Origin of the sequence: Xanthomonas sp. 10-10 (genome assembly GCF_040182365.1) — a bacterium.
Classification (GTDB): domain Bacteria; phylum Pseudomonadota; class Gammaproteobacteria; order Xanthomonadales; family Xanthomonadaceae; genus Xanthomonas; species Xanthomonas arboricola_F.
This window is the reverse complement of the sequence record NZ_CP144460.1, coordinates 4,729,260-4,959,945: the sequence shown is the minus strand read 5'-3', so window position 1 is coordinate 4,959,945 and position 230,686 is coordinate 4,729,260. Positions and strand designations below refer to the sequence as shown.

The 230,686-nt window shown below is 66.0% G+C and carries 174 protein-coding genes, 2 other RNA genes, 6 pseudogenes and 1 riboswitch (2 of these 183 only partly in view); of the genes and pseudogenes, 125 read left to right on the top strand and 57 right to left on the bottom strand.

Annotated features, from left to right (window positions below; all coding sequences use genetic code 11):
- On the bottom strand, positions 1-1,536 hold the 5' portion of the coding sequence (locus VZ068_RS20940) for an alpha-glucuronidase family glycosyl hydrolase (RefSeq protein ID WP_349657774.1). It extends 651 nt beyond the left edge of the window; only the first 1,536 of its 2,187 coding nucleotides appear in the window; it begins with the start codon at positions 1,534-1,536; its stop codon lies off the left edge, out of view.
- Between the two features lie 94 nt (positions 1,537-1,630).
- The gene (locus VZ068_RS20935) at positions 1,631-1,786 is read right to left on the bottom strand and encodes a hypothetical protein (protein ID WP_259159922.1); all 156 of its coding nucleotides are present in this window, start codon (positions 1,784-1,786) and stop codon (positions 1,631-1,633) included.
- On the opposite strand from VZ068_RS20935, the gene VZ068_RS20930 reads away from it, so the two are divergent.
- Complete coding sequence (locus tag VZ068_RS20930; RefSeq protein WP_259159920.1) at positions 1,713-2,780, top strand: LacI family DNA-binding transcriptional regulator; 1,068 nt, start codon at positions 1,713-1,715, stop codon at positions 2,778-2,780. The two genes, VZ068_RS20935 and VZ068_RS20930, sit on opposite strands and share 74 nt — an antisense overlap.
- Positions 2,781-2,996: 216 nt before the next feature.
- On the opposite strand, the gene xylA is transcribed toward VZ068_RS20930, so the two are convergent.
- On the bottom strand, positions 2,997-4,334 hold the full coding sequence (gene xylA / locus VZ068_RS20925; RefSeq protein ID WP_349656385.1) for a xylose isomerase: 1,338 nt from the start codon (positions 4,332-4,334) through the stop codon (positions 2,997-2,999).
- A gap of 583 nt (positions 4,335-4,917) precedes the next feature.
- Here xylA and ttcA point away from each other — a divergent pair.
- The 3 genes from ttcA to VZ068_RS20910 all read left to right on the top strand — a co-directional run bounded on the left by ttcA (position 4,918) and on the right by VZ068_RS20910 (position 8,353).
- Positions 4,918-5,835 (top strand): tRNA 2-thiocytidine(32) synthetase TtcA, encoded by a 918-nt coding sequence (ttcA, locus tag VZ068_RS20920; protein ID WP_349656384.1) that lies wholly within the window; start codon positions 4,918-4,920, stop codon positions 5,833-5,835.
- Positions 5,836-5,900: 65 nt separating this feature from the next.
- Positions 5,901-6,806: a recombination-associated protein RdgC gene (locus VZ068_RS20915; protein ID WP_007974628.1), complete on the top strand. Its 906-nt coding sequence runs from the start codon at positions 5,901-5,903 to the stop codon at positions 6,804-6,806.
- A 761-nt stretch (positions 6,807-7,567) separates the two neighbouring features.
- A complete protein-coding gene (locus tag VZ068_RS20910; protein ID WP_259158233.1) occupies positions 7,568-8,353 on the top strand; it encodes a SprT family zinc-dependent metalloprotease in 786 nt (261 codons plus the stop codon).
- 125 nt (positions 8,354-8,478) lie between these two features.
- Here VZ068_RS20910 and VZ068_RS20905 read toward each other — a convergent pair whose 3' ends face one another.
- Genes VZ068_RS20905 through hemH form a run of 3 tightly spaced genes read right to left on the bottom strand, consistent with a single transcriptional unit; the run spans position 8,479 to position 10,630 of the window.
- A complete protein-coding gene (locus VZ068_RS20905) occupies positions 8,479-8,766 on the bottom strand; it encodes a hypothetical protein (RefSeq protein WP_349656383.1) in 288 nt (95 codons plus the stop codon).
- A gap of 35 nt (positions 8,767-8,801) precedes the next feature.
- On the bottom strand, positions 8,802-9,668 hold the full coding sequence (locus VZ068_RS20900) for an alpha/beta hydrolase (RefSeq protein ID WP_349656382.1): 867 nt from the start codon (positions 9,666-9,668) through the stop codon (positions 8,802-8,804).
- Entirely contained in the window at positions 9,665-10,630 is a 966-nt protein-coding gene (hemH, locus tag VZ068_RS20895) for a ferrochelatase (protein ID WP_349657773.1), read from the bottom strand. Before hemH ends, VZ068_RS20900 begins: the two co-directional genes overlap by 4 nt.
- A gap of 152 nt (positions 10,631-10,782) precedes the next feature.
- Between hemH and VZ068_RS20890 the strand changes: the two genes are divergently transcribed.
- The 6 genes from VZ068_RS20890 to VZ068_RS20865 all read left to right on the top strand — a co-directional run bounded on the left by VZ068_RS20890 (position 10,783) and on the right by VZ068_RS20865 (position 14,007).
- Positions 10,783-11,688: a YSC84-related protein gene (locus VZ068_RS20890; RefSeq protein WP_259167279.1), complete on the top strand. Its 906-nt coding sequence runs from the start codon at positions 10,783-10,785 to the stop codon at positions 11,686-11,688.
- Between the two features lie 72 nt (positions 11,689-11,760).
- Complete coding sequence (gene tatA, locus VZ068_RS20885; protein ID WP_014505182.1) at positions 11,761-11,988, top strand: Sec-independent protein translocase subunit TatA; 228 nt, start codon at positions 11,761-11,763, stop codon at positions 11,986-11,988.
- A gap of 15 nt (positions 11,989-12,003) precedes the next feature.
- Entirely contained in the window at positions 12,004-12,591 is a 588-nt protein-coding gene (gene tatB, locus VZ068_RS20880; protein WP_349656381.1) for a Sec-independent protein translocase protein TatB, read from the top strand.
- The gene (gene tatC / locus VZ068_RS20875; protein WP_349656380.1) at positions 12,588-13,322 is read left to right on the top strand and encodes a twin-arginine translocase subunit TatC; all 735 of its coding nucleotides are present in this window, start codon (positions 12,588-12,590) and stop codon (positions 13,320-13,322) included. Before tatB ends, tatC begins: the two co-directional genes overlap by 4 nt.
- Before the next feature lie 4 nt (positions 13,323-13,326).
- The gene (locus VZ068_RS20870) at positions 13,327-13,656 is read left to right on the top strand and encodes a hypothetical protein (RefSeq protein WP_349656379.1); all 330 of its coding nucleotides are present in this window, start codon (positions 13,327-13,329) and stop codon (positions 13,654-13,656) included.
- A 57-nt stretch (positions 13,657-13,713) separates the two neighbouring features.
- Complete coding sequence (locus VZ068_RS20865; RefSeq protein WP_349656378.1) at positions 13,714-14,007, top strand: hypothetical protein; 294 nt, start codon at positions 13,714-13,716, stop codon at positions 14,005-14,007.
- A gap of 151 nt (positions 14,008-14,158) precedes the next feature.
- On the opposite strand, the gene VZ068_RS20860 is transcribed toward VZ068_RS20865, so the two are convergent.
- From VZ068_RS20860 to VZ068_RS20850, 3 genes are all read right to left on the bottom strand, one after another.
- The gene (locus VZ068_RS20860) at positions 14,159-15,058 is read right to left on the bottom strand and encodes a BPSS1780 family membrane protein (protein WP_259157951.1); all 900 of its coding nucleotides are present in this window, start codon (positions 15,056-15,058) and stop codon (positions 14,159-14,161) included.
- A gap of 59 nt (positions 15,059-15,117) precedes the next feature.
- Positions 15,118-15,870, bottom strand: a complete 753-nt coding sequence (locus VZ068_RS20855; RefSeq protein WP_259157944.1) for a glutamine amidotransferase — start codon at positions 15,868-15,870, stop codon at positions 15,118-15,120.
- 867 nt (positions 15,871-16,737) lie between these two features.
- Positions 16,738-18,552, bottom strand: a complete 1,815-nt coding sequence (locus VZ068_RS20850; RefSeq protein WP_349656377.1) for a GspE/PulE family protein — start codon at positions 18,550-18,552, stop codon at positions 16,738-16,740.
- A gap of 89 nt (positions 18,553-18,641) precedes the next feature.
- On the opposite strand from VZ068_RS20850, the gene glyQ reads away from it, so the two are divergent.
- The 3 genes from glyQ (at position 18,642) to VZ068_RS20835 (ending at position 23,524) form a co-directional block, all read left to right on the top strand.
- Positions 18,642-19,550 carry a glycine--tRNA ligase subunit alpha gene (gene glyQ, locus VZ068_RS20845; protein ID WP_349656376.1) on the top strand — a complete coding sequence of 303 codons (909 nt, stop codon included), beginning with the start codon at positions 18,642-18,644 and terminating at the stop codon, positions 19,548-19,550.
- Between the two features lie 189 nt (positions 19,551-19,739).
- Positions 19,740-21,932 (top strand): glycine--tRNA ligase subunit beta, encoded by a 2,193-nt coding sequence (gene glyS / locus VZ068_RS20840; RefSeq protein ID WP_349656375.1) that lies wholly within the window; start codon positions 19,740-19,742, stop codon positions 21,930-21,932.
- Positions 21,932-23,524: a sulfotransferase gene (locus tag VZ068_RS20835; RefSeq protein ID WP_349656374.1), complete on the top strand. Its 1,593-nt coding sequence runs from the start codon at positions 21,932-21,934 to the stop codon at positions 23,522-23,524. The genes glyS and VZ068_RS20835 overlap by 1 nt, the downstream gene beginning before the upstream one ends.
- Before the next feature lie 379 nt (positions 23,525-23,903).
- Here VZ068_RS20835 and VZ068_RS20830 read toward each other — a convergent pair whose 3' ends face one another.
- Entirely contained in the window at positions 23,904-26,594 is a 2,691-nt protein-coding gene (locus VZ068_RS20830) for a TonB-dependent receptor (protein WP_349657772.1), read from the bottom strand.
- A 239-nt stretch (positions 26,595-26,833) separates the two neighbouring features.
- Here VZ068_RS20830 and VZ068_RS20825 point away from each other — a divergent pair, with 239 nt between their 5' ends.
- Both VZ068_RS20825 and VZ068_RS20820 read left to right on the top strand, forming a co-directional pair.
- Positions 26,834-28,615 (top strand): autotransporter assembly complex family protein, encoded by a 1,782-nt coding sequence (locus VZ068_RS20825; RefSeq protein WP_259158448.1) that lies wholly within the window; start codon positions 26,834-26,836, stop codon positions 28,613-28,615.
- Positions 28,612-32,466, top strand: coding sequence for a translocation/assembly module TamB domain-containing protein (locus VZ068_RS20820; protein ID WP_349656373.1), 3,855 nt, complete (start codon positions 28,612-28,614; stop codon positions 32,464-32,466). The genes VZ068_RS20825 and VZ068_RS20820 overlap by 4 nt, the downstream gene beginning before the upstream one ends.
- A 149-nt stretch (positions 32,467-32,615) precedes the next feature.
- Here VZ068_RS20820 and VZ068_RS20815 read toward each other — a convergent pair whose 3' ends face one another.
- From VZ068_RS20815 to VZ068_RS20805, 3 genes are read right to left on the bottom strand one after another with little or no spacing between them, the layout of a single operon-like run.
- The gene (locus tag VZ068_RS20815; protein ID WP_349656372.1) at positions 32,616-34,136 is read right to left on the bottom strand and encodes a hypothetical protein; all 1,521 of its coding nucleotides are present in this window, start codon (positions 34,134-34,136) and stop codon (positions 32,616-32,618) included.
- Complete coding sequence (locus tag VZ068_RS20810) at positions 34,133-35,824, bottom strand: molecular chaperone HscC (RefSeq protein WP_259167261.1); 1,692 nt, start codon at positions 35,822-35,824, stop codon at positions 34,133-34,135. The genes VZ068_RS20815 and VZ068_RS20810 overlap by 4 nt, the downstream gene beginning before the upstream one ends.
- Before the next feature lie 28 nt (positions 35,825-35,852).
- Positions 35,853-37,529, bottom strand: coding sequence for a hypothetical protein (locus tag VZ068_RS20805; protein WP_349656371.1), 1,677 nt, complete (start codon positions 37,527-37,529; stop codon positions 35,853-35,855).
- Positions 37,530-37,794: 265 nt separating this feature from the next.
- On the opposite strand from VZ068_RS20805, the gene VZ068_RS20800 reads away from it, so the two are divergent.
- From VZ068_RS20800 to VZ068_RS20790, 3 genes are read left to right on the top strand one after another with little or no spacing between them, the layout of a single operon-like run.
- A complete protein-coding gene (locus tag VZ068_RS20800; RefSeq protein ID WP_349656370.1) occupies positions 37,795-38,220 on the top strand; it encodes a hypothetical protein in 426 nt (141 codons plus the stop codon).
- 10 nt (positions 38,221-38,230) lie between these two features.
- Positions 38,231-38,680 carry a 3-dehydroquinate dehydratase gene (locus VZ068_RS20795; RefSeq protein ID WP_349656369.1) on the top strand — a complete coding sequence of 150 codons (450 nt, stop codon included), beginning with the start codon at positions 38,231-38,233 and terminating at the stop codon, positions 38,678-38,680.
- Positions 38,661-38,888 (top strand): hypothetical protein, encoded by a 228-nt coding sequence (locus tag VZ068_RS20790; protein WP_259157877.1) that lies wholly within the window; start codon positions 38,661-38,663, stop codon positions 38,886-38,888. The genes VZ068_RS20795 and VZ068_RS20790 overlap by 20 nt, the downstream gene beginning before the upstream one ends.
- Positions 38,889-39,042: 154 nt before the next feature.
- Here VZ068_RS20790 and VZ068_RS20785 read toward each other — a convergent pair whose 3' ends face one another.
- Together VZ068_RS20785 and VZ068_RS20780 are read right to left on the bottom strand one after the other, a co-directional pair.
- A complete protein-coding gene (locus VZ068_RS20785; RefSeq protein ID WP_259167256.1) occupies positions 39,043-40,773 on the bottom strand; it encodes a PQQ-binding-like beta-propeller repeat protein in 1,731 nt (576 codons plus the stop codon).
- Between the two features lie 628 nt (positions 40,774-41,401).
- Positions 41,402-41,986 carry a gluconokinase gene (locus tag VZ068_RS20780; RefSeq protein WP_259157874.1) on the bottom strand — a complete coding sequence of 195 codons (585 nt, stop codon included), beginning with the start codon at positions 41,984-41,986 and terminating at the stop codon, positions 41,402-41,404.
- A gap of 157 nt (positions 41,987-42,143) precedes the next feature.
- On the opposite strand from VZ068_RS20780, the gene VZ068_RS20775 reads away from it, so the two are divergent.
- Both VZ068_RS20775 and VZ068_RS20770 read left to right on the top strand, forming a co-directional pair.
- Positions 42,144-43,526, top strand: a complete 1,383-nt coding sequence (locus tag VZ068_RS20775) for an MFS transporter (protein WP_259167255.1) — start codon at positions 42,144-42,146, stop codon at positions 43,524-43,526.
- A gap of 2 nt (positions 43,527-43,528) precedes the next feature.
- Positions 43,529-45,928, top strand: coding sequence for an NdvB protein (locus VZ068_RS20770; protein ID WP_349656368.1), 2,400 nt, complete (start codon positions 43,529-43,531; stop codon positions 45,926-45,928).
- A gap of 46 nt (positions 45,929-45,974) precedes the next feature.
- On the opposite strand, the gene VZ068_RS20765 is transcribed toward VZ068_RS20770, so the two are convergent.
- On the bottom strand, positions 45,975-46,352 hold the full coding sequence (locus VZ068_RS20765; RefSeq protein ID WP_349656367.1) for a hypothetical protein: 378 nt from the start codon (positions 46,350-46,352) through the stop codon (positions 45,975-45,977).
- A gap of 343 nt (positions 46,353-46,695) precedes the next feature.
- Between VZ068_RS20765 and VZ068_RS20760 the strand changes: the two genes are divergently transcribed.
- Entirely contained in the window at positions 46,696-50,145 is a 3,450-nt protein-coding gene (locus tag VZ068_RS20760) for a PAS domain-containing hybrid sensor histidine kinase/response regulator (RefSeq protein ID WP_349656366.1), read from the top strand.
- Between the two features lie 461 nt (positions 50,146-50,606).
- Here VZ068_RS20760 and VZ068_RS20755 read toward each other — a convergent pair whose 3' ends face one another.
- From VZ068_RS20755 to VZ068_RS20745, 3 genes and pseudogenes are all read right to left on the bottom strand, one after another.
- Positions 50,607-51,188: a manganese efflux pump MntP family protein gene (locus VZ068_RS20755; RefSeq protein ID WP_259157858.1), complete on the bottom strand. Its 582-nt coding sequence runs from the start codon at positions 51,186-51,188 to the stop codon at positions 50,607-50,609.
- Positions 51,189-51,234: 46 nt separating this feature from the next.
- Positions 51,235-51,362, bottom strand: a riboswitch (yybP-ykoY riboswitch).
- 164 nt (positions 51,363-51,526) lie between these two features.
- Positions 51,527-52,244: pseudogene (locus VZ068_RS20750) on the bottom strand (S41 family peptidase).
- A 17-nt stretch (positions 52,245-52,261) separates the two neighbouring features.
- Positions 52,262-53,011 (bottom strand): helix-turn-helix domain-containing protein, encoded by a 750-nt coding sequence (locus VZ068_RS20745; protein WP_349656365.1) that lies wholly within the window; start codon positions 53,009-53,011, stop codon positions 52,262-52,264.
- A gap of 179 nt (positions 53,012-53,190) precedes the next feature.
- Here VZ068_RS20745 and fucP point away from each other — a divergent pair, with 179 nt between their 5' ends.
- Both fucP and VZ068_RS20735 read left to right on the top strand, forming a co-directional pair.
- Positions 53,191-54,492, top strand: a complete 1,302-nt coding sequence (gene fucP, locus VZ068_RS20740) for an L-fucose:H+ symporter permease (RefSeq protein ID WP_259157856.1) — start codon at positions 53,191-53,193, stop codon at positions 54,490-54,492.
- A 2-nt stretch (positions 54,493-54,494) separates the two neighbouring features.
- On the top strand, positions 54,495-54,854 hold the full coding sequence (locus VZ068_RS20735) for an L-fucose mutarotase (protein ID WP_349656364.1): 360 nt from the start codon (positions 54,495-54,497) through the stop codon (positions 54,852-54,854).
- Positions 54,855-55,915: 1,061 nt separating this feature from the next.
- On the opposite strand, the gene VZ068_RS20730 is transcribed toward VZ068_RS20735, so the two are convergent.
- From VZ068_RS20730 to VZ068_RS20710, 5 genes are all read right to left on the bottom strand, one after another.
- The gene (locus VZ068_RS20730) at positions 55,916-57,238 is read right to left on the bottom strand and encodes an L-fuconate dehydratase (RefSeq protein WP_349656363.1); all 1,323 of its coding nucleotides are present in this window, start codon (positions 57,236-57,238) and stop codon (positions 55,916-55,918) included.
- 472 nt (positions 57,239-57,710) lie between these two features.
- Complete coding sequence (locus tag VZ068_RS20725; protein WP_349656362.1) at positions 57,711-58,568, bottom strand: fumarylacetoacetate hydrolase family protein; 858 nt, start codon at positions 58,566-58,568, stop codon at positions 57,711-57,713.
- 225 nt (positions 58,569-58,793) lie between these two features.
- Positions 58,794-59,564 (bottom strand): SDR family oxidoreductase, encoded by a 771-nt coding sequence (locus VZ068_RS20720; RefSeq protein ID WP_349656361.1) that lies wholly within the window; start codon positions 59,562-59,564, stop codon positions 58,794-58,796.
- Positions 59,561-60,433 (bottom strand): amidohydrolase family protein, encoded by an 873-nt coding sequence (locus tag VZ068_RS20715; protein ID WP_259157821.1) that lies wholly within the window; start codon positions 60,431-60,433, stop codon positions 59,561-59,563. Before VZ068_RS20715 ends, VZ068_RS20720 begins: the two co-directional genes overlap by 4 nt.
- Complete coding sequence (locus tag VZ068_RS20710; protein ID WP_349656360.1) at positions 60,430-61,440, bottom strand: aldo/keto reductase; 1,011 nt, start codon at positions 61,438-61,440, stop codon at positions 60,430-60,432. The genes VZ068_RS20715 and VZ068_RS20710 overlap by 4 nt, the downstream gene beginning before the upstream one ends.
- A gap of 619 nt (positions 61,441-62,059) precedes the next feature.
- Between VZ068_RS20710 and VZ068_RS20705 the strand changes: the two genes are divergently transcribed.
- Positions 62,060-63,682, top strand: a complete 1,623-nt coding sequence (locus VZ068_RS20705) for a family 43 glycosylhydrolase (protein ID WP_349656359.1) — start codon at positions 62,060-62,062, stop codon at positions 63,680-63,682.
- Positions 63,683-63,951: 269 nt separating this feature from the next.
- On the opposite strand, the gene VZ068_RS20700 is transcribed toward VZ068_RS20705, so the two are convergent.
- Both VZ068_RS20700 and VZ068_RS20695 read right to left on the bottom strand, forming a co-directional pair.
- Positions 63,952-64,155: a hypothetical protein gene (locus VZ068_RS20700; RefSeq protein WP_012439607.1), complete on the bottom strand. Its 204-nt coding sequence runs from the start codon at positions 64,153-64,155 to the stop codon at positions 63,952-63,954.
- Between the two features lie 4 nt (positions 64,156-64,159).
- Positions 64,160-64,723: a TlpA disulfide reductase family protein gene (locus VZ068_RS20695; RefSeq protein ID WP_259158447.1), complete on the bottom strand. Its 564-nt coding sequence runs from the start codon at positions 64,721-64,723 to the stop codon at positions 64,160-64,162.
- A gap of 395 nt (positions 64,724-65,118) precedes the next feature.
- Between VZ068_RS20695 and VZ068_RS20690 the strand changes: the two genes are divergently transcribed.
- Complete coding sequence (locus VZ068_RS20690) at positions 65,119-65,616, top strand: hypothetical protein (RefSeq protein ID WP_349656358.1); 498 nt, start codon at positions 65,119-65,121, stop codon at positions 65,614-65,616.
- Between the two features lie 89 nt (positions 65,617-65,705).
- Here the strand turns inward: VZ068_RS20690 and VZ068_RS20685 are convergent, their stop codons facing one another.
- Both VZ068_RS20685 and acs read right to left on the bottom strand, forming a co-directional pair.
- Positions 65,706-66,374 carry a response regulator transcription factor gene (locus VZ068_RS20685; protein WP_184421286.1) on the bottom strand — a complete coding sequence of 223 codons (669 nt, stop codon included), beginning with the start codon at positions 66,372-66,374 and terminating at the stop codon, positions 65,706-65,708.
- Between the two features lie 267 nt (positions 66,375-66,641).
- On the bottom strand, positions 66,642-68,585 hold the full coding sequence (gene acs, locus VZ068_RS20680; RefSeq protein ID WP_259157775.1) for an acetate--CoA ligase: 1,944 nt from the start codon (positions 68,583-68,585) through the stop codon (positions 66,642-66,644).
- Between the two features lie 295 nt (positions 68,586-68,880).
- Here acs and VZ068_RS20675 point away from each other — a divergent pair, with 295 nt between their 5' ends.
- From VZ068_RS20675 to VZ068_RS20665, 3 genes are all read left to right on the top strand, one after another.
- A complete protein-coding gene (locus VZ068_RS20675) occupies positions 68,881-70,272 on the top strand; it encodes a porin (protein ID WP_259157768.1) in 1,392 nt (463 codons plus the stop codon).
- 70 nt (positions 70,273-70,342) lie between these two features.
- Positions 70,343-70,660 (top strand): DUF485 domain-containing protein, encoded by a 318-nt coding sequence (locus VZ068_RS20670; RefSeq protein WP_101364961.1) that lies wholly within the window; start codon positions 70,343-70,345, stop codon positions 70,658-70,660.
- The gene (locus VZ068_RS20665) at positions 70,657-72,384 is read left to right on the top strand and encodes a cation acetate symporter (RefSeq protein WP_349656357.1); all 1,728 of its coding nucleotides are present in this window, start codon (positions 70,657-70,659) and stop codon (positions 72,382-72,384) included. The genes VZ068_RS20670 and VZ068_RS20665 overlap by 4 nt, the downstream gene beginning before the upstream one ends.
- A gap of 64 nt (positions 72,385-72,448) precedes the next feature.
- Here VZ068_RS20665 and VZ068_RS20660 read toward each other — a convergent pair.
- Positions 72,449-72,522: non-coding RNA, sX9 sRNA (locus tag VZ068_RS20660), on the bottom strand.
- Between the two features lie 639 nt (positions 72,523-73,161).
- On the opposite strand from VZ068_RS20660, the gene VZ068_RS20655 reads away from it, so the two are divergent.
- The 4 genes from VZ068_RS20655 to VZ068_RS20640 all read left to right on the top strand — a co-directional run bounded on the left by VZ068_RS20655 (position 73,162) and on the right by VZ068_RS20640 (position 76,093).
- The gene (locus VZ068_RS20655) at positions 73,162-74,169 is read left to right on the top strand and encodes a glycerophosphodiester phosphodiesterase family protein (protein ID WP_349657771.1); all 1,008 of its coding nucleotides are present in this window, start codon (positions 73,162-73,164) and stop codon (positions 74,167-74,169) included.
- A gap of 61 nt (positions 74,170-74,230) precedes the next feature.
- Positions 74,231-74,306, top strand: a non-coding RNA gene (locus VZ068_RS20650) — sX9 sRNA.
- 90 nt (positions 74,307-74,396) lie between these two features.
- On the top strand, positions 74,397-75,287 hold the full coding sequence (locus VZ068_RS20645; RefSeq protein WP_349656356.1) for a peptidylprolyl isomerase: 891 nt from the start codon (positions 74,397-74,399) through the stop codon (positions 75,285-75,287).
- Positions 75,287-76,093 carry a hypothetical protein gene (locus VZ068_RS20640; RefSeq protein ID WP_349656355.1) on the top strand — a complete coding sequence of 269 codons (807 nt, stop codon included), beginning with the start codon at positions 75,287-75,289 and terminating at the stop codon, positions 76,091-76,093. The genes VZ068_RS20645 and VZ068_RS20640 overlap by 1 nt, the downstream gene beginning before the upstream one ends.
- A 94-nt stretch (positions 76,094-76,187) precedes the next feature.
- Here the strand turns inward: VZ068_RS20640 and VZ068_RS20635 are convergent, their stop codons facing one another.
- Positions 76,188-77,333, bottom strand: coding sequence for an ROK family transcriptional regulator (locus VZ068_RS20635; RefSeq protein ID WP_349656354.1), 1,146 nt, complete (start codon positions 77,331-77,333; stop codon positions 76,188-76,190).
- A gap of 106 nt (positions 77,334-77,439) precedes the next feature.
- Here VZ068_RS20635 and VZ068_RS20630 point away from each other — a divergent pair, with 106 nt between their 5' ends.
- Genes VZ068_RS20630 through VZ068_RS20615 form a run of 4 tightly spaced genes read left to right on the top strand, consistent with a single transcriptional unit; the run spans position 77,440 to position 82,633 of the window.
- A complete protein-coding gene (locus tag VZ068_RS20630) occupies positions 77,440-80,121 on the top strand; it encodes a TonB-dependent receptor (protein ID WP_349656353.1) in 2,682 nt (893 codons plus the stop codon).
- Positions 80,122-80,155: 34 nt separating this feature from the next.
- On the top strand, positions 80,156-81,367 hold the full coding sequence (locus VZ068_RS20625; RefSeq protein WP_349656352.1) for a phosphodiester glycosidase family protein: 1,212 nt from the start codon (positions 80,156-80,158) through the stop codon (positions 81,365-81,367).
- Between the two features lie 52 nt (positions 81,368-81,419).
- On the top strand, positions 81,420-82,199 hold the full coding sequence (gene xth / locus VZ068_RS20620; RefSeq protein WP_349656351.1) for an exodeoxyribonuclease III: 780 nt from the start codon (positions 81,420-81,422) through the stop codon (positions 82,197-82,199).
- A complete protein-coding gene (locus tag VZ068_RS20615; RefSeq protein WP_349656350.1) occupies positions 82,196-82,633 on the top strand; it encodes a GFA family protein in 438 nt (145 codons plus the stop codon). Before xth ends, VZ068_RS20615 begins: the two co-directional genes overlap by 4 nt.
- Before the next feature lie 194 nt (positions 82,634-82,827).
- On the opposite strand, the gene VZ068_RS20610 is transcribed toward VZ068_RS20615, so the two are convergent.
- Positions 82,828-83,079, bottom strand: coding sequence for a GlsB/YeaQ/YmgE family stress response membrane protein (locus tag VZ068_RS20610; RefSeq protein ID WP_259167228.1), 252 nt, complete (start codon positions 83,077-83,079; stop codon positions 82,828-82,830).
- Positions 83,080-83,205: 126 nt separating this feature from the next.
- Between VZ068_RS20610 and VZ068_RS20605 the strand changes: the two genes are divergently transcribed.
- Positions 83,206-83,802, top strand: coding sequence for a 4'-phosphopantetheinyl transferase superfamily protein (locus tag VZ068_RS20605; RefSeq protein ID WP_259167226.1), 597 nt, complete (start codon positions 83,206-83,208; stop codon positions 83,800-83,802).
- Here the strand turns inward: VZ068_RS20605 and VZ068_RS20600 are convergent.
- Positions 83,781-85,373, bottom strand: coding sequence for an alkaline phosphatase D family protein (locus VZ068_RS20600; protein WP_349656349.1), 1,593 nt, complete (start codon positions 85,371-85,373; stop codon positions 83,781-83,783). The two genes, VZ068_RS20605 and VZ068_RS20600, sit on opposite strands and share 22 nt — an antisense overlap.
- A 397-nt stretch (positions 85,374-85,770) precedes the next feature.
- On the opposite strand from VZ068_RS20600, the gene rsmG reads away from it, so the two are divergent.
- The 5 genes from rsmG (at position 85,771) to VZ068_RS20575 (ending at position 92,212) form a co-directional block, all read left to right on the top strand.
- On the top strand, positions 85,771-86,409 hold the full coding sequence (gene rsmG / locus VZ068_RS20595; RefSeq protein WP_259167224.1) for a 16S rRNA (guanine(527)-N(7))-methyltransferase RsmG: 639 nt from the start codon (positions 85,771-85,773) through the stop codon (positions 86,407-86,409).
- A 402-nt stretch (positions 86,410-86,811) separates the two neighbouring features.
- Positions 86,812-88,620 (top strand): DUF885 family protein, encoded by a 1,809-nt coding sequence (locus tag VZ068_RS20590; protein WP_349656348.1) that lies wholly within the window; start codon positions 86,812-86,814, stop codon positions 88,618-88,620.
- 429 nt (positions 88,621-89,049) lie between these two features.
- A complete protein-coding gene (locus VZ068_RS20585) occupies positions 89,050-89,433 on the top strand; it encodes a hypothetical protein (RefSeq protein ID WP_259157689.1) in 384 nt (127 codons plus the stop codon).
- A gap of 56 nt (positions 89,434-89,489) precedes the next feature.
- Positions 89,490-90,755 (top strand): TolC family protein, encoded by a 1,266-nt coding sequence (locus VZ068_RS20580; protein ID WP_349656347.1) that lies wholly within the window; start codon positions 89,490-89,492, stop codon positions 90,753-90,755.
- A gap of 185 nt (positions 90,756-90,940) precedes the next feature.
- On the top strand, positions 90,941-92,212 hold the full coding sequence (locus VZ068_RS20575; RefSeq protein ID WP_349656346.1) for an efflux RND transporter periplasmic adaptor subunit: 1,272 nt from the start codon (positions 90,941-90,943) through the stop codon (positions 92,210-92,212).
- 268 nt (positions 92,213-92,480) lie between these two features.
- Here VZ068_RS20575 and VZ068_RS20570 read toward each other — a convergent pair whose 3' ends face one another.
- Positions 92,481-92,675: a hypothetical protein gene (locus tag VZ068_RS20570; RefSeq protein WP_349657795.1), complete on the bottom strand. Its 195-nt coding sequence runs from the start codon at positions 92,673-92,675 to the stop codon at positions 92,481-92,483.
- 137 nt (positions 92,676-92,812) lie between these two features.
- Here VZ068_RS20570 and VZ068_RS20565 point away from each other — a divergent pair, with 137 nt between their 5' ends.
- The 4 genes from VZ068_RS20565 (at position 92,813) to rpmG (ending at position 97,347) form a co-directional block, all read left to right on the top strand.
- Positions 92,813-96,028 carry a CusA/CzcA family heavy metal efflux RND transporter gene (locus tag VZ068_RS20565; RefSeq protein WP_349656345.1) on the top strand — a complete coding sequence of 1,072 codons (3,216 nt, stop codon included), beginning with the start codon at positions 92,813-92,815 and terminating at the stop codon, positions 96,026-96,028.
- On the top strand, positions 96,025-96,672 hold the full coding sequence (locus tag VZ068_RS20560) for a cation transporter (RefSeq protein ID WP_349656344.1): 648 nt from the start codon (positions 96,025-96,027) through the stop codon (positions 96,670-96,672). Before VZ068_RS20565 ends, VZ068_RS20560 begins: the two co-directional genes overlap by 4 nt.
- Before the next feature lie 257 nt (positions 96,673-96,929).
- Positions 96,930-97,166, top strand: a complete 237-nt coding sequence (gene rpmB / locus VZ068_RS20555; protein ID WP_002809459.1) for a 50S ribosomal protein L28 — start codon at positions 96,930-96,932, stop codon at positions 97,164-97,166.
- A 13-nt stretch (positions 97,167-97,179) separates the two neighbouring features.
- Entirely contained in the window at positions 97,180-97,347 is a 168-nt protein-coding gene (gene rpmG, locus VZ068_RS20550; RefSeq protein ID WP_002809462.1) for a 50S ribosomal protein L33, read from the top strand.
- A 349-nt stretch (positions 97,348-97,696) separates the two neighbouring features.
- On the opposite strand, the gene VZ068_RS20545 is transcribed toward rpmG, so the two are convergent.
- From VZ068_RS20545 to VZ068_RS20535, 3 genes are all read right to left on the bottom strand, one after another.
- Positions 97,697-98,719, bottom strand: coding sequence for an amidohydrolase family protein (locus VZ068_RS20545; protein ID WP_349656343.1), 1,023 nt, complete (start codon positions 98,717-98,719; stop codon positions 97,697-97,699).
- Positions 98,720-99,282: 563 nt separating this feature from the next.
- Positions 99,283-100,338: a 4-oxalomesaconate tautomerase gene (locus VZ068_RS20540; protein ID WP_349656342.1), complete on the bottom strand. Its 1,056-nt coding sequence runs from the start codon at positions 100,336-100,338 to the stop codon at positions 99,283-99,285.
- Positions 100,331-101,002 (bottom strand): 4-carboxy-4-hydroxy-2-oxoadipate aldolase/oxaloacetate decarboxylase, encoded by a 672-nt coding sequence (locus VZ068_RS20535; protein WP_259157492.1) that lies wholly within the window; start codon positions 101,000-101,002, stop codon positions 100,331-100,333. The genes VZ068_RS20540 and VZ068_RS20535 overlap by 8 nt, the downstream gene beginning before the upstream one ends.
- Before the next feature lie 101 nt (positions 101,003-101,103).
- Between VZ068_RS20535 and VZ068_RS20530 the strand changes: the two genes are divergently transcribed.
- Complete coding sequence (locus tag VZ068_RS20530; RefSeq protein WP_349656341.1) at positions 101,104-102,414, top strand: LysR family transcriptional regulator; 1,311 nt, start codon at positions 101,104-101,106, stop codon at positions 102,412-102,414.
- A 10-nt stretch (positions 102,415-102,424) separates the two neighbouring features.
- Positions 102,425-103,843 carry a cardiolipin synthase gene (cls, locus tag VZ068_RS20525; protein ID WP_259167358.1) on the top strand — a complete coding sequence of 473 codons (1,419 nt, stop codon included), beginning with the start codon at positions 102,425-102,427 and terminating at the stop codon, positions 103,841-103,843.
- A 10-nt stretch (positions 103,844-103,853) separates the two neighbouring features.
- On the opposite strand, the gene VZ068_RS20520 is transcribed toward cls, so the two are convergent.
- Positions 103,854-104,249 (bottom strand): VOC family protein, encoded by a 396-nt coding sequence (locus VZ068_RS20520; RefSeq protein WP_259157484.1) that lies wholly within the window; start codon positions 104,247-104,249, stop codon positions 103,854-103,856.
- A gap of 166 nt (positions 104,250-104,415) precedes the next feature.
- Between VZ068_RS20520 and VZ068_RS20515 the strand changes: the two genes are divergently transcribed.
- Both VZ068_RS20515 and uvrD read left to right on the top strand, forming a co-directional pair.
- Positions 104,416-105,804: an FAD-dependent oxidoreductase gene (locus VZ068_RS20515; RefSeq protein ID WP_349656340.1), complete on the top strand. Its 1,389-nt coding sequence runs from the start codon at positions 104,416-104,418 to the stop codon at positions 105,802-105,804.
- 584 nt (positions 105,805-106,388) lie between these two features.
- Positions 106,389-108,575 (top strand): DNA helicase II, encoded by a 2,187-nt coding sequence (gene uvrD / locus VZ068_RS20510; RefSeq protein ID WP_259157476.1) that lies wholly within the window; start codon positions 106,389-106,391, stop codon positions 108,573-108,575.
- A gap of 178 nt (positions 108,576-108,753) precedes the next feature.
- Here the strand turns inward: uvrD and VZ068_RS20505 are convergent, their stop codons facing one another.
- Entirely contained in the window at positions 108,754-108,978 is a 225-nt protein-coding gene (locus tag VZ068_RS20505) for a hypothetical protein (protein WP_349657770.1), read from the bottom strand.
- A gap of 444 nt (positions 108,979-109,422) precedes the next feature.
- On the opposite strand from VZ068_RS20505, the gene VZ068_RS20500 reads away from it, so the two are divergent.
- Together VZ068_RS20500 and VZ068_RS20495 are read left to right on the top strand one after the other, a co-directional pair.
- Positions 109,423-110,004, top strand: a complete 582-nt coding sequence (locus tag VZ068_RS20500) for a sugar O-acetyltransferase (protein WP_349657769.1) — start codon at positions 109,423-109,425, stop codon at positions 110,002-110,004.
- 188 nt (positions 110,005-110,192) lie between these two features.
- Positions 110,193-110,639, top strand: coding sequence for a universal stress protein (locus tag VZ068_RS20495; RefSeq protein WP_259157464.1), 447 nt, complete (start codon positions 110,193-110,195; stop codon positions 110,637-110,639).
- 143 nt (positions 110,640-110,782) lie between these two features.
- On the opposite strand, the pseudogene tagK reads toward VZ068_RS20495, so the two are convergent.
- Positions 110,783-111,441: pseudogene (gene tagK, locus VZ068_RS20490) on the bottom strand (transcriptional regulator TagK).
- A 290-nt stretch (positions 111,442-111,731) separates the two neighbouring features.
- Between tagK and tssB the strand changes: the two are divergent.
- The 10 genes from tssB (at position 111,732) to VZ068_RS20440 (ending at position 123,649) form a co-directional block, all read left to right on the top strand.
- On the top strand, positions 111,732-112,241 hold the full coding sequence (gene tssB / locus VZ068_RS20485) for a type VI secretion system contractile sheath small subunit (protein ID WP_008572540.1): 510 nt from the start codon (positions 111,732-111,734) through the stop codon (positions 112,239-112,241).
- A 4-nt stretch (positions 112,242-112,245) separates the two neighbouring features.
- Entirely contained in the window at positions 112,246-113,739 is a 1,494-nt protein-coding gene (tssC, locus tag VZ068_RS20480) for a type VI secretion system contractile sheath large subunit (protein WP_259167211.1), read from the top strand.
- A gap of 83 nt (positions 113,740-113,822) precedes the next feature.
- The gene (locus tag VZ068_RS20475) at positions 113,823-114,326 is read left to right on the top strand and encodes a type VI secretion system tube protein Hcp (RefSeq protein ID WP_259167210.1); all 504 of its coding nucleotides are present in this window, start codon (positions 113,823-113,825) and stop codon (positions 114,324-114,326) included.
- Between the two features lie 208 nt (positions 114,327-114,534).
- Positions 114,535-115,329: a type VI secretion system accessory protein TagJ gene (locus tag VZ068_RS20470; protein ID WP_349656339.1), complete on the top strand. Its 795-nt coding sequence runs from the start codon at positions 114,535-114,537 to the stop codon at positions 115,327-115,329.
- 5 nt (positions 115,330-115,334) lie between these two features.
- Positions 115,335-115,838 (top strand): type VI secretion system baseplate subunit TssE, encoded by a 504-nt coding sequence (gene tssE, locus VZ068_RS20465; protein ID WP_259157432.1) that lies wholly within the window; start codon positions 115,335-115,337, stop codon positions 115,836-115,838.
- Positions 115,839-115,842: 4 nt separating this feature from the next.
- The gene (gene tssF / locus VZ068_RS20460; RefSeq protein ID WP_259167207.1) at positions 115,843-117,726 is read left to right on the top strand and encodes a type VI secretion system baseplate subunit TssF; all 1,884 of its coding nucleotides are present in this window, start codon (positions 115,843-115,845) and stop codon (positions 117,724-117,726) included.
- Positions 117,690-118,730: a type VI secretion system baseplate subunit TssG gene (gene tssG / locus VZ068_RS20455; protein WP_349656338.1), complete on the top strand. Its 1,041-nt coding sequence runs from the start codon at positions 117,690-117,692 to the stop codon at positions 118,728-118,730. Before tssF ends, tssG begins: the two co-directional genes overlap by 37 nt.
- 67 nt (positions 118,731-118,797) lie before the next feature.
- Positions 118,798-121,566 (top strand): type VI secretion system ATPase TssH, encoded by a 2,769-nt coding sequence (gene tssH / locus VZ068_RS20450; RefSeq protein ID WP_349656337.1) that lies wholly within the window; start codon positions 118,798-118,800, stop codon positions 121,564-121,566.
- Positions 121,567-121,637: 71 nt separating this feature from the next.
- Positions 121,638-122,555 (top strand): hypothetical protein, encoded by a 918-nt coding sequence (locus VZ068_RS20445; protein ID WP_349656336.1) that lies wholly within the window; start codon positions 121,638-121,640, stop codon positions 122,553-122,555.
- Between the two features lie 92 nt (positions 122,556-122,647).
- Complete coding sequence (locus VZ068_RS20440; protein ID WP_349656335.1) at positions 122,648-123,649, top strand: LirA/MavJ family T4SS effector; 1,002 nt, start codon at positions 122,648-122,650, stop codon at positions 123,647-123,649.
- A gap of 404 nt (positions 123,650-124,053) precedes the next feature.
- On the opposite strand, the gene VZ068_RS20435 is transcribed toward VZ068_RS20440, so the two are convergent.
- Positions 124,054-124,308: a hypothetical protein gene (locus tag VZ068_RS20435; RefSeq protein ID WP_349656334.1), complete on the bottom strand. Its 255-nt coding sequence runs from the start codon at positions 124,306-124,308 to the stop codon at positions 124,054-124,056.
- A 470-nt stretch (positions 124,309-124,778) separates the two neighbouring features.
- Between VZ068_RS20435 and VZ068_RS20430 the strand changes: the two genes are divergently transcribed.
- The 13 genes from VZ068_RS20430 to tagH all read left to right on the top strand — a co-directional run bounded on the left by VZ068_RS20430 (position 124,779) and on the right by tagH (position 139,472).
- Entirely contained in the window at positions 124,779-125,534 is a 756-nt protein-coding gene (locus tag VZ068_RS20430) for a hypothetical protein (protein ID WP_349656333.1), read from the top strand.
- A gap of 452 nt (positions 125,535-125,986) precedes the next feature.
- Entirely contained in the window at positions 125,987-126,376 is a 390-nt protein-coding gene (locus tag VZ068_RS20425; protein ID WP_349656332.1) for a DUF4124 domain-containing protein, read from the top strand.
- Between the two features lie 53 nt (positions 126,377-126,429).
- Positions 126,430-127,089, top strand: coding sequence for a CPBP family intramembrane glutamic endopeptidase (locus VZ068_RS20420; protein ID WP_349656331.1), 660 nt, complete (start codon positions 126,430-126,432; stop codon positions 127,087-127,089).
- A gap of 70 nt (positions 127,090-127,159) precedes the next feature.
- Positions 127,160-127,894 carry a hypothetical protein gene (locus VZ068_RS20415; RefSeq protein ID WP_349656330.1) on the top strand — a complete coding sequence of 245 codons (735 nt, stop codon included), beginning with the start codon at positions 127,160-127,162 and terminating at the stop codon, positions 127,892-127,894.
- A 466-nt stretch (positions 127,895-128,360) separates the two neighbouring features.
- Entirely contained in the window at positions 128,361-129,164 is an 804-nt protein-coding gene (locus tag VZ068_RS20410; protein WP_349656329.1) for a ThuA domain-containing protein, read from the top strand.
- Positions 129,165-129,486: 322 nt separating this feature from the next.
- Entirely contained in the window at positions 129,487-129,909 is a 423-nt protein-coding gene (locus VZ068_RS20405) for a DUF2147 domain-containing protein (RefSeq protein ID WP_349656328.1), read from the top strand.
- A gap of 228 nt (positions 129,910-130,137) precedes the next feature.
- A complete protein-coding gene (ecfK, locus tag VZ068_RS20400; RefSeq protein WP_349656327.1) occupies positions 130,138-130,677 on the top strand; it encodes an ECF-type sigma factor EcfK in 540 nt (179 codons plus the stop codon).
- Entirely contained in the window at positions 130,656-133,169 is a 2,514-nt protein-coding gene (locus VZ068_RS20395; RefSeq protein ID WP_349656326.1) for a serine/threonine-protein kinase, read from the top strand. Before ecfK ends, VZ068_RS20395 begins: the two co-directional genes overlap by 22 nt.
- Positions 133,170-133,281: 112 nt before the next feature.
- Positions 133,282-133,527, top strand: coding sequence for a PAAR domain-containing protein (locus VZ068_RS20390; protein ID WP_259158431.1), 246 nt, complete (start codon positions 133,282-133,284; stop codon positions 133,525-133,527).
- A 382-nt stretch (positions 133,528-133,909) separates the two neighbouring features.
- Positions 133,910-135,196 carry a tetratricopeptide repeat protein gene (locus VZ068_RS20385; RefSeq protein ID WP_349657768.1) on the top strand — a complete coding sequence of 429 codons (1,287 nt, stop codon included), beginning with the start codon at positions 133,910-133,912 and terminating at the stop codon, positions 135,194-135,196.
- 139 nt (positions 135,197-135,335) lie between these two features.
- A complete protein-coding gene (tssI, locus tag VZ068_RS20380) occupies positions 135,336-137,300 on the top strand; it encodes a type VI secretion system tip protein TssI/VgrG (RefSeq protein WP_349656325.1) in 1,965 nt (654 codons plus the stop codon).
- Positions 137,297-137,845, top strand: a complete 549-nt coding sequence (locus tag VZ068_RS20375; protein WP_349656324.1) for a hypothetical protein — start codon at positions 137,297-137,299, stop codon at positions 137,843-137,845. Before tssI ends, VZ068_RS20375 begins: the two co-directional genes overlap by 4 nt.
- Positions 137,846-138,167: 322 nt before the next feature.
- Positions 138,168-139,472 carry a type VI secretion system-associated FHA domain protein TagH gene (gene tagH, locus VZ068_RS20370; RefSeq protein ID WP_349656323.1) on the top strand — a complete coding sequence of 435 codons (1,305 nt, stop codon included), beginning with the start codon at positions 138,168-138,170 and terminating at the stop codon, positions 139,470-139,472.
- Between the two features lie 68 nt (positions 139,473-139,540).
- Here the strand turns inward: tagH and VZ068_RS20365 are convergent, their stop codons facing one another.
- Complete coding sequence (locus tag VZ068_RS20365; protein WP_259167351.1) at positions 139,541-140,422, bottom strand: LysR family transcriptional regulator; 882 nt, start codon at positions 140,420-140,422, stop codon at positions 139,541-139,543.
- 253 nt (positions 140,423-140,675) lie between these two features.
- Between VZ068_RS20365 and VZ068_RS20360 the strand changes: the two genes are divergently transcribed.
- The gene (locus VZ068_RS20360) at positions 140,676-141,566 is read left to right on the top strand and encodes an aldo/keto reductase family oxidoreductase (RefSeq protein WP_349656322.1); all 891 of its coding nucleotides are present in this window, start codon (positions 140,676-140,678) and stop codon (positions 141,564-141,566) included.
- A gap of 252 nt (positions 141,567-141,818) precedes the next feature.
- On the opposite strand, the gene VZ068_RS20355 is transcribed toward VZ068_RS20360, so the two are convergent.
- Positions 141,819-142,676: a hypothetical protein gene (locus VZ068_RS20355; RefSeq protein WP_349656321.1), complete on the bottom strand. Its 858-nt coding sequence runs from the start codon at positions 142,674-142,676 to the stop codon at positions 141,819-141,821.
- A 284-nt stretch (positions 142,677-142,960) separates the two neighbouring features.
- On the opposite strand from VZ068_RS20355, the gene tssK reads away from it, so the two are divergent.
- Genes tssK through tssA form a run of 10 tightly spaced genes read left to right on the top strand, consistent with a single transcriptional unit; the run spans position 142,961 to position 164,870 of the window.
- A complete protein-coding gene (gene tssK, locus VZ068_RS20350) occupies positions 142,961-144,295 on the top strand; it encodes a type VI secretion system baseplate subunit TssK (protein WP_349657767.1) in 1,335 nt (444 codons plus the stop codon).
- A gap of 4 nt (positions 144,296-144,299) precedes the next feature.
- Entirely contained in the window at positions 144,300-145,550 is a 1,251-nt protein-coding gene (gene icmH, locus VZ068_RS20345; protein ID WP_349656320.1) for a type IVB secretion system protein IcmH/DotU, read from the top strand.
- The gene (tssM, locus tag VZ068_RS20340; RefSeq protein WP_349656319.1) at positions 145,547-149,077 is read left to right on the top strand and encodes a type VI secretion system membrane subunit TssM; all 3,531 of its coding nucleotides are present in this window, start codon (positions 145,547-145,549) and stop codon (positions 149,075-149,077) included. Before icmH ends, tssM begins: the two co-directional genes overlap by 4 nt.
- Complete coding sequence (gene tagF, locus VZ068_RS20335) at positions 149,074-149,649, top strand: type VI secretion system-associated protein TagF (protein ID WP_349656318.1); 576 nt, start codon at positions 149,074-149,076, stop codon at positions 149,647-149,649. Before tssM ends, tagF begins: the two co-directional genes overlap by 4 nt.
- The gene (locus tag VZ068_RS20330; RefSeq protein WP_259157402.1) at positions 149,646-150,362 is read left to right on the top strand and encodes a PP2C family serine/threonine-protein phosphatase; all 717 of its coding nucleotides are present in this window, start codon (positions 149,646-149,648) and stop codon (positions 150,360-150,362) included. Before tagF ends, VZ068_RS20330 begins: the two co-directional genes overlap by 4 nt.
- Before the next feature lie 4 nt (positions 150,363-150,366).
- Positions 150,367-154,062: a bifunctional serine/threonine-protein kinase/formylglycine-generating enzyme family protein gene (locus VZ068_RS20325; protein ID WP_349656317.1), complete on the top strand. Its 3,696-nt coding sequence runs from the start codon at positions 150,367-150,369 to the stop codon at positions 154,060-154,062.
- Entirely contained in the window at positions 154,059-154,496 is a 438-nt protein-coding gene (locus tag VZ068_RS20320; protein WP_349656316.1) for a hypothetical protein, read from the top strand. Before VZ068_RS20325 ends, VZ068_RS20320 begins: the two co-directional genes overlap by 4 nt.
- The gene (locus VZ068_RS20315) at positions 154,493-156,172 is read left to right on the top strand and encodes a ShlB/FhaC/HecB family hemolysin secretion/activation protein (protein ID WP_349656315.1); all 1,680 of its coding nucleotides are present in this window, start codon (positions 154,493-154,495) and stop codon (positions 156,170-156,172) included. Before VZ068_RS20320 ends, VZ068_RS20315 begins: the two co-directional genes overlap by 4 nt.
- 11 nt (positions 156,173-156,183) lie before the next feature.
- Positions 156,184-163,779, top strand: a complete 7,596-nt coding sequence (locus VZ068_RS20310) for a filamentous hemagglutinin N-terminal domain-containing protein (protein ID WP_349656314.1) — start codon at positions 156,184-156,186, stop codon at positions 163,777-163,779.
- Positions 163,780-163,826: 47 nt separating this feature from the next.
- On the top strand, positions 163,827-164,870 hold the full coding sequence (gene tssA / locus VZ068_RS20305) for a type VI secretion system protein TssA (protein ID WP_349656313.1): 1,044 nt from the start codon (positions 163,827-163,829) through the stop codon (positions 164,868-164,870).
- Positions 164,871-165,171: 301 nt separating this feature from the next.
- Here tssA and VZ068_RS20300 read toward each other — a convergent pair whose 3' ends face one another.
- Complete coding sequence (locus tag VZ068_RS20300; protein ID WP_046962397.1) at positions 165,172-165,462, bottom strand: DUF2782 domain-containing protein; 291 nt, start codon at positions 165,460-165,462, stop codon at positions 165,172-165,174.
- A gap of 76 nt (positions 165,463-165,538) precedes the next feature.
- Here VZ068_RS20300 and polA point away from each other — a divergent pair, with 76 nt between their 5' ends.
- A complete protein-coding gene (gene polA / locus VZ068_RS20295; RefSeq protein ID WP_349656312.1) occupies positions 165,539-168,319 on the top strand; it encodes a DNA polymerase I in 2,781 nt (926 codons plus the stop codon).
- A 552-nt stretch (positions 168,320-168,871) separates the two neighbouring features.
- Here the strand turns inward: polA and hemF are convergent.
- The 4 genes from hemF to VZ068_RS20275 form a co-directional block, all read right to left on the bottom strand.
- A complete protein-coding gene (gene hemF, locus VZ068_RS20290) occupies positions 168,872-169,771 on the bottom strand; it encodes an oxygen-dependent coproporphyrinogen oxidase (RefSeq protein WP_349656311.1) in 900 nt (299 codons plus the stop codon).
- Between the two features lie 648 nt (positions 169,772-170,419).
- Positions 170,420-170,995 carry a hypothetical protein gene (locus VZ068_RS20285; RefSeq protein WP_349656310.1) on the bottom strand — a complete coding sequence of 192 codons (576 nt, stop codon included), beginning with the start codon at positions 170,993-170,995 and terminating at the stop codon, positions 170,420-170,422.
- Entirely contained in the window at positions 170,992-171,708 is a 717-nt protein-coding gene (locus VZ068_RS20280; RefSeq protein ID WP_349656309.1) for a hypothetical protein, read from the bottom strand. The genes VZ068_RS20285 and VZ068_RS20280 overlap by 4 nt, the downstream gene beginning before the upstream one ends.
- A gap of 390 nt (positions 171,709-172,098) precedes the next feature.
- The gene (locus VZ068_RS20275) at positions 172,099-174,465 is read right to left on the bottom strand and encodes a prolyl oligopeptidase family serine peptidase (RefSeq protein WP_349657766.1); all 2,367 of its coding nucleotides are present in this window, start codon (positions 174,463-174,465) and stop codon (positions 172,099-172,101) included.
- Positions 174,466-174,831: 366 nt separating this feature from the next.
- Here VZ068_RS20275 and VZ068_RS20270 point away from each other — a divergent pair, with 366 nt between their 5' ends.
- Positions 174,832-176,175 carry an AMP-binding protein gene (locus VZ068_RS20270; protein WP_349656308.1) on the top strand — a complete coding sequence of 448 codons (1,344 nt, stop codon included), beginning with the start codon at positions 174,832-174,834 and terminating at the stop codon, positions 176,173-176,175.
- A 33-nt stretch (positions 176,176-176,208) separates the two neighbouring features.
- Positions 176,209-177,204 carry a hypothetical protein gene (locus VZ068_RS20265; protein WP_259167166.1) on the top strand — a complete coding sequence of 332 codons (996 nt, stop codon included), beginning with the start codon at positions 176,209-176,211 and terminating at the stop codon, positions 177,202-177,204.
- A 1-nt stretch (position 177,205) separates the two neighbouring features.
- Here VZ068_RS20265 and VZ068_RS20260 read toward each other — a convergent pair whose 3' ends face one another.
- Together VZ068_RS20260 and VZ068_RS20255 are read right to left on the bottom strand one after the other, a co-directional pair.
- Positions 177,206-178,213: a pteridine-dependent deoxygenase gene (locus tag VZ068_RS20260; protein ID WP_259157378.1), complete on the bottom strand. Its 1,008-nt coding sequence runs from the start codon at positions 178,211-178,213 to the stop codon at positions 177,206-177,208.
- Positions 178,210-179,592, bottom strand: a complete 1,383-nt coding sequence (locus VZ068_RS20255; protein WP_349656307.1) for an FAD-dependent oxidoreductase — start codon at positions 179,590-179,592, stop codon at positions 178,210-178,212. Before VZ068_RS20255 ends, VZ068_RS20260 begins: the two co-directional genes overlap by 4 nt.
- Positions 179,593-179,885: 293 nt before the next feature.
- On the opposite strand from VZ068_RS20255, the gene xanC reads away from it, so the two are divergent.
- The 11 genes from xanC (at position 179,886) to fabG (ending at position 187,777) form a co-directional block, all read left to right on the top strand.
- On the top strand, positions 179,886-180,155 hold the full coding sequence (xanC, locus tag VZ068_RS20250; RefSeq protein ID WP_349657765.1) for a xanthomonadin biosynthesis acyl carrier protein XanC: 270 nt from the start codon (positions 179,886-179,888) through the stop codon (positions 180,153-180,155).
- Positions 180,156-180,192: 37 nt separating this feature from the next.
- Complete coding sequence (locus tag VZ068_RS20245) at positions 180,193-180,876, top strand: ketosynthase (protein WP_349657764.1); 684 nt, start codon at positions 180,193-180,195, stop codon at positions 180,874-180,876.
- A 52-nt stretch (positions 180,877-180,928) separates the two neighbouring features.
- Positions 180,929-181,678 carry a lysophospholipid acyltransferase family protein gene (locus VZ068_RS20240; RefSeq protein WP_046962408.1) on the top strand — a complete coding sequence of 250 codons (750 nt, stop codon included), beginning with the start codon at positions 180,929-180,931 and terminating at the stop codon, positions 181,676-181,678.
- 71 nt (positions 181,679-181,749) lie between these two features.
- Complete coding sequence (locus VZ068_RS20235; RefSeq protein WP_259167163.1) at positions 181,750-181,977, top strand: hypothetical protein; 228 nt, start codon at positions 181,750-181,752, stop codon at positions 181,975-181,977.
- The gene (locus VZ068_RS20230) at positions 181,974-182,948 is read left to right on the top strand and encodes an acyltransferase (RefSeq protein ID WP_349656306.1); all 975 of its coding nucleotides are present in this window, start codon (positions 181,974-181,976) and stop codon (positions 182,946-182,948) included. The genes VZ068_RS20235 and VZ068_RS20230 overlap by 4 nt, the downstream gene beginning before the upstream one ends.
- A complete protein-coding gene (locus VZ068_RS20225; protein WP_326521144.1) occupies positions 182,872-183,519 on the top strand; it encodes a LolA-related protein in 648 nt (215 codons plus the stop codon). Before VZ068_RS20230 ends, VZ068_RS20225 begins: the two co-directional genes overlap by 77 nt.
- A gap of 130 nt (positions 183,520-183,649) precedes the next feature.
- Positions 183,650-183,874, top strand: coding sequence for a hypothetical protein (locus VZ068_RS20220; RefSeq protein WP_259167162.1), 225 nt, complete (start codon positions 183,650-183,652; stop codon positions 183,872-183,874).
- A complete protein-coding gene (locus VZ068_RS20215; RefSeq protein ID WP_349656305.1) occupies positions 183,864-184,088 on the top strand; it encodes a hypothetical protein in 225 nt (74 codons plus the stop codon). Before VZ068_RS20220 ends, VZ068_RS20215 begins: the two co-directional genes overlap by 11 nt.
- Positions 184,078-186,444 (top strand): MMPL family transporter, encoded by a 2,367-nt coding sequence (locus VZ068_RS20210; protein ID WP_349656304.1) that lies wholly within the window; start codon positions 184,078-184,080, stop codon positions 186,442-186,444. The genes VZ068_RS20215 and VZ068_RS20210 overlap by 11 nt, the downstream gene beginning before the upstream one ends.
- Complete coding sequence (locus VZ068_RS20205; RefSeq protein WP_349656303.1) at positions 186,431-186,871, top strand: phosphotransferase; 441 nt, start codon at positions 186,431-186,433, stop codon at positions 186,869-186,871. The genes VZ068_RS20210 and VZ068_RS20205 overlap by 14 nt, the downstream gene beginning before the upstream one ends.
- A 168-nt stretch (positions 186,872-187,039) precedes the next feature.
- Entirely contained in the window at positions 187,040-187,777 is a 738-nt protein-coding gene (fabG, locus tag VZ068_RS20200; RefSeq protein WP_349656302.1) for a 3-oxoacyl-ACP reductase FabG, read from the top strand.
- Here the strand turns inward: fabG and VZ068_RS20195 are convergent.
- Genes VZ068_RS20195 through VZ068_RS20175 form a run of 5 tightly spaced genes read right to left on the bottom strand, consistent with a single transcriptional unit; the run spans position 187,774 to position 192,668 of the window.
- Positions 187,774-188,235, bottom strand: coding sequence for a hypothetical protein (locus VZ068_RS20195; RefSeq protein WP_349656301.1), 462 nt, complete (start codon positions 188,233-188,235; stop codon positions 187,774-187,776). The genes fabG and VZ068_RS20195 overlap by 4 nt on opposite strands.
- Positions 188,236-188,261: 26 nt before the next feature.
- The gene (locus VZ068_RS20190; RefSeq protein WP_349656300.1) at positions 188,262-189,884 is read right to left on the bottom strand and encodes an NAD(P)/FAD-dependent oxidoreductase; all 1,623 of its coding nucleotides are present in this window, start codon (positions 189,882-189,884) and stop codon (positions 188,262-188,264) included.
- The gene (locus tag VZ068_RS20185) at positions 189,881-190,702 is read right to left on the bottom strand and encodes a glycosyltransferase family 2 protein (RefSeq protein WP_259157357.1); all 822 of its coding nucleotides are present in this window, start codon (positions 190,700-190,702) and stop codon (positions 189,881-189,883) included. The genes VZ068_RS20190 and VZ068_RS20185 overlap by 4 nt, the downstream gene beginning before the upstream one ends.
- Positions 190,699-191,472, bottom strand: coding sequence for a beta-ketoacyl synthase chain length factor (locus tag VZ068_RS20180; RefSeq protein ID WP_259157356.1), 774 nt, complete (start codon positions 191,470-191,472; stop codon positions 190,699-190,701). The genes VZ068_RS20185 and VZ068_RS20180 overlap by 4 nt, the downstream gene beginning before the upstream one ends.
- Positions 191,472-192,668, bottom strand: a complete 1,197-nt coding sequence (locus VZ068_RS20175) for a beta-ketoacyl-[acyl-carrier-protein] synthase family protein (RefSeq protein WP_349656299.1) — start codon at positions 192,666-192,668, stop codon at positions 191,472-191,474. The genes VZ068_RS20180 and VZ068_RS20175 overlap by 1 nt, the downstream gene beginning before the upstream one ends.
- Positions 192,669-192,886: 218 nt before the next feature.
- Between VZ068_RS20175 and VZ068_RS20170 the strand changes: the two genes are divergently transcribed.
- The 5 genes from VZ068_RS20170 to zwf all read left to right on the top strand — a co-directional run bounded on the left by VZ068_RS20170 (position 192,887) and on the right by zwf (position 200,505).
- Complete coding sequence (locus VZ068_RS20170) at positions 192,887-193,147, top strand: YcgL domain-containing protein (RefSeq protein ID WP_259157354.1); 261 nt, start codon at positions 192,887-192,889, stop codon at positions 193,145-193,147.
- Positions 193,140-196,460 (top strand): ankyrin repeat domain-containing protein, encoded by a 3,321-nt coding sequence (locus tag VZ068_RS20165; protein ID WP_349656298.1) that lies wholly within the window; start codon positions 193,140-193,142, stop codon positions 196,458-196,460. The genes VZ068_RS20170 and VZ068_RS20165 overlap by 8 nt, the downstream gene beginning before the upstream one ends.
- Before the next feature lie 20 nt (positions 196,461-196,480).
- Positions 196,481-196,816 (top strand): phosphotyrosine protein phosphatase, encoded by a 336-nt coding sequence (locus VZ068_RS20160; RefSeq protein WP_349657763.1) that lies wholly within the window; start codon positions 196,481-196,483, stop codon positions 196,814-196,816.
- Between the two features lie 63 nt (positions 196,817-196,879).
- Positions 196,880-198,679, top strand: coding sequence for a glycoside hydrolase family 15 protein (locus VZ068_RS20155; RefSeq protein WP_349656297.1), 1,800 nt, complete (start codon positions 196,880-196,882; stop codon positions 198,677-198,679).
- Entirely contained in the window at positions 198,676-200,505 is a 1,830-nt protein-coding gene (zwf, locus tag VZ068_RS20150; RefSeq protein ID WP_349656296.1) for a glucose-6-phosphate dehydrogenase, read from the top strand. The genes VZ068_RS20155 and zwf overlap by 4 nt, the downstream gene beginning before the upstream one ends.
- Positions 200,506-200,642: 137 nt before the next feature.
- Here the strand turns inward: zwf and VZ068_RS20145 are convergent.
- A pseudogene (locus tag VZ068_RS20145) lies at positions 200,643-200,887 on the bottom strand (IS1595 family transposase); the annotation flags it as partial.
- A gap of 297 nt (positions 200,888-201,184) precedes the next feature.
- Between VZ068_RS20145 and VZ068_RS20140 the strand changes: the two are divergent.
- Positions 201,185-205,768: an RHS repeat-associated core domain-containing protein gene (locus VZ068_RS20140; RefSeq protein ID WP_349656295.1), complete on the top strand. Its 4,584-nt coding sequence runs from the start codon at positions 201,185-201,187 to the stop codon at positions 205,766-205,768.
- Between the two features lie 583 nt (positions 205,769-206,351).
- On the opposite strand, the pseudogene VZ068_RS20135 reads toward VZ068_RS20140, so the two are convergent.
- Positions 206,352-206,600 (bottom strand): annotated as a pseudogene (locus VZ068_RS20135) (IS4 family transposase); the annotation flags it as partial.
- Positions 206,601-206,622: 22 nt separating this feature from the next.
- On the opposite strand from VZ068_RS20135, the pseudogene VZ068_RS20130 reads away from it, so the two are divergent.
- From VZ068_RS20130 to VZ068_RS20120, 3 genes and pseudogenes are all read left to right on the top strand, one after another.
- Positions 206,623-207,041: pseudogene (locus VZ068_RS20130) on the top strand (RHS repeat-associated core domain-containing protein); the annotation flags it as partial.
- 85 nt (positions 207,042-207,126) lie between these two features.
- Positions 207,127-207,963 (top strand): annotated as a pseudogene (locus tag VZ068_RS20125) (RHS repeat-associated core domain-containing protein); the annotation flags it as partial.
- 674 nt (positions 207,964-208,637) lie between these two features.
- Positions 208,638-209,752, top strand: a protein-coding gene (locus tag VZ068_RS20120; RefSeq protein ID WP_184409677.1) for an IS3 family transposase whose coding sequence is annotated in 2 segments (ribosomal slippage) — positions 208,638-208,890 and positions 208,890-209,752 — 1,116 coding nt in all. Because the reading frame shifts where the segments join, the coding sequence is not laid out codon by codon here.
- A 109-nt stretch (positions 209,753-209,861) separates the two neighbouring features.
- Here VZ068_RS20120 and VZ068_RS20115 read toward each other — a convergent pair.
- Positions 209,862-211,679, bottom strand: coding sequence for a monovalent cation:proton antiporter-2 (CPA2) family protein (locus VZ068_RS20115; RefSeq protein WP_349656294.1), 1,818 nt, complete (start codon positions 211,677-211,679; stop codon positions 209,862-209,864).
- 538 nt (positions 211,680-212,217) lie between these two features.
- Here VZ068_RS20115 and mgtE point away from each other — a divergent pair.
- From mgtE to VZ068_RS20035, 16 genes are all read left to right on the top strand, one after another.
- Positions 212,218-213,585, top strand: a complete 1,368-nt coding sequence (gene mgtE / locus VZ068_RS20110; protein ID WP_349656293.1) for a magnesium transporter — start codon at positions 212,218-212,220, stop codon at positions 213,583-213,585.
- 32 nt (positions 213,586-213,617) lie between these two features.
- Positions 213,618-214,271, top strand: a complete 654-nt coding sequence (locus VZ068_RS20105; protein WP_349656292.1) for a hypothetical protein — start codon at positions 213,618-213,620, stop codon at positions 214,269-214,271.
- Positions 214,272-214,561: 290 nt separating this feature from the next.
- Positions 214,562-217,255, top strand: a complete 2,694-nt coding sequence (locus VZ068_RS20100; RefSeq protein WP_349656291.1) for a bifunctional acetate--CoA ligase family protein/GNAT family N-acetyltransferase — start codon at positions 214,562-214,564, stop codon at positions 217,253-217,255.
- A gap of 334 nt (positions 217,256-217,589) precedes the next feature.
- Positions 217,590-218,627: a DUF475 domain-containing protein gene (locus VZ068_RS20095; protein ID WP_349656290.1), complete on the top strand. Its 1,038-nt coding sequence runs from the start codon at positions 217,590-217,592 to the stop codon at positions 218,625-218,627.
- Between the two features lie 178 nt (positions 218,628-218,805).
- Positions 218,806-219,441, top strand: a complete 636-nt coding sequence (locus VZ068_RS20090) for a VWA domain-containing protein (RefSeq protein WP_046963568.1) — start codon at positions 218,806-218,808, stop codon at positions 219,439-219,441.
- A gap of 48 nt (positions 219,442-219,489) precedes the next feature.
- Positions 219,490-220,545 carry a TerY-C metal binding domain-containing protein gene (locus VZ068_RS20085; RefSeq protein ID WP_259167141.1) on the top strand — a complete coding sequence of 352 codons (1,056 nt, stop codon included), beginning with the start codon at positions 219,490-219,492 and terminating at the stop codon, positions 220,543-220,545.
- 3 nt (positions 220,546-220,548) lie between these two features.
- Positions 220,549-222,186 (top strand): protein phosphatase 2C domain-containing protein, encoded by a 1,638-nt coding sequence (locus VZ068_RS20080; RefSeq protein ID WP_349656289.1) that lies wholly within the window; start codon positions 220,549-220,551, stop codon positions 222,184-222,186.
- Positions 222,183-223,715 (top strand): kinase, encoded by a 1,533-nt coding sequence (locus tag VZ068_RS20075; RefSeq protein ID WP_349656288.1) that lies wholly within the window; start codon positions 222,183-222,185, stop codon positions 223,713-223,715. Before VZ068_RS20080 ends, VZ068_RS20075 begins: the two co-directional genes overlap by 4 nt.
- A gap of 97 nt (positions 223,716-223,812) precedes the next feature.
- Positions 223,813-225,021: a TerD domain-containing protein gene (locus VZ068_RS20070; protein ID WP_259167136.1), complete on the top strand. Its 1,209-nt coding sequence runs from the start codon at positions 223,813-223,815 to the stop codon at positions 225,019-225,021.
- A gap of 111 nt (positions 225,022-225,132) precedes the next feature.
- Complete coding sequence (locus VZ068_RS20065) at positions 225,133-225,711, top strand: TerD family protein (protein ID WP_349656287.1); 579 nt, start codon at positions 225,133-225,135, stop codon at positions 225,709-225,711.
- 126 nt (positions 225,712-225,837) lie between these two features.
- Positions 225,838-226,419 carry a TerD family protein gene (locus VZ068_RS20060; protein WP_046963562.1) on the top strand — a complete coding sequence of 194 codons (582 nt, stop codon included), beginning with the start codon at positions 225,838-225,840 and terminating at the stop codon, positions 226,417-226,419.
- A 101-nt stretch (positions 226,420-226,520) separates the two neighbouring features.
- Positions 226,521-227,579, top strand: a complete 1,059-nt coding sequence (locus VZ068_RS20055) for an ATP-grasp domain-containing protein (protein WP_259167132.1) — start codon at positions 226,521-226,523, stop codon at positions 227,577-227,579.
- Positions 227,576-228,745: a phosphoribosyltransferase domain-containing protein gene (locus VZ068_RS20050; protein WP_259167130.1), complete on the top strand. Its 1,170-nt coding sequence runs from the start codon at positions 227,576-227,578 to the stop codon at positions 228,743-228,745. The genes VZ068_RS20055 and VZ068_RS20050 overlap by 4 nt, the downstream gene beginning before the upstream one ends.
- The gene (locus VZ068_RS20045) at positions 228,746-229,501 is read left to right on the top strand and encodes a hypothetical protein (protein ID WP_349656286.1); all 756 of its coding nucleotides are present in this window, start codon (positions 228,746-228,748) and stop codon (positions 229,499-229,501) included.
- Positions 229,498-230,595 (top strand): cysteine protease StiP domain-containing protein, encoded by a 1,098-nt coding sequence (locus tag VZ068_RS20040; protein ID WP_349656285.1) that lies wholly within the window; start codon positions 229,498-229,500, stop codon positions 230,593-230,595. The genes VZ068_RS20045 and VZ068_RS20040 overlap by 4 nt, the downstream gene beginning before the upstream one ends.
- Positions 230,588-230,686 carry the start of an HpcH/HpaI aldolase/citrate lyase family protein gene (locus VZ068_RS20035; RefSeq protein WP_349656284.1) on the top strand. It continues 777 nt past the right edge of the window, so the window shows 99 of its 876 coding nt (coding positions 1-99); the start codon lies at positions 230,588-230,590; its stop codon lies beyond the right edge, outside the window. Before VZ068_RS20040 ends, VZ068_RS20035 begins: the two co-directional genes overlap by 8 nt.

Here is a 230,686-nt window from a genome sequence, read left to right as displayed (position 1 = left end):
GCGCACCCACTCCTGCGCGATGGCCTCCGGCGACAGCGCCGGATTCCACGCCAGCCGCCCGTAGGCGTACCAATTGGCCTGATCGAAGAGCGAGCCGCTCCAGTTGCGATCGGCGCCGAGATTGGCCACTCCGGCAATGCCGGTGAGCCGGGCATGCTTGCCGGAGTTGAACAGCGTGCCGTCCACCGTCTTTGCCACGCTCCAGCCCTTGCCGCGCGCGTAGGTATCGGCCTGCAGGGTCTCGGCGAACAGGGTGCCCAGATACGCCAGATGCGTGGAAAAGCCCAGATATTCCTTGGTGATCTGAAACTCCGGCATCAACGGCGTCTTGCGCATCGCCCCGAACAGCGGATGGAACGGCTCGCGCGGCTGGAAGTCGATCGCACCATTCTTGACCTGCACGATCACGTTGTCGCGAAATGCGCCATCGAGCGGAACAAACTCGCTGTACGCCTGTTTGGCGCGGTCGTCCGGCTGCTCGTGCGAATACACGAAGGCACGCCACATCACCACGCCTCCATGCGGTGCCAGCGCGTCGGCCAGCAGGTTTGCGCCATCGGCATGGGAGCGCCCGTAATCCTGCGGGCCGGGCTGGCCTTCGGAGTTGGCCTTGACCAGGAACCCGCCAAAATCCGGAATGCGCGCATAGATTTCTTCGGCCTTGGCGCGCCACCAGCGTTGTACCTGTGGATCCAGCGGGTCGGCGGTGCGCAGGCCGCCAATCTCGATCGGTGCACTGAAGCGCGCGCTGAGAAACACGCGGATGCCGTACGGGCGAAACACCGCGGCCAGCGCCGCGGCCTTGTCCAGATATTCCGGCGTCAGGCTCCAGGCCTTGGCGTTGACGTTGTTGAGCACGGTTCCGTTGATACCTAGCGAGGCGTTGGCGCGTGCATAGTCGGTGTAGCGCGGGTCCAGATAGCCGGGCAGCGTCTGCCAGTTCCACAGCGATGCACCGGCATAGCCGCGCTCCACCACGCCATCCAGGTTGTCCCAATGGTTGAGCATGCGCAGCTGCAATCGCGGCGATTCGCGCACGTTGAGTGCGGTGATCGGCTGGCCGGTCTGCAGCAGGCGCAGGAAATGAAATGCGCCATACAACGCACCGACATCGCTGCCGCCCACGATGGCCGTGGCGCGATGCCCATCCACGCGCACCGTCTGGATCAGATATCCCTCACGACCAAGATCGCCTGTTTTGAGCTGCAATGCGGCAATCTGCGGTGCGTTGGCGGCGCCCAGCACGATCGCGCCATCGGCGGTCACCGTGGCAGCGCTCTGCAGGGCATGACCGAGCAGGCCCTGCACCCCGCGCGTCAGCTCATCGCGCGCCGCATGCAGGGTGGGCGAGTCGCCGGCAATCACCAAGCTCCGCGCGCCTGCCTGCAGTTGCGCGGGGTCGCCCACCATGTGGTAGCGCAACCATAGCTCGTAGCCATCTTCTGCCCGCACCGTTGCGACCGGCAGCAGTGCGCCACCCAACACCACCAGCCACATCAGTGCCAACGCACGCACGCTTGTGCGATTGCGTCCCATCGGCCATGCGCTCATGCCGTACGCTCCGCTGCGGCAATGGCATCTGTGCGCATCTCCCCGCTCTGTCTGCTTCCCGGTACCATGGCTTGCATGCTCATGCCCGCACCTGCTGCAGGTCTACCGGCAGCAGCACGCGCGCTTGCGCCAACTTTCGCTCGCATTTGAAGAGGCCATGCTTGGAGAAGGTCAGGAAATCGGTCCGCCGCACCAGCCGCGCGACCACCATCGACGAGGTGGCGGCGCTGGCCAAGGTGTCGCCGATGACGGTCTCGCGTGTGGTCAACAACAACGGCAGCGTGCGCGACGCCACCCGTGAGCGCGTGATGCGCGCAGTCGACAAACTCGGTTACACCCCCAATCTGGCCGCAAGCGCCCTGGCCGCTGCGCAGAGTACGCGCATTGCGCTGATCTACAGCGACCCCAGCGGTGCATATCTGCGCGAACTGTTGCTGGGCGTGCTGCGGGTTGCCTCGCGTACGTCGATCCAGCTGGTGATCGATTGCTGGGACGATCTTGACGCCGATGCCGAACGCCGTGCCGCGCGCAAACTCGCCAAGGGTGTGGCCGGGGTGATCCTGCCGCCGCCGTTGTGCGAATCCCGTGCTGCGGTGCTGGAACTTGTACGTGCCAAGGTGCCGGTGGTGGCGATCGCCTCCAACCATTTCAGTCCCGACGTGGCCTGCGTGCGCATCGACGAATTCGCTGCTGCCAAGGAAATCACCGAGCACCTGATCGCGCAGGGGCATACCCGTATCGGCTACATTGCCGGGCACCCCAATCTGTCGGCCAGCACGCGGCGTTTCGAAGGATTTCAGGCCGCCTTGTCCGACGCCGGCCTGCGCCTGGACAGGCATCTGGTACAACCGGGCGACTACACCTACCGCTCGGGTCTGCTTGCGGCCGAAAAACTGCTTGCACGCAAGCGTCGCCCCAGCGCGATCTTCGCCAGCAACGACGACATGGCCGCCGCGGCCATTTCGGTGGCGCACCGGCGTGGGCTGGATGTGCCGCGCGATCTGTCGGTCGTGGGTTTCGACGACACCTCGGCAGCCACTGCCGTCTGGCCCGAACTCACCACCGTGCAGCAGCCCATCGCCGCCATGGCAGATGCCGCGCTGGACATCTTGTTGAAGACGATTCGCGCCAAGGAGCGCACGTCGAAGATGGTCGATCATGTGGTCGCGCACCTGCTGGTCAAGCGGGATTCGGTAGCCGCACCGATCGCAATCGATCCGGCCGAATAAGAGCGGCTGGCGCACCGCGATGTTGCTGCGGGGTGGGCGCTAGCTGCGTGTTCCTGTCGCACGCATGCCGTGCGGTTGTCGGCGCAGCGATCCCCTGATCGTCACGCCATGTTGTCAGCCATCTCGATACCTGATGCGGTCGCGTGCAGCGCCGTGGCAATGCACGCGGTTGTCATGCGCGCGCGGCGTTACACGACGCGCGTGCGATGACAGGCATCAACGCGTCAGATACTGGTTGATCAGGTTCTCATACGCTTCCTGGCGCCCGCTGAGTTGCTTGGGTTCGTTACCGGCCGCGTACTTGGCCACATCCACCAGCGTGCTGGTGCCGTTGGCGAAATCCGCGCCCGCACCGCTGTCGAAGCTGGCGTAACGCTCGGCGCGCCACTGCTCCAGCGGCGACGACGTCAGCAACGCGTTGGCCACTTCCAGGCCGCGTGCGAACGCGTCCATGCCGCCGATGTGGGCCAGGAACAGATCCTGCGGGTCGGACGACTCGCGGCGCACCTTGGCATCGAAGTTCAAGCCGCCCGGTGCCAGCCCGCCCTGCCTCAGCACCACCAGCATCGCGCCGACGGTGTCGTACAGGTCGGTCGGGAACTGGTCGGTGTCCCAGCCGTTCTGCGGGTTGCCGCGGTTGGCGTCGATGCTGCCCAGCAGGCCGGCATCGGCTGCCACCTGCAGGTCGTGCTCGAAGCTGTGGCCCGAGAGCGTGGCGTGGTTGGCTTCGATGTTGAGCTTGAAGTCCTGGTCCAGGCCGTGCTGGCGCAGGAAGCCGATCACCGTGGCGCTGTCGAAGTCGTACTGGTGCTTCATCGGCTCCATCGGCTTGGGTTCGATCAGGAAATTACCCTTGAAGCCGATGGCGCGGCCGTAGTCGCGTGCCAGGGTCAAGAAGCGCGCCATGTTGTCCTGTTCGCGCTTCATCTGGGTGTTGTGCAGGCAGGCGTAGCCTTCGCGGCCGCCCCAGAACACGTAGTTCTCGCCGCCCAATTCCACGGTGGCATCGATCGCGGCCTTGACCTGCACGGCCGCACGCGCCACCACGTTGAAGTCCGGGTTGGTGGATGCGCCGTTCATGTAGCGCGGGTGCGAGAACAGGTTGGCGGTGCCCCACAGCAGCTTGATGCCGGTGTCGGCCTGGCGCTGCTTGGCGATGCCGACCATGTGCTTCAGATTCTTTTCGTACTCGCCGATGTCGTCGGCATCCGGCGACAGGTCCACGTCGTGGAAGCAGTAGTACGGCACACCGAGCTTGGTGAAGAATTCGAATGCGGCATCGGCCTTGGCTTCGGCGCGCCCCAGTGCGCTGTTGCCCACATCCCACGGATAGGCGCGCGTGCCCGGGCCGAACGGATCGGCGCCGTTGCCGCAGAAGCTGTGCCAGTAGGCCACGGCAAAGCGCAGGTGCTCGGCCATGGTCTTGTCGCCGACCTGCTTGTTGGCGTCGTAGACCTTGAACGCGAGCGGGTTGTCGGAGTCGCGGCCTTCGAAGCCGATCTTGCCGATGCCGGGGAAGTATTCCTTCGCGCCGATGTAAACGGTGTTGCTCATGGGGTGGACTCCTGCAGAAAGGGAATGTCGTGGGGGAGAGGGATGGCGTCGACACACTGCGGCGCTGGCACGCGCAACAATCGGTGCTGCCGCGTCGCTGCAGCGCATCTGTGCATGCGTGTATTGCTACGCAATGCACCGAATGTTAGCGCTACCAAAAAGCCGACTGAAAAAAGCCGCGCCATACAGCGAAGCCGAAGGTGTCATGCCGATCCCAGCTGAAACGGTCCTGCGGACTTTACCCAGCCCGCCGCCGAAAGGCTTGCTGCGCTGCGAGATGCGAGATGCGAGCTGTTGCGTAGCGGCAGGTGTGGTGATGGCTGGCGGTTGGTGGGTCGGGGCGTACGTCCCTCACCCGCCCTTCGGGCACCCTCTCAGGCGAGGGGACCATCAGGCGAGGGGACCATCAGGAGAGGAAACTGCCGGGAAAGGGCTGGGCGGGAAGCGCTCACCCGTAGACGAGGTCTTGCTCCCTTCCCCCGTTCACGGGGGAAGGTGCCCGAAGGGCGGATGGGGGCAGCCACCTCTGGCCTCACGACCAAATCCCAATCCCAATCCCCCCGGCCGCTACAATGGCCGGCTTATGACCGCTGTCCTGCCGCTGCCGCAACCCCTGGCCGACCCCGCGCCGCGCGACCCGCGCCAGCGGCTGCAGCGTGAGCAGCTGCGCCTGGGCAAGCGCCTGCAACGCCAGGTGGGCCAGGCGATTGCCGACTTCGGCATGATCGCGGCCGGCGACAAGATCATGGTGTGCCTGTCCGGCGGCAAGGACAGCTACACCTTGCTGGACATGCTGCTGCACCTGCAGCGCAAGGCGCCGGTGCCGTTCACCCTGGTGGCGGTCAATCTGGACCAGAAGCAGCCCGACTTTCCCGCCCACGTCCTGCCCACCTATCTGCGCGGCCTGGACGTGCCATTCGCCATCGTCGAGCAGGACACCTATTCGGTGGTCAGCCGGGTGATTCCGGCCGGCAAGACCATGTGTTCGTTGTGCTCGCGGCTGCGGCGCGGCGCGCTGTATGCCTATGCGCAGGCGCATGGGGTCACCAAGATCGCGCTCGGCCACCATCGCGACGACATCGTGGCCACGTTCTTCATGAACCTGTTCCACCACGCCCGGCTCGCGGCAATGGCGCCCAAGCTGCGCAGCGACGACGGTGCGCATGTGGTGATCCGCCCGTTGGCCTATGTGCGCGAAGCCGACATCGCCGCCTATGCGCAGGCGCGCCAGTTCCCGATCATTCCGTGCAACCTGTGCGGCAGCCAGGAAAACCTGCAGCGCCAGCAGGTCGGCCGGATGCTGCAGCAGTGGGACCGCGAGCAACCCGGGCGGGTCGAGCAGATCGCCCGCGCGCTGGGCGATGTGCGGCCCGAGCAACTGGCCGATCCTGCGTTGTTCGATTTCCTGTCGCTGGGCCGCAGCGGCGAGGCCGCACCGTCCGATCCCGACTCCAGCGCCTGGCTCGCCGCCGGCGACGACACCACACACGACAGCGACTGACGCGGCCCTCGCGGCGGCGCAGTCTTCCCACCCTCCACGTTTCCTCCTCCTCTTCGGTCTGACGCATGTTCTTTCGTAATCTCACCCTGTTCCGTTTCCCGACCACGCTGGATTTCTCCGAAATCGACACGCTGTTGCCGCAGGTGCAGCTCAAGCCGGTCGGCCCGCTGGAAATGAGCTCGCGCGGTTTCATCTCCCCGTTCGGCCGCGACGAGCAGGAAGTGCTCTCGCACCGTCTGGAAGATTTCCTCTGGCTCACCGTCGGTGGCGAGGACAAGATCCTGCCCGGGGCGGTGGTCAACGACCTGCTCGAGCGCAAGGTCGCCGAGATCGAAGAGAAGGAAGGCCGCCGGCCCGGCGGCAAGGCGCGCAAGCGCCTGAAGGACGACCTGATCCATGAGCTGCTGCCGCGCGCCTTCGTCAAGAGCTCGCGAACCGATGCCATCCTGGACCTGCAGCACGGCTACATCGCGGTCAACAGCTCCAGCCGCAAGAGCGGCGAGAACGTGATGAGCGAGATCCGCGGCGCGCTCGGCAGCTTCCCGGCGCTGCCGCTCAATGCAGAAGTCGCCCCGCGCGCCATCCTCACCGGCTGGATCGCCGGCGAACCCCTGCCCGAAGGCCTGAGCCTGGGCGAAGAATGCGAGATGAAGGACCCGATCGAAGGCGGCGCGGTGGTCAAGTGCCAGCATCAGGAACTGCGCGGAGACGAGATCGACAAGCACCTGGAAGCCGGCAAGCAGGTGACCAAGCTGGCGCTGGTGCTGGACGACAATCTGTCGTTCGTGCTCGGCGACGATCTGGTGATCCGCAAGCTCAAGTTCCTCGATGGCGCCCTGGACCAGCTCGAACACAGCGAAGACGACGGCGCACGCGCCGAACTCGACGCGCGCTTCGCACTGATGAGCGCTGAAATCCGGCGCCTGTTCCTGCTGCTGGAAACCGCCTTGAAGCTGAGCAAGGCTGAATAACCAGGACTTCGAACGGTGGCGTCGTCGAGGTGCGTTGCGCGGCCTGAATCATCCGAGGTCTAAATCAAAAAGCTCTGTGAGTCGAGGGCGCGGTGTCCTCACCACTTGCGGGACACGCCGTGAACCCGTCCCTGGGGGCTCGGTGGCGGCATCCATGCCGCCACACGGTCCCGCAACCGGCAAGGACACCGCACCAGACAGTCGGTCGGCTGCTTTCTTGAAAGCGTGGCGCTCGGCTTGCGGTGGGCAGACGCGACGTTTGCAGATTGCGCGTCAAAACGCTTGTCTGCTGCTCGGTCTGCAGTGAGAAGAGTGGTGGGAAGCCGGTCGGGGCACAGTGGGTCAACCATCGCACCTCATCTTCTGCTTGCAACCATGCACACCGACCATCTCGACTGGTCCTTGCCCGCTCACCGTCGCGGGACCTTACGCGGCATGGATGCCGCGTAAGAGCCTGCAGGGACGTACTTGCGGCGTGTCCTGCGATGGTGGGCGGGCAAGGACCTTGCAGCCAAGTCGCCGATCCGCCGCTCTGCAGCTGTTCCATTCGCGCTATCCAGTACGACGCCCTAAGCACAGAGACTCGGCCGTGCTGGGCGGGCAAGGGCCCTGCAGCCAGGCCGCAGATCTAGCGACGTCGGCTGCGCCCACCTGGCGGTGGGCAGCGTCGTTTGCCAGCCGCTCAAAGAGGTCGCGCCAACATCGAATGCATCAACCGCTTCGTCTCACCACCTGACACATCGCAGCGCTATCCTGTGCCCATGTTCAAGCCCGTCCGCCGCCTGATTGCGCCGCCCTCGCAGGTTGTCGAACGCGACTGCCTGCGCGTGCAGCTGGAAGGGCGCCAGATCGAGGTGCTGCGCGTGCGCGACCCGCGCGCGCGGCGTATCAAACTCAGCGTCGACGAACGCGGCGCGCGGCTCACCTTGCCGCTGCGGGCCAGCCTGATCTCCGGCGAACGGTTCGTGCATGCGCACCTGGACTGGCTGAGCACGCAGCTGTCGCGGTACCAGCAGGTCGATGCATTTCCTGCACTGGAGCGCGGTGTGCCCGGGCTGCTGCCGTTGCGTGGCGTCCTGCTGCCGCTGCACTGGCACGAGGGCCGTTACACGCGCATCGACGTCGACGACGCGGGCGCGCATTTCCACGTGCCGTCCAGGCTGGGCGACGCCGGCCTGCGCCGCACGCTGAAGGAGTTCTACGAAGCGCAGGCACGCGCAGACGTCGGCCGCTGGTTACCCACGTATCTGCCCGGCTTGCCGCGCCCGCCCACGCGTTTGCGGCTCAAGGTGATGTCCTCTCAATGGGGTTCGCTGGCCCCAGACGGCTCGATGGCGCTGGACCTGGCGCTGGTGCTCGGGCGTCCGTCCGCGTTCGAATACGTGCTGGTGCACGAGCTCTGCCATCTGCTGCAGGCCAATCACTCGCCCGCCTTCTGGGCCGAAGTGGAACAGCGCTTCCCTGCCTGGCGCGACGAGCGCAGCTACTTCCACGAACACGGTCGCCAGCTCAAGGCGCAGTTGCGGCGGTTGTTGCAGGCCGAGTGAGGCCGGCGTCGCTGCGCAAAACCACCGCTGCCGCAGCCCTGCAATCATCCGGATGCGTATTGAATCCGGCAATGGCTCAGCACGACGGTCGCCTCATGCAAATCGCGCGAAAGGGCATCACGTGGTTAGCGCCACGCGTACGACGCGGCCCTGGCAAGTTGCCGGCAGGCCTGCGGTGACAGCCAGGCGAAGTGCGTTGTCAGGGCGCTGTTCGCAGCCGCCGCACCTGCATCCAGCGTAAGTCCCGACGTCCACTGATCGACGTGACACGCCACCGACCACACCTGCTGCAACAACAGGCGATCATCCGCATCCAAGTCCGCGGTCGCGTGCACCGTGTCGAAAAACGTCCACGGCGCATTCCACATCGCGAAGGATTCAATCGCAGCGACCACCCGCGCGTGATCTGCCATCGCGCTAGCTGATCTGCCCACCAGACATGCCTGCATCACGCATGTGGCAGCGTCTCCCAAAACCCATCGATCACCGCCGCCACCACCTGCGGCGCTTCCATATGCACATGGTGGGTGCCCGGCAGCAGGTGCAGGCGCGCGTCCGGCACCATGGCCACGCGGTGGTCGCGCAGGGGGGCGGAAAAATACGGCTGCCCCGGCGTGGCGAAGATGGCCTGGGTGGGGCATGCGATGGCCGCCAGCAGCGCGTCGATCTGCGCTTCGGTCATGCGGATGGCGGTGGGCAGGGTCAGGCGCGGGTCGGTGCACCAGCTGTAGCCGCCTTCGACCACGCGCAGGCCGCGCTCCACCAGCAGGCGTGCCGCCGGCTCGGTCAGTTGATTGGCCATCATGCGGGCGCGCACCGGCGCTTCCATCGAGGTGAACACACGCAGCGGCCGCTGCGCCAGGGTACGGGTCGAGCGCACGGAATCGCGCAACCGCTCGGCGGTGCCCTCCACCGGTTCGGCCAACGCCCCCAGCGCTTCGATCACCACCAACGCGGCGATACGCTCCGGTGCGGCGGCGGCCATCAGGCTGGCGACGCCGCCGCCAAGCGAGTGGCCCAGCAGGGTGAAGCGGTCCCAGCCCAATGCATCGGCGACCTGCAACAGATTGTGGATCGCGCTGCTCAGCGTGTACTCGGCGCCCATCGGCAGCCACGCGCTGTGGCCGTGACCGGGCAGGTCGAGCAGTACCAGATCCAGATCGGGTGCATGCAGATGCGCACTGAGCGGGACAAAGCTGGCTGCGTTATCGAGCCAGCCATGCAATGCCAGCACCCGGCGCGGCCCGCGTTGGGCGCTGCGCAAGCCGGTGACACGCCCGATGGCCAGCTCGCACGCAAACGGCTCCAACCTCACGCGCGGCGCGCCAGTGCGGCCAGCGCCTGCGCATGCGGTGGGGCGGCGTTGAGGCAGGGGATGTAACTGAGCGTGGCGCCGCGCTCGGCCAGCGTTTCGGCAAAGCCCAGGGCCACTTCTTCCAGCGTTTCAAGACAATCGGTGGCAAAGCCGGGGCACACCAGATCGAAGCTGCGTACGCCGCCTTCGGCCAACGCCCACAGCGTCGGCTCGGCATACGGCTGCAGCCAGCGCTCGGCACCGAAGCGCGACTGGTAGCCCATCTGCCAGTCGTCCGCGCCCAGGCCCAGCGCAGCGACGATCGCCTGCGCGCTGCGCTCGCATTGCTGCGGGTACGGATCGCCGGCGTTGGCCACGCGTTGCGGCAGGCCGTGGAAGGAGAACATCAGCTTCTCGCTGCGCCCGTGCGCCTGCCAGTGCGCACGGATGGAATCGGCGATCGCCGCCACCCAGCCGGCGTCCTCGCAATAGTCCTGGATCACGCTGACCTCGACCTCCGGTGCGCTGGGCCGCCAGGCATCCACCACGTCCTGGATCGAGGCGGTGGTGGTGGTCGAATACTGCGGATACAGCGGCAACACCACGATGCGCTTGATGCCGCGTGCGCGCAGCCCATCGAGCGTCTTGCGCAGGGCCGGTTCGCCGTAACGCATGGCCCATTCCACCTGCCAGTCGGGCATGACGTCCTTCAGGCCCTCGGCCAGGCGGCGCGTGTACACCGCCAGCGGCGAGCCGTCCGGCAGCCAGACCTTGGCGTATTTTTCCGCCGACTTGGGCCCGCGGATCGGCAGGATCACCCCATACAGCAGCGGCTTCCAGAACAGCGGCGGGATCGCCACCACGCGGCGGTCGCTGAGGAACTCGGCCAGGTAGCGGCGCACGGCCGGGGCGGTGGGCGATTCGGGAGTGCCGAGATTGACGACCAGCAGGGCGGTATCGGGGGTGGTGTTCATGCCGGCCATTCTGGCAGAGCCGGGCAGCACTGCCGAGGACAGCGTATCGATCGTTCCGATCTGCGGCGTCTTGCCGCCGGCTGCGCTCACCACCGATTCATTGCGCCAGCACTAACGTCGCGGCATTGCTATCTTTGACGGATCGTCCCTTGGAGCTTGTCATGCCTCGTCTGTCGCGTCTGGCCCTGTTGTTGTCGCTGACCTTCGCCGCCGGCCACGCCGTTGCCGGCCCGGAAGAGGATCAGCGCGCGCGTAACGCGGTGCGGGTGCTCAACGAGATCATGAAGATTCCCGAGCAGTCCATTCCGGACAAACTGCTCGACGAGGCACGCGCCATCGTGGTCATCCCCGACACGCTCAAGGCCGGGCTGGTGATCGGCGGCCGCCGCGGCCACGGCCTGATGTCGATGAAGAATGCCGACGGCAGCTGGTCGCAGCCGGTGTTCGTCAAGCTCACCGGCGGCAGCATCGGCTTCCAGGCCGGCGTGCAGTCTTCCGACGTGGTGCTGGTGTTCCGCAACGACCGCAGCCTGGACAACATCGTCAACGGCAAGTTCACCCTCGGCGCCGATGCCGGCGTGGCCGCCGGCCCGGTCGGTCGCAATGCCGCCGCCGCCACCGACGGCCAGCTCAAGGCCGAAATCTGGTCGTGGTCGCGCGCCCGCGGCCTGTTCGCCGGCGTGGCGCTGGATGGCGCGGTGCTGCAGATCGACGATGCCGCCGACCTCAACGCCTACGGCGGCGGCGCCACCCCGCGCATGATCTTCGAAGGCCGTACCAACGAGCGCCCGTCCACCGACGTGATCGCCTTCCGCGACCGTCTGGAAGAAGTCACCTACACCGCGCGTGCCAATCGCACCAGCGATGGCGACAGTGACGAGACTGCCCCCCCCGGGCCGGCGCGCGCGCCAGGCGCGGCCCCTGCAGCGCAATCGGCCCCGCCGCCGCCGGCCAACGAGGCCAGCACGGTGCCGATGCAGCCCAGCACCACGCCGCCCCCGCAGCAGGGGTTCCAGCCGGTGTCCGATGGCGAAATCCGCACCGAATCACTAGACGGCAACCGCTGACCGGCTGTCATCCCCCTGCGCGGTGCGCTGGGGTATCCTGCGTCTTCCTTCTTTTCAGCAAGCGAGCGGATCATGGGCGGTTTCAGCATTTGGCACTGGCTGATCGTGCTGGTGATCGTGCTGCTGGTGTTCGGTACCAAGCGGCTCACCAGTGGTGCCAAGGATCTCGGCAGCGCGGTCAAGGAATTCAAGAAAGGCATGCACGACGACGACAAGCCGGCCGGCAAGCTCGGCGACGACTCCCGGACTGCCGAGCAGGCGCGTGAGGCGCAGGCCGACCGCGACCGCGACGCGCGCTGATCCGGAGCAGCGTCGGTGTTTGACATAGGTGTTGGCGAACTGACGCTGATTGCGATCGTCGCCCTGGTGGTGCTCGGTCCCGAGCGTTTGCCCAAGGCGGCCCGGTTTGCCGGATTGTGGGTGCGCCGTGCGCGCATGCAGTGGGATTCGGTCAAGCAGGAGCTCGAGCGCGAGCTGGAAGCCGAAGAACTCAAGCGCAGCCTGCAGGACGTGCAGGCCTCGCTGCGCGAAGCCGAAGGGCAGCTGCGCAACACCCAGCAGCAGGTCGAAGAAGGTGCGCGCGGCGTGCATGACCAGGCGCGCGGCCTGCACGACGAGATCGGCCGCGATATCGACATCCGCACCAGCGCCACGCCGGTGGCCGCACCGCTGGAGTTGCCTGCCGATGCGCCAGTGGTGCTGGAGCCGGGCAGCGTGCAGCCGCTCGCGCAGGTGCCGGGGCCATCTCCGGTCATTGCCCAGGCACAGCCGATTGCGCCCGCACCGCGGCAGACGCTGGTGCCGGCACCGCACGGCGGCCTGACCTCCACACCGGTGAATGCGCAGGGCAGCACCGTGCCCACGCCCGCAGATGGCAGCAGCACCCAGGAGAAGGCGCCTTGAGCCTGTTCGACGACGCACAGGCCGAGAGCAGCCTGATCGAACACCTGGTCGAATTGCGCGCGCGCCTGGTGCGTGCGTTGATCGGCCTGGGCGTGGTGTTGCTGGCGCTGCTGCCGTTTTCGCGTGCGATCTATTCCTGGCTGGCCGCGCCGCTGATCTCGCAGCTCCCGCTGGGGCAGACGATGATCGCGATGAACCCGGCCGGCGCGTTCTTCGCCCCGCTCAAGCTCACCTTCTTCGTGGCGGTCTTCGTCAGCGTGCCATGGCTGCTGTATCAGGCCTGGGCGTTCGTGGCGCCAGGCCTGTACCAGCGTGAGAAGAAGCTGGCATTTCCGTTGCTGGCCTCGGCGGTGGCGCTGTTCTACATCGGCTGCGCGTTCGCGTATTTTCTGGTGTTGCCGGCGGTGTTCCACTTCCTCACCACGTTCAAGCCGGACGTGATCGCCATTACCCCGGACGCCAATTCCTATCTGGATTTCGTGCTGGCGATCTTCTTCGCCTTCGGTGCCAGTTTCGAATTACCGGTCGCGCTGGTGATCCTGGTGCTGCTGGGCTGGGTCAGCCCCAAACAGCTGAGCGAGGGCCGCGGCTACGCCATCGTCGGTATCTTCATCCTGGCCGCCGTGCTCACCCCGCCGGACGTGGTCTCGCAGCTGATGCTGGCCATCCCGATGTGCCTGCTCTATGAGCTGGGCATTATCGCTTCGCGCGCTGTGGGGCCGAAAGAGTAGCGTCATGGGAGAAAGCTTGCAGCTTGGCTCGATCATCGCCACACGAAAGCTTACGTTTACTCACGCGGATGCCTCTGTGGAGGCGGTGACTTTGATGATCGGCGTACCCGTCTCCGACGGTGCTGATGATTGGATCTGTCCTTACCTTGTCAAAGCCGAGTCGTTTCAAAAGTTCTTTCGGATGACTGGTGTTGATTCAATGCAGGCGCTGATTCACACCGTTAGCGTTCTCCAAGACGAATTGAGTGCCCTGGCCCGCAAGCATGTAGGCACATTCCAGTACCTGGATGGGGAAGACCTGATGCTGGCAAATCCGCTTCGACGGTCAGACTGATTTAGGCGCCAATTCTTATGGAAAAGTATTGATAAAACCGGCAGGAAAGCCTTTCTCTTGAAGTTGCTGGACGCTCGTCAGCGTCCGACGATGTCACTGAAGCATTTCATTTGGGTAAGCCGTTGGGCACTCGTGCAATGGTTGCTCGTGCTTGCCTTGCTCGTGGTGGTAATTGCCCCTGTATTTGGTCGGGACCATTCACAGATTATCGTCTGCCTGGGAGTTGGTCTGTTGCTAGGGTTTTTGCTGAATTCTCGACAGGGCTCCAAGAACTGGCCCTGGCTTTGGAGCGTCATCGACTGGGCCAAAGTGGAGCGTGAAATAGCCCAGAGCACATATGACGAGTCCTAGGCGATCTTATTCGAGGTTAGCCATCTGTACTGGCCCGTGAGCCAGTCCTGTGTATGGAGCCTCCATGCTTGACCCAATTGCATTGGCGCGCCAGCGCAGCTAGGCCGGCGCATGATTCTCTGCGCAGCTTCAAGCAAGCTTAGCCAAGGGATCAAGCCGCAAACACATCCGGGCGCGAGGGTGGGGTGGGCTGGGCGGTGGCGCCTTCGTGGGTGAACATCTGTTTCCACGCGGCGTAGACCGAGCCGGCGAACACCGGCATCAGCACCGCCATCAGCAGCAGCTGCGCCAGCCACATCGCCACCGTTTGCCCTGCCACCAGGCCGACGATCAGCGCCACGATCATCACCGCGAAATAGATCGCGAAGATGGCGATGAAGGCCAGCACGAAGAACACCAGCATCGCCGGCAGGTTGTGCAGGCTGGCACGCAGGCTTTCGCGCAGTGCGTGGCTGCCGGTGCTGCGGTCGAACATCACCTGCGGCGGCATCACGAACAGCGCCAATGTCATTGCCGCAAACGTGGCGATGGTCAGCAGCAGCCACAACAGGATGCGCCCGGCCGGCAGGCTGGCCGCAAGCTGCTCGATCTGCACCGGGTCCGGCTGCGCGCCGGATTGGCTGATCTGGTTGATCTTGAGCATCACCTCGGACAACTGCTGCAGCCCGCTGGCGCCAATCATCGCCAGCAGCAGCACGCCCAGCAGCAGGCCGGCAATCAGTTGCGGCAGCAGCGACACCAGCAAATGCGGCGCACGGCCGTCCTGCAGGCCGTGCAGCAGGTGCGATGGCTTGGCGATGCGGCCCTGGTCGACTTCGCGGATTGCCCACAGCATGCCGCCCATGAACAACGGGCCGGCCAGCACCAGCAGGAACTGCAGCGCCGGGCCCAGCAGCGGCACCAGCACCGACAGCGACACCACCAGCGAGGCGGCCACGCTCCAGATCACCCCCAGCGAGCCAAGCGCCAGCGGCGCCCGCTTCAGCAGCGAGAAACCGGTCAACAGCCATTCTGCGCCAGCGGATGCCGGCACCTTGCGAATTTCGCTCATTCCCATTCCGGATCGATACGCGCGCCGGACCATCCGGCGTGACGCGATTATCGCTGCTTTTACGTGTGCGCGGCGGGATGAGCGTTCACTGTTTGCAGGCCGCGTGCGTGATGCACGAACCGGCGCAGCAGCTTGCGGGCGACCGGGGCTGCGGTGACCTCGCGGGCGACCGTGCGCGCGCAGTGACCGTGGCGGGCAATGCACTCGGCGCGCGCGCGGACATAGCCGCGCATATGGTGGGTGGCGAACTCCGGGTGGAACTGTACGCCCCAGGTGGCCCGGCCCCAACGGAAGGCGTGGCAACGGTCCTGACGCGAATGCGCCAGCACGATGGCGCCGTCCGGCGCGCGCACCACCGTCTGCAGGTGGGTGGCATGGGCCGGGAACTGCGCCGGAAGGCCTGCAAACAACGGGTCCTGCCCGGCCGGCGGGTGCAGCTCCAGCGCGATGGTGCCGGACTCGCGCCCGGCCGGGTTGTAGTCGACCTCGCCGCCCAGCGCGTGGGCCAGCAACTGATGGCCGTAGCAGATGCCCAGCAACGGCTTGCCGTCATGGGCGGCGTCGCGCAGCCACTGCGCGCTGCGCTCGCTCCAGTCGGCGCGGTCGGTGACGAATGCGGCCGAGCCGCTGATGATGATGCCGGCAAAGCGGCCGCGGTCTGGCAGGTCGTCGCCATTGGCGACATCGATCACCACGGTCTCGCGCTCGGCCAGCCCGGCTGCCACACGGATCCAGTGCGGAAAGCGGCCGTATCGCTTCATCTCCGGCACGGGGTGGCCGGTTTCGATGATCAGGAACGGCAAAACGGACATGCGCGAGAACCCGGACACGACAGATGCCCCCGATTGTAGGCGGCAGTGGCGCGTTTTTTTCAAGTCCGGACCCAATACGAAGGCTGTGCGTGATTGCCGATTGCCATGTGCTGATGCCCTCGCGGCCGGGTAGATGGAATGGCGACGACGGTGGCTGGCGGCCGTCGCACATCACCGATATCGGCAGGCGGGCGCTTGACTGGACGGCAGTAGCGCCCTCAACCCTGCAGCTGGAGCATGCCTGGGGATGCTTGAACGGGAGAGCGACGGGGTGCTGCAACGCGCAGTCCTGGGGTTTGCAGGGCTGCGTGGTCCGGCCGTACCGATGCCGGCAGTCGGCGCGCGACCGGTCTGCCGCAGCACGCTCGCGCTTGCAGTTGTCGGAGCATGCCTTGGGGCGCTCGAACGTGAGACGGACAAAGTGCTGCTATACGCGGCCCCAAGGGAGCTGCGCGTTCTTCAACGGCTTGGGTGGGGCTGTACCGCTGGCGGCAGACGGGCGCACGGGACCGCCGCCGGGTTCTCGCCGATACCGTCAGGGCATGCCCCAAGGCGCTTGAGCGGGAGGGCGACGGAGCGCTGTTACGTCTGGTCGCAGGGCATGGCACCTTCCAGGCCAGCGACATGCGCCGAGCCTGTGCCGGGTGCCGTGTGGTGGCTGCATCGGGTCGTTCTGGTCGGTTACGCGCAGCGGCCTGGATGCCGCCGTGCCAGACAGCGGTCGTGCAGGCGTGCCCGGACGCAGCGTGCGTCGCGGCATGCCGCGTCTGGCGCTCGCAAAGGCAATCCACGCCGGGGGTGGGTCTGCCCAGAATCGGCATAGTTTCCTCCGAAAATGCACAAACGAGCTCCGCCGATGCGGACCGCTTATTCCCGCGGCGGAAGCACCGACAGCACTTCTTCGATGGTGGTCAGCCCGGCGGCGACCTTTTCCAGGCCGGTGCGGCGCAGCGTGCGCAGGCCGTCGCCGCGTGCGGCCTGGCTGAAGCTGGCCAGGTCGGTGTCGGCGCGGATCAGGCTGCGCAACCGCGGACTCACCGGCAGCAATTCGTACAGGCCCACGCGGCCGAGATAGCCGGTGCGGCGGCATTCAAGACAACCGACCGGCGCGTGCACGTTGAGCACTTCCGGCAGCGCTTCGCCCGGCTCTCGGATCGCCGACCAGTCGTCGTCGCTGAGCGTGTGCGGGCGCTTGCAATGCACGCACAGGGTGCGCACCAGCCGCTGCGCCAGCACGCCGTTGAGCGTGGAGGCGACCAGGTAATGCGGCACGCCCAGGTCCAGCAAACGGGTGATCGCCGAGGCGGCGTCGTTGGTGTGCAGCGTCGACAGCACCAGATGCCCGGTCAGCGAGGCCTGCACCGCCATCTGCGCGGTTTCCAGGTCGCGGATTTCGCCGATCATGATGATGTCCGGGTCCTGGCGCAGCAGCGTACGCACGCCGCTGGCGAAATCCAGGTCGATGTTCTGCTGGACCTGCATCTGGTTGAATTCCGGCGCGATCATTTCGATCGGGTCTTCCACGCTGCACACGTTCACATCCGGCGTGGCCAGGCGCTTGAGCGTGGAGTACAGCGTGGTGGTCTTGCCCGAGCCGGTGGGGCCGGTGACCAGCACGATGCCATGCGGGCGCTCGACCAGCGCGCTCCAGCCGGCGGCTTCTTCCGGGCTGAAGCCGAGTTGTTCGATGCTCTTGAATGCCGAATCCGGGTCGAAGATGCGCATCACGCACTTCTCGCCGAACGCGGTGGGCATCGTGGACAGGCGCATTTCCACCTCGCGCCCGCCCGGCGAACGGGTCTTGATGCGGCCGTCCTGCGGGCGGCGGCGCTCGGCCAGGTCCATGCGGCCGAGCACCTTGATGCGGCTCACCACGGCGGTCATCACCGACGGCGGTACTTCCAGCACCTTGTGCAGCACCCCGTCGATACGGAAACGCATGCGCCCGGCCTCGCGACGCGGCTCCAGATGGATGTCGCTGGCCCGCTGTTCATAGGCGTACTGCAGCAGCCAGTCGACGATATGCACGATGTGGTGGTCGTCGGCGTTGACATCGCCGGCGCGGCCCAGTTCCACCAGCTGTTCGAAACTGGGCAGGCCCGAGCTCGACTCCGCGCCGCGTGCATCGCCACGCGCGCCGCGCACCGACTGGGTCACGCCGAAGAACTCCATCGTGTAGCGATGCAGGTCCAGCGGGTTGATCAGCGCCAGGTCGATGCGACGCCGGCTCAGGTGCTGCACGTCGGCCAGCCAGTCCAGCGCCAGCGGCTCGCTGGTGGCGATCAGCACGCGTTCGGCATCCAGCGCCAGCGGCAGGATGCGGTGGCGGCGCGCGTAGGCATGCGAGACCACGCCGGTGACCGCGGCCACATCGATGCGGGTGGGGTCGATGCGCAGGTAGCGCAGGCCGGTGCGTGTGGCCAGCCATTCGGTGAGCCGTTCCAGGCCCAGCTCGCCGGCCGGCGGCTGCGCGGCATGCAGCTTGAGATTGGCCAGCAGCACCAGTGGATGCACTTCGCTGGCGTTGCGTACCCCGGCGGCGGAGAACTGCACGCGCTCGTGTTCGTGCGGCACCACCATGCCATCGGCGAGCAACGCGGCGGCCACCGGGTCGAACATCAGTCGTCCGCGTGGCAGGATCGCCACCGCACCCTCTGGATCGGCCGTACGCCGCTGTTCCATCGCTTGTTTCCCCTGCAGCGGTGCTCCGCGGCAAAGCGCTGCGGGTCGGCCGGTATACTAGCGCACCCCTTCCGCACGGCCCTTGCTGCATGTCCGATTCCCGCCGCGTTCCAATCACGTTCCAGGGCCTGATCCAGACCCTCAACCAGTACTGGGCCGAGCAAGGCTGCGTGCTGATCCAGCCGCTGGACCTGGAAGTGGGCGCAGGCACGTTCCATCCGGCCACCTTCCTGCGCGCGCTGGGACCGGAGCCGTGGAATGCGGCCTACGTGCAGCCCTCGCGCCGCCCCACCGACGGCCGCTACGGCGAAAACCCCAACCGACTGCAGCGCTACTACCAGTACCAGGTGGCGATGAAGCCCAACCCGGACAACATCCAGGACCTGTACCTGGGCTCGCTCAAGGCGCTAGGCATCGACCCACTGGTGCACGACCTGCGCTTTGTCGAAGACAACTGGGAATCGCCGACGCTGGGCGCCTGGGGCCTGGGCTGGGAAGTCTGGCTCAACGGCATGGAAGTGACCCAGTTCACCTACTTCCAGCAGGCCGGCGGCCTGGAGTGCAAGCCGGTACTGGGCGAGATCACCTACGGGCTGGAACGGCTGTGCATGTACCTGCAGAGCTGCGACAACGTCTACGACCTGGTGTGGACCTACGGCCCGGATGGCGCGCCGGTGAGCTACGGCGATGTCTATCACCAGAACGAGGTGGAGCAGAGCGCCTACAACTTCGAACATGCCAATGTGGCCGAGCTGTTCCATCGGTTCGACGCGTGCGAGGCCGAGGCCAGGCACCTGGTCGAGGTCGGCCTGCCGTTGCCGGCGTACGAGCAGGTCACCAAGGCCAGCCACGCGTTCAACCTGCTGGATGCGCGCCGCGCGATCAGCGTGACCGAACGCCAGCGCTACATCCTGCGCGTGCGCGCGCTGGCGCAGGGCGTGGCGCAGGCGTATTACGCACAACGCGAGAAGCTGGGCTTTCCCGGAGTCAAGCGCTGATGCTGTGTCCTTCCCCCGCTGGCGGGGGAAGGTGCCCGCAGGGCGGATGGGGGCAGTACGTCTCCGCCGTCTTGGCACGACCCTCGTCCGGCGCGGCGCGCCACCTTCTCCCGCCAGCGGGAGAAGGACATTCTCCAGTCACCTTCGTCCGTTGATGGCAGAAGGGACATAAGCCAAGGTTCACCTGATATGAGCGAACACCTTCCCCTGCTGATCGAACTGGGCACCGAAGAGCTGCCGGTCAAGGCGCTGCCGGGCCTGGCGCAGGCCTTCTTCGATGGCGTGCTGGCCGGTCTGGAAAAGCGCGGCGTCGCCGTCACCCGTGGCGATGCCAAGCCGCTGTCCACGCCGCGCCGTCTGGCGGTGCTGCTGCCGGGCGTGGCCACCGAGCAGCCCGAGCAGCGCTCCGAAGTGCTGGGCCCGTATCTCAACATCGCCCTCGACGCCGAGGGCAAGCCGACCAAGGCACTGGCCGGTTTCGCCGCCAAGGCCGGAATCGACTGGACCGCACTGGAGCGCACCAGCGACGCCAAGGGCGAGCGCTTCGTGCATCGCGCGGTGACGCCGGGCGCGCGCACCGCCGACTTGCTGCCCGACATCCTGCGCGAGGCGATCGCTGCGATGCCGATCCCCAAGCCGATGCGCTGGGGCGCACACGAATACGCCTTCGCGCGGCCGGTGCAGTGGCTGGTGCTGCTGTTCGGCAACGAGGTGATTCCGGCCGAATTGCTGGGCGTGCGTGGCGACCGCGTCAGCCGTGGCCACCGCTTCATGCATGAGGGCGAGGTATCGTTGGCAGTGCCGGGCGATTACATCGACGCATTGCGCAGCGCGCATGTGCTGGTGGATGCCGATGCACGCCGCACGCGCATCATCGAAGAGGTCGAAGCGGCCGCTAGGCAGGCCGGCGGCAGCGCGCGCATCAGCGACGACAACCTGGAGCAGGTAGTCAACCTGGTGGAATGGCCGTCGGCGGTGCTGTGCAGTTTCGAGCGCGAGTTCCTGGCGGTACCGCAGGAAGCGCTGATCGAAACCATGGAAATCAACCAGAAGTTCTTCCCGGTGCTGGACGACGGCGGCAAGTTGACCGAGCAGTTCATCGGCATCGCCAATATCGTCTCCAGGGACGTGGCCGAAGTGGCCAAGGGCTACGAGCGGGTGATCCGCCCGCGCTTTGCCGATGCCAAGTTCTTCTTCGACGAAGACCTCAAGCAGGGGCTGGAGGCGATGGGCGCGGGTCTGGCCAGCGTCACCTACCAGGCCAAGCTGGGCAGCGTGGCCGACAAGGTGGCGCGCGTGGCGGCGCTGGCCGAGGCGATCGCGCCGCAGGTCGGTGCCGATCCGGTGCAGGCGCGTCGCGCCGCGCAGCTGGCCAAGAACGACCTGCAGTCGCGCATGGTCAACGAATTCCCCGAGTTGCAGGGTATTGCCGGGCGGCATTACGCCAAGGCTGCTGGTGAGCCTAGCGAGATTTCATTGGCGATCGACGAGGCGTATCAACCGCGTTTTGCCGGCGACGACATCGCACTGTCGCCGTTGGGCAAGGTGCTGGCGATTGCCGAACGTTTGGATACCTTGGCCGGTGGCTTTGCGGCCGGTTTGAAGCCGACCGGCAACAAGGACCCGTTCGCGCTGCGGCGTAATGCGTTGGGGTTGGCGCGGACGGTGATTGAGAGTGGGTTTGAGCTGGATCTGAAGGTGACGTTGGTGACTGCGGTCAAGTTGCTGCCGTGGGATCGCCTCATGAGAAAAGCGACGCTGAAAGACGAAGAAAGAATTGCTGATATCGACTCCGCACAATACGCGCAGCTCGCTTCTGAAATCTTCGACTTCATCCTGGACCGCCTACGCGGCTACTACGCAGACAAAGGCGTCCCTGCCACGCACTTCAATGCGGTCGCCGCATTGTTCTCGGTCGCGCCCGAGGGCGCTCCTGCAGGGCTCGTAGGAGCGCACCCCGGCGCGACCCACGGCTCCCTCTACGACTTCGATCGCCGCATCGATGCCATCGGCATCTTCGCCACGTTGCCCGAAGCCGAAGCCTTGGCCGCAGCCAACAAGCGCATCCGCAACATCCTGCGCAAGGTCGAGGGCGAGATTCCCGGCGATATCGACACCCGCCTGCTGCGCGAACCGGCCGAAGAAGCCCTGGCCGAAGCGGTGGAAGCGGCCATCGGCGACACCGGCGATGCGTTGCACCGCCACGACTACGTTGCCGTGCTCGCGCGCCTGGCCCGCCTGCGCCCGCAGGTGGATGCGTTCTTCGAGGGCGTGATGGTCAACGCCGAAGACCCGCAGCTGCGTGCCAACCGTCTGGCGCTGCTGAAGAAGCTCGGCGACCGCCTCGGCAGCGTTGCCGCCATCGAGCATCTGTCCAGCTGATGTCCACCGCTGCCGGCGCGACGCAGTGGCACAGTGCGCAGGCTGCGCTGGCACGCCGCGACATGCCCGCAGCGGCGGCGGCGTTGCAGGCGGTGTTGGCGCTGGAGCCGACGCATGTGTCGGCCCGTGTGCTGTTGGCCGGCACCGTGCTGGCGAGCGGCAGGATGCGCGAGGCGGTCACCCAGCTACGCCTGGCCGCGCGCGATCTGGGCGAGGATGTGACGCTGCGTTGCCGTGTGGCACAAGCGCTGCTGCGCGTCGGCGAACATCGACCGTTGCATGCGCTGCTGCGGCATCCATCGGTGCTGCAGTGTGGCGATGGCGCGACGCTGGCCTTGCTGGCGCACGTACACCAATCCCTGGGCGAACATCCCGAGGCACTGGCGATGATGCAACGCGCGCAGGCCTGCGGATTCGATGGCGCGGATTTCCGCTTTTTCCTTGCCGTGCAATTGCAGTTCAACGGGCATCTGGATGCGGCCGCGCAGGCGCTGGAACAGACCCTGGCGCAGAAGCCCGGCTACGGCCGCGCGGCGCTGACGCGTGCACGCTTGCGTCGCCAGAGTACGAGCGATAACCATGTCGCGGCGCTGCGCCAGCAGTTGCAGCGCTCCGCTCCCGGGAGCGAAGACCGTGCCGGGCTGGCGTTCGCGCTGTACAAGGAGCTGGAGGACCTCGGCGATACCGATGCCGCCTGGGATGCGCTGCAACAGGGCAATGCGGTCATGCACGCACGCTTGCGCCACGATGCCCAGGCCGAGGCATCGCTGTACGCGCAATTGGGCGCCTTGGCCGATCAGGGGGTGTTCGCAGCCCAGCCGGCCGACGTTGCACACGGCCCGCAACCCATCTTCGTGCTTGGCCTGCCACGCTCGGGCACCACGGTGCTCGAGCGCATGCTGGGCAACCATTCGCAGATTGTCGCTGCGGGCGAGCTGAGCGACTTCGGCCATCAGTTGCGCTGGGGCGCGGACCAGGCCGGGCGAAGCCTGCTGGATGCAGGCCTGTTGCAGGCGCTGCCCACGCTGGACTACGCACAGGTCGGGCAGCGCTATCTGGAGCAGACGCAGTGGCGCGCCGGGTCGGCCCGCTGGTACATCGACAAGTTGCCTGCCAACGCGGTGGCGATCGGGCCGATTGCACGTGCCTTGCCGGGCGCGCTGATCGTGCATCTGGTGCGCGAGCCGATGGCGGTGTGTTTTTCCAACTATCGCGCGCTGTTCGGCGATTCCTATGCCTACAGCTACGACCTGCAAACCCTGGCGCGGCATTACCAGGCGTATCACGGCCTGATGGCGCACTGGCGTGCCGCGCTCCCGGGCCGGGTGATCGATGTGGACTATGCGCAGATGGTGCGCGATCCGTCTGCGGTGCTGGAGCAGTTGATGAGGCGCTGCGGGTTGGCGATAGAGCCGGGGCAGATCGACATCACCCGCAATGCCGCAGCGTCGGCCACGCTAAGCAGCGTGCAGGTGCGCGAAGGTGTGCATGGGCGCAATGTGGAAGCGTGGCGCCGCTACGCAACGCAACTGGAGCCGCTGAGGCAGGCCTTGCTGCGTGCAGGCATGATCGAAACAAACGCTACGCTCTAGGAGCGGCTGACCAACGAGCGCGTTCACCGTCGTGTGGATACGGCCTGCGGTTTGATCCCCGTCAGCACGTCACCACGTCGGCAGATGCGATGTTTTCGCGACTTGCCGGACCCTGTGGCGGAATGGATGCCGCGCAAGAACTTACGCGGATAGGCGCACGGCATGTCCTGCAAGCGGTGAGGGCATCGCGCCCTCGCCCACGTGCCTGGACATCTCTGCCAAGACCAACGCGACCAGCACCTGGAGTCCATCGACACGGCGTTCAGTCGATGTTGGTCGCTGCGCTTGGGTCCGGTCCAGACGCATCTGCGTCGATGGTCCTGCAGCAAAGAAGACCGGCAGTCATGCTGACTGCCGGTCGTTGGTCACAACCAATGACTCACTGCGCGCCGAAGCGCCAGTTCAATTCCAGCATGTAGGAACGGCCGTAGCCGGTGTAGTTGAAGATGTTGTAGTACGGGTAGCTGTTGTAGGTGCGGTCGCGCGGCGGCCGGGTATTGGCGACGTTGTTGACCGTCGCGGTCAGCGAGATGTCATCGCTGACCGCGTAGTCCAGCGTCGCATTGAACGTGGTCCAGGCGCCGACCTTGCGTGCCCCTTCCACCGCGTAGCCGTCGGTACTCTGCTGCGAAAGAAGGTTCGGCGTACGGCCGTAACGCTGGCCGAACAAGGTGGTGGTCCACGCATCCTTCTGCCAGGTGATCGAGGCATTGGTGATGCTGCGGAACTCGGAAGAGAAGAACGGCTCGCTCAGCAGGTCGCGCACCGGGTCTTGCGGGAACTGCTGACTTTCGTGCTTGAGCGTCAGGTTGTATTGCGCGTCGAACACAAACAGGCCCCACGACTCGGTGGCCAGGTTGTAGGTCGCCTTGGTCAGCACGCCGGAGATTTCCTCGTTGGAAATATTGACCGGGTTGATGCGGATATTGCTCAGGCGATTGGGTACCGGCGCATCGGCGGCGGTGCGATCGATGCGCGACAGCGCGTCGACGCAGGTTGGCGAGTTGATGTCCAGGGCGCCGAGCCGGCAGGCCGATTCGTTCTGCAGCAACGCATCGGTGCTCAGGTCGCTGACCTTGTCATCGATCTTGATGTTGTAGTAATCGGCATTGACGCTGAAGCGTGCGCTCGGCGACCACACCACGCCGGCGCCCCAGGATTTGGCGGTGATCGACTGCAGATCCGCATTGCCGGACCGACGGCCCTGGATGCTGGTGCCGGAATAGGTGCAGTCGGCGATCGGCACGCCGGGTTCTTCGAGTGCGCAACGGTAGTAGTCGTTGACGCCCTGGAAGAAGCCGCTGTCGCCAGCGAATGAGAACGCCATGTCCGGTGCCTTGAACGCGGTGGCGTAGTTGCCGCGGAACAGCAGCGAATCGATCGGACGGAATTCCAGCGCGGCCTTGTAGGTGAACTTGGAATCGCCACCGCCGCCCTGGTTCTTGTAGTCGTCGTAACGGCCGGACAGATTGGCCGTCAGGGTGCTCAGGATCGGCACGCGCATTTCGAACGCCGCCGCCCAGTTCTCACGCTTGCCGCTGCCCTGGGTGCCGGTCAGCTGGTAGAAGTCGCCGGCGATCACGCGCTGATCGGTCGGGTTGGTCCAGTACTGATTACCTGCCTGCAACACGCCGGCGATGCCGACCGCACCGGCCGGCATGTTGAACAACTCGGTGTTGGTCAGTTGCAGGTTCACGTTCTGGGTCCAGGTCCTGGACTTGGTGCGGATTTCGTCGTTGAAGCTGCGGTACTGCGCCGGCGTCAATGCGCGGTAGAAGTTGGCATCGTTGGGCGAATAAATCGGGTAGCCGTAGTACTCGCCCTGCGGAGCGCCAAGGAACTGTTCGCGGAAAAAATCTTCGATACGGTCGGCGAGCGGCCACTGCTGGCGGCTTTCGATGCGATATTCCGAGCGTGCGTAATACGTATCGTAGGTCCAGTTGCTGGCACCCAGGCCGCCTTTCAGGCCGAGCGCGATGTTGTAGGAGTCGGCAGTCTGGCGGTCGTTGTTGAAGTTCTGATTGCCGGTTTCTTCCGGCGCAAAGATGCGTTGATAGCTTTCGAGCTGCTGGCTATCCCCGTTGTAGAAAAAACCACCGGTATCGGACGAGGTCTGCCAGAAGCGGGGTCCACTATTGACCTCGACCTTGGTGCGATTGAGCAGCAGGGTCGAGTACAGCTCGACGTTGTCGTTGAACGCATAGCTCAGGTTGGCATAGCCGCTGGCGCTGCGTTCCTTGTTGAGGATGCTGGCATACCCTGGCTCGGTACGGCTGCTGCAGAAGTTGCCGCGGTTGGCGCGGTTGTCGTACTGCACCGAGCCATTGAACAGCGGTCCCAAGGCAGCGCAATTTTCGGCGCCCGGGTCGATGTAGGTGGTTGGGAGGTTATGCAAGGCGATACGTGAGCCATAACGCAGTGTCGGGTCCGGATTGTCGCTGGTGGAATCGAAATCGCGGCGCTGATAGCCGTAGATCGGGTCCTGGTTGTTGAGCTGCAGGCCCCACACGATGTTGGCGCCGCCGATCTCGTTGCCGCCGGTCAGCTGAAAGCGCTGGTTGTTGCCGCCACCGCCGTCATAGGTGCCCATGCGGTAATTCATCTGCACGCCGTCCATGCGCTTTTTCAGGATGATGTTGACCACACCGGCGATTGCGCTGGAGCCGTAGATCGAGGACTGGTTACCGGGCGCCACGTCGATGCGCTCGACCATGCCCACCGGCACGCTGGCCAGATCGACGAAGTTGCTCTGCCCGTTGTACAGCAGCGGGTAGTCGGCCATCGGCCGGCCGTCGATCAGCACCAGGGTGAAGCCGGGATCCAGGCCGAGCAGGCTCAGCGACTTGGCGCCGGCGGTGAATCCTCCGCTGAACTGGCCATCCTGCACCGAGCCGGTCGCCATCGGTTGCGAGCGCAGCACGTCGTAGACGTCCTTGAAGCCGCGGCGCTGGATGTCCTGGGCGGTGATCGAGAACACCGGGGTTGCGGTTTCGACCTGGGAACGGGGGATCAACGACCCTGTCACCGTCACCTTGTCCAGTTGAGTGACTTCACCTTGATCCTGTGCCATGGCAAGCGATGGCATGGTCAGTGCGGTGCAGACCGCCGTAACCAGTAAATGACGCTTCATGAAACGCACCTCTCTCTCCAAAGGTATGAACGGGCGCGCGGCAATCGGGGGTCCGCACGCAATGGGTGTCAACGAAACGTTAACAACGCACCGACTGTACCCAGTTCCGTCCGCTGCCGTATAGGCGTGTTTCTTCAGATTTTTTGTCCCTTCACGCCCAGGCTGGGTATCCTTTGCCGATGCTTAAAGCCGCGTTTGCTCTCTCCCTGCTGTGCACCCTGTTCGTTCCGCTGCAAGCGATTGCCCGGGCGACCATCGACAAGATCGAGATCAAGGGCCTGGACGACGGCGACGATGCCGAGATGATCGAGAACATCGAGGTCTCCCTGTCTCTGTATGAGGCCGTCGGTAAGGAGCAGGGCGAGTCGCGACTGGAGTACCTGCTGGCGCAGGCCGAGCGGCAGACGCGCGAGGCGCTGGAGCCGTTCGGCTACTATTCGCCCACCATCGAACTGGCCGCGCCGCGCAACGGCGACCGGGTGACGGTGGTGATCACGGTGAACCGTGGCGAGCCGGTGCGGGTGCGCACCTCGCATATCTCCATCACCGGCTGGGCCGAGCAGGACCGCTATCTGGGGCAGGACCTCAAGCAGTTCGAGCCGCGCGAAGGCCAGGTCTTCAGTCATCCGCAATACGAAGCCAGCAAGGTGCGCATCACCCGGCGGCTGGCCGAGCGCGGATACTTCGATGCCGATTTCACCCAGCGCCGGGTGGCGGTGACGCGCGCCGAACACGCGGCCGACATCGACCTGAACTGGGACAGCGGCCGCCGCTACGACATGGGCAAGGTACGCTTCGACTACGACTACTTTCGCGATGGCCTGTTCGACCCGCTGGTGTACTGGGACGAGGGCAGCTACTACCACGAAGGCAAGCTGGATCGGCTGCGCGAGTCGCTGACCAAGCTGGATTACTTCAGCACCATCGACATCCAGCCCAAGCCCGAAGAAGCCGACGCCGATGGCCGCGTGCCGGTGGACGTCAAACTCACCCGCGCCAAGCGCACCGTGTATACCTCGGGCCTGAGCTACGGCAGCGAGAGCGGGGCCGGTGTGCGCGGCGGGGTGGAGCGGCGCTATGTGAATTCGCGCGGCCACAAGATGGACACGCAGCTGGACTACGCGCAGAACCGCAAGAGCCTGACCACCAGCTACCGGGTACCGGCGTTCCGCTGGCTCGACGGCTGGTATACCGCCTCGGCGCGCCTGTACGACGAGCAGACCGATTACATCGACCTGCGCAACGTCAAACTCACCGGCAGCCGCAGCGGCCAGATCAACGAGCGCTGGAGCGCCATCGCTTCGATCAATGCCTTGCGCGAGCGCTGGCGGTTCAGCAGCGGCAACGACTTCGAAGGCGCGGTGTACGAAACCTCCACGCTGATCTATCCGCAGCTGCAGGCCAACTACGTCAATGTCGACGACCGGCTGTTTCCGCGCAGCGGTGTGTCGGGCCAGGCGCTGATCCGTGGTGGCGCCGAAGGTGCCGGCTCGGACACCAACTTCGGCCAGCTCTATGGCCAGCTGCGCTGGTTCCTCGGTGCCGGAGACAACGGGCGGGTGATCCTGCGCGGCGAAGGCGGCACCACCTGGACCAGCGATCTGGTGGCGATGCCGCCCAGCCTGCGCTTCTTTGCCGGCGGCGCCAACAGCATTCGCGGCTATGCCTTCCGCGAAGTCGGCCCACGCACGCCCAAGCCGGACGAATTTGCGCTGGGTGCCAAGAACGTGGTCACCGCCAGTGCCGAGTACGAGCATTACTTGAAGGGCGGCCCATGGGGCGGGGCAGTATTTGTCGATAGCGGCAGCGCCTTCGACGACCGGCCCGACTGGCATACCGGTATCGGCTTCGGTCTGCGTTGGCGCTCGCCGGTGGGACCGGTGCGCGTGGACATTGCACACGGCTTGAACGATCCCGACTCGCAGTTCCAGCTCTACATCGATATCGGGGCCAACCTGTGAGCACACCCACGCCGCCCTCCGCACCGCGCCGCACGCGTTTCTATCGTCGTCGCCGGTTCTGGGTGGGCTCGGGGCTGACCGTGCTCGGGCTGGTACTGCTGGCCTTGATCGCGATCTATTGGTTGCTGCAGACCGTGGCCGGGCGCGACGTGTTGCTGGCGCAGGTGGTTGCGCGCCTGCCGGTGGGTGCCAGCTTCACTTACGGCAGCGTCGAAGGCCCGGTCGCCGGCCCGCTGACCTTGCGCAATGTCGACTTCAAGTATCAGGACATCCACTTCACTGCCGAGCGCGTGTATCTGGAGCCGGACCTGCGTCCGCTACTGGGGCGCAAGCTGCAGCTGGATGCGGTGCAGGTCAGCAACGCCACCTTGAACCTGGGCAAGAGCGACGAACCGTTCAAGCTCCCCAGCTGGCCCGAATCGCTGCCGCAGATCGAGGTGCCGCTGGCGATCCAGGCCGACAAGATTGCAGTGGACAACCTGCGTATCACCCAGCTGCAGCAGCCGATGATCGTGCTGCACAAGATGCAGGGCGGGCTGGAAGTGGCGACCGGCGAACTGCGCACACGCGGGCTGGTGATCGACACCGACATGGGCGATTTTCGCCTGCATGGCGATTACATCCCCAACGACGATTACCACGCCGATCTCACCGCCACCGCAGTGCTGCCGGCCGCGCGTGGCCGCACGCCGGCCAGCCTGGGCCTGGTCGCGCGCGGTGACCTGGACAAGATGGAAGTGGCCATCGCCGGCCGTGCCCCAGCCCCGCTGCAGGCCAGCCTGGTGTTCACCGGCCGCGAAGACCCGACCTGGGCGTTCAAGGCCGTCACCGAGGCACTGGATACCTCGCTGCTGATGCCGGCCAGCAACGGGCAGTACGCCGCTCCGGCCACACCGATCGCACTGAACCTGCAGGCCTCCGGCAAGGGAGGCAATGCCGATCTGCAGGGCAGCGTCAAACAGGGCGAGCTGAGCGCCACCTTGCAGCCGTCGCACATCAGCCTGCAGGAGCAGGTGTTGACGGTCGAACCGTTGGTGATCGACACCTTCGAAGGCCGCACCCAGCTGCGCGGCACCGCCGATTTCCGCGATGCCCAAAATCCGAGCTTCCGCTTTGCGGTCAATGCCAAGGGCCTGCGCTTCACGCCCACGCCCGACCCGGCCACCCCCGATGCGCCGGTGGTGCCGGTGCAATTGATCGACGCGCGCCTGGGCGTGGCCGGCACGCTGAAAGCCTGGGCCGCGATCGGCCGCGCCAGCGTGGAGCGCGACGGCCAGCAGGCCGCGCTGGTGTTCGACAGCCGCGGCAACGATCAGCGCGCACAGCTCAAGCAGGTGCAGGCCACCACGCCGGGCGGCTCGCTGGATCTCACCGGCGAAGTGGGCTGGGCCCCGGAGCTGCAGTGGGATGTCACCGCGCAGCTGGCCAAGTTCGACCCGGGCTACTTCGCGCCGGGCTGGAACGGCAACCTCTCCGGCAAGATCGCCTCCAAGGGCCGCCAGCTGCCGGCACCGGCCGGCGGCGTATCGCCGGGCTTCGAAGCCACTGCGGATATTCCGACCCTGACCGGCCAGCTGCGTCAACGCGCGCTGTCGGCCAACGGCAAGTTCGCCTTGCGTGGCGAGCAGGGCGAGGGCCAATTGCAGCTGTCGCTGGGCAATAGCCGCATCAACGCCAAGGGCAAGGTCGGCGACCAGCTGGAGATCGCCGCGCAATTGCAGCCGCTGCAACTGGACGACGTGTTGCCCGGCGCCACCGGCACCGTGCGCGGGCAGCTGCAGGTCAGCGGCCGCCGCGATGCCCCGGACATCACCGCCGACATCGCCGGCAACGGCCTGCGCTGGGACACCTACAGCGCGCAAAACATCAGCCTGCGTGGGCGCCTGCCATGGCGCGGCAGCGATGGACAACTGGCGTTGCAGGGCACTGCGATCGAAGCCGGCGTGGTGCTGGACAGCGTGCGGGTGCAGGCACGCGGCGCGGTGGAAGCGCTGCGTCTGGATGCCGATATCGCCAACAGCATGGCCAGCGTCGCGCTGCAGGGCGATGTCCGCCGCGCTGGCGAGCGCTGGCAGGGGCAGGTCGCCACGTTGCGGATCGCGCCGGCCAAGGGCGATGCCTGGGCGCTGCGCCAGCCGGCGCAGTTCAGTACCGATGGCGCGGCCTTCACCTTGTCCGACACCTGCCTGGGCGCAGCCACCGGCGGCGCGCTGTGCGCCAGCGCCAACTGGCCACGCGAGGGCATGGTGGTGCATGGCGATGCCTTGCCGCTGTCGCTGGTACAGCCGTGGTTGCCCAAGCAGGAAGGCCGCCAGATCTATCTGCGTGGCGAGTTGTCGCTGGACGGCAGCTTCAAGCCGCGCGGCAATGCATGGGAAGGCAGCCTGCGCATCGCCTCGCCCGAAGGCGGCATCCGCCTGGGCGAAACCCGCTACGCCGCCGTGGCCGGCAACCCCAATCGCGGCGAGTTGTTGCGCTACGACCAGTTCAGCGTGCAGGCCGATTTCACCCAGCAGCAGATCCAGGCCAAGCTCGGTATCGGCTTCCAGGGCGCAGGCTTTGTCGATGCCAAGTTCAACACCGGCTGGGACGCGTACGCGCCGCTCAACGGCGAGCTGTATCTCAACATGTCGCGCCTGTACTGGCTGGAGCTGGTGGTGGCCGATGTGGTACGGCCCAAGGGCCTGGTCGAAGGCCATGTGAGCCTGCGCGGCACCCGCGACAAGCCGCTGCTCGGCGGCGACGCCACCTTGAGCGATTTCACTGCCGAGTACCCGTCGATGGGTTTGACCTTGAGCGAGGGCAAGGGCCGTTTCGACGCGCTGCCCGATGGTTCGGCCAAGATCACCGCCTCGGCCAAATCCGGCGAAGGCACGCTCACCGTCGATGGCGGGTTGTCGTGGTTCGGTACCAGCACGCCGCTGCTGCTGAATATCCGCGGCAATAACGTGCTGGCGTACAACACCAGCGAGTTGCGCATCATCGCCAACCCGGACATGCAGTTCGGCATCACCGACAACACCATGCAACTGCGCGGCAAGGTCACCGTGCCCGAAGCCGATATCGATCTGGAGCGTCTGGATCGCGGCACCTCGGTGTCCGAAGACGTGGTGGTGCTGGACCCGGTCGACCCGGAAGCCGCACCGTCCTCGCTGCTGGATATGGACCTGGCCATCGTGCTTGGCGACAAGGTCAACATGAGCGGCTTCGGCCTGAAGGGCGGCCTGAGCGGGCAGATGCAGATCCGCGCGCGCCCGGGCCGCGAAATGACCGCCAACGGTGGGCTGGATGTGCGTGGCCGCTACAAGGCCTATGGCCAGGATCTGACCATCAGCCGCGGCCAGCTGACCTGGAACAACAACATCGTCTCCGACCCGCGCGTGAGCCTGCGCGCCGAACGCAAGATCGGCGATGTCACCGCCGGCATCGACGTCAGCGGCCGCGCCGAATCGCCACGCGCCGATGTCTGGTCCGAGCCGGCGATGTCGCAGTCCGAAGCGCTGTCGTACCTGGTGCTCGGCCGCGGCCTGTCCACCGCCAGCAGCGACGAAACCCAGCAGGTCAGCGCCGCCTCGGCCGCGCTGTCGGCCGGCAGCAGCCTGATCGCCTCGCAGATCGGCGCCAAGCTCGGCCTGGACGAAGCCGGCGTCAGCCAATCCAGCACGCTCGGCTCGGTGGTGGGCTTCGGCAAATACCTCTCGCCCAAGTTGTACGTCGGTTACGGCGTCTCGATGATCGGCGGCGGCTCGGTGCTGACGCTGAAATACCTGCTCAGCCGCGGCTTCGATGTGGAAGCCGAATCCAGCACGGTGGAGACCAAGGGGTCGGTGAACTGGCGGCGGGAGAAGTAGGCGCGTTGCTTCCGTTTCCAGATGCGGGAGCACCAGCTCCCGCAGCGGTCACACCACCGAGCAAATCCGGCGACGTGCGGGGCGACCCCGCGCAGCGCCCCGTCGCCATCGCATCCCGTCAGGGCATGGGGTGGGTTCGCCGTCAGTGATCAGCGGGTTGCGATCTTGCGGAACTTCCACTGCGAGATCATGTCCGCGCCCCAGGCGATTGCGGTCGCCAGCAGCGCGACGGCTGGATACGCGATCAGTGCGCCAAGCGCGACGAAGGCGGCCTTGGCGAGGAAGATCGCGGCCCAGATCCATCCCCAGCTCCAGCGAAACGTGAAGGTCTTGCCCTCGCGGCTTGCCCAGCGCAGAAGCGCCATCACTAGCAACGGCAAGGCGATGATGGTTGCTGCGCTCTGCTGCCCGGCAACGATCAATGCGCCGGCCAGCATGCCGATGGCCGGAATGAACAGGCGTTGCAACCAAGGATGCTTCACGCGCGGATCGGCCTCGGGCCGACATTGCCAACGCCCTAGCGACGTCAGGCAATACCAGGCGGACCAGCCGACGATACTGATGGCCGCGCCGTATAGGCCAACCTTCAGGACCGGCGACATGCCCGGCGCGGGATTATGGTCGAGCATGGCCAGCAACAGGCACAGCAGGAAAAAGACGCTGCCCACGATCGCGCTGCGCGCCAGTCCCAGCACTGCGACCACCGGATTGAACAGGTGCCGCTCGCTGGCGATGTACCAGCGCAGTGCACTTTCCCGGTCCAGCGGCGCTGGCGGCTTGCTGCCGTCCGGGAGATAGCCGATCAGATCCAGCAGGCGGCGAATACGGTCGGCGCGACCTGGCCACAGCATTGCGGCAAGCGCGGCGCCCTCCGATTCTGCCGGCGCCAACCATCCCAGCAGCTTGCGCACCTGCGGCAGCGAGGCCGATGCATCACCACGGTGCTGCAGCTCCCGGGCCAACCGGCCGTGCCCGGCCGGTAGCAGCAGCCACCGGCGATGCATCCGTGTACGCGCCTGTTCGACCAGATAGAGGTCGGGCGCATCCAGCGCATGCTCCCAGTCAAAGAAGTCCGCCAGCACGTCATAGTTGTCTGCAATCAGCACGTGGTCATCGGCCAGCAGGGAGCGCTGCAAGGTACGACCGATCTGCGGCTTGAACTCCAGCGACCATAGTTCCGGTTGTGCGGTCAGCCATTGCCGCAGTTCCTGCGGGTCCACTGTGGCAGCCTGCCGCAGGATGCGTCGCTGCACCTGTTCCACATCGACGTCGGGCAACGGCGGTTGCGGCGGCACGACCCAGTCGACAGAAATCGCAGGGGCCGGGCGTGGTGCTGCATCCGGCTGCGCCGACTCGGGCCATTGTGCGGTAGCGTATTGGGCGTCCGGTATTGGAGACAGGGCGATCTGTCGCGGCGCGGCAGACCGGTCGTTGTGCACCACGGTCTCAGACGTGTCCTCTTCATGCTGGTCATTGGCCTGGTCGACCATCGCCCTCTCTGCGCGGTAACGCGACCAGGCGAGCGCGGCTTGGTAGGTTTCATGCAGTTGCTGGAAACCGACAGGATCGTCGTCCGGGCGGGTGACTTTCAGGCGTGTTGCGTATGCGCGCTTGATCGCACGCGCATCTGCATCCACCTCCAGGCCAAGCGCTTCCAGCGCCCACTTCATGCACGCGCCTCCAGCTCGTCCAACGCCTGCGCAAGTTCGTCGCGGTGGCGTTCGATGCGTGGCAGATCCTGGCTCTCGAGCACCTCACGGAACTGCGCCATCCACTGCTGCACCATGTGCCGTGCGTCGATGTATTCCTCGTAGACGCGCTCGGTACGCGCCATCAGGGCAATATTCTGCTGCTGGTCGCGCGGATGCACCTTGATGGCCGCCAATGCCTGCAGCCGCCGCGCGATCTCCTCACGATCGAGCAGCCCTGGATTCTGTTCCAGTACCAGCTCGTGACGCTTGCCGGTGGCATCCTCGATCACCTCGACTTGCAGCAGCCCATCGACATCGTAGGTGAAGCGGGTCAGCACCCCTTGCTCGTTGCGTGACCGCTTGAGATCCAGCGCAACGCGCAGTTCTCCCAGCTTGATGTTCTTTTCCACCATGGGATTTTCGCCCTGGTAGACATCGATGATGACGTGGCTCTGCTGCTCGTTCATTGGATAGAAGCGATCCTCGCGGCTCACCGGTACCACGCTGTTGCGCGGGATGATGGGATGGAAATAGCCGGAACGCACCTTGCCGTCGTTGCCTTGACGCGCCACCTGCGTACCCAGGGTGTACGGGCATACATCGGTGAGCACCACTTCGCGCAGGCTCTCGTCGCGGCTTTTCAGGCCGGCAGCGACGACCGCGCCCAGCGCGATGGCGTGATCCGGGTTGACATGACGCAGCGGTAGCCGGCCAAGCATGCGGGTGGCCAGGCGGCTGATCATCGGCATGCGCACTGCACCGCCAACCAGCACGATGTCGTCCAGCTCCGAAGGTTTGAGCTTTGCATCGCGCAAGGCGCGCTCGATCGGCGCACGCATACGCTGCAGCAACGGCTCGGCCAGCTGCGCAAAGCGTGCTTCGTCGACTTCCCAGGTATAGCTGTGTCCCGCCATGCTCACGTTGAGCGTGCCTTGTGCCTGCGTACTCAGCTCGCGCTTGAGCTGTTCCAGCCGGCGGCGCAGCTGCGCACTGTCGCCGGGTGCTAGCTTGGCCGCATCGAGACGATGCTCGGCACAAAAGCCTTCCACGAGCACCTCGAGAAAATCCTCGCCGCCGAGAAAGTTGTCGCCGGCACTGGCGTGTACTTCGACCACGCCATCGAACATTTCCAGCAGCGACACATCGAACGTGCCACCACCCAGGTCCAGTACCAGCACGCGACCTTCGCCGCCACGTTCCTGCAGCCCGTAGGCGAGCGCGGCGGCGGTGGGCTCGTTGATCAGCCGTTCCACGCGAATACCCGCCAGCTCCCCGGCCACGCGCGTGGCTTTGCGCTGCGCATCGGAAAAGTATGCCGGTACGCTGATCACCGCTTCTTCGATCCTGCTGCCTAGCGCCGCTTCGGCATCGGCAATCAACGAGCGCAGGATCAGTGCAGATAACTCTTCGGGGCGGAAGCTGCGCTGGCCCAGTTTGGTCTCGCGCGGACTGCCCATCCAGCGTTTGAACGCAGCCACGCTCAGATATGGATGTGTCACCAGGCGCTCGCGCGCCGGCTGGCCGACGAGCAGGCTGCCGTCGTCGCCGATGCTGATCACCGACGGTGTCAGCAGGCTGCCATGCGGATTGGAAAACAACCTCCCACCCTCGGCATCGTGCACGCCGATCAGCGAGTGCGTAGTGCCCAGGTCGATACCTACGATCATGACGGAATCCTTTAGCGTCTATGAAATTTCAATTGAGGATGGACAGGTCGTCGTGCTGCACGTCTTGCACAAGCGACACCAGCCAAAGCAGTAGAGCGACGGCCAACCCGGGCCACAGGCTCGCACCCATCGCCGCCGAAGCGAGCCCGATAACCCCCGAAATGACGAGCGATTGTGGCGCCTTGACTGCCGGTGGCGGAACCATGCGCCCCATGACGCGGTACATCGCCATGCAGACCAAGGCAGCGCCCATGGCCGCACCCACCACGCCATCACCCCATCCACCTGCCGTGCCGGCAATGCCTGCGGTCATGGCCGCAGGCAACAACCAGCGGTGCGCGATGCGCTTGTGCGCGTCGGACATGAGTCTACGCGCCTGCCACTGCGCACCCAGGTGGACGAGTACCAGCGCACTCCAGCCCACCAAACCCCATCCAATGCTACGGAACGCCCAGGTTGCATTCTCAGTCTCGGGATGAATGGTCGAAAGGATCGCCAATAAGCCGGAGCCGATGGCAAGCAGGGCGGCAACGCAAAGTCCTCGCGCCAGGCCCAAGCCCAACTGACGGCCGTGGGGGCGCTGCGGGTTACCGATCTGTATCCAGAAACGCAGATTCTGCGCATGCACCGATTCGGGCAACTGGTGTGGAAACCACCGCTGCACGATGCTGCAGAAGCGGTACATCCATGCAGGCCGTGCCGGTAGTAGCGCGGTCGTCAGGGAGCGCCATGGCGAGGGTGGCCGTGCCAGACGGGAGCGCAGTGCAGCTGCCCACTGTGGCGTCATCCCGTCCCATCCAGCCACTGTCAACTCGTAGGCCAGCACTTCGGCATCGCCATCGAGTGCCAGCGCCGACTCACGTCGCAAAGCCAGTTCCTGCTTGCGCGCTGTGCTGCGTGCCGCCTGCAGCCAGGCGAGGTCGTCATCGTCTACCAGCGCATGATGCCAGCCAAAGGCCTTCATCAGCGTATCGATGGTTGCCAGACCCAGGGTTGGACGTTGTATTCCGAGCGCCCGCGAGACGTGCTGGCTGATCATGAAGTTCTGATAGGGGGACCACGCATCAAGACGGTGCCGCATCCAGTGTTCGAAAGACTCCGGCGGCTGCCCCAGGGCCACGTCCATCACCCGCGCAGCCCATAGCAGATGAGAGCCATCGGCCTCGGCATCGTCGCCAAAGCTTGCGATCAGCAGATCAAAAGTCGCATCGGTGACCGGTAAGCGTTGGTCTTCCACAAGGCCAGCGAGGGCCTGACCAATTTGCGGACGCAGCTCCAGCGACCACCATTCCGGCAGGGCGTTCAACCATGCGGAAAAGCTCTCGTCGGGCATGTCTTGCGCTGCCGCCAGGATATGTGCAGCGCATTCCTGCACGTGCGCGCCATCTTGCCAGCGCTCGATTTCTGCCTCAAGCGCAGGGTCTTCAATATATGCAGCCAGCGAGCGCCGCGGTTGCGTCCTGGAACGCTGGCTTTCCGACAATGCTTCGGCTGTCGATGTGACGATCTGCGCCGGCGTGTTGTCAGCGTCGTCGTCGCTAGCTTGTTCGGTACGTGCTGCGTAAGCCAATGCGGCCTGATAGGTTTCGTGCAGTTGCTGGAATGCCACCGGATCATCATCCGGGCGAGCGGTTTTAAGGCGTACGGCGTACGCGCGCTTGATCGCGCGCGCATCGGCATCAGCTGGGAGATCCAGCGCTTCCATTGCCCAGCTCATCGTTGCAACCCTGCAATCCCGATGGGGTGATCGCGTTCCATCCTGACCTGCTCCCGGCTCCAATCACGCGTTATCGACCGGTGGCGGAGGAACTTTACGCCGCTGTCCTACAGGGCGGATGGGGCTGTGAATGAATCGGTACATGCAGCCATTACGTACTCTTTATGTCAGCACATCGGAACGTGCCTAGCCTCTTTACGCCGCGCAGATCTACCTTGGCACTCCCGCACAGTGGTGCGTTGAGCCAAACACGATGTGTATCCTGATTTTGCAAGGCCCGCAGGCCGATCCGGCGCAATGGGCGCCGATGCAGGCCGAATGCGCCGGCCGTACGTTGCGTACGCTGGCCTGTGCCGACGTGGACAGCTTGATTGCCGGGCTGCAGGCAGCCGGTGGCGATTCCGAGGTGGAACTGGTGCTGCTGGACTCGGGCGATCTGCCCTTGTCCGAGCGCAGCTGTGCCAGGGCCTTGCGTGCGGCGGTGGATGCATTGCCCACCCCATACATCGAGCTGCACACCGATGCTGGGCAGGAGTTGGAGCCGTGGCTGCATCCGCAGCATGCGCCGTTGGCGGTGGTGATTGCCCCGCACGATGCGTCGCGCGCATATGCGATGTCGCTGGGCATTGCCGCGCGTTGTCTGCCGTCGTTGCACGCGCCGTTGCGCGTGGCTGCCTGAGGACGCCGGCATGTCGATCATGATCGTACGTGGGCCGGAAGCATCCTCGCCACTGGTGCGTGGGCCGCAGCCTTTGCCGCGGGCCGTGATCCGGCAGCTGGTGCAGTGCGCCGGGGATGCGGGCAAGACAGTGGCGTTGCGGGCCTGCGGGTCGGAGCAGGAACTGCTGGATGCCTTGTGCGTGGCCGGGCAGGCGCGGATGGAAATTGCGTTGATCGATCCGGGCAGCTGCGTGGGCAGCGTACGCCTGCACCGGGTACTGGCGTCGTTACGCTATCCCTACGTGGAAACGCATGACGACAGCACCGACCGGCCGGAGCGCTGCCTGCCGGCAGGTCTTGGCGAATGCATTGCGACGGTGCGCGGCTACTGCGCGCAGAGCTATCTGCTGGGGCTGGAAATCGCGTTGGAACATCTGGGCTGCACGGAGATCCAGGGCGATGTCCACGTCGGTACCTGAGCGGCGCCAGCTGCATTACTTCGCCGACTACGAAGGCTATTGCGATGGTCGGCCGGTGCTGTGGGGACAACTTGCCCACAGCGTGGAGGTGCCTGCCGATGGCAAGCTGGATGCCGCCGGACTGGTGTGCGCCTTGCGCCGTCGCGCGGCCGAGGCGCATGGGCTGGAAGCGGGGCAGATCCGGTTGTGTCAGGTCACGCGCCTGTAGCGATCATGCCGCTGCCGCAACGTTCCGGCATGTGCGTCGGTGTCGCGGCCAGCACCGACACACGTTGCGACCGTATACAACGACGCCACCCGAAGGTGGCGCCGTCGTTTTGCCATCACTGTGCGTCACTCGACGCAGAGCAGGTGCTAGCCGCTTATTTGGCCGCGCTGCTGTCCGGTACGAACTTGATCAGCTGATTGCTGGTCGCGGCGGTACCGAAGTTGAAGCGGCCGTAGCCGGCGCCCCAGTACAACGCACCATTGACCACGGCCGGCGAGCTGATGACCGAGCCGGTGGCGTCGTAGTTCCACAGCGTGGCGCCGGTATCGGTATCGAGGGCAACCATGTTGCCTGCCATCGAACCGGCATACAGCAGGTTCGGCGACACAGTCAGCGAGCCCTGGCCGCCGGCCGGCACGGTCGGATTCACGCGGTTGATGCCGGGCACCTTGACCTGCCATTTGATCTTGCCGGTCGCGGCATCCAGCGCTGCCCACGAGCCGCCGTTGTGGCTGACGGTGTTGTCCGGCCCCAGGGTGTAGGTGGCGTTGGAGCTGTTGTTGATGGCCACATAGACCTGCGACTTGTACGGGTCGAACGCGGTGCCCCATTCGACGCCGCCGGTGGTGCCGCCGGGGCCGACCTGGGTCGACCACACCTTGGCACCGGTCCTGGCGTCGAAGGCCCAATAGATGCCGCTCTTTTGCCCTGCGCCGACCAACTGCTGCGGCTTGCCGTCACGCCACACGGTGAACAGCTGGACGCCGGCACCACCGAAGTCGTAATCGGGGCCGGTCAGGTTGGTTGCCTGCGTGTTGGGGCACAGGCCGTTGGTGGGTGCGACGATGCACGACAGGTTCCATGCGTCGTAACCCTGTGCGCGATTGGCCCAGGCCAGCTTGCCGGTATCCAGATTCAACGCCACCACCGAGTCGACGTAGTTATCCGGCGCCATGCAGTTCAGTTCGTCCTGCACGGTCAGCTCGCTACCGCGGTAGGAGCGCGCATTGGAGACGCAGTTGCCCACGCTCTGCGGAATGTTGTAGTTGTTGCCGGTGCCGAAATACAGGCGGCGGCTGATCGGATCGATCGCCACCTGGCCCCACACCGAGGCGCCGGTGTAGCCTTCGGGCACGTTGTAGAACTGCCACAGCTTCTTGCCGGTGTTCAGATCCAGCGCCACGACGCTGCCGCGGAAACTGAAGGTATGGGTCGAGTCGAGGTTGCCCCAGTCGCCGGAAGATACGGGCACGTAGATGCGGTTGCCGTAGATCACCGGCGAGGAGGTGATGCGCGCCTGCGGGTTGGCTTCGGCGGTGGTCTTCCACAACAGCTTGCCGGTCTTCTTGTCGATCGCCAGCACGGTGCCTGCAGCCTGGTCGCCGACGATGATGCTCTTGGCGCTGATGGCCGGGGTGTTGCGCGTCACCGAGGCGGCGTTGCCGGTGTAGTCGGACAACTTGGCCTGCCAGTTCGGCTTGCCGGTCTGGGTGTCGACGCTGTACAGGGTGCCGCCCCAGTCGGGCACATACAGGGTGCCGCCTTCCACGCTAGGCGTGGCCGAGATGTCGCCGGTGGTGGTCAGGGTCCAGGCCGGCTTGAGGCCTTTGACGGTGGTGCGATTGATCTTCCACTCGCCCGGTGCGAAGCGCGCGTTGAAGTAACCGCCACCGGCGGAGGGCCAGTTGGTGGGGCTGGCGAACGGGAGATTGCTGCCGAAGGCGCTCCACACCTGGCCGGAGCGCGCGAACGCCTGGGCATCCAGGGACGACACCGACTGCTGCGCGGTGGCGGGGCCGGGCTGGGCGAAAGCCACTGCGCTGGCAAGCAGGCAGGGAATGAGCGTCAAACTGCGTAACCGCAAGCGGCGATTGAAGTTGGTCATCACGGCATGTCCATTGATGGAAGGAAGCGCTGGATCCCCCCGGATCTGCGTGGTGAAGATCGCCGATTGCCGTGTCCGCGCAATACGCGCACGCCGCTGTATTCATGCGACGGTCGGGTCCGTTTGTATCTGGTAATACCAGCTCGAAAAATTTGCGTTCAGCAGGTGCGTTAATCGCACAAATAGTGATGATCCATCACTATTTCGCTTAGGTACGATAGAAAAAATGATTCGACGCGATCGCGTGGATTCGTCTGCAATTCATGGGTTTGCAAAAAGTAACCAGGAAATTTTGCGCCACCTTGTGCAGTGGGTCGCAGTCGATGCTGCATCACCAGCGCCACCCTGCGCGGCGCATCACGAACTGGCGATGGGCGAGCCAACCAATCGGCTAGGACAGCAAGCTCCTCTCCCGATGGGAGAAGATGTGTGCGGGCGCGAACTCACTCACGCACTTCCCGGCGCGAGATAAGCCCTCTCCCGGCGGGAGAAGGGTTGGGGAGGGTACCGGGACGAAGCCCTGACGTATCCCAGCTGCACGCTGCTTCGCACGTACCCTCATCCGGCGCTTTTTTTGCGCCACCTTCTCCCGATGGGAGAAGGAGTGATCAGCGATGAGCTCGGCATGTCACGCGCGTTGCGGCGAATGCGTGGCTGCCTGCACTGGAGCCGGAGCGGTCAGCGCCAACTGCGCGATAGCATCCTGCACCACCTCGGGGACCGTGGCATCCACATCGACCGACACCACGTCCGCCTCGTCCAGCGGAAGCTCCAGCGTCTGCAGCTGGCTGTCGAGCAGGCTGGGTGGCATGAAGTGGCCGGCGCGTGCGCTCAGGCGTGCGGCAATCACATGCGGCGCCGCATGCAGGAACACAAAGCGCATCGGCACGTTGCTGCCGCGCAGCAATTGGCGGTGTGTGTTGCGCAGCCCTGAGAACGCCAGCACCACCGATTCACCGGCCTGCACGCGCTCGCGCAAGGTGGCGGCCAGCAGTTCCACCCACGGCAGACGCATGGCGTCGGTCAGTGGCTGGCCGGCCGCCATCTGCGCGCGTGCGGCCACGCTGTGGTAGTCGTCGGCATCCAGAAAACGGAAGTGGTAATGCGCGGCGAGCGCCTGCGCGATGGTGGTCTTGCCGCTGCCCGAGACGCCCATCACAACGATGGCCATGGGCGAAGCGGACGCGAGCTTGGCGGGTACGGCGGTGTCCATCACGTCAGGTTATATCTCCGGATCGATTCGGCATTCGAGCCGATTTCACGTTGGCGGCAGCCGATGCCTGGTGTAGCGTCGGCGCTCCTTGCCAGGTGAGCGGGCACCCAGCGTAACGGCGTGCCCGGCCGGGTACAACGCATCCGAAGGTCCGTCGATGACGTCAACACCCGCACCGTCTCCTGCATCGTCGCGCCTGCGCTGGCGCGAAAAGTTGGGCTATGGCGCCGGCGATCTGGGCCTGAATCTGTATTGGGCCAACATCTCGGCGTTTCTGCTGATCTTCTACACCGACACCATGCATCTGCCGGCCGCAGCGGTGGGCACGATGATCCTGTTGACCAAGATCGCCGATGCGATCGCCGACCCGGCGATGGGGGCGATCGCCGACCGCACGCGTAGCCGCTGGGGCAAGTTCCGCCCGTATCTGCTGTGGGGTGCGGTGCCGATGGCGGTGACCGGGGTGGTGGCGTATACCACCCCGGACCTGGATCAGAACGGGCGCATGTGGTGGGCCACGATCAGCTTCCTGGTGATGATGCTGGCCTACACCGTGGTGAGCATTCCGTACTCGGCGCTCTCGGGCGTGATCACCGCCGACAGCAAGCAGCGCACCGGTCTGATCAGCCTGCGTTTCATCGGTGCGTTTGCAGGCACCACGCTGGTCAATTACTTCACGATGGATCTGGTGCGTTGGTTCGGCGGCGGCAACGACGCGCTGGGATGGCAGCGCACGATGATGCTGTACGGCGCCATCGCAGTTGCGCTGTTCGTGAGCGTGGCCTTGACGACGCGCGAGCGCGTGCAGCCACCGCCGCAACAGCGCACGCCGGTCGGCCGGGACATCGCCGATCTGCTGCAGAACAAGCCGTGGTGCGTGCTGTTCGTGCTGTCGCTGATCATCATGATCACCATCACCATGCGCGGCGGTGCGGGGGTGTACTACCTCAAGTACTACGTGCAACGTCCGGATCTGGTCGGCTTGTTCTTGGGCTGTTATTCGGTAGCGTTGGGCGTTGGCGCGGCAATCACGCCGCTGCTGACCCGGCACTGGGACAAGCGTCAGCTGATGTGCTGGCTGATGGTGCTCGTCGGCCTGTTGAGCTGTGCGATGTTCTTCGTGCCTGCCGATGCGGTCTGGGCGATCTTTGCGTTGAACATGCTGATCGGCCTGGCACTGGGGCCGAAGTCGCCGCTGGCGTTTTCGATGTATGCCGACAGCGCCGACTACACCGAATGGCGCACCGGCCGGCGTGCGACCGCGATGACCTTTGCGGCGGCGACGTTTTCGCAAAAGCTGGGCGGCGCGCTCGCCTCGGCCGGCATCGCCTGGGTGCTGGCCGGCATGGGCTATGTGGCCAACAGTGCGCAGTCCAGCGGGTCGTTGACCGGCATCGTGCTGCTGCTGACGGTGATCCCGGGCGCGGTGGCGCTGCTGGCTGCCTGGACCATGCGTTTCTATCCGCTGGATGACGGCTTGCTGAGCCGTATCCAACACGAACTGGCCGCGCGCAAGCGCGACGAACCGGAGCATCCCTGACCGTGTCTGCAACGCCTCTTGCTGCTTCCGACGATCTGTCCACCTTGCTGGCGCCCAGCGCCGACGGCGCGCGCTACGCGCTCTACAGCCCGACCGCCATGCCCAATGCCGGCGGCTTTCTGTGGAACCGTCGCATGATGTTGCAGCTGACCTGTCGCGGCTATGCTACCGGCCAGTTCATGCAGCCGGAGCCATCCAAGTACGCACATGCGCCGGTGCTGGAAGCACGCAACTTCATGATGCCCGAGCAGCCGTATTACGCGCATCACCCCGGGCGTTTTTTCTATCTCAAGGACGAAGACAGCGGGGCGTTGTATTCGGTGCCGCACGAACCGGTGCGCGCGCCGCCGCAGGCATTCGAATTCTCCGCCGGCAAGCACGATGTGCGTTGGCGCGTGCAGCATGACGACATCGTGGTGGAGCTGTGCGTGGCCTTGCCCACCGACGATGCGGTGGAACTGTGGGAATGCCGCGTGCATAACGCCTCCGGGCGCGCGCGGCGGTTGAGCCTGTATGTGTATTTCCCGGTCGGCTACATGTCGTGGATGCATCAGTCCGGCGGCTACGAGCCGGCGTTGGGCGGTATCGTCTGCCGCAGCGTGGCGCCGTATCAAAAAGTGGACGATTACTTTCGTCAGCGCGATTTCAAGGACTGCACCTTCCTGTTGCACGAGCAACCGCCTGTGGCCTGGGATGCGCAGCAGATGGCCTTCGAAGGCGAGGGCGGCCTGCATGCGCCTTCTGCCATCCAGGCCGAGCAGCTGGGCAACAGCGAGGCACATTACGAAACGCCCGCCGCCGCGCTGCAGTATCGGCTGACGCTGGACGCCGATGCGGCCAGCGTGTACCGCTTCGCGTTCGGGCCGGCCAAGGACGATGCGGAGATTGCTGCAATCCGCGCGCGCTATCTGTCCGCAGCCGGCTTTGCCGCCGCCGCGCGCGACTACGCGCACTATCTGCAGGGCGGGCGTGGTTGCGTGCAGATCGCAACGCCGGATGCGGCGCTGGACAACCTGGTCAACCATTGGTTGCCGCGGCAGGTGTTCTATCACGGCGATGTCAATCGCCTGACTACCGATCCGCAGACCCGCAATTATTTGCAGGATCACATGGGTATGGCCTACCTGCAGCCGGCCACCGCGCGTGCGGCGTTGCTGCATGCCTTGTCGCAGCAGGAGCCCAGCGGCGCGATGCCGGATGGCATCCTGCTGGTGGAAGGTGCCGAGCTGAAATACATCAACCAGGTGCCGCATACCGACCACTGCGTGTGGTTGCCGATTTTCCTGAGTGCGTATCTTGCCGAAACCGGCGATGCCAGCGTGCTGGAGGCGATGGTGCGCACCCAGGACGGGCAGGTGCTCAGCGTGGCCGAGCGGCTGGATGCGGCCATGCAGTGGTTGCTGGATGCGCGCGATGCGCGCGGCCTGAGCTTCATTGCGCAAGGCGACTGGAACGATCCGATGAACATGGTTGGCTGGCGCGGCAAGGGCGTCTCCGGCTGGCTCACCGTGGCCACCGCCTATGCGTTGCGGCTGTGGTCCGACATCTGCGCCGCGCATGGACGCGCCGCCCAGGCGGAGACATTCGGCCAGGCGGTGGGCACGGTCAATGCCGATGCCAACCGCGAACTGTGGGACGGCAACTGGTATGCGCGCGGCATCACCGACGATGGTGTGCGCTTCGGGATCGCCGACGATGTGGAGGGCCGCATCTATCTCAATCCGCAGAGTTTTGCGTTGCTGGCCGGCACCGCCGATGCCGCACAGCGCGACGCATTGCTGGACGCGGTGCGCGAGCAGCTGCATACGCCGTACGGGCCGGTGATGCTGGCCCCAGCGTATACGCATATGCGCGATGACGTGGGCCGCTTGACGCAGAAATGGCCGGGCGCCGCTGAAAACGGTGCGGTCTACAACCATGCGGTGGCGTTCTACCTGTACAGCCTGTACCAGATCGGCGAAGCCGACCGTGCCTGGGAGGTCCTGCGCGCGATGCTGCCGGGCCCGACCCGCGAGGACGTGTTGCAGCGCGGTCACCTGCCGGTGTCGTTGCCCAACTACTACCGTGGCGCCTGGCACCAGTATCCGCGCACGGCCGGGCGGTCCAGCCAGCTGTTCAACACCGGCACGGTGGCCTGGGTGTATCGCTGCGTGCTGGAAGGTCTGTTCGGCCTGGTCGGCGAGGGCGATGCGTTGGCGATCCGCCCGCAGCTGCCTTCGCATTGGGCCGATGCGCAGGTGACGCGGCAATTTCGCGGTGCGCAGTTCGAGGTTGCGTTGACGCGTGAGTCGGGGCGCACGCAGGTCGAGGTCGAGGTGGATGGCGCTCCCTGCCCGGACCAGCGCGTGCACGGCATCGTTGCCGGGCGCACGTATCAGGTGCGCGTGCGTCTGCCGGGCTGAGCGGGCGTCTGCGGCTGTTGTCGCCAGCGGTCCTTACCCGCGGCCCTCACCCGCGGCCCTCACCCGCCCTTCGGGCACCCTCTCCCCCAAGGGGGAGAGGGGACGTTGCCGGCAGTTTTGAGATTGTCGTTGCGAGAGCCAAAGGCAAAGGCAAAGCCACAGACAAAGGCAAAGCCACAGCCACAGCCACAGCCACAGCCACAGCCACAGCCACAGCCACAGCCACAGCCACAGCCAAAGCCACAGCCACAGCCACAGCCACAGCCACAGCCACAGCCACAGCCACAGCCACAGCCACAGCCACAGCCACAGCCACAGCCACAGCCACAGCCAAAGCCAAAGCCACAGCCAAAGCCAAAGCCACAGCCACAGCCACAGCCACAGCCACAGCCAAAGCCAAAGCTACCGACACCGACACCGACACGGCCAAAGCCAAAGCCACCGCCACAGACAGCGGTGCAGACAGGGCTACAGACAGGGCTACAGCTACAGCTCAAAGCTAACGCTCCAGGCCAGATCCGGGATCGAGAAGCCTGAAGCCAACAGCCGGCAAAACGGGCGGCCGGCCTTCCGCTTTCATCTGCGACGCTTCCTTCCCCCGCCTGCGGGGGAAGGTGCCCGAAGGGCGGATGGGGGCAGCCAGCCCTCCAGCCGTCCACACGCCGCGCCCCGCTGCCCAATCCACCGCCAGAAGCGTCCCGTCGCCCACGCGCTGTTCCCCACTGCGTAAACTCCCAGGCTCGCATCGCGCCGCCTAGGAACGCCCGTTGGTCTCAAGCTGGATCCTGTTGCTGGTCTCCGTCGGCTACGCCGCACTGCTGTTCGGGGTGGCGTGGTGGGGCGACCGTCGGCCGATGTATCCGGAGCGGCCGTGGCTGCGCCCGGCGGTCTACAGCCTGGCGCTGGCGGTGTACTGCTCGTCGTGGACGTTCTATGGCGCGGTGGGCTCGGCGGTGCGCAACGGCATCGGTTATCTGCCGATCTATCTCGGCCCGTTGCTGTTGCTGCTGTTCGGCTGGCGCATCATCGAGCGGCTGGCGCTGATCGCACGTGCCGAAAACACCGTCTCCATCGCCGATTTCATTTCCTCGCGTTACGGCCGCTCGCGGCGGCTGGCCGCGTTGGTGGCGGTGATCGCGCTGGTCGGCATCGTCCCGTATCTGGCGCTGCAGTACAAAGCCGTGGCGATGAGCCTGGAGGTGCTGACCGGGCATAGCAGCGCCGGGCGCGGGATCTTTGCCGATCCGGCGTTGTATGTGGCGCTGCTGATGGCGTTGTTCGCCACCTTGTTCGGCACCCGCCAGGTGGATGCCACCGAGCACCACCACGGCATGATGCTGGCCATCGCGCTGGAGTCGGTGATCAAGCTGATCGCCATCGTGGCGGTGGGGCTGTTTGCGTGGCTGTGGCTGAGCGATCACCAGCTGCGCATCGCCGATTCGGCGCGCACCTTGTTCGAGCACACACCGTCGGTGGGATTCATTTCGCAGACGCTGCTAAGTTTTCTGGCGGTGATCTGCCTGCCGCGGCAATTCCATGTGGCCGTGGTCGAATGCAGCGATGTGGGCGACATCCGTCGCGCGCGCTGGTTGTTCGGCGCGTACCTGGTGATCATTTCGGCGATGGTGGTGCCGATCGCCTCGGCCGGCATCGCCTTGTTCGGCAAGGGCAGCGCAGTGGTGGACGATGCGGTGGTGCTGGCCCTGCCGCTGAGCCAGGGCAACACGGTGCTGGCGTTGGTGGCCTACGTGGGCGGATTTTCCGCCGCCACCGGCATGGTGATCGTCGCCAGCATCGCGCTGGCCACGATGGTCAGCAACGATCTGGTCATGCCGGTCTTGCTGCGTCGGCGCGGCAGTGCCGATGCGCGCGCCTCGGTGGCTTCGCGGGTGCTGTGGATCCGCCGCGTCGCCATCCTGCTGCTGGCCCTGATCGCCTATGGCTACCACCGCAGCGTGGCCAACGACACCACGCTGGCGGCGTATGGCTTGATGGCGTTCGCGGCAGTGGCGCAGTTCGCACCCGGCCTGATCGGCGGGTTGTACTGGCGCGGCGCCAGCCGCAAGGGCGTGGAAACCGGCATGGTGCTGGGCTTTGCGACCTGGATCTATACGCTGCTGCTGCCGGCGGCCACGCGTGCGGGCTGGTTGCAGCCGGAGTGGCTGGCGGACGGGCCGTTCGGCATCGCCTGGTTGCAGCCGCAGCAACTGTTCGGCATGCGCGGGTGGGACCCACTGGCGCATGGCACGTTCTGGTCGCTGCTGATCAACGTCGGCGCGATGATGCTGGTGTCGGCGCGCTGGCGTCCCGGCGTCAACGAGCGCCTGCGCGCGGCACCGTTCCTGGACCCGTACGCGCAGCGTCCGGCAGTGGCCGGCGACTGGCCCGGTCATGTGCGGGTGGCCGACCTGCAGGCGCTGGCCGAGCGCGTGGTGGGCGAGCGGCATGCGCATCGCGCCTTTGTCGATCAGGCGGTGCTGCTGGAGCGCGAGCTGCAACCGACCGTGGTCGCCGACCGCGCCTGGGTGCAGTTTACCGAGCGCCTGCTGGCCGCCTCGATCGGCGCGGCCTCCGCACGCCTGGTGCTGACCAGCCTGCTGCGCGGCTCGGGCATGGACCTGGGCGAGGTGGTGGCGGTGCTGGACGAAGCCGGCCAGGAGCTGCGCTTCAATCGCGAGATCCTGTCCACCACGCTGGAAAACATCAGCGCCGCCGTCAGCGTGGTCGACCCGGAGATGCGCCTGACCGCGTGGAATCGGCGCTATCAGCAGCTGTTCGGCTATCCGGACGGCATGTTGTACGTCGGCCGCCCGGTCGCCGACCTGATCCGCTACAACGCCGAGCGCGGCGAGTTGGGCGAGGGCGATATCGAAGACCAGATCGATCGCCGCATCCGCTACATGCGCGCCGGCTCGCCGCATGTGTTCGAGCGCACCCGCAGCGACGGCAAGGTGATCGAAATGCGCGGGCAGGCGCTGCCCGGCGGCGGCTACGTCACCAGCTACAACGACATCACCGACTACAAGCGGGCCGAGCGCGCGCTGCTGGATGCAAACGAGAACCTGGAGCAGCGCGTGGCCGATCGCTCGCGCGAGGCCGAGCTGGCGCAGCAATCCAAGACGCGCTTTCTGGCCGCCATCAGCCACGACGTGCTGCAGCCGCTCAACGCCGCGCGCCTGTTCGCCTCGGCCCTGCGCGAGAGCCATCAAAACAACGAAGAACAGCGGCATCTGGCCGAGCGCGTGGATGCCTCGCTGCGTGCGGCCGAGGAATTGCTCGACGGTCTGCTCGACGTCTCGCGGCTGGATGCCGGCGGGCTGCGGCCGACGGTGGAGGACTTCGACGCCAGCGCGCTGATGCACGAGCTTGCCGCGCAGTACGCACCGGTGGCGGCCAGCCGCGGCCTGCAGCTGCAGGTGCACAGCCGCCCGATCTGGGTGCGCAGCGACCGCCGCCTGCTGCGCCGCGTGATGCAGAACTTCCTGGCCAATGCGCTGCGCTACACCCGCCAGGGACGGATCGTGCTGGGCATGCGCGGACGCGGCACCCAGGTGGAATTGCAGGTGTGGGACACCGGCCCGGGCATCCCCGAGCACCACATGCGGCAGATCTTCGAAGAGTTCCGCCGCTATCAGCAGCCGTTCGACTGGGGCGAGCAGGGCCTGGGGCTGGGGCTGTCGATCTGCCAGCGCATCTCGCGTCTGCTCGACCACGACCTGAGCGCACGCAGCCAGGTGGGCCGCGGCAGCATGTTCTCGATCCTGCTGCCGCGCGTGGCCGCCGTGCCAGTGGCGCCGCTATTGCCGGCGCCTGCGGCGCGCGCGTTGCCCAGCGGCGATTCGCTGGCTGGCCTGCGCGTGCTGTGCGTGGACAACGACCGCGAGATTCTCGACGGCATGTGCGCACTGCTCGGCCGCTGGCAAGTGGAAGTGATCACCGCCAGCACCGTGGATCAGGCGCTGGAGCGCGCGCGCGAACAACCGGACCTGATGCTGGTGGACTATCACCTGCACGACCGGCTCGACGGCCTGGACACGCTGGATGCGCTGCAGGCCGCCGCATCGACACCGATTGCCGGTGCCTTGCTCACCGCCGATGGTCGCGACGAGCTCAAGCAACTCGCGCGCGAACGCGGCTACCGCCTGCTGACCAAGCCGGTAAAACCGGCTTCGCTACGCGCGTTTCTCAGCGCGTATCACGACGCGAAAAAACGCTGAAGGCTAGTTACCCGAATGCAGTGCAGGAGCGTGCCTGCGCGGCGAGCCATGGTCGATCACGCTCGTCGCGCTCAAGTGCGCTCCTACGAAAAAACGGTGGCATGATGCGATCAGAACGCATCGCACCACGCCGGGTTGATCCAGCAATTGAGCGTGCGCACACGATGGTCGCAATGAGTTCGAGCAACCTGCGCACGAACGCGGTGATCGCTTGCTGACCAAACCGGTGGAGCCTGCCGCGCTATGGGCGTTCCCGAGTGCGCATCACAATGCGAAAAGCGTTGAGCCAGCGCATTGCGTGCAGTACCGCGATATGCAGAGATGCACGCATTGATTAAAGTGCGGTACTGCCTCACGCGCGAACAGCAAGGCCATGCGACGTAGGAGCGCGCTGGCGCGCGATGAGGCTTTATCGATAAAGCCGCATCGCGCGCCAGCGCGCTCCTACGATGCATGGCTATTTACGCAGCGCCGCTCAAGTGTTCGTAGAGAATGACGCTGCCAACGATCACCAGGATCACGCCGCCGAGAATCTCGGCGCGTTTGCCGATCAGGTTGCCGAGCACGCGGCCCAGCATGATGCCGGCGGTGACCATGCTGAAGGTGCACAGGCCGACCACCACGGCCACCACGCCGATGTGCACATCCAGAAACGCCAGGCTCACGCCCACCGCCATCGCATCGATGCTGGTGGCAAAGCCGGTGGCAGCCAGGGCCAGCAGGCCATTTTTCTTCGGAGCATCGGCCGACGCATCGGCGTCGTCGGGATCTGCACGCAGGCCGGCCACAATCATGTGCAGGCCCAGGCCGCCGAGCAGCACGAAGGCAATCCAGTGATCGAACGCACGCAGGTGGCTGGACGCGGCGCGCCCCAACAGCCAGCCGATCACCGGGGTGATCGCCTCAATACTGCCGAAGATCAGACCGGCCCGCAGCGCATCGCGCCATTGCGGTTTGCGCATCGCCGCGCCCTTGCCGATCGCTGCGGCAAACGCATCGGTAGACATCGCAAAACCGATCAACACAATGGAAAAAGGAGACATCGACACTCTCGGGTTGGGCACGATCACAACGGCATGCGCCCGCGCCAACCGTCGTCGTACGCGCATGCCGCTGGTCTCGCCAAACCACGATTGGTTGCCTGCACCACGGCGCAATGGCCGAGTATGTTGACGCAGGCGCTTTCGATGAACGAAAGCAGGCTACTCCCCAAGGGGCGCGCAGTGTAACAACGCAAAACCCGCTTTCGGGCGTTTTGCCCGCACGCGAAGGTCGGTCTGATCTTTATAGCCGTGGCTATGCAGCGGCAGTTTGCGGGGTGCAACCGCAGTAGGACGGTTGGCAAAAACATGAGTGAGCCCACGGCTCGATGGTTGTGCTGTCATCGTGTCGGCTGCACCTGCTGGCGACCCAGCAGGGCGCGAACAGTCTCCAGTTCCACATCCCGGCCGTCCTGCAGATCCTGCACGGTGATCTGTACCGGCACGTCCGGCACTACGCCGCGATCGGGTTGCGCGCTGGTTGGAACCTGCCCGACCGGCGGCAGATCCACTTCGATCTTCGAGTTGGGCATGTGCAAAAAGAAAAACGCGCTGCCGTTGATGCCGCGCAGGTTGCCACCGGTGGGTTGGCCGACCAGCGTGCCCACACCATTGCGTTGGAGTTGCTGCGCAAACTCGAAGGTGGCCGAACTGTTATCGGCGCTGGTCAATACGAACACCCGGCCGCTGTCCATCGCCAGCGTCCAGGCCGGTGCTGCTGTCGCGTACACGCTGGGGGCGCCATCGCGTTGCGCTGTGTCGTGTCGATGCCGTTACCCGTAGCGCGCGTTGCACGGTTGTACCGGGCGTGCGCACCTGCGGCACCGGGTTGGCGGAAATCTGCGGAAACAGCAGCGGCAGATACACATCGAAGGCATCGATGCGCGCAAGCCCCAGCACCTCCATCCGTGCAATGCGCTTGGCGTCGTTGCTGCCGTGTTCGAGTTCGGCGCGCAGGTCGGCGAAGCGTTGTGCGATCTGCTGTTCGGTCGCTTAGCGGTACAGGCCCGGATGCAGCGCGCCATAGGCCTGTTGCAGCACATCGATATCGGCCAGCAGCGCCGGGCTGCGTGCTGCTAGTGCAGCCCGCTGGAAATCTCGGCGGTTGCCGCACGCAGTGCTTGCAAGGCCGCTTGCGGGCTCACCAGTGCGGGGCGCCGTTCGATGAAGGGGACCGTGAGCGTGTAGGCGGCACTGCCGCCTTGCAGGATCGGCGCGGTCAGATCGACCACGCCTACCACCGCTTCGCTGGGTTGCATGGCGTAGCCATCGCGGCGCGCCTGCGCGGCGGCGGCCAGGAATTGCGCGCGCTCGAACGGCACCTCGCTGGCGTCGAGCATCTCCAGCCAGCGCGCCTGCACGTCCGGCTGCTGGAAGGCGAACAACACCAGCCCGGAACTGGAATGGGTCAGCGGGCGGCGATGGCCCGGGCGCACCACCAGGCCAAGGTCGCTGGGCACGTCCATCTGCGCGATTACCACGATCTGGTCGCCGGACGGCGCCACCAGGTGGCAGGGTTGATAGATCGCATCGGCCAGCCGCCGCATCACCGGCAATGCCGCTTCGCTGATGCTCTGCACGGGCGGCTGCTGCATGCCGAGCATGAACAGCCGGTTGGTCAGCACGTAGTCGCCTTCGCCGTCGCGGGTGAGATAGCCGCGCTCCTCCAGCACCTGCAGCATGCGGAAGATCTCCCCGCGCGAGCGGCCGATGCCTTGCGAGATCGCGCCCATGCTCATCGGCTGCGCCTGGCGGGCGAGCAGTTCGAGGATATCAAGCCCCTTGTCCAGGGCCGGCGCGCGGTACTTGGCAGGTTCGGGGCTCATCCGTTTGCGGTTCCAGGCAAGGTGCGGCGCGCCAGGGTACAGGCATCGCCGGCACGGGTCAGGTTGGGTGCTCGCGTGCAAATATAAACAAAGATTTTATATTTGCATGGCGTTGGCGTGCGCAGTACGCTCGCGGGATTGCAACGCAAGCGCCACAGCCTTGGGAGGGGATCGGTCGCATGCATCACAGTGACATTGCCGCGTCACCGCGCGGCAACCTGGCGCGTACCGCCATGGTTCCCCTGTTGTTGATCGTCAGCCTGTTCTTTTTGTGGGGCATGGCCAACAACCTCAACGACATCCTGATCAAACAGTTCAAGAAGGCGTTCGAGCTGAGCGACCTGCAGGCCGGGCTGGTGCAGAGCGCCTTCTACATGGGCTATTTCGTGTTCGCGATGCCGGCGGCGATGTTCATGCGCCGCTACAGCTACAAGGCCGCGGTGGTGCTCGGGTTGCTGCTGTATGCGTGCGGGGCGTTCCTGTTCTACCCGGCTGCGCAGGTGCATACGTACTGGTTGTTCCTGCTGGCCCTGTTCGTGATCGCCAGCGGCCTGGCGTTTCTGGAAACCACCGCCAATCCACTGGTCACGGTACTCGGCCCGGCCGACGGCGCGGCGCGCCGGCTGAATCTTGCGCAGGCGTTCAATCCCCTGGGTTCGATCACCGGCGTGCTGGTCGGCCAGCATTTCATCTTCTCCGGGGTGGAGCACACGCCGGCCGAACTGGCCGCGATGGCGCCGGCCGCGCGCGAGGCATTCTTTGCCGCCGAATCCTCCGCCGTGCAGATGCCGTATCTGATCATCGGCGCGGTGGTGGTGCTGTGGGCGATCCTGATCGCGCTGGTGCGCTTTCCCACCGGCGCGCCGGAGAGCGACAGCGGCGTGGCGCCCAAACGCGCACGCTTCGGCGAACTGCTGCGCAATCGGCGCTTCATGTTTTCGGTGGTGGCGCAGTTTTTCTACGTGGGCGCGCAGGTCGGCATCTGGAGTTATCTGATCCGCTACCTGCAGGACGCGGTGCCGGGCACGCCGGAAAAAACCGCTGCCACGTATCTGACCATTTCGCTGGTGTTGTTCATGGCTGGCCGCTTTATCGGCACTGCGTTGCTGCGCTATCTGGCGCCGGCCAAGCTGCTGGCGAGTTTTGCCGCGATCAACCTGGTGCTGTGCGCGGTTGCCATCGCGTTGCCGGGCTGGGCCGGGCTGTACGCGCTGGTGGCTGCCAGTGTGTTCATGTCGGTGATGTTCCCGACCATCTTTGCGCTGGGCCTGGATGGCATGCACGACGATGCGCGCAAACTGGGCTCCTCCCTGCTGGTGATGTCCATCATCGGCGGTGCACTGCTCACCGCAGTCATGGGCGCGGTGTCGGACATGGCTGGCATCCACTGGGCGATGGTGGTGCCGGGCGGGTGCTTTGCGGTGATCCTGCTGTTTGCGTTGCGCGCACGTCGCGTCATGCCTGCACTTGCCGGAGCCTGAGCATGCCGCGTCTTTGCTATGTACTGGATCTGCACGACGATGCGACGTTGATCGCCGAGTACGAGCGCTGGCATCGGCCCACCGAGGTCTGGCCGGAAGTGGTGGCCTCGCTACAGCAGGCCGGCATCCAGGAACTGGAGATCTTTCGCAGCGGCGATCGGCTGGTGATGCTGATGGAGGTGGGCGATGACTACGATCCGGCGGCCAAGGCCACGCGCGATGCGGCCGATCCTCGGATCCAGGCCTGGGAAGACTTGATGTGGCGGTTCCAGAAACCGCTGCCGGGCAGCGCGGCTGGGGAGAAGTGGCGCGAGGCCGGACGGATCTTTGCGTTGAGTGCGGCGATCGACGCGCAGCGCTAGCGGTGCCCTCATCCGCCCTTCGGGCACCTTCTCCCGCTTGCGGGAGAAGGGAGCATTCGTTCGGCCGGGAGAAGGGGGGCATTCGTTCGGCGGGGCTGCGGTCCGGCCGGCCTGGCGATATCGGGTGGGCGCGTCTGTGTCTGCATCTTCGGCCTGGCAAACGGCAGCACGCTGCGGACGCCCGACGGTGGGTACATGGTGCGCAAGCGCATAACTCACCTGAGCCAACGCCAATCACACCCTTCTCCCGCGCGCGGGAGAAGGCGCCCGCATGGCGGATGAGAGGCTGAGTGCTCAGTCCTTGCCGTTGCCGGCCAGACCGTCGACCCAGCAACGTTCACCTGGATGGCTGAGCCGTTCCGTCCGGATCGTAGTCCCGGCCAGACACCCGTTCCCTTCTCCCGCAGGCGGGAGAAGGTGCCCGTAGGGCGGATGAGGGGCTGAGTGCCCAGTCCTTGCCGTTGCCGGCCAGACCGTCGACCCAGCAACGTTCACCTGGATGGCTGAGCCGTTCCGTCCGGATCGTAGTCCCGGCCAAACAACCGCTTCCTTCTCCCGCAGGCGGGAGAAGGTGCCCGTAGGGCGGATGAGGGGCTGAGTGCTCAGTCCTTGCCGTTGCCGGCCAGACCTTCGACCCAGCAACGTTCACTTGGATGGCTGAGCCGTTCCGTCCGGATCGTAGTCCCGGCCAGACAACCGCTTCCTTCTCCCGCAGGCGGGAGAAGGCGCCGGCATGGCGGATGAGAGGCTGAGTGCTCAGTCCTTGCCGTTGCCGGCTAGACCTGACCCAGAAACGTTCACCTGGATGGCCGAGCCGTTCCGTCCGGATCGTAGTCCCGGCCAGACAACCGCTTCCTTCTCCCGCAGGCGGGAGAAGGTGCCCGTAGGGCGGATGAGGGGCTGAGTGCTCAGTCCTTGCCGTTGCCGGCCAGGCCGTCGACCCAGCAACGTTCACCTGGATGGCTGAGCCGTTCCGTCCGGATCGTAGTCCCGGCCAGACAACCGTTTCCTTCTCCCGCAGGCGGGAGAAGGTGCCCGTAGGGCGGATGAGGGCTGCGTGGTCAGCCCTTGGCGTTGCCGGCCAGATCTTCGACCCAGAAACGTCCGTCCGGATAGCTGAACTCCGCGATCGACGACGCATGCATTTCAGCCGAGAAACCCGCCGCCTCCGGGGCCAGATAGCGGCCGTGCCGGATGCGCACCGGGTTCAGGAAGTGCTGATGCAGATGGTCGACGAATTCGATCGCGCGGTCTTCCATCTGGCCGGTGATGGCCACGAAGTCGGCCATCGCCAGGTGCTGCACCAGTTCGCACAGGCCGACGCCGCCGGCGTGCGGGAACACGCGGACATTGAACTTGGCGGCCAGCAGCAGGATGGCGAGGTTTTCATTGACCCCGCCGACGCGCGCGGCATCGATCTGGATCAGGTCGACCGCACCGGCCTGCAGCAACTGCTTGAACACCACCCGGTTCTGGGTGTGTTCGCCGGTGGAGACCGGCACCGGCGTGATGCCCTGGCGGATCGCGGCGTGACCGAGCACATCGTCCGGGCTGGTGGGTTCCTCGATCCAGGCGATGTCGAATTCGGCCAGCTGGCGCATCCAGTCGATCGCCGGGCCCACGTCCCAGCGCTGGTTGGCGTCCACCGCCATCGCGATGTCCGGGCCGATCGCCTCGCGCGCCAGGCGGCAGCGGCGGACGTCGTCCTGCACGTTGGCGCCGACCTTGAGCTTGATGGTGCGGAAGCCATCGGCGACGGCTTCCTTTGCCAGCCGCACCAGCTTCTCGTCGGAGTAACCGAGCCAGCCGGGCGACGTGGTGTAGGCCGGATAGCCTTGCTCGATCAACTGCGCGGTGCGCTGTGCGCGCTGCGGCTGCGCGGCGCGCAGCATGGCCAGCGCTTCATCGCGGGTGAGCGCGTCGGTGAGGTAGCGGAAGTCGATGGTATCGACCAGCTGCTCGGGCGTGAGTTCGGCGATAAAGCGCCACAGCGGTTTTTTCGCCGTGCGTGCGGCCAGATCCCAGGCGGCGTTGATCACCGCGCCGATCGCCATGTGCATCACGCCCTTTTCCGGGCCCAGCCAGCGCAGCTGCGAGTCGTTGGTGAGCCGGCGCGCGAAGCCGCCCAGGTCGGCGATGACCTCCTCGACCGACAGGCCGACCACATGCTCGGCCAGAGCGGCCACCGCAGCGGTCTGCACATCGTTGCCGCGGCCGATGGTGAACACCAGGCCATAGCCGGCCAGGTCATCCGGCGCATCGGTGCGCAGCACGACGTAGGCGGCCGAGTAATCGGGGTCGGGATTCATCGCGTCCGACCCATCGAGCTCGCGCGAGGTGGGGAAGCGGACGTCGTGGGTATCGAGGGCGACGATGGTGCTCATGAAGGTCCTGGGCGATGGAAGCGGGAAATGGAAAAACGGGCCAAAAAAGCGTGAGCGCAGAGCTGCGCTTGCGCCCCTCTCCCACCGGGAGAGGGGTTGGGGTGAGGGAACGAACGCGTAGCGCCGGCAGTGTTGAAGCGCTGCAGTGACACATCCGTTTGCAACACAGATCAGCAAATCACCAAACGATCAACGACGCATCGATATCAACGCGCTCCGGCGCGTAGTCGTTCAACGTGCCGCCACACCCCAGCAAAAGATACGCATGACGCATCAACACAAGCGCCGACACGTCACGTCCAACAACAACGCGCGACAGCGCGACGAATTGTTCGGAGACGTCGCTACGTCCCCTTAACCCCTCTCCCGAGGGGAGAGCGGCTTCAGGCTGCGTCGTGTGGATGCATTGCCACGTGCGTTGAGCGCCACTTGGGACGCAACGGTACCGAAATCCTGGAAAGGGAAAGGAGCCTCAGGCCGCATCGCGCGGATGCGCCACCACCGGCTGACGCTGGCGACCCAGTCCTTCGATCTCCAGTTCCATCAGATCGCCCGGCTTCAAATACACCGGCGGCTTCTGGCCCAGGCCCACACCCGGCGGGGTGCCGGTGCTGATCACATCGCCCGGCATCAGCGTCATGTAGCGGCTGATGTGGCTGACCAGTTCGGCCACGCCGAACACCATCGTGCGGGTGCTGCCGTTCTGGTAACGATGGCCGTTGACCTCCAGCCACATCGACAGGTTCTGCGGGTCCGGCACTTCATCGCGGGTGACCAGCCACGGGCCGATCGGGCCGAAGGTGTCAGCGCTCTTGCCCTTGACCCACTGGCCACCGTGCTCAAGCTGGAACTCGCGTTCGGACAGGTCGTTGATCACCGCATAGCCGGCCACGTGGTTCAGCGCCTCGTCCACCGACACGTCGCGTGCGATATCGCCGATCACCACGCCCAGTTCCACTTCCCAGTCGCTCTTGACCGAGCCGCGCGGGATGATGACGGTGTCGTTGGGGCCGCACACGGCGGTGGTGGCCTTCATGAAGAGAATCGGCATCTTCGGCACGTCCATGCCCGATTCGGCGGCGTGGTCGGCATAGTTCAAGCCCACGCAGATGAACTTGCCGATGCGGCCCACCGCGGCGCCATAGCGCGGCTTGCCCTCGATCAGCGGCAGGGTGGACAGGTCCACTGCGCGCAGCTTTTCGAGGCCGGCGTTGGTGAGGTGCTCACCGGCGACATCGTCGATCACGCCGCTCAGGTCGCGGATCTGGCCTGCGGTGTCGATCACGCCGGGACGTTCGTGGCCTTCGGCGCCAATACGTACGAGTTTCATGCAGTCTTCCTTTGCAGGGGAGGAATCGGAGCGAGCAGCCACCTGTTGCACGGTGTATCGGCAGGGGCTGGACGACGCGCTCGGAACAGGAATGTCGGTGATGCGTGCTGGCAGGCCGCCTCAGGCATGCGATGCGGCGTCTTGTCAGCAGTCTTCAGCACGGCTGCGAAACCATCGCCAGCGACCATGGGTCTGGCCGTTGCACGGCGGTGTCGTCGGCCGCGTTCAGTTGGACCAGCCCCCGTCGATGATGTGGGTCTGGCCGGTGGTGAAGGAGGATTCGTCCGAGGCCAGGTACACCACCAGCTGCGCGATCTCGCGCGGATCGCCCAGGCGGCCCATCGGCTGGCGGTCGGTGAAGCTCTTCCACACCGCCTGTTCGTCGCCGCCCAGGGCCTGCACGCGCTGGCCCAGCGACGGCGTCTTGATGGTGCCCGGGCAGATCGCGTTGCAACGCACGCCCTGGGCCACGTAATCGGCGGCGATGGCCTTGCTCAGGCCGATCACCGCCGCCTTGGTCACGCCATAGACGAAGCGGTTCGGCACACCCTTGATGCTGGAGGCCACCGAGGACATGTTGATGATGCTGCCGGCACCACGTTCGAGCATGCCCGGCAGCACCGCCTTGCAGGTGTAGTACATCGCATCGACGTTGATCGCGAACGAGCGGCGCCAGGCCGGCTCGTCGCAGTCGAGAATGCTGCCCTGATGCACGTAGCCGGCGCAGTTGAACAGCACATCGAACGGGCCGTGTTCGGCGACCAGTGCGGTAATGGCGGCGGCATCGGTAACGTCGAGCAATTGGGTGGTGATCGCCTGCGATTCGGATGCCAGCGCCTGCAGGGCAGCGGCATCGATGTCGGTGGCGATCACCTGCGCGCCGGCGCGTGCGCAGGCCAGCGCGCTTTCGCGGCCGATGCCGGCGCCTGCGGCGGTGATCAGGCAACGCTTGCCCTGCAGGCGGGTATTGGGCGGGGTGGGAATGGAGACTGTCATACCGATAGGGTTCCGTGGGTGGGGGCCGCCGGCCGTGGCAGACGATAGAACATGCGTGCGTTGTCGCCGAACACCGCAGCGGCGTGTTCGGCGGCATGACGAGTGACCAGCTGCTGTGCGAGATCAAACCACTGCGCGTAATCGGCACGCAGGGTCAGCACCGGCCAGTCGCTGCCCCAGAGCAGGCGCTGCGCACCGAAGCGCGCAAACAGGTGCGCGACATACGGCTCCAGTGCATCGATGCCGGCGCCGCGCGCGGCCTCGGTGAGCAGCCCGGACAGTTTGCAGTGTACGTTGGGGTGCTGCGCCAACGCGGCCATGCCCGCGGCCCAGGCAACGAATTCGCCTGCCGCAATCTGCGGCTTGCCGCCGTGGTCGACGACCACGCGCAACTGCGGATGGCGCTTCAAACGCGCCTGCAGTGCCGGTACATGCACGGCGCGGATCAGCGCATCGAAGGCAAGATCATGTGCCAGCATCGCGTCGAAGGCGGCGTCCAAGGCGGGGCCTGCCAACCACTGCGCATCGGCGATGTCCTGCACCATCGGGCGCAGCCCCTTGAGCGCACCGCCGCCTGCGCGGACCAGGGCGCCGATACGCGCAGCGGCATCGGGTGCGGCAAAGTCCACCCAGCCGACCACGCCGGCAATGCGCGGCGCGTCGTGCGCCAGCTCGAACAGATAACAGGTTTCGGCTTCGGTTGCGGCGGCCTGCACCACCACCACGCTGTCGATACCGGCTGCATCCAGTGCGTCGTCCACATCGTGCGGCGCGAAGTTGCGATACAGCGGCGCAAGCTCCGGCGTCAGCCAGTCGTAATCGCCACGGGCCAGGTGCCAGAAATGCAGGTGTGCATCGACGCGGCTCATGGCGTGGGCAGGTCCGCATCGAGCAGGCCGCCGTTGCGCAGGCGCTGCCATAGCGCAGGCGGGATCGATGCCTGCAACCGCGTGGCGGCCGATTGCACCTCGGCGACGGTGCGCATGCCGGCCACCACGGTGGTCACCGCCGGATGCGCCAGCGGAAACTGCAATGCGGCCGCGCCGATGTCCACGTCGAACGCCGCGCAGGCCGCATACAGACGCTGCGCATGCTGCAAGGTGGTGGTGTCCACAGGGGCGTAGTTATAGGTGGCGCCGGGGCCGCGCGCATCGCTGAGCAGTCCGGAACTGTAGGGGCCGGCCGACAGGATCGACACGCCGTGTTGCTGCGCCTGGTCGAGCAGCGCACGCGCGCCATGCTGTTCCAGCAGCGTGTAGCGCCCTGCCAGCATCACGCAGTCGATCGGGAAGCGCGGCAACACCTCCAATGCCACGTCCTGCTCGTTGACGCCCAGCCCGATCGCCCCGCACGCACCGGATGCCTTCAACTCCGCCATGGCCGGCAAGGCCTCCTCCAAGGCCTGCTGCAGCACATGGGCGTGGTTGTCGCCGTGGGTCAGGGCACCGATGTCGTGCAGCAGCAGCACGTCGATGTAGTCGGTGCCCAGGCGCTCCAGGCTGGACGCGAACGCACGCCGCACGCCGTCGGCGCTGTAGTCGAATTCGGCGCGGCGGCCGGCCACCGCAAAACCGTCGCGCCCCGCCACCGCCTGCGCGTCGTCGTAGACGCAACGGCCGACCTTGGTCGACAGCGTGTAGGCAGCGCGCGGCACGCCGGCCAGGCCACGGCCCAGGCGCGCTTCGCTGAGCCCGTAACCGTAGTAGGGCGCGGTGTCGAAGTGGCGGATGCCGGCCTCGAACGCGCCTGCCACCGCAGCCAGCGCGTCTGCCTCGGCGACCTCCCTGTACAGATTCCCGATCGGCGCAGCGCCAAATCCCAGCGCCGACAGCTGCACCTCGGTGCGGCCCAGGCGTTGCAGTGCCGGCGCGCTCACGCGCGACGCCCGGCGGGGCTGGCGCAGGCGGGGGCTGAATCTGAAAGGCAGCAGCTTTGCATTGCGACGTCCACCAGCCGGCAGGTGCCCGGCTGTTCGCATATGAATATCGCAATCATCAATGAACAGATCACGCTGCAGTGCAGCATGGCGGAGTGAGGCTGGATCGAGGGCGGGATTGGGCGACCGGTGTGGCAGTTCTTGCAGGCCTGGCCTGCCGCGGTGTGGTGGTTGGCTGATCGCAAGATCGGACCCAGCTGGTCGGCCGGATATCGCGTGTTGCATTCCCGGTACCGACGATGCGCTGGCAACAGCGCGTCATCCAGGATGCAGACCGGCAGGGTCGTGGACCAGGGAGCACCCATCCGGGCGCGCGCATTCGCAGGCGCTGCAGTGCCGCTGCCCACGCCAACCCGCGCGACCCTGATCGCGGGCGGGCCCGCTTGCGCAGCGAAGACACGCACCGCAGCGATGCTGGTCCTCCCGCTGCAACGCCAAGAACGTGTTGCTATTTCGAAATCCGAATGCCGCATCACCAGTTCCTATAACGCTGCTTGCGCGGTTGCCTCGTAGCGGCGCGTCAGGCTAGATGGCAGCCCTGATCCGACGAAGCTGATGCATGCCAGACACGACACGGCGGGAGTTGTTCAAGGTGCTGGCCGCAGGCGCATTGGTCGCGCCGCTGCCGGCTGCCGCGCAGGCGCCAGCCATGGGCTGCGCGCATCCGCCGCAGTGGGCGCGCGGCATCGAAGGCCAGCGCAAGGCAGACCTGGGCAACGGCACCTACCTCAATCCCATCGTGGCCGGCGATCACCCGGACCCCACCATCCTCAAGGATGGCGACGACTACTACATGACGTTTTCGTCGTTCTTTTCCTACCCGGGCATCGTGCTGTGGCACTCCACCGACCTGATCAACTGGACGCCGATCGGCCCTGCACTGCGCCAGGAACTGGGCACGATCTGGGCGCTGGATCTGTGCAAGCATGACGGCCGTTACTTCATCTATATCCCGGCCAATCCCGACGACAAGGGTTGGTCGATCTTCGTGATCTGGGCCGATGACATCCGCGGGCCATGGAGCGCGCCGATCGATCTGAACATCGCCGGCTGCATCGATCCCGGCCACGTGGTGGGCGAGGACGGCAAGCGCTATCTGTTTGTCAACGGCATCCGCAAGATCCGCCTGCGCGACGATGGCCTGGCCACCGATGGGCAAATCGAACCGGCCTACGCGCCGTGGCGTTATCCCGACGACTGGGTGGTGGAGAACTTCGCGCCCGAAGGCCCCAAGCTCACCTGGCACGACGGTTGGCTGTATCTGGTGACCGCCGTCGGCGGCACCGCCGGCCCGGTGACCGGGCACATGGTCATCGCTGCGCGCTCGCGCTCGGTGCACGGGCCGTGGGAACACTGTCCGCGCAATCCGCTGGTGCGCACGCTGTCCGAGCAGGAGCCGTGGTGGTCGCGCGGCCATGCCACGCTGGTGCAAGGCCCACGTGGCGATTGGTGGCTGGTCTATCACGGCTACGAAAACGGCTTCCGTACCCTGGGGCGTCAGACCCTGCTGGAGCCGATCGAGTGGACCGCCGACGGCTGGTTTCGCGCCACCGGCGGCGACCTGTCCACGCCGTTGCGCACGCCGGCACGCGCTGCCGCCGGCGGTACGTCCATCGCCACCGGCGTCGCGTTGTCCGATGATTTTTCCACCGACCGATTCGGCACCCAGTGGAGCCTGCACGCGCCCAAGCCGGGCGAGCAGGCGCGCGTGCGGCGGGCCAACAAGGCGTTGACGCTGACCTGCGCGGGCACATCGCCCATCGACAGCGCGCCGCTGACCTGCGGCGTGCCCGATCGCGCCTACGCGGCCGAGGTCACGCTGGAGTTGGTCGGCGATGCCGAAGGCGGCATCGTGCTGTTCTACAACCACAAGGCCTTCGTCGGCATCGGCTTCACCGCCGACACCATGAAGACCTACGAGTATTCCGAAGAACTGGCGTGGGCACGTGCGCCCAATACGCACCGCCGCATCCGCGTGCGGCTGACCAACGATCGCCACGTCGTGAGCTTTGAATATTCGTTCGACGACGGCCGGCAATGGATACGCCACCCCACGCGCATGGAAGTGTCCGGATTCCATCACAACGTGTTCGGCGGTTTCTTGAGCCTGCAGCTGGGCGTGTATGCCGCGCAGCAAGGCGAGGTGGTGCTGCGCGATTTCCGGTACCGCGCGCTGGGCTGATGCGGCTGCTGGTCGCGTCGGGTACGTGGCCGACGCATGCGCCATGATACGGAGGGCATGAGCGAAGGACGGCGCGATTGCCAAGGCCGCGCTGCGGTGTCGGCAATCAGCGCCTGCGAAGAGCCATACATTGCGAAAACGCGCTAAAAACAGCGCATGTCGCGCGCGCCGTCCAGCACGATACCAACCAGGCGGTTGCTGCCTTGCACGCATTGCGCCTTGCATTGCGCACCTGCAAGAAGCGGGGCCACGCGGCCCCGCCTGACGGCTTAGCCGCAGCAATAGCACACGTTGCCTTGCCCCAATTGACCGCCGAATTCCGGACACTCGGCCGCGCATTGCCATGCGCTGCAGGCCTCGGTCGTCGGCTGGGTGTTGCTGCCTGCCATGACCTGAAATGCGCCGAAGCCGGTACTGGCCAGGAACGCCGCTGCCACCAACGCATTGCGTACAGATAACCAACGCTTGTTCATGCACTCACTCCTTCACCGTTGCCAATGCCGCTGGCGCATCCGTGCGGCGCAACGCGGCGACCAGGTCCTGCACCCGCTCCGTGGTATCGAACAGGCCGACATGGGAATGGCGCACGCGCCCCTCCCCATCGACGGCCATCACCAATGGCACATTGCGCGCCCGAAACAGCATCAGCGCGCGGCGGTCGGTCAGCGTGACCACCGGAAAATCGAAGCCATGCACATGCGCGTAGCGCGCTGCCTGCGCGGCATCGCACTGGCACACGCCGAGCAACTGCGGCCGGCCCGGCAAATTGGCCTGTAACTGCCGCGCTGCACGCAGCACGGTGGGCGCCGAGCGCTGGCAATACGGACAGGTAGTGGTGAAAAAGAACAGCACCTGTGCCCGCCCCTGCGGTGCGCCCAGCATGTGGCGCTTCCCATCTGCATCGGTCACGTCGATGCGAGGCACGTACATGCCGTCATACGGCGTGCTGACGCGGGTCTGCAGGAACTGCTGTTGCGCACGCAGCTGTTTGTTCTGCCATGCCAGTGCTGCAATCAGTGCACACGCCAGCAGCAAGCCGATCCAGAGCCAGGGAACACGTCGTGCCATGCCATCTCCGCAAAGCGTCCTGGGAGTCCGAGACTTGCCCGGGCATCAGCTGATGGTCAATGGTGATATCGACAACTGCGATGTCGCGCGGTACGCGGCTGTGGAGGCGGTCACGCCCCTGCGCTTGGGCTTGCCAGTGCCGCGGCCGCCGGCACGGTGCGATTGCGCAACTGCGCGGTGGCATGCGGAGCGATGCCACCGCGCCGCGCCGGTGCGCGACGCATCCATCACCGACGTGATCGCTACTGGACCATGCGCGGCAGGCCCACGACATGCCACACGCATGCCATGCCGCAGCGTGGACATGCACGGTGTCGATTGCCCATGGCGTACAGTCGTGCCCCGCACACGCCAGGCCGCACCTTTCGATGCCTTACTATCTTCCCCTGCTGGCGGTCGCCGCCTGCCTGTTGCTGCCACTGCAAGACAGCCTCGCCGCTGTGCCCGATCGCAACGCGCCTGCCGGCGTTGTTCCAACCTGCATGGCCGATGCGTACAGCAGCTGTCCGTCCTGGATGCCGTCGCAGCGGGAGATGCGCACGGTGCTTGCCGATTATTTCTGCGACGCCGCCGACCGTGGGCTGGTCCGGCCGCGCGTGCGTCGCGTGGTGCGCGCGGAGACCTCGCAGATCACCTGCGCTGCGCTGGGACCGGAAATCAATTCCAATATCGTGTGTGGAGGCGACATGCATTTCATTGGCCCCGACGGCCGCACCGATTTCCTCACCTTCAGCCCGACCATGCATCGCCAGGACGATGGGCGCTATGCGATCTATGAAGGCGATGACGAAAACGGAAACGAGGTGTGGCATGCGCCCTCCCCGCAAAGCGCGTCGAAGGTCTGCACCGGCCAGCCGTTGCGCTGATTGCCATGTGCGGAAATGAGCTCACGTGACGTCTCGCTGCGGTGATCGGTCTGCGCTGACGGTGCGCGCAGCCATTTGCTGCGTCGCGTTCAGTCTTCTTCGGGCGGCGGCAGCACGATGCCGTCGGCATCGATGGCGAGCTTGCCGGCCATCAGCACCGCCTGGGTGCGGTTGGTGACGCCGAGCTTGCGCAGGATCGCGGTGACGTGCGCCTTGATGGTGGCCTCGGACACGCCCAGGTCGTAGGCGATCTGCTTGTTGAGCCGGCCTGCGCCGAGCATCTGCAGTACCCGGAACTGTTGCGGGGTCAGATCGCGCAGGCGCTGGCCGACCTCGCGCTCTTCGCTATCGGTGGGCGGCAGGTTCTGCGCTTCGGCCGGGATCCAGCGCTCGCCATCCAGCACCGTGGCCAAGGCGCGACCGATGGTGTCCGAGTCTGCGGATTTGGGAATGAAGCCGAACGCGCCATGGTCGATCGCACGTCGCATCACCGTGGGCTCTTCGCGTGCGGACACCACCACCACCGGCAACTGCGGATGCAGCGAGCGCATATGCACCAACGCACTGAAGCCCTGCGCACCCGGCATGTTGAGATCCATCAACAGCAGGTCCGCGTCCGGTTGCGCGTCGGCCAGCGTGTACAACGCATCCACGTTGTCGGCTTCGAACAATTTTACGCCCGGCATGACCCGCTGCACCGCCCCGCGCAAGGCCTCACGGAACAGGGGATGGTCGTCGGCGATCAGCAGGGTGGTCATTGAGGGGCCGGGAATCGGGAATCGGGAGTGGGGAATCGGGAATTGCAAAGGCAACAGCAAAGGGCAGAAAGGCAAGCAACAGCAACAACAAGACGGCAACAGCGGGGTGGCGAAGTTGGTGCGACGGATTGGAAAGATCAACATCGAGATGGGGAGGAATGGCCTGGGGACCGTTTCCACGAATCCCCAGTCCCGCCGACTCGTCCCACTGCTCAGGGAACCGCGTCAACGATTCCCCGTTCCCGATTCCCCATTCCCCGACGCGCGTCAGCGCGTCAACCGCTCGCTCACCAGCGAATCCACCACCGATGGATCGGCCAGGGTCGAGGTGTCGCCGAGCTGGTCGGGGGCGTTCTCGGCGATCTTGCGCAGGATGCGGCGCATGATCTTGCCCGAGCGCGTCTTCGGCAGGCCGGGTGCCCACTGCAGGTGATCCGGGGATGCGATCGGGCCGATCTCCTTGCGCACCCAGCTCACCAGTTCCTTGTGCAGTTCCTCACTTGGGGTTTCGCCGGCGATCAAGGTGACGTAGGCATAGATGCCCTGGCCCTTGACGTCGTGCGGGAAGCCGACCACCGCCGCTTCGGCGACCTTGGGGTGCGAGACCAGCGCGCTTTCCACCTCGGCGGTGCCGATGCGGTGGCCGGACACGTTGATCACGTCGTCCACGCGGCCGGTGATCCAGTAATAGCCATCGGCATCGCGGCGGCAACCGTCGCCGGTGAAGTAGCTGCCCGGATAGGTGCGGAAATAGGTGTCGATGAAGCGCTGATGGTCGCCGTAGACGCTGCGCATCTGCCCCGGCCACGAATCCAGCAGCACCAGGTTGCCTTCGGTGGCGCCTTCCAGGATCTTGCCTTCGGCATCGACCAGCGCCGGCTGCACGCCGAAGAACGGCAGCGTTGCCGAGCCCGGCTTGAGATCGACCGCGCCGGCCAGCGGCGAAATCAGGATGCCGCCGGTTTCGGTCTGCCACCAGGTATCAACGATCGGGCAACGGCTGTCGCCGACCACCTCGTAATACCAGCGCCAGGCTTCCGGATTGATCGGCTCGCCGACGCTGCCGAGCAGGCGCAGGCTCTTGCGCGAGGTCTTCTTGACCGGCGCTTCGCCATCGCGCATCAGTGCGCGGATCGCGGTGGGCGCGGTGTAGAACAAGGTGACCTGGTGCTTGTCGATCACCTCCCAGAAGCGCGAGACGGTCGGGTAGTTGGGTACGCCTTCGAACATCACGGCGGTGGCGCCATTGGCGAGCGGGCCGTAGACGATGTAGCTGTGGCCGGTGACCCAGCCCACGTCGGCGGTGCACCAATAGATGTCGTCCTCGCGCAGGTCGAACACCACTTCGTGCGTGTAGCTGGCGAACAGCAGATAGCCGGCCGTGGTGTGCAGCACGCCCTTGGGCTTGCCGGTGGAACCGGAGGTGTAGAGGATGAACAACGGATCTTCCGCGTTCATGCGCTCGGGCTCGCACTCGGCCGGCTGGCCGTCGACCACGTCATGGAACCAGCGATCGCGCGGTGCCTGCATCTCCACCGCGCCACCGGTGTGGCGCACCACCAGCACGGTTTCCACCGTGTTGGTGCCGGGAATCTTCAACGCCGCATCCACGTTGGCCTTGAGCGGAATCTTCTTGCCGCCGCGCAGGCCTTCGTCGGCGGTGATGATCAACTTGCTCTGGCAGTCGATCACGCGGTCGGCGATCGAGTTGGCGGCAAACCCGCCGAATACCACCGAGTGCACCGCGCCGATGCGCGCACAGGCCAGCATGGCCACAGCGGCGTCGACGATCATCGGCAGGTAGATGGTGACGCGGTCGCCCTTCTTGACGCCGAGATTGCGCAGTGCGTTGCCGAGCTTGCACACGCGCTCGTACAACTCGCGGTAGGTGACAGGGTAAGACGCCGCGTCCGGGCTGTCGGGTTCGAACAGCAGTGCGGTCTTGTCGCCGCGCGTGGCGAGCTGGCGGTCCAGGCAGTTGACGCTGGCATTGAGTTCGCCGTCGCCGAACCAGCGGATATGGAAGTCGTCCAGCGCGAAGCTGACGTCCTTGACCTGGGTGGGTTGCTTGAACCAGTCCAGCCGCTGCGCGGCCTTGCCCCAGAACTGCTCGGGATGCTCGATCGATTCGCGGTACAGCGTTGCGTACTGCTCGCCATCGACGCGTGCGCCCTTGGCGAACGCGGGATCGACGGGATAAACATCAGCCATGGCACCCTCACTTGCGATGAACTTGTCGGGAGAGGGCGTTGCGGCTGCCCTCGGTAGGCAATCAGTGTGCCGTATCCATTCTGTCCCGGCGGTCAACGGCGCCTTAGACCATGGTCGTAACCAGTGGCGTGCGCTGGCGCACATCCATTGCGGGTCCTGGTGCGGCCATCGGTCACCTTGTGGAATGCTGCGTTGCAGCTACGACCAAAGGCGAATAGGCTGCAAACCGCGGACTGCCTCACGCTCCGCACAGCATCGCCATCAAGCGCGAGGCCTTCATTGGGGAGAGGGTTCCATGACACACCGTATTGCACCGTTGGTGCGCAAACCGCTGGCCGCAGCCTTGTTCGTGGCCATCATGCTGCCGGGCGTGGCGTTTGCGCAGACGGCCAAGGAAAAGGCGCTGGAAGCGCGCATTGCCGAGCTCGAGCGTCAGGTTCAATTGCTGGTCTCTGCGCAGCAACAACAGCAGGGCCAGATCGCCCAGACGCAGACCCAGGTCACCGAGGTGCGCACCTTGCAGGCGCAAACGCCAGCCGCCGCGCCCGCACCTGTGGTCCCGGCCGGCAAGCGGCCGATCCAGGTCACCAGCATCACACCGAACGCAGCGGCGGGGACAACGTTCCGTTACGGTGGTTTCATCAAGGCCGACTTCATGACCACCCGCACCAGCGACGGCGCATTGCCTGAAGGTGCGGTGGGGCGTTACCTGTACATTCCGACGCAGACGCCTGTCGGGGGGCAGGCGTCGAGCACCGACACCGACTTCCACGCCAAGTTCTCGCGCTTCAACCTGGGCGTGGACACGGTGACCGAAAACGGCGACAAGCTCACCGGCTTCATCGAACTGGATTTCTTCGGCAACGCGCTCGCCAACCAGGTCAACAATCTGTACGGCGGCACCTTGCGGCATGCCTACATGAGCTGGAACAACTGGCTGGCCGGCCAGACCTGGTCCAACTTCATCGATTCCACGATCCTGCCGGAGGCCGCCGACATCGTCGGGCCGACCGACGGCGCGCTGTTCAGCCGTCAGACCCAGATCCGCTACACCCGCGGTGCCTTCAGCGTGTCGGCAGAAAATCCCGAAACGCTGACCACGCCCTACCAGGGCGGCAACACCATCCTGGCCTCGGACCACGGCGCGATGCCGGATCTGACTGCGCGCTACAACTGGAAGGGCACCTGGGGCACCTTCGGTCTGTCGGCGATCGCACGTCAGTACCGTACCCGCAGCGCGCTGACCAACGACACCGACTTCGGCGGCGCCATCGCCGGCGGCGGCCGCTGGATCATCAACGCCAACAACGATCTGCGCTATCAGCTCAGCTACGGCGAAGGTCTTGGCCGTTATCTGGGCCTGGGCAACGGCTCGGACGTGGAGATCGACATCGACGGCAACATCCAGACCGTCAGCACGATCGCCGGCTGGGTGGCCTGGCGCCACGACTACAACGCCAAGCTGCGCAGCACCATCATGTATTCGCGCGTGAATTACGACCACGACATCGCCAATACCGGCGGGCTGGCGAGCAAGTCGCAGCAGAGCATCCGCGCCAACGTCTTTTATTCGCCGCTGCCCAAGGTCGATGTGGGTGCCGAGCTGATGTACGGCCGTCGCGAAGCGGAGAACGGCGATTCCGGCGACATCTCGCGCCTGCAATTCACCACCAAGTACAGCTTCTAAGCTTCACCCCCGCCGGCGGCCCGCCACGCAAGTGGGCGGGCCGTGCCGCCCGCACTCCAGGAGACAGACCATGACCGTCTCGAATGACGCATTGATCGCCAAGATCGATGCCAATCCGAAGTACCACGCGCTCAAACGCCAACGCAATACGCTGGGCTGGACGCTGACCGTGCTGATGTTGCTCGCCTATTACGGCTACATCGGCCTGATCGCCTTCGACAAGGAATTCCTCGCCAAACCGATCGGCGCCGGGGTGACCTCGATCGGCATTCCGATCGCGATCGGGGTGATGGTGTTCACCATCGTCATCACCGCCATCTACGTGCGTCGTGCCAACAGCGCCTACGACCAGCTGACCGCGCAGATCCTCGAGGAAGCCCGCAAATGAGCAAGACTTCGCGCCTTCTCCTGATTCTGGCCGGCCTGCTGCCGGCAGGCCTCGCACTGGCCGCTGGCGGCGACATGGGCCAGGTCGACAAGCAGCCCACCAACTGGGTGGCGATCGGCATGTTCGGCTTCTTCGTGCTGGGCACCTTGTGGATCACCAAGTGGGCGGCGGCCAAGACCAAGTCGGCCGCTGACTTCTACACCGCCGGTGGCGGTATCACCGGTTTCCAGAACGGCCTGGCGATCGCTGGCGACTTCATGTCGGCGGCCTCGTTCCTGGGCATCACCGCGGCGGTGATGGCCAACGGCTACGACGGCCTGATCTATGCGATCGGCTTTCTGGTCGGTTGGCCGATCCTGACCTTCCTGATGGCCGAACGGCTGCGCAACCTCGGCAAGTACACCTTTGCCGACGTGGCCGGCTACCGCTTCGCGCCGACCGCCATCCGCAGCTTCGCCGCTTCCGGCACATTGGTGGTGGTGCTGTTCTATCTGATCGCACAGATGGTCGGTGCCGGTGCGTTGATCAAGCTGCTGTTCGGCCTGGACTACTGGGTCGCGGTGACCCTGGTCGGCGTGCTGATGATGATCTACGTGCTGTTCGGCGGCATGACCGCCACCACCTGGGTGCAGATCATCAAGGCGGTGCTGCTGCTGACCGGCGTGACCTTCATGGCGGTGGCGATCATGTGGCACTTCAACTTCAGCTTCGAGGCGCTGTTTGCCGAGGGCGTGCGGGTGAAGACGGCGATTGCGGCCAACGGCGGTGCATCGCAGGAGGACGCGGCCAAGGCCGGCCTGTCGATCATGGGCCCGGGCGGCTTTGTGAAGGACCCGATCTCGGCGATCTCCTTCGGCATGGCGCTGATGTTCGGCACCGCCGGCCTGCCGCACATTCTGATGCGCTTCTTCACCGTTCCCGATGCCAAGCAGGCGCGCAAGTCGGTGCTGTGGGCCACCACCTGGATCGGCTACTTCTACATCCTGATCTTCATCATCGGCTTCGGTGCGATCGCACTGGTGTTGACCAACCCGCAGTTTGCGGACGTCGCCACCGGTACCATCCACGGCGGCAAGGGCGCGGCCAACATGGCGGCGGTGCTGGTCGGCAATGCGGTCGGCGGCAACGTGTTCATGGGCTTCATCTCGGCGGTGGCCTTCGCCACCATCCTGGCAGTGGTCGCGGGCCTGACCCTGTCCGGCGCCTCGGCGGTGTCGCACGACCTGTACGCCACGGTGATCAAGAAGGGCAATCCGGCGCCGGGTTCGGAGCTGAAGGTCTCGCGCGCCACCACCCTGGTGCTGGGCGTGATCGCCGTGCTGCTGGGCATCGTGTTCGAGAAGCAGAACGTGGCCTTCATGGTCTCGCTGGCCTTCGCCATTGCGGCCTCGGCCAACTTCCCGGTGCTGATCCTGTCGTTGTTGTGGAAGAACTGCACCACTCGCGGTGCGGTGACCGGCGGCTTCCTGGGGCTGGTCTCCTCGCTGGTGCTCACCATCCTGTCGCCGTCGGTCTGGGTGGACACGCTGGGTAACGCGGCCGGGTCGGCGCCGTTCCCGTACACCTCGCCGGCGCTGTTCTCGATGACCATTGGCTTTGTGGGCATCTGGCTGTTCTCGATCCTGGATCACAGCCCGCAGGCGGCCAACGAACGCGCAGCGTTCAAGGCCCAGCAGATCCGCGCCGAAACCGGCCTGGGTGCCAGCGGTGCGTCGGGTCACTGACGTGCAGTCACCGAGCAGTCGCGGAACGCCGGCCTAGTGCCGGCGTTCCGCGTTTTGGGCAAGCGGCTTACAAAACGTAGCGAGCAGTGCTCAGGTGGGTGGTAACGGCGCGGCAACCGCAGTGTAGGAGTGGTACATGCTCGCACCTAGCACCGGCCGCGTCCTCCCGGCAGTGAGCGCGGTAGTTTTGTGCCTCGCTCCAAGGCTCAGAGCGGGCAGCGTCTGTGCCTGTGCTGCCACGTATCTACGCTCATCCGCCAACACGAGGGCCGGGACCTTTACCGGTCGACCGTGCGCGCAGCGCGGATACCGGCCGTGATCCAGCGTCGGAAGGACCCTGGCGCAAGGCGACATCAGAGTTTGGTGTGCAGGTGTCCGACGCGCTGCGCGCGCAGGAGCGCCAGCGCCGCGCACTTGCGCGCCAACAACACGATTCCCGGCGCCTGCTTCGTTTTTCACGCTACGCCTGCGCAACTGCCAAGAACGGCAACATCAGCGAAGAAATTAAGTCATCGAGAGTGACTAAATTGGCCCGGAAGCCGAACGCTGATCACGCCCGGCTTGGCCTCTCCCCCGGTATCGACCGGCCGGCGAGTGCGCTGCAAGCGAGTTCGCCGATTGCGTCGACCCCTCGGCTCTCGTCCATCCCTTGCCCTTCCTGCACCTACGAACCGGGACACAGAGACCATGCCTACCCTCCTCGCTCCACATCCGCTGGCCCGCGCCTGCCGCCTGTTCGGCGCATTGGCCCTGCTGGCCGCACTACCGCAGCTGGCGCTGGCCGCCTGCAACGACAGCTCCGACATCAAGATGCAACGCATCCTGTTCAACTCCTCCAACACCGTTGTGCTGGCGCACCGTGGCTTGTGGGGCAAATACGCCGGCATCGCCGACATGCCGGAAAACTCGCGCGGCTCGCTGCAGATTGCCAACGACCAATGCATGGACGGTGTGGAGCTGGACGTCAAGCTCACCAGCGATGGCGTACCGGTCCTGCTGCACGACTACAACCTGGGCCGCACCACCACCGTGTGGCAGCAACATCCCGGCGTGAAGTACGACCCGATCACCAATCAGGGCGTTAACCCGTCGGTCCTGGTCACCCCGTGGTCGCAGGTCAGCCAGTTGTTCCTGCTGACGCCTGATCGGCGTACCACCACCGGCTATCACGTACCGCGTGTGGATGAACTGTTCGCCTACTACAAGCAACACAACCTGCGTACGCCGATGGTGTTCGACATCAAGGACGCAGCCACGGTACGTGCAGTGCGCAAGGCCGCCGAGAGCCAGTTCGGTGTGGCATCGGGCAGCTATGTCGCCGCCAAGGTCAATGCAACGCTGTACACCAGCCGGGATGCCTACCGTGCCGACGGCAGTGGCATGGTCGGCATTCCGGTGTTCACCACCAACATGCTCGGCAAGATCAATGTGCGCCAGACCATCTCGGCATGGATGAATGAGGGTCATCAGACGATGGAGATCAACGTCAAGCAACTCGGCGGCCTGCTGCAGAGCGATGCCGATTTCATTCGCGAGCGTGGGTATCGCGTGGGCGTGTTCCAGGCGATTCCGGACGGCCCGTCTGCCGGCAAGTTCTATCAAAACAGCGGCGCCTGCTGCTACGCGCTGTCGGATCTGTATTTCTCCTACGGCGGTGGCCGCGACACGGCCGACAATCGCGGCAATCTGGATTTCATCGTGCGCGACGAGGCCTTTGGCCTGATCACCAGCGACGACCCGAAAGCGGCCATCGCCTATCTGCGTGCGCGCGGCAAGCACGACTAAGAGCAACTGACAAAACTACTGCGCAGCCGCCAGGCGGGCGCGGCCGGTGCTCGGAATCCTCATGTACCACTCGTACACTCCGGTTCCTCCGCGTCGCCCACGCCCACCTGACGGCTGCTCGCTACGTTTCGTTAGCCGCTCTCAGCAGCTGTTGCCGGCCCGTGCGGGCCGGCAGTCCCGGCGGCGGCACCTGCCGCCGCCGGTTCATGCCATGACGGAGATTGCCCATGTTTTCCACACCGCATTGTTTCAGGCTGCTTTGGTTGAGCCTTGCCTGCTGCACACCGCTGGCGCAGGCCGCCACGGCCGATGCACTGCTGCACACTGGCCCGGCTTCCGCAAAAGTGCTGCAGATTGGACACCAGACATTCAGTGCGCCGGAGTATCGCGCGCTGGCCCTGGCCGACCTGCCGCAGAACGCCAATCCGGCCGTTGCGGCCGACCCGAATTTCGTTCGCGAATTCGCCGACCGGCTGCTGCTGATGGAGCAGGCGCGCCAGGCGCATCTGCAGGACGACCCGGTGGTGGCCGCGCACATCCGGCAGGCCACCGATGCCATTCTTGCCGAGGCAATGCGGCGGCGCGCACGCGATGCCGCGTCCATCGACGCGACGCAGGTGCAGGCCCAGTTCGATGCGCATCCGCACGATTACGACGAAGTCCGCCTCAGCCATCTGTTCGTGGCCTTGCAGCCCCAAGGCGATGCCCGACGTGGCACACCGTTGACCGATGCACAGGCGCTGGCACGCGCACAGCGGCTCAAGCGGCAGCTGGATGCCGGCACGCCCTTCGAAGAACTGGCGATGCGCGAATCCGACGACGGCAGCACCGCGGCCGAGGGTGGCCAGTTGTCATCGATCTTCCTGCGCAACGTGGCCGATGTCTTTGTTGCGCCCGTGCAGGGGCTGGGCGTGGGGCAGGTGTCGGCCCCTGTCCGCGGGCCGGACGGATATCACCTGATCCGCGTGGATGCGCGCATACCCGCCACGCTGGAGACAGCGCGCGGGCAGATCGAAGTGCAATTGCGCGACCAGGCCGCCACTGCTGCGCTGGAACGTCTGCGCCAGGCCAATCCGTTGCAGTTCGATCGCGCCGCGCTGGAAGCGGCGCTGCGTTGATGCCGGCGCCGGCGCTGAACGTCGGTGCGCGGCCATGCCATCGGCCCCGGTCGCGCTGGCCGCTGGCGGGCGCGGTAGGCGCGGCAGCGGCAATGGCGGTTGCCGGGGCGTGGAGCCTGCACACGCCTGCCGCGTCGCACCTGCAGAGCGGCCTCGCTGCGAGTCATGGGCTGCATGCGGGGGGTGCATCGTCGCAGCCGCCTGCGCGCATCGATCAGGGTTTGTTCGACAGCGCCATGCAACAGCTGGCCTGTCGCCAGCAGGGTGAGCAACGGGCAGCGCAGATCGCGCACGGCGGTGCGCGCCTGCCGCCGGTGGAGGGTCGTCGCTGCGTCGCCGGCACGCAGCTGCAGATCGAGGCGCTGCTGCGCACGGCCGCGGCGCACGGCGATGCCGACGCGCAACGCTATCTGCTTGCGCAGCGCGCGACCGAGCTGCTGCAACGTGCGGTGGCCGCCGCACCCGCCGGCGTGCCCGCGCAACTGTCGGCGAGCGACGAACAGGAGGTGGCAGCGCTTGTGGCCGAGTTGGAAACGCTGGCGCTGGCAGGCCATCGCGACGCCATCGAGACATTGGCGCAGGTAGTGGAATCGCCGCTGCTGCATGCACCCGACCCGGTGTATGCCGCTGCGTGGCGGCTGGCCGCGCGCCAACCGCCAGGCCGCGCGCTGGATGCTGCGGCACCGTTGCTGGCAGATGAAGAATTGCTGGAGTCGATGACCCAACAGCAGCAGCAACAGGCACGTGCGCTGGCGGTGGAACTGTTCGGCTATTGCTGCCGCACACGCGCTGCGGCAGCTCGGTGATGCAGCGCATCCAGGCCAATTGCCGCTATCGCGCGTGCGCCCGGCGACCAGGCAACTTACCCGCTGGCGCCCGCAGCCACGGCATGGCCGCCACTCAACGGAAGTAGCGCGCCTTCAACGGCAGCGTCGCCGCCCCGATCGCGCAGGCATCGGCCGGCGCTTCGGCCGGCAGCAGCGCCGGCAGCGGGCGGCCCTGGCCGCGACGCGGCTGGTTGTCGATCTGCACCGCGGCGATCAGGCGCTGCGCCAGATCGGCCGGCAGGCGACCGCCGAACACGATGGCCTCCGGGTCGCACACCGCGGTGATCGCCGAGACGATCAGCGATACGCCCGGCGCGCTGCGTGCGATCCAGCGCTCGATCGCCGGCCAGGTGGGGTCGTAGGCGGCCAGCAGCGCGCGTATATCCGGCAGCGCGATCCCGTCGTCGGCCAGCAGTTCGCGCAGCAGTTCCAGCGTGGCGCGTTCGAGGTTCTGCGCAGGCAGCATGCCGGCGAACTCGCCGGCATTGCCGCGCGCGCCGCGCAGCACCTGGCCGTCGACCACCAGCCCGCCGCCGAAGCCGTAGCTGAGGTAGAGGTAGGCGAAGTCGCGGTATCGCCGGCCCGCGCCGAGCATCGCCTCGCCGGCCGCAGCCACGCTGCCGTCATTGTCCATCCACACCGGCTGCGCAAAGGCCTCGGCCAGCCACGGACACAGCGCGATCTGGCCCAAGGCGCGCAGCGGCTCGGGCGGATTGATGAAGCTGTCCACGCCGGTAAAGAACCCGCTCACCGCCACACCGATCCCCAGGCGCGGGCCTGCCGTGTCGACACGCGCAAGCACCGCGGCATCGGCGGCCTGGAGCTGGGCCAGCACGCCGTACAAGGTGGTATCGGTCAGCGCCACGTCGGTGGCGGCCAGGACCGCACCGGAAAAGTCCATCAGCGCCAGGCTCAGCGCGTCGGTGGCGATGGAGATGCCCAGGGTGTGGCCGTGGCCCGGGTTCAACGACACCGCCACGCCCGGCTTGCCACGCCCGGCACGGGCGATGCTGCTGCCCATCTGCACCATACCGCGCGCCTGCAGGCCTTCGATCAGGCGCACCGCCGTCTGCACGGTCAGCCCGGTGCCGCGGCTCAGGTCGGCGCGGGTCAGCACCCCGGCCAGCCGCAGGCGGTCGAGCATGTCGCGCTCGTTGAGGCTCAAGCCGGGCAGGGCTGGCGCGTGCGGAGGCAGCGCAAAAGCGACGGTGGAGGGCATGGCACGCGGTGTCACGGGGGAGCGGCTAGCTTACCTGCGCCTGCCTGAAATAATTAATTCACAGTAAGTTATTAAATTGTCGAGCTCATCCTCGACCGGCCGTCCCATGTCCCGCTTCAGCACCCACCCGTGCCCCCGTCTTTGTCTGCTGGCCCTGTGTATCGGCACCAGCCTCAACGCCCATGCCGTCGAGCCGCTGCCGGCAGCGGCGGCTCCCGCCAGCGAGGCACCGGTACAGCTGGACACCGTGCAGGTTTCCGGCCAGCACCTGTCGATCCACCAGGCCATCGGCGCCAAGCGCGAAGCGGCGGTGGTCTCCGATGGCGTGGCTGCCGACGATATCGGCTCGATCCCGGACTTCGGCCTGGGCGAAGCGCTGCAGCGGGTGCCGGGCGTGTCGATGGTTGTCAACAACGGCCGCGGCGAAGCGCAGTTCATGAGCCTGCGCGGCTTCAACCCCGACTACAACACGGTGCTGATCGACGGCGTGGCGCTGCCATCCACCGAAACCAGCCGCCGCGTGCAGTCGCTGGATGTGATCCCCGCATCGCTGGCGCAGCAGGTGGACATCTACAAGACCTTCAACGCCGACATGGACAGCAATGCCATCGGCGGCATCGCGTCGCTGCGTACGCGCAGCGCGTTCGATCACGACGGCCCGTTCGCCAGCGTGCGCGCGAACCTGGCCGACTGGGAAAACCACCGGCAACTGCAGGGCAGCGGCCCGTCCGGGCAGGTGCAGGGCAGTGTCAGCGACACCTTCGGGCCGGACGATCGCTTCGGCGTGGTGCTGTCGGCCGATTACTTCCGCCGCGATTCGGCGTCGTTGAACACCGCCATCGACAGCTACAGCTACTACGCCAACGGCGCACGGCAGACCCTGACTCCCACGCTCGACACCGACGGCATGGCGATCGCGCCGGACCGGTTCCGCCCGCTCAGCTACGACAACGTGCGTCAGCGCCGCAGCGTGTTCGGCAAGCTGGAGTACGACGATGGCGATGCGCTGAAACTGGCGTTGAGCGCCGGCTCCTTCGAACACGACAACGACGAACAACGTCGCTCGCAGTGGATCAACCGGGTCGGCAATGCGGCGGTGGCCGATGCCGACGCCGGCCGCTACGCGCAGGGCAGCGCACAGACCGATGCCAACCGCTTCGACCAGACCCGCACGCTGCGCTACGCGCAGGCCAGCGGCAGCTTCCGCCTCCATCAGCAGGGCCACCTCGATGTGTTGTTCAACCGTGCCACCGGCAAGTATCGACAAGACACGCGCGAAGATGTCTTCACCGCGTCCGCGTCCGCGTCCGCACGGCTGGGATTCGGCTACGCGCTGGGCGACCACAGGCGCCCGACCATCGCCCTGGTCGACCCCGGCTATTACGGCAATCCGGCCAATTACCTGCAGTCGTACTTCCTGACCCGGGTGGAAAAGAGCAGCACCGACACCACCACCGTCAAGGTCGACTACAGCCAGAACGCCGATGCCGATGCGCAGGGGTGGGGGCTGCGCGCCGGCCTGCAGTACCGCGATCTGCAACAGCGTTACAACCTGGATGAAGTACGCCGCAATCCGGTGGGGCGGGTGAGCCTGGCGACCGTGGGCAGCGACGATGCACGCATCTGCCCGTACGCCGATTTCAGCTGCCTGCTGCTGGTCGATCCGGCGCGGGTGGCCGCGTTTGCGGACGCCTCTCCAGGCGCTTACGTGCTGGCAGGCACCAACGCGCGCAACAGTGCGATCAGCGATTTCCGCATCGACGAACGCAATGGCGCGGCCTACCTGATGGGCACCTGGCATGGCGAGCGCACGCAGGCCACGTTCGGCCTGCGCAACGAGTATCTGCAACGCGAGGTGCTCAGCGCAGTGCCGCAGCCGCTGAGCAGCACCACCAATTATCTGCAGCAATCGGACGCCAGCGACCGCCGCTTCCTGTTGCCATCGGCCAACCTTGCCTGGGACATCACCCCGGCGCTGAAGCTGCGCATGGCCGGCAGCCGCAGCATCGGCCTACCCACCTACGGCGATATCGGCCAGAACAGCAGTCCGGTGGTGGACACCACCGGCTTGACCATCAACCGCAGCATCGCCAACCCGCAGCTGCGCCCACGCCGCGCCGACAATCTGGACCTGTCGCTGGAGTGGTATCCGGATCAGGATGCGCAGCTGTCGATGGCGCTCTTCCATAAGCGCATCGACGACGAGATCGTGCGCGTCACCAGCACCGATCTGCAGCGCGATCCAGGCGGGCTGGTCGGCACCTATCAGGTCACCACCACCCAGGCGATCAATACCGGTGCGGCCAGCGTGCGCGGCGTCGAGTTCACCGTCATCGATACGCGCTTCGATTTTCTGCCCGGCGCCTGGTCGCATCTTGGCGCGATGGCCAATCTGACCCTGCTCGATCCGCGCACCGCCGACGTGCAGATGAGCGATGGCAGCCTGCGCGCGCTGCCCGGCCTGATGGAATCGCCCAAACGCAGCGCCAATGCCTCGCTGCTGTATGACATCGGCCGCTTCAGTGCGCGCGTCAGCGCCAACTACACCGGCCTGCAGTTGCTGTCGGCGGCCACGGACAACCGCGTCAACGACCGCTATTACGACGCCATCACCAGCTACGACGCGCAGCTGGCGTGGCGCTTCACCAACAAGCTGCGCATGACCCTGCAGGGCCGCAATCTCAGCAATGCGCGGCTGACCCGCGTCATCGGCGCCGATCAGCAACTGATGCGCGAGCAACTGGATAACGGCCGCGCGTACTACCTGGGAGTGGACTATGCGTTCTGATCGACGTCTTGCGTCGGCGCTGCTTGCCTGCCTGATGGCAGCATCCATCGGCAATGCGTGCGGCCGGCAAGCCACCACGCCCGCAGCAACGCCGCCGTTCGTAGCGATGGAGACCATCGTCAGCGGCGATTGCTGGGGCCAGTGGCCCGACGATGTGCTGGCGGCGGTCAGCCGCTGCAAACCGGCCGAGCACAATCGCATTGCCCTGCAGGTCATCGACGATGCCGAGGGCCCGGCACGGGTCGGCAGCGACGCGCAGCCCTGCAACGGCGCGCGCTGCGCGGATCTGGCGCAGCTGCTGCAGTCGGCACCGGCGCAAGCCCTGCTGTTGCGCACGCCGCCGGCCCGCATCGCTGCGGTGCTGGCCGCGCTGGATCACGCGCAGGCGCGTGCCCGCGCGACCATCGAGCCGCTGGTGCAGGCGGAGCCTGCGCCCGCCGCGCCGGTCACGCTGGCGCCCGGCGTGCGCTACTGGCGCCAGCGCGTGGATGGGCCGCAGCCGGTGATGCTGCACATCGCACGGATCGACCTGACCACGCCGGGCCTGCAGCTGGTCGGCACGCACGGCGACCGCAGCGGCGGTGGCGAATTTCTCGCCACCCCTACCACCGCCTTCGTGCGTGATGGCGGGCTGGCGCTGGCGATCAATGCCGACTACTTCCTGCCGTTCGATGGCGGGCATCTGTTCGACAAGGCCTTCGTGCCGGCAATCGGGCAGGGCGTGACCGCCGAAGGCCTGGCGATCGACGACGGCCATCTCGATTCGGCCGCCGCCACCGGCGATGCGCGCGTGGATGCCGCTTTCTGCGTGAGTACGCGCAACGCGGTGCATATCGTGCGCGGCAGTTGCCCGGCCGGCACGCGCGTCGGTGTGGGCGCCGGCCCGCTGCTGTTGCTCGATGGCAGGCGCCAACCGCGCGAAGCCAGCCGTGCCGACTACTACGACGGCCCCGAACCGCGCAGCGCGCTGGGCCTGGACCGTGCCGGCAAGACCTTGTGGATGGTGGTGGCCGACGGCCGCCAGCCCGGCTACAGCGCCGGCATGACCCTGGACGCACTGACCGCCGTGCTGCAGCAACTCGGCGCCCACGCGGCGATCAACCTTGACGGCGGCGGCTCCAGCACCCTGGCCGCCCGCGTCGACGGCCGCGTGCGCACGCTCAACCGCCCCATCCACACAGGCATTCCGGGACGCGAACGTCCGGTGGCCAACCAGTTGGGGGTGCGGATCGCGGGACAGCCCTGAGGCGTCGGCAGATGGCGCGGTACCATTGGCGGTTTGGACCACGGCCTCCGCCATGAAGATCGCCTCCTGGAACGTCAACTCACTCAACGTGCGGCTGCCGCACCTGCAACAGTGGCTCGCCGACTTCGCGCCGGACGTGGTGGGCATCCAGGAAACCAAGCTGGAGGACCACAAGTTCCCGGATGCGGCGCTGGCCGCGCTCGGTTATCGCAGCGTGTTCTGCGGTCAGAAGACCTACAACGGCGTGGCGATCCTGTCGCGCGCGCCGGCGCTGGACGTGCAGATGGGCATCCCGGGGTTCGATGACGTGCAACAACGCGTCATCGCCGCCACCGTCGATGGTGTGCGCATCGTCAACCTGTACGTGGTCAACGGCCAGGACGTGGGCACCGACAAATACGCCTACAAATTGCGCTGGCTGGATGCGGTGCACGAGTGGATCGCGCAGGAGCTGCAGCGCTATCCGCAGCTGGTGGTCCTGGGCGACTTCAACATCGCCCCGGATGCGCGCGATGTGCACGACCCGGTGGTGTGGAACGAGACCCACATCCTCACCTCCGCCGCCGAGCGCGCCGCGTTGGAAAGACTGCTGGCGCTGGGCCTGCACGATGCGTTCCGACTGCATCACGATCAGGCCGAGCAGTTCAGCTGGTGGGATTACCGCCAGGCCGCGTACCGCCGCAACCTGGGGCTGCGCATCGACCTGACCCTGGTGTCGGACGCCTTGCGCGCACGCGCAATCGGGTCGGGCATCGACCGCGAACCCCGCACCTGGGAACGCCCCAGCGACCACGCCCCGGCCTGGGTGGAACTGGCGGAGGTTGGCGCATGAGCGAGCGTCATCTGCGTCGCAGCACCCACAAGATCGGCGATGTGACGCTGGGGCCGGTACACCGCCTGAGCTGCCATTGCGGCGCCGTGCAGATCGATCTGGAGTTGCCGCACGGCCTGCTCGATCCACGCCGCTGCGATTGTTCGATGTGCCGCCGCCGTGGCGCCATCGTCGCCTCGGTCACGCTCGATGGCCTGCACGTGCTGCAGGGCGAAGACGTGCTGCGCCTGTATCAGTTCAACACCCACGCCGCCGCGCATTATTTCTGCGGCGTCTGCGGTATCTACACCCATCACCGCCGCCGCTCCAATCCCAACGAGTACGGCTACAACGTCGGCTGCCTGGAAGGCGTCAACCCCTATGCGCTGAACATCGCGGTGCCGGTGGAAGACGGCGTCAACCACCCGGCTGACCGTATGGCTGCCGGCAGCTGAGACGACAATGCCCGGGCAAGCCCGGGCATTGCAGCAACCGCGATGGTGCGATGTAGCGCAACCAGCAACACCAGTGAGCAACCGTCAGCTGGGAGGTGCCCGCCCGGAATCTACGTGGAGGACGCGTCCGTTACGTTTCTTACGCGCCTTCCGTACGTCCCTGACGAGCGCGCGAACCGCATGGTCAGATGCGCTCAGCGCACACGGCCGCGGGTAAACAGGTTGACGATGGCCAGCAGGATGACTGCACCAATCAACGACCACACGAACGTCATCACCGTGATTGCCTGGTTGATGCCGCCGCCCAGGAACCAGCCGGCAATCATTGCACCGACGATGCCGACCACCACGTTGAGAATGATGCCCTGCTGTGCATCGCGACGCATGATGATGCTGGCCAGCCAACCCACGATGCCGCCGATGATCAACCAGATGATGATGCCCATGGTGCCAATCTCCTCGTTCGCTTGCACCGGGAGCGGTGCATGCGCGGCATTGGACGCAGCGGGCCGTGAAGCAGCTGTCGAGCGCGATATGCGCCCGGTCCAAGCGTTGGGGTTGGTGTGCACGGCGTGACAGTGCATGCCGATTGGCAGCACGGCCCGGTGCAGCTCTGGCTGCGTCCGCATCGGCCCGGTGAGCGTGGCGAACCGCAGGCGCGGCAGCTGCTTGGCCCGGCCCTGGCGATCGACCCGGCCGAGGTGCCGCTGCTGCGCGATGCGCGCGGTCGCCCCGGCCTGCAACCGGCGCTGCCCGACTGGGATACCGGCTGGAGCCACAGTGGCGAGTATCTGCTGGTCGGGCTGGGTCGTGGCGTGCGGCTGGGGGTGGATCTGGAACGCATCCGTGCACGACCGCGCCTGCTGGATATCGCGCAGCGCTTCTTTCATCCGGACGAGCTTGCATTGCTGGCGGCGCTGGAGGCCGACGCACAACAGGCGCTGTTTTTCCGCCTGTGGTGCGCCAAGGAGGCCTTGCTCAAGGCCTACGGGCATGGCCTGTCGTTCGGTCTGCATCGGCTGGCGTATGCGCTGGCGCCAGATGGCGCATTGCGCCTGCAGTGGTGCGACCCCGAGCTGGGCGATGCAGCGCACTGGCAGCTGCACGAATGGTGGGCCGCGCCCGACTGCCGCGCCGCGCTGGCGTTTTATCCCCGGCCCGCCGCGTGAGGCGCCGTGCCATACGGCAAGATCGGCTGACGGAACTGCGCCACGCCATCGAGATCGCGCAAGGTCACCGTCAACACGCCGCTGGCGCCGTCGATCTCCACCTCGCCAAAGAACTGATACCCGGCCAACGGTGAGGTGTTCGGCGCGGGCGGCGCCTTCTGGAACACCACCGTCGGCCCGAAGGTGGCATCCAGCGCATTCGGCCCGAAGCTGCCGGCATTGAGTGGCCCGCCGACGAATTCCCAGAACGGCTCGAACTGCTGAAACGCGGCGCGGTCCGGGTGGTAGTAATGCGCGGCGCAATAATGCACATCGGCGGTCAGCCACACCGTGTTGCGGATGCGCGCGCGGCTGATGAAACGCAGCAGCGTGGCGATCTCCTGCTCGCGTCCGCGCGGTGCGCCGTCATCGCCGTTGGCGATCGCTTCCCAGCGCGGGCGCCCGTTGCCCTCTTCGCCATCGGGCACCTGCAAGCCGATCGGCATGTCGGCGGCAATCACTTTCCACTGCGCGCGTGAGCCGGCCAGCGCGCGCTGCAACCAGGCCAGCTGCTCGGCGCCGAGAAATGCGGTCTCCGCGCTCGGCGTGGGTTGCAGATTGTCGCTGTTGGCGCCGCGATAACTGCGCATGTCCAGCACGAACACATCCAGCAGCGGGCCATAGCCGATCTTGCGATAGATACGCCCATTGCCGTCGGCGCGCACTCCGCGCATCGGTGCGTATTCTAAAAACGCCTTGCGTGCGCGTGCGGCCAGCACCTGGATGTCGCGCACCTGATAGCGCGCATCCAATTGTTTGCCGGGCGACCAGTTGTTGGTGGTTTCGTGGTCGTCCCATTGCCACAGTTGCGGTACCTCGGCATTGAAGCGGCGCACATGCTCGTCGAGCAGGTTGTAGCGGTAGTTGCCGCGAAATTCGTCCAGCGTTTCGGCCACCTTGCTCTTGGCCGCAGTGGTGAGATTGCGCCAGCGTTTGCCGTCTTCCACGGTGAGCTCGGCCGGGATCGGGCTGTCGGCATAGATGGTGTCGCCGCTATGCAGGAAGAAATCCGGGTTGCGTGCGCGCATCGCGCTGTAGATGCGCATGCCGCCGATATCGGGATTGATGCCGAAGCCCTGGCCCACGGTGTCACCACTCCAGACAAAACGCACATCGCGTCGGGTCTGCGGTGCGCTGCGCAGATGGCCATGCACCGGCGCGCTCAGGACACCGCTGTCGGCGTCCTCCAGGCGCACCCGGTAGAAGATGTCCTGGTCGCGCGGCAATCCGTCCAGATCCACGCGCGCGGTGAAATCATGGGCGGGCACGGCCATCGGGCCATCCACGCGACGCGCCTGGCGCAGGCTCGGCCGCGTATCCCATTCCACCCGCATCCGCGCCGGGCGGTCCGCGCGTGCCCACAGCAACGCGCCGCCGTCGCGCACATCGCCGCTCTGCACGCCATCGGTGATGATCGGCCGCCCGGAAGGCGCGGCCAGACTGCGTGCAGACCAGCCGCCGGCCGCCGGCAGCAATAGCCCGGCGCCCAAACCTTGCAGCACGCGGCGGCGCGCCGGATCGGAAGCGGTCATGAGGGGGCCTTCGCGCAGTGGGGGAGCCTGCAGATGTAGCGCCGCTGTCTTACCGCTGCGTGTCCGACACCGGCACGGCTCCAGGGCGCGTGACCGGGATCACGCCGATGCCGGCCAGGGCTGCGCCGTATCGCCGGACACGCCGTGCGGCACGCCTGCGATGCGACGCCGTGTCGGGGGCGCCGGCCATTGCCGTCAATCGCAGGCCGGCTGCGTCGATGCACGCCCGGTTTGCTTCAGATCGTTCCTGCGAGCATCGACGCTTCCCGCTTCCCGCTTCCCGCTTCCCGCTTCCCAATCCCGAATCCCCAATCCCCAATCCCCAATCCCCAATCCCCAATCCCCAATCCCCAATCCCCAATCCCGCCATGCCATCGCCAACTGCGATAATCGCGCCATGAACGATGCCGCACTTGCCCCCGATGTCTCCGCCGCGCTGGCGCATGGCCTGCAGGCCCAATCCCTGGAGGCGGATTTCGCCGCGCCGCTGCTGCGCTATCTCGCACTGCTGGTGCGCTGGAACAAGACCTACAACCTCACCGCCGTGCGCGACCCGCGCGAGATGGTCACCCGCCATCTGCTCGATTCGCTGGCCATGCAGCCCTACATCGCCAGCGGCACGCTGGCCGATCTGGGCACCGGCCCCGGCCTGCCCGGCATCCCGCTGGCGATCACCCGCCCGCAGCTGCAGGTGACCCTGGTGGAAAGCAACGGCAAGAAGGCCCGGTTCATGCGCGAGGCCTTGCGTCACCTGGCGCTGCGCAATGCGCGCGTGGCCGAGTCGCGCGCCGAGGCGCTGGACGAGCCGGCTGCCTACGACCACCTCACTGCCCGCGCACTGGATACGTTGGCCGGCATCATCGCCGTCGGTGGTCACCTGCTGCGCCCGGGCGGCAGCCTGCTGGCGATGAAGGGCGTCTACCCGCACGAGGAGATCGCCGCGCTCCCGGCCGGCTGGACGCTGCGCGAGGTGCACCCGTTGCAGGTGCCCGGCCTGGAGGGCGAGCGGCATCTGGTGGTGGTGCGCAAGGCCTGAGCCATTCGGCCTTCAGCTGCCCTCACCCCAACCCTCTCCCGCAGGCGGGAGAGGGAGCGAGCAGCGTCCCCGACAAGCTCAGCGCCTGCCTTCGCTGGATAAGCACACCAGTCCCCTTTCCCCGCCCTTGACGAGCACACCAGCTCCCTTCCCCCGCCCTTGAGGAGCACACCAGCTCCTTTCCCCCGCCTTTGAGGAGCACACCCGCTCCCTTCCCCGGCCCTTGACGAGCACAGCAGCTCCCTTCCCCCGCCTGCGGGGGAAGGTGCCCGCAGGGCGGATGGGGGCAGCGCCGACACTAGCCATGCCCCTGCACCAGCCCGCGCTGGGACTTCCGGCCCATGGCAGCTCACGTGCGGGCTGCCATGATCGGGCGTTCGCTCCAGATCAGGCTTTCCGCACGTGACCTCTCCGCTTGCCACCGCCCTCGCACTCGCCCTGTTGGGTGCCTCGTTCGCCGCCACGACCCACGCTGCCACGCCGCCGGCTCCGGCCACACTGACCGCCGAAGCACCTGCCGACGCGCGCTTCCGCGCGATCTACGAGAAAGAGTGGGCATGGCGCCAGGCCGAGACCGGCCAGGCCGATGAAGACACCGATACCACCGGCGACAACACCAAGCTGCCGGATGTCGGCGTGGCCGCGCAGCAGGCGCGCCTGGCGGTGTGGGAGGGGGTGCTCAAGCAGCTCGACGGTATCGACCCGAAGCAGCTCTCGCCCGCCAACCGGATCAACCTTGCGATCTATCGCCCGCAGGTGGAAAACCTTGCCGCCGAAGTGCGCCTGCGCCTGTACGAGATGCCGTTCAATTCCGATAGCTCGTTCTGGTCCAACCTGGGCTTCATGGCGCAGCGGCCGATGAAGACCGCCGCCGAGTACCGCGCCTACATCGCGCGCCTGAACGATGTGCCGCGCTATTTCGATCAGCAGATCGCCAACATGCGCACCGGGCTGGCACGCGGTTTCAGCGTGCCGCGCGCGGTGCTGGACGGGCGCGATGTTTCCATCGCCACCGTCGCCGAGGTGAAGGACCCCACCGAGTCGACGTTCTACGCGCCGTTCAAGCAACTGCCGGCGCAGATCCCGGCTGCCGAGCAGGCGCAGCTACGCGCGCAGGCCAAGGCTGCGGTAAGCGGCGCGGTGCTTCCGGCCTACGCCAAACTGCTCACCTTCTTCCGCACCGACTACATGCCCAAGGCGCGCACCACGCTGGCGGCCGAAGCGCTGCCCGACGGCAAGGCGTTCTATCGCCAGCAAATCCGCGAATACACCACGCTGGAATTGACGCCCGAGCAGATCCACCAGATCGGCCTGGACGAGGTGGCGCGGATCCAGACCCAGATGAACGCCATCATCCAGCAGGTGGGTTTCAAGGGCAGCTTCGCGCAGTTCCTCGCCTTCCTGCGCACCGACCCGCAGTTCTATGCCAAGACGCCGCAGGAGCTGCTCGATCGCGCCGCGTGGATTTCCAAGCGGGTGGACGGGCAGGTCGGCAGGTTCATCGGCACGCTGCCGCGCGGGCGCTTCACCATCAAGCCGGTGCCGGCCGATATCGCCCCGTTCTGGACCGCCGGGCGCGGTGGCGCCACGACCTATTGGGTCAATACCTACAACCTGCCGTCGCGGCCGTTGTACAACCTGCCGGCGCTGACCTTGCACGAGTCCTCGCCCGGCCATTCCTTGCAGGGCTCGCTGGCGCTTGAGCAGGGCGAGCAGCCGGCGTTCCGGCGCGAAAACTACATCTCCGCCTATGGCGAAGGCTGGGCGCTGTATACCGAAAAACTCGGCCAGGAAATGGGCATCTACGAGACCCCGTACGAGGAATTCGGCCGGCTCACCTACGAGATGTGGCGCGCCTGCCGGCTGGTGATCGACACCGGCGTGCACCACGACGGCTGGACCCGCGAACAGGCGCTGGCCTATCTGCGCGACCGCACCGCGCTCAGCGAGCACGAAGTCACTACCGAAGTGGACCGCTACATCTCCTGGCCCGGCCAGGCGCTGAGCTACAAGCTGGGCGAGATCACCATCGTCAAGCTGCGCACCGAAGCCGAACGCGAACTGGGCGATCGTTTCGACATCAAGGCCTTCCATGACGTGGTGTTGAAGCAGGGCTCGGTCACCTTGCCGGTGCTGGAACAACAGGTGCGCGGCTTTATCGCCGAGAGCAAGGCGCGCCCGGTCAAGGCCAAGGCCGCCGCCGCGCCCTGACCGATGCGTGCGATACGGTCCCGGTGCAGCTAACGCCGCCGGGATCGATCGCCCCTGCGGCGGACCGGACGCACCGCTTCGGGGCAATCCCCATCCTCCTGGTGGCTGTGAATTGGTCGGTACGGCATCGCGGCCAGGGCCGCTCCTACCAGGCAGCAGGACCGGCGACCACGCTGTTGTAGGAGCGGCCCTGGCCGCGATGCCGTCCCGATGTCCTCACCGCCGCAAGCTCTGATCGGCCATTGGGACACCAGATGCCCGGCTTCGGCGGTTCATCCGCATCCTTCCGGTTGGCGTGAACTGGTCGGGACCGTCTCGCGGCCAGGTCCGTTCCTGCCAGGGCCGCCGGTGAGCGCCTTGCGCCCCGGATCGGGCACGGCGCTCGGGATGCGATTGTGTAACTGCCCTGGCCCCGATACGCTGCCGACCATGCTGCTGCGCCGCGCCCGCTTGTTGCACCCCCTGCTGCGCCTGATGGCGCTGGCAGTGCTTGCGTTGGGCGTGCTGGTCGCACCGGTGGCCTGTGCGCTGGGCGATGTGCATGCGCTGGCGCACGACCAGGCGCATCTGGACGACAGCGCGCCGCACGGCCACGACGGCGCCGACGAAGACGATGCCGGCGAGCGCGATGGTGCCGGCCTGCTGCACGCGCTGATGCACAGCGGGTATTGCCACGGGCATAGCCCGGCGATGCTGCCGGCAATGGCCTGGGGGCCCTTGCCGATGCGCACACACGCGCACCCGGTTGCGCTGACCACCGACTACCGCTCGCACCTGATCGAGACCTTGTTGCGTCCCCCGATCGCGGCCTGATGCCTTGCCGGCGGCTGCCGGCCTGTCCATCGATCCCGATTCGCGGAGACACCCTCATGTGGTTGCGACTGGCGGCATTTGCCGCCCTCGCGGTCGTGCCGTGCGCCATGGCGCAGGACGTACCGCCCCAAACTGTGCTGACCCTGGACGACGCCATCGCGCGCGTCGCCGACCAGCATCCCGATCTGCGTCTGGCCGACGGCCAGCAGGCCGTGCTCGCTGCCGAGGCGCAGCGCGACGCGTTGCGCCCGCCGCTACGCGTTGGCGCGGAGATCGAAAACGTGTTCGGCAGCGGGCCGACCCGCGCGCTGGACCAGGCCGAACTCACCGTCACCCTGGCCAGCGTGCTGGAACGCGGCGGCAAGCTGGATGCGCGCCGCACGCTGGCACAGGCACGCATCGATGCGCTGGCCCCGCAACGCGCCCTTGCGCGGCTGGATGTGCTGGCCGACGTGGCGCGGCGCTATCTGGCCATCAGCGCCGCCCGCCAGCGCCACACCATCGCGCTGGAAACCCTGGCGCAGCGCCAACGCACCGTGTCCGCCGCCCGCCAGCGGTTGCAGGCCGGCGCATCGCCCGAGTCGGTCCTGCTCACTGCACGCGCCCTGCAGTCGCGTGCGGAACTGGATCGCGACCGTGCGCAGCTGGAAGTGGCCGCTGCACGTCGGCAACTGGCGCTGCTGTGGGGCGCGCGCAGCATTGAGGCCGACCAGATCAGCGGCGATGCCCTGCAACTGCCGGCCATCCCCGAGTTCGAGGTACTGGCGCAATTACTCGACAGCACGCCGGAGCTGGCGCGCCTGAACAACGAGCAGCGCCTGCGCGATGCGCGGTTGCAGCTGGCCCGCAGCCAGGCCATCCCGGATCTGGACTGGCAGGTCGGTGTGCGCCGGCTCGAAGGCAACAACGCCACCGCCCTGGTCGGCAGTGTGTCGCTTGCACTGGGCAGCGCCGGTCGTGCGCAGCCCGAGATCCGCGCCGCGCAGGCCGAGCTGTCGCTACTGGACATCGAACGCCAATCGCAGGCCTTGCAGCTGTACGCCACCTTGGCCGACGCGCATGGGCGTTACCGTGCCGGCCAGCTGGAGGTGGCGCGCATGCGCGATGAAGTGCTGCCTGCGCTGGCACGTGCCGATGCCGCCGCAGAACGCGCCTATCGCGCCGGTGCCACCAGTTATCTGGATTGGGCGCAGCTGCAGGCGCAGCGCAGCGATGCACGGCAGCAGCAACTCGCTGCCGCAGTGGAAGCGCAGACCGCATTGATCGAGATCCAGCGGCTGACCGGCCAACCGTTTGTGGCCACGGCGGAGACGACTCCATGACCACGACCATCCGGCTGTACGCGCGGTTGCACGCCATTTTGTCCACCTCTGCGGATCCAACCTGCATCGCCGCCGCCGCCCGCTTGCGCACCGCTGCGTGCACGCGGCCGTATCGCACGCCGCCGCGCCCCTCATTTGCTGTATCGCTTGGCGCAGTGCGCCGGCATTCCAAAGGATTTCCTTCGATGAAGCCTTCTATTCTTGCGCCACTGCTGCTGGCGCTGCTACTCGGCGCTTGCGGCCGCGCCGATGACCACGCCCAGGGCCATGCAGGCAGCGAGGCCGGCCATGCCGAAGAGGGCAGCGGCGCCGAACACGCCGACGAGGCCAAAGGCAAACACGGCGGCCGGCTGCTCAGCCAGGACGGCGACAGCGTGGAGCTTGCGATCGCCGAAGACGGCCGCCCGCCGACATTCCAGGCCTGGCTCTATCGCGACGGCAAACCGTTACCGGCCAGCGCTGGCAGCGTACAGGTCAGGACCACGCGGCTGGGTGGAAAGGTCGACACCTATGCGCTGCGTGCGCAGGCCGACGGCAGCCTGCTGGCCGCCAGCGAAGTGGGCGAGCCGCATTCGTTCGACGTGGACGTGCGTGCCAGCGTGCAGGGCAAGACGCATCGCTGGACTTATTCCAGCTATGAAGGCCGCACCACGATTGCCGCCAGGATTGCGCAGGACGCCGGCATCCGCGTGGCGCCGGTGGGCGCCGGCAGCATCGCCGATCAGCATGAAGTGCAAGGTCTGCTGACGCCGGCAGAAGGGGCGCAGGCGCAGGCGACCGCGCGCTTTCCCGGGCCGGTACGCAGCCTGCGCGCCAATGTCGGCGATCAGGTACGTGCCGGCCAGGTGCTGGCCACGGTGGAGAGCAATCTCAGCCTGACCACCTACTCGGTCACCGCACCGATCAGCGGCACCGTGCTGGCGCGTAACGCCAGCCTGGGCAGCAACGCGGGTGAGGGCCAAGCGCTGTTCGAGATCGCGGATCTGTCGAACCTGTGGGTGGACCTGCACATCTTTGGCGCCGACGCGGGGCATATCGCCGCCGGCGCGCCGGTGACGGTGACGCGCATCAGCGATGGCGTGGTGGCGCAAACCACGCTGGAGCGCGTGTTGCCGGGCACGGCCACGGCCAGTCAGAGCACCGTGGCACGCGCGGTGTTGCGCAATACCGACGGGTCGTGGCGGCCAGGGTCGGCAGTGAAGGCGCGGGTGACGGTGGCCCAGCAGCCGGCAACGATGGTGGTGCCGGTGGGGGCGTTGCAGCAGTTTCGCGATTGGGAGGTGGTGTTCGTGCGCGTGGGCGATGTGTACGAAGCGCGGCCGGTGACCCTGGGCGCGCGCGATGCGCAACAGGTGCAGGTGGTGTCGGGTTTGGCGGTGGGCGATACGGTGGTGGTGGAGCAGAGCTATCTGGTCAAGGCCGACATCGAAAAGTCGGGGGCGTCGCATGATCATTGATCTGATGGTGAGAAGCGGTCGTGCGTGGCTGATCGAGGGTGTTTGTCGGGTGCAGGGGGGCATGCCAAGGCCAAGGCAAAGGCTTTCGCGCCCTGTCGGGCTGGGGCAAAGGCTTTCACGCCCTGGCGGGCGCGAGTCACTTTTTCTTTGCTTGTGCAAAGAAAAAGTAACCAAAAAGAAAGCACACCCCGTCCTCGCGCCCTCCGCGCCTGCGGCGCTGCGGGTTCGCAAGTCCGGCAGAAATTTTTGTAAGGGACATCCATGTCCCTTACAAAAACGTCGCGCATCCATGCGCGCCGCCCTGCGGGTTATATCTGCCGGCCTTGCCGCTGCGGTATGGGGCCCCGAAAGCAGACAACAGCAACAGCAACAGCAACAGCAACAACAACAGCAGCAACAACAACAGCAGCAACAACAACAGCAGCAACAACAGCAGCAACAACAGCAGCAACAACAACAGCAACAGCGCTGGTGTGCGGGTGGGTGTTTGGTTGGAGTGTTGCGGCGTGTCGCGATAGGGCGGCGGCGCTGTCTGTCCGTGTCACGACGAGGGGGGCGGCCGGCGCACTGTATTGCCATGTCTGCACGGAGGGGCCTGTCATGCTGACCAACATCATCCGGTTTGCGATCGCGCAGCGCTGGTTGATGCTGGCGTTGACGGGGGTGTTGATTGCGATCGGGGCATGGAGTTTTTCGCGCTTGCCGATCGATGCGACGCCGGACATCACCAATGTGCAGGTGCAGGTCAATACGGCTGCGCCGGGGTATTCGCCGTTGGAATCGGAGCAGCGGGTGACGTTTGTGCTGGAAACAGTGCTTGCGGGATTACCGGGGCTGGAGTCCACGCGCTCGTTGTCGCGCTACGGCTTGTCGCAGGTCACCGCCGTGTTTGCCGATGGCACCGATCTGTACTTTGCGCGGCAGCAGGTGGCCGAGCGTTTGCAGCAGGTCAAATCACAGCTGCCGGCCGAGCTGGAGCCGCAGCTGGGGCCGATCGCCACTGGCCTGGGCGAGATCTTCATGTACACCGTGGAGGCCAAGCCCAACGCGCGCAAACCCGATGGCACCGCGTGGACGGCCACCGACCTGCGCACCCTGCAGGATTGGGTGGTGCGGCCGCAGTTGCGCAATGTGCCCGGCGTGACCGAGGTCAATACCATCGGTGGCTACGCGCGGCAGATCCATATCACGCCCGATCCGGCGCGCCTGGTCGCACTGGGTTTCACGCTGGACGATGTCGCGCGCGCAGTGGAGGCGAACAATCGCAACATCGGTGCCGGCTATATCGAACGCAATGGACAGCAGTTCCTGGTGCGGGTGCCGGGGCAGGTGGATGACATCGCGCAGATCGGCGCGATCGTGCTGGATCGGCGCGAAGGTGTGCCGATCCGGGTGCGCGATGTGGCGCAGGTGGGCGAGGGCCGCGAGTTGCGCACCGGTGCGGCCACCCAGGACGGCAGCGAAGTGGTGCTGGGCACGGTGTTCATGCTGGTCGGCGCCAATAGCCGCACCGTGTCGCAGGCGGCTGCCGAGCGTTTGAAAGTGGCCAATGCCAGCTTGCCCGCCGGCGTGCAGGCGGTGCCGGTGTACGACCGCACCGCGCTGGTGGACCGCACCATCGTCACCGTTGCCAAGAACCTGATCGAAGGCGCCTTGCTGGTGATCGTGGTGCTGTTCCTGCTGCTGGGCAATGTGCGTGCGGCGTTGATTACCGCGGCGGTGATTCCATTGGCGATGTTGTTCACGCTCACCGGCATGGTGCGCGGTGGCGTGTCCGGCAACCTGATGAGCCTGGGCGCGCTGGATTTCGGCCTGATCGTCGATGGCGCGGTGATCATCGTGGAGAACTGCCTGCGCCGCTTCGGGCAAGCACAACTGCGCCTGGGGCGCGTGCTCGAGCGCGATGAGCGTTTCGAACTGACTGCCGACGCCACTGCAGAGGTGATCCGCCCCAGCCTGTTCGGCCTGGGCATCATCACCGCGGTGTATCTGCCGGTGTTCGCGCTCACCGGCATCGAAGGCAAGATGTTCCATCCGATGGCCATCACCGTGGTGCTGGCGCTGAGCGGGGCGATGTTGCTGTCGCTGACCTTCGTGCCGGCCGCGATCGCCTTGCTGCTCGGCGGCAAGGTGGCCGAGCACGAGAACCGCGCCATGCGCTGGGCGCGCGGCGTGTATGCGCCCCTGCTGGATCGCGCGCTGCGCCACGGCCGCTGGATCGGCATTGCGGCCCTTGCGACGGTGGCGTTATGCAGCGTGCTGGCCACGCGGCTGGGCAGCGAGTTCATCCCTAACCTGGATGAAGGCGATATTGCGCTGCATGCCTTGCGCATTCCCGGCACCAGCCTGGAACAGGCCATCACCATGCAATCCACCCTGGAAAAACGCATCAAGCAGTTTCCGGAAGTGGCGCATGTGTTCGGCAAGCTCGGCACCGCCGAAGTGGCCACCGACCCGATGCCGCCATCGGTGGCCGATACGTTCCTGATCATGCATCCGCGCGCGCAATGGCCGGATCCGCGCAAGTCCAAGGCGCAGTTGGTAGCCGAGATCGAAGCGGCGGTGAAGCAGTTGCCTGGCAACAACTACGAGTTCACCCAGCCGATCCAGATGCGCATGAACGAGCTGATTTCCGGCGTGCGCGCGGACGTGGCGATCAAGGTCTACGGCGACGATCTGCAGACCCTGGTGAAGCTGGGGCAGCGCGTGCAGGAGATCGCCAGCAGCGTGCCCGGGGCAGCCGATGTCAGTCTGGAACAGGCCACCGGCCTGCCGATGCTGGCAGTGGTGCCCGACCGCGCTGCACTGGCTGGCTACGGGCTCAATCCCGGCGTGGTACAGGACACCGTAGCCGCCGCGGTGGGTGGGCAGGCCGCCGGGCAATTGTTTGAAGGCGACCGCCGGTTCGACATCGTGGTACGGCTACCGGAGGGTCTGCGTCAGGACCCGGCCGCATTGGCGGATTTGCCGATCCCGTTGCGCGGCGATGGCGAGCGTGGCGATGCCGACGAATCCAGCCGCGCGGCCGGCTGGCGTAGCGGCGAGCCGACTACCGTACCGTTGCGTGAGGTTGCCAGGATTGAAACCGTCCTCGGCCCGAACCAGATCAATCGCGAAGACGGCAAGCGCCGCATCGTGATCACCGCCAATGTGCGCGATCGCGACCTGGGCAGTTTCGTGGCCGAGGTGCAGCAACGCGTGCAGGCCGAGGTGGCGCTGCCTACCGGCTACTGGATCGGCTACGGCGGCACCTTCGAGCAACTGATCTCCGCCGGCCAGCGCCTGGCCTGGGTGGTGCCGGGCACCTTGTTGCTGATCTTCGCGCTGTTGTACTGGTCGTTCGGTTCGTTGCGCGATGCGGTGGTGGTGTTCAGCGGCGTGCCGTTGGCGTTGACCGGCGGGGTCGTGGCGTTGGCCATGCGCGGGTTGGCGTTATCGATCTCGGCCGGTGTCGGCTTCATCGCGTTGTCGGGCGTGGCGGTGCTCAACGGCCTGGTGATGATCGCCTTCGTGCGCAGTTTGCGTGCGCAGGGCATGCCGCTGGAGCAGGCCTTGCGTGAGGGCGCATTGAGTCGCCTGCGGCCGGTCTTGATGACCGCACTGGTGGCTGCGCTCGGCTTCGTGCCGATGGCCTTCAACGTCGGCGCCGGTGCGGAAGTGCAGCGCCCGCTGGCGACGGTGGTGATCGGCGGCATCGTCTCGTCCACCTTGCTGACCTTGCTGGTGCTGCCGGTGCTGTACCGCTGGTTGCACCGTGCGCGGTCGCAGCCCGCCACATCGGTTGAGGCGGCACGGCCGCAGGCAGGCACGCCATGAGCGGGTCCTGCTGCGGCTGCGGCAAGACGCTGGAGGTGGCGGCGATGCAGGCCCGTCAACGGCGCGTGCTGTGGTGGGTGCTGGCGATCAATGCCGGCAGCTTCGCGCTGATGCTGGCCGGCGCGCTGCACAGTGGCGCCGCGGCGCTGCTGTCCGGCAGCCTGGATAACCTGGGCGATGCGTTGACCTATGCGTTGAGCCTGGCGGTGGTGGGCGCCAGCCTGGCGGCCAAGGCGCGGGTGGCCTTGCTCAAGGCCGGGCTGATCCTGCTGGCCGCGCTGGCGGTGGCGGCCGAGATCGGCTGGAAGCTGGCCCACCCGCAGCTGCCGTTGTTCCAGAGCATGGGGCTGGTGGCGGCGCTGAACTTCGCCGCCAACCTGCTGTGCCTGCGCCTGCTGTGGCCGTACCGTACCGGCGACATCAACCTGGCCTCGGCCTGGGCCTGCTCGCGCAACGATGTCTACGAGGGCGTCGCGGTGCTGGCTGCCAGTGCCGGGGTCTGGGCGTTCGGTCGCGGCTGGCCCGATGTGGTGATCGCGGTGGCATTGCTGCTGCTGTTCCTGCGCTCGGCGTGGCAGGTGGCACGCGGCGCATTGGCGGAGCTGCGTCGGGTCGCGGTGATGGCGCAAGCCGGCGACGGCTGACCCATTGCTACGGTCGGGCGAGGCACCACGGCGGCGCTAGCGGCAGCGTGCTGTAAGTGCTTGCGGCACATGGGAAAGCCGTGCATAATGCGCGGCTCGCTGTGCCCGGATCGCTCCGGATGGCGGTACCCAGCGCGATGGGGTTGCCGGCCGGTTCCAGCGTAAGTTCTTGATTCCCAACGTTGCGTGGCAGCTTGACGCTGTCGGGGCCGCCGCTCCCCAGGCTATGGGTGGCAATTCATTTATCGAGGTGCGTAATGTCCCGCGTATGCCAAGTGTCCGGCAAGCGTGTGCAGACGGGTAACAACGTCTCCCACGCAAACAACAGAACCCGTCGTCGCTTCCTGCCCAACCTGCACGAGCGCCGTTTCTGGGTCGCCAGCGAAAACCGCTGGGTGAAGCTCCGTGTCTCCGCGCATGCATTGCGCACCATCGACAAGAACGGGATCGATGCCGTTCTGAAAGAGCTGCGTGCGCGCGGCGAAAAGGTCTGAGGAGTAAGCAGTCATGGCAAAAGGCAAGCGTGACAAGATTCGTATGATTTCCTCGGCCGCTACCGGCCACTTCTACACCACGGACAAGAACAAGAAAAACACTCCGGGGAAGATGGAAATGATGAAATACGACCCGGTCGTGCGTAAGCACGTGATGTACAAGGAAGGCAAGATCAAGTAATCCACCGATTACCGATCTGTATCCAGCAAGCACCCGCCGAAAGGCGGGTGTTTGCGTTTGTGGAGTGTTGCGGGGTTTGATCGCAACAATGGTTTAAGTACGCGCACTTCCTGGGCCACTCCACCTCCGCCCCTGCGGGGCACCCTCTCCCGATGGGGGAAGGGAGCGAGACGTCGTTTTTCCGATTGCACGCACCGCTAGCAGTTTGCAGTTCGAGGCGAAGCAGTCGGTGTTTTACTTCTGAAGGCGCTTGGCGACGCGTTTGACGTCGCAGGCGGTGACCGCTCTCCGAGGCGCCCCACATCCGCCCCTGCGGGGCACCTTCTCCCGATGGGAGAAGGCAGCACCGCTACAGTCCCCGCGCACGCAGCTGTGCGTCCAGGCGCGGGTACACCCGCCGCGCGTTGCCTTCGAACACCTTGCGTTTGTCGGCATCGGAAATCGCCAATGCGTCGATGTAACGCTTGGTGTCGTCGAAGTAGTGACCTGTCTGCGGGTCGATACCGCGCACCGCGCCGACCATTTCCGAGCCGAACAGGATGTTGTCGATGTCGATGACTTCGAACAGCAGGTCGACGCCGGGCTGGTGGTACACGCAGGTGTCGAAGAAGACATTGCGCATCACGTGCGTGGATAACGGCGGTTTGCCCAACATGTCGGCCAGGCCGCGGAAGCGGCCCCAGTGATACGGAACGGCGCCACCACCGTGCGGGATGATGAAGCGCAGCTGCGGAAAATCAGCGAACAGGTCGCCTTCCAGAAACTGCATGAACGCGGTGGTGTCGGCATTGAGGTAGTGCGCGCCGGTGGCGTGGAAATTGGCATTGCAACTGCCCGAGACGTGCACCATTGCCGGCACATCCAGCTCGACCATTTTTTCGAAGAACGGGTACCAGGCGCGATCGGTCAAAGGCAGGCCGGTCCAGTGGCCGCCGGACGGGTCGGGATTGAGGTTGCAGCCGACAAACCCGAGCTCGGTGACGCACCGTTCCAGCTCCTTGATCGACTGTGCGATCGACACGCCCGGCGACTGCGGTAGCTGACACACGCCAATAAAGGTGTGCGGATACAGCTGCACCACCCGCCCGATCAGGTCATTGCAATGCCGCGTCCACACCTGGCTCACCGCTTCATCGCCGATGTGGTGCGCCATGGTGCTGGCACGTGGCGAGAAGATCGTCATGTCCGCACCGCGCTCGCGCAGCAGGCGCAATTGATGCTGTTCGACGCTTTCGCGAAGTTGATCGTCGGAAATGTGCGGATAGGCCGGCACCGGCAGGCTTGCGTCGTTGTAATGGGCAATCTGCGCCTTGCGAAACGCATCGTGTGCAGCCGGTGCGGTGGTGTAGTGGCCGTGGCAGTCGATGATCATGGCAATGCTCGTTGAAGTGCGAATCGGAACCGGCGCACGCAGTCTGGCGAACGCATGCAGCGCGCGGTGGCGGTCGACGCTGTGCATGCGCGGCCGCCAGTCGAGTGTGGTCGCTGAGCCTGTGCGTCATCGTCATCGTCATCGTCATCGTCATCCACATCGACGAGCGCAGCTCCGGAACGTATTTCGGGCGGTGTGCGACGGTCTGACGACGACGCGTCTGGCTGCGCGTGCCGCGGGTGCAGCGTGACCTGTCTCACCCTGCACCCCAGGCAGCGCGATGCGCCCACCACGTAGGAGCGCACCCGGGCGCGACCGGCACCCGATCCGCGCTGCCTATGCAGCGAAACCACCCGACATGCGCCGGACAGGCAAGACGTTGCCGCGATGCGGGGGGCATTGCGCGGAGACACGATCCGCAGCGTCGCACGCGCGCGTGTGCATCGCGGTGCGGGCGACGCCGGCAGCGCACCGACGATCGCGTGCTTGCAGGGTGCGCACCACAACGCGCCTGCTCAGGCGGGGTTGAGGTCGCTAAGCCCGCCCGATGCTGGCAACGACGCTCACCCAAACACCACCCCATCGAACAACTTGCGTGCAGTCCTGACGACTGCGGCGCGTACCACCGCGCCGTGTGCGTCGCGTTCGATGACGCAGCCAGTCGTCCCGCTGGGGTGCTCGACCTCCAACTGCTGGATGCTGCCGCCCGGCAGCAGCGCCAGTGCATGCGCGGGCGACTCCGGCAGCAGGCAGGCCGTGGCGACGGTGACGGCGCCGAGCACGCCGATCGAGGCATGGCAGCGGTGCGGGATGAACGAGCGCACGCTGATCGCGCCACCGTTGCGCGGCGCGGCCACCAGCATCATCTTCGGCACGGTCGCGGCGCCGACATCGCCCAGCTGCATCAGGGGGCCGGCCTGCAGGCGAATGGACTCCAGCCGCGCCTTGAGAACCTCGTGCGCATCCAGTGTGGCGCGATCTTCATACCCGCTGATCCCGAGATCGCCGGCGCGCATCACCACGCATGGCATGCCATTGTCGATCAGCGTTACCGCCACGCCATCGAGCGTGTCCACGGCGTGCCCGCTCGGCAACAGCGTGCCGCAGGAAGCGCCCGCAATCCCGGCGAATGCCAAGGCAATGGGCGCGGCCGTGCCCGGCACGCCGTCGATGCGCGCGTCGCCCGCATAAGTGACCCGGCCACCGGGCGTGCGCACGGTGGCCGTTGCCAGGGTGCCGGTGTTGCGCATGAAGATGCGCACGTCGGTCTGCCCGTCGCGAGTAGGCAGCAGGCCGCGTTCCAGCGCGAACGGGGCCACCCCGGCCAGCATGTTGCCGCAGTTCTGCGCATCGCTGACCTGCGCCTGCTCGACCGCCACTTGCAAGAACAGGTAGTCCACATCGGCATCGGCGCGTGTGGAGCGCGACACCACCGCGACCTTGGAGGTGAGCGGGTCGGCGCCGCCCATGCCGTCGATCTGACGCAGGTCCGGCGAGCCGTAGGCGCGCAGCAGGAATGCATCGCGTGCGGCGGTGTCGACGGGCAAGTCCTCGGCCAGGAAAAAGCCGCCCTTGGAGGTGCCGCCGCGCATCCACATCGCGCGCACCTGCTCAGACATAGCGCAGGCCCTTGGCGGCCAGACGCTCGCGCATGGCGTAGATATCCAGGCCCAGTTCGCCGCGCGCCAGGCGCTCGCGCTTGATCAGTTCGCGCGCTTCGCGGGCCTGCGCTTCGGCCAATACCTCTGCCGCCGTGGCGCGCGGCACCACGCACACGCCATCGTCGTCGGCCACCACGACATCGCCTGGCTGGACAAGCTGTCCGGCGCAGACCAGCGGTACGTTGACCGAGCCCAGCGTCTCCTTGATGGTGCCCTGCGCGCAGACGGCGCGGCTCCAGGCCGGGAATTGCATGGCGGTGAGGTCGCGCACGTCGCGTACGCCGGCATCGATGATCAGCCCGCGGCAGCCGCGCGCCTGCGCCGAGGTGGCCAGCAGATCGCCGAAGTATCCGTCGCAGCAGTCGCTGGTAGGCGCCACCACCAGCACGTCGCCGGGCTGCAGTTGCTCGATGGCGACGTGCATCATCCAGTTGTCGCCCGGGGGAACCGAGACGGTGACGGCGGTGCCGGCGACGCGGCAGCCGGCGTAGATCGGGCGCAACCGGTGATGCAACAGGCCGCTGCGGCCCTGCGCCTCGTGCACCGTGGCAACGCCGGCCTGGGCCAGGCCGTCCGCGAGGGCGATCGGGGTGCGCGCAACCTGGGTGACGACCTGGCTCATCCATCCATCCTCGTTAGTGCTGCGCGGAGTCTGAGCGGCAAGAGTCAACCAGCTCAACATTCATTTGAGGTATGCGTATTGGTTTTGCTTATAGTTAGAGCATGCCGCCGATGCCCGAACCGAACCTGCGCCATCTGTATGCCCTGGTCGTGGTGCACCGGCTTGGCAGCATCAGTGCGGCGGCGCCGCAGGTGAATCTGTCGCAGCCGGCCCTGACCCAGGCGGTGGCCCGCCTGGAACAGCAACTGGGCGTGCGGCTGTTCGAGCGGCAGCCTGGCGGCATGGCCGCCACCGAGGCCACCCAGTTGGTGGTACCGCGGATCGCGCGCGCGCTGGCGCATCTGGACCGTGGCATCCGGGTGGCGCGACGTGCGCTGCGGTTGCCGGCGCGGCCCGGTCTGGAGCGGCGGGTGTCGCTGGGACAGCTGCAGGCGCTGGTGGCGGTGGACGTGGCAGGCAGCTATTCGCTGGCGGGGGTGCAACTGGGCGTGTCGCAGCCGGCGGTCTACCGCGCAGTGCAGGCACTGGCCGATGTGATCGAGGTGCCGCTGACCATGCGCCGCGGCAAGGCGATGCAGCCCACGCCGGTGGCGGAGCGGCTGCTGCGGCAGGTGCGGCTGGCGCTGGCGGAGGTGCGCGCCGCGCTCGACGAAGTGGCCGCCCTGCGCTCGCACGATGCCGGGCGGGTGGTGGTGGGAGTGATGCCGCTGGCGCGGGCGATCCTGTTGCCCCAGGCGCTGGCGCGGTTTGCGCGTGCGCACCCGGCCGCCAGCATCAGCGTGGTCGAAGCCCCGTATGCGCAGTTGCTGGCGCATCTGCGCGAGGGCGGGCTGGACCTGCTGATCGGTGCGCTACGCGACCCGTTGCCGGTGCGCGACGTGCTGCAGGAGCCGCTGTTCGACGACGAGCCGGTGATCGTGGCGCGCAGCGGGCACCCGTTGGCCGGCAAGGCGTACGCCTTTGCGCAGCTGCTCGACTACCCATGGGTGATGGCCGCAGCGGGCACGCCGGTGCGTGAGCGCTGGGAGCGCATGTTCCGCGATCGGCAGCTGCAGCCGCCGCCGCTACGCATCGAATGCGGTGCGGAGCTCACCGTGCGCGGGCTGCTGCTGGAAGACGACTGGCTGACCCTGATGTCGCGCGACCAGTTCCTGTTCGAGCGCCGCGCCGGCCTGTTGCGCGAGATCGGCAGCGCCGGGCCGCGCTTGCGTCGGCAGATCGGCATGACCACGCGCAGCGACTGGCACCCCACGCGTGCGCAGACCGCCTTCGTGCAGACGCTGCGGCAGGTGTGCGCCGAGCGCGTGCATCCTGGGTCGGCAGATGCCGGCCCGTTTCGCCATTGCATCCAGCCGGCGGGCACTGCGCCGTTGCGTTTACCCGCAGCCGGGTCAGAATCGGCTTCCTCATGAACATGGAGCGCTGATGCCCGACTGGTCGCAAGGTACCTGGCTGCTGGCACTGGACTGGGCGATCCGCCTGGCCGCGCTGCTATGGATTCCCAGCCGCACCACGCCAGGCGCGGCGCGCAGCTGGTTGTTGCTGATCGGGTTTGTGCCGGTGGCCGGCCTGCCGCTGTATCTGCTGCTCGGCCAACCGTGGGTGTCGCGGCTGCGCGTGGAGCGACAGGCCACCGCTTCGCAGGTGATCCGCGAACAGCAGCTTCCCTTGCATGCGTTGCGCTGGACGCCGCAGGCCGATACCAGCAGCGCCGAGGTGGTGCCGCTGATCGAACGGCAGGGCGATTTCATGCCGACCCTGGGCAATGCGGTGGAATTGCTCGACGACTACGCGCAGTCGCTGCAGGCCCTGATCACTGCGATCGATGCAGCCGAACAGCGCGTGCATCTGCTGTATTACCTGATGTTCGACGATGCGGTGGGCGATGCGGTGGTGGCAGCGTTGCAACGGGCAAGCGCGCGCGGCGTGCGCTGCCGCGTGCTGCTCGATGCAGTGGGCGCCAAGCGCGGCCTGCGGCGTTATCGCAAGCGCCTGCAGGCCGAGGGCATCGAGGTGTTGGCGGTGCTGCCCGGTGGCCTGCGCTGGCGCCGCAGCGGGCGCATGGATCTGCGCAATCACCGCAAGATCGCGGTGATCGACAACCAGGTGGGCTTTGTCGGCTCGCAGAATCTGGCCGACGCCGGCTTCATCGACGGTGTGCCCAATCGCGAGCTGGTGGCGCGTGTGCGCGGGCCGGTGGTCAATCATCTGGAAGCGGTGTTCGCCAGCGACTGGTTCACCGAAACCGGCCAGCGGCTGGATGTCTGGCCGGATGCGCCGGTATGTGAGGCCAACATCGCCACCCAGCTGTTGCCCAGCGGGCCGGCATATCCGTTCGAAAACGCGCGTGATGCGATCAATGCGGTGATCCATCTGGCGCGGCGCAAGGTGGTGCTGGTGACGCCGTACTTCGTTCCCGACGAAGCCTTGCTGAGTGCGCTACGCATCGCCGCGGTCTCGGGCGTGGATGTGCAGCTGATCCTGTCGGAGAGCAACAACCAGGTCCTGGCGGCATGGGCGCAGGAAGCGTATTTCGAGGAGTTGCTGCGCTGTGGGGTGAAGATTGCGCTATACCGTCCGCACTTCCTGCATGCCAAGCATCTGAGCATGGACCAGGACATCGCCCTGGTCGGCTCGATCAATCTGGACATCCGCTCGTTCGCGCTCAATGCCGAGATCGGCATGCTCTGCTACGACCGGGGCGTGGTGCAGCGGCTACGCGAGATCGAACAGGATTATCTGGCCAATGCGCGTGCGCTGGACCTGGAACAGTGGCGCCGCCGTCCGGCCTGGCGCCGCAGCCGCGAAGGCATCGCACGCCTGGCCGATGCATTGATGTAGCGGCCTTACGTCAGTCCAGGCGCATCACCTGGAAGACGTTGCCCTCCGGGTCGCGGCCGTCGTACATCTGGTAAGCAAAGCCGGCGTAGCGTTTGAGCTCGCCCACCGGGACGCCTGCGCTGCGGCGTTGCTCGCGATGGGCCGCCAGGTCCGAGGTGATGGCAAACACCAGCTTCGTGGTGGAGCCTGCCGCCGGCCGTGGCGGGTCGGATGCCGGCGATGCCGGCAACTGGCGGTAGCTGTCGCCGACCAGGTGCAGCGCCAGCTCGATCTGCCCTGCGGCCAGGACGACCCACTGATCGGCGATCTCTTCGAGGACGGGGAGTGAGAAATGGGCCTGGTAGAAGGCCTTGATTGCCGCGACATCGTGGACGTAGACGATGAGCCTGACCAATGCAACAGACATGCTGTGGGCCTCCCAGGGCCTTTGCCGAGCGTGCGCAGCCAATCGTAAGCGCTGGTGATGCTGGGCGCGTGGAAACCTGGCAAGCCCAGGGCCGGCCGGCGAGGCGTCTGCGCAGCCGGGACGCGGCGATCGGGGGTCCGGCGCAGCCATCGCCTACAATGCCGCAATGAATCCAGTGCGTGATCCCGGCGATGCAACGATCGCCATCGTCGGCGGTGGCGCATCCGGTGTGCTGGTGGCGCTGCAACTGTTGCGTCAGGCCGCAGAGCCGCGACGGATCGTCTTGATCGAGCCGCACCCGTTGCTGGGCGAGGGCGTGGCGTACTCCACCACGCGTCCCGAACACCTGCTCAATGTGCCGGCCGCGCGCATGAGTGCGCTGGTGGATGCGCCGCAGGATTTTGTCGACTATCTGCGTGCGCACGCATCTTGCCCGGAGCTGGACGATACGCAGCTGCCGCAACAGTTCGTCGGGCGCAGGCATTACGCGCCTTATCTGCGCGACCGTCTGCAGGCCGCGCGTGCGACCAGCCCTGCTGCCCTGGTCGTGCGTACCGCACGCGTGCAGACCTTGCAGCCCAACGCAGACGGTGCGCTGTTGCACCTGGACGACGGGCATACGCTGCAGGCCGCCGCAGTGGTGCTTGCGGTTGGCAACGCGCTGCGCCCGTTGCCGCTGCGTGGCGCCACCGGCCTGTCGGCTGCGCAGCGGGTGGAGGCCTGGGACACCGAGGCGGTGGCCGCGTTGCCGCAGGACGCCGCGGTGTGCATCGTCGGCTCCGGCCTGAGCATGGCCGACACGGTGGTGACGCTGGCTGCGCAGGCCCATCGCGGCGCGGTGCATGTGGTGTCGCGGCACGGGTTGTTGCCCTTGCCGCATGCGCATGGCGCGGTGGCCGCGTTCGACCCGCAATCGCTGCTGGCGCTGCCGTTGCGTGCGCGCATGCGCGCGTTGCGCCGGCACGCCCGCCTGGCGCTGGCGCAGGGGCTGCCGTGGCAGGGGGTGATGGAACGCATCCGGCCCTTGAGCCAGGCCTTGTGGCAAACCTTGTCCGTAGCCGATCAGCGCCGTTTCCTGCGGCATGTGGTGCGTTACTGGGATGTGCATCGCCATCGCATTGCCGCACCGGTGCATGCGCAGTTGCAGGCGATGCAGGCGCGCGGGCAACTGCAGCTGCATCGCGCGCGGCTGGATGTGGCATTTGAGGTCGGTGCATGCGTGCGCGTGAGTGCGGGCGCTGCCCGTGCCGGGCATGCATTGCAGCTGGACGTGCAGACGCTGGTCAATGCCACCGGCGTGGAAATGCGCGTGCAGGCGATGCGAAACCCGTTGCTGCAGCAGTTGCTGGGGCAAGGCATCGCGATGGCCGGCCCGCACGGCATCGGCGTTGACACCGCTGCCGATGGCAGCCTGATCGATGCCGACGGTCAGACGAACGCGCGCTTGCGGGTGATCGGCAGCCTGCGCATCGGCGCGCTGTGGGAGAGCCTGGCGGTGCCGGAGTTGCGTGAGCAGGCAGCGGCGATCGCGCGCGATGTGCTGCTGGAGCGCTGATAGGCGTGTGGGGACAGGAAAAGCAGCTTGGCTGGCTTCTCCGGCCGCGACATTGGCCTCTTCGATGGGCGAAGGCGACCCTTAGCGCCCGATGAGGGTGCGAGCAAAGCCTCGGGTGACCCGCATGCACTGCGTCGTGGCTGCGCCTCGTGCCCTCACCCCAACCCCTCTCCCGCAGGCGGGAGAGGGGCTCTGCCACGGCGAGCATCTGCCTGCGCTCTCTTGCAGGCGGGAAAACAACCAACGTGCTGGCTTCTCCTGCAAGCGGCAGAGTAATCAACGTCCTGGCTTCTCTCGCAAGCGGCAGATCAACCAATGTCCTGCCTTCTCTTGCAGGTGACAGAGCAACCAGCGGCCTGCCTTCTCTTGTAAGTGACAGAGCAACCAGCGGCCTGCCTTCTCTTGCAGGTGACAGAGCAACCAGCGGCCTGCCTTCTCTTGTAGGTGACAGAGCAACCAGCGGCCTGCCTTCTCCCTTCTCCCGCCTGCGGGGGAAGGTGCCCGAAGGGCGGATGGGGGCAGCAATCCCAACCGCTTCATCGCAATCTCAGCCGCAGCGACGCCACAACCGGTAAAATGCGCCGGTGGATGTCTCTCATTTGCTCGATCATTTAAACCCCGCCCAGCGCGAGGCCGTTTCCGCGCCGCCGGGGCATTACCTGGTGCTGGCCGGCGCCGGCTCCGGCAAGACGCGCGTGCTGATCCATCGCATCGCCTGGCTCAACGAAGTCCAGGGCGTGCCCAACCACGGCATCTTTGCGGTGACCTTCACCAACAAGGCCGCCGGCGAAATGCGCCACCGCACCGACCTGCAGTTGCGTAACGGCAGCCGCGGCATGTGGATCGGCACCTTCCACGGGCTGGCGCATCGGCTGCTGCGTTTGCATTGGCAGGACGCGCGGCTGCCCGAAGGCTTCCAGGTCATGGACAGCGACGACCAGCTGCGGCTGGTCAAGCGCGTGGTGCAGGCGCTGGAACTGGACGAGAGCAAGTATCCGCCCAAGCAGATGAGCTGGTGGATCAACGAGCAGAAGGACGAGGGCCGCCGTCCGCAGCATATCCAGCCCGAGCCCAACGACGACTGGACCGAGGTACGCCGGCAGGTGTACGCGGCCTACCAGGAACGCTGCGACCGCTCCGGCCTGCTGGATTTCGCAGAGCTGCTGCTGCGCGCGCACGAACTGCTGCGCGACACTCCGGCCTTGCTGGCGCATTACCGTGCGCGCTTCCGCGAGATCCTGGTCGACGAGTTCCAGGACACCAACGCCATCCAGTACGCCTTCGTGCGCGTGCTCGCCGGCGAGACCGGGCACGTGTTCGTGGTCGGCGACGACGACCAGGCCATCTATGGCTGGCGCGGTGCCAAGGTCGAGAACGTGCAGAAGTTCCTCAAGGATTTCCCCGGCGCCCAGACCGTGCGGCTGGAGCAGAACTACCGCTCCAGCGCCAACATCCTGGGCGCGGCCAATGCGGTGATCGCGCACAATCCGGACCGCATCGGCAAGCAGCTGTGGACCGATTCCGGCGATGGCGACCCGATCGATCTGTACGCGGCCTACAACGAGGTCGACGAGGCGCGCTACGCGGTGGAGCGCGCGCGCCAGTGGGTGCGCGACGGCGGCAGCTACGGCGAAGTGGCGGTGCTGTATCGCAGTAACGCGCAGTCGCGCGCGCTGGAAGAGGCACTGATTTCCGAGCAATTGCCGTACCGCGTGTACGGCGGCATGCGCTTTTTCGAGCGTGCCGAAATCAAGGATGCGCTGGCGTACCTTCGCCTGCTCACCAATCGCAGCGACGACGCCGCGTTCGAGCGCGCGGTCAATACGCCCACGCGCGGCATCGGCGACCGTACGCTGGACGAAGTGCGCCGCCTGGCACGCGCCAACGCGCTGTCGTTGTGGGAAGCGGCGATGCTGGCCACGCAGGAAAACGGTCTGGCCGCACGTGCGCGCAATGCCTTGGCCACCTTCCTGAGCCTGGTCGGCCAGCTGCACGCCGAAACCGGCGAAATGGAATTGGCCGAACGCATCGACCATGTGCTGATGCGCTCGGGCCTGCGCGAGCATTGGGCCAAGGAAAGCCGCGGCGGGCTGGATTCGGAATCGCGCACCGAGAACCTGGACGAACTGGTGTCGGTGGCCTCGCGCTTCACTCGGCCCGATGACGAAGACAGCCAGGGCATGACCGAGCTGGTCGCGTTTCTGGCCTACGCCTCGCTGGAAGCCGGCGAAGGCCAGGCACAGGCCGGCGAAGAAGGCGTGCAGCTGATGACGCTGCATTCGGCCAAGGGTCTGGAATTCCCCATCGTGTTTCTGGTCGGCCTGGAAGATGGCCTGTTCCCGAGCGCGCGTTCGCTGGAAGAAAGCGGCCGGCTGGAAGAAGAGCGGCGCCTGGCGTATGTGGGCATTACCCGCGCGCGCCAGAAGCTGGTGCTGTGCTACGCCGAATCGCGACGCATCCACGGCCAGGACAACTACAACGTCCCGTCGCGGTTCCTGCGCGAGATTCCACGCGAGTTGTTGAACGAAGTGCGCCCCAAGGTGCAGGTCTCGCGCACCGCCTCGCTGGGCGCAGCGCGTGGCGGCCCGGTGCACGGAATCGTGGAGACCGCGCCGATCAAACTCGGTGCCAACGTCGAGCACCCTACCTTCGGTGGCGGCGTGGTCGTCGACTACGAAGGCGCCGGTGCGCATGCCCGCGTGCAGGTGCAGTTCGATGAAGTCGGTGCCAAGTGGCTGGTGATGGCGTACGCGAATTTGACGGTGGTGTAGCTCGTCCCTGCATCACCGGCAATCCTGGATCTGGGGGAAGCGACGATGGCACGTCGGTGAGCTATCGGTAGGGAGGCAGAGCAGGTTGATGTCGGAGTTGATCAAACGCGCCGAGATTTCCTCACTGCTTGCCGCTGGAGTGGAGTGAAGGCATTGCAGCGACTTCGTCGTCGTACGCCTACATCTCCCAGCTGAAGGTGGAGTTGATGCGCTTGCCATGTATGGTGAGCGTCGACTTGTTCGCCAGCACGACCAGCGTAAATGGTGGCGCATCCTGGTCGCCGCCCGGGTAAATCAGCCGCAATACCCTGCGCTTGGTATCGAACGTCTTGACCTGGAAGTCGTTCTGCAATGGAACGCCTTTGCTATCGCCCGGCGCATAGAAATGGATACTGGCGATCACGGGACGACCATCGTGGCCGATTTCAAACGTCATTGCGTAACCGCCGCCTTCGAAGGACAGGCTCGAGGTGGCATGGGCGGGTGCACTGCAGCAGATCGCGAGCAGTGTGGCCAGGCAGAGGTAAAGAAGCTTCTTCATGGTGTCATCCTTGAACTAGCATGGCATAGAACCGCAATGTTCCAGAAAGTATCAACTATCCCGCTGCCAACGCCATCGTTGCGGCTCCTGCGCGCGGTCCATACCCTCCCGACAACGACTCTCTACCCTCTTTAGCGCTACGAGGGGCGGACCGGCAAATTGCCGTTCTGGCACGGAGATTGGGCGGGCCAGGAATCAGGTCGACAGACCCAGACTGCTCCGCGCTGTTGTGCGCTGCCCGATGCATTCACCGCAGCTTTCGTGACACGCTGCGGTCGAACCGACTGCATGAAGACACACCGCCCGATGCGCACTGAAAAACACAAAATGCTGGCAGGCGAGCTGTACAACGCTGCCGACGACGAGCTGCAGGCCGATCAGGCGGCCGCTGCCGATTGGATGGTGCGTTACAACGCAGCGGCCTTGCAGACTGCCGCGCAGCGACATGCGCTGTTGCGTGAGCGGTTGGCCGAGGTCGGGGCGGGCGCGGTCATCCGCCCGCCGTTTCATTGCGACTACGGCTACAACATCCGCCTGGGTGCGGGCGTGTTCCTCAACTTCAACTGCGTGATCCTGGATATCTGCGAGGTGAGCATTGGCGACGGCACGCAGATCGGCCCCGGCGTGCAGATCTACGCTGCCGATCACCCGCGTGATGCCGTGGGGCGTGCCAGCGGCCTGGAATTCGGGAAGCCGATCCGTATCGGGCGCAACGTGTGGATCGGTGGCGGGGCCATCATCCTGCCGGGCGTGAGCATTGGCGACGATGCATTGATCGGCGCCGGTGCGGTGGTCACCCGCGACGTGCCGGCGAGTGCGACGGCAGTGGGCAACCCCGCGCGTGTGCGAGGAATGCGGCCCGATCCGGATGCCGCGGCGACGGATTGAGCGGATTGAACGACGCGCTGCATGCGCTGTGATCGGCCTTGCATGCAGTGCACGGCGTAGCAGAACAACATTAAGTGCCACGCCAGCCTTTGCAGCATTGATCCACATCAAGGCAACCAGCACCAGCGCCTGTCACCGTGAGTCCGGCACCACAAACGGCAGCAATGCCATCTTTGCAGGAGGTCACCATGTACAAACGTATTCTCATCGCCATCGATGCATCCGAGTTGTCGCATCGCGGCTTGTTTCAAGGGCTGGAACTGGCCAAGGCCACCGGTGCCAAGGTCGACATCGTCACCGTGTCCGAGCCGTGGGCGATGGGCATGTATGACGCGATGGGTTGGAGCGTGGGGTACGAGGCGAGTCCGGAATACCGCACCGAGCGCGAAGCCGCTGCCGAGAAGATCCTGCGTCCTGCGCTGGAACTGGCGGCAGCCGCCAATATCAAGGCCACGTCACGGCATGTGCTGGACCGCTTCGCGGCAGAAGGCATCGTGCAGACCGCCGAAGAATGCAAAAGCGATCTGATCATCATGACCTCGCATGGGCGACGTGGCGTGCGCCGCATGCTGCTCGGTAGCCAGACGGTGGAAGTGCTCACGCACAGCACGATTCCGGTCCTGGTAATTCGCTGAGGCCGACGTGGTACGAACGCGTTGATGAGCAGGTACGCAGGCGACCCATCGCGTCGTTTCATGCAGGAGCGTACCCGGGCGCGACGTGGCGCTACTGGGAATGCCGCATCGCGCCCAGGTGCGCTCCTACGCAACCACTGCGCTTAGCCCTCCATCGGTTCCAACTGCGCGGCAAAGCGTGGCGCCGGCCGGGCGAGCCGGCGCAGCGCTTCGGCATGCACCAGCGGCGAGCCTGCGGTGGGCGTGAGCACACCATGGCGCAGCGATGCGCGCTCGGGCAGCACCTCGTGGTTCAGTTCGCGCATGAAGCGCCACATCGGCATGTAGTGGCCGCGGCGCGGTGCCGGTGCGTGCGGCGTGGCACGGCATTGGCGGCGCCACTGCATCGGCGGCATGCCGAAGCGTTGCTGGAAGGCGCGCTGGAACTGCCGCTCCGAGGCAAACCCCATTTCGTACAGCAGCCAGGTCAGGCTGCACTCCGGATACGCCTGCAGATAACGGTGCGCCGTGCACAGGCGCTGCTCGCGGATATAGCTGGCCACGCCGCCACGCGACTGGAACAGCCGATACAACGAGGCGCGCGACAGCGCGAACGCCTGTTGCAACGACTCGGTGCCGAGCTCGGCCTCGCCGATGTGCTGCTCGATATAGGCCAGCAGATCGATCATCAGCGGCGCATGCGCCTCCATGGTCGGGGCCGCTTGCGGAACGATGGCGCTGTAGTAGCTGATGCTCATGCGGTACTGCCTGCGGCCCACTCCCCGGGGCCTGTCCTTTGATCAACCGAAAAAAGCATCGCCAACCCATCACGTTTCTTTCACGAAGTCGGCCGCGCATCACGCATCGGCACGATTGAGACGATTTGTCGGGTGAGCGTGCAGGGGCATTCCTAGACTCGCCGCAACGCTGAAGAGGCGTCATCGCACGGCCTGTCGCTTGGGTCCGCGTGGTGCGGCAGTTGCGGGCAGGCCCGCAGCACCGGCGTCGCACGCAGGCTCCAGGCGATCGGCCGGGCCGGCGATATCCAGGCCACAAGACAGCGCACGTGCTCCGCACGTTGGCGCAACGGGCAAGCTCAATCGGAGATCAGGCATGGCCAGCAGTCAGAAGTTCATCGCCCGCAACCGGGCGCCACGCGTGCAGATCGAATACGACGTGGAGGTCTACGGCGCGCAGAAGAAGGTGCAGATTCCGTTCGTGATGGGCGTGATGTCGGACCTGTCCGGCGCCAACGCCGGCGAGCTGCCGTCGCTGGACGAGCGCAAGGCATTGGAGATCGATGTCGACAATTTCGACAGCCGCCTGCAGTCGATGCGCCCGCGCGCGCAGTTCAAGGTGCCCAATACGCTCACCGGCGAAGGCGAGCTGGCGGTGGATATCACCTTCGAAAGCATGGACGACTTTTCGCCGGCCGCCATTGCGCGCAAGGTCGCGCCGCTGGCCAAGTTGCTCGAGGCACGCACGCAGCTGGCCAACCTGGACACCTATATGGACGGCAAGGCCGGCGCAGAGCAGTTGATTGCCAATGCCATCCGCGACCCGGCATTGCTGCAGTCGCTGGTATCGGCGGCCAAGCCGGCCTCCGAGCCGGAAGGAGCCTGACGCCATGTCCGCCACCGAAGCCGCACTGGCCAGCAGCAGTACCGAAACCAGCGAGCATGGCGATTTTGCCGCGCTGCTCAATCGCGAGTTCCGCCCCAAGAGCGAACGCGCCAAGGAAGAAGTGGAGGCGGCGGTACGCACGCTCGCCGAGCAGGTGCTCAACCGCAGCGATGTGGTCAGCGAAGACGTCTCGCAAACCATCAAGGCCTATATCGCCGAGATCGACCGCACGCTCACCCAGCAGCTCAACCAGATCCTGCATCACGCCGATCTGCAGCAGCTGGAAGGCGCCTGGCGCGGCCTGCATTACCTGGTCAACAACACCGAGACCGATCAGCAGCTCAAGATCCGCGTGCTGAACATCAGCAAGAAGGAACTGGGCAAGGTGCTCAAGCGCTACAAGGGCACCGCCTGGGACCAGAGCCCGATCTTCAAGAAGGTCTACGAGCAGGAATACGGTCAGCTCGGCGGCGAGCCGTATGGCTGTCTGGTCGGCGATTACTACTTCGACCAGAGCCCCCCGGATGTGGAGCTGCTCAACGGCATCGCACAGGTTGCCGCGGCCGCGCATGCCCCGTTCATTGCCGCAGCCGCGCCCAAACTGATGGGCATGGACAACTGGAACGAGCTGTCCAACCCGCGCGACCTGGCCAAGATCTTTTCCACGCCCGATTACGCCGCATGGCGCTCGCTGCGCGAGTCCGAAGACTCCAAGTACATCGGTCTGGCGATGCCGCGCACGCTCTCGCGCCTGCCCTACGGCGCGGCCACCAGCCCGGTGGACGAGTTCGATTTCGAAGAAGACACCACCGGCGCCGATTCCGGCAAATACACCTGGCAAAACGCGGCCTATGCGATGGCGGTGAACATCAACCGCTCGTTCAAGCAGTACGGCTGGTGCTCGCGCATTCGCGGCATCGAATCCGGCGGTGCGGTGGAAGGCTTGCCCACGCATACCTTCCCCACCGACGACGGTGGTGTGGACATGAAGTGCCCGACCGAAGTGGCGATCACCGACCGCCGTTCGGCCGAGCTGGACAAGATGGGCCTGATGCCGCTGGTGCATCGCAAGAACTCGGACATGGCCGCCTTCATCAGCGCGCAGTCCTTGAACAAGCCCGACGAATACGACGACCCGGATGCCACCGCCAATGCCGCACTGGGGGCGCGTCTGCCGTACATGTTTGCGTGCTGCCGGTTTGCGCATTACCTCAAGTGCATCGTGCGCGACAAGATCGGCTCGTTCTCCGACCGCGAGCAGATGCAGAGCTGGCTGACGCGTTGGGTGACCCAGTACATCGATGGCGACCCGTCCAACTCCAGCGAAGAAACCAAGGCGCGCAAGCCGCTGGCCGCTGCCGAAGTGGTGGTGGAGGAAGTGGAAGGCGCGCCGGGCTATTACAGCTCCAAGTTCTTCCTCAAGCCGCACTACCAGCTGGAAGGCCTGACCGTATCGCTGCGGTTGGTCTCGCGCCTGCCCTCGGCCGCCAAGGCCTGATCCGACGCATTCGCGTCACGGGCACGACGCCACTGCGCGTTGCGCCACCCCTGTGTTGTCACTTTCATTGAAGGAGCAGTTCCATGGCGTTCGACATGCACATCAAGTTCGGCAGCGGCAAGGTCAAGATCGAAGGCGCGTCCAACCACAAGAAACATAAGGGCGAGATCCCGATCCTGGCGTGGTCGTGGGGCGCGAGCAATTCCGGCGACCTGCATACCGGCGGAGGTTCGGCCAGCGGCGGCAAGGCGCACGTGCAGGACATTTCCATCACCAAGTACGTGGACGGCTGCTCCAACGCGCTGCTGGATGCAGTGTGCACCGGTGCACGCGTGGAAAACGCCTGGCTGTACGTCACCAACGCCACCGGCGAGCAAAGCGACTTTCTCACGATCGAGCTGAGCGAAGGCGTGCTGATCACCTCGCTGTCCACCGGCGGCTCCGGTGGCGAAGATCGGCTGACCGAAAACGTGACGCTGCACTTCGGCAAGTTCAAGTACGGCTTCCAGCCGCAGGACGACAAGGGCACGGCGCAGGGCGGGGCGAAGGAGTTCACCTACGACATCCAGGGCGTCGCCAAGGCATAACGCGCCACGCAGACCGCGTGCGAGATCGCCGGATAGCGAAGCGGATGGGAGATCGGCATGCGCCACGCGTTCATGCCGGCTGCATCGCGTCGCCCTCGGTTCTCCGGCAACCGCGCGCGAGGGTGTGCTGCTGTACCCGATGCCTGCAATGCAATCACCGGCGGTGTCGACGATGACACCGCCACCTTCTTCGACAAGGACACGCGCGATGGATGCCACCGCACAGACCCTGCTTGCCCGTGGCGAGCCGGCGCAGGCATTGCAACAGCTGGTGCAGCAGGTACGTCGGCAACCGGCCGATGCTGCGCAGCGCGTGTTCCTGTTTCAGCTGCTGTCCGTGCTGGGCCAGTGGTCGCGTGCGGCCGACCAGTTGCGTGCCTGCGGCGAGCTGGATGGCACCACCCAGCCGTTGGTGCAGACCTATCTCACCGTGCTGCAGGGCGAACAGACACGGGCGCAGGTGTTTGCCGGCACCCACTTGCCGCACGTGATCGGCGAGCCGGCCGAGTGGCTGGCGCTGCATCTGCAGGCGCTGCGGCTATCGGCGCAAGGCCATGGCGCGCAGGCGAACGCGTTGCGTGCGCAAGCCTTCGAACTGGCACCGGCAAGCGCGGGCGTGCTCGATGGCGAGCGCTTCGAATGGCTGTCCGATGCCGATGCACGCTTCGGGCCATGTATCGAACTGATGCTCGACAGCGACTATGCCTGGGCACCGTTGCAGCACATCCATCAGCTGCGCTTCGAAGCGCCGGTGGACCTGCGCGACACCGTGTGGGCGCCGGTGAGCGTGCTGTGGCGCAATGGCGGCCAGGTATTTGGGTATATGCCGGTGCGATATCCCGGTAGCGAACATCTGGATGCAGGCGAGCTGCAACTGGCGCGCCGCACCGAATGGACCGAAGGTGCGCAAGGCGAAATCGGCCTGGGCCAACGTATGCTCGGCACCGAGTCGCGCGAGGTTGCGCTGCTCGAGGTGCGCGAGCTGCAGTTCGACGCGTATTGATCTTCATGGCCGAGCTCACCACCACCGAACGCCTGCAGCCCTCGCTGCTGGACCGGCTCACCGATGCCGCACCCAGCCAGCGCGAAGAGAGCCGCGAGCAACGCGTGATCTCGGCCACACGTCTGCGCGAGTGCGTGATCCGCGATCTGTCGTGGCTGTTGAACGCGGTCAATCTGGAAACCAGCCGGCCGCTGGACGCGCATCCGCAGATCCGTCGCTCGGTGCTCAACTTCGGCATCCCGGATCTGGCCGGCGCAGCCGTGTCCGGGATCGATGCGGCCGCGCTGCAGCAGCGCATTCGCGACGCCATCCTGGCCTTCGAGCCACGCCTGATCGCCGACACCTTGCGCGTAAGCGTGCATGCCGACACCGCGCGCATGGACAAGCGCTCGCTGCTGTTCACCATTCAATCGGAGATGTGGGCGCAGCCGCTGCCGTTGAACCTGTATCTGAAGACCGCACTGGACCTGGAAACCGGCCGGCTTGAAGTGATGGAGGGCCACGGCTGATCCCATGGACCCGCGCCTGCTCCCGTACTACACCCGCGAATTGCAGCACGTGCGCGACATGGGCGCCGAGTTTGCGCGCGAGTATCCCAAGATCGCCGGGCGGCTGGGGCTGGATGCGTTCGAATGCGCCGACCCGTATGTGGAGCGCCTGCTCGAAGGGTTTGCGTTTTTGGCTGCGCGCGTGCAACTCAAGCTGGACGCGCAGTACCCGGTCTTCACCCAGCACCTGCTGGAAATGGTCTACCCGCACTACCTGGCGCCGCTGCCATCGATGGCGGTGGTGCAGTTGCAGCCGGACCTGAAAGACAGCGGCCTGAGCGCCGGTGTCAGCGTGCCGCGCCATAGCGCACTGCGCAGCCTGATCGGCGCCGGTGAGCGCACCGCCTGCGAATTTCGCACCGCGCATGCGGTGACGCTGTGGCCGCTGCAGCTGGCCGAAGCCAAGTACCTGGAATCGCCGGCCGCGTTGGCGGCGGCAGGCGTCGCGTTACCGCCCGGGCGCAACGTGCGCGCCGGCATCCGCTTGCGCTTCGAGCTGGTGGGCGGTGCCCAGACCCAAGGCCTGGCGCTGGACCGGTTGCCGCTGTTCCTGGCCGGTGCCGATGGCCTGCCCAAGCGGCTGTACGAACAACTGCATGCCGACACCAGCGCCGTGCTGGTGCGCGGCAGCGATGCGCAGGGAGCGCCATTGCAAACGCTGCAGGGCGACGACGCGTTACAGATGCGCGGCTATGCCGATGAAGACAGCCTGATTCCGTACGACGGACGCTCCTTCAGTGGCTACCGCTTGCTGCAGGAATACTTCGCGTGCCCGGAGCGCTTCCTGTTTGCCGAACTCACCGGTTTGCGCGCTGCGTTGCGTCGCCTGCACGGCGCCAGTTTCGAGGTGGTGATTCTGCTGTCGCGCAGCGTGCCCAGCCTGGCCGCCGCAGTGAGCGCCGAACACTTCACCCTGTTCTGCACGCCGGCCATCAACCTGTTCGAACGCCGCGCCGATCGCATCCATCTGCAGGCCGGCCAGCACGAATATCATGTGCTGGCCGATCGCACCCGGCCGATGGATTTCGAGATCCATCATCTGGGCGAGGTGGAAGGCTTCGGCGATCGCCAGGAGCCGGAACAACGCTTCACCGCGTTCTATGGCGGCGATGCGCGCACGTGGCATGCGCGGCATGGCGCGTTCTACAGCATGCGTCGCGAGCCACGGCTACTGTCGGCGCGGCAACGCCGCGATGGCGCGCGCTCCAGCTACGTAGGCAGCGAGGTGTTCGTCAGCCTGGTCGATGCCAACGACCAGGCCCGCGCCAGCAACCTGCGTCAGCTCGGGCTGCAGCTGTGGTGCAGCAACCGCGACCTGCCGTTGCACATGCCGGTGGGCAAGGGCACTACCGACTTCAGCATGGACAGCGGTGTGCCGGTGCGCAGCGTGCGCTGCGTGGCCGGGCCGACCAAGCCGCGCCCGGCGGTGTCCGACGGGCAGACCGCGTGGCGCCTGCTCAGCCAGTTGCAGCTCAATTACCTGTCGCTGTTCGAAGATGGACCCAACGGTGCGGCGGCGCTGCGCGAGATCCTCACCCTGTACTGCGACCCGTTCGATGCCTCGGCGCAGCGGCAGATCGAAGGGGTCAAGCAGGTTACCGGCACGCCGATCGTGCGGCGGATTCCGGTGCCCGGCCCGATCACCTTCGGCCGCGGCCTGGAGATCACGCTCACCTGCGAAGACGCAGCCTTCGAAGGCACCGGTGCGTTTCTACTGGCTTCGGTACTGCGGCACTTCTTTGCGCGCTACGTTTCGGTGAATTCCTTTACCGAAACCGTGTTGCGCACCACCGAACGCAACGAGGTGGCACGATGGCCAGCCCAGCCCGGCTCCCGACCGCGCCTGTGAGCACCGGTGCTGCCGCGCTGGCACAGGCGCTGCAGACCCGGATCCAGGACTTCACCCCGTTCGCGGCCTTGCGCGCGATCGAGCGTTGCCATCCGCAGCAGCCGCGCCTGGGTGAATCGGCGCGCGCCAGTGACGATGTGCTGCGTTTGCGGCATACGCCATCGCTGGCCTTCGCGCCGCGCGCGCTTGAGCGTTACGTGCCGGCAACCGGCGATCGACCAGCGGCTTTGTATGGCGTGTTTCTGGGGCTATTCGGCCCCAACGCGCCGCTGCCGCTGCACCTGACCGAATACGCCATCGAGCGTGCGCAGCAAGCCAAGGACGGCACCTTTGCGGCGTTTGCCGATGTGTTCCATCACCGCATGCTCAGCCTGTTCTATCGCGCCTGGGCGCAGGCGCAGCCCAGCGTGCAGGCCGAGCGAGAAGCCAGCGATCAGTTTCGCGCATGGCTGGATGCACTGGTGGGCATCGCCAGCCCACACCTGCGCGAGCGCGATGCGCTGCCGGACGAAGCGCGCCGCTATCACGCCGGCCGGTTTGGCGCGGCCACGCGCACACCGGAAGGCTTGCGTGCCGTGCTGCAGCAACTGTTCGACTGGCCGGTGCAGGTGCAGGAATTCATTGCCGAATGGATGCGGCTTCCCGCCGGTGCGCAGTTCCAACTAGGCCTGGGCCCACGAAATGCGCGGCTGGGTGTGGATAGCGTGGTCGGTGCACAGGTGCGCGGTGCGCAACAGCGCGTGCGCATCCGGCTGGGGCCATTGCCGCGCATCGCATTTCAACGCTTCCTGCCCGGTGGCCAGGCGCTGCGCCAGCTTACCGCCGCGGTGCGCAGCTATCTGGGCGACGAGTTCGACTGGGAGCTGCAGCTATTGCTCAAGGCCGACGAGGTGCCCACCCCGCAGCTGGCGCGCAATAGCCGGCTGGGCCTGGATACCTGGATCGGCCGCCGCGCCTGGAGCATCGCCGACGCCGACGAGGTGGTGCTTCACCCCTCCGGTTGACCGCATCGCTACCACTGCCACTGCCACTCACACTCACACGCAACGTACCGACTTCGAAGGACGCACCATGGCCGAGATCTCCCGCAGTGCCCTGTTCGGCAAGCTCAACCCGCTGGCGTATCGCGGCATCGAGAGCGCCACCGTGTTCTGCAAGCTGCGCGGCAACCCGTACGTGGAGCTGGTGCACTGGCTGCATCAGCTGCTGCAGCTGCAGGACTCGGACGTGCACCGCATCGTCAAACACTTCCAGCTCAACCCGTCCGCGCTGGCCCGCGATGTCACCGCCGCACTCGACAGCTTGCCGCGCGGCTCCACCGCCGTCACCGACCTGTCTGCCAATGTCGAAGAAGCGGTGGAACGCGCTTGGGTGTATGCCTCGCTCAGCTTTGGGCAGGCGCAGGTGCGCACCGGCTATCTGGTGATCGGCATCCTCAGCGTGCGTGGCTTGCGTAATGCATTGCTGGCGATCTCCAAGGAGTTCGACAAGCTCAAGCCTGCTGTCTTGGACGAGCACTTCGCCGAGATCGTCGCCGGCTCGCCGGAAGACGGCTTGCTGCCCAGCGATGGCTTCTCGCTGGGCCAGGCGGCGGCACCGGGCGAGGCCAGCGGCGCCATCGCCCCGGCTGCGATGGGCAAGCAGGAAGCGCTGAAGAAATTCACCACCGACCTCACCGCGCAGGCGCGCGAGGGCAAACTCGACCCGATCATCGGCCGTGACGACGAGATCCGCCAGGTGGTCGACATCCTGATGCGCCGCCGCCAGAACAACCCGATCCTGGTCGGCGAGGCCGGCGTGGGCAAGACTGCAGTGGTGGAAGGGTTCGCACAGCGCATCGCACGCGGCGATGTGCCACCCGCATTGAAGGACGTGCAACTGCGTACGCTCGATGTGGGCCTGCTGCAGGCCGGCGCCAGCATGAAGGGCGAGTTCGAGCAGCGCCTGCGCGCGGTCATCGACGAAGTGCAGGCCAGCCCCAAGCCGATCATTTTGTTCGTCGATGAAACGCATACCCTGGTCGGCGCCGGTGGCGCAGCCGGCACCGGCGATGCCGCCAACCTGCTCAAGCCCGCGTTGGCGCGCGGCACTTTGCGCACGGTGGGCGCGACAACGTTTGCCGAATACAAGAAGTACATCGAGAAAGATCCTGCACTGACCCGGCGCTTCCAGGCCGTGCAGGTGGATGAGCCGGACGAGGCCAAGGCGGTGCGCATGATGCGCGGCGTCGCCTCGATGATGGAGCAACACCACAGTGTGCAGATCCTGGACGAGGCGCTGGAAGCGGCAGTCAAGCTCAGCCACCGCTATATCCCTGCGCGCCAGCTACCGGACAAATCCGTGAGCCTGCTCGATACCGCCTGCGCCCGCGTCGCGGTCAGCCTGCACGCTACACCTGCGGAAGTGGACGACAGCCGCCGCCGCATCGAAGCGCTGGACACCGAGCACGCCATCATCGAGCGCGAGCGTGCGATTGGCATCGTGGTGGAGAAGCGTGCTGCCGCGTGTGCAGCCTTGCTGGAAACCGAACACGGCCGCCTGCGTGATCTTGAGCAGCGCTGGGTTGGCGAGAAAGCATTGGTCGATGAGCTGCTGTCGCTGCGTGCACAACTGCGTAGCGGCAATGCGCCGGTGGAAGGCACCGGCAGTGCGTTGGAAGCGGAGGCCGAGGCTGACACCGATGCCGATGCAGATGCCGCGCAGGCAGCGTCTGGCGACACCGCCGTGCTCGACGCACCGGTGCGGGTGGACCGCGACACGCTGCTCGCACGCCTGCAACTGGTACAGGCGGAGCTGGGCGCACTCCAGGGCGAATCGCCCTTGATCTTGCCAACGGTCGACTACCAGGCGGTGGCCGCCGTGGTCGCCGACTGGACCGGCATCCCGGTTGGGCGCATGGCGCGCAACGAGATCGACACCGTGCTGCGCCTGCCCGAACTGCTGGCCAAGCGCGTGATCGGCCAGGACCACGCCATGGAGATGATCGCCAAGCGCATCCAGACCAGCCGCGCCGGCCTGGACAACCCGGACAAACCGATCGGCGTGTTCCTGCTCGCCGGCACCTCCGGCGTGGGCAAGACCGAAACCGCGCTCGCACTGGCCGAAACCTTGTACGGCGGCGAACAGAACCTGATCACCATCAACATGAGCGAATACCAGGAGGCCCACACCGTCTCCTCGCTCAAGGGCGCACCGCCGGGCTACGTCGGCTACGGCGAAGGCGGCGTGCTCACTGAAGCAGTACGACGCAAGCCCTACTCGGTGGTGCTGCTGGACGAAGTGGAAAAAGCCCACCCCGACGTGCACGAACTGTTCTTCCAGGTCTTCGACAAGGGCTGGATGGAAGACGGCGAAGGCCGCCGCATCGACTTCCGCAACACCTTGATCATCCTCACCAGCAACGCCGGCACCGACCTCATTGCCAGCCTGTGCAAAGACCCGGAACTGATGCCGGATCCCGAAGGCATGGCCAAGGCCATTCGCGAGCCGTTGTTGAAGGTGTTTCCGCCGGCATTGCTCGGGCGGTTGGTGGCGATTCCTTACTACCCGCTGAGCAACGACATGCTCGGCCAAATCGTGCGGTTGCAGTTGAACCGCATCAAGAAGCGCATCGAGGAGCGCTACAGGATTCCGTTCGAGTACGACGACTCGGTGGTGGAGCTGGTGGTGAGCCGGTGTACCGAGAGCGAGTCGGGGGGGCGGATGATTGATGCGATTTTGACGAATTCGATGTTGCCAGAGGTGAGCCGGCAGTTCTTGAACAGGATGGTGAGGGGCGTGCCGCTGGCCAAGGTGGCCGTACGCGCGGCCGACCGGCAGTTCAACTACGAACTCCAGTGAGCTGGCGTGGATACGAAGCCCTCCGACGCCCAAGGCGTCGGTGACCCGGGAAATGCACGACGAGGAACGTGATGGCGACGACAGTCAGGGCGATGGTGACTCAGGCGGTGGCGGAACGTATCTACGCGAACTACTTGCGTGGCAATCCACCCTTCAAACCATGGAAGGGGATGCAGGGATGTGCCTGGTTCGCCTACGACGGCAGCCCGAATGCTGGGAGCCTGGCCAGCAAGGACATCGAGGTCTCGGTGGACATCGACGTGCCGCAGGGAGCCCCGGTTATCAGCAAGCAGCAGCTGGAAGAACATCACCATGAGCTGATGACTACGAAAAATATCAACTACAGCAGTGCAGAAGGGCGGATGTGGGGCGAATTCGTAGGCAAGTGCGGACGCGAGTCCAGCTGCGGCGTTCTGATAGTGGATGTGGGTGGATCGAAGTTCTCACAGAGCCAGGGTAAGTACCTACTAGTCAACAACAAGGGATTGGGATTGCTGCGCATGACCCCCACTCAGGCAGAAACTTTGCAGCGGGACATCAACGCCAAGGCTGGCGACGCGGGACATTTGGATGCATTGAAGGAGCGGATCAACGGCAAGAAATCGCTGCATGGCGCGACTTTCACCATCTTCGTAAGCAAGGGCATGGAGTTGAAGAACTTTAAGTCCAATTGCATGGACCGGCACATGGGTAATCCTAAACGGACGCAGGACTCTGAGGGCTGGACCGATACCAAGGGCAGGGAATACGTGACCCTGGAGTACGACGACTACCACGAGGCCAAGCGGCGGGCGAGGAGGATCTATGGCGAGTTCGAGAAGATCCGCAATTCCTATGCTTCGGTGGTGATCTGCTGGTGCGACGAGAATGGGAAAGTAAACGGGGAGCAGTCGTCAAGGCTGGATTTGTGGGCCTATCGGAGCGGGCACAAGATCGTTGGCACTACGCAGGCGGATTCGCCGCCGTCCTACGGCGGATATCAATACTGAGGCGATGCTGCTTCCGGCGAGGACATTCGCCGGCGGCAAGGCGGTGCGCACGGGCTGTGCCTGGATACGTGGACTAGATTGGAGCTGATGCCATGGGAAAGCCAACAGAGAAAGAAATCGACGCCGACTTCAAGGCGGCCTATGCCAAGCTGAGACTGAAGTACGAAGAGCCGGAAACGGGGAAAACTGTCGCGCGCAGTAGTTTCTGGTTTATCAAGGACCTGAAGAAGGTCGCGCTGTTCCTCTATGCCGAAGAGCTCTTCAAGGAAGCGCTCGACACCCTCGAAGCCGAGATGGTTGCGCTGTACGAGCGGCGCAGCGGCAAGAAGCTGACAAAGATCCAGAAGGGGGTGGTTGCGCAGTCCTGGCTCAGCGATTCGGCGAGCGGGCACTCCGCGTTCCTCTTGCAGTCGGTACTGGCGGAGAACGAATTGCAGGAGAAGTTTGCCGACATAGAGAACGTGGATAGCAAGCTACATCCGATGCAGTTTTTCGGAAACCTGACCGATTCCGACTTCGCCGAAAACATTAGGGGGCGCCATCTGGCGGTAGACTACGTGGGTGGCGATCATGGCGAATACACGCACCGCATCCAGTGGTACTGCATCTCCAAGAAAGCCGGGGCGCTCGAGCTGGCGTGTCGCGGAAATGGCGACAAGACCACGGGGGAGCTGTTCCAGCGCTCTGGGCCTGTCTGGCTGAAGGTATTCGACCGTACGGATCCTTCCGACGTGAACGACTTCCGCCGTCCGGAAAAGCTCAATCTCTACCTTGGCAAGCCGGACGACGCGGCGAAGACCCGCTGGCCGTTGCTCACCGGGTTCATGATCTCGCGCCAAGTCGCGACCAATGGCTATTCGTTGCAGACCAAGTTCCTGCTCGCCGCCAAGCTGGCCTACGGCCTGGCCGTCACCCCGGGGTTCCTGCTGATGAGCGTGTCCGACAGCAAGGCCGAGATCGAACGGCTGAGGAAGTTGCCGGTCACGCCGCTCACCGAAGGCATCGAGAAGGAAATCAACGACTTCCTTGACGCGAACAGAGTCATGACCGGGCGCGACAAGTTCTACGTGGGCTCACAGGAAAAGGCGCTTTGAAGGGCGATGGGCGTGATTTTCCCGCATGGCTGCCACGTGGCGGCCGATCCGCCGAAGGCATGGTTGGACAGGAGTGCCGATGCAACCCGCCGCACGCCTGACCGACCTGCATACCTGCCCGATGGTGACCCGAGACAAAGGGGTCAGAGTCTAAGGTTTCCCTGCGCTTTAGAGGGTAACGGGGTCAGGTTAGCTTTGTCCGCGAACGTGATTTACGAGGAACGAGCCAATGCAACCATCCGCTCGCCTTACCGACCTTTACAAAGCGGGTGGAATTAATTAGGTCGCATGAATAAGTGCTGCTTTGTGGACTTGATGTGCGACCTGTGGGTTCAGGAGCTGAATGCCGTGAACGTCAATGGTTTGACTAACATTTGTGTCTCCGGTGCGACCCCGCTATTTCATTAAATTCTAGAATCTAACCACGAAATACGAGGTGATTTATGGTTGACTTGGTATGTAGCGTCTGCAAAAAGACTGCCTTGGGATTGGTAACGAAGCCGGTGAATCCATCGGACCAGCGCCACCGCAAATGCGTCGGTGCAACGGTGGTCGCGCAGCAGAGCGTGGTTGTCCAGAAGTCCGCGCTTGCCGCGGAGGGACGGGAAAAAGCGACGGCGCGCAAGGCCCTGACTGGCCGCGACCACCAAGGAAATCATGACAGCCTAACCAAACCGGAAGTGCGCGGAGGTCCCAAAGGCGACCGGCACGATCACGGACGTCGTCAGAATGGCTCGGCTGGACAAAACTGAAAAGCCTTAAATATTCGTCCGAGCACGATCAATTTACTTGTCGATTGTCTCCCGAAAGAAGGGGCTCAGGTGCACTCTTAGAAGTCAACCTGATACTGCTCGTCTCCTGACACCGTTCGTCTCCCGTTGAACGGGATCAAGACGTGGGTCTAGAAGTGTTACAGCATCCTTTCGAGTATGACGATGCGCTGATGGAGCTGGCTGTGAGTCGGTGCGCCGCGGTAGTGAAGCGGATAGACGAATGATCGATGTGATCTTGGAGAACTATTTGTTGCCAGAGATGACACTCATTCGGATAGGAGGGCTGCGATGATTAATGTCAGTGCTAGGAGATGGTGGCGTTGCTATCAGTCGCTTTTTTTCACAGGGTGCATTGAATGAGAATCCTATTTTGGAATGTTCAGCGGCTTGGCACGGGCACGCCAGGCAGCAAGCAAAAAATAATGGAGCAAGTTGTCGCCGAGGCGTTTCATTTGCACAATGCCGAATTTGCTGTCTTATGTGAAGTTACAAGCGACCTTGAGCTTGGAGGCGTGACCATCAATAAGCAGGTAGTCACTGCCAAGCGTAGCGCAAAGGGGACCAAGGCTCAGCTCGGCTACGCAGCCATCGATGATGAACTGGATGAAAGTGTATTAATGCGCTTTAATCCTCCAAGCTTCAGGGACGTTTTCGGGACTTCGCCCTGGAAAAAAGGCGGCGGTGAATTCACGAAGCAAAGCAAGCGTCATGTTGCGTTTCTGGGGGCTTTGAACGGGGTAAATTTATATGTTTACCATGCCAATGCTAGCGGGAAGGCAGCCTTTTTAGTTGGGTGGGTAGCCGAAGCACTGCATCAGCTGCACAACGGCTCCTTTGTGTTAATGGGAGATCTGAATTGTGAGCCTGCTGCTCTCATCCTCGCCATGCAAGAGAGTGGTTCCGATCTTAATTCTTTCAATGTTTCTTTTAATGGGGACACGCATAACGCTAAGGTTGGAGTTTCTAAGACGTACGATTATGCAGTCTCCGGAAATAATGTTGCGACCAATGTCGAGGTGCTTAATATTGCTCCCGCAGTGGCTAACTTTTCTAAAAGCATCAACCCGCTCGACGACATATCAGACCACTGTCCAATCATTGTGACGTTCTGAAAACCACATTTGTCAGCAATGGGCCGGAAAGAACGAAAGTACGAAGTAATTAACCTGGTATCACAAAGCCGGAGTAACGGGGCCAGGTTAACCTATCGGTCGACAACGGCGACTTGCGGTGCCGACGAGCCGCTTAATGCCCGCAAAAAGATGCGTCAACGGCCGCTGTGCTTGCGCGTCGGCGGTCAATGCAATTCGTCTGCGCTTCCATCGCCGTCTGGATTTGTCTCCGCCGCAAAAAAAAAGTACATGCGACATTGGTCAGCGAGCGCTATGCGTCCGCTTGGCGCTGCCATCGGCAATGTGCCGGTTTTGTGGCGATGCAAGCCGGTCGGTAACAAGACGCCAGGTGCGCTTTACCCATCTTCGCCACCTAAGAACAGAACGCGTGCTCCAAGAGACAACGCTTCGCTCCCTGCTATCGGTAAGCTATGCCGTTTAGGAGGGGGATAATGAAAAGAAGTCTTGCGATAGTGATGTACATGCTGGCGTTGCCGGCAGCGGCGCAGTCGGCCTACAAGTGCAGCGATGCAAAGCTGGGGACCGTTTACCAGTCCACGCCGTGCGCCGACGGCGCCGAGCAGAAGCGTTGGAACAAGCAACCCGCAGCGACCCCGACAGCAACGGCTGCGGCGGCGCAGGCAGACACGAACACGGCGTCTGCTGCAGGCCAGGAATCAAACCTGGGGTTACGCCTGATCAGTTACGAGCGCCAGCCGAGTCCGGAGGCGTGTACGCGCGCTACCCATGTGCGCGATAGCGCACGCGCCGATACTACGATGCGTCGCGATCCGGATTTCATGCAGGCTGTCGAGCGAGCGGTCGTGCAGGCTTGCCGCTAGACAGGGGCGTTTCAATTTGAGTATCTGCAATCAAGGCATGCCAAGGAAGATCGATGCAACAACGTGAAGGAGCGTCTGCCAGATGGGGCGAGTTGTTGCTCGTGGTGACGATTGCGTTTGGGCTTTCGATCTGGTCCAGCGTTTCGGCAGTCGCGCGCGATGCCGTCGAGCCGGTCTTCTCCGACGCGAGCCTGTGGGGCATGGTGTTCTACGAACTGCTCGTTCTGGCGATCTTGTTGCCAATGCTGTGGTTCCGTGGATGGAGGCCGCAGTCGCTGGGGCTGCAGTGGCAGCGGCGCGACTTGGCGGCGGGGCTCGGCTTGCTGGCGGTGTGCCTGTTGGTCACCTATCCACTGACGCTGTTGAACTGGAGCTCGGGGAGCAACACGAATCCATTCGATGCGATGGTCGTCGGGCGGCTATCGATCACGGCTGTGCTGACCATCTCGCTGATCAATCCGATCTTCGAAGAAGTATTCGTATGCGGTTACGTGATCCGCGCCCTGGAGCCGCGGCATGGGCGGGCGTTCGCGGTGAATGTAAGCGTGGCGATCCGCACCTCGTATCACCTGTATCAGGGTCCGATCGGCGCCATCAGCATCCTGATGATCGGGTTGATCCTGGGTTGGTGGGTGGCCCGACGCGGGCGGTTGTGGCCGGCGATCCTGGCGCATGGCGCGCTGGATCTGCTGGGCTTGATGGTCTATACCTGACTGGCCTGGCCTGGCCTGGCGTCGCCGCCATGCCGCACACTTGCCGCTTGGTCGAACACAGGACGCGGCGATGGCACGGCGATATGGATGGAGCGGGATACTGCTGTGGTTGGCGGCATTCGGCGCGGTGGCGGCTGGTCCGACGCCCGGCCAATACGGCACCAAGCAAGGCTGGGGCAGCCTGCAGGTCAGCGACAAGGGTGGTGCGCGCCACTTCGAGATTCTCGCCGTGGGTGCCAACGGCCACAGCTGTTCGCTGGAGGGCACGCTGCAGGGCGACAAGGCCGAGGTGAGCGATGCCAGCGACGCGCCTTGCAAGCTGTCGTTCAAGCCAGTGGCGGGTGGCTTCAGCATTGCCGCACTCACCCAGGATAGCTGCCGCGATTACTGCGGCATGCGCGCCAGCTTCGAAGGCGACTACCTGCAGTTGCCGGCCGGCTGCACGTCCGCTGCTAGCAGCCGACGACGTGAGGCGTATCTGCGGGACTATCGCGGCAAGCGCTATGCCGAAGCACTTACCGGCATGCAGGCATTTGCGGGCGAGTGCGGCGAGTTTTTCACCTGGCTCGATCGCGACCGTTTCTCCAACGACCGCGCCCTCACCCTGCTGCGCCTGAATCGCCCGCAGGAGTGCCTGGCGGCGCTGGACGGCACCATGGCTGGTCGCAGTCGCGACGAGGCCTCGTTCCAGGCGGAGCTGGATCAACACAGCACGATGCTTCCGCCCAGCGACTGGGACGCCTACCTGCCCATCGCCCGGTCCACCTGGTTCAATCGCAAGCTGTGCGAGGCGGCCAAGCGCTAAGCGTGAGATGGCCTGCCTTGCTGCGCGCAGGTTAGCGCGGGCAGACGGGGTCGCGCCGATGGGCGGTTTCAGTAGGTAGGCGCCGCCTCGACACCGCGTGGCAAATTGCGTAGGCCCCCTGTCTGTCATGTCATTCCCCGGGTGTTGCTGTCCATCGCGCCGGACAAACACGCGCAGCTAGCCAAGAGCGCTCACGAGCGACTTCGAACGCTTCGTGTGCCGGGTCGCGTCAGTAATCTGCGCACGGGACACAACGGCTGCAATGCAGGCGGTGCGCAGGTGACGGCAACTTCAACACAAAAGTCGCAGGCCTCGATGCCCGTCTCGGCTTGCGCCACGACAGTGAAGGCCTGTACGGATCCAGATTCGAGACCTCATCGCGGGGTTGCGCGCGGATGGCAACACACAGCGCGGCACCTGCGAAACCTCAAGCGGTGAGGATGAAAGGAGCGCGCGGTCGGTCACTTTGGTCATCAGCCTCGCATGCGATCAGCGCAGGCAACAGCGAAGACGCGCGTTGGAACCGATATCGCGCAACAATGCACGCATGCACAGACTCCTGCTCGCCCTGATCTGCATGCTCGCCTCCCTCACCGCCACTGCCGGGTCCGCTCCGGAGCGGGTGCTGATCTTCACCAAGACGGCCGGGTTCCGCCACGAGTCGATTCCAACGGCGGTGGAGACGCTGCGGCAACTCGCGCAAGCGCAGGGCATGGTGGCCGACCACAGCGAGGACGCGGACGTCTTCACTGCCGACAACCTTGCGCGTTACCGCGTGGTGGCGTTCGCCAGCACGACGGGCGAAATTCTGGCGCCGGCGCAACAGCAGGCTTTCGAGGGGTTCATTCGGCAGGGCGGTGGATTCCTGGGTGTACATTCGGCCGCCGATACCGGCTACCAGTGGCCTTGGTATGGGCGATTGGTCGGGGCATGGTTCAAGAAACATCCGCCGGGGCTGCAGTCCACCCGCGTGCAGCGCCAGCGTGATGGGCATTCGGTGGGCGATGCCTGGCCGATCACCGACGAGATCTACAACTACCGGCACAATCCGCGCGGCCAGGTGCAGGTGGTGGCCACGGTAGACGAGCGCCTCTATGCCGGCGGTACGATGGGCGCGGACCATCCCATTGCCTGGTGCCATGCCTTCGACGGCGGCCGGGCTTGGTACACCGGGCTGGGCCATGATGCGGCGGTGTATGCGAATGCGGATTTTCTGGGCCAACTGCAGCAGGGGCTGCGCTATGCGGCCGGGCACGTGCCCGACTGTTGAGCGCGTCAGGCACGCCAGACGCGTGCGCTGCAATCATTGCGACCCGCACCGGGGTGAGCTCTCTCAGGGGAGCGGACATTGCAGGTTTCCGACAAAGCCACGCAGGCGTCGTTGGATGGCTGGGCATCCAGGGCACCTCACGCCTCCCGGAAGTCCCACATCTTGAGAAGCCTTGCTGGGCTGCAGGCAGCCAATCATCTTCCAACAGTGCATCGATAGCATCCGCTTGCCATTGAATCCAGCGACGCGGCCGTGCGGGCTGCGCCGTTGCATCAATCGGCAATCCGCAAGTCACTCCCCCTATCGATGGTTGGAAACTCCGATGAACCCGATCGCTGTCACAAGCTATCTCGCACTTGCACTCGTCGCTTCCAGCGCAACCGCATTCGCTGCCGAACCGATCACTGGAAAGTGGTTCACCGATAACCAGCAGGCACTGGTCGATATCCAGCCGTGCGGTGCGTCGTTATGCGGCACCATCGTCAAGGTATTGCGGGCCAAGCCCGGTAGCCGGACAACCGATGCGCTCAATCCGGATCCGGCCAAGCGCCACACCCCCATGGAAGGAACAGTGATCCTCAGCGAGCTGGTGGACGCAGGGAATCTTTGGAAAGGCAAGATCTACAACCCCGAGTCCGGCAAGACCTATGCCGCCAAGATCAAGCGTGAGGTGGACGGCTCCCTGAAGGTGGAAGGCTGCGTGGCCTTTATCTGTCAGGGTCCGACCTGGCAGCGCGCACCTTGATGGTCGCCTGACCCCAAATGGCGACTGCGCAACCGCGAATGCACATGGCCGGTGCCTAGCCGCTGCCGGTTTCCACCGCAGCGATGTGCGCCACCTGCTGGCCGCTCCGCGCCGGGCGGGCGGATTGCCCAGCCTTCGCCCCGGGCGAGCTAAACCGTTACGGATTGAACGATCCACCCAGCCGCCAATGCGGGATACTGCGCTCCCACGCAGGCGAGATGGGCCCCGATGTCCGAGCTGCCGATCACCGAGTTGTTGCAGGCCTGGCAGCAGGACGCGCCCGGGGCGGGCGATGCGTTGGCGCGGCAGGTCTACGAGGTGCTGCGCGCCACCGCAATGCGCGAGCTGCGTCGCGATGCGCGCGCCGGGCTGCAGGCGACCGAGCTGGTGCACGAGGCGTGGATGCGGCTGCAGCTAGGCCAGCAGGCGTTCCGTTCGCGGACGCACTTCTATGCGGTGGCGGCGTTGCAGATGCGCCACCTGCTGGTGGACCTGGCGCGGCAGCAGGCCAGCGCCAAGCGGCTCGGGCAGGCAGTGACCTTGACGATCAGCCTGTCCGACGGCGCGGCGCGGCCGGAGGCGCTGATGGTGGTGGCCGATGCCTTCGACAAGCTGGCGCGGGTGGATGCGCGCAAGGCCCGTGCCTTTGCGTTGACCGAGCTGGTGGGCTTCAGCGTGGCCGAGGCGGCCGAGCAGCTGGAGGTGTCGGTGCCCACGCTGGAACGCGATTTGCGTTTTGCGCGGGTGTGGCTGGCGGCGCAGCTGTGAGCGTGGCGGCCACTGCCTGGCAGCGGCTGGAAGCGCTGTTCCATCAGGCCTGTCAGCTGCCAGCGCACGAGCGCGAGGCCTTTGCGCGTGCGCAGGCCGGTGACGATGCGGTGTTGCGCGATGAATTGCTGGCGATGCTGGCGGTGGAATCGCAGGCCACGCTGCGCGTGCGTGCGCCGCTGAAACAGGCCGCCGCCGCATTGCGCGCGCCCTTGCCGGAACTGCCGGCCGGTACGCGTTTTGGTGCATGGGCGATCGACCGCCTGATCGGTGCCGGCGGTATGGGCCAAGTGTATCTGGGCCATCGCGCCGACGGTGCCTACGAGCGCGAAGTGGCGATCAAGCTGGTGGCCGCCGATGCGCTGGATGTGCAGGGCCGTGCGTTGTTCGAGTTCGAATGCCGGCTGCTCGCGCAGATGGTGCACCCGGCCATCGCGCAGATCCACGATGTGGGCACCGACGCCCAGGGCCGGCCCTACCTGGTGATGGAGTACCTGCGCGGCGAGCCGATCACCTGGTGGTGCGATGCGCAGCGGTTGTCGTTGCATGCGCGCGTGTTGCTGATGCTGCGGGTGAGCGAGGCGGTGCAGCACGCGCATCAGAAAGGCGTGATCCATCGCGACCTCAAGCCCAGCAACGTGCTGGTCAGCGAGATCGATGGGCGGCCGATGCCGGGGGTGATCGACTTCGGCATCGCCGTCGATGCCGCCAACCCCGGCGTGACCTCGGCGCACGGGCGCGGCACGCCCGGCTACATGAGCCCGGAGCAGGCGCGCGGCGTGCAGCAGGTGGACGCGCGCAGCGACATTTACGCACTGGGGGCGATGTTCTATGAACTGAGCTGCGGGCTGGTACCGGTGGCCGGACGCGACGGGCTGCCGCAGCCGCCATCGCAGCGCGTGGCATCGGTGCCGGCGCAGGCGCAGGCGCGCATCTGCGCGGCGCGCGCGACCACCCATGCGCGTCTGCAGCAGCAACTGCGCGATGGCCTCGATGCGATCGTGTTGCGCGCCCTGGCGCCGGAGCCGGTGGCGCGCTACGCCTCGGTGTCGGCGCTGCTGGACGACCTGCACCGCTGGCTCGATGGCTACCCGCCGCGGGCGCTGCGCGCTGGCCGGCTATTGCGGCTGCGCAAGTTCACCCAGCGCCATCGCAGTGGCGTGCTGGCCGGTGGGTTGGTGGCGATGGCCGTGGTCGCCGGCCTGGGCGCCACGCTGTGGTCGCTGCAGCAGGCCGCACGCGATGCGCAACGTGCGCGCGTCACCGGCGATTTCATGACCTCGGTGCTGTCCAGCGTGGACCCGGCGATCGCCAGGGATCTGGACAAGACCCTGATGCTGCGTGTGCTGGAGCAGGCCTCGCAGCGCGCCGCGCACGAACTGGCCAGCCAGCCCGATGCGCGCACCGATGTGGAAAAGACATTGGGCGGTACCTTGATCGCGCTGGCCGATTTTCCGCAGGCGGTGCAGCATCTGCGCACCGCCCATGCACTGGCACAGCAGAGCATGGGCGCGGGCAGCGAACCGGCGTTGAAGACGGCTTCCATGCTCGGCCAGGCACTGCGCGGTGCAGGCCAGCGCGACGAAGCGGCGCAGGTGCTGCGTCGGGGCATTGCGCAGGCCGAGCGCGGCGATCTGCAACATCAGGCCATCGGCAATGAAATGCGCGCCTGGCTGGGCTGGACGCTGCGCGAGCAGGGCCGCATGGGCGAGGCGATGACCGAGAGCCGGCGCGCCTATGTGGCGGCGCTGGCCAACCCCGCGACCAGCGCGGATCAGCGCATCAATGCGGGCACCGTCTATGCCGCCCTGCTGGCCGACGTCGGCCAGCTGCTCCCGGCCATCGCCTTGCAGCGCAGCCTTCTGCGCGAGCGCATCGCCCTGCACGGGGCCGAGCATCCGCTGGTGCTGTCGATGCGCAACAGCCTGTCGGTGTATCTGTTGATGCAACGCGATTTTGCCGGCGCCCAGGCCGAACTTGCGCCGCTGCTGCAGATCACCCGCAAGCTCTATGGCGACAACGCCATGGATACCCTGATGGTGGAAGGCAACCTAGCCGGCGCGCTGCGTCAGCAGGGCAAGCTGGCCGAGGCCGGCCCGCACTATCGTGCCGCGTTCGAGCGCGCGCGCGCCGCGCTCGGCGAGGACGCACCCACCACCATCACCATGCGCAGCAATCACGCGTTCTGGCTGCTGGATGCCGGGCAGGCTGCGGCATCGCTGGCCGAACAGCGTGCCGCATTGGCCACCAGCTTGCGCGTGCTGGGCCGCGCGCATCCGCAGACCGCCGAGATCCTGCGCGGCATGTCCGAGGCCGAGCGCACGCTCGGCCAGACCGCCGCCGCGCGCGCGCATGCGCAGCAGGCGGTGCAGGTGCTCACCGGCATCTTTGGCGATGCCCAAGAGCCGTTGCGTGCGGCACGGCAGACCCTGGCGCTGGCGGAGCCAGCCGCATCCAGCGTAGAGACGACAACGTCGGTGGCGCGGCGCTGAGACGAATTGCCGGGTCAGCGGCGTCACGCGGCGGGATAGTGCCCGTACCGCCAGCGCCGGAGCGCCCCCCGTGCAACCTGCCGCACGCCTGACCGATCTGCATGTCTGCCCGATGGTCACCGGGGTGGTGCCGCATGTGGGCGGGCCGATCATCGGGCCTGGCGCACCGACGGTGTTGATCGGTGGCCTGCCGGCCGCGCGCATCGGCGATTCGGCGGTGTGCGTGGGCCCGCCGGACAGCATCGTGGTGGGCGCGCCGACCGTGATCATCAGCGGCCAACCGGCGGCCCGTCTGGGCGACAGCACCGCGCATGGCGGGGTGATCAGCCTGGGCTGCTTTACGGTGTTGATCGGCTGATGGCCTGGCCGGGGTGCGCAGTGCGCTGGGCTTGCATGGTTGACACATGGCGCCGCGGCGCGCGAGACGTCGGCGATCGTCGCTGCATCCGCAGCGGCGCCATCGCAGCGACCGGTTGCGTGCGCATGCAACCGAGCGGTCGTCATGATCGGCCTCTGCGCGTCTTCAGAAGAGTTAAAAACGCTACGAAAAACAGCTGAGCGTTGCGACCGCAGTGTCCACGCGCAGATGCATCGCCAGCAACGGCACGCCAGCGTTGCCCGATCCGCCGTCATTCGACGCATCGCCTGCGTCCTAGCCACCAAGGAGATGCCGCATGCAGCCTGCCCGCCACGCGATCGCCCACACACACACCGACCTGGACGCCGTGCTGCACAGCGCGATGCAGGCCCATCGCGCCGGCAAGCTCGACCAGGCCGCGCAGGCGTATGCCCAACTGCTGAACGTGCAGCCCGGCCATGCGCAGGCGTTGCATTACCAGGGCGTGTTGCTGCATCAGCAAGGCAAGAGCGCAGCGGCGGTGGAGGCCATCAGCCAGGCCTTGCGGCTGGCGCCTGCGCAGCCGGATGCCTGCAACAACCTGGGCAACGTGCATCGCGAATGCGGCCGGCTGGGCGATGCCGAACAGTGTTATCGCCGTGCGCTTGCGCTGGAACCGGCGCATGCCGATGCGCTGGCCAATCTGGCCGCCGTGCTCGAAGCGCAGCGCCGCCCGGAGGAAGCCTTCCTGACCTACGCTGCGTTGCTGCACACCTATCCCCAATCGGCGCACGGGCACTACCTGCTCGGCTTGTTCCTGCGCAACAACGCGCAAGCCGCCGAGCACCTGCAGCAATCGGTGGAATGCCTGCAGCAGGCCTGCAGCGTGGCGCCGGAGCACCTGCATGCGCGCGAGGCCCTGGGCACCGGTCTGTACTTGCTGGGCGAACACATCCAGGCGCAGGCGGTCTACCGTGCATGGCTGGCGCGCGACCCGGGCAATGCCGTGGCCACGCACATGCTGGCAGCCTGCGGTGGCGCCGCACCGCCGCCGCGTGCAGGCGACACCTATGTGCGCGAGCTGTTCGACGGCTTCGCCGACAGCTTCGACGAGCAATTGCTGCACAACCTGGACTACCGCGCGCCGCAGCGGCTGAGCGAGGCGCTGGCCGCGTGTCTGCCCGCGCCGCAGGCTGCGCTCGGCATCCTGGATGCAGGCTGCGGTACCGGGCTGTGCGCAGCGTTGCTGCGCCCGTATGCGCAGCAGTTGGTCGGGGTGGACCTGTCGCCGGGCATGGTGGCCAAGGCACGGCAGCGCGGCGGCTACGACATGCTGGAAGTTGCCGAACTCACCGCCTACCTGCAAGGCCGGCCGACGCACTGGGACGTCATCGCCTCGGCAGACACGCTGGTGTACTTCGGTGCGCTGCACCCGGTGCTTGCCGCCGCAGCCGCAGCGCTGCGGCCGGGCGGCGTGCTGGGCTTTACCGTCGAAGCCCTGGAGACCGCCGCCGATGCGGTGGAACTGGATGCCAGCGGCCGCTACCGGCATAGCCATGCGCATGTGCTGGCCGCGCTGCACAGCGCCGGCCTGCAGCCGATTGCCATCGCGCTGGATGTGCTGCGCAGCGAGCGCGGACAGCCGGTGCATGGCTGGGTCGTGACCGCACGCACAGCTGTACAGCCCTGAGACGAAATGTCGGCTTTGCCGGCCGCACGCGTGTGAGCATGACCCCGGCAGCAATGGCATGCGGTGGTCCTTGCAGGCCGTCACTCCGGGGCTGCCGGTCAGCGCGTCGTGCGTTGCTCACTCACCTGTGGATGCTTCGATGCCGCGCACCATCACGCTGCACTCCGACCTTGGCGAGCGCCTGCTGCTGCACCGCATGCAGGCCAGCGAAGCGCTGGGGCAGCTGTTCGAGTTCCGCATCGACGCCTTGTGCACGGACGCACAGCCCAACCTGCGCGCGCTGCTGGCCACACCGGTCGCCGTGGAGCTGGCCGACGACAACGGCACGCAGCGCTGGTACCACGGCATCGTGGCAACCTGCGCACAGGCCGGCTTCACCGTGATCGACGCGCTTTCCTACACCGTGCTCGAGCTGCATGTGGTCCCGCGGCCATGGTTGCTGACCCAGCGCCGCGATTGCCGCATCTATCAGGACCTGAGCGTTCCGGAGATCGTCACCAGCGTGCTGGGCGAGAGCGGCTACAGCGACATCCAGCAGCAGCTGAGCGCGCAATACCCCAAGCGGGTGTATTGCGTGCAATACCGCGAAGACGACTTCAGCTTCATCAGCCGGCTGCTGGAGCAGGAAGGCATCTATTACTACTTCACGCATGCGCGCAACGCGCACACGCTGGTGCTCTGCGACGCGCTTGGCGCGCATGCGGTACGCAACGGAGTGGACACCCTGCCGTACGTGCCGCCTGAAATGCAACAGCGGCGCATCCTGCGCTCGGTGGTGAGCCAGTGGCGCAGCGCCCGCGCGCTGCATCCCACCCGTCACGCGCTCGCCGACTACGACCCACAGCAGCCGCGTGCCTCACTGGCAGCAGAGGCCGACGCCAGCGGGGACGAGCTGCATCAGGTGGACGCGCTGAACGCATTCGATTATCCGGGTCCGCATGCACTGCAAGCCGACGGCAGCCGCTACGCGCAAGTGCGTACCGAGGCGCTCAACGTGCAGCGTGCCAGCCACCACGCAACCACCAATGCCTGCGGCCTGATGGTCGGTGCGCTGTTCACCCTGCGCGGGCATCCATGCGCTCCGGTCAACCAGCAATATCTGGTGTTGTCGGCACAGACCACGCTGGCCGCGCCGGAGCATGGCGACGAAGCGCCGTTTTCCAGCACCGTGCAGGTGATGGAAAGCCGGCTGCCGTTCCGTAGTCTGCGGCGCACGCCCACCCCCAGCATCGCCGGCCTGCAGACCGCGGTGGTGACCGGCGATACCGACGAAGACATCGTGGTGGATGCGCATGGCCGTGTGCAGGTGACCTTTCACTGGGCCACATCCGCGCGCCCACACGGTGCACCGTCCTGCTGGGTGCGCGTGGCCTCGATGTGGGCGGGCAAGGGCTGGGGCGCGATGAGCCTGCCGCGGGTCGGGCAGGAAGTGGTGGTGAGCTTCCTGGAAGGCGATCCGGACCGCCCGTTGATCGTAGGCAGCGTCTACAACGCCGATCATGCAGTGCCGTTCGCCTTGCCGGACAACAAGACCCAGAGCGGTATGCGTAGCCGCAGCCTGCTCGGCGGCAGCGCGGACTTCAACGAGCTGCGCTTCGACGACAAGGCCGGCCACGAAGAAGTCTATCTGCGCGCGCAACGCGATCTGCGCGAAGAGGTGCTGAACGACCACACCGCCACCGTGACCAACGACCAGGTCCTCACGGTCAGGCACGATCGCAGTGCCCGCATCGAGAACAACGACAGCGTGGATGTGGGCAAGAAGCTGTTGCTCAAGGCCGGCGAAGAGATCGAGCTGGTCACCGGCAGTTCGCGCCTGCTGATGAAGCGCAACGGCGACATCGTGCTCAGCGGCATCAAGATCCTGGTCGATGCGACCTCCGAAGCCAAGACCACCTCGCTGGCGATCAAGTTGATTGCCGATGCACAGCTGCAGGCCACCTCGCCGGCGACCGAAGTGGTGGGCGACGGTACGCTCAAGCTGTCTTCGGGCGGCATGCTCAGCGCCGAAGCCGGCGCGTCTGCCACGGTCAAGGGCCCGCTGGTGAACATCAAGGCCGATGCGCTGGTGCAGGTTGGCGGCGGCCTGATCATGATCGGATGAGCGCGCCCGATCTCTCGCTGGCGCAGGCGTGTGCGGACATGCAGGTGTCCGCGGCTGCACGTGCGCAGCTGGGCGCGACGATGGCGCCGCAGGCAGCGGTGCGTGCGTTGCTGGCGCAGGGGCATGGCGAGGATGCGATCAAGCTGCTCGCGCGCCTGCTGCCCAAGCGCTATGCGGTGGCCTGGCTGTGCCAATGCGTGCGCGGCGAAACGCTGGACGAGGAAGACCGCGTCGGCGCCGCGCTGGCCGAGAAGTGGGTGCGCGATCCCAGCGAAGCGCACCGCCGTGCCGCGCAGGCGTTTGCGCATGCAGGCGGTTACGTCTCGTTGGGCGCCTGGTTGGCGGCGGCAGTGGCCTGGTCCGGCGGCAGCCTGGCGCCACCGCAGCAGGCCACGCCGGTGCCACCGCCCGAGCACCTGACCGCACGCGCGGTGGCCGCCGCAATCACCTTGCTTGCCGCGCGTGAGCCGGCGCAGCTGCAGACGCGCCGCACGGGGTATGCCGCACACGCGCTGGAGTTGCTGGCCAATGCGCAGGTGCAGTGATGACCAGGCATGGGAAGCAGGCTCAAACCCACCTAGCGGACAGGTTGGCATGCCTGGCGTGGAGTCGGGATGTGCCGCTCGCATCCAGGGCCTGGCCCCGTGCGCCGTGCGTCGGCCTGACATCAACGGTCTGCAGGGTGCATTGCCGTGTTCGCCATCGAAGCGGCGCTGCAGTCGCCGCGGCGCAGCCGTCCTCTGCCAGCCGTCGGGTTGTCGCCGGGCCGTGCCGGGTGCGCGGTGCGGTGTGTGGCGTCCAGCAAGGGATTTTGAATTGCAGCGCATCGCTGTCTGACGCCCACCATCGTTTGCAGGAGTCCGTGTCGTGTCCAGTTCGCAGTTGATTCTCACCGTCGGCGGCGTGCATGCCGCGCAATTCGGGGCCAGCGCGCAAAAGCGCTTTGCCGGCAGTGGTGGAAGCATTGGCCGTTCCGATGAAAGCGATTGGGTGCTGGCGGCGCCAGGCGTCTCGCGCACGCATGCGGTGGTGCGCTTCCTCAATGGCATGTACTTCATCGAAGACCGCAGCACCAATGGCATGTCGCTCAACGGCGTGGCGCTCACGCGTGCCGATCCTTGCGCGTTGAGCGATGGCGATCGCCTGCAACTGGACAGTTTTGAAATCCAGGTGCAGGTGCACTCCCCGGGCGCCGCGCCGGACCTCGCAGCTGCGTTGGATCCGCTGCCGGACGCCATGGACGACCGCACCCAGGTCGCGCCACCGCCATCGCCGATGCGCACCGCCACGCCTGCGCACGCGTTCGACCTGCTGGACTTCGGTGCGCCGCTTGCTGCGCATCCTGTCACCGACGACCCGTTGGAAGGCCTGCTGCTCGGCAGCACGCCACGCGAGCTCGATCCATTGCGGCTGCTCGACCCGTTACCGGCTCCAGCACCGAGCGTGGGGTCCAGCGCATGGAATCACAGCAACGCCAGTCACGATCACTTCCGTCCGCCTGGCAACGGTGAGGCGCGCGCCACGCTACCGGAGAACTGGGACCTGACGATGGGCGACTTTGCGCCGCCCGCGTCGACGGTCCCTGCGCCACCCGTGGCAGCGTTGGCCTTGCAGAGATCAGGCAGCGCGCCGGCATCGACGCTGGCCGTGCCACCGGAGCTGGAGCGCATCTTCACCATCGTGGTGGATGGCGTCATGGACGTGCTGCGCGCACGCGCCGAGATCAAGAACACCTTTCGCTTGCCGGTGACGGTGATACAGCGCTCGGAGAACAACCCGCTCAAGTTCGCCGCCACCGCCGAAGACGCGCTGCAGAAACTGCTGGCCCCGCCAAGCGCTTCATTTCTGTCCGGTGTGCCTGCCTTCGAGGACGCCTTCGACGACATCCGCTGCCACCAGATGGCGATGCTGGCGGGCATGCGCGCCGCCTTCGACGCGATGCTGTTCCACTTCAGCCCCGACCGTCTGGAACAGGAGGCCGACGCCGGCGGCAAGCGCCTGAGCTTCGGCGGCAAGGGCCGTTACTGGGAGCGTTACCGCGACAACTTCGAACAACTGCGCGGCGATCCGGACGACTGCTTCCGCCGCCTGTTCGGCGACGAGTTCGCCCGCGCCTACGAAGCCCAGCTGGCGCGCCTGAAGTCGGCACGGCGGCAGCCCGCCGCGCGCTGACTCCAGCGCATGCAGTGGGCGATGCAGCCAAGGGTGCGACACGCCGGGCAGCCGTGCATCGCGCACGCTCAGTCCGGCAACTGCTTGACGAATTCGATGAAGGCCCGCAGCGCCGGTGGCGTGAGGTTGCGGTTGGGGTAGTACAGGTACGGCCCCTGGAACGGCTGCCACCAGGGACGCAGCACCGGTTCGAGCGCGCCCGCATCCAGGTGCGGCTGAAGCCATTGCTCGAACAGGTGGACGATCCCGCTTCCGGCCACCGCCGATTGAATGGCGAGCTCGATTCCCCCGCCGATCTCCACCAGCAGTTGCCCGCGCGGAACGATGGTGACCACTTCGCCGTTGCGCTCGAATTCCCATTCGGCGATCACGCCGCTTGGAAAGCGGCCACGGATGCAGTCGTGGCCGACCAGCTCCCGGGGATGCGTCGGCCGGCCGCGCCGATCCAGGTAGCCGGGCGCGGCCGCCGTTGCGCTGCGCTGCACACGTGGGCCGATCGGGATGGCCACCATGTCCTGCTGCAGCCGCTCGCCGTAGCGGATGCCGGCGTCGCAGCCTGCGGCGATGACGTCGACGAAACTCTCTTCGGTCAGGATCTCCACGGTGATATCCGGATAGGCCGCCAGGAACGGCGGCAGGATCCGTGGCAGCACCAGACAGGCCGCGCTGACCGGCACGTTCAACCGCAGTGTTCCTGTCGGCGTGTCGCGGAACGCGCTCATGACTTCCTTGGCGCCATCGAGTTCGATCAATGCGGGCTCGATGCGGGCCAGCAGTGCCTTGCCTGCATCGGTCAGCACGACGCTGCGCGTGGTGCGGTTGAACAGCCGCACGCCGAGCCAGGACTCCATGCGCTTGATCGCATCGCTGAAGTTGGACGCACTCTGGCCCGCGCTTTTGGCCGCTTCCCGGAAACCGCCTGCCCGCGCCACGCGCACGAATGCATCCATGTCTGCCAGGCGATTGGGCATTGTTCGGATTTCCGTACGACTTGTTCGATTTATATCAGATTGTCGTACAGCGGCGGCGCCCGTAGATTGCCAATCCAGCGCGACACCGCAGCCTGCCATCGCCGCAATGCCTGCACCCATTGCTGTCCCGGAGTGCGGCCGCCCATGCAACCCGGCCGCACACCATCGGCATCGCACGCGTGCCGGCAACGATTCAGCAGCAAGCCCGTCCACTCACTGCAAGGAACTTCGAATGAACAGCACTGCGCGTCTTGGTGGAAGCTTCACCCTGCCCGGCACCACCCTCAGCCTGCAACGGATGGGATACGGCACCATGCAATTGCCTGGGCCCCATGTCTGGGGTCCGCCGCGCGACAAGGCTGCGGCGTTGTCGGTGCTGCGCGAGGCCGTCACACTGGGCGCCAATCACATCGATACCGCCGAGTTTTACGGGCCGCATGTGTCCAATGCGCTGATCCGCGAAGCGCTGCATCCCTATGACGACGACCTGGTGATCGTCACCAAGATCGGCGTCAGCCGCGGAAGCGACGGCTCCTGGAATGGCGACGCCTCGCCCGAGAGTCTGAGGCGACAAGTGCATGAAAACCTCGCGAGTCTGGGGCTGGAGGCGCTCGATGTCGTCAACCTGCGGCTGGGTGCACCGATGCAGACCGACGAGCGCTCGATCGCCGAGCCGGTGGCGTGCCTGGCAGCGTTGCAACGTGAAGGTCTTGTCCGCCATATCGGCCTGAGCAATGTCACTCCACGGCAGGTCGCGCAGGCGCAGGCGCTGACCAACATCGTCTGTGTGCAGAACCACTACAACCTGGTCAGACGCGACGATGACGCCTTGATCGATTCACTCGCGCAACAGGGCATCGCCTATGTCCCGTTTTTCCCGCTGGGCGGCTTTTCGCCGCTGCAATCGGACCGACTGTCGGGCGTTGCCAAGGAGGTCGGCGCAACCTCGAAACAGGTGGCGCTTGCCTGGTTGCTGCAGCGCTCGCCCAACATCCTGGCGATCGCCGGAACCTCCTCGGTGCCGCATCTATGGGAGAACTTCGCCGCGTCCGCGCTGACCCTGTCCGCAGAGCAGGTGGCAACGCTGGACGGTATTGCCACCGAAGTCGGTTCCTCGCACTGAGGTATACCGCGTACGCGGTGTCTGCAGCCACCCGCCGAGACTGTGCGATGAACTTGCCACGCGTGCCTTGCTGGCGCGCGTGGCAGGAGCATGAGCCCAAGGCCGCGCACGATGCTTCAGTGCGTGGCGGCGGCCGCTGGTTGAACCGCAGCGCCGTCAGCGTCGGGCGTGAGGCATCCGGCAATCGGCCAAGTTCCAGCCGCGTGTCGGCCAACCGCATCCGTTGCGGTCAGGACCGGCAACGACGCGCCATCAGGCCGGCCGCCGCCAGCGCGCATCATCGTCGGCCGCAGCCCCCGGAACCTGCGAAGGCCACCTGGCCGGTGCAGGCAGCCGGGCAACCGTGTCCAACCAGGCCGGCGCGAGGCGACGCCAATGCCGCAGCGGGCCGCTGCGATTGTCTGCCAGCGCGAGCGTCAATTCTTCGCGGCTTGGGGAAAGCCCGGCAACGGCAAGTGCGAACGCCGGAAGAATCTCGCGCTCGAAAAACAGTTTGCGTTGCCGTCGGAACACCCATATCGCCAGCCCCACATAGCCGGTGAATGCGGCAAACGAGATCCACGGCCCCGTCTGTGCGATCGGGACGCCGATGCGCTCGAGCAGGAACCCGATAGGTAGCAGGAGCAGCAGCGCGCATGGCAGGCCAACGACCAATACCGCCAGTTGGCGCCAATCGAGTCGAGTGCTTGCAAAGCGCTGATGCAGTTGCGGATACAGCAGCAAAAAGGGCGCGCGCAACAAGGCGGCTCGCTGCGCCGGGTCCAGCGAGCCGACCGACTCGCGAATCCGGTCCTCGATCTCTAGCCGGCTCGCCAGGCGTGTCACAAGCGCCGGCTGGGTGATGTCGATCAATCTATCGATGGTCTCTGGCGACGACGCGCGTTGCCTGAACCACGATGGATCGTGCGGGAGCGCCTGCCTGCAGCTCTGGCACACCTGCTGTTCATGCGTATACCTCGCCGCGCCAAGACGCAGGCCAAACATCGACCATGCCAGGCCGACGCGCTGGACCTCGAATGCCCGGGCGCTGCGACAGATCAGGCAAAAGTCGGCGACAAAGCCGCAGCCTTGAGTGACTTGACGCTTCTCGACAACAAAAATCAGGATCAAGGCGCTCCCCCGGCGACTCGTCCGCAGCGCATGGAACATCTGAGGATGTCCATCGTGCGGGTACGACGAATGGTACCGATGTCGCCGATGGCGGTCGATTGCCTGAGACATTTTGACGGGTGCGCCTGGCAGCTGCGCCGCAGAATCACCCCGTCGACGCGCCCCATCGGGGCCTGGCGACTGCAGCCATCGCGATCGCCAGCGGGATGCAACCGACCCACAACATGACGCTTGCGCATGGCACGCCGTGCGGTGGCGCGCGGCGTTTCCATAGCGAGTGGATCATGCACAACAACAAGGTCGTGTGGAGCGAAGGGCTGTTTCTGCGCCCGCAGCATCTGCAGCAGCAGGAACGCTACCTGGAGCGCTATGTGGATCTGCGTGCGGCGCGGCTGCGGCCGTACGCCTGGGGCCTGAGCGAGCTGGAATGGGAGACCGATCTGCTGGCGGTGGGCAAGCTGGGGTTGCGGCGTGCGCGTGGCGTGTTTGCCGACGGCACGCCGTTCGCGATGCCGGGCGACGATCCGCTACCGGTGGCGCTGGAGGTGGACCCCAACTGCCGCGATCAGATCGTGTATCTCACGCTGCCCTTGCGGGTACCGGCGCAGCCGGAACTGGGGCGTCCGGAATCGCCGGTCGATCAGTTGTTCCGCTACCGCGTGCGTGAGACCGAAAGCGGCGATGCGTCGGGCAGCACCAGCGAGGCGGTGCTGATGGAAGTCGGTGGGCTGAGCACGCGGCTGCTGCCGCAATCGCAGCCACTGGACGGCTTGGACCGTATCGCGGTGGCGCGCATCATCGAATCGCGCTCGGACCGTCAGGTGATCCTCGACCCGCACTTCATTCCCAGTGCGATGGTCTGCCAGGCCGCCTCACGGTTGACCACGTTCCTGACCGAACTGCTTGGCTTGTTGCATCAGCGCGGCGAGGCGCTGGCGGCGCGGGTGACGCTGACCGACCGCGGCGGCGCTGCCGACATCGCCGATTTCCTGCTGTTGCAGGTGATCAACCGCTGGCAACCGCAGATTGCGCACTGGGCCGCCGCACTGTTGGCGCATCCTGAAGAGCTGTTCCGTGCCCTGGTGGGGCTGGCCGGCGAGCTCAGCACCTTTACCGCGCCAGGCAAGCGCCCGCCGGCATGGCCGGCCTATCGGCACGAGGCGCAGCAGGACAGCTTCGAACCGGTGATCGGCGCCTTGCGCTCCAGCCTGAGCGCGGTGCTCGAACAGACCGCCACCCCGTTGCCGATGCAGGCACGCAAGTTCGGCGTGTGGGTGGCGATGGTGCCCGACCCGGGCTTGCTGGACAGCGCCGCGTTCGTCCTCGCCGCAAAGGCCGACATGCCCAGCGAGGAATTGCGCCGGCAGCTGCCCGCGCACGCCAAGATCGGGCCCGTGGAGCAGATCCGCGATCTGGTCAATCTGCAGTTGCCCGGCATCGTGGCAACGCCGATGGCGGTGGCGCCGCGGCAGATTCCGTACCACGCCGGTTACCTGTACTTCGAGTTCGACAAGAGCGCCGCATTGTGGCGAACCTTGAAGACCTCCGGCGGCATCGCATTCCACTTCGGCAGTGAATTCGCCGGGCTGGACCTGCAGCTGTGGGCGATCCGGAGTTGAGCGCATGAGCCGTTCCATGACCGACATCGATGCCGGCCTGGTTGCGCCGCTTGCGGCCAGCGTGGTGGCTGCCGAAGACACCGACATCAGCGAGTTGCTGGGCCGCAGCGTCAACCCGTTGGTGCAGGCGGCCACGCCGTTGTTGCTGCTGGCGGTGCAATTGCGTCACAGCGCGCAGCTTCCCGACGTGGTCCGTCTGCGCGAGCAGGTGATGGCGCAGATCCGCCGCTTCGAGCAACGCGCCCGCGATGGCGGCGCGCCGGTGGAAGCGGTCACCGCCGCGCGTTACGTGTTGTGCGCCTTGCTCGACGAGGCGGTGCTCAATGCGCCGTGGGGCGAGCGCAGTGGCTGGTCGCAAAAGACCTTGCTGGTGGTCTTTCATGGCGAATCGTACGGCGGCGCCAAGTTCTTCCAGATCCTGGAGCGTCTGTGCGCGGATGTGTCGCGGCATCTGGAATTGATCGAGCTGATGTACCTGTGCCTGGCGCTGGGATTCGTGGGCCGGTATCAGATCGAAGCGGGCGGGCGGGCCAAGCTCGGCGAGATTCAGGACGACCTGTTCCGCCGTATCCGCGCGGCGCGCGGCGCCGCACCCGACAGCCTGGCGCCGCATTGGCGCGGGGTGGAAGACCGCCGCCGGCTGGGCCGCTTCCTGCCGCTGTGGGCCGCTGCGCTGTTGGGGCTGAGCGTGTTGGTGGTGGCCTTCGCGTGGATGCAGACGCGCCTGAACGCATTGTCGGCGCCGATCAGCGCGCAGGTTGCGCAGTGGGGGCTGGCGCCGGCCACACCACCGCAGGCAACGCCGTTGCCGCCGCCGCAGGTGCGTCTGAAACAGTTGCTCGCCACGCAGGAGCGCGCCGGCCTGTTGCGCGTGGATGAGCAGTCCGATGGACAGACGCGCGTGCGCCTGAGCAGCGCGGCGATGTTCGCCTCCGGCGGCGTCGAGGTGGAGCCGGAGCAACGTGGCCTGATCGCACAGATCGCGGCGGCAATCGATCAATTGCCGGGACGGGTGATCGTGGTCGGGCATACCGACGACGTGCCGGTGCGCTCGCTGCGTTATCAGGACAACTACGCCTTGTCGGGGGCGCGTGCCGAGGCGGTTGCGCAGCTGTTGCGCACCCATCTTGCCACGCCGGGGCGGGTGGAAGCGCTGGGCGCCGGCGACTCGCAACCGGTGGCGCAGCCGGCGCAGCTGCCTGCCAATCGCGCGCGCAATCGCCGCGTCGAGATTCTGTTCCAGCCTGGGGAATGACGATGAAGACGCTGTTGTCCAAGCTGAGTGCCACGCTGGTGGTGAGCGTATTGGCGCTGTGCCTGCTGTCGCTGCTGCTGTGGGTGGGCGGGCCGTATGTCGCCATCGATGGCTGGAGCCCGCTGACCGGCATAGCGGCGCGGCTGTTGGCAATCGTGCTGTTGATCGGGGTGTGGCTGGGCGTGCTGGGATGGCGACGTTGGCGGGCGCAGCGGCGCGCGGCCGGGCTATCCAGCGCATTGGCCGCACCCGGTCGCGACGATGACCGCGAACTGCGCAGCGGGCAGGAGCGCGCGCAATTGCAGGCGCGCTTCCAGCAGGCCATTCAACTGCTGCGCAAGCGCCGTGGCGGCGGCGATCTGTACACGCTGCCGTGGTACGCGTTGATCGGCCCGCCCGGCTCGGGCAAGAGCACCTTGCTGCAGCATTCGGGCCTGCAGTTTCCGCTGGCAGCGCGCATGGGCGATGCGGCGTTGCGCGGGGTGGGCGGCACCCGCGATTGCGAATGGTGGTTCACCGACGAAGCGGTGTTTCTGGATACCGCCGGGCGCTACACCACGCAGGACTCCGACCAGGCCGTCGATGCCGGCGCCTGGCGCGACTTCCTGCGCCTGCTGCGGCGCCATCGCCCGCGCCGGCCGCTCAATGGGGTGCTGGTGACCATGAGCATGTCCGACCTGTTGCTGCTGGACGATGGCGAACGCGACACGCACATGCAGGCGATCCGTCGCCGCCTGGACGAGCTGGCCGAGCAGTTGCAGGCCAGCGTGCCGGTGTACCTGATCTTTACCAAGTGCGATCTGATCGGTGGCTTTGGCGAATTCTTCGACGATCTCACGCCCGGCCAGCGCAGCCAGGTCTGGGGCATGACATTTGCGCTCGCGCACACGCTCGACGGCCGCGCCGCGCGCGGTTTTGCAGAGGAATTCAATCTGCTGCAGCAGCAGTTGAGCGCACGCCTGTTCGAGCGGCTGAATCTGGAGCGCGACCGTTTGCGGCGTGCGACGATCCTGTCGTTTCCGCAGCAGGTGGCCGCGCTTGGCGAACGTGCGCGGCAGTTTGTCGAAGGCACCTTTGCCGGCACCGCCTACGGGCCGGCGCCGCTGCTGCGCGGGGTGTACTTCACTTCCGGCACCCAGGAAGGCACGCCGATCGACCGCATGATGGGCGCGGTGGCACGCACCTTCGGTGTGGACGATGCGCGGGTGCACGCCCCCGGCGCGCAACGCCGCACGTTCTTTGTCGAGCGCTTGCTGCGCGAGGTGGTGCTGCGCGAATCCGGGCTGGCCAACACGCCGCCCACGCAGCAACGCCGCATGGCATGGCTGCAGGCGGCCGCCTATGCCGGCGTTGTGTTGCTGAGCGGCGTGCTGCTGGCCGGGTTGAGCGTCAGTTACCTGGGCAATCGCGCCTATCTCCAACACGTGCGTCAGGCACTGCAGGCACGCCCGGCAGTGCCCGATCCCAATGCCGCCACCAGCATGCCCGAGTACATGGCACGCACGCTGCAGCAGGCTGCGGCAACGCAGGCCGTGGTGCAGGTGGCACGCCAGTATCGCCAGCGCACGCCGTGGTCGCTGCGGATGGGGTTGTTCCAGGGAGCCACGCTGGGCGACGAACTGCAGGCCGGGTATCTGCGCCAGCTCAACGCCACGTTGCTGCCGGCGCTGGCGGTGCGCTTTCGCGATGGTCTGGCCGACAACGCGCAGGCACCGCAGGCCCTTTACTACACGCTCAAGGGGTACCTGATGCTCGGCCAGCCGCAGCATCTGGATCCTGCGCAACTCAGCGCGCTGGCGGCCATCGAGGCCGGCAAACTGTTTCCGCGCGATGTGGCGCAGCAGCAGGCAGTGAGCGCGCACCTGCAGGCCTTGCTGGAGGCTCCCGGGCGCGTGCGTGCGCTGTCGCTGGATGGCGAGCGCATCGCACAGGCGCGTGCGAGCCTGCGTGCGGCCGATTTGTCCACGTTGATCTACGGCAACCTGCTGCTGACACCGCCGGCCGGCACGCCGCTGCGCTTGGACAAGGCGCTGGGCTTGCTGGCCGATACCTTCGTGCGGCGCAGCGGCACTGCGCTGTCCACACCGGTGGCGGCGCTGTACACCCAGCCGGTCTTCGCCGGCCTGCAGCGCGATGGCATCGGCCAGGCGGTGGAACGCTTCGGACGCGACGATTGGGTGTTCGGCGGGGCGCCGCTGGATGCGGCCGCCAAGGCCGCGTTGGTGCGCGAGGTCGGCCAGCGTTACGAGGCCGACTACATCCGCTACTGGGACGCGCTGCTGGCCGATCTGCAATTGCGCCCGGCGGCCGATCTGGCCGGCGCCAGCGCCAGCGCCGCCAGACTGGCCGGCCCCGGCTCGCCGCTACGGTTGTTGCTGGGCGTGGTGGCCGAGCACACCCAGGCGATGGACCGCGCACCGCCGGCAGACCCGGCGCAGCGCGCCGTGGCTGCGGCGGCCGGCAAGGCGGCGGCCAAGGCCAATGCGGCAGCGGCAACGCTGCCTGGCGGCGCTGCGATGAGCGCCGCGCTGGCCACCGCTGCCGATCCTGCCGCCGCCAACGCAGCGCTGCCGGGCGCGGCGATCAGCGAGCACTTCCTGGCGCTCAATGCATTGACTGCCGGTGCACCCGGCAGCACACCGCTGGATCATCTGCTGGGCGTGCTCGATCAACTCGGCAAGCAGTTGCTGGTGGTCTCGCAAGGCGGTGGCGATGCGGCAGCCGCCAACGCGCAACTGGCCCTGGCCCGGCAGGAAATGGCGCAGCTGCCGCCGCCGCTGACCGACTGGCTGCAGACCCTGGCCGGCAGCAGCGCGACCTTGATGACCCAGGGCGCACGCGCCGCGCTGGATGCGCAGGTGCGCCAATCGGTGGGCGAGGTGTGCAGCGATTTCGTACGCGGGCGCTACCCGTTCGATCCGGATGCGCAGGTAGACCTTCCGCTGCAGAATTTTGGCGAATTGTTCGGCACCGGCGGGCGCCTGGATACGCTCTACACCGGCACCGTGCAGCCGCTGCTGGACACGCAGGCGCCGCAATGGCGCTGGAAACAAGGCCCGGATGCGGTGGTTGGCGCGCCCGGACTGCCTGCACAGCTGCAACTGGCGCAGCGCATCCGGCAGAAATACTTTCGCGGCGGCCCGGTGCCGCAGGTGGGCTTTACCGTGCTGGCGCCCACGCTGGGCGAGGGCGTCACCCGGCTGACCCTGGACATCGAAGGCCAGCGGTACGACTACCAGCCCGGTGCGGCGCAAAGCATGCCGATGATCTGGCCCGGCCCGGTGCCGGGGCATGTGTCGATTGCCGCCTTCGGTGCCGATGGCGTGGCGCTGGGCACGCTCGACTATCAAGGCGACTGGGCGCTGTTTCGCGCGTTGCAGGCCGGGCATCTGCAGAACCCGTCCGACCTGCGCTTCGTCGCCAGCTTCGCGCTCGGTGGCCACGACGTGCAGGTGCCGCTGCGCGCGGGCAACCTGCGTCACCCGTTCCTGGACAGCGACGTCCAGCAGTTTGCGTGCGGCGGATGACCATGCCGGCGAGCGATCAGATCGGCTTCCACGGCAAGTTGCCGGGCGTGGGCGACTTCGTGCAGCGGCGCTTGCCGGCCAGCTTCGTGCAACCGTGGGACGCGCACTTTGCCAGCTGCCTGGACAGCGTGCGGCAGCAGCTCGGCGAACGCTGGCCGGGCGCCTATCGCGGCAGCGGTATGCGCGCCTTCGCCTTGGGGCCGGGCGTGTGCGGTCCGCAGGCCTGGGCCGGTGTGCTGGGCCCGGGCGAAGACCGTGTGGGGCGCTGCTTCCCGTTGATCGTGGCGATGCCGGTGCCGCCTGCCTGCCTGCCCGCAGTGGCCTGGTTTGACGCATCGGCGGCGTGCCTGGGCCGTGCGCTGCGCGCGCGCACCGATGCGGTGAGCTTCGACACCGCCGTGCGCGCGCTCGCAGTGCCGGCCACGCCGTCCACCGCGCATGCACCAGCGCACGGCCAGTCGCTGTGGTGGCCGCCGGGCGGCGCTGCGCAGGCGCTCACAGGCCTGCCCACGGCAGAGCGCTATCTGGACTGGCTGCTCGCCGACCAGGACATCACCGAGGTCACCCGATGAGCGCGCTGTATCAATCCGCGGGGCATACCGAAACCGGCAAGGTGCGCCGGCTCAACGAAGACGCACTGCTGCTGCGCGACGATGCCGGGCTGTGGGTGGTGGCCGACGGCCTGGGCGGCCACAGCGCCGGCGATTACGCCAGCCAGTTGCTGGTGCAGCGGCTGGGCGCATTGGTGCGCCCGCCGGACCTGTGCGACTTCATCGATGCCATCGACGACACCCTGGCACAGATCAACGCCGAGCTGCTGCAGGTTGCGCGGCAACGCCGCGTGGACATGATCGCCACCACCGTGGTGGTGCTGGTGCACGACCCGGATTTCATGCTGTGCGGCTGGGTCGGCGACAGCCGTATCTATGCGCAACACGGCGGCCTGCTGCGCCAGCTCACCCGCGATCACGTGCACGGCGTGCGCGAGGACATCACCCAGTTCGGTACGGCCCAGGCCGCCGCTGCGGCGGCAGGCGTGCTTACCCGCGCGGTGGGCGCGCAGGAGCCGTTGTTCGTCGACTGGGTGCTGCTGCCGAGTCTGCCGGGCACGCAATTCTTGCTGTGCAGCGATGGCATCAACAAGGAAATCCCCGACCCGGAGCTGGACGCCGAATGCCATCGCTTCGGCGATCCACGCGCGCTGCTGGCGCGGTTGTTCGAACTGGCGATGGGCAGGGCGGCGCGCGACAACGTCACCGCCGTCGTCGTCCGCCTGCAGGAGTGAGCGCATGCACCAAGACACCGCCACCGTGACCGAACTGGTCACCGCCATGCGCACCGGCGCATTGAACCTGGACGCCGTGCTGGCCGCGCTGGGCAAGCGCGCGGCCGTGCCGGATGCCGAATACCGCGACGGCGTGGAAACGCTGTCGCAGTTGCAACGCCAGCAATTGCTGGACGATGTCACCGTCACCACCTTGATGCACCGGCTGGATGCATTGCGCGATGGCGCAGCGGCAGCGCCGCCAGTAACCTCGCCAGCCGCTGCGCCGTCCGCGCCACCGGTCGACGACGATGCCACCGTGGTGATGCCGCGCCGCGCCGCTGCCGCGCCGTTCGAAGACGACATCACCCGCGTGCAACCGGCGCAGCCGCTGCCCGGCGATCTGCCCAGCCTCACCAGCCTGGGCCTGGGCACCCAGACCGGCGTGGGCACGCAAACCGGCACCGGTACCGGCACTGCAGGTACCGCCAGCCTGTCCAGTTGGCAGCATCTGGCCGAAGCGGCCGGCGGCGACCATGCCAGCGTCGGCAGCCTGCTCAAGGGGCGCTTCCTGCTGGAGCGCGAACTCGGGCGCGGCGGCATGGGCGTGGTGTATCTGGCGCGCGACGAACGCAAGGTGGAAGCGCGCGATCGCGACCCGTGGCTGGCCGTCAAGGTGCTCAGCGACGAGTTCCGCCGTCATCCCGATTCGCTGGTCGCGTTGCAACGCGAAGCACGCCGCTCGCAGAAGCTGGCGCACGACAACATCGTGCGGGTGTACGACTTCGACAAGGATCGCACCCTGGTCTTCATGACCATGGAGTACATCGACGGCAGCGACCTGAAAACGCTGATCCGCGAACAGGCCTACAACGGCATGCCGCTCAGGCAGGCGTGGCCGCTGATCGATGGCATGGGCCGCGCGCTGATCCGCGCACATGCCGCCGGCGTGGTGCACTCGGACTTCAAGCCCGGCAACGTCATGGTCACCCGCGAAGGCGTGGCCAAGGTGTTCGACTTCGGCATCGCGCGCGCCGGCAAACACGCCGCCGACGTGTCCGGCGAACAGACCGTGTTCGATGCCGCCACGCTCGGCGCGTTGACGCCGGCCTACGCCAGCCTGGAAATGATCCGCGGGCAGGCGCCCACACCGGCCGACGATCTGTACGCGCTGGGCTGCGTGTGTTTCGAACTGCTCACCGGCAGGCACCCGTTCGACAAACTCAGCGCCGAAGTGGCGCTGCGCGATGGCCGTCGCCCGCCGCCGGTGCCCGGCCTGACCCGGCGCCAGTACGCCACGCTGTGCGCCGCGGTGGCGTTCCCGGCGGCGCAACGGTTGAAGCGCGTGGACCAGCTGCTCGACGGCCTGCGCCAGGTGCCGCTGCGCGAACGCGCGCTGCCTTTGCTCGGCTACGGCGCCGCCGCGCTGGCGGTGCTGGGCACGGGCGGGTGGGGCGTGCAGCGCTACCTGCATCAGCAGCATCTGGCCGAGGTCATCGCACGCTTCGGCGCGCAGGACCCGCAGCACTATCGCGACGAAACCCAGGCCATGCAGGCGCTGTCCAGCCTGGAGCCGGACGACCGTCGCCGCCTGCTTACCGACCGCAGCGATCTGATCGAAGATTTCCTGCTGCGTCGTCTGGACACGTTGTGGAATCCGGCCAACGGCCGCGACGATTACCGCGGCGCGCTGCAGGTCTTTGCCCTGCGTGATCGCTTGCGGCTGTATTCGCCGGCGCTGGATGCGCGCCGGCAGACCATCGAGCGCGAAAAGAACCAGCGCCTCAATGCGCTGGACACCACGCTCAATCGTCAACTCGACGCCGGACTGTTGTTCCGCAACCAGGCCGACAACGCCCTGGCCACGCTCGACCAGGTGCGCCGCATCGACCCGGGCAGCAGCTTGTTGCATCACGCCGCGCTGGAAGTGCGGCTGGATGACGCCGTTGCGCAGGCGGTTGCGGCGGGGCAGCTCACCAGCGCGCGGGCCGAGATCGATCAGGCGCGCGCCGCCTTCCCCGAGTCGTTGCGCCTGCAATTGCGCAGCGCCGAGGTCGCGGTGGCCGAGCAGCAAGCCAAACGCAGCGCGGTGGCTGCATTGCCGCGCGATGCCAGCAGCGCACGTCAGACGCTGGCAGCGGATCTGGCACGCCCGGGCACCGATCCGGCCTGGCGCGGTCGCATCGCTGCTGCACTGGCCGCCTTGCCGGCCACCGAGCGCAGCACACAGGCCAGCGCAGTGGCCGCGGCCATCAGCGGCGTGGTCGCCCCGCAAAGCGACCCGGCGCAGCTGGCCGGCGCGCAGGCCCTGGTCGACTTCGGGCTGGAGCTGGCTCCGCAATCCAGCACCTTGCTCGCCCAGCGCACACGTTTGCAGACACTGGATCAACAGCTGCAACAGGCACTGGCACGCGAAAGCGCCGAGGCCGAAGTGGAAGGGCGGGTGGAATCGCTGCGCCGCGCTGCCGCCGCCAACGATCTGGGCAAAACCCGCGATGCCTTGGCGCGTATCCGCACGCTGCAACCGAGCCATCCATTGCTGGGCAGCGAAGGCCCGCAACTGCTCTCGCAGGTGTATCGCAACAACGCCGGCGATGCGTTCGCGCAGGGCGGTTATGCACAGGCCGCCGACCTGCTTGCGCAAGCCGTGCAGATGCTCGGCCAACGTGCCGAACTGCGTAGTGCGCAGGCACGCTACGCGGCGATCGCGGCGGTGATGAGCGCCGCCAACCTGCCGGCCAACCAACGCCAGCAACTGGGGCAGCGCCTGCAGGCCCTGTATCGCAGCGATGCCACTGCGATGGCGCAACTGGAAGCGCAGATGAAAGCCGCCGGGCAACTGCCCGAAGGCACGCTGTCCGCACGCCTGCAACGTGCGCCTGCCGTCGATGCGCCCGCATCCGACAGCGTGCCCGCCGGCAGCGCCACCGATGCAACGGCGCCCACCCCGACAACAAAACCAGCGCGCGGCAAATCCACGGCCAAGCCCACCAATGCCACCACCGGCGCAGCGCGCGGCACCACGGCCACTGCCGCCTTGCCCGTAAGCGTGGACGACGACGCCAGCCTGCCGCCGGTGCCCACCGGCCCTGACCCCTGCGGCGGTGCCGGCCTGCCCGGCCGTGGCGCGGCCTGTTTCGACACGCTGGGCGACACCCGCGGCCCGATGCTGGTGGTGGTGCCCGGCATCGGCGGCGGCAAGCCGTATGCGCTGTCGCGCGGCGAGGTGGCGGTGGCCGATTTCAACCTGTTCTGCCAGGCCACCGGCCGCTGCACCGCGCAGGCCGCCAGCACCCCCGAACTGGCGCGTGCACCGGTGCGCAACATCAGCCTGACCCAGGCCCGTGCCTATCTGCGCTGGTTGACCATCGGCAGCGGCGGCTGGCGCTATCGCCTGCCCAGCGATGCCGAATGGCTGCATGCTGCGCAGGCCGCGGCCAACTGGCGCCAGGCCGAGGACAGCAACTGCGTGCCGCCCACCGCCAGCGCCGCCGATACGGTACGCGCGCCGGTGTCGGCGCGTGGCCGCGATGCCAATCCCTGGGGGCTGATCAACCTCACCGGCAATGTCTGGGAGTGGGTCTCCAGCGGCGCGGGCGTGCAGGCGCGCGGCGGCAGCTTTGCCAGTTACTGGTCCGATTGCACCGTGCAGGCCAGCCGCGCCGACAACGGCTCGGCGCAACCGGACGTGGGCTTTCGCGTGCTGCGGGAGCTGCCATGAGCGGCAGCACGCAGCACCCTGCCAACGCCCAGCTGCATGCGCTGGCCCAGGCGCACCAGCTGGGCCAGATCGATCGCGCGCAGTACCGCGCCCGTCGGCGCAGCGTGCTGGACGCCGCGCGCCAGGCGCAGGGGACGACCCTGCGCAACCCGCAGCCGCGGCTGCTTGACGACCGCTCCAGTCCGCCGCGGCAGCGTGATCGCGTCAGCCGATTGCGCAGACGTGCCATGGCAATTGTCGTAACAGTGACCGTCGTCGCACTAATGTTGCTAACATTCCATAAATGTACGCCAGGGTTCGACCGGCGTTCAGTCAGGGGCGAGCGCAACCACGCCGATCTCCATGCAGGCATGCCGACCGCCGCATGCGCAGCACGGGACGTGGGGTCTGCGCGACAACGGATGTTTTCAGGGGTAAGTGACGTATGCGTATGACGTGTCTGGCCGCGGCGCTGTCCGCGTGCCTGTTGCTGGCCGCACCTGCGCGGGCGCAGGACCACAGCGCCTCCGATGTCGCGCCCGCAGGCGCCGCCACGCTGCCGGCGGTGAAGGATCGCGGCGATGCCGCAGCCACCTTGCCCGTGCGCGGCTTTCGCGTGCGCGATGTGGGCAACTACCCCGAGGCGGGCATCGATCCGGCGCGCGTGCAGGCGGTGGCCGATGCCGCGTTCGCCGCGCTGGCGCAGGGCCAGCCGGTGGTGGCGCTGCGCTTCGACCAGCTGCAGGCGGTGGCCGACACCGTCACCCAGGCCTATCGCAGCGCCGGCTTCATCGTCAGCACCGCCTACCTGCCGGCGCAGACCCCCGGCCCGGACCAGGTGATCGAGATCCGCGTGCTCGAAGGCCGGATCGGCCAGGTCACCGTGCAAGGTGCTGCGCGCTATCGCGGCAACACCTTGTCGGCGCCGCTGCGCCAGCTGCAGGGCCGCCCGCTACGCAAGCAGGACGTGGACACCGCGCTGCTGTACGCACGCGATCTGCCCGGTGTGTCGCTATCGTCGGTACTGCAACCGGGCCAGAACGCCGGCGAGACCGACGTGGTCCTGGTCGCCAGCGAAGCCGCGCGCCCGTACGTGATCAGCCTGGGCGGCAACAACTACGGCACCGAACTCACCGGCCGCTATCGCGCCCAGGCCGGCATCACCTGGAACAGCCCGCTCGGGCTGGGCGATGTGTTCGCCGCCAACTACGCCTATTCGTTGGCGCCGCGGCAGAGCCAGATCGGTGCGTTGTCGTATGCGCTGCCGGTCGGGCAGGTGTCGGGCCTGAGCGCGGTGGTCGGCGCCAGCCGCAGCGAGCTGGAGGTGCGCAACGGCGTGTTCGCCCGGCTCGGCCTCAAGGGCCCCACGTCGGTGGTGTATGCCGGCGCCGACTGGAAATTCATCAACCACGATCTGCTGCAGCTGCAAGGCTCGGCGCGCTACCTGCGCGAGAAATCGCGGCTGGATGCGGCCGGCGTCACGCTGTCGGACCAATCCTTCGACGTGGCCGAACTCGGCGCCTCGCTGCGCCGCACCGATCTGCGCTGGCGCGGCGTGGACCTGCTGCAGCTCAGCGTGCGCCAGGCCTTGCGCGATGGCTCGGCCGATCCGGATCTGGTCAGCCCCGACCGCGACAGCCACTTCACCCTGGCGCGGTTGTCCTACACGCGCCTGCAATATCTCACCCGCACCCAGCGCCTGTATTTCAAGTTCAGCGGCCAATACAGCGACGACACGCTGGCGCCGCTGGAGCAGTTCGCCGTGGGCGGGCCGGACAGCGTGCGCGCCTATCCGGTGTCCGATGCATTGGGCGATCGCGGCTATTACGCCGCGCTGGAATATCACGTCGATGCGCCCGGCTTTGCCGATGCCGCCTCGCCGTTCAACGGCCGCCCGTGGCGCGAACTGCTGGAGCTGGACGTGTTCGCCGACCACGCGCGCGTCTACGCGGCCAACGGTGCGGTCGCGCCATCCACGTTCGATGCCGCCGGCGTCGGTTTCACCTTCCGCCTGCCGCAGTACGCCAATTTCGAATGGCGCCTCACCGCCGCACTGCCGACCGGAAGCCGCGATGCGTCCGATGGACGCGACGACGCCCGCATCTACACGCGTTTCGGCTTCACCTTCTGAGGGATCTGCGCATGCACGCCAACCACATCGCTTCCATCGTTGCAGCCCGCAGCTCCGAACGCCTGCTGCGTCGATCGCCACTGGCGCTGGCGCTGGCCGCCGCGTTCACGCTCAGCGCGCCTGCCGTCGCGCAGGTGGCCAGCACGCAACTACCCACCGGCGGCAGCATCGCCGGCGGCACCGGCACCATCAACGCGCCCAGCGGGGCCAGCCAGGTCATCACCCAGACCTCCAACCGCATGGCGCTGAACTGGTCCACGTTCGACATCGGCTCGGCGGCCACGGTGACCTTCAACCAGCCATCCTCCAGCGCGGCCGTGCTCAACCTGGTCCAGGGCGGCAATCCCACGCAGATCTTCGGCAATCTCAATGCCAACGGTCAGGTGTTCTTGATCAACACCAACGGCATGATCTTCGGCAGCACCGCGCAGATCAATGTCGGCGGGCTGGTGGCCAGCACCCTGGGAGCCACCGCTTCGGACTTCATGAGCGGCAACGATGTGCTCGATGCCGGCGGCAACACGGTCGCGCTGATGTCCAATGCCGGCACCATCAACGCCGCCGCCGGCGCCGTCGACCTGATCGGCGGCAAGGTGGCCAACAGCGGCACCATCACCGCCAGCGCCGGCAACATCAACCTGGTCGGCGCCGACAAGGTCACCCTCAGTTTCGAGAGCGGCGGGTTTGCGGTGGTCATCGACAAAGCGCTGCAATTGCAGTTGGACCAGTTCGCGGTGGACAACTCCGGCAGCCTGATCGCGCCGGGCGGCACCATCTCGCTGAGCGCGCGCGCGGCACGGGGCGTGTTCGACTCGCTGGTCAACAACAGCGGCGTTGTCCGCGCTGCGGCGCTGTCCGGCGGTAGCGACGGCAGCGTCTCGCTGGTGGCCAATGGCGGCGGCAGCAACGGCATCGTCGGCAATGGCACCATCGATGCCGGCAGCGGTGCCATCAGCTATGTCAGCGACGTTGGCGTGCAGCAGGGCGGCGTGCTGACCGCTGGCACCTTCTTCGGCAGCATCGGCGGCAATGCCAGCTTCAGCGGCGCCAACCGGATCGCCAACCTGGGATTCCTGGATGTGTCCGGCAATCTGGGCCTGACCAATAGCATCGATCTGGCCCAACAGGGCGCGTTGACGGTGGGCGGTACCAGCAACTTCTCGCTGGGCAGCCAGGCGCTCACGCTGACCGATGGCGGCAACGATTTCGCTGGCGCCGTCAGCCTGACCAGTGGCGCCACCCGGATCACCGACAGCGGCGCACTGAGCCTGGGCACGCTGGCCACCGGCAACCTCACCGCCACCAGTACCGGTACGCTCAATCTCGGCAGCGGCAGGGTCACCGGCGCCCTCAGCGCGACCAGCAACAATGGCGCGATCCAGCAGGCTGGCAATGCCGGCCTCACCGTCACCGGTAGCAGCGATCTGCGGGCCGGCACGGGAGCCATCACGCTGACCATTGCAGGTAACGATTTCCAGCAGGCGGTCAGCCTGCGTGGCGGCGCCACCCAGATCACCGACAGCGGCGCACTGACCCTGGGCACGCTGGCCACCGGCAACCTCACCGCCACCAGCAGCGGTGCGCTGAATCTTGGCAGTGGCGCGGTGACCGGCGCGCTCGTTGCCACCAGCAATGGTGGGCAGATCAGCCAGGCCGGCGCATTGACGGTGGGCGGCACCAGCACGCTCGATTCCGGCAGCGCGAGCACCGCGCTGACCGCGGTCGGCAACGACTTCGTGGGCGCGCTCACGCTGACCGGTACCGGCATTGCAGTACGCGATGCCAACGATCTCACCATCGCCGGGCTCACCAATGGCAGCAACGGCGCCGTCGCGCTCACCGCCGGCGGCGCGCTCAGCCTGCCCGCGCAGGCCATTGCCACCGGCACCGGCGCCCTGTCGCTCAGTGCGCTCGGCGGCGGGCTCAGCACCGCGGGCGCACTGTCCGGCAATCAGGTCAACCTGCGTGCGCGCGATGCGCTGAACCTTGGCCACAGCATCCAGGCCAGCGGCAACCTGCTGCTGACCAGCGACACCGGGGCGATCACCCAGACCGCCGGCCTGCTCGCTGTCACCGGCACCACCGACGCCACAGCGGCAGCGGGCACCGGCGCCATCAGCCTGAACGGTGCCGGCAACGATTTCGGCGGCGCGGTCTCGCTCACCGGCCGCACGGCGCTGGTCAACGACAGCAACGCGCTCACCCTGGGCGCCATCACCACCACCGCGCTCACCGCCACCAGCCACGGCAACTTGAACCTGGGCCAGGGCAGCATCGGCGGCAGCGTCACTGCCAACAGCAATGGCGGCGCCATCATCCAGGGCGGCGCACTGACCCTCACCGGACCTGCAACGCTCAATGCAGGCAGCGGCGCGATTGCACTGGACAACGGCGGCAACGATTTTCAGGGCGGGCTGACCCTGGTCGGCACCGGCATCGCGGTCAGCGACCGCGACACGCTCACCGTGACCTCGCTCACCGCCGGTAGCGGCGGGGATGTCACCCTCACCGCCGGCGCCGACCTGGTGCTGCCAACGCAGGCCATCGATCTCGGCGCAGGCAATCTGCGGCTGAGCGCGCAGGGCGGCGCGCTGGCGACCAAGGGCGCGCTCAGTGCCAACCAGATCAGCCTGAACGCACGCGACGGGCTGACCCTGGACCACGACATCGATGCCGACAGCACCCTGGCGCTGACCGCCACCAATGCGGCCATCACCCAGGGCGGTGGTGCGATCAGCGCTGGCGCGCTCGGCACCGTCAACGCCGGCACCGGTGCGATCTCGCTGCTCGGTCCGGGCAACGATTTCAAGGCCGGACTGGACCTGACCGGTGGCGCCATCGGTATCTACGACCGCAACGACCTGTCCATCGTCTCGCTGACCAGCGCCGCCAACAGCGCGGTCGCGCTCACCGCCGGCGGCACCCTGAGCCTGCCGGCGCAATCGATCGACACCGGCAGCGCCACGCTGCAGCTGCGTTCGGACAACGGCAGCGTATCCACCGCCGGTGCGCTGCGCGGTGGCAATGTCAGCCTCAACGGGCGCAACGGCATCACGCTGTCGCATGACATCACCACCAGCGGCAACCTGCAGCTGGGCACCACCGGCGCTGCGCTTACCCAGCTCTCCGGCACGCTCGCCATCGGTGGCACCACCTCGGTCGATGCCGGCAGCGGCGCGGTGGTGTTGAACGGCGCATCCAACGCGTTCACCGGTGCGCTGTCGGTGACCGGTGGCGCGGTACAGATCAACGCGCTCGGCGCCTTGACCCTGGGCAGCTTCAACGCCAACGCGCTGACGCTGCGCAGCGGCGGTGCGCTGAGCTTTGGCCAGGGCAGCGCAACCACCACGCTGACCGCCACCAGCGCCAGCGGCGGCATCACCCAGACCGGCGGGCTTGCAGTGGGCGGTGCAGCGCAGTTCAACGCCGGCACCGACAACATCACCCTGAATGCGAGCGACAACGACTTCGGCGGTGCAGTGGGTCTGAGCGGCAACGCCGTGCAGGTGGTCGATCGCGATCGGCTTACCCTGGGCAACAGCAGCGTCGGCAGCCTGCTGGTCAACAGCAACAACACCGCCATCGACCAGCAAGGCGCGCTGACCGTCAGCGGCAGCAGCCGCTTCGACGCCGGCAGCGGCAACATCACGCTGACCGATGGCGCCAACAATTTCACCGGCACGGTGAATCTGAGCGGCGGCGCCGTGCAGGTGGTCGATGCCGACACACTCAGGCTTGGCAACCTCAACACCGGCGCGCTTACCGTCACCAGCACCGGCGCGTTGAACCTGGGCACCGGCAGCACCGGCGCCTTGACCGCCACCAGCAACAATGGCGCCATCACCCAGGCCGGCGCGCTCACCGTCAATGGGCTTGGCAGCATCGACGCCGGCAGCGCCACGGTTGCACTGACCGACATCGGCAATCATTTCGCCGGCACGCTCAATCTCACCGGCGGCGCAACGCAGATCGTCGATACCAGCACGCTTACCCTGGGCAGCCTCAACACCGGCGCGCTCACCGTCAGCAGCACCGGTGCGTTGAATCTGGGCACCGGCATCACCGGCGCCTTGACCGCCACCAGCAACAACGGCGCCATCACCCAGACCGGTGCGCTTACCGTTACCGGTACCGGAAGCATCAACGCCGGCAGCGGCACGATTGCGTTGACCGATGCCAACAACGAGTTTCAGGGCGCGCTCGGCCTGACCGGCAACGGCATCGCCGTGACCGACCGCAGCCTGCTGCAGGTCTCCTCGATCAATGGCAACACCAGCGGCGACATTGCGCTCACTGCGCAGACGCTCGACCTGCCTGCATCGGCAATCTCCGCCGGCACCGGCAGCCTGACGCTCACCTCCACCGGCAGCGCGTTCAGTACCGGCGGCGCTCTGAGCGGTGCCAACGTCGTGCTCACTGCGCGCGACGGCCTGACCCTGGCGCACACCGTCAATGCCGGCAATGCGCTGACGCTGCGCACCACCAATGCCGCAATCAACCAGACCGGCGGCCAGTTGCTGGTCGGCGGAGCCACCACCGTCAACGCAGGTTCCGGCGCCATCGCACTGGCAAACGCCAACGACTTCACCGGCGCCGTGGCGCTCACCGGCGGCGCAACGCAGATCGTCGATACCAACACGCTCACCCTGGGCAGCCTCAACACCGGCGCGCTCACCGTCAGCAGCACCGGTGCGTTGAATCTGGGTACCGGCAGCACCGGTAGCCTGACCGCCACCAGCAACAACGGCGCCATCACCCAGACCGGTGCGCTCACCGTCACCGGTGTTGGAAGCATCAACGCCGGCAGCGGCACGATTGCGTTGACCGATGCCAACAACGAGTTTCAGGGCGCGCTCGGCCTGACCGGCAACGGTATCGCCGTGACCGACCGCAGCCTGCTGCAGGTCTCTTCGATCAATGGCAACACCAGCGGCGACATTGCGCTCACTGCGCAGACGCTCGACCTGCCTGCATCGGCAATCTCCGCCGGCACCGGCAGCCTGACGCTCACCTCCACCGGCAGCGCGTTCAGTACTGGCGGCGCTCTGAGCGGTGCCAACGTCGTGCTCACTGCGCGCGACGGCCTGACCCTGGCGCACACCGTCAATGCCGGCAACGCGCTGACCCTGCGCACCACCAATGCCGCAATCAACCAGACCGGCGGCCAGTTGCTGGTCGGCGGCGCCACCACCGTCAACGCAGGTTCCGGCGCCATCGCACTGGCCAATGCCAACGACTTCACCGGCGCCGTGGCGCTCACCGGCGGCGCGACGCAGATCGTCGATACCAACACGCTCACCCTGGGCACGCTCAACACCAGTGCACTCAGCGTCACCAGCAACGCTGCGTTGAACCTCGGCCAGGGCACCGTCAACGGCGCACTCGCCGCCACCAGCAACGGCAGTGTCATCAATCAAACCGGCGCGCTCACCATCAACGGCGCAAGCAACCTCAACGCCGGTAGCGGCGCGATCGCGTTGACCGATGCCAACAACGATTTCGTCGGTGCCGTCGCCGCCACCGGCGATGGCATTGCCTTGGTCGACCGTAACGACCTGCAACTCGCCGCCGTGCAAGGCACCGGCGATGGCGCGGTATCGCTGGATGCCGGCGGTGCGCTGCTGTTGACCTCCACAGTCGACACCGGCAGCGGTGCGCTCGATGCGATCGCGCGCGGCGGCTTGCTCACCACCACCGGCGCGCTGCGTGGTGGCGAGGTGCAGCTCAGCGGCGCCAACGGCATCGTGCTTGGCAATCGCATCGCTGCGTCCGGCGGCCTGGCGTTGCGCAGCAACAACGCGGCGATCACCCAGAGCGCGGGCACGCTGCAGGTGGCAGGCAACAGCAGCGTCGATGCCGGCAGCGGCGCGATCGTGCTGGATGCCGCCGGCAACGACTTCCAGGGCCTGCTTGCGCTCAGCGGTGGTGCCACGCGGGTGCGCGATGCCAATGCGCTGACGCTGGGTGCGCTGACCACCGGTGCGCTCGATGTCGCCAGCAACGGTGCGCTCAACCTTGGCTTTGGCCTGGTCAATGGCGATCTGGATGCCGCCAGCAACGGCGGTGCGGTGTCGCAGACCGCTGCGCTGACCGTGACCGGCGCTGCCCGTATCAACAGTGCCGGCGCTTCCATTGCGCTTGCCGATGCCGGCAACGATTTCCAGTCGGCAGTGAACCTCAGCGGTGGCGACACCCGCGTGGGCGATCGCAATGGGCTGACGTTGGGCAACCTGGACGTGGGCACGCTGGATGTCGCCAGCGGTGCCGGTCTTGACCTGGGCCAGGGCCGTATCGGCGGCACCCTGGTGGCACGTAGCGGCAGCAATGGAGCCGGCGGCACCGGCAGGCTGACCGCGCAAGCGGTGTCGCGTCCTGCGGCAACCGACACCGGCATCACCCAGCAAGGCGCGTTGACGGTCGTGGGCACCAGCGTGCTCGACGCCGGCACCGGTGCCATCGTGCTCACCGACGCCGGCAACGATTTCCAGGGCAGCGTGCAGGCCAATGGCGGCAGCATCGCCCTGGTCGATCGCAACGACCTGGCCGTGGCGGCGCAGGCGAGCGGTGCGGTCGCGCTGCAGGCTGGCGGCCAGCTCTCCACCAGCGGTGCGATCGCCGGCAACGCGGTTGCGTTGAGCAGCGGCGGCGCCCTGCAGCTGGGTCACGACGTCAGCAGTGCCGGCAACCTCGGCATGCGCAGCGGCGGTGCCATCACCCAGAGCGGCGGCAGCCTGCGCGCAGCGCACCTCAGCGGCAGCGCCACCGGCGCGGCCACGCTGACCGGCGCCGGCAATGCCATCGGCACGCTCGGCGCTTTCAGTGCGCAAGGCCTGGACGTGGTCAGTGCCGGCGCATTGCAGGTCAGCGGGCGCGTGGACGGCGGCAACCTGTTGCGGCTGCGCAGCGGCGATGCGTTGCTGCTGGATGGTCAGCTCAGTGCCGCGACCACCTGGCTGCAGGCGGCTGCCGGCATCCGCCAGCGCGCCGGCAGCACGATCGGCACCAACCTGCTCAGCGGCAGCGCCGGTGGCCCGGTGCTGCTGGGCGATGCCACCACCTTCATCGACAACCGCGTGGTGCGGCTCGGCGATTTCACCGCCAGCAATGGCTTCAGCCTCACCAACGCGGGCGACCTCACGCTGGTGCTGGCCAATGGCAGTTCCTACAGCGTGGACGCCGGCAACAGCGCGTTGTTGCTGTCGGTGCGGGGCGACCTGCTGCAGGAAGGCCGCGCGCCCCTGCGCGATGGCACCGGCAACTTCTCCGCCACCGGCCGCATCGGCACCCAGCAGGACCCGATCTACCTGATCGGCACCGGCGCCCAGGTGATCGGCGCGGTGGGCGCGCCACCGGCGTACTTCAACGCCACCACCGCCGAGGGCGGGCTGCTCGACCTGAGCGGCGGCTCCAGCTTCAACGTCCCGGCCTCGGCGTTTGCCGGTCGCGCGCAGAGCTCGGCCAGCCGCACCATCGCCTTCGTCGACCTGTCCGCCAGCGGGACACCGTATCGCGCCTTCGGCCTGGTCCGTCCCGGCCTGCGTCTGCCCGACGACCAGCAACCGGCCTGCGACGCCGGCGACCCGGACGCGGTCTGCACCCCGCAATAAGCCCAGCGCCGCCGCCCACCGCGGCGGCTCCCCCGACGGAGCCTGCCATGCACGACGACACTTCCCTGCAGACCCTGCTGGCGCCGATCAGCGACGACGCCCCGGCCGGCCCGGACCTGGAATACGACCCGGACTTTCTGCGTCTTGAGCGCGACGCGGCCGTCCGCCCCGAGCGCACCCTGGGCGAGAGCGTCATCGCCGCCGAAGAACCCGACTGGGACAAGGTGCAGGCGCTCGCACTGGAACTGAGCCGGCGCAGCCGCGACCTGCGCATCGCCGGCAAGCTGGGCGCGGCCTGGCTGCGCCTGCGCGGCCTGCCCGGCTGGGCCGATACCCTGGCGCTGATCCGCGGCCTGCTGGAACAGCACTGGGACAGCGTGCACCCGCAGCTGGATGCCGACGACGACAACGACCCGACCTCGCGCATCAACGCCCTGGTCGGGCTGGGCGACCCGATGGGCCTGCTCGGCGCGCTGCGCACCACGCCGTTCGTGCAATCGCCGCGGTTGGGCCGCTTCAGCCTGCGCGACCTGCGCGCGGCCAACGGCACCCTCAAGCTGCCCGAGGGCCAGACCGGCCCCAGCCTGGCCGAGATCGAAGCCTGCTGCCTGGACTGCACGCTGGAAACGCTGGCCGCCTCTGCCCAGGCCATCGGCGACGCGTCGGCACACGCGCGCGCCATCGATGCCTTGCTCACCGAACACGTCGGCACCGCCGCACCGGATCTACGCCCGTTGCTGACCGACCTGCGCGAGCTGGAACGTTTCGTGCTGCCGCACTGGCAGGCGCGCGATGGCGGCGCCACCCCCGCATCGGCAGACATCGACGCTGCGCCGGCAGGCGCGGGCGATGACGGCGCACGCAGCAGCGCCCGCCCGCCCGGTGCCATTGCCGGCCCGGACGATGTGCTGCGGCGTCTGGACGAGATCTGTGCCTATTACGCGCGCTGCGAACCGTCCAGCCCGGTCCCGATGCTGCTGCGGCGTGCGCAGCGCCTGGTGGGCTGCGACTTCCTGGCGCTGATGAAGGAACTGGCCCCGGCCGGTATCGACGACCTGCAACGCGTCACCGGCCCGCTGGAAAACGGCTGAGGGCGACGACGACACCGGGCAAACCAGCGTCAGGCGGGTACGGATGAAACGCGCTGAACTGGAGCATACGCGTGATGCATGCCGGCTCAGAGCAGCGGCCGCTCTCGCTTACCGCAAGCGCGGTCATTACATCAGCGACCCCATCCAACCACCCAGTCAAACAGGCAGCGCACAAAACGTGCCCGCACCACCATCGACTGCCCCACGGCGGCGGCCCAACCAGCCCACCGCCAACCTCCGAACAAAAACGCAGTCACACCGCGCTTTTGCGAATTCCCAATCCCGAATCCCGAATCCCGAATCACCAACGATACAGCTGCCAATACACCTTGTTGACCTTGTCCTTCTCCGCGTCGGTATGCCCGTCGTGGTCGCGGTCGTACAGGAAGTAGGGCGCACCGCGTGCGGGCGTGACGCGCACCATTTCCAGCTGACCGTTGACGCGGTATTCGTCGACCTTGTCGCCGTTGCCCATGGTCTTGCTGGTGACATCTGCACCGGCAGGGATACCGTCGCCGGCAGTACCGCCGGAGGTGGTGGCACAGCCGCCGAGCAGCAGCAATGGCAGCAGCAAAAGACATGCTCTCTTCATCGTTGTCATCCGTTCTAGGTCGTCGGTGAGTATGCGCTGGGCGGTGTGGCGCGGATGTGCAGCGTAGAATTGAAGCATGAGCAGATTAGTCCTGATCGACGGGTCCAGTTACCTGTACCGCGCGTTCCACGCGCTTCCGCCGCTGACCAATGCCCAGGGCGAGCCCACCGGCGCCTTGTTCGGCGTGGTCAACATGCTGCGCGCCACCTTGAAGGAGCGCCCGGCCTATGTCGCGTTCGTGGTGGATGCGCCGGGCAAGACCTTCCGTGACGACTTGTATGCCGACTACAAGGCCAACCGCCCGTCGATGCCCGACGACCTGCGCGCGCAGGTGCAGCCGATGTGCGACATCGTGCATGCGCTGGGGATCGACATCCTGCGCATCGATGGCGTGGAAGCGGACGATGTGATCGGCACGCTGGCATTGCAAGGCGCCAGTGATGGGTTGAACGTCACCATCTCCACCGGCGACAAGGATTTCGCCCAGCTGGTGCGTCCGGGCATCGAACTGGTCAACACCATGAGCGGCAGCCGCATGGACTCGGACGCGGCGGTGATCGCCAAGTTCGGCGTGCGCCCCAACCAGATCGTCGACCTGCTGGCGCTGATGGGCGATGCCATCGACAACGTGCCCGGCGTGGAAAAGTGCGGCCCCAAGACCGCCGCCAAATGGCTGGCCGAATACGACTCGCTCGATGGCGTGATCGCCAACGCCGACAAGATCAAGGGCAAGATCGGCGACAACCTGCGCGCCGCATTGCCGCGGCTGCCGCTCAACCGCGAACTGGTCACCATCAAGACCGACGTCGCGCTGGCCAGCGGCCCGCGCGCGCTGGACCTGCGCGAGCCCAACGCCGAAACGCTGGCGGTGCTGTACGCCCGCTACGGCTTCAGCCAGGCCTTGCGCGAGCTGGGCGGCGCAGCGGCCGCCGGCGCGCAGACCGAAGCCATGGCCGTGGCCCGCACCGAGCCCGGCCGCGCGCGCGGCACCGGCTTCGTGTCCGGCCCGGTCAGCGCCCCGGTGGAAGTGGACCCGGCGCTGTCGGCACCGGGCCAGTACGAGACCATCCTGACCCAGCAACAGCTCGACAGCTGGATCGCGCGCCTGCGCGCCGCCGGCCAGTTCGCCTTCGATACCGAAACCGACAGCCTGGACCCGCTGCAGGCCGACCTGATCGGCTTGAGCGTGGCCGCCGAGCCCGGCCAGGCGGCGTATCTGCCGTTCGGCCACAACTTCCCCGGCGCCCCGGCCCAGCTCGACCGTGCCCAGGCGCTGGCGCAGCTGGCGCCGCTGCTCATCGACCCTGCGGTGCGCAAGCTCGGCCAGCACGGCAAGTACGACCTGCACGTGATGCGCCGCCATGGCGTGGAGCTGGCCGGTTATGCCGATGACACCCTGCTGGAAAGCTTCGTGCTCAACTCCGGCAGCGCCCGCCACGACATGGACAGCCTGGCCAAGCGCTACCTGGGCTACGACACGGTCAAGTACGAGGACGTCTGCGGCAAGGGCGCCAAGCAGATCCCGTTCGCCCAGATCAGCCTGGACGACGCCACCCGCTACGCCGCCGAAGACGCCGACATCACCCTGCGCCTGCATCACGTGCTCGGCCCCAAGCTGGCCGCAGAGCCCGGCCTGGAGCGGGTCTACCGCGACATCGAGATGCCGCTGGTGGAAGTGCTGGCCCGCATCGAAGCCAATGGCGTATGCGTGGACGCGGCCGAACTGCGCCGCCAGAGCGCGGACCTGTCCAAGCGCATGCTCGCCGCCCAGCAAAAAGCCACCGAGCTGGCCGGGCGCACGTTCAACCTGGATTCGCCCAAGCAGCTGCAGGCGCTGCTGTTCGACGAGCTCAAGCTGCCCGCGGTGGTCAAGACGCCCAAGGGCCAGCCCTCGACCAACGAAGAGGCGCTGGAAGCCATCGCCGACCAGCACGAGCTGCCGCGGGTGATCCTGGAATACCGCGGCCTGACCAAGCTGCGCAGCACCTACACCGACAAGCTGCCGGAGATGATCCACCCGCAGTCCGGGCGCGTGCACACCAGCTACCACCAGGCCGGCGCGGCCACCGGGCGGCTGTCCTCGTCCGATCCCAACCTGCAGAACATCCCGATCCGCACCGACGACGGCCGCCGCATCCGCCGCGCCTTCGTCGCCCCGGCCGGGCGCAAGCTGATCGCCTGCGACTACTCGCAGATCGAGCTGCGCATCATGGCCCACCTGTCCGGCGACCCCGGCCTGGTGGGCGCGTTCGAGTCCGGTGCCGACGTGCACCGCGCCACCGCAGCGGAAGTCTTCGGCCGCACCATCGACACCGTCAGCAGTGACGAGCGCCGCGCCGCCAAGGCGATCAACTTCGGCCTGATGTACGGCATGAGCGCGTTCGGCCTGGCCCGCCAGCTCGGCATCGGCCGTGGCGAGGCGCAGGACTACATCGCGCTGTACTTCAGCCGTTACCCGGGCGTGCGCGACTTCATGGAAATCACCCGCCAGCAGGCGCGCGACAAGGGCTACGTGGAGACGGTATTCGGCCGCCGGCTGTATCTGGACTTCATCAACGCCGGCAGCCAGGGCCAGCGCGCCGGCGCCGAGCGTGCCGCCATCAACGCGCCGATGCAGGGCACCGCGGCGGACATCATCAAGCGCGCGATGGTCAGCGTGGACGGCTGGATCGCCGACCACGCGCAGCGCGCGCTGATGATCCTGCAGGTGCACGACGAACTGGTGTTCGAAGCCGATACCGATTTCGTCGACACGCTGCTGAGCGAAGTCACCGCGCGCATGGCCTCGGCGGCGCAACTACGCGTGCCGCTGGTAGTGGATTCGGGCGTGGGCGATAACTGGGACGAGGCGCACTGACGCAGGAATTTACGCTGATATGCTGAATGCGCAGACCAGACATAATTGCTTAAAACATAATGCGACTGTCGCAGATTTGGAGGAATGAATAACCGTTAAATTCTACATTTTTTTAACAGTTATCTTCACGATCCATCAATGTGGAAAATGGTGTTATATCCCTCGACGGGCGCAACGCCTGTCGGCAGATCTCTCCCATCCCCTGGAGCAGATCTCGGAGCGGAAACTCCTCCCCAAGTTTCCGTTCCCTGGCCCCGCCGACCTCCCCCTGGTCTGCGGGGCTTTTTTATTTCCGGAACCCGGACGAACACTATCGGAATTACGCTGCAGCACAGCATCGGCAGAGTGCCCGTGATTTTGTGGAAAATCACAAATCTAAATGGCGACGATTAATTCGTTCAATCAACACAGCGTTTCATTCCCCCAATTCAGTTTTAGTCGTCGGGAAATCTGAACGCGTGAATATGGGCGAATGATCCAACCGATCAAGGCGCTGACCCCAATCCCCGCACTGGAGAAAGCGTTCAGCGCCTTCGGGCGTAAGGGAGGCGGTCAGCCCAGCCAGTCGCGCGGCACCAGGTAGTCCAGCAACCGCGCCTCGGCGCTGCCGGGCTCGGCGGTGTAGCCATATTCCCAACGCACCCGCGGCGGCAGGCTCATCAGGATGCTCTCGGCGCGCCCGCCGCTCTGCAGTCCGAACAGGGTGCCACGGTCGTAGACCAGGTTGAACTCCACATAGCGCCCGCGGCGGTACAGCTGGAACTCGCGCTCGCGTTCGCCAAAGGGTTCGTCCTTGCGGCGCTGTAGGAGCGGCATGTAGGCATCCAGGAAGCCGTTGCCCACCGCCTGCTGGTAGGCAAAATCGCGCTCGAAGTCCTGGCCCAGGTCATCGAAGAACAGCCCGCCGACGCCGCGGGTTTCGTTGCGGTGGCGCAGGAAGAAGTAGTCGTCGCACCAGCGCTTGTGCGCGGCATAGCGCTCTTCGCCGAAGGGCGCGCACAGCGCCTGTGCGGTGCGGTGCCAGTGCTGCACGTCTTCGTCCACCGGGTAGAACGGGGTCAGATCGAAGCCGCCGCCGAACCACGCGGCAACCACCTCGCCATCGCGTTCGGCGCGGAAGTAACGCACGTTCATATGCGTGGTCGGCACGTGCGGATTGTTCGGATGAAACACCAGCGAGACCCCGCAGGCGCGCCAGGTGGCGCCCGCCAGCTCGGGCCGGTGGGCGCTGGCCGAGGGCGGCAGGCGCGTACCGGACACATCCGAAAAGCCGATGCCGGCCTGCTCGAACACCGCGCCATCGCGCAGGATGCGGGTGCGCCCACCGCCGCCTTCCTCGCGCTGCCAGAGATCCTCGGAGAACCGCGCTCGCCCATCGGCGGCTTCCACAGCCGCGCAGATGCGGTCCTGCAGGTCGGTCAGATAATCGCGTACACGCTCGAATTCGTTCATGGCCCAATTCTAAGCCGTGCATCGCAGCCGGTGCGCCTGCCCGACCGTGCCCGTTTGTCGCAGGGCGATGCGATGCGCGCCGGTCGGTTGCCGCGTTGTGCTGCATCGATGCGCCCGGGTGTGTTGGAGCGCCGTTGCAGGCCAGCGACTCCATCGCTAGATCGCAAGGCCCTGCCGCCCTCCATCGCGGGTACGCCACAAGAACATTGGCAAACGGGTCTTGCGAGATCGGCGCGACATGGCGACGACCGTTCTTCCAATCCGGCCAAGCAACGTAACGGTGCGGTGTCCTTCTCGCTTGCGGATCTTGTGGCGGCATGGATGCCGCCACCGCGCGTCCAAGGATGGATGTACAGCGTGAGCCGCAAGCCGCAAGCCGCAAGCCGCAAGCGCATCGCGCTCGTGACGCAGCGTGCTTCGGCCCCCCAATACGCCAAGCCTCTTGATCACCGGACGCAAGGAATGTTCGGCAAATGCGATGTGACTCGTGGTGGCATCCATGCCGCAGAAGATCTTGCGGCGCCGGGCAGAAAGAGCCTGCCGGCCAGCTCGGCTGCAGACGCTGGATGCCGCACGCCGCTTGCTTGCAGCGGCGTTGCGATCAGCTCTGCGTTCGCTGTGATGGGACGCGCTCGCCTGGTCTGTCGCTCACCGCGTGCGCGGTGGTTCGAATTCGCTACGGACTGCAGGCGTACACAGTCGCCAGGCCAGTGCGGCATGCACGCAGCCGATGGCCAGTGCGCCCAGGCCGGTGAGTACCAGCGCCATCTGTTGCGTGGCCTGCAGGCGTGCCTGCAGTTGCGGCCACTCCGGGCTGTGCAGCACATCTGCCGGCAGCATCGCCTGCACGCCGTCGAACAGCGGCCCGATCAGCGCCAGTCCGGCAAAATTGAGCAGCCCGGTCGCGATCAGCACCAGCACAAACCCGATACGTGCCCACGCGCGTCGTTGCAGCAGCGCCCAGCTCAGCCATGCGAACGCCACCGACAGCACCACGCCGATCACCGACAAGGCCATGCCGTGGTCGATCACCCGCTGCCATGACGGCGGCAAGCTCATGCCCGCTGGCAAGGCGAACGTAGTGGCGTCGGGCATCGCCAGCAGCACAACGATCTGAAACAGGTTGGCCAGTGCGCTGACCACGCCCAGCAACAACGAGACCCATGCCAGCGGCGAGACGAAGCCGCCGCGAGACGGGTGCGATGTGCGCAGCGCCGCGTTCATTGCAGCGACGCGATATGCGCGGCGACTGCCGCCTGCCCCGGTGGGTCCAGCGCGGGCTGCAGCTGCGCATACCAGTCTGCCAGGGCCTCGGCCGGCAGGCACTCGCGCAGCAATGGTGTGCTGCGCTCCAGGAATGCGTCCAGGAACGGCAGGCCGCGGACGTACAAGAAATGGCTGTCGGTGATCGACATGCCGGCATAGGCTTCGCGCAGCCACTCCAGATGCGGCAGCGCATGCGCGCCGTGACCGGCGCGGGTCAGTGCGGTCAGGAAGCTGGTACGCGCCGTGGCTGGCGAGGTAGAGCGTTCCTGGGCGTTGAGATCGTCGAAGGTCAGCAGCCACTGCTCGCCGCGCTCGATGTCGTTGCACATCACCGAGGTGGTGGCCAGCTGCAGCGCGTTGTGTGCGGTGGGCTCCAGCGCGTACAGCGCCAGCCAATACGGATAGGCCTCGTGGTAGCGGTCCAGCGCGCTCAACGCCAGCGCGCACAGTCGCTGCGCATCCGCACCGGCCTGCAGCTGCGCTTGCGCCGCGTTGTAGGCGCCCACGTGGTCGCCGCGCTGAAACGCCGTCAGTGCCGGCTGCAGTGCGGGGTCGATCTCGGCAGCTGCCTGGTCGGCATCGTCGGCAGGCGCCGCCGCGACGGTGGGTTCTGCACGCGGCGGCTTCGCCACCTCGGTCTTGCGTCCAAACAAACGGTCCCACAGGCCCATCGCGTCTACCTTGTGTGCGCCAGCAATGAGTGGAAAGTCGCCGCGACGCCGGCGGCGCACCGGTCCTGCGGCAGACCGGTGCAGAGGCCAAACGCACCAACCTTCTGCCGATCCTGGGCCAAGCTTAGAGCCCCTTGCGTAGGGAGAGGTGAGCGCAACGCAACCAGCCCGGCTGCGCGACGCATTGCCGTGTGTCCAATCTGCGTCGGTGGCTGGACCGTGCGGCGATCGCTTGCGGGCGAGGCGGCGGAATGCTCCATCCCGATGACCGTCAAACACGCGCCTGTCGCCTCATCGGCAAAAGGGCGCGTGGGGCGCTGCGCCGACACTGCGATCATGCGTGGGTGCCGGTGCCGGCAACGCCTGCTTGCAACGGGCGCAGTGCGTCGATCAGCGCTGCGGCTTCACCTGCGCATTGAACAGCTTGAGGATGCGCTTGTACTCGTCCAGCCACGCATCGGCCCGGGTAAAACCGTGGCGCTCCAGCGGATACGGCGCCACCTGCCAGTTGTCCTTGTGCAACTCGATCAGCTTCTGCGTCATGTCCACCGAGTCCTTGAAGAACACGTTGTCGTCGATCATGCCGTGCGCGATCAGCAGATGGTCCTGCAGCCCGTCGGCGTAGTTGATCGGCGAGGAGGTCTTGTAGGCCTGCGGGTCGAGCTCGGGCGTGTTGAGGATGTTGGAGGTGTACTCGTGGTTGTACTGCATCCAGTCGCCCACCGGCCGCAGCGCCGCGCCGGCCTTGAAGGTGCCGGGGCTGCGGAACAGCGCCATGTAGGTCATGAAGCCGCCGTACGATCCGCCGTAGATGCCGGCGCGTGCACGGTCGCCCTGCTTGGTGGCGACCAGCCAGTCCAGGCCGTCCAGATAATCCTCCAGCTCCGGATGCCCCATGTTGCGGTAGATCGCGGTGCGCCAGTCGCGGCCATAGCCTTCGGATGCGCGGTAGTCCAGATCCAGCACGATGTAGCCCTGCTGTACCAGCAGGTTATGGAACATCTGCTCGCGGAAATACGGCGTGTAGCGCTGCGACACGTTCTGCAGGTAGCCGGCCCCATGCACGAACATCACGATCGGATACTGCTTGCCCGGCTCGGGAGTCTGTGGGCCGTAATACTTGCCCCAGACCGTGCCGGCGCCGTGTTTGGACGGCACCTGCACGTACTGCGGTGCGATCCACGTCTGCGCCTTGAAGGCCGGTGTGCGCGTGTCGGTGAGCACCGTGGCCTGGCCGCCCGCCGCCGGTACGACCGCCAGCTGCGGCGGCAGATAGGCGCCGGAGTAACGCACCAGCAACTGCTGCCCGTTCGGCGACAGGCTGAAGCCTTCCACGCCGTTCAAGGCGGTCACTTCGGTGAGCTGGTCGGTGCGCAGGTCCAGCTTGCAGACCTCGTAATCGCCAGGCCACTGCTGGTTGCAGAGGAAATACATGCCGCTGCCGTCGGCGCTGGGCACCGGCATCGACACTTCCCACTTGCCGCGGGTGCGTTGACGCGGCTTGCCGTTGCCTTCCACCGTGTACAGCTGCGAATAGCCGGATTCTTCCGAGAGCAGCCACAGCGTGCGGTTGTCGGGCAACCAGCCGAAATCATTGAAGTCCCAGTTGATCCAGGCGCCATCGCTCAGCCGATGACGCGGCTGCAGCTTGGCATTTTCCAGATCCACGCTGGCGATCCAGCGGTCCTTGTTGTCCACCGCACGGATTTCCACCGCCACGTTGCGGCCATCGTCGCTCCAGTGCACCGCCGGGCCGCTGCCGTCGCCATCGCTTTCCACGCGCACGGCGCGGTTGCCCTTGAGCGCATCGCGTTTGGCGGCCTTGCGCAATGCGGCCAGCGGGTCGGTGGCGATGCCGGGCAGCGCGTCGAAGGCCAGCTGGCGCGCGCTGCCTGCGGCCACATCGACCAGCCACAGCGTATGCGCGACCGGCATGTTGCGGCCGACGCGGGTGCGGGTTTCCTGGAACTCCTCGTAACCGGATTCGGTCACGTACTTGGGCATCTTGCCGGCCTGGCCTTCGTCGGCAGCCTTGGCCTGGGTCACCACCAGCAGGTGGCGGCCGTCCGGCGACAATGCGCTGTCGACGATCTCCACCTCATCGCCCAGATACACCGGTGCTGTCGCGCGCGTGACGTCGGCGCGGCGCCAGGCATCTTCCTGCGTGCGCAGCGCATCGCGCTGTTCGCGATCGCGGCGTAGCGTGGCCAATGTGGCCAGTTGCTGCTCGCGCAACACATCGGCCTTGGGCGCGGCGTTGGGATCGCGCTCGGCCTTGACCACGGCCACCTGCGCGGTACCGCCATCGGCCCGCCAGTGGTACCAGTTGTTGCCTGCGCGCCAGATCGCACCGCCATCGCTGGCGAATTGCGGACGCGACTCGACCTCGTTGCTGCGGGTCAGCTGGGTCAGCGCGCCCGAGCGCAGATCGCGCAGGAAGATGTCGCCATTGCGTGCGAACAGCATGCGCTGGCGCGTGGCGTCGTAGCTGGGATTGGCCGCATCCAGGCCGGCGCGTGCCGTGTCGGCCACGCGCTCTGCCGCCGCGCCGTCGATGCCCTGGCGATAGGTGTCGCGCACCGGGCTGCCATCGCGCTTGAGCAGGTATTGCACCTGTTTGCCATCCCATTGCCACCATGCCTGATCGACCGACGGCCCGATCCAGTCCGGATCGGCCATCACCTGTTCGATGGTGAGCGGTGTGGCGGATTGCGCATGCGCGGTGACAGCCAGCAACAACAAGGACAGCGGCAACAATCTGGGCATCGGTAACAACTGGACGCAACGAGGAGCGGACAAGCCTAGCAGCTCGCTTCCGTCGGAGGCTTGGGCCACAGGTCATGCGCGCGGTGGGGGAGTGCCTCGTCGAACAGGCAAGGCTTGGGCGACTGGCGGGCGCGACCATAAGCGGTTGTGCGCTCGTTGCTCTGCGGGGTACGCATGCGCTTTACGATCGATGCAATCCAGCTGCGATGCGCTACTGCAATGCAGTGGAATGTGCTTCGCGCACGGGCCTCGCCGAGGTTCCCGACCGCCGTTCCCCTGGCGCGGCAGGAAACCTCCCGACTTGCAAGCGGGGCAGGTGGCGGCCAAGCTAGCGCGCTTTTGCGATTGTCGATGCACATGTCCAGCCTGCCTGCCTCCGTTGTGTCCCATCCCATGGCTGTCGGCGCGCCTGGCCGGCCGTTGGCGTGGCGCGCGGGGCGGTCGGTCGATCTGGCGACCTTCATCGCGCATGTGCATGGCCTGGCGCAGCAGCTGCCGGAGGGCCGCCATGCGGTCAATCTGTGCGAAGACCGCTATCGGTTCATGGTGGCGTTCTATGCCTGCGCGCTGCGCGGGCAGGTGTCGCTGCTGCCGTCCTCGCGCGCGCCGGCGGTGGTGGGCGAGGTGCAGGCCCGTCACGCCGATGCGTATTGCCTGGGCGATCTGGCGCTGGAGCTGGCGCCGCCGCGCTACTGGCAACTGCCGGACGAGCTGCCGCAAGCGGACGGCCCGATTCCGCAGCTGGCCGACGATGCGCTGGTGGCGATCGGTTTCACCTCCGGCAGTACCGGCAGCCCGCAACCCAATCCCAAGACCTGGGGCAGTTTTCTGACCAGCACGCGGCAGGATCTGGTTGCGCTGCAAAGCCTGTGGGCGCACACCGACGCGGTGCCGCACGTGGTGGCCACGGTGCCGCCGCAGCACATGTACGGCATGGAATTGTCGGTGCTGCTGCCGATGGTGACCGAGCTGGCGGTGCATGCGGGCCGCCCGTTCTTCCCGGACGATGTGGCGCGCGCGCTGGCCGATCTTCCTGCCCCGCGCGTGCTGGTGACCACGCCGGTGCATCTGCGTGCGCTGGTCGAATCCGGGGTGGTGTTGCCGCCGTTGGCCGGTATCGTCTCGGCCACTGCGCCGTTGGCGCAGGAGATTGCCGCCGCAGCCGAAGCGCGTTTTGGCGGCGAAGTCCGCGAGATGTTCGGCTCCACCGAAACCTGCGTGTTCGCCGTGCGCCGCACCGCGCTGGACGCCGCGTGGACCCCGCTACCCGGCGTGCGTCTGCAGACCCAGGCCACAGGCACCCTGGTGCATGCGCCGCATCTGGCCACGCCGGTGTTGTTGGCCGACATGATGGACGTGGCCGACGATGGCAGCTTCCAGGTACGCGGGCGCCAGGCCGATTCGCTGGAAATCGCCGGCAAACGCGCATCGCTGGCCGACCTCACCCGCCGTCTGCTCGCCATCCCCGGCGTGATCGACGGCATCATCGTGCAGCTGGCACCGGATGCCGGTCAGTCGGTGGGCCGCATTGCCGCGCTGGTGGTCGCCCCGAGCCTGGACGAAGCGCAGATCCTGGCCGCATTGCGCGTCGGCGTCGACCCGGTGTTTCTGCCGCGCCGCCTGCGCAAGCTCGCCGTCCTGCCACGCAACGAGACCGGCAAACTGCCACGCGACGTGGTGCTGGGGTTGCTCAAGGGCTGAGTGATACTGCGCAAGGTGCACAGGAGAGGTCGTATGAAAAAAGGACGTTTGGCCGCGGTGCTCACAGTCGTAGTCTGCTTGGGGGGCTTGTTTTTATTGCTGTCCGGTGGAACTGACCGCAAAGGCGTCGCTGAGGTCACGCCTGTATCGACAACTTCGCCTGTGCAGCGGTCGACATCGCCAACGCGCGATTGGAACGCAACGCCATTGCCGCCGCTTGGGACGCCATTGCGTAGCGTTTTTGCGGATCTACGCCGCCGCGCCGAGATGGGTGATCCTCGCGCGGCGTGCCGATTGGCGGCTGAGTCACAGCGGTGTGACAATCTTCATGAACAGGTCGCCTCGTACGATGAGCAACTTTGGAAGCTCGAGCAGGGTAGGCGTACGACGAGTGCCGCCGAACGCGCTGGCTTACCAGCTAGGGAGGCATCGCTGGAAGCGATTGGCGATAGTCTGCTGACTGTAGTGAAAGACTGCGAGGGCGCTCCGCAACTTTCGTCCGCGGAGCGGGTATCACTGTGGCGGCAAGGGGCTTTGGCCGGGCAGCCTGCGGCCTTGGCGAACTACGCAGTGGGCAATGCATTCAAATTCCGTGATCTGCTCGAAGTCGTTCCGGAGTTGGAGCGTTATCGCCGCGAGGCGGAAGGAATGGCATTGCAGGCTGCCGCGAAAGGAGATCTGCGGACATCGCTCGTCCTGGCAGCGGCGTACTCGCCTCGTCGCGACAGTGGAGGCCGCATTTTTCTGGCGCAAGTCGTAAAGCCGGACATGGCACGTTCACTGGCGCTATATCGGCGTGGAGCGCAGCTGTTACCCGCCAAGTCTCCCGCACAGACACGCAGCGCCATCGACGACAACGTAGCTTGGCTTCAGCAGCGGGCCAGTGCTGCAGATCTGGTACGCGCCGACGCTCTGGCGGCGCAGTGGTCGCGTGAGTGGTCGTCCTTGGTGGCAAACAGGCCCAACGAAATTATCGTGGAAGCGGACGGGGGCGTTGCCAGCATGGGACCGACTAGTTGCAGCCGCTGACTCAGCCATGCACCCCATCGATCTCCACCGCCAGCTCGTCGCGGCAGATCACCGCGTGCAGCAGCAGACGCGGCACTGCATCGCCGAAGCGGGCGTCCAGCGCCTGCGCGACCTTGGGCAGGTCGTCCTGCTCGCGGACATAAACCTTCAGGCGGGTGCCGGCGCCGAACTGCGCTGGCAGCGCCGGTGTGTGCGTGCGTGCGGCACCGAGCAGGGCATCGAAGTTGGCGAAGGTCTCTTCCAGCTGCGCCAGCAACTGGCCGGTGTGCATCGAGGCATGCCCGACCACGGCGGCCGTGCCTGATAGCAGCAGTGGCATGTCGCTGCCGGCCGGCGGCAACATGGCGCGCGCAAAACTCGGCGGCTGCGGGCCGTATTGGCGCGGGTAGTTGTAGGCGCTGACCTGGCGGGGGTTTTCCAGCGGAGTGCCGGCGTCGCTGGCGGCCAGCCAGTAGATCTGGATGATGCGCTCGGCATCGCAGCGGCCCACCGCAGTGGCGGCCGGCAATTGCGCGACGTCGAAGGCGCCCAGGCCGCGCGCACGGCCCACGCAGAACTGCCGGTAGCGCTCACGGTCGCCGCTGCCCAGGGTGATGGCGTCCAGATAGTTCCAGATACGCAACAGGCGCGGCGTCTGGCTGCGGGTGACGAAGGCGGTGATCTCCGCATAGGCCTTGGCGGCGGCGGCCTCGATATCGACATCCTGCTCGTCGATTTCGATCACGCCGAACTGCAGGCGGCCGTCGCTGGACCAGGCGATGTTGCCGTCGCGGCCGCTGCGCACCGGCGCATCGGTCCGCCACACTTCCAGCACCTTGGCCTGATACGGCTGCAGCGGCACGCGCAGGTAGCGCGGGTCGTCCAGGCGCGGCGCCGCAGTGCCGAAGCCGAATACGGCCAGCACCTGCGGGTCGGCCAGCAATGCGGACGGTTCGGTCTGGTCGACATAGTCGACCTGCAGGCGGGGATGGCGCACGCTGTGCGTGGTCTGGGCCTGGGAAGCGGTCATCGCGTATCTCGTTGTTGCGTGTCGCGTTGCAAGGTGTCGCCGTCGAAGCCGAGCGTGGCCTGACGTCGGCGTTGGCGCCAGGACTGCCAGGCGCGCGGCATCATCGACAAGGTGGTCAGTGCATAGATGGCGCGGAATGCGCGCAGGCGCAGGCGCACCCTGGGGCTGTCGAACACATCGCCGGCCAGCATCGCCACCACGGCCTCTTCGATCTGCCAGGTGTTCTGCGGCTGCGCGAACAAGGCACGCATGGTCGGCGAGGTGAAGCGGTAGATGAACCACTTGAACTCGTCCACGCCGCGCTTGAGTTCGCGCTGCAAGGCGCGCTGCAGTTTCGCCTCGTGCTGCGGCATGCGCAGGGCCTGGTCCACCATTGCCGCGCCGCGCTCGGCGCTGTGCATGGCCAGGAACACGCCCGATGAAAACATCGGGTCGACGAAGGTGTAGGCATCGCCCAGCATCAACCAGCGCGGGCCGGACATGCGCGTGCATTCGTAGGCGTAATTGCCGGTGGCATGCACCGGTGCCACGCGTTCGGCGCCGAGCATGCGTGCGCTGAGCTCGGTGTTGAGCGCAAGCGTGCGCATGAAGAAGCCCTCGCTTTCGCCTTTGCGGGTCTTCATGTATTCCGGGTAGCAGACCGCGCCCACGCTCATGATGTCGTCCGGCAACGGAATCAGCCACATCCAGCCATGCGCGTGGCGGTAGATGCTGATGTTGCCGGCATCCTCGCCCGGTCGCCGCGTCACGCCGCGGAAGTGGCTGAACAGCGCGGCCGATTGATGTTTGGCATTGGCGCGCTTGAGCTTGAAGCGGTTGCCCAGAAAGGTGTCGCGGCCGCTGGCATCGAGCAGATAGCGCGGGCGGAACTGCTGCACCCCCGCCACGCCACGCGCCTGCAGCACCGGCTGCTGCCCGTCGAACTCCACGGTTTCGACCTTGACCTGATCGCGCGCATCCACGCCCACCGCCCGCGCGCGCTCGAACAGCACCTGGTCGAACTGCGCACGCGGCACCTGGAAGGCGAAATCGGCCTTGGCATCCAGCGCATGCGAGAAGCGGAAGGTGTTGTAGCCGCCGCTGTCGTTGGGGAAGTCCGCGCCGCGCTTGAGTACGCCGATGCCGCGCACCTCTTCCAGCACGCCCAGGCGTTCGAGAATCGGCATGTTCATCGGCAGCAGCGACTCGCCGATATGGAAGCGCGGATGCTGCGCCTTCTCCAGCAAGGTCACCTGCCAGCCCTGCTGGGCCAGGACGATGGCCGCCGCGCAGCCGGCCGGCCCGCCACCGATGATCAGCACATCCGGGCACTCGGGCCCGGGAGCCGGCCCGGCTGCCGGCTTGGCGGTCGGGGTAGGGCCAACAGCGGTGGAAGTCATCCTGGAACGAACCTGCAGCGGGCGAGCGTCATGCAGTCATGATAGCCTGACCGGCGGCCCGGACAGGTATGCCGGCCGCCGAATTGCTGTTGCAGAACGATCGCCACTCTCGACAATGCGGCCGCAAGGCCGGCGTGGCGGGTGTTCGGAATCGGCCGGCACGGCAACGTACACTGTCCGTGCCCCGCAGCATCGCCCAAGCCGACCTGACGGTTGTCTGCGCCGCTGTGGTGGTTGTCCTGAAATCCCTCGCTCTGACTCTGTCGCCCGACCCTCACCTGGAAGCTCTCTGGATGTCCTCGCAAACCGCTGCCGAACGTGAACTGGCCGAACTCCTGGTCGAAAGTCTGAACCTGGAAGACGTCCAGCCCGCCGACATCGACCCGGAGGCGCCCCTGTTCAATACCGGGTTGGGACTGGATTCGATCGACGCGCTGGAACTGGCGCTGGCGATCAGCAAGCACTATGGCTTCCAGCTGCGCTCTGACAACGACGAGAACCGTCGCATCTTCGCGTCGCTGCGCGCATTGTCGGCGCATGTCGAAGCCAACAAGACCGTCTGAGGTTCCGACCGCCGCGCCAGGCGATGCGCCCCCGTGGGTGCTGGGGCTGGCCGTTTTGCTGGCGGTGGCGTATTCGCCGCTGGCGCATTGGGCCAACGCCAGCCATCGCCCGGAGCTTGCCGTCATCGCCGGTGCCTTGCTGGTGCTGACGGTGCTGATCGAACCGATGGCCGCGCGCCGGGCCTGGGCCTGGGTGCTTGCTGCGCTGACCCTGCTGGGCCTGGGCGCGTTGTGGCACTCGCCGTACGCGATGCTGGTACTGGCCGCGCCGCCGGTGGTATTTACCGGCTGGGTCGCCTGGTTCTTCGGCCGCAGCCTGCGCCGTGGGCGCACGCCGCTGATCACGCGCATTGTCGAGGGGCTGTATCGCCAGGCCGGCATGCCGATCACGACCGAGCAATACCGCTACACGCGCCGCCTCACCCTGGCCTGGGCGCTGCTGTTGTGCGCGCTGACCCTGCTCAACCTGGTGCTTGGCCTGTGCGCCGAGCCCAGCGGGGTGCTGGCGCAACTGGGCTACGCCTCGCCGCTGCCGATCAGCGATGAACGCGCCTCGCTGTTCGCCAATTTGCTGGTGTACGGCGTGGTTGGCGGGTTCTTTGTTGGGGAATACCTATTGCGCGGGCGCTGGTTTCCGCAGCGTCCCTATCGTAATCTGCCAGACTTCTTGCGCCAGATGTCGCGGCTCGGGCCGGACTTCTGGCGCGATCTGCTGCGCTGAGTGCGTGGCCAGGGCAGCGACGTACGTGCACAGTTTCGGGGACAAGACAAAAATGCCGTTGGCAAGGATGCCGTCGCGCCTGGCGTGGGGTGTGTTCAATCTGCTGCAATTGGCGTTCACGCTGACGTTCACCGCCGGCGGGATCGTGTATGCGTTGGCGTTGCTGGCGATCACCCGCGATGCCGATCGCCTGTTGCGCATGGGCAGCTGGATGTGGGCGCCGGTGCTGTTTCGCGGTGCGGGCGCCAGGGTGATCGTGGAAGGGCGTGAGCGTGTCGACTGGTCCAGGAACTATCTGTTCGTCAGCAACCACCAGTCCATCATCGATATCTGCGCCCTGTTCCACGCCCTGCCGGTGCCGCTGCGCTTCCTGCTCAAGGAAGAAATGCTCAAGGTGCCGTTCGTGAACTGGTATGCGCGCGCCACCGGCATGCTGTTCCTGGACCGCGACAGCCGTCGCGCCGGTGCACTGGTGCGCCGCCAGGCGGCCGCGCTGTTGCGTGAAGGCAAACAGTTGTGTCTGTTTCCCGAAGGCACCCGTAGCCGCAGCGGCGCATTATTGCCATTCAAGGCCGGGCTACTGCAGGCCGCTATCGATGCTGGCGTCCAGGTTGTCCCCGTGGCGCTGGACGGCTGCGGCAAGGTGCTGCCCGTGGATGGCGTGTTCAGGGTGCGTCCCGGCATCATCCGCGTACGCATCGGCGAGCCGATCGCGGTCACCGGGCCGGATGCGCCGGATCGCCAACAATTGACCGAGCAGGCACACAAGGCCGTGGCTGCAATGCTTCAACCCAGGATCTGAGTTCCGCGCTTATGGATTTCGTCGTGCCGCATGATCATCCCTGCCTGCCCGGGCACTTTCCGGGTCGCCCCGTGGTGCCTGGCGTGGTCGTGCTCGACCATGTGCTGCAGGCTGTGGAAGCGCTGCATGGCCCGCGCGCTGCGGCACGGCTGCCGCAGGTGAAGTTCGTGCAGCCGTTGCTGCCCGGCCAGACCGCGTCGGTCGTGCTGGAAGGCGAGGGCCCGCGCTGGCGCTTTCGCGTGCAGCGTGCCGGCCAGATGCTGGTCAGCGGCGAACTGGTGGCGGAGGCGGTGCAATGAGCAGTCAGTGGAAGCAACGCCCGGAAGGCGGCGGACGTTTCGCGCTGTGGCTGATCCGTGGCATCGCCCAGCACGCCGGACGCGCGGTGGGGCGCGCGCTGTTGTACCCGATCACGCTGTACTTCCTGGTGGTGCGTGCGCCCGAACGTAGCGCCTCGCGTGCCTATCTGACCCGCGTGCTGGATCGCCCGGCCACGCTGCGCGATGTGGCGCGGCATATCCATACGTTTGCGTCGACTATCCTGGACCGCGTGTACATGCTGTGCGGGCAGATGCAGCGCTTCCGCGTCGACATCACCGGGCTGGATCAGCTGCACACGCAGATGGACCGCGGCCGCGGCGTGCTGATTTTCGGCTCGCACCTGGGCAGCTTCGATGCGCTGCGCGTGCTGGCCACCGAGCGGCCGGACGTGCAGGTCAAGGTGGTGCTGGACAAGGCCCACAATCGCGCAATGACCGACCTGCTGGGCGCACTGAACCCGCAGCTGGCCGCCAACATCATCGATGCCGGCATGGATGCGACCTCGATCGTCATGGCGATCAAGGACGCCACCGATGCCGGCGCGCTGGTGGCGCTGCTGATCGATCGCCCGCGCGAAGGCGACCCGGCGTTGCCGGCGATGTTCCTCGGCCGCAACGCGATGTTCCCGACCTCGCCGTGGCTGATCGCCGCCGCGCTCAAGGTGCCGGTGGTGCTGGCGTTCGGCCTGTATCGCGGCGGCAACCATTACGAGCTGGCGTTCGAGACCTTCAGCGAAGGCCTGGACGTGCCGCGCAGGCAACGTGCGCCGGTGCTTGCCGTGCTCATGCGCGATTACGCCGCCAGGCTGGAACATTACACACGCTACGCGCCGTACAACTGGTTCAACTTCTACGATTTCTGGAACACTCACCATGCCGATGCGCCGCACCCTGCCGTGGATGCTGATACTGCTGTTCAGCGCCGCACCGCTATGCGCCGCACCGCCTGAGACGCTGGACGTCGGCCAGGTGCTGCAGCGCCTGGCCCGCCCGGCCCCGGTCAGTACCGAGTTCGTCGAACTGCGCGGTTCTGCGCTACTGAAGACGCCGTTGCGCGTGCAGGGCCATTACCGCCGCCCGGATGCGCAGACGCTGGTGCGCGAGGTCAGTGCGCCGTATCGCGAAACCACCACCTTGCGGGGCGACGAAGGCGTGCTCGAACGCGAGGGCAAACCGCCGCGCAAGTTCGCGTTGAGCCGCGTGCCCGAACTGGCCGGTTTGAAGTCCGGCTTCGGTGCGCTGTTGTCGGGAGATCGCGCGTTGCTGGAGCAGCAGTATCGCCTCGGTGGGCAAGGCACGGCGCAGGTCTGGCAGCTGACCCTGCAGCCCAAGGACGCCGCAGTGGCCAAGCAGGTGCGCGAACTGCGTCTCTACGGCAGCACCGATGAGCTGCGCTGCATCGAAAGCGTGCCAGCCAAGGGCGACGTGCAACGCACGCTGCTGGCCAGCGCGGCACGTGCGGCGGCCGGCGTCAGCGATACCGCAGCGCTGACCGCGCTCTGTCACGGTTCGGGCGCGTGACCACGCGCGGGCAGGTCTCGCTAGCCGTCGTCAAAATCGCCAGATCGTGTGCTTGCTGCCAAGGTGTCGCAGTACTGCTGGCCGGTACGGTTCGCAGCGCCGACGTCGCCCATTGCAGCGAGGCGGGTGCATGCCGTTTGAATTGAACGCAAACCGCCGCATTGGCCTGGCCTTGCTGTGGCTGGCGGTGCTGGTGGTGGCCGGGTTCTGGCTGAGCGAGACGCTCAAGGTCACCGGCGATCTGCGAAAATTCATGCCCGCCCTCCGCAGAAAGAAAACGCCGAAGTGGCCCGATGCCGCGCGCGCGGCCGGTGGACGTCCAGCCATTGCAGTGAGGCGGTCGCATGCCGTTTGAATTGAACGCAAACCGCCGCATTGGCCTGGCCTTGCTGTGGCTGGCGCTGCTGGTGGTGGCCGGGTTCTGGCTGAGCGAGACGCTCAAGGTCACTGGCGATCTGCGAAAATTCATGCCCGCCCTCCGTAGAAAGAAAACGCCGAAGTGGCCCGATGCCGCGCGCGCGGCCGGTGGACGTCCAGCCATTGCAGTGAGGCGGTTGCATGCCCTTTGAATTGAACGCAAACCGCCGCATTGGCCTGGCCTTGCTGTGGCTGGCGCTGCTGGTGGTGGCCGGGTTCTGGCTGAGCGAGACGCTCAAGGTCACCGGCGATCTGCGAAAATTCATGCCTGCCCCGCGTACGCCGGCGCAAAAACTGCTGATCGAAGAGCTGGGCGAAGGCCCGGGGTCGCGGCTGTTGCTGATGGCCTTGTCCAATAGCGACCCGGCCATCCTGGCCGAGCAATCGCAACGGTTGCAGCAGGCACTGGCCGCGCAGCCGGCGCTGTTCGAGTTGGTCGGTAATGGCGGCACTGCCGGATTGGAGGCGATTCCGGAGCGCTTGCTGCCGTATCGCTACCTGCTGAGCGACAGTTTCGACACCGCAGCGCTGGATGCGGCGACGCTTGAAGCTGCGTTGCAGTCGCGCGTGCAGGATCTGGGCTCGCCGGCAGCGGCGATGGTGGAGCCGCTGCTGCCGCGCGACCCGACGCTGGAAGTGCTGCATCTGGCCGAGACCCTGCAGCCGGCGGCCGCCCCGCAAACGCGCAATGGGGTGTGGTTCGATCGCGCCGGTACCTCGGCCCTGCTGATCGTGCAGACGCATGCGGCCGGCTTCGATCCTACCGGCCAGCAGCTGGCCTACGACGCCGTGCAGGCGGCGTTCGCCAAGGTCAGCAAGGGCACCACGACGCAGCTGACCTTGACCGGCCCGGGCGCATTCGCGGTGGAGATCACCGCGCGCACCCAGGGCGAGTCGCAATGGATCGGCACGCTGGATACGGTGGGTCTGGTGCTGTTGCTGATGATCGCCTACCGCAGCTGGAAGATTCCGGTGCTGGGCGTGTTGCCGCTGGCGAGCGCGGGGCTGGCCGGCCTGGGCGCGGTGGCACTGCTGTTCGACGGCGTGCACGGGATCACCGTGGCATTCGGCTTCACGTTGATCGGCGTGGTGCAGGATTACCCGATCCACCTGTTCAGCCATCAACGTCCCGGCCTGGATCCGCGCGAGAACGCGCGGCATTTGTGGCCGACGCTGGCGACCGGCGTGGTGTCCACCTGCATTGCGTATGTGACCTTTCTGTTTTCAGGCGTGGATGGCCTGCGCCAGCTGGCGGTGTTCACCATTGCCGGCCTGGCCACTGCAGCGGTGACCACGCGTTGGCTGTTGCCGTGGCTGATCGACCCGGCCCCGCGCGACTACGCCGATTCGCGCCTGTTGGCTGGGCTGTGGCGCGGCATCGCGCGCTTGCCGCGGCCACGCATCAGCCTTGCAGTGATCGCGGTGATCGGCATTGCGGTGATCGCTTTGGCGCCCGGCCAGTTCTGGCAGAACGACCTGTCCAAACTCACTCCGGTGCCGCCCAAGGCATTGGCGCAGGACACCCGCTTGCGTCAGGAGCTGGGTGCGCCCGATGTGCGTTACGTGCTTGCGCTGTCTGCGGCCAGCGATGAGGCGGCGCTGCAGGCCAGCGAGCGCCTGCGGCCGCGGCTGGATGCGCTGGTGCGCGACGGTGCCCTGACCGGCTACGACATGGCCGCGCGGTATCTGCCCAGTGCCAAGACCCAGCAGGCGCGTCAGGCGCGGTTGCCGGATGCGGCGCAGGCACGCACGCTGACCGAGCGCGCGGTGGCGGCCACGCCATTCCGCAGCGATGCGTTTGCGCCATTCCTGCAGGATCTGGATGCCGCCAAGCGTGCGCCGCCGCTGCTGCCGAAGGATCTGACCGGCTCGCCGCTGGCCACGTCGGTGGGCGGCCTGCTATTGGGGCGCGGCGATCGTACGACTGCCCTGGTGTCGCTGACCGGCCTGCATGATCCGGCGCTGTTGGCTGCGGCGGTGCAGGGCAGCGGCGCGCAATTGCTGGACCTCAAGGACGCGTCCGAATCGCTGGTGGCCGCCTACCGCGGCCGGGTGCTGGGGGCGCTCGGTGTGGCGGCGTTGCTGCTTGCAGTGACGGTGGCGATCGCGTTGCGCAATCCGCGCCGTATCGTGCGTGTGCTGTTGCCGATGGCGCTGACCACCGTGCTGATCCTGGCGATCCTGCGCGGCATCGGCGTGGAGCTCAACCTGTTCCATCTGATCGCGCTGATTCTGGCCGCAGGCCTGGGCCTGGATTACGCCTTGTTCTTCGATCATGCCGGCGACGATCATGCCGATCAGCTGCGCACGCTGCATGCGTTGATCGTCTGCAGCCTGATGACATTGCTGGTGTTCGCGCTGCTGGCCGCCTCCAGCATCCCGGTGCTGCGCGCGATCGGCAGCACGGTGGCCTTGGGCGTGTTGTTCAATTTCATCCTGGCGTTGCTGGTGTCGCGCGAGCCGGCACTGGAGCGCACACCCAGTGGAGCATCGCATGCAGGGACGTGACGCAATTGCCGCCTTGATCCCGCACCAGGGCAGCATGTGCCTGTGGGAAGAGTTAGTCGACTGGGATGCGCAGCGGATCGTGTTGCGCAGTCACGCGCATTGCAGCGACATGCATCCGCTGCGTGCCGATGGACGTCTGCGCGCGGTGCATCTGTGCGAATACGGCGCGCAGGCCATGGCGGTGCATGGCGGCCTGTTGGGTCGCGAATCCGGCAAGCCGGTGCGCCCTGGCATGCTGGTCGCGTTGCGCGGCGTAGAGTTGCACGTGACCCATCTGGACGCGTTGCCCGATGCCATCGAGTGCGAAGCGCAGGTGCTGATGCAGGGCGAGGACAGCCAGCAATACAGCTTTCGTCTGAGCCACGGCGATCAGTTGCTCGCCGAAGGGCGCGCCACGGTGATGCTGGGCGCCGCGCAGGCCCTGTAGGAGCGCGCTTGCGCGCGATGAAGCGTTACCGCTGAAGCCGCATCGCGCGCAAGCGCGCTCCTACAAGATGCGGGCGATCAATGCGGGCGATCTATTCCTGCGCCTGCTGCGAGTGGTTAGGATGAGGCTCTTTCCGCCGTCGTGTCTGCGGCTTTTATCGAGGCTTTCATGAGCACATCCATTCCACAGCGCCGCGCCCTCGTCAGCGGCGGCAGCGGCGATCTTGGTGGTGCGATCTGCCGTCAGTTGGCGGCGCAGGGTCGCCATGTGATCGTGCATGCCAACCGCAATATCGCCCGCGCCGATGAAGTGGTCGCAGCGATCGTGGCCGACGGCGGCAGCGCCGAAGCGGTGGCCTTCGATGTGGCCGATGCGCAGGCCAGCGGTGCGGCGCTCGAGCGCCTGCTGGACGCCGGCCCGATCCAGATCGTGGTCAATAACGCCGGCATCCACGACGACGCGCCGATGGCTGGCATGAACGCTGCCCAGTGGCATCGGGTCATCGATGTGTCGCTGCATGGATTCTTCAATGTGACCCAGCCCTTGCTGTTGCCGATGGCGCGCACGCGCTGGGGCCGCATCGTCAGCGTGTCGTCGGTGGCGGCGGTGCTGGGTAACCGCGGGCAGACCAACTACGCCGCAGCCAAGGCGGCGCTGCACGGTGCCAGCAAGTCGCTGTCGCGCGAGATGGCCAGCCGCGGTATCGCGGTCAACGTGGTGGCGCCGGGCGTGATCGAAGGCGAGATGGTCGGCGAAAGCTTCGCGCCGGACATCATCAAGCAGATGGTGCCGGCCGGCCGCGTGGGCAAGCCCGAGGAAGTGGCCGCACTGGTCGCGTTTCTGTGCTCGGAGTCCGCCGGTTACATCAATGGCCAGGTCATCGGCATCAATGGCGGAATGGGCTAGACCGCATCGAAGTTGATGTAGCTGCATTCGCCATGCATCACGGATGCCTTGGTAATAAGCACCTCATCTCCAGCCCGACTAAGCGTATGGATGTATTCCGGATGCCCTGAAGAAGTCTTGAGGAATGTATAGACCTCGGCAGTCTTACCAGGATAAACAACCAGCACGGACACCGAGCTAGTGCCGCGACTCAGAAGCATGACCTTTGCTCCCTCCTCGCGAGCTGAAACTATCTCCTTACGTACATCTACATACGTCAGGTCGTAGTCATCCCCATGCTTTGACAGTTTGGTCAGGCCATCCGTAATCTTTTCATCGTTCCAGCCACTGTCTTTTGCCGTGATGATGCCTGTCTCGGCGTAATAGCCCTTTCCTGACGGATTCGAGCATGCAGCAATTTCCCCCGCGTACGTCGGCGCACTAAGCGCAAGCAAGGTTACGAAGTAGCCAAGTTTCATCCACGCATCTCTGCACATCATAAAATTCACGCCGCGTCGGCGTACCACGTCGCCGTCAGGATCGCCTCGCCGCTGGCGTTGGCGGTCAGGGCGTCCAGGCCATGGTCGGGCAACTCCGGGTGGCGGTGGCGTGCCTGCTGCAGGATCTCCCGGGCCAGCACCGCCATTTGCGCCACGTTGGTGTGGATGCGTGCGGCGAAGGCCTCATCGTCCAGGATGTCGTGCAAGGCGCCATTGAGTTCGTTGAACCAGCCGATCAGATATTGGTCCAGCAGGCGGCCACCACCGGTGGCGATGCCCTGTGCGGTGTTGTGCACGCCCCAGTCGTGCAGCACGCGCTGCATGGACAGGTTCAGATCGCGCGCATACAGAAAATCCGCCTTCATGCGCGACAACAGGCTCAGGTCGGCGATGCGTCCGGAGCAGAACAACGGCGCCAGCAACGACCAGTAGTAGGTGTAATCCCAGATCACCTTGACCGGCATGACCTGTTCGTCGCCGAACAAGGCGTACTGATCCTGGTACAGGGTCAGGGTGTTGTCGTAGAACGAGAAATACAGTTGCTCATACAGCTCGGTATACGGGCTGAGCGACCTGCCGGCGCGATCGCGGCCGATCAGTTCGCAGATATAGGTGTTGGAGATGGCGATGAAGTCGCTGCCGGGCGAATAGAACGGATCCAGGAACAGGCCCGCCTCGCCGGTCAGCGCCCAGCGCTGCGACGAGAACACCTGCTTGCAGCCATACGAAAACTTGCGCAGGAACAGAAAGTCCTGCAGTCGGTAGTCGGCCTTGTCCAGCGATGCGGCGACCTGCGGTTGATGCAGGCGCAGCCAGCCCATGGCTTTTTCGTGCGTGTTCATGGTCTCCAGCGGGTGCATCTGCGCATCGCAGACGATGCCCAGCGAATGCGCGCCCGACGACAGCGGGATCAACCAGAACCAGTAACCCGGCCCGCACATGTGGTTGGTGGAACGCCAGCGGTCCGGCGGTGTGCAGCGTTGCAGCCAGCTGCTGTCCTGCGACCAGCCGTTAGGGTCGATCAGGCCCTCCACGCGCCACCACACTGCATTGGCGTTATGCGCGTTGTCCTGTGCCAGATCCAGCTTGCGCTTGAGCAGGCCGGCGCGGCCACTGGCATCGACCACCCAGCGCGCGCTCAGCGTGCCCGGCTCGCCGGCATGCTCGTAGCGCACCGCGTGGTCGGCGGTGTCGTCGGACAGGTCCACACCCTTGACGCTGCAGTTGTCGAGGAAACTGATGCCCAGTGCGCGTGCGCGCTCGCCGAGGAAATTCTCGAAGCGACCGCGGTCGATCTGCCACGACGGCGTCGGCAGGATCTGGCTGACGCCCAGCTCGGTGCAGCGGTCGATGTCCTCGCGCTTGTCGGAGAAGAAAAAGCGGAAACCGAACTTGCGGATCTGCTCGGTCTCCAGATGCTCGCGCAGGCCCAGCACGTCGGCGAAATAATGCGCGCCGATTTCCACCGTGGATTCGCCCACCTTGAATGCCGCCTCGCGCACCGGGTGCGCACGGCGCTCTAGCACGGTGATCGCAAGCTCCGGGTCGCGTTGCTTCAGTTGCAGGGCCAGGCTCAGACCGGCCAGGCCACCCCCGGTGATGACGACATCGGCACGCTGTGCATTCATGGGGATGGGTCGCTCTTGGTAGGCGAGGGCACAGTAGCAAATTCGGCGTCGGCATCGTCGATCAACACCGGGTTGGCGCGCACGTTGCGGTACTCGCGCCAGATGTGGCCATAGGCCCACACCTGCTTGACCACATGCGAGGTGATTTCCCAAAGATCGCGCACCAGCCGGAAATGGCTCTTGCGGAAGGTGCCCGGCGCGCTGCCGGCGTAGCGGGTTTCGATCGGCACCGCGACCACGCGCGCGCCGGCCTGGCGGGCGGCGGAAATCAGCAGCTGCGCTTCGAACACGAAGCCTTCGCCGGGCACGTCGGGCAGGGTGAACACCGAGGCCGGATACAGCCGTTGGCCGCTCTGGCTGTCCACCAGGCGAAAGCCGCAGGCCCAGGCGATGCCCCAGTCGCCGAAGTCGTTGCCGATCCGGCGGATGGTCGGCTGGGTGGCGCGCTTGCGCATGCGCGCACCGACGATCACGCAGCCGGGGTGGCGGTTGGCCGCGGCCAGCAGGCGCGGGAAGTCGGCGGCCTTGTGCTGGCCATCGCCATCCATGGTCATCACCGCGCGCATGCCCATCTGCTGCGCCTGCGCAAAGCCGCTGCGCAACGCGGCGCCCTTGCCCATGCGCTGCGGATGGCGGATCAGGCGCACCGGCAGATCGGCGATGCAATCGGCGGTGCCATCGTCGGAGCCATCGTCGATCACGATCACATGCGAGCAGTAGGTCAAGGCATCGGTGACCACTTCGCGGATGCGCAATGCCTCGTTCAGGGCGGGCACCAGAATCGCGGTGTCCTCGCGGGTCAACGGCACCCGGCTCATCGCTGCAGCTCCACGCGCAGCACGCGGCCAGGGCCGGCATACAGCGCAGCGCTGTCGCCGTGGCCGGCCAGCAGCGCAAACAGCGGCAGCATCGGCGCCATCGCATTGCCTGCGACATGGTGCGCCAGCGCGCCATCATCGGGAGACGGCGCGCCATCGTCCAGCCGCGCCTGCAGCTGCGGTTTGCCGGCCTGGCCGGCGCGGCCCAGCACCAGCGCGCCACCGAGCAGGCCCTGGCTGGGCGAGATGCGGCCAAGCGGCCCCACCGAGCGTGCGTCGTAGCCGGCCAGCAGCACCGCATCGACGCCGGCGGTGAGTTGCACCAGCGCTTCCAGCAGGCCCTGCGCAAAACTGGCGGCGTGGGCGCTGATCGCCGTGGCCGGGGTCATCGCACCGGCGCCGATGGTCCAGTAGCCTGCCGCGGCGTTGTGCACCGAGTTGTGGAACTTGGTCGGCGAGATCGCCAGCGGGTCGCTGGCCAGCGTGGTGCACATGTAATCGGTGATGGCCAGATCGCCGTGTGTGGAAGTGAACACCGACGGCAGGCTGGCGGGGTCGCGGCCGGCGGCCGTGCAGGCGGCCAGTGCGGCTTCCAGCGACACCGCCACCGTATCGGGCGCGCGGCGGCGCTCGTTGGCGGCCAGCAGTTGCGGTGCCGGACGCGTGGGCGTCTCCTGCAGCGGGGCGCCGTGCACGAACGCATGCGCCGCTTCCCAGGTTGGCAGGCCCTGGGTCCAGAAACCGATCCCTTCGATGGTGGCGGTCAGCATCAGCGTGCCCGCCCGAACAGCAGCGAACAGTTGTTGCCGCCAAAACCGAAGGAGTTGTTCATTGCGTAATCGATCCGGGAATGGGCGTTGTCGAAGCGGATCTGCGGACCGCAGGCGGGGTCGGGCACGGCACTGTTGAGCGTGCCCGGCAGCACGCCGTCGCGCAGCGCCAGCAGCGCGATCACCGACTCGACGATGCCGGCCGCGCCCAGGGTGTGGCCGGTCCAGGCCTTGGTCGAACTGGCGTGCAAGGTGTCCGGGAAGATCGCCGCCACCGCTGCCGCTTCCACGCTGTCGTTGGCCGGCGTGGCGGTGCCATGCAGATTCAGATAGCCCACCGCTGATGCGTCCAGGCCGGCGCGTTCGAGCGCGCCGCGCATCGCCAGCTGCGCGCCCAGGCCCTGCGGATGCGGGGCGGACATGTGGTGCGCATCGCTGGATTCGCCGTAGCCGTACAGCCATAGCGTCGCCTCCGGGGCGGCGGCGGTGCGTTCGACCAGCGCAAAGCCACCGGCTTCGCCCAGGCTCAGGCCGACCCGACGCGCGTCGAACGGCTGGCACGGTTCGGGCGCGACCACCTGCAGCGAGTTGAAGCCGAACAGCACGCTGCCGCACAAGGTGTCCACGCCGCCGACCAGCGCCGCGTCGATCACCCCGGCGTCGATCAGCCGCGCCGCCTGGGCGAAGACCTTGGCGCTGGACGAACAGGCGGTGGCCACGGTCACGCTGGGGCCGCGCAGGCCGGTGGCGTGCTGGACGAAGTCGCCCAGCGAATGCGGAGTGTGCACGATGGGGCGGGCCAGATCGTCCGGAAACCGCGCGCCGTCGGCGTCGTCGACCAGCCGCGTATAGGCCTCTTCGCTGGCGCCGATGCTGGAGGTGGAAGTGCCGATGATCACCGCCACGCGCTCGGCGCCGTAGCGCTGGGCGGCTGCCTGCACGGCGTCGGCCATGCCGTCCTGCTGCAGGGCCAGCCAGGCCAGCCGGTTGTTGCGGCAGTCCCAGCCTTGCAGCGCATCGGGCAGCACGACTGCTTCCACGCCGTCGACGCGGCCGATCCAGCACGGCAGCGGTTGCGGTCCGAAATCGTTGTAACGCAGGCCGCTGCGACGCGACTGCAGGGCGGCGGCCTGGGCCGCGAGCCCAGCGCCGAGCGCGGTGGTGGAGGTGTAGGCGGTGACGGCGACCGGGGCCATCTGGGACGAATGCTGCGCTTGGCTCACGATGGTCTGGCTGGCAAAAAGTGCTCGCAGTATATCGGCGGCGTGCGCCGGCCCCGTCGACGGCGCAACTGAACGCGCCGGTCATGTCGCTGACGTGGCTGGGATTTTTCGCAGCGGCCGCGCTTTCGCCGTCGCCGCAATTGGGACACAATCGACGCGACCTACCGCTCTTAGAGCGCGATCACGCGCGCATGCACGCCTACGTCTATAAAAGCCAACGCAAGCAGGACACCTTCGTCTACCTGGCCACGCGCGACGACTTCTCCGGTCTTCCCGCTGCCGTGCACGCGCAGTTGGCGCCATTCGCATTCGTGCTGGAGGTGGCGTTGACGCCTGAGCGCCGCCTGGCGCAGGCCGATGTGGCAACCGTGCGCGAAGCGCTCGGCAAGCACGGGTTCTACCTGCAGCTGCCCAAGACGGTGGTGCTGGCGGGCGAGTGCGACTATGACTGAGCCGCAGCGTGCCGCGCGAGTGCGCGCCGCAGCGCTGGCAGGTGCAGCCGGCGTGGTGTTGTCCCTGCTCGGTGGCCTTGGCGGCGCCGTTGCTGCGGTAAGCCTGTGGCTGGCGCAGCCGGCCTTTGCACTGGCGGTGTCGTGGGCGCGCGGCACCCGCGCGCTGGCGACGCAGCCGCGCGCCATCGCGCAGGCGTTGCCGCCGTTGCTGGCGATCTGGGGCGTCGGCCTGCTCGCCTTGGCGGCATTGATCAGCTGGCCGCTGACCGCGCTGCGCGACAGCGGCAGCCTAGCCGCAGCGTTGGCCCTGAGCGTGGCCGTGAGCGCCGCCTTGCTGGGCCTGTGGCGCACCTGGCCGTTGTGGGGCGAGGTGGAACGCGACGGTGGCGCGCTGGCGCCACGCTGGCACGCGCTGGCCACGCAGGAATTGCATGCCTGGCGCGGCCTGCTGGCGGCCGCCCTGGTGCTGGCGGTGTGCACCGTGGTGGTGGCGCTAGCCTGGCCGGGCTGGTTGTCCGGCGGCCTGCGCTGGGGCCTGGCGATTGCCGCCAGCGCGCTGCTGCCCGCCGCCCATCTGCTGCTGCAACGCACCGCCGCACCGGCGCGCAGCGATGCGCCAGTGGCCAGGCAGGCTGCCGATTTCTTCTCCGAAGCGGCCGCCGAACCGCGCCCGCTGGAGCCGGTCGCCCAGCATCAGCTGGTGCCCGAATTGTTCGAAGCCGCGCGTAGCGGCCGGGTGGACCGCGCGCTGCAGTTGCTGGAGGCCGGCGCCGACCCGCAGGCGATGCCGCTGCCGGAATGGCGCGACCAGCGCAGCCTGCCGGCGCTGGCCGCGGTGCTGCCGGATCTGCGCCTGCTGCGCGAGCTGATCGTGCGCCGCGTGGACGTCAACCAGCCGCATCGCGGCATGACGCCGCTGCTGGCCGCCACCCGCGACAGCTGGCATGGCCGCCCGGATGCGGTGATGACCCTGCTGGCCAACGGTGCCGACCCGCGTTCCACCGACAACGACGGCAATACCCCGCTGCATCACGCCGTACGCAGTTCCGACCCGGGCGTGGCTGCGTTGCTGCGCGATGCCGCCGCCGAACTGGACGCGCTCAACAACGAAGGTCACTCGCCGCTGGCGATGGCCTGCCAGGTCGGCAACTGGCGGCTGGCGAAATTTCTGCTGGAACGCGGTGCCCACTCCGAGCCGGACGGCGGTGCGCCGGTGTTGCTAGCCGCGGCCGGCACCGAAGAGGACGACCCGGCCGGCGTGCAGTTGCTGCTCAAGCACAAGGCGCGGGTGGATGCGCGCGACCGCCAGCGGCGTAGCGCCCTGCACGAAGCGGCGCTGGCCGGCCACGGCGACATCGTCGAGGCGCTGTTGTCGGCCGGCGCCAACCTGGAAGCGCGCGATCTGCTCGGCCGCACGCCGTGGCTGGACGCGGCGCGTCAGGCGCGCAGTGCGGTGCTCGAACGCCTGGTCGCGCGCAAGGCCGATGTGCTGGCCACCGACGGCGACGGCCGCAATGCGGTGATGCTGGCTTGCGCCGCCGACAGCGTGTCGCCGGCCTTGATCCGCCGTCTGCTCGATCTGCAGGTGCCGGCCGACAGCGTCGATGTGCATGGCCGTCGCGCAGTGGACGTGGCAGCCGAAGCCGGGCGTTGGGCGATCGTGCAACTGCTCGACCCCAGCTATCCCGTGCCGGCCGCCGTCAGCGATGCGCACGGCGATACCCCCGGCGTTGCGGTGCTGCCCGATCGCCCGCCGTTGGTGTTGTTGCGCGAAGGCCTGCAGTTCGGCCAACGCGATGGCCTGGACGCGCTGGCGCGGCTATGCGCCCCGGAAGAACTCGGCGGCCTGCTGCATGACGCGCATCTGGCGCTCAACGCCGATGCGGTGGACTGGCTGCTGCGCCACGGCGCCGATGCCGAGATGCGCGATGCCTGCGGCGACGTGCCGATGTTTGCGCTGCTCTCGCGCGGCGTGGAAGCGGTGCCGGCGCTGCAGGTGCTGCTGCGTCACGGCGTGTCGCCGGCCGGTGCGGGCGGCCTGACCCGGCTGCTCAGCGCCTGCGTGCAGCACGATGCCGCCTCGCGCGGGCTGGAACAGTTCGCACTGGAGTTGCTCGAACGCGGCGCCGACCCGTTTGCGCCGTCGGCAGCCGGCGACCCGCCGTTGTCGCTGGCCGTGCGGCTGGGCTGGTTGCGCCTGCAGCAGTGGTTGCTGGAACACGGCGTGGACCGCGAGGCCCGCGACAGCCACGGCATGACCGCGCTGCATCTGGCGACCGCGCTTGGTCGGGACGCCTCGCTGAAATTGCTGGTCAAGCAGGGCGCCTCGCCGGAAGCGCGGGCCGCCGACGGGCAGACCCCGCTGGGCGTGGCGTTGTCGATCGGCCGGCGCGATCTGGCCGACTGGCTGGACTGGCGGATCTGGTCGCTGCCAGGCCGCACGCTGCGCGAAGCGGACGTGCCGGCGGCAGCGATGACCGGCGACACCGATGCGGTGCGGCGGCTGATCGACCTCGGCCTGCCGGTGGATGCCGTCGACGCCCAGGGCTGCACCGCGCTGCTGCGTGCGGCCGGTGGCGGCCACCTGGGTGTGGTCGCGCATCTGCTCGGCCGCGGCGCCGATCCGCAACGCGCGGCCAACAGCGGCGCCACGCCGTTGTCGGCGGCGGTGAGCATGCGCCAGACCGACATCGTCGCCGCACTGTTGCAGGCCGGCGCGCAGATCGAACATCGCCTGCCGGGCGGAGTGACCGTGCTGATGCTGGCCTGCGCGCTTGGCCTGCCGGACATCGTGGCGCGCCTGCTCACGGCTGCAGCCGACGTGCACGCCACCGACAATCAGGGGCTGGCACCGCTGCACTGCGCGGCGCTGTACGGCTTCACCGCGCGCGACACCACCCGTCTGCTGGCGTTGCTGGACACCTTGTTGCTGGCCGGCGCCGACCCGGATGCGCTGGCCGGTGGGCGAGTCAGCCCGTTGCTGTTGTTGCTGGGCGCGCGCGCCGAACCGGGCACCGCCTGCGACGAAAAGGTGGTGCTGGCCGGCGTCGAACGCCTGCTCGATGAAGACGTCTCGCTCGATGTGGCCGATCAGCGCGGCTTCGGCCCGCTGCATCTGGCCGCACTGCACGGCCTGCCGCTGCTGGTACAGCGCCTGCTGCGTGCAGGCGCCGACGCCGACCGCCGCGACGCGCTCAACCGCACCCCGCGCGAGATCGCCATCATGCGCGGCTTCATCGATGTGGCCGGCCAGTTCGAACCGGCGCTGCCGGGCGTGTCCTCGATGGCGCGCTTCCTGCGCGAAGGCCGCTGAGCCGGCGCGGCGGTTCACCGCTGCGGGTACCGTTCGTGTGCAGCCGCAACCGGCTGCGCAGCCCCACCGCCGAGCGCGTGTTTGCCCACTGGCCGGGCGTGCAGACCCAATCGGCCGGGCTGGCCGCCGATGCGCAGGTACAGGTCACCCCCGAGTTGCTGCACGAGTCCGACCTGGTGCTGGTGATGGAGCGCCGCCACCTGCAGCTGCTGCGCAAGCGCTTCGCCGCGCATCTGCGCCATTGCCGCGTGGTGTCGCTGCAGATTCCCGATGACTACGCGTACATGGATCCGGCACTGATCCGTCGGCTGGAACACACGGTGCCACCGTTGCTGCGCCTGCCGGCGTATTCGTAACCTGATCCCGACACCGCGCATGCAAGACTGGGCGTTCCCTCGCACGAAGGAAGCGCCTCTACGATGAGCGTGCGTATCGAGGACCACGCCATGCTGGGCAATTGCCACAGCGCGGCCTTGGTCGACCACCGCGGCACCATCGACTGGCTGTGTCTGCCACGTTTCGATTCCGATGCGTTTTTCGCATCCCTGCTGGGCGACGAGCAAAACGGGCAATGGGCGTTATCGCCGTCCGGCGACTTTCGCAGCGAACGTGCCTATGAAGACGACAGTCTGGTGTTGTGCACCCGCATGATCACCGACACCGGCACGGTGGAGCTGGTGGACTTCATGGTCGCCAGCGACGAAGGCGACAACCACCAGCATCTGGTGCGCATCGTGCGCTGCGTGCAGGGCGAGGTGCCGATGCACATGCGCCTGACCTTTCGTTTCAACTATGGCCGCACCGTGCCGTGGGTCACCGGCATCGACGGCGGCATCCGCGCCATTGCCGGCCCCGACCAGCTCACGTTGCGCTCGCCGCAGGAACTGCACGGCGAAGACATGGGCACCGAGTCGGACTTTACGCTGCGCGAAGGCGAAAGCACCTGGTTCCTGCTCAGTCACGGCGCATCGCATGAGCCCACGCCGCCGCAGATCGACCCGGAACAGGCGCTGCAACGGACCGCCGCGTTCTGGCATGGCTGGGCACGCCGCTGCACCGATGTCGGTCCGTGGACCGGGCAGGTGCGTCGCTCGCTGGTGGTATTGAAGGGGCTCAGCTACCTGCCCACCGGCGGTATCGTGGCCGCGCCCACTGCCTCGTTGCCCGAGCACCTGGGCGGCACGCGTAACTGGGATTACCGCTACTGCTGGTTGCGCGATTCGGTGTTCACGCTGATCGCATTGCTGCAGGCCGGCTATCGCGATGAGGCCGCTTCGTTTCGCGACTGGGTCCAGCGCACCATCGCCGGCTCGCCGGATCAGTTGCAGGCCTTGTACGGCATCGGTGGCGAGCGTCGTCTGCAGGAATGGGAAGCGCACTGGCTGCCCGGCTACGAAAATTCCGGGCCGGTGCGTATCGGCAATGGCGCGGTGGATCAGTTCCAGCTCGATGTCTATGGCGAGTTGATCGGCGCGTTCCATTACGCGCGAGAAAAAGGCGTTGCCCCGCCGTCCGATGACGATGGCTCGTCGGCATCGCTGCTGGAAAAGATCCTGGATACGCTCGAAGACCTGTGGCGCCTGCCCGATGAAGGCATCTGGGAGATCCGCGACGAGCGCCGGCATTTCGTGCATTCCAAGGTGATGGCGTGGCTGGCATTCGATTGCGGCAGCCGCGATGGCATCACCAATGCCGATGCCGACAAGCGCGCGCACTGGGGCCGCATTGCCGACGAAATCCGCGCAGAAGTGCTGGAAAAAGGCGTGCACCCGGACGGGCACTTCGTGCAGAGCTATGGTTCCGACCGTCTGGACGCTTCGCTGTTGCTGATCCCCATCGTCGGGTTCCTGCCGGCGGAGGATCCGCGCATTGCCGCCACTGCCGATGCGATCGCGCGCGAGCTGACCATCGATGGCCTGGTCGAACGCTATCGCGCCGACGACAGCGCCGATGGCCTGCCGGCGGGCGAGGGCACCTTCCTGGCCTGCAGTTTCTGGCTGGTGGAAAACTTTGCGTTGATCGGCCGCACCGATGAGGCGCGCGCATTGCTCGAGCGTCTGCTTGGGTTGTGCAACGACGTGGGCCTGCTCGCCGAAGAATACGACCCGCGTGCAAAACGCATGCTTGGCAACTTCCCGCAAGGGTATTCCCACGTGGCCCTGGTCAATGCGGCATTGCGCCTGCATGGACGCATGGGCGAAAAGGAACAACATCCATGAACGAGCAACAGACCACACCGCCGTGCATCATCGTGGTGTTCGGCGCACGCGGCGATCTGACCAAGCGCCTGGTGATGCCGGCGCTGTACAACCTGCGCCGCTCCGGCGCACTGGGCGAGCAGTTCGCCATCGTCGGCATGGATCACGGCGATATCAGTGAGCGTTCGTGGCGCACGATGATGGGCCAGTCGATGACCCAGCTGCTCAGCAGCCGCGACGCCGAATTCCAGACTGACGAGTTCGATACCGACACTTGGGAGTGGCTGCGCGAGCGCATGCATTATCTGCGCGGCGATTTCACCGACCTGGGCGCCTATCAAACCCTGGGTGGCGCGCTGGAGAAACTGCACAAGCGCTACGGCACGCAAGGCAATGTGCTGTTCTATCTCGCCACGGCCGCACGTTTTTTCGAGCCGGTGTTGTTGAATCTCGGCGAAGCCGGCCTGGTCAAGCAGCGCGAAAACCAGGGCTGGCGCCGCGTCATCGTGGAAAAACCCTTCGGCCACGACCTGCCCAGCGCCATCGCGCTCAACGCCACCGTCGCCAAGGTGCTGCACGAGGATCAGGTGTTCCGCATCGACCATTTCCTGGGCAAGGAAACCGTGCAGAACATCCTGGCATTCCGTTTCGCCAACGGCCTGTTCGAGCCGGTGTGGAACCGCGACCGCATCGATCATGTGCAGATCACCGCTGCCGAAACCATCGGCGTGGAAGGGCGCGGACGCTTCTACGATCCCACCGGCTGCCTGCGCGACATGGTGCCCAATCACCTGTTCCAGTTGCTGGCGATGATTGCGATGGAACCGCCAGCCGCCTTCACCACCGAGGCGATGCATCGCCGTCGTGCCGAGGTGATCGAAGCGGTGCGCCCGATCAAGCCGGAAGACGTGGTGCGTGGCCAGTACGCATCCGGCGCGGTCAACCGCAGCGCCGTGCCCGGCTATCGTGAAGAAGACACCGTGCCGGACGATTCGGAGACCGAAACCTATGTAGCGATGAAGCTGCAGGTCGACACCTGGCGCTGGGCCGGCGTGCCGTTCTATCTGCGCACCGGCAAACGGCTGCGCGAGCGCACCACCGAGATCGCGATCCGCTTCAAGCCCGCGCCGCTGGCACCGTTTCGCAGCACCGAAGTGGGCGGTTATGGCCCCGACTGGCTGGTGCTGCATATTCAACCTGATGAAGGCATTTCGCTGCAGTTCGACGTCAAGCGCCCCGGCGCGCAGGTCGCGCTGGCACCGGTGCGCATGGACTTCCGCTACCGCGACTGGTTTCCCAAGGAGTACACTGTGGGTTACGAGCGCCTGTTGCAGGACTGCATGAACGGCGAAGCCGGCCTGTTCCAGGACGCAGCGATGGTGGAAGGTGCCTGGCGCATCGTGCAGCCGATCCTGGATGCCTGGAAACAACCAGCCAGCGACTTCCCCAACTACGCCGCCGGCAGCGCCGGTCCCTCGGCCGCCGACGCGCTGCTGGCCATGAACGGCGGACACGCCTGGCGCGCGCTCACCCCTGGCCGCAAACCACCGCCGCGCCGGGCACCGGAAGCGCGTTCCGGTGCTGCAACACCGGTGAAGAAGGCCGCCAAGAAAGTTGCAAAGAAGGCAGGCAAGGCGCCAGCCAGGCGCACGTCGGCGGGTGCTGCTGCATCTACTGAAGGTGCAGCAGCCGCGAGCCGGAAGGTCGCCAAAAAGGCAGTCGTCAAACGCGCGAGCAAACAAGTTGCAAAAGTTGCCGCAAAGACCTTGAGCAAATCAGCGGTCGGCAAGGTGACAGCGAAGAAGTCAGCCAGCAAAATGGAAAATGCGCGCAGGCCGCGCAGCTGATCCGTACGCGTCAGCCGTTGCCTCACGGCTGACGCATTTTCCTGGCTTCCGATGAAGTGCGCTGTTTGCCGCTTCACGATACTCGTCTTCTACCTATCTGACACCATGTCATTGCAACGCCTGATTAGCCCTGACTTTCAGCCATAAAAACCTGCTCGGCAAGCGCATAACCGGCCCGGACAGCCCTTGCAGCGCATCATCGCCGTGGCGAATCGCGGCAGCATTTCGCGCAGGCGGACCGGTGGTTGAAATGGCAGGCGGCCCCGGCCGGACAGCGTCTGGCATATTTGCCCTGCGCGACGTGACAGATACCCCTCCTGGCGCGCTTGATATTGCCAAGCATCATATGCATCCACCGAGCGCCTGACCCGTCTGAAGTCGCTAGTAAGTAACAAAGTCGCTTGTCAGCCTTGAGGCCATTACGTACTATCGCAGCCTGTGCTGACAAGGATTGTCATATGCGATACGTGTGTATCCCGTTTTTCGCGCTGCCTCTCTCAGGGATGATGAAGAGCATTGCCCATGCGGCCAGCATGCCCCATGAGGAAATTGATGACACCAGGTCAGCCCGATGGGCGGCCAGACCGATGGGCGGCCAGACCGATGGGCGGCCAGACCGATGCTGCCGTCTGCAGCATTTGACTCGATTGGATCGATTGACTTTTTGCAAGGACTTGCAATGACCGCTCCGCACCGTAACCAGAAAGAGACTGGCTCCATGCGCTCCGCGCTGCTCATGGCGATGCTCTGCCTTTTCTTGGTTTCCCCTCCTGTATCTGCCCAAGAAAAGAAACCGCAATTTCTTGTGCGCGATGCGCAAGGGGCGTCCCGCGGAGTCTACGACACCCAAGCGCAGGCAGAGGCAGCGATCAAGGCGATCCCTGGGCCGCAATACGCGCCGGATGCTTATCAGTACGTCGACACTATCAAGGACCAGATAGTCAGGGAAGACGGAAAGATGCTGATCACCTATTGGATGGGGCGCGCGAAGGCGAACAACGAAGATTGGACCTATATCGCAAGGGACAGATCGAAGATTCCAACGGAAGAAGAAGCCGTTGCAGTGCTAGTGCAGAAGTTGAGCGAACAGGCGCCCCAATGTGGGACCGCGTCCGTCGCCCCGCAAGGCGGATGGATTGCGCAAGCAGGCCCATACCCAGAGTACGACCTGGGTATGGAAATGCAGGCTAGATATTACACCGCCTATGTATTTTCAAGCGATTGCAGCGTTAGCTATAACTACACTACATCCATAGCCCGGCAAAAGCGGACAGACTGTCCCAAGCCTCCTACCAACTGGTACATCAGCGAACAAGCCTGCGCGAATAAGGACATCTTGGCGACGATCGAAGTCACCGCCCCGCAGTGTGAGGGTCAGCCAGGCGGCAGCAACTCCGGCATGGTCGGCAATCCCTGCGACGTCAAGACCGGCGAAAAATTCCAGGCCGAGCGTGATTTCGATCTGGGCTGGCTCGCCCTGACGCGTTACTACCATTCGGGCATTGCACTGAACGCTGGAGGGTTTGGACCAGGCTGGACTTTCTCGCACAGCCTGCATCTGACAGTCCAGGGCGACGCGTTGGGCCTGGTGGAGGGCAGCGGTTACGCCGTGCCGTTCCGCAAAGTGGGCTCGGACTATCGCGCTGCCAATGGCTCCGGCGAGCGCATCATCGTCAATGGCAATCAATGGGTATTGTATCGCCAGAACGCCATCTACACCTTCGACGCCCAGGGCAAGCTGATCTCGCGCATCGCAGAGGACGGCAACGGGCTGGTGTATGCCTACAACGCGCGCGGCCGGCTGCAGAGCATTGCCTCGCTGCAGGGCCGCTCCATTGAACTGGTCTATGCCGACGATAGCGACGCCGCGCTGATCACTGGTGTCATGGCCGCTGGCGTACAGCTCGCCAGCTACGGCTACGATCAACAGCGCTTGGTCACCGTAACCTATGCCGATGGCAAGGGCCGAACCTATCACTACGAGGACACGCGCTTTCCCCGGCACCTGACCGGCGTTACCACGGAAGACGGCCAGCGCTTCAGTACCTTTGCCTATGACGATGCCGGCCGCGCAATCTCCAGCCAGCATGCTGGCGGCGTCGATGGCGTCACGCTCGCGTATTCGTCCACCGGCACCGCGGTCACCGATGCGCTGGGCAGCAGGGTTGATTACACCATGACACCTGCGGGCGGCGAATCTCCGAAGATCGCATCCATGGCAGAAAGCGACGGCACGATGAGCTACGCCTATTACGATCAGGCGACTGACTATCGCAGGAGACTCAGCGCTTCGACCGACAAGCTTGGGGTGCAGACCAAGCATGGCTATTCGGAGCTGACCGAGAATGGCGTGGATATCAATGTCCACACCGTCCAGGAAGCGTCTGCACTTCCGCAAGAACGTACGACCACGACCCGGACGACCGCCGGCTCCAACCGGGTGCTTTCGATCCAAAGTGCCGGACGCACCATTTCCTACACCCGCAACGATCGGCTTCAGCCCATTCAAGTGTCGATAACTGGCGCAACGTCAAGCGAGAGGCGCGATGTGGCTTACATCTACTGCGAGGCGTCCGATGTCGCCGCAGTAGGTAGCACCTGCCCGGTCGTGGGCTATCTAAAGTCCATCGATGGCCCGCGCACGGATATCGACGACCGTACGACCTACAACTATTACGCCATCGATGCCGCAGGATGCGAGACCGGCACCGGACCGTGCCCGTATCGCAAGGGCGACCTCAAGCAGACCATCAACGCCCGCGGCCAGATCCGCGAGAATCTGAGCTATGACGCAGCAGGCCGCGTTCTTTCTGTCGTTGACGAAAACGGGGTGCTGACCGATTACACCTACCACCCGCGTGGTTGGTTGGCATCGACCACGGCGCATGGCGCGACGTCCGCGCAGAATCGCGTCACCACCTTCGAGTATTGGCCCACCGGCTTGGTCAAACGCATCACCCAGCCCGATGGCAGCTACGCGACCTTTGTCTACGACCAGGCCCAACGCCTTACCGATATCACCGATACGCTGGGCAACACCCTCCATTACGTGCTCGATAACGCTGGCAATCGCCTGGAGGAGCAGACCAAGGACGCTCAAGGTGCGCTCAAGCGCAGCTTGAGCCGCATTTACAACAAGTTGGGCCAACTGGAAACACAGGCGGACGCGGCCGCAAATCCCACCGACTACGCCTACGATGCAAACGGCAACTTGCGCTTGATCACAGACGCATTCGGCCGTAGCACCCAGCAAGAGCACGACCCACTCGGCCGACTTAAGCATACGTTGCAGGATGTCGATGGCATCAAGGCTGAAACCAACGTGGGTTACGACACGCAGGATCGCCCGTTGCAGGTCAAGGATCCCAAACGCCTGGACACCCGCTACACGTACAACGGCTTCGGCGATATCTTGAAATTGACCAGCCCGGATACCGGCGTCACCAGCTATACCTACGACAGTGCCGGCAACCGCGCCACGCAGACCGATGCACGCGGCATCACGTCCACCTATGGCTACGACGCGCTCAACCGTGTCCTGAGCATCAGCTACCCAACCGCCGCCTTCAATGTCAGCTATACCTATGACGTCACGCAGAGCGTGTGCGCCAGCGGTGAGACGTTCACCGTCGGGCGCCTGGCCAAGCTCCAGGATGGCAGCGGTACCACCCAGTACTGCTACAACCGCTTCGGCGAGGTGGTGCGCAAGGTGCAGACGGTCAACGGCAAGGTGTTGGTGTTGCGCTACGACTACACGCCTGGCGGCCGCCTTCGGTCGATGGTCTACCCGGACGGCACCACGGTCGATTACGTCCGCAACGCGCAAGGCCAGACGACCGAGGTTGGAGTGACGGCACAAGGCGGCAGCCGCCAACGTCTGCTGAGTGGAGCGACCTACTATCCGTTCGGCCCATCCTCCGGCTGGACCTACGGTAACGGCCGCAAGCTGGCGCGCATGTACGATCTTGATTACCGCCCCCGCAGCATCCAAGACACCCGCGCAGGCGGCTTGGAAATCGGCTTCGGCTTCGATGCGGTTGGCGACCTCACCGCTCTGACCCGGGCTGGCAATCCGACACCAGAGCTACGACTGGATTACGACGCTCTCGGTCGGCTCACAGCGCTGAAAGACGGCGCCGCCAATACCGTGATTGACGGCTACAGCTACGATGGCACCGGCAACCGCCTGAGTGCCAAGGTCGGCGGCGCCACCCAGGCTTACACCTATCCGACGACCAACCACCGCCTGAGCGCAGTCGCAGGCGTGGCGCGCACCTACGACAAGATGGGCAACACCCTCACCATCGGCGGCAAGGCACGCGAGTACCTGTACGACACCACCGGCCGCATGACCCAGGCCAAGCGCGCAGGCGTCGCGGTCATGAATTATCGCTACAACGGCCGAGGCGAGCAGGTACGCCGTTATCTGGGCACCACCAACACCTATACGCTTTACGACGAGGCCGGCCACTGGCTCGGCGACTACGACACCAACGGCGCACCCAAGCAGCAAGCGATCTGGCTGGACGACCTGCCGGTGGGCCTGCTGGCCAACGGCGGTCAACTGCACTACATCGAACCCGACCACCTCGGCAGCCCCCGTGTGGTCGTCGATGCCGCGCGCGACGTTGCCGTGTGGAACTGGAGCCTGAAGGGCGAAGCCTTCGGCAACACCGCACCCAACCAGGATCCGGATGGAGACGGCACCGCGATGGTGTTCGACATGCGATTCCCAGGGCAGCGGTTTGATGCAGCGAGCGGGTTCAACCAGAACTACTTCCGCGATTACGATGCGGCTACAGGTCGGTATGGGCAGAGTGATCCGATTGGATTGGAAGGCGGGACAAGCACCTATGCCTATGTCGGGGGAAATCCAGTCTCGAACATCGATCCGCTGGGATTGCTTTGCTTTAACTTCGATCAGTTTGTGAATGACATTGAAGAAAACAGATTCGATCTAGGAAAAACTGCGGCGACTCTTGGAATTACGTTGGGTGCTGGTACAATGCCAAAAACCCCATCTGAGCTCAGGGGTCTGGGCGTTCCGAAAAGTCAGCTGAATCCTTACACGAGTCAGCTCAGCCGGTGGGCAGGCAGAACAGGGATTAGGGACCTGCGTGAGCTCGGTCGGACTGTCGGCGGAAAGGCGCTCGGTGTAGCTGCGACTGGCGCACTAATCTTCGAAGGGTTCTATGACCTGACGATTGAAGTCAAAGCGGCAGTAGATGCGATTTCAACTGAAGATGATTGTAGCTGTAAGTAGGGGGACACCATGGATGCGTTGGAGCAAATGATACGGGCCAGTGCTATCGCAAGGCTGGCCGAAATTTTTCACTTGCCAGTAACCAAGTTGAGCCCTGATCTAAGGTTCGGCACTGACCTCGCGGCGAGCTTCGTCTCTGATTTTCGGAGTAACGAGCTTGATCAGGTCAATGACGACATTCGCGATGTTGCGGATAGGGCAATCACGAAAGAATTCGGTACGGGGCAGTTCACGATCCGAACTGTCGGTGATTACTGCGACCACATGATCCGGTGCAGTAAGGTCAGGCCCAAAGATGTCAAACGGTTGCTGAAGCACGCGTAAGGCCGGTAGAGCGCAATCCGCACAGCGGCTGGCGCCAAATGAAGATCGAAGCCCCGCCAAGTGCGGGGCTTCGTGTTTAGCAGCCCGCGGCCTGTTGCTGCAACAACAGTAAATGGGGCCGGATTCTTAGGTATCCCCACGTTTTACAGCACCAACCTCATCTGCGCACGCGCTGCGTCGGGCAGTGTGCGCAAGCGTTCCAGCCAGCGTGAGACAGGTTCGAAAGAACGGGGTCAGGTTCTTAGGTATCCCCACATTTTTACGGCACCAGCGTCATCTGTTCGCGCACTGCGTCGGGCAATGTGCGCAAGCTTTCTAGCCAGCGTGAGACAGGTTCCATCGGCCAACGCCTGACCAATGTCTCGCGGCCGACACGCAGCGTCGAATAGAGTTTGCGTGTGCTGGTACGGGGCGATAGCCAGTGCGCGATGCCGGTGGCTTCGCAGCCCATTCCTGCCAGCCAACTGGCGAAGGTAGCCAGCGTGTTAAGCAACAACAGGATCTGCAATAATGGGGTCGGGTTAAGTTAGAGTTCCAAAATCGGTGGTGCCACGCAGACCTACACCTATCCAACCACCAATCACCGCCTCAGTGCAATCGCAGGCGTGGCGCGCACCTACTGCCGGTGGGCCTGTTGGCCAACGGCGGTCAACTGCACTACATCGAACCCGACCACCTCGGCAGCCCCCGCGTTGTCGTCGATGCCGCCCACGACGTTGCCGTGTGGAGTTGGAGCCTGAAGGGCGAAGCCTTCGGCAACACCGCGCCCAACCAGGATCCGGATGGAGACGGCACCACGATGGTGTTCGGCATGCGGTTCCCAGGGCAGCGCTTTGATGCAGCGAGCGGGTTCAACCAGAACTACTTCCGTGATTACGATGCGGCGACAGGTCGGTATGGGCAGAGTGATCCGATTGGATTGGATGGGGGAATCAGTACATTTGCTTATGTAAAAGCGGGGAACTGGGTCAGGTTGACTTATCGAGGAACGGGGTCAGGTTGACTTATGAGGCCGATCTGACTTCGGTTCTCCCGAAACCAATACTGCACCCAAGCAACAAGCGATCTGGCTGGACGACCTGCCGGTGGGCCTGCTGGCCAACGGCGGTCAACTGCACTACATCGAACCCGACCGCCTCGGCAGCCCGCGTGTTGTCGTCGATGCCGCCCGCGACGTTGCCGTGTGGAACTGGAGCCTGAAGGGCGAAGCCTTCGGCAACACTGCGCCCAACCAGGATCCGGATGGGGATGGCACCGCGATGGTCTTCGACATGCGCTTCCCAGGGCAGCGGTTTGATGCAGCGAGCGGGTTCAATCAGAACTACTTCCGCGATTACGATGCTGCTACTGGTCGGTATGGGCAGAGTGATCCGATTGGGCTGGTTGGAGGGATTAGTACATATGCCTATGTTGAGGGGAATCCGGTCGGCTATGTTGATCCGTACGGACTGGAAAAGCTTGTCTTATTTACACCAGGTGCCAATGTTTTCTATCAGGGGGCATCGGTCGATACTGAGACCCCAGGGGTATGGTCAGTCTATGGGCATATGGGACCAGACAGAATTCTTGATCAGAGTTCTGGGCAGACGAACAAGCTCGATGTAGACGGAATAGCTCAGGTGCTCAAGCGTGCGGGCTGGACGCAGGGAGAACCAGTAGAGTTTAAGGGTTGTCGCTCTGGGCAAGGAGAAAATTCAATTGCAGAGCAATTTTCCAGAAAATACAGAACACCCACTTCGGGTGCGACGCAATACATGTGGTACAGCAATAACGGCATTACAGGTATTTGGGGAAAGTGCCCTACTATCACACAAAGAATTATCTCTCCCCAGGAGTCATGCGAAATTTTCCGGCTGGCGGACGATGAATAAGCTGACTATAATGACAAGGCTACGATGGATTGCTCTAATTCCATCGGTTGCTATCTGCTTTGTGGCGACATTGCTATTAATATACCCTTCTCGATATTTTATACTGCACTTCTGTCCCCGCCATTACAGGTTGACTGAAGGGGTAACCGAGTTATCCCAAAAAGACTATGCATTAACCATTCAGAGCTGTTCGGCAAGCTGGTTTCCGATGGCAGAAAGAGCCTTAATAGTTACGGTGCTGGTGCTGGCTGTTATCGTAGCAGGTGTGATTGCGTCGATCATAGCGCCAGCACAGAAGAAGGCGTCGGGGGCGATTGTTTCTTTTCTAGGTTTGGTGGTTATCGTAGTTACGCTTTTTCGATAACATTTTCCTCTAAGGTTCCGGGGAACGGGGTCAGGTTGACTTATGAGGCCGATCTGACTTCGGTTCTCCCGAAACCAATACTGCACCCAAGCAACAAGCGATCTGGCTGGACGACCTGCCGGCGGGCCTGCTGGCCAACGACAGTCAACTGCACTACATCGAACCCGACCACCTCGGCAGCCCGCGTGTTGTCGTCGATGCCGCCCGCGACGTTGCCGTGTGGAACTGGAGCCTGAAGCGTAAGCTCCCCCGATCGGCAGACACCGCATAAGTAGATCTTTCTGGCATCGTTCCCAAGTCAGGAGGTTCCATGCGCACATCGAAGTTCACCGAGACACAGATCATCGCCACGCTCAAGCAGGCTGACGCAGGCGTTCCAGTCAAAGACATCTGTCGCCAAGTCGGCATCAGCACGGCGACCTATTACCAGTGGAAGAGCAAGTACGGCGGCTTGGAGGCGTCCGAGCTGCTGCGGGTCAAGGAGCTCGAGTCCGAGAACGCCAAGCTCAAACGGATGTACGCCGAGTTGGCGCTCGACAACGCGGCAATGAAGGACCTGATCGCAAAAAAACTCTAGGGCCGGCGCGTAAGCGCGAGGCGGTGCGGTTCCTTATCGAGGTCCACGCGCGGCCGTTGCGCCGGTCCTGTGCATGCGTCGGGCTGTCGCGTGCCGCCTGGTACGCACCGCCTCTGGACTGGACGGTGCGCGATGCCGAGCTGATTGCCGAGATCGCGCGTTACGTTGAAGCGCACCCCAGTCGTGGCTTCTGGAAGTGCAGCGACTACCTTCGCAAGCAGCAACCAGGCTGGAATCCCAAACGCATCTATCGCGTTTACAAGGCCATGAAGCTCAACCTACGCCGCGCTGCAAAGCGTCGCCTTCCCAAGCGTGAGCGGGTGCCGCTCTACGTGCCGAGGCTGCCAGACACGGTCTGGTCGGTCGACTTCATGAGCGATGCGCTGGCATGCGGACGACGCTTTCGCACCTTCAACGTGGTGGATGACTTCAATCGCGAGGCGCTGCACATCGAGGTTGACACCTCGATCAACTCGCAACGGCTTGTGCGTGTGTTCGAGCAGATCAAACGCGATCATGGCTTGCCGCAGGTGGTGCGCTCGGACAACGGCCCCGAGTTCCTGGGCGAAGCGTTCACCAGCTGGCTCAAGACGAATGGCGTCGCACTGCAGTACATCCAGCCGGGAAAGCCAAATCAGAATGCCTTCATTGAGCGCTTCAATCGCACGTTCCGCGAGGAAGTGCTCGACCTGAATTTCTTCGCCTGCCTCGACGATGTGCGCGAAGCCGCCCACTGGTGGATGATCGACTACAACGAAGCAAGATCCCATGATTCGCTCGGCGGAATGACCCCGGTCGAGTACCGCAACAAGCACGCCGAAAGCTCTACTTTTGAAGTGCCTGCTTGACGGGGGAGCTTACGGCGTGTCGAGGCTAGCTCGCTGCTTTATCGTAGCGGTTTGCGGCACGGAATCAGGCAGCGGATGTGTTAATCGCGGAGGCAACGCATGCATTTTTTTACGTCTTCCGCGTCGCCGCCACCGCGTCATCATCCCCATCCACATCCGCCTTGACGTCGGCTTCAAACAGATTCATCAGGTCCTCGCGCGCGTCGCGCGAGGTCTGGATCACCTTGGCCTCGTCGTCGTAGACCAGGTGCTGGGCGCGCATCAGGTCTTCGTCGTGCTTGCGAAAGCGCTCGACGTGTTCTCGTGCGAGCGCATCGGCCACACCGAGCGAGGTCAGCACACGTCCGCCCAGTTCCAGGCTGGTGGCGAAGACTTCGCGGAACGGTTCGGCGCCCAGGTCCATCAGTTTCCAGGCGTGCTGGCGGTTGCGCGCACGCGCCAGCACGGTGGCCTGCGGGTAGAGGCGGCGGATCATGCGCACCGTCTTGATGTTGGTTTCCGGGTCGTCCAACGTGATTACGAACACCTTGATGCGGTCGGCACCGGCGGCGCGCAGCAGCTCCGGCCGGGTCGGGTCGCCGTAATACAGTTCGCCGCCGAAGCGGCGGATATCTGCCACCGTGTCGGGATTGTGTTCCAGTGCCACGAACGGCACGTGGCGCGAGGTGAGCAGGCGTGCCACCACCTGGCCAAAACGGCCCACGCCCGCGATCAGCACCTGCGGCGACTGCGCATCGATGGTGTCGAAGGGGCGCTCGGACTTGGGCGCCTGCACGCGCAGCGGTCCGTTGAGCAGGCGCTGCATACCGAGCAGCAACACGGGCGTCAGGGCCATCGAGACACCGACGATGGCCACCAGGCGGTCATGATTGGCCGGGTCCAGCAGGCCGACGCGATCGGCTTCGTTGAACACCACAAACGCGAATTCGCCACCCAGCCACAACACGCTGCCCAGCATCAGGCTGCTGCGTAGCGGCAGTTTGGCGACGCTGCCGATGCCGACCAGCAGCGAGAACTTCACCACCAGCAAGATCGCAACGCCGGCGGCGATCAATCCCGGCTCGGCAGCCACGCGATTGAGGTCGATGCCCATGCCCACCGAAATGAAGAACAGGCCCAGCAGCAAACCTTCGAACGGTTCGATCTGCGATTCGAGTTCGTGGCGGAATTCCGAATCGGCCAGCAGCACGCCGGCGATGAAGGCGCCCAGGCTGGCGCTCAGCCCGGCTTCCTGCATGATCCACGCGGTGCCCAGCACCACCAGCAACGCGCTGGCGGTGAACACCTCCGGCATGCGCGTGCGCGCCACCATGTTGAACAGGTAGCGCAGCACGAAGCGCCCGAACAGGATCACCAGGGCCAGCGCGGCCATCGCCTTGGCCACATCCGGCCAGGCAAGGGTGGCGTTCTTGCTGCCACCGAGCAGTGGAATGGCCGCCAGCAACGGGATCGCGATCAGATCCTGAAACAGCAGGATGGCAAAGGCCAGGCGCCCGTAGTCGCTGCCCAGCGCCTTGCGCTCGGCCAGCAGCTGCAGGCCTACCGCAGTGGACGATAACGCCAGCGCCACGCCGACGATGAGCGCGGTTTTCCAGCCCAGGTTGCCCAGCATCAGCAGGCCGCCCAGGATCGTGGCAGTCACCACCACCTGGGTGGCGCCGGCGCCGAACACCGAGTGGCGCATCACCTTCAGGCGGGCCGGGGAGAGCTCCAGGCCAATCACGAACAGCAGCATCACCACGCCGATCTCGGCCGCGCCGCTGATGCGCTCGGCGTCCTGCACCACGCCCACGCCATCCGGGCCCAGCACCACGCCGGCGACCAGATAGGCCAGCACCGCGCCCAGGCCGAAGCGCTTGAAGACCGGCACCGCCACGATGGCGGCCAGCATCAGCACCAGAGCCAGTTCCAGACCGCCGCTATGCATGTACGTTCTCCGTTGAGGTGCGCATTATGCCGCCGGCGTGCAGCTGCTGGCCCGGATCGGCGTGCGCTGCGTGCAACGGTGTGGATTGGCGGTGTGCTCTGCGTCGGTGATGCAAGCCGGCAGCATCGCCTCGCTGGAACAGATTCACCACGTCGTTCCACATCAGCGAGCCGCATCGCCGGGCATGCACGCGTGCATGCAAGCCACCGTTGCGGGCAATGACACAACGTCTCGGTGGGTGGCAGGCGGCCGGTCATCGTGTGCGATGCAGTCGTTGCCGGCATGCCGGAGCCTGCGCCGTGGCGTCCGCCTGGACGCCCGCTGAGCATGGCCTGCGCAGGGCATTGACCAGGCGGGCGCAGGCGCGCAGACTGCGCCGCGCTGCCGCCCGGATCACCGGTCGGTGCGCACCTTTCGGAGCCCTTACCCATGTCCAGCGACAGTCACCCTAGACCCGGGTCGATGACCCAGCTGGCGCGCGCCTGAGGCTCAGGTTCGCCGGCTGTCATCGACGACGGTCGTCACCAGGCGAACCACCATGTACAACGAAACCCTGCGCCTTGCCCAAGGCGTCGATGCCTTGATCGCACCCATGGCCGACTTCAACACGGCCGATGCGGTGGAATACCTCAACACCCTCGACCGCGACGCCGCCGCACAGGTGCTGGCCGCGCTGCCGCAGCCGCGTGCGGTGAAAGTGCTCGAACAGCCCGAGCTGCACGCCGCCAGCGCGCTGGTCGCGCTGCTGCCGGCCGAGCAGGCCGCATCCTTGCTCGGGCAGATGGCCGACGACCGCGCCACCGACATCTTCCATGGTCTGGATGCCGAGCAGCGCCAGCCGCTGCTGTGGCTGCTCAGTGCCGAAGCGCGGTTGTCGATCCAGGCGCTGATGCGCTATCCGCCCAACACCGCCGGCGCGCTGATGACCACTGAATTCGTGGCGGTGCCTGCCGACTGGACAGTGGGCCGCACCTTGCAGCACATCCGGGAAGTGGAGCGCAGCCGCGAGACCGTCTACGCCATCTATCTGCTCGACCCGCAGACCCGCGTGCTGCAGCAGGTGGTCACCATGCGCCGGCTGATCACCGGCGCGCCGGATGCGCCGATCCTGGAGGTGGCGCAGGTCAACCCGCCGGTCACGGTGGACCCGGCACTTGACCAGGAAGAAGTCGCGCGCCTGATCCGCCGCCACGACCTGCTGGCGATCCCGGTGGTGGATGCGCACGGCCACGTGCTGGGCATCGTCACTGTGGATGACGTGCTCGACGCATTGATCGCCGAATCCACCGAAGACGTGCACAAGTTCGGCGGCATGGAAGCGCTGGACAAGCCCTACATGCAGATCGGCTTCGGCCAGATGATCAGGAAGCGCGCCGGCTGGTTGAGCGTGCTGTTCCTGGGCGAAATGCTCACCGCCAGTGCGATGCAGCACTTCGAGGACGAGTTGTCCAAGGCAGTGGTGCTGACCCTGTTCATTCCGTTGATCATGAGCTCGGGCGGCAACTCCGGCTCGCAGGCCACCTCGCTGCTGATCCGCTCGCTGGCCTTGCGCGAAATCCGCCTGGGCGACTGGTGGAAGGTGGCGCTGCGCGAGCTGCCGACCGGGCTCACCCTGGGCACCATCCTGGGCATCCTGGCGATCGTGCGCATCACCATCTGGCAGACCGCCGGCCTGTACGACTACGGCCCGCACTGGCAGATGGTGGCGCTGACCATCGGTGCGGCGCTGATCGGCATCGTCACCTTCGGTTCGCTCTCCGGCTCGATGCTGCCATTCGTGCTGCAACGGCTCGGCTTCGACCCGGCCAGTGCCTCGGCGCCGTTCGTGGCCACCTTGGTGGATGTCACCGGGCTGGTGATCTATTTCAGCATTGCCGCGGCGATCTTGAGTGGCACGTTGTTGTAAGGTTTGCCAACACAGGCGATAAGGAGATCGCGATGGGCAATAAGGCGCTGCGGCATGTACTTGGGGCGGGGGCGTTGCTGGTGGCCATGTCGCAGCCAGGATGGGCCGAACAGGCCCATCCACCGGCCTGCGTCTATGATCGCGCCGCCATGCTGGCGCTGGATGAGAACGCCTTCGACCAAGATATGCAGGGCGGCTGGCGCACCATCGCCGACCGCCCCGGCTGCACCGTGGCGGCAGCCGACCTGCTGCGCGAGTATCGCCTGGCGCATGCGATCACTGGCGGCGTAGTGACCTGGCACGAAGGCCAGATGCGTGCAGAGGCTGGTCAAACGGCACAGGCGATCGCCTTGTTCGAAAAGTCTTACAAGCCAGCCGCCCAGGATCTGGCCGGCTGGAATTTGTATGTGGATGCGATGCTCGCGTTCCTCAAACGCGACCGCGCCAGTCTGGATGCCGTACGTGCGCGGCTTGCGACGGTGCCCTATCCGCAGGCCAAGGATGCGCCGCCGCTGCAGGATGGCTATATGGTTTTTCCAGCCGCGAAGGGCCGAGCTGAGATGAAAATACGCTGGCCACCAAACCTGGATGTCGTCGATGGCCTGATCAAGTGCTATGACGAACCCTACGCTGTGGCATACGGCACCCCGCAGTGCCGTACATCGACCCCGACACTTTCAAAGTAGCCAGGCATCGACAGGCCGGGCACCGCGCTGCGCTGCGGCAGGCATGACGACGATGCAGGCCGTGGTGCACTGACCAGCCAAATGGATCGCCAGCCCGAACGGTCTTCGTCAGAAACGATCGACGATTGTCGACGACGGCCATGCGGCAAGATCGCTACGCCAGGTCCCTGGCCGCAGGGGGCTCGCGCACCCGTCGGCCGCCCCGCCATCTTGCGTTCGCCAACCTTGCCCCATGCCCTCGCACGGCAGTGCGTGTACCGTAGCGCGATGGCATTGCTCTCTCCCGCACGATGAGTACCTACCACCTGCAGCAGGTCTTTCGCCCCACCACCGTGGCGGTGGTGGGCGGCAGTCCGCGCGATCGCTCGGCCGGGCGGGCGGTGGTGCGCAACCTGCGCGCGGCCGGGTTTCCCGGGCAGATCGGCTGGGTGAGCCCGCGCTATACCGAGATCGACGGCGTGCGCACGGTGGCGCGGTTGACCGATCTGCCGTGGGTGCCGGACCTGGTGGTGATCACCGCGCCGGCGCGCATCGTGCCGCGCATCGTCTCCATCGCCGCGCGGCGCGGGGTGGCCGCGGCGATCATCCTCACCGCCGGGCTGGGCAGCGGCCCCGGCTCGCCGGCCGCGCGCATGGAAGCGGCCGCGCGGGCAAAGGGCATGCGCATCCTCGGCCCGCATTGCCTGGGCGTGATCGCCCCGCATGCGCGTCTCAATGCCAGCATCGCCGCGCACTGCCCGCAGGCCGGCGATCTGGCGCTGATCTCCGAATCCAGCGCCATTGCCGCGGCGCTGGTGGAGTGGGGCGTGGCGCGCTCGGTGGGGTTCTCGGCGGTGGTGTCGCTGGGCGATACGCTGGATGTGGATTTCGGCGACCTGCTCGACTACTTCGCCACCGACTACCGCACCCGCGCCATCCTGCTGTATGTCGAACGCATCGGCGATGCGCGCAAGTTCATGTCGGCCGCGCGCGCCGCCGCGCGCGCCAAGCCGGTGGTGGTGGTCAAGTCGGGGCGCCAGTTCCGCATCAATCCCAATGCCGATACGCATGCGCAGGCGCTGGCCGGCTCGGATGCGGTGTATGGCGCGGCATTCGCGCGTGCCGGCCTGTTGCGGGTGGGCGCGCTGGACGAATTGTTCGCCGCCGCCGAAACGCTGGGCCGGCTCGGCAGTTTTCCCGGCCGTCGGCTGGCCATCTTGAGCAATGGCGGCGGGGTGGGGCAGCTGGCGGTGGACCAGCTGGTGCTGCGCGGCGGCACCCTGGCCGAGTTGTCGGCCAAGACCCTGGAGCGGCTGGACCAGTCGTTGCCGCAAGGATGGTCGCGCAGCAATCCGGTGGACATCATCGTCGATGCCGATGGGCCGCGGTATGCCGCGGCGATCGAAGCCTTGCTGGACGACCCGGAGAACGACGCGCTGCTGGTGGTCAACGTGCCCACCGCGTTCACCTCCTCGGCCGATGCGGCCAAGGCGCTGACCCGCGCGCTGGACCAACGCAACCGCTACCAGCGCGAAAAGCCGGTGTTTGCGGTGTGGCTGGGCCAGGACGATGCAGCCATTGCCGCGCTCAATGCGGCGCGGGTGCCCACCTATGCGACCGAATCGGATGCGGTGCGCGGCTTCACCCACCTGGTGCGCTACCGCGAGGCGCAGGCGGCGTTGATGGAAACCCCGCCCAGCCTGCCGGAAGATTTCGTGGTGGATGCGGCCATCGCCCGCGCGGTGGTCGACGACGCCTTGGCGGCCGGCCGGCGCTGGCTGGACCCGGTCGCCACCAACCGCCTGCTGGCCGCCTACGGCATCCCGATCGTGCCGCTGCAGGTGGCCGCCACCGCCAACGAGGCCGCCTTGCTGGCCGACCCGTTATTGGCTGTCGGCCGCACGGTGACCTTGAAGGTGTTGTCCAGCGACATCGCGCACAAGTCCGATGTGGATGGCGTGCGCCTGAACCTGTCCAGCGTGGCGGCGGTGCGCGAAGCGGCCACCGGCATCCTGGCGCGTGCGCGCGCCGCGCACCCCACTGCGCTGATCGAAGGGGTGATCGTGCAGCCCACGGTGCTGCGGCCCAAGGCGCGCGAACTGATCGCCGGCATCGCCGACGACCCGGTGTTCGGCCCGGCGATCGTGTTCGGCCGTGGCGGCACTGCGGTGGAGGTCATCAACGACCGCGAGCTGGCGCTGCCGCCGCTGGACTTGCGGCTGGCCCACGAGCTGATCGGGCGCACGCGGGTCTCGCGCATCCTCAAGGCCTACCGCGACGTGCCGGCCGCCGACGAGCGCGCGGTGGCGCTGGTGCTGGTCAAGCTGGCGCAGCTGGCCGCCGACATCCCCGAAATCACCGAGCTGGACATCAACCCGCTGCTGGCCGACCGCGATGGCGTGATCGCGCTGGACGCGCGCGTGGCGGTGTCGCCGCTGCGCAGGCTGCACAAGGGCCGCGGCCATCCGCGCTTTGCGATTTTCCCGTATCCGAAGGAATGGGAACGCCAGATCGCACTCGGCGACGGTACCCATGCGCTGGTACGCCCGGTCCGCCCGGAAGACGATGCGCTGTTCCGCGCGTTCTTCGCGCGGGTCACCGACGAAGACCTGCGGCTGCGCTTCTTCCAGTCGGTCAAGCATTTCAGCCACGAATTCATCGCCCGCCTGACCCAGCTGGACTACGCGCGCTCGATCGCGTTGGTGGCCATCGACCCCAAGACCGGCGACATGCTCGGCGCGGTGCGCCTGCATGCCGACGCCGACTACGCGCGCGGCGAGTACGGCATCCTGATCCGCTCCGACCTCAAGGGCCACGGCATCGGCTGGCAGCTGATGCGCATCATGATCGAGTACGCGCGCTGGCTGGGCCTGAAGCAGATCGAAGGCCAGGTGCTGCGCGAGAACCGCACCATGCTGGCGATGTGCCAGAGCCTGGGCTTCGGGGTCCGCCCGGATCCGGACGATGCGACCCTGATGGCGGTGACACTGCCGGTGGCCGGCTGAGGCGCAGGCAGGGCCTCGCTGGTACTGGGCTGTGAATGGCCGTAGACTCTCGCTGCACGGGATTCCACCCGCAGCCGATTCCGATTTCATGGACGATGTCATGTTGGAAGGCGATGATCGGCCGACGCTCCTCAGCCCTGCCGCAGTGCCAGATGCGCACGCGTCACCGGAGTGCGATTTGCCACACCACGGGCGGATCAAGCCAGTGGGCAGGCGCGACGCAGTGGTACGTGGCATTCCCCTTTTTGTTCGCTTCGTCTCGAAACGCGTAGGCATTGCCTACGTGCCAAGGTCGTGACCGCTCGTTTTAGTCTCAGCACTGTCGGGAGTTTCAATGTTTCGTGATTTCAGAATGTCGTTCGTCATTACCGCACTTTGTCTGGGTGCCGCGGCGTGGTGGGGCCATAACTCCAGCATGGGGGTATGGCAGGCGTTGTGGCTATGCGCGGTCCTGAGCGTGCTCGAGGTCTCGCTGTCCTTCGACAATGCGGTGGTCAACGCCGGCGTGCTCAAGCACATGAGCGAATTCTGGCGGAAGCTGTTTTTGACCGTCGGTATCCTGATCGCCGTGTTCGGCATGCGATTGGTGTTCCCGATCGTGATCGTGTCGGTGGCGACCGGCATGGGCTTGATGCCGGTGATCGATCTTGCGCTCAACGAGCCGGAAAAATACAGCCAGGTGCTGACCGACCATTACCCTTCGATTGCGGCTTTCGGCGGCATGTTCCTGCTGCTGGTGTTCCTCAACTTCCTGTTCGATCGTGATCGCGAGCTGCACTGGCTGGGGCCGGTGGAACGCCTGGTCGGCAAGCTGGGCAAGGCCGATGCCATGTCCGTGATCGTCGCGGTCGCCGTGCTGTTGGGGACCAAGCTGTTCCTGCCGCAGGACATCTTCCAGAGCGTGCTGTTCGCCGGTATGGGCGGCATCCTGCTGTACCTGCTGGTCGATAGCGTGGATGCGCTGTTCGAGTCCGAGGAGGATGAGGGCGGTGTCAGCGTCGCCAAGCGCTCGGGCGTGGCCGCGTTCCTGTATCTGGAAGTGCTGGATGCCTCTTTCTCGTTCGACGGGGTCATCGGCGCGTTCGCGATCACCCGCGACGTGGTGATCATCATGCTGGGCCTGGCAATCGGCGCGATGTTCGTGCGCTCGATGACGGTCTATCTTGTGCACAAGGGCACGCTCGACGAATTCGTGTTCCTGGAGCACGGCGCGCATTACGCCATCGGCGTGCTGGCGATCATCATGCTCATCGGCACGGTGCACCATGTACCGGAAGTGCTGACCGGCCTGATCGGTGTGGCCTTCATCGCGGCCTCGGTGTGGTCCTCGATCCGCTACCGCAAGCTGCACCCTGCTGGCGACAACGCGTAGCCGACTGTCGTTCGCTGTTTTCGGCAGGGAGCGACGCTGGTGCGGCCATGTCCACAGCGTCGCGCCACGCCGGACTGGCCGGCACCGGCGCGGCGCGCTGCGCCGGCTACCTGTCTGGCCAAAGTGCCTGCACGATGAGCCGGCCTCTTTCCCGCATTTCCTCTTATCAGGTGAAGTCATGCGTCGTTTGCCAGTCTACTTGCTACTCGATACTTCCGGATCCATGCGCGGCGAGCCGATCGCTGCGGTCAATGTCGGGCTGCGTGCCCTGGTGACATCGCTGCGGCAGGATCCATCGGCCCTGGAGAGCGTGCACATCTGCCTGATGACCTTCGATGCGGACGTCAAGACCATCCTGCCGCTGACGCCACTGGACCAGCTGCAATTGCCGGAGATCACAACCCCCGATTCTGGTCCCACCATGCTCGGCAAGGCGCTGGAGCATGTCTGCGAGCGTGTGGATCTGGAAGTGCGTCGTTCCAGTGAAGATGCCAAGGGCGATTGGGCACCGTTGCTGTTCGTGATGACCGATGGCAGTCCTACCGATCTGCAGGTGTTCGAAGAGCAGATTCCCGAACTGCGCAAGCGCAACTTTGCCAACATCATCGCTTGCGCGGCAGGTCCCAAGGCCAAGTCGACTTACCTGTCCATGTTCACCGCTAATGTGTTTGCGCTGGATACGCTGGACAGCGCGTCGTTCACCAGCTTCTTCAAGTGGGTGTCCGCAGCGGTCAGCGGTGGCAGCCGGAGCCAGGGCACCCCGGAGGGCACGGCGCTGCCGCCACCGCCGAGCGAAATCCAGCTGGTGCTGTAACTGCGGTTGCCGCGTTGTTGAATCGCTGTCTTCGTTGCGGAGTCTGAGATGCGTCGCCTTCCGATCTATTTCCTGCTCGACGTCTCCGAGTCAATGATCGGGGAAAACCTATATCGGCTCGAAGAAGGCCTGTCGCATATCGTGGCGACGTTACGGACCGATCCGCACGCGCTGGAAACCGCGTGGATTTCGATCATCGCCTTCGCCGGCCAAGTGCGCCGGTTGCTTCCGCTGACCGAACTGACGAGCGTGGTCGTGCCCAGCCTGCCGGCGGGCGGCGGAACCTCGCTGGGCAGGGCAATGAACTATCTGATGGACGAGGTGGATGCCTCGGTCTACCGCAATACCCCTGAGCGCAAGGGCGACTGGAAGCCGATCGCCTTCCTGATCACCGATGGAAAGCCAACCGACGATATCGCGCCGGCCCTGTCCCGCTGGCAGCAGCACTACGCCAGCCGCGTCTCATTGGTTGCGGTCTCGATCGGGCGCAATGCCGACCTGGGAGTGCTCAGCCAGTTCACCGATGCCGATAAGGTGCTGACGCTCGATGACAGCAGCGACGGTGCGTTCCAGCGCTTCATCGCCTGGGTCACGCAATCGGTACAGGCGCGTAGCCGTAGCGTGGGTGATGTGACCAAGGAAGAGCAGCTACCGGACGCCGACGTGTCGATTCTGAAGAAGCTCAATCTGGACAAGCCGATGGAGCGCGTCGACGAGTCCAACGCGTACTTCGTGTCCAAGTGCCAACGTAGCGAATTGCCGTATATCTCGCGCTACGAGCCGATGCATCAATCCTTCGATGTCGGCAGCGCGCAACTCAGCGCCACCACGTATCGGCTGGTGGGCTGCTATCCGGTCAAGAACAGCTATTTCGAGATGTCTTCAGAGGCGCCCAACTTCGCTACGGTGGAGTCGGATCAGATCTTCGGCACGCCAAGTTGCCCGCATTGCGGTAACCGGATCGGATTTGCGATGTGTTCCTGCGGCAATACGTTCTGCGTTGCCGGGGAAGGAGAGCAGACCTGCCCATGGTGCCAGCAACGCGCCTACTTCGGCTGTTTCGCCGATGGGGAGTCGGTCGAAATCTCGCGTGCGCGGGGCTAGCTGATGTCGCCATTGCCACCACCGGCGCCGCCGGCGCACGTGCAGGCGCAGGCTGCTCTGGCCGAGGTGCTTGGCAGCTACCTCGGTCAGCACGGCGTTGCGCCGGAACCGGCCCTGCTCCGGCAGCTGCTGCAGGAAGCGCCGGTGCTGGAGTTGCTGCATTGGCTCGACGCCACCGCCTTGCGCCTGGCGCCGCCGCTTGCGGCTGCATTGGCATCCACGCCGCCGCCCGCTCCTTCCGCGACAGCCGAGGCGCAGATTGCAGCGGTACCGGGTCAAGGCGGGCAGTCCCAGGTCGAATCGATCACGCTGGCTAGGGATGCTCCTGTCGGACCGGTGTCCGCTTCGGGGGGGGCGGTCGATGCGCTCTTCGTGGCTCCCGCCACCACCGCGCCCACAGCAACGGCGCTGCGTTGGCGATTTGCCAACGCTACCGCGGGTACGCCGTATCGCGCCCAGGCCACGCCAGTCAGCGATCCGCAGCGGCCCCAGCTTCAGTATCGCCTGATGGCGGTCGATGGCCTTCAGGGAAGCGGCTTGCGCTTCGACGCAGCGGACGGCGTCCTGTCCGGTGTGCCGAGCACAGCCGCGGCGACCGGTGAAGAAATGCATTTTGTCGCGCGGTTCGTGCCGGTCGATGCGGCAGGGGGCGCTCCAGTCCATGCCGGCGTGGCCAGCTTGCTGGTCAATCCCGACCCGCGCGCGCTGTGGAAACAGCGTGAGCCGGACGCGGCCTTGGGCCTGCGTAAACCGCATACCGCAACGGCGCACGCGCAGATTGCCGGTGCGCAGGTGGTCGCTGCCAGTGTGCGTGGGCGGTCACACGCAAATGCGGCCAGTTTCCGCGAAGACGATTTCGCCATTGCCACCGACCAAGATGCACGCTGGCTGGTCTGCGCGGTTGCAGACGGCGCCGGGTCGGCGCCGCTGTCGCGACGCGGCTCGGAGCTGCTGACGCGGCATGCCGTCACCACGCTGGCGGCGCACATGGATGGCATCGAATGCTGGGCGCGCAGCCAGGCGCTGCAGTGGCCGCAGCACGCCGAGGTCCTGCCCAGGGTGCAACCACGTCTGTTGCAGGCCGTGTGCGCCAGCCTGGTCTCGGCCAGCCAGGCCCTGGTCCAGCACGCCACCCTGCTTGGCGTGGATGAAAGTGCACTGGCCTCGACGTTGATGCTGACTGCCGTGCGGCCCTGCGGCGAGCAGCTGCTGGTGCTCAGCTACTGGATCGGCGATGGAGCCGCGGCGGCCTACGACGCTGCCACCGGGCAGGTGCAGTTGCTCGGGCATGCCGACGCCGGCGAATACTCCGGTCAAACCAGGTTCTTCCTTTCCGATGCGTTGGCCGGCGATCCGCAGGCGGCCGTACAGGGGCGCCTGCGCTGTGTATGGCTGCCTGCCGGCGCCAAGGTGATCCTGATGAGCGATGGCGTGTCTGACCCCAAGTTCGGCACCGAGCGCGCCTTGCAGGACCCGGTGCAGTGGCAGCACTGGTGGCAGACCGATATCGCGCCGCCGCTATCCGCCGTGCAGGACATCGCGGCCCTGCCGGAGGTGCTGGTGGACTATCTGGGCTTCTGGTATCCGGGCGAGCACGACGATCGCACTTTGCTGATGATCCAGACCGAGCGCGCACCATGACCGCTGCCATCGTCCACACCACTGCCCACGATGGAAGTACGGTCGAGTTCTACGATCAGCTGCGTGGCAGCGGCGGGTTGAAGGACTGCTATTTCAGCGTGGATGGCAGCTATGTGGTGCTGTTCTTTCGCCAGCCCCCCGATGCCAATGTGCGCGAGCGCATCGCCAACATTGCTGGCCGCTTCCGCGACGGCATCTTCAATCAGGTGGGCGGCGAGTACTGGAACGGCATGTTCTGCTGGCCGCAACGCACCCTGGAATGGAACGGCCGCTTTGGCCTGGTCGCACCAATGTATGCGCGGCACTTCTTTTTCGAACATGGCTCGCGCAATGGCGACGTGCTGCAGATCGCTGGGCGCGAGAAGGAAGGCAAATGGTTTGCCTCCGCCAATAACCGCAGCAAGTACCTGGACCCGCGCGAGCTGGGTAACTGGGCCAGCCATCTGCGCATCTGCCTGCTGATCGCGCGCGCCGTCCGCCGCCTGCATATGGCCGGCCTGGCGCATTCGGACCTGTCCTACAAGAACGTGTTGATCGACCCTGTCGGCGGCAACGCCTGCATCATCGATATCGATGGACTGGTGGTACCGGGGAAGTATCCGCCGGACGTGGTCGGCACACCGGACTTCATCGCGCCGGAGGTCGTGGCCACCGCCAGCCTGCCCAAGCACGACTCGCAGCGTCGCCTGCCGTGTATCCAGACCGACCTGCATGCGCTGGCCACCCTGATCTACATGTACCTGCTGTATCGCCATCCGTTGCGTGGCGGCAAGATGCACGACCCGGATGCCACGCGCGACGAAGAGCTGGCGATGGGCGAACGGGCGCTGTTTGTGGAGGATCCGCTCGATGGGTCCAATCGCGTGCGTTTGAGTGATGTGCGCAGCAGCGAACTGCCCTGGGCCGATACCACCACGCGGCCGTATACGTTGACCGGCCCCTACCTGGCGCCGCTGTTTCTGCGCGTGTTTACCGCAGGGCTGCATGATCCGCAGCAGCGGCCGCAGGCCTTGGAGTGGGAGAATGCGCTGGTACGTACCGTCGATCTGCTGCAGCCATGCAGCAATGTCCGCTGCGAGCAAGGGTGGTACGTCTTCGACAATACGTCGCGGCCGCGCTGCCCGTTCTGCGCAACGCCGTATCCCAATGCGCTGCCGGTGCTGGACCTGTATTTCTCCACGCATACGCCGGGACAGTTTCGGCCGGAAAATCATCGCCTGGTGGTGTATACGGGGCAGTCGCTGTTTCCCTGGCACGTCAATCGCCATGTCGCACCCAATGAGAAGCTGGCCGTCGAGCAGCGGCGACGGGTGGGCTATTTCGTGTTGCACGAGGGCCACTGGTATCTGGTCAACGAGGCGATGCCCGAGCTCTACGACGCCACCGCCGGCGCATCGGTGCGGATCGGTGAAAAAGTCGAGCTGAGCCAGGGACGTCAGCTGTTGCTGTCGCGTGCCGAGGGCGGGCGTCTGGTCCATGTGCAACTGGTGTTGCCCGATGCAGCGAGCGGCGCCGTTGCGGTTGACTAGACCTGCGGGGCAGGTCAATCTTTCGACCTGCTGATCGCAGGCCGGTTGCGCCAACGCCGCCGTGCAGCGCAGATGGGCCAAGCCAGGGACAGGGGCAGTGACGACTCTACAGATCGGACAAAACATAGCCCTGGAGGGCGATCGGCTCGATGCGCAGGTCACGGTCGCTGGCGTGCCTTCCGGCATGGATCTGGATGTCAGTGCCTTCGTGCTGGGCGCCCAGGGCCAGGTCCTCGATGACAGTGCATTCGTGTTCTATGGGCAGCCCAGCTTTCAGGCCGGCGCCGTCACTGTCGATGCCAATGCGCGGCGGGTCGGCATGCAGCTGTCTGCGTTGCCGGCGCAGGTCGAGCGGGTGGCTGTTGCGATCACCATTGATCAGGGTCTGCGCCGGGCGCAGCGCTTCGGGCAGCTGCAGCAGCTGACGTTGGCCGTGACCGCCGGCAACCAGACCTGCAGCTTCGCCCCGCCGCTGGTCGGCATGGCAGAGACCGCATTGATCCTTGCCGAGGTCTACCGGCGCAACGGTCAGTGGAAGCTGCGCGCGGTGGGACAAGGATTTACCGGCGGGCTCGGCCCGCTGGCCAAGCATTTCGGCGTGGCTGTGGATGACGATCCGGACGCGACCACGGCCACGCCGCCGGTGCCGCCGGCGATCCCTGCCGTTCCGCCGCCGCCAGTTCCTGCACCGCCACCGCCTGCTGCACCGCCACCGCCGCCGTCGGTGAACCTGTCCAAGATCGTTCTGGAAAAGTCCAAGCCGGTCGCGCTGGAGAAGGCCTCCGGCAAATTCGGCGAGATCGTGGTCAACCTGCGCTGGAGCCGCGGTGGCGGGATGTTCTCGCGCGCCATCGATCTGGACCTGGGCGCCATGGTGGAACTGCAGGACGGCAACAAGACCGTCGTCCAGGCGCTGGGGGGGAGTTTCGGCAGCCTGGTGCAGCTGCCTTACGTCAAACTGATGGGCGACGATCGCAGCGGCAGCTCCGGTCAGGGCGAATTCCTGCACCTCAACGGCGACGAGTGGGCGCGGATCAAGCGCGTGCTGATCTTCGCCTTCATCTACGAGGGCGTTCCCAACTGGTCCAATGCCAACGGCGTGGTGACCATCCGCACGCCGGGCCAGCCTGAGCTGGAGGCACGCCTGGACAGCCCGAACAATCGCGACGGCATGTGTGCCATCGCCATGCTGGAAAACAGCAACGGCGCCATCCGTGCAACCAAACAGGTGGACTATTTCACCGGGCACGACACCATGGACATGCGGTTCGGCTTTGGATTTGAGTGGAGAGCCGCTCGCAAATAGCCTGCGTGCCGTGTCCAGCGGGCGCTGTCATGCGCCGGCATACGATCAATCGCGTTTCCCGGGAACCGCAAGGTTCCGATTCTTACCCGCAACAATCTAAAGGAGTGCAGTATGGGCGTCAGTCTTTCCAAGGGCGGTAATGTCAATCTCAGCAAGGAAGCACCTGGCCTGAGCGAGGTCGTTGTGGGTCTGGGTTGGGATCCGCGTGCCACCGACGGCAGCGAATTCGACCTGGATGCCAGCGCGTTCCTGCTCAAGCCGGACGGCAAGGTGCCGGACGACAGCAGCTTCATCTTCTACAACAACAAGACCTCCGCAGACGGTTCGGTCGTGCATCAGGGCGACAACCGCTCCGGCGCCGGCGAAGGCGATGACGAGCAGATCGCCGTGGCGCTCAACGGCGTCCCCGCCGCTGTCGACAAAGTGTCTTTTGCCGTCACCATCCATGAGGCCGAAAGCCGTCGCCAGTCGTTCGGCATGGTGGGCAACGCGTACATCCGCGTCGTCAACAAGGCCGACAACAAGGAATTGGCGCGCTACGACCTGACCGAAGACGGCTCCACCGAAACGGCGATGATCTTCGGCGAACTGTACCGCAATGGCACTGACTGGAAGTTCCGTGCGGTTGGCCAGGGCTTCAAGGGCGGCCTGGGTCCGCTGGCTGCACAGTACGGCGTCAATATCGGCTGATTACGGCATGGGCAGCTGCGTCGACGCACCTGCCACGGAGATGGATCATCGGTGGCCGCGCGAATGCAGATTCGCGCGGCCACCTTCACACCGGGCCCGGCTCGGTGATGACTCAAGGAGACTGCAATGAGCGTTAGTTTGAGCAAAGGACAGCGTATCTCGCTGAGCAAGGAAGCCGGCGCACAACTGACCAAGGTGGTCATGGGGCTGGGTTGGGATGCAAAGAAGACCAAGGGGTTTTTCGGGTTTGGCCAGCGTGACCAGTCGATCGATCTGGACGCCTCGTGCCTGATGTTCAACGATGCCAATCAGCTGGTCGACCAGATCTGGTTCCAGCAATTGAACTCGCGTGACGGCAGCGTTCGACATACTGGCGACAACCGCACCGGTGATGGCGATGGTGACGACGAGCAGATCGTCGTGCAGCTGGACAAGATTCCGACCGGAATCAAGAGCCTGGTGTTCATCGTTAATAGCTTCACCGGCCAGAGTTTTGCGGAAATCGAAAACGCCTTCTGCCGCCTGGTGGATGCCAATGGCAACAAGGAGGTCGCACGCTACAACCTGTCGTGCCAGGGCAATCACACCGCCCAGCTGATGGCCAAGTTGTATCGCCATGAAAACGACTGGAAGCTGCATGCCATCGGCGAGTCCTGTTCCGGCCGGACGTTCCACGACATGCTGCCGGTCATCAACGGCCAGCTGTAAACATCCAGCTTTAAACACTCAGGACGGCTGCCGCGCCTGCGGCGCCGTCCTTATCGGTCGGCACCATGCGCGGGGCCGCGTTTGATCTTTCGAGTATCCGTATGTCACTTCCCCACGCACGCGTCTGGTTCAACCGGCACTACGCGACCATTGCGCGCATCATCGATCATCTGCGTGGCGAGGCCGAGCCACTGCCGATCTGGGCATGCGTCTCCCATCGGCAGGAGAACTTCCGTGGCTTTGCCCGTGCCGACCATGCCTTGCTCGAACCTGCGGGCCTGAGCCAGGCCGACTATCTGCAGTGGTGCTATCAAGTGGTGCAACAGCTGCAGATCACCCACCTGGTGCCCGGTTACGAGCAGAGCCTGCTCACCAGCCACCGCGCCGAGTTCGCGGCGCTGGGCTGCCACATTGTGCATGCGGCGCCTGCGGACATCCTTCCCAACCTGCATCACAAGCAGTGGGTCTACGCGGCAGTGGAAGGGTTGGTGCCGCTACCGGAGTACCGCTATGCAACCACGCTGGCGGAGGCGGTTGAGGCAATCGAGCAGCTGAGCGCGGATGGGGCGGTGTGCGTCAAACCCACCGTGTCGGTGTACGGCAAGGGCTTCTATCGACTGGTGGACGGGATCGAGCCGAGCACCTATGCCTGTAGCCCGCAGGAATGGATGGAGCGCATGCAGCGCCTGCCCGCGTTTGAGCCGCATCTGGTCATGCGCTATCTGCCGGGTGTGGAGTACAGCGTGGACATCGCCGCGCGTGATGGTGAGGTGCTGGCGTGCGTGGTGCGCCAGAAGGATCCCAACAGCAAGGTGCAGCAGCTTTCCATGCGCACGGATCTGGTGGGCTTTGCCACTGCGATGGTGAAGCGTTTTGGCGCCAACGGTCTGATCAACGTGCAGTTCAAGGACGATATTGCTGGTGCGCCGATGTTGCTGGAGATCAATCCGCGTGCGGCCGGCGGGATCGGCATGAGCTGCATGTCCGGTATCAATCTTCCGCATGTTGCGTACCGCGCCTGCATCTTTCCCGAATTGCCGGTGCATGTTCCTGTGCCGCGCCTGGGCATTCGAGTGACCGAAATCTCGCTGGCGGTGGAGCTGCCTGATGCGCATCCCTTGCCTGGCACGGTGATGCCGCAGGTTGCGGTCGACGCATGAGCACGTTGCAGGTCACCTTGCCTACCGGCACGCTGCGCTGCGCCGGCCGGCCCGGCAATACCCGAGCGCTGAGCGAGATCTGTGGCATTGGGGCGCGCCGCAATCCCAAGCGCGGCTTCGTCTTCGTCTCCAAGGTGCTGGGTAAGCATTGGCCCGCCTCGCCGTCCACGATGGCGCAGGTGCAGGCCGAGCTTGCGGCGCAGATTCCTGTGCCGGCCGATGAGATGGTCCTGTTTGTGGCGCTTGCCGAAACCGCGACCGGCCTTGGTCACGGGGTGTTCGAAGCGTTCCTTCAACGCGTCGGCAGCCGGGCGATGTTGCTCCAGACCACCCGCTACCCGCTCGACGGCGCGCAGGTGCTGCGGTTCGAGGAAGAACATAGCCATGCCACTCAGCAGTTCCTCTATCTGCCGGAGTCGCCAGAGCTGCGTGCGGCGCTCGAGCGGGTGAGCACGGTAGTGCTGGTGGATGACGAGGCAACCTCGGGCCGGACCTTCCTGAACCTGGCAATCGCCTTGCGAGCAGTATGCCCGCGCCTGCGTACGGTGCATCCGGTGGTGCTGACCGATTTTTCCGAAGGCCGGGTGCAGGCGTTGCTGTCCGCGCTGCCGGGCATCGCCGAGGTTGCGCCCATCTCGCTGTGGTCCGGCACGTACCGTTTCGAGCGTGATCCAGCGGCGGTGCTTGCACCGGCGCCTGTGGCCTACGCTGCGGTGACTTGCCGTCGGCAGCACGTCAGCGCCTACACCGCCCGGCTGGGCCTGGTCGCCGCCATCGCGCTGCCGGACGTGCTGGTGCAGGCTTGCAATGCGGCGCTGGACCAGCGTCCGGTCTTGGTGATCGGTACCGGCGAATGCATGTATCCGGCGCAGCGGCTGGCGCAGGCGCTGGAAGCGCTTGGTCATGCGGTAGTGGTGCAATCGACCACGCGCTCGCCGCTGATGCAGGCCGGTGCCATCGACGACATCGCGATGGTGGAGGACGTGTATGGCGAGGGGATTCCCAACTATCTCTATAATCTGACGCGCTCCCCGAACGTGGTACGGATCGTGGTGCACGAAAGCCGCGAGCGCGCCTGCGTTGACCGACTGGTGCAGCAGCTGCAGGCCATCGAAGTGGATCTGGTCGAGCAGCGGGTCACCACGCCGATGCAGGCGGTGGCCTAGATGTACCAGGTAGCCTTGGTCGATCTGGACGACACCCTGTTTTCGTCGTTGCGCAAGCAGCCGCAGTCAGAGGGGCTGGAGCCGGCGGCGTTGTTGGTCGATGGCACTGCGGTGAGCTACACCTCGCCGCGCCAGCGCCTGTTTGCACAGTGGCTGCGGCAGGCCGATCTGGTGGTGCCGGTGACGGCGCGCACGCTCGAGACTTTCGCGCGCGTGCTGCTGCCTTTCCACGGCCCGGCGATCGTGGCCCATGGCGCCACCATCGTGAATGCGCAGCGGCAGATCGACCCAGTGTGGGCAGCAACGATCCAGACCCAGATGCAGGCACAGCTGCCGGTTCTGCAGCAGCTGCAACAGGCCTTGTCGGACCGGTTCGGCGATGCGCTGGAGGTCAGTATCGCCGGCGCGCCGCAGCAGCCGGCGTATCTGGTGGCGCGCGAGCCTTCGCGCGACGAACAGGCGGTGCGCAGGATTTCCGATCAAGTCATCGCACCATGGGTGGAGCAGCATCCGGGATATACCCATCACGTCAACGGACGCAATCTGGCGGTGTTGCCACCGTGCGTGGACAAGCGATTGGCGGTGCAGTATCTGCTGGAAGGGCTACGGCATCAGCATGGCGAGCTGTTCGTCATAGGGGCAGGCGACAGCGTGACAGATCTGCCGTTCCTGTCGCTGTGCGATATGGCGATCGTGCCCACCGGGTCGCAGGCCTGGGCGCAGGTGCGCGGTCTGGTTGGCGGACCGCACGCATGACATCGCTTGGGTTCTCCGGCAGCTATGCGCCAGGTGATGTAACCTTCCTGCTGACCCAGATCGCCGTCGCGCCGATGGCGGATCTGCAGGAAAAAGAACGCCTGATCCAGGGCGGGCACACGCATTATTCGGAAATGTTGACGCCCGAGCAGTTGCCAGCTCCGGAATATTTGGCCTTGTTCCGCAGTGCCGTGGCGCGTCATCTGCCCACCATGGCGCACGACCTGCTGCAACTGGCGAGCGCGGTGCGGCAACGGTATGCGCGTCCGGTGCTGGTATCGCTGGCGCGCGCCGGCACGCCGGTCGGGGTGGCGTTGCGGCAGGTATTGGCCAGCCGCTGGGGCATCCAGGTGCCGCACTACTCGATCTCGATCCTGCGTGGCCGCGGGATCGATACGGTGGCGCTGGCCCACTTGTGCGCGCAATACGATCCGGCATCGCTGGTCTTTGTCGATGGCTGGACCGGCAAAGGCGCGATCACCGCCGAGCTGCGCGCCTCGGTTGCCGCGTTCAACCAGGCCCAGGGCACGCAGGTCTCGCCGGATCTGTTCGTGCTGGTGGATCTTGCCGGCTGCAGCGCCGGGCATGGCTCCGTCGAAGACTATCTGATTCCGTCGGCCATCCTCAACGCGACCGTGTCGGGCCTGGTCAGTCGCACCGTGCTCAACGCCAGCATCGCCTCCGACCAGTTCCACGGCTGTGTGTTCTACCAGGACCTGCGCACGGGCGATATGTCGCAGTGGTTTGTGGCGCAATTGCTGGAAGCGGCCGCCGCGCTGCCCGCGCCCACGCATGCTGACCAGCACACCCAGCGCAGCCAACGCGCTGCCGCCGCACAGCGTTGCAGCGACAGCCTGCAGCAGCTGCGCGACGCATTCGCGGTGCGCGACACCCATTGCCTGAAAGTGGGAATCGGCGAGACCACCCGGGCGATGCTGCGCCGCGCGCCGCGCGCGCTCTGCCTTCAGCAGCCCGACGATTCCGATACCGCTCATCTGCGGTGGCTGGCGCAGACCCGCGGTATTGACGTAAACATTCTTCCCAGCCTGCCATTGAAGGCGGCGGCGGTCATCAAGGATCTGCGACATGTCTGAAGCCTATCGGTTGGGTGCCTCGCTGTACGTGCCTGCGACCAACGACAATCTTTCCGAAGTGCTGTCGGGGCGCCAGTTTCCGCCGGCGCGT

Coding starts and splice junctions, on each gene's coding strand:
- xylA (WP_349656385.1), bottom strand. CDS start 4,334: ATGAGCAACACCGTTTACATCGGCGCGAAGGAATACTTCCCCGGCATC.
- ttcA (WP_349656384.1), top strand. CDS start 4,918: ATGACCGCTGTCCTGCCGCTGCCGCAACCCCTGGCCGACCCCGCGCCG.
- VZ068_RS20915 (WP_007974628.1), top strand. CDS start 5,901: ATGTTCTTTCGTAATCTCACCCTGTTCCGTTTCCCGACCACGCTGGAT.
- VZ068_RS20910 (WP_259158233.1), top strand. CDS start 7,568: ATGTTCAAGCCCGTCCGCCGCCTGATTGCGCCGCCCTCGCAGGTTGTC.
- VZ068_RS20905 (WP_349656383.1), bottom strand. CDS start 8,766: ATGGCAGATCACGCGCGGGTGGTCGCTGCGATTGAATCCTTCGCGATG.
- hemH (WP_349657773.1), bottom strand. CDS start 10,630: ATGGCCGGCATGAACACCACCCCCGATACCGCCCTGCTGGTCGTCAAT.
- VZ068_RS20890 (WP_259167279.1), top strand. CDS start 10,783: ATGCCTCGTCTGTCGCGTCTGGCCCTGTTGTTGTCGCTGACCTTCGCC.
- tatA (WP_014505182.1), top strand. CDS start 11,761: ATGGGCGGTTTCAGCATTTGGCACTGGCTGATCGTGCTGGTGATCGTG.
- VZ068_RS20870 (WP_349656379.1), top strand. CDS start 13,327: ATGGGAGAAAGCTTGCAGCTTGGCTCGATCATCGCCACACGAAAGCTT.
- VZ068_RS20860 (WP_259157951.1), bottom strand. CDS start 15,058: ATGAGCGAAATTCGCAAGGTGCCGGCATCCGCTGGCGCAGAATGGCTG.
- VZ068_RS20855 (WP_259157944.1), bottom strand. CDS start 15,870: ATGTCCGTTTTGCCGTTCCTGATCATCGAAACCGGCCACCCCGTGCCG.
- VZ068_RS20850 (WP_349656377.1), bottom strand. CDS start 18,552: ATGGAACAGCGGCGTACGGCCGATCCAGAGGGTGCGGTGGCGATCCTG.
- glyQ (WP_349656376.1), top strand. CDS start 18,642: ATGTCCGATTCCCGCCGCGTTCCAATCACGTTCCAGGGCCTGATCCAG.
- glyS (WP_349656375.1), top strand. CDS start 19,740: ATGAGCGAACACCTTCCCCTGCTGATCGAACTGGGCACCGAAGAGCTG.
- VZ068_RS20835 (WP_349656374.1), top strand. CDS start 21,932: ATGTCCACCGCTGCCGGCGCGACGCAGTGGCACAGTGCGCAGGCTGCG.
- VZ068_RS20830 (WP_349657772.1), bottom strand. CDS start 26,594: ATGGCACAGGATCAAGGTGAAGTCACTCAACTGGACAAGGTGACGGTG.
- VZ068_RS20825 (WP_259158448.1), top strand. CDS start 26,834: ATGCTTAAAGCCGCGTTTGCTCTCTCCCTGCTGTGCACCCTGTTCGTT.
- VZ068_RS20815 (WP_349656372.1), bottom strand. CDS start 34,136: ATGAAGTGGGCGCTGGAAGCGCTTGGCCTGGAGGTGGATGCAGATGCG.
- VZ068_RS20810 (WP_259167261.1), bottom strand. CDS start 35,824: ATGATCGTAGGTATCGACCTGGGCACTACGCACTCGCTGATCGGCGTG.
- VZ068_RS20805 (WP_349656371.1), bottom strand. CDS start 37,529: ATGGAAGCGCTGGATCTCCCAGCTGATGCCGATGCGCGCGCGATCAAG.
- VZ068_RS20800 (WP_349656370.1), top strand. CDS start 37,795: ATGTGTATCCTGATTTTGCAAGGCCCGCAGGCCGATCCGGCGCAATGG.
- VZ068_RS20795 (WP_349656369.1), top strand. CDS start 38,231: ATGTCGATCATGATCGTACGTGGGCCGGAAGCATCCTCGCCACTGGTG.
- VZ068_RS20790 (WP_259157877.1), top strand. CDS start 38,661: ATGTCCACGTCGGTACCTGAGCGGCGCCAGCTGCATTACTTCGCCGAC.
- VZ068_RS20785 (WP_259167256.1), bottom strand. CDS start 40,773: ATGACCAACTTCAATCGCCGCTTGCGGTTACGCAGTTTGACGCTCATT.
- VZ068_RS20780 (WP_259157874.1), bottom strand. CDS start 41,986: ATGGACACCGCCGTACCCGCCAAGCTCGCGTCCGCTTCGCCCATGGCC.
- VZ068_RS20775 (WP_259167255.1), top strand. CDS start 42,144: ATGACGTCAACACCCGCACCGTCTCCTGCATCGTCGCGCCTGCGCTGG.
- VZ068_RS20755 (WP_259157858.1), bottom strand. CDS start 51,188: ATGTCTCCTTTTTCCATTGTGTTGATCGGTTTTGCGATGTCTACCGAT.
- VZ068_RS20745 (WP_349656365.1), bottom strand. CDS start 53,011: ATGAGCCCCGAACCTGCCAAGTACCGCGCGCCGGCCCTGGACAAGGGG.
- fucP (WP_259157856.1), top strand. CDS start 53,191: ATGCATCACAGTGACATTGCCGCGTCACCGCGCGGCAACCTGGCGCGT.
- VZ068_RS20735 (WP_349656364.1), top strand. CDS start 54,495: ATGCCGCGTCTTTGCTATGTACTGGATCTGCACGACGATGCGACGTTG.
- VZ068_RS20730 (WP_349656363.1), bottom strand. CDS start 57,238: ATGAGCACCATCGTCGCCCTCGATACCCACGACGTCCGCTTCCCCACC.
- VZ068_RS20725 (WP_349656362.1), bottom strand. CDS start 58,568: ATGAAACTCGTACGTATTGGCGCCGAAGGCCACGAACGTCCCGGCGTG.
- VZ068_RS20720 (WP_349656361.1), bottom strand. CDS start 59,564: ATGACAGTCTCCATTCCCACCCCGCCCAATACCCGCCTGCAGGGCAAG.
- VZ068_RS20715 (WP_259157821.1), bottom strand. CDS start 60,433: ATGAGCCGCGTCGATGCACACCTGCATTTCTGGCACCTGGCCCGTGGC.
- VZ068_RS20705 (WP_349656359.1), top strand. CDS start 62,060: ATGCCAGACACGACACGGCGGGAGTTGTTCAAGGTGCTGGCCGCAGGC.
- VZ068_RS20700 (WP_012439607.1), bottom strand. CDS start 64,155: ATGAACAAGCGTTGGTTATCTGTACGCAATGCGTTGGTGGCAGCGGCG.
- VZ068_RS20690 (WP_349656358.1), top strand. CDS start 65,119: ATGCCTTACTATCTTCCCCTGCTGGCGGTCGCCGCCTGCCTGTTGCTG.
- VZ068_RS20685 (WP_184421286.1), bottom strand. CDS start 66,374: ATGACCACCCTGCTGATCGCCGACGACCATCCCCTGTTCCGTGAGGCC.
- acs (WP_259157775.1), bottom strand. CDS start 68,585: ATGGCTGATGTTTATCCCGTCGATCCCGCGTTCGCCAAGGGCGCACGC.
- VZ068_RS20675 (WP_259157768.1), top strand. CDS start 68,881: ATGACACACCGTATTGCACCGTTGGTGCGCAAACCGCTGGCCGCAGCC.
- VZ068_RS20670 (WP_101364961.1), top strand. CDS start 70,343: ATGACCGTCTCGAATGACGCATTGATCGCCAAGATCGATGCCAATCCG.
- VZ068_RS20665 (WP_349656357.1), top strand. CDS start 70,657: ATGAGCAAGACTTCGCGCCTTCTCCTGATTCTGGCCGGCCTGCTGCCG.
- VZ068_RS20645 (WP_349656356.1), top strand. CDS start 74,397: ATGTTTTCCACACCGCATTGTTTCAGGCTGCTTTGGTTGAGCCTTGCC.
- VZ068_RS20640 (WP_349656355.1), top strand. CDS start 75,287: ATGCCGGCGCCGGCGCTGAACGTCGGTGCGCGGCCATGCCATCGGCCC.
- VZ068_RS20635 (WP_349656354.1), bottom strand. CDS start 77,333: ATGCCCTCCACCGTCGCTTTTGCGCTGCCTCCGCACGCGCCAGCCCTG.
- VZ068_RS20630 (WP_349656353.1), top strand. CDS start 77,440: ATGTCCCGCTTCAGCACCCACCCGTGCCCCCGTCTTTGTCTGCTGGCC.
- VZ068_RS20625 (WP_349656352.1), top strand. CDS start 80,156: ATGGCAGCATCCATCGGCAATGCGTGCGGCCGGCAAGCCACCACGCCC.
- xth (WP_349656351.1), top strand. CDS start 81,420: ATGAAGATCGCCTCCTGGAACGTCAACTCACTCAACGTGCGGCTGCCG.
- VZ068_RS20615 (WP_349656350.1), top strand. CDS start 82,196: ATGAGCGAGCGTCATCTGCGTCGCAGCACCCACAAGATCGGCGATGTG.
- VZ068_RS20610 (WP_259167228.1), bottom strand. CDS start 83,079: ATGGGCATCATCATCTGGTTGATCATCGGCGGCATCGTGGGTTGGCTG.
- VZ068_RS20600 (WP_349656349.1), bottom strand. CDS start 85,373: ATGACCGCTTCCGATCCGGCGCGCCGCCGCGTGCTGCAAGGTTTGGGC.
- rsmG (WP_259167224.1), top strand. CDS start 85,771: ATGAACGATGCCGCACTTGCCCCCGATGTCTCCGCCGCGCTGGCGCAT.
- VZ068_RS20585 (WP_259157689.1), top strand. CDS start 89,050: ATGCTGCTGCGCCGCGCCCGCTTGTTGCACCCCCTGCTGCGCCTGATG.
- VZ068_RS20580 (WP_349656347.1), top strand. CDS start 89,490: ATGTGGTTGCGACTGGCGGCATTTGCCGCCCTCGCGGTCGTGCCGTGC.
- VZ068_RS20575 (WP_349656346.1), top strand. CDS start 90,941: ATGAAGCCTTCTATTCTTGCGCCACTGCTGCTGGCGCTGCTACTCGGC.
- VZ068_RS20565 (WP_349656345.1), top strand. CDS start 92,813: ATGCTGACCAACATCATCCGGTTTGCGATCGCGCAGCGCTGGTTGATG.
- VZ068_RS20560 (WP_349656344.1), top strand. CDS start 96,025: ATGAGCGGGTCCTGCTGCGGCTGCGGCAAGACGCTGGAGGTGGCGGCG.
- rpmB (WP_002809459.1), top strand. CDS start 96,930: ATGTCCCGCGTATGCCAAGTGTCCGGCAAGCGTGTGCAGACGGGTAAC.
- rpmG (WP_002809462.1), top strand. CDS start 97,180: ATGGCAAAAGGCAAGCGTGACAAGATTCGTATGATTTCCTCGGCCGCT.
- VZ068_RS20545 (WP_349656343.1), bottom strand. CDS start 98,719: ATGATCATCGACTGCCACGGCCACTACACCACCGCACCGGCTGCACAC.
- VZ068_RS20540 (WP_349656342.1), bottom strand. CDS start 100,338: ATGTCTGAGCAGGTGCGCGCGATGTGGATGCGCGGCGGCACCTCCAAG.
- VZ068_RS20535 (WP_259157492.1), bottom strand. CDS start 101,002: ATGAGCCAGGTCGTCACCCAGGTTGCGCGCACCCCGATCGCCCTCGCG.
- VZ068_RS20530 (WP_349656341.1), top strand. CDS start 101,104: ATGCCGCCGATGCCCGAACCGAACCTGCGCCATCTGTATGCCCTGGTC.
- VZ068_RS20520 (WP_259157484.1), bottom strand. CDS start 104,249: ATGTCTGTTGCATTGGTCAGGCTCATCGTCTACGTCCACGATGTCGCG.
- VZ068_RS20515 (WP_349656340.1), top strand. CDS start 104,416: ATGAATCCAGTGCGTGATCCCGGCGATGCAACGATCGCCATCGTCGGC.
- VZ068_RS20500 (WP_349657769.1), top strand. CDS start 109,423: ATGCGCACTGAAAAACACAAAATGCTGGCAGGCGAGCTGTACAACGCT.
- VZ068_RS20495 (WP_259157464.1), top strand. CDS start 110,193: ATGTACAAACGTATTCTCATCGCCATCGATGCATCCGAGTTGTCGCAT.
- tssB (WP_008572540.1), top strand. CDS start 111,732: ATGGCCAGCAGTCAGAAGTTCATCGCCCGCAACCGGGCGCCACGCGTG.
- tssC (WP_259167211.1), top strand. CDS start 112,246: ATGTCCGCCACCGAAGCCGCACTGGCCAGCAGCAGTACCGAAACCAGC.
- VZ068_RS20475 (WP_259167210.1), top strand. CDS start 113,823: ATGGCGTTCGACATGCACATCAAGTTCGGCAGCGGCAAGGTCAAGATC.
- VZ068_RS20470 (WP_349656339.1), top strand. CDS start 114,535: ATGGATGCCACCGCACAGACCCTGCTTGCCCGTGGCGAGCCGGCGCAG.
- tssE (WP_259157432.1), top strand. CDS start 115,335: ATGGCCGAGCTCACCACCACCGAACGCCTGCAGCCCTCGCTGCTGGAC.
- tssF (WP_259167207.1), top strand. CDS start 115,843: ATGGACCCGCGCCTGCTCCCGTACTACACCCGCGAATTGCAGCACGTG.
- tssG (WP_349656338.1), top strand. CDS start 117,690: ATGGCCAGCCCAGCCCGGCTCCCGACCGCGCCTGTGAGCACCGGTGCT.
- tssH (WP_349656337.1), top strand. CDS start 118,798: ATGGCCGAGATCTCCCGCAGTGCCCTGTTCGGCAAGCTCAACCCGCTG.
- VZ068_RS20445 (WP_349656336.1), top strand. CDS start 121,638: ATGGCGACGACAGTCAGGGCGATGGTGACTCAGGCGGTGGCGGAACGT.
- VZ068_RS20440 (WP_349656335.1), top strand. CDS start 122,648: ATGGGAAAGCCAACAGAGAAAGAAATCGACGCCGACTTCAAGGCGGCC.
- VZ068_RS20435 (WP_349656334.1), bottom strand. CDS start 124,308: ATGATTTCCTTGGTGGTCGCGGCCAGTCAGGGCCTTGCGCGCCGTCGC.
- VZ068_RS20430 (WP_349656333.1), top strand. CDS start 124,779: ATGAGAATCCTATTTTGGAATGTTCAGCGGCTTGGCACGGGCACGCCA.
- VZ068_RS20425 (WP_349656332.1), top strand. CDS start 125,987: ATGAAAAGAAGTCTTGCGATAGTGATGTACATGCTGGCGTTGCCGGCA.
- VZ068_RS20420 (WP_349656331.1), top strand. CDS start 126,430: ATGCAACAACGTGAAGGAGCGTCTGCCAGATGGGGCGAGTTGTTGCTC.
- VZ068_RS20415 (WP_349656330.1), top strand. CDS start 127,160: ATGGCACGGCGATATGGATGGAGCGGGATACTGCTGTGGTTGGCGGCA.
- VZ068_RS20405 (WP_349656328.1), top strand. CDS start 129,487: ATGAACCCGATCGCTGTCACAAGCTATCTCGCACTTGCACTCGTCGCT.
- ecfK (WP_349656327.1), top strand. CDS start 130,138: ATGTCCGAGCTGCCGATCACCGAGTTGTTGCAGGCCTGGCAGCAGGAC.
- VZ068_RS20390 (WP_259158431.1), top strand. CDS start 133,282: ATGGTCACCGGGGTGGTGCCGCATGTGGGCGGGCCGATCATCGGGCCT.
- VZ068_RS20385 (WP_349657768.1), top strand. CDS start 133,910: ATGCAGGCCCATCGCGCCGGCAAGCTCGACCAGGCCGCGCAGGCGTAT.
- tssI (WP_349656325.1), top strand. CDS start 135,336: ATGCCGCGCACCATCACGCTGCACTCCGACCTTGGCGAGCGCCTGCTG.
- VZ068_RS20375 (WP_349656324.1), top strand. CDS start 137,297: ATGAGCGCGCCCGATCTCTCGCTGGCGCAGGCGTGTGCGGACATGCAG.
- VZ068_RS20365 (WP_259167351.1), bottom strand. CDS start 140,422: ATGGATGCATTCGTGCGCGTGGCGCGGGCAGGCGGTTTCCGGGAAGCG.
- VZ068_RS20360 (WP_349656322.1), top strand. CDS start 140,676: ATGAACAGCACTGCGCGTCTTGGTGGAAGCTTCACCCTGCCCGGCACC.
- tssK (WP_349657767.1), top strand. CDS start 142,961: ATGCACAACAACAAGGTCGTGTGGAGCGAAGGGCTGTTTCTGCGCCCG.
- icmH (WP_349656320.1), top strand. CDS start 144,300: ATGAGCCGTTCCATGACCGACATCGATGCCGGCCTGGTTGCGCCGCTT.
- tssM (WP_349656319.1), top strand. CDS start 145,547: ATGACGATGAAGACGCTGTTGTCCAAGCTGAGTGCCACGCTGGTGGTG.
- tagF (WP_349656318.1), top strand. CDS start 149,074: ATGACCATGCCGGCGAGCGATCAGATCGGCTTCCACGGCAAGTTGCCG.
- VZ068_RS20330 (WP_259157402.1), top strand. CDS start 149,646: ATGAGCGCGCTGTATCAATCCGCGGGGCATACCGAAACCGGCAAGGTG.
- VZ068_RS20325 (WP_349656317.1), top strand. CDS start 150,367: ATGCACCAAGACACCGCCACCGTGACCGAACTGGTCACCGCCATGCGC.
- VZ068_RS20320 (WP_349656316.1), top strand. CDS start 154,059: ATGAGCGGCAGCACGCAGCACCCTGCCAACGCCCAGCTGCATGCGCTG.
- VZ068_RS20315 (WP_349656315.1), top strand. CDS start 154,493: ATGACGTGTCTGGCCGCGGCGCTGTCCGCGTGCCTGTTGCTGGCCGCA.
- VZ068_RS20310 (WP_349656314.1), top strand. CDS start 156,184: ATGCACGCCAACCACATCGCTTCCATCGTTGCAGCCCGCAGCTCCGAA.
- tssA (WP_349656313.1), top strand. CDS start 163,827: ATGCACGACGACACTTCCCTGCAGACCCTGCTGGCGCCGATCAGCGAC.
- VZ068_RS20300 (WP_046962397.1), bottom strand. CDS start 165,462: ATGAAGAGAGCATGTCTTTTGCTGCTGCCATTGCTGCTGCTCGGCGGC.
- polA (WP_349656312.1), top strand. CDS start 165,539: ATGAGCAGATTAGTCCTGATCGACGGGTCCAGTTACCTGTACCGCGCG.
- hemF (WP_349656311.1), bottom strand. CDS start 169,771: ATGAACGAATTCGAGCGTGTACGCGATTATCTGACCGACCTGCAGGAC.
- VZ068_RS20285 (WP_349656310.1), bottom strand. CDS start 170,995: ATGAACGCGGCGCTGCGCACATCGCACCCGTCTCGCGGCGGCTTCGTC.
- VZ068_RS20280 (WP_349656309.1), bottom strand. CDS start 171,708: ATGGGCCTGTGGGACCGTTTGTTTGGACGCAAGACCGAGGTGGCGAAG.
- VZ068_RS20270 (WP_349656308.1), top strand. CDS start 174,832: ATGTCCAGCCTGCCTGCCTCCGTTGTGTCCCATCCCATGGCTGTCGGC.
- VZ068_RS20265 (WP_259167166.1), top strand. CDS start 176,209: ATGAAAAAAGGACGTTTGGCCGCGGTGCTCACAGTCGTAGTCTGCTTG.
- VZ068_RS20260 (WP_259157378.1), bottom strand. CDS start 178,213: ATGACCGCTTCCCAGGCCCAGACCACGCACAGCGTGCGCCATCCCCGC.
- VZ068_RS20255 (WP_349656307.1), bottom strand. CDS start 179,592: ATGACTTCCACCGCTGTTGGCCCTACCCCGACCGCCAAGCCGGCAGCC.
- xanC (WP_349657765.1), top strand. CDS start 179,886: ATGTCCTCGCAAACCGCTGCCGAACGTGAACTGGCCGAACTCCTGGTC.
- VZ068_RS20240 (WP_046962408.1), top strand. CDS start 180,929: ATGCCGTTGGCAAGGATGCCGTCGCGCCTGGCGTGGGGTGTGTTCAAT.
- VZ068_RS20230 (WP_349656306.1), top strand. CDS start 181,974: ATGAGCAGTCAGTGGAAGCAACGCCCGGAAGGCGGCGGACGTTTCGCG.
- VZ068_RS20225 (WP_326521144.1), top strand. CDS start 182,872: ATGCCGATGCGCCGCACCCTGCCGTGGATGCTGATACTGCTGTTCAGC.
- VZ068_RS20220 (WP_259167162.1), top strand. CDS start 183,650: ATGCCGTTTGAATTGAACGCAAACCGCCGCATTGGCCTGGCCTTGCTG.
- VZ068_RS20215 (WP_349656305.1), top strand. CDS start 183,864: ATGCCGTTTGAATTGAACGCAAACCGCCGCATTGGCCTGGCCTTGCTG.
- VZ068_RS20210 (WP_349656304.1), top strand. CDS start 184,078: ATGCCCTTTGAATTGAACGCAAACCGCCGCATTGGCCTGGCCTTGCTG.
- VZ068_RS20205 (WP_349656303.1), top strand. CDS start 186,431: ATGCAGGGACGTGACGCAATTGCCGCCTTGATCCCGCACCAGGGCAGC.
- fabG (WP_349656302.1), top strand. CDS start 187,040: ATGAGCACATCCATTCCACAGCGCCGCGCCCTCGTCAGCGGCGGCAGC.
- VZ068_RS20195 (WP_349656301.1), bottom strand. CDS start 188,235: ATGAAACTTGGCTACTTCGTAACCTTGCTTGCGCTTAGTGCGCCGACG.
- VZ068_RS20190 (WP_349656300.1), bottom strand. CDS start 189,884: ATGAATGCACAGCGTGCCGATGTCGTCATCACCGGGGGTGGCCTGGCC.
- VZ068_RS20185 (WP_259157357.1), bottom strand. CDS start 190,702: ATGAGCCGGGTGCCGTTGACCCGCGAGGACACCGCGATTCTGGTGCCC.
- VZ068_RS20180 (WP_259157356.1), bottom strand. CDS start 191,472: ATGCTGACCGCCACCATCGAAGGGATCGGTTTCTGGACCCAGGGCCTG.
- VZ068_RS20175 (WP_349656299.1), bottom strand. CDS start 192,668: ATGGCCCCGGTCGCCGTCACCGCCTACACCTCCACCACCGCGCTCGGC.
- VZ068_RS20170 (WP_259157354.1), top strand. CDS start 192,887: ATGCACGCCTACGTCTATAAAAGCCAACGCAAGCAGGACACCTTCGTC.
- VZ068_RS20165 (WP_349656298.1), top strand. CDS start 193,140: ATGACTGAGCCGCAGCGTGCCGCGCGAGTGCGCGCCGCAGCGCTGGCA.
- VZ068_RS20155 (WP_349656297.1), top strand. CDS start 196,880: ATGAGCGTGCGTATCGAGGACCACGCCATGCTGGGCAATTGCCACAGC.
- zwf (WP_349656296.1), top strand. CDS start 198,676: ATGAACGAGCAACAGACCACACCGCCGTGCATCATCGTGGTGTTCGGC.
- VZ068_RS20140 (WP_349656295.1), top strand. CDS start 201,185: ATGACCGCTCCGCACCGTAACCAGAAAGAGACTGGCTCCATGCGCTCC.
- VZ068_RS20115 (WP_349656294.1), bottom strand. CDS start 211,679: ATGCATAGCGGCGGTCTGGAACTGGCTCTGGTGCTGATGCTGGCCGCC.
- mgtE (WP_349656293.1), top strand. CDS start 212,218: ATGTACAACGAAACCCTGCGCCTTGCCCAAGGCGTCGATGCCTTGATC.
- VZ068_RS20105 (WP_349656292.1), top strand. CDS start 213,618: ATGGGCAATAAGGCGCTGCGGCATGTACTTGGGGCGGGGGCGTTGCTG.
- VZ068_RS20100 (WP_349656291.1), top strand. CDS start 214,562: ATGAGTACCTACCACCTGCAGCAGGTCTTTCGCCCCACCACCGTGGCG.
- VZ068_RS20095 (WP_349656290.1), top strand. CDS start 217,590: ATGTTTCGTGATTTCAGAATGTCGTTCGTCATTACCGCACTTTGTCTG.
- VZ068_RS20090 (WP_046963568.1), top strand. CDS start 218,806: ATGCGTCGTTTGCCAGTCTACTTGCTACTCGATACTTCCGGATCCATG.
- VZ068_RS20085 (WP_259167141.1), top strand. CDS start 219,490: ATGCGTCGCCTTCCGATCTATTTCCTGCTCGACGTCTCCGAGTCAATG.
- VZ068_RS20080 (WP_349656289.1), top strand. CDS start 220,549: ATGTCGCCATTGCCACCACCGGCGCCGCCGGCGCACGTGCAGGCGCAG.
- VZ068_RS20075 (WP_349656288.1), top strand. CDS start 222,183: ATGACCGCTGCCATCGTCCACACCACTGCCCACGATGGAAGTACGGTC.
- VZ068_RS20065 (WP_349656287.1), top strand. CDS start 225,133: ATGGGCGTCAGTCTTTCCAAGGGCGGTAATGTCAATCTCAGCAAGGAA.
- VZ068_RS20060 (WP_046963562.1), top strand. CDS start 225,838: ATGAGCGTTAGTTTGAGCAAAGGACAGCGTATCTCGCTGAGCAAGGAA.
- VZ068_RS20055 (WP_259167132.1), top strand. CDS start 226,521: ATGTCACTTCCCCACGCACGCGTCTGGTTCAACCGGCACTACGCGACC.
- VZ068_RS20050 (WP_259167130.1), top strand. CDS start 227,576: ATGAGCACGTTGCAGGTCACCTTGCCTACCGGCACGCTGCGCTGCGCC.
- VZ068_RS20045 (WP_349656286.1), top strand. CDS start 228,746: ATGTACCAGGTAGCCTTGGTCGATCTGGACGACACCCTGTTTTCGTCG.
- VZ068_RS20040 (WP_349656285.1), top strand. CDS start 229,498: ATGACATCGCTTGGGTTCTCCGGCAGCTATGCGCCAGGTGATGTAACC.